The organism is Streptomyces sp. NPDC005775, from assembly GCF_042871565.1.
Classification (GTDB): domain Bacteria; phylum Actinomycetota; class Actinomycetes; order Streptomycetales; family Streptomycetaceae; genus Streptomyces.
This window is the reverse complement of the sequence record NZ_JBIAIU010000008.1, coordinates 1-230,686: the sequence shown is the minus strand read 5'-3', so window position 1 is coordinate 230,686 and position 230,686 is coordinate 1. Positions and strand designations below refer to the sequence as shown.

At 72.2% G+C, this 230,686-nt stretch carries 145 protein-coding genes, 13 tRNA genes, 1 other RNA gene, 2 pseudogenes and 1 riboswitch (1 of these 162 cut by a window edge); of the genes and pseudogenes, 84 read left to right on the top strand and 77 right to left on the bottom strand.

The genetic code is table 11. The annotated features are described in order from the left end of the window. Together ACFYPA_RS20400 and ACFYPA_RS20395 are read right to left on the bottom strand one after the other, a co-directional pair. Nucleotides 1-2,667, bottom strand: the 5' portion of a protein-coding gene (locus tag ACFYPA_RS20400) for a PAS domain-containing protein (protein WP_389133340.1). 1,656 nt of this gene lie to the left of the window's left edge; only the first 2,667 of its 4,323 coding nucleotides appear in the window; the start codon lies at nt 2,665-2,667; the stop codon falls past the left edge of the window. 214 nt (nt 2,668-2,881) lie between these two features. Then, a complete protein-coding gene (locus tag ACFYPA_RS20395) occupies nt 2,882-3,340 on the bottom strand; it encodes an SSI family serine proteinase inhibitor (protein ID WP_359082692.1) in 459 nt (152 codons plus the stop codon). A 225-nt stretch (nt 3,341-3,565) separates the two neighbouring features. Between ACFYPA_RS20395 and ACFYPA_RS20390 the strand changes: the two genes are divergently transcribed. Continuing rightward, nucleotides 3,566-3,656: transfer RNA gene (locus ACFYPA_RS20390), tRNA-Ser, on the top strand. A gap of 229 nt (nt 3,657-3,885) precedes the next feature. After that, nucleotides 3,886-3,958, top strand: a tRNA-Arg gene (locus ACFYPA_RS20385). A gap of 262 nt (nt 3,959-4,220) precedes the next feature. On the opposite strand, the gene ACFYPA_RS20380 is transcribed toward ACFYPA_RS20385, so the two are convergent. Then, nucleotides 4,221-4,955: a hypothetical protein gene (locus ACFYPA_RS20380; RefSeq protein ID WP_359313055.1), complete on the bottom strand. Its 735-nt coding sequence runs from the start codon at nt 4,953-4,955 to the stop codon at nt 4,221-4,223. A gap of 472 nt (nt 4,956-5,427) precedes the next feature. Here ACFYPA_RS20380 and ACFYPA_RS20375 point away from each other — a divergent pair, with 472 nt between their 5' ends. Beyond that, complete coding sequence (locus tag ACFYPA_RS20375; protein ID WP_389133336.1) at nt 5,428-5,844, top strand: DUF6234 family protein; 417 nt, start codon at nt 5,428-5,430, stop codon at nt 5,842-5,844. Between the two features lie 29 nt (nt 5,845-5,873). Here ACFYPA_RS20375 and ACFYPA_RS20370 read toward each other — a convergent pair whose 3' ends face one another. Next, the gene (locus tag ACFYPA_RS20370; protein ID WP_359082695.1) at nt 5,874-6,314 is read right to left on the bottom strand and encodes a VOC family protein; all 441 of its coding nucleotides are present in this window, start codon (nt 6,312-6,314) and stop codon (nt 5,874-5,876) included. 752 nt (nt 6,315-7,066) lie between these two features. Here ACFYPA_RS20370 and ACFYPA_RS20365 point away from each other — a divergent pair. From ACFYPA_RS20365 to ACFYPA_RS20350, 4 genes are all read left to right on the top strand, one after another. Continuing rightward, a complete protein-coding gene (locus ACFYPA_RS20365; protein ID WP_389133333.1) occupies nt 7,067-7,387 on the top strand; it encodes a hypothetical protein in 321 nt (106 codons plus the stop codon). Beyond that, nucleotides 7,384-7,716 (top strand): helix-turn-helix domain-containing protein, encoded by a 333-nt coding sequence (locus ACFYPA_RS20360; protein WP_389133330.1) that lies wholly within the window; start codon nt 7,384-7,386, stop codon nt 7,714-7,716. The genes ACFYPA_RS20365 and ACFYPA_RS20360 overlap by 4 nt, the downstream gene beginning before the upstream one ends. Before the next feature lie 158 nt (nt 7,717-7,874). Beyond that, the gene (locus tag ACFYPA_RS20355) at nt 7,875-8,255 is read left to right on the top strand and encodes a hypothetical protein (protein ID WP_359082698.1); all 381 of its coding nucleotides are present in this window, start codon (nt 7,875-7,877) and stop codon (nt 8,253-8,255) included. Nucleotides 8,256-8,642: 387 nt separating this feature from the next. Continuing rightward, on the top strand, nt 8,643-9,404 hold the full coding sequence (locus tag ACFYPA_RS20350) for a MerR family transcriptional regulator (protein WP_359082699.1): 762 nt from the start codon (nt 8,643-8,645) through the stop codon (nt 9,402-9,404). A gap of 221 nt (nt 9,405-9,625) precedes the next feature. Here ACFYPA_RS20350 and ACFYPA_RS20345 read toward each other — a convergent pair whose 3' ends face one another. The 3 genes from ACFYPA_RS20345 to ACFYPA_RS20335 are packed head-to-tail and all read right to left on the bottom strand — an operon-like array spanning nt 9,626 to nt 12,171. After that, on the bottom strand, nt 9,626-10,387 hold the full coding sequence (locus tag ACFYPA_RS20345; RefSeq protein ID WP_359313072.1) for an alpha/beta fold hydrolase: 762 nt from the start codon (nt 10,385-10,387) through the stop codon (nt 9,626-9,628). Nucleotides 10,388-10,415: 28 nt separating this feature from the next. Further along, on the bottom strand, nt 10,416-10,610 hold the full coding sequence (locus ACFYPA_RS20340; RefSeq protein ID WP_359082701.1) for an acyl-CoA carboxylase epsilon subunit: 195 nt from the start codon (nt 10,608-10,610) through the stop codon (nt 10,416-10,418). Between the two features lies 1 nt (nt 10,611). Continuing rightward, nucleotides 10,612-12,171: an acyl-CoA carboxylase subunit beta gene (locus ACFYPA_RS20335; RefSeq protein ID WP_359082703.1), complete on the bottom strand. Its 1,560-nt coding sequence runs from the start codon at nt 12,169-12,171 to the stop codon at nt 10,612-10,614. A 321-nt stretch (nt 12,172-12,492) separates the two neighbouring features. On the opposite strand from ACFYPA_RS20335, the gene ACFYPA_RS20330 reads away from it, so the two are divergent. The 9 genes from ACFYPA_RS20330 (at nt 12,493) to ACFYPA_RS20290 (ending at nt 70,711) form a co-directional block, all read left to right on the top strand. Further along, entirely contained in the window at nt 12,493-28,938 is a 16,446-nt protein-coding gene (locus ACFYPA_RS20330; RefSeq protein ID WP_389133451.1) for a type I polyketide synthase, read from the top strand. A 40-nt stretch (nt 28,939-28,978) separates the two neighbouring features. Next, nucleotides 28,979-39,319 carry an SDR family NAD(P)-dependent oxidoreductase gene (locus ACFYPA_RS20325; protein ID WP_389133448.1) on the top strand — a complete coding sequence of 3,447 codons (10,341 nt, stop codon included), beginning with the start codon at nt 28,979-28,981 and terminating at the stop codon, nt 39,317-39,319. A gap of 244 nt (nt 39,320-39,563) precedes the next feature. Next, nucleotides 39,564-42,896, top strand: coding sequence for a type I polyketide synthase (locus ACFYPA_RS20320; protein ID WP_389133324.1), 3,333 nt, complete (start codon nt 39,564-39,566; stop codon nt 42,894-42,896). 32 nt (nt 42,897-42,928) lie between these two features. Continuing rightward, nucleotides 42,929-47,839: a type I polyketide synthase gene (locus tag ACFYPA_RS20315; protein WP_389133321.1), complete on the top strand. Its 4,911-nt coding sequence runs from the start codon at nt 42,929-42,931 to the stop codon at nt 47,837-47,839. A 73-nt stretch (nt 47,840-47,912) separates the two neighbouring features. Beyond that, nucleotides 47,913-64,370 carry an SDR family NAD(P)-dependent oxidoreductase gene (locus ACFYPA_RS20310; RefSeq protein WP_389133317.1) on the top strand — a complete coding sequence of 5,486 codons (16,458 nt, stop codon included), beginning with the start codon at nt 47,913-47,915 and terminating at the stop codon, nt 64,368-64,370. 64 nt (nt 64,371-64,434) lie between these two features. Continuing rightward, on the top strand, nt 64,435-66,030 hold the full coding sequence (locus ACFYPA_RS20305; protein ID WP_359313086.1) for an AMP-binding protein: 1,596 nt from the start codon (nt 64,435-64,437) through the stop codon (nt 66,028-66,030). A gap of 176 nt (nt 66,031-66,206) precedes the next feature. Next, on the top strand, nt 66,207-67,832 hold the full coding sequence (locus tag ACFYPA_RS20300) for an MFS transporter (protein WP_359083697.1): 1,626 nt from the start codon (nt 66,207-66,209) through the stop codon (nt 67,830-67,832). 249 nt (nt 67,833-68,081) lie between these two features. After that, entirely contained in the window at nt 68,082-69,464 is a 1,383-nt protein-coding gene (locus ACFYPA_RS20295) for a KamA family radical SAM protein (RefSeq protein ID WP_389133313.1), read from the top strand. Then, nucleotides 69,461-70,711, top strand: coding sequence for a pyridoxal phosphate-dependent aminotransferase (locus ACFYPA_RS20290; protein ID WP_389133310.1), 1,251 nt, complete (start codon nt 69,461-69,463; stop codon nt 70,709-70,711). The genes ACFYPA_RS20295 and ACFYPA_RS20290 overlap by 4 nt, the downstream gene beginning before the upstream one ends. Nucleotides 70,712-70,770: 59 nt before the next feature. On the opposite strand, the gene ACFYPA_RS20285 is transcribed toward ACFYPA_RS20290, so the two are convergent. Beyond that, nucleotides 70,771-71,040, bottom strand: a complete 270-nt coding sequence (locus ACFYPA_RS20285) for a phosphopantetheine-binding protein (protein WP_359083700.1) — start codon at nt 71,038-71,040, stop codon at nt 70,771-70,773. Nucleotides 71,041-71,113: 73 nt separating this feature from the next. On the opposite strand from ACFYPA_RS20285, the gene ACFYPA_RS20280 reads away from it, so the two are divergent. Then, nucleotides 71,114-72,709: an AMP-binding protein gene (locus ACFYPA_RS20280; RefSeq protein WP_389133307.1), complete on the top strand. Its 1,596-nt coding sequence runs from the start codon at nt 71,114-71,116 to the stop codon at nt 72,707-72,709. Between the two features lie 62 nt (nt 72,710-72,771). Next, on the top strand, nt 72,772-74,367 hold the full coding sequence (locus tag ACFYPA_RS20275; protein WP_359083702.1) for a PQQ-binding-like beta-propeller repeat protein: 1,596 nt from the start codon (nt 72,772-72,774) through the stop codon (nt 74,365-74,367). 75 nt (nt 74,368-74,442) lie between these two features. On the opposite strand, the gene ACFYPA_RS20270 is transcribed toward ACFYPA_RS20275, so the two are convergent. After that, complete coding sequence (locus tag ACFYPA_RS20270) at nt 74,443-75,408, bottom strand: ACP S-malonyltransferase (protein WP_359083703.1); 966 nt, start codon at nt 75,406-75,408, stop codon at nt 74,443-74,445. A gap of 153 nt (nt 75,409-75,561) precedes the next feature. Between ACFYPA_RS20270 and ACFYPA_RS20265 the strand changes: the two genes are divergently transcribed. From ACFYPA_RS20265 to ACFYPA_RS20230, 8 genes are read left to right on the top strand one after another with little or no spacing between them, the layout of a single operon-like run. After that, the gene (locus tag ACFYPA_RS20265; protein ID WP_359083704.1) at nt 75,562-77,376 is read left to right on the top strand and encodes a fatty acyl-AMP ligase; all 1,815 of its coding nucleotides are present in this window, start codon (nt 75,562-75,564) and stop codon (nt 77,374-77,376) included. Continuing rightward, on the top strand, nt 77,373-79,139 hold the full coding sequence (locus ACFYPA_RS20260; RefSeq protein ID WP_359083705.1) for an acyl-CoA dehydrogenase: 1,767 nt from the start codon (nt 77,373-77,375) through the stop codon (nt 79,137-79,139). The genes ACFYPA_RS20265 and ACFYPA_RS20260 overlap by 4 nt, the downstream gene beginning before the upstream one ends. A 16-nt stretch (nt 79,140-79,155) precedes the next feature. Then, the gene (locus tag ACFYPA_RS20255) at nt 79,156-79,476 is read left to right on the top strand and encodes an acyl carrier protein (RefSeq protein WP_389133302.1); all 321 of its coding nucleotides are present in this window, start codon (nt 79,156-79,158) and stop codon (nt 79,474-79,476) included. Then, nucleotides 79,476-82,424 (top strand): type I polyketide synthase, encoded by a 2,949-nt coding sequence (locus tag ACFYPA_RS20250; protein WP_389133299.1) that lies wholly within the window; start codon nt 79,476-79,478, stop codon nt 82,422-82,424. Before ACFYPA_RS20255 ends, ACFYPA_RS20250 begins: the two co-directional genes overlap by 1 nt. Beyond that, nucleotides 82,421-83,434, top strand: coding sequence for a 3-oxoacyl-ACP synthase III family protein (locus ACFYPA_RS20245; protein ID WP_359083708.1), 1,014 nt, complete (start codon nt 82,421-82,423; stop codon nt 83,432-83,434). Before ACFYPA_RS20250 ends, ACFYPA_RS20245 begins: the two co-directional genes overlap by 4 nt. A 7-nt stretch (nt 83,435-83,441) precedes the next feature. Further along, complete coding sequence (locus tag ACFYPA_RS20240) at nt 83,442-85,343, top strand: HAD-IIIC family phosphatase (protein WP_389133296.1); 1,902 nt, start codon at nt 83,442-83,444, stop codon at nt 85,341-85,343. Then, nucleotides 85,330-85,575, top strand: a complete 246-nt coding sequence (locus ACFYPA_RS20235; RefSeq protein WP_359083710.1) for a phosphopantetheine-binding protein — start codon at nt 85,330-85,332, stop codon at nt 85,573-85,575. The genes ACFYPA_RS20240 and ACFYPA_RS20235 overlap by 14 nt, the downstream gene beginning before the upstream one ends. Next, on the top strand, nt 85,572-86,426 hold the full coding sequence (locus ACFYPA_RS20230) for a 4'-phosphopantetheinyl transferase superfamily protein (protein ID WP_359083711.1): 855 nt from the start codon (nt 85,572-85,574) through the stop codon (nt 86,424-86,426). Before ACFYPA_RS20235 ends, ACFYPA_RS20230 begins: the two co-directional genes overlap by 4 nt. A 17-nt stretch (nt 86,427-86,443) precedes the next feature. Here the strand turns inward: ACFYPA_RS20230 and ACFYPA_RS20225 are convergent, their stop codons facing one another. Both ACFYPA_RS20225 and ACFYPA_RS20220 read right to left on the bottom strand, forming a co-directional pair. Next, on the bottom strand, nt 86,444-87,436 hold the full coding sequence (locus ACFYPA_RS20225) for a LuxR C-terminal-related transcriptional regulator (RefSeq protein ID WP_359083712.1): 993 nt from the start codon (nt 87,434-87,436) through the stop codon (nt 86,444-86,446). Between the two features lie 444 nt (nt 87,437-87,880). After that, the gene (locus tag ACFYPA_RS20220) at nt 87,881-88,600 is read right to left on the bottom strand and encodes a 4'-phosphopantetheinyl transferase superfamily protein (protein WP_359083713.1); all 720 of its coding nucleotides are present in this window, start codon (nt 88,598-88,600) and stop codon (nt 87,881-87,883) included. Nucleotides 88,601-88,908: 308 nt separating this feature from the next. On the opposite strand from ACFYPA_RS20220, the gene ACFYPA_RS20215 reads away from it, so the two are divergent. From ACFYPA_RS20215 to ACFYPA_RS20205, 3 genes are all read left to right on the top strand, one after another. Next, nucleotides 88,909-89,736 carry a metallophosphoesterase family protein gene (locus ACFYPA_RS20215; protein WP_389133445.1) on the top strand — a complete coding sequence of 276 codons (828 nt, stop codon included), beginning with the start codon at nt 88,909-88,911 and terminating at the stop codon, nt 89,734-89,736. Between the two features lie 144 nt (nt 89,737-89,880). After that, the gene (locus ACFYPA_RS20210) at nt 89,881-92,598 is read left to right on the top strand and encodes an AAA family ATPase (protein ID WP_389133290.1); all 2,718 of its coding nucleotides are present in this window, start codon (nt 89,881-89,883) and stop codon (nt 92,596-92,598) included. A 186-nt stretch (nt 92,599-92,784) separates the two neighbouring features. Then, nucleotides 92,785-93,747, top strand: coding sequence for a polyprenyl synthetase family protein (locus tag ACFYPA_RS20205; RefSeq protein ID WP_359083716.1), 963 nt, complete (start codon nt 92,785-92,787; stop codon nt 93,745-93,747). A 19-nt stretch (nt 93,748-93,766) separates the two neighbouring features. Here ACFYPA_RS20205 and ACFYPA_RS20200 read toward each other — a convergent pair whose 3' ends face one another. The 4 genes from ACFYPA_RS20200 to ACFYPA_RS20185 are packed head-to-tail and all read right to left on the bottom strand — an operon-like array spanning nt 93,767 to nt 101,250. Continuing rightward, nucleotides 93,767-95,455 (bottom strand): AMP-binding protein, encoded by a 1,689-nt coding sequence (locus ACFYPA_RS20200; protein ID WP_359313098.1) that lies wholly within the window; start codon nt 95,453-95,455, stop codon nt 93,767-93,769. Next, nucleotides 95,446-97,716: a LuxR C-terminal-related transcriptional regulator gene (locus ACFYPA_RS20195; protein WP_359313100.1), complete on the bottom strand. Its 2,271-nt coding sequence runs from the start codon at nt 97,714-97,716 to the stop codon at nt 95,446-95,448. Before ACFYPA_RS20195 ends, ACFYPA_RS20200 begins: the two co-directional genes overlap by 10 nt. Further along, nucleotides 97,707-100,202: a BTAD domain-containing putative transcriptional regulator gene (locus tag ACFYPA_RS20190; protein WP_389133287.1), complete on the bottom strand. Its 2,496-nt coding sequence runs from the start codon at nt 100,200-100,202 to the stop codon at nt 97,707-97,709. The genes ACFYPA_RS20195 and ACFYPA_RS20190 overlap by 10 nt, the downstream gene beginning before the upstream one ends. Before the next feature lie 4 nt (nt 100,203-100,206). Further along, the gene (locus ACFYPA_RS20185; protein ID WP_359083720.1) at nt 100,207-101,250 is read right to left on the bottom strand and encodes an AfsA-related hotdog domain-containing protein; all 1,044 of its coding nucleotides are present in this window, start codon (nt 101,248-101,250) and stop codon (nt 100,207-100,209) included. Nucleotides 101,251-101,464: 214 nt separating this feature from the next. Here ACFYPA_RS20185 and ACFYPA_RS20180 point away from each other — a divergent pair, with 214 nt between their 5' ends. Together ACFYPA_RS20180 and ACFYPA_RS20175 are read left to right on the top strand one after the other, a co-directional pair. Continuing rightward, nucleotides 101,465-102,886 (top strand): MFS transporter, encoded by a 1,422-nt coding sequence (locus ACFYPA_RS20180; RefSeq protein WP_389133284.1) that lies wholly within the window; start codon nt 101,465-101,467, stop codon nt 102,884-102,886. 104 nt (nt 102,887-102,990) lie between these two features. Next, a complete protein-coding gene (locus ACFYPA_RS20175; RefSeq protein ID WP_359083722.1) occupies nt 102,991-103,983 on the top strand; it encodes an AIR synthase-related protein in 993 nt (330 codons plus the stop codon). 10 nt (nt 103,984-103,993) lie between these two features. On the opposite strand, the gene ACFYPA_RS20170 is transcribed toward ACFYPA_RS20175, so the two are convergent. The 3 genes from ACFYPA_RS20170 to ACFYPA_RS20160 form a co-directional block, all read right to left on the bottom strand. Then, nucleotides 103,994-105,214, bottom strand: a complete 1,221-nt coding sequence (locus ACFYPA_RS20170) for an FAD-dependent oxidoreductase (protein WP_359083723.1) — start codon at nt 105,212-105,214, stop codon at nt 103,994-103,996. Between the two features lie 92 nt (nt 105,215-105,306). Continuing rightward, a complete protein-coding gene (gene sigJ, locus ACFYPA_RS20165; protein ID WP_359083724.1) occupies nt 105,307-106,251 on the bottom strand; it encodes an RNA polymerase sigma factor SigJ in 945 nt (314 codons plus the stop codon). A gap of 61 nt (nt 106,252-106,312) precedes the next feature. Next, nucleotides 106,313-107,710, bottom strand: coding sequence for an FAD-binding oxidoreductase (locus ACFYPA_RS20160; RefSeq protein ID WP_359083726.1), 1,398 nt, complete (start codon nt 107,708-107,710; stop codon nt 106,313-106,315). A 139-nt stretch (nt 107,711-107,849) separates the two neighbouring features. Here ACFYPA_RS20160 and ACFYPA_RS20155 point away from each other — a divergent pair, with 139 nt between their 5' ends. The 6 genes from ACFYPA_RS20155 to ACFYPA_RS20130 all read left to right on the top strand — a co-directional run bounded on the left by ACFYPA_RS20155 (nt 107,850) and on the right by ACFYPA_RS20130 (nt 115,695). Next, nucleotides 107,850-108,779 (top strand): DUF2797 domain-containing protein, encoded by a 930-nt coding sequence (locus ACFYPA_RS20155; RefSeq protein ID WP_389133278.1) that lies wholly within the window; start codon nt 107,850-107,852, stop codon nt 108,777-108,779. A 74-nt stretch (nt 108,780-108,853) separates the two neighbouring features. Beyond that, complete coding sequence (locus tag ACFYPA_RS20150) at nt 108,854-109,729, top strand: amidohydrolase family protein (RefSeq protein WP_389133275.1); 876 nt, start codon at nt 108,854-108,856, stop codon at nt 109,727-109,729. A 111-nt stretch (nt 109,730-109,840) separates the two neighbouring features. Continuing rightward, a complete protein-coding gene (locus tag ACFYPA_RS20145) occupies nt 109,841-110,581 on the top strand; it encodes a response regulator transcription factor (protein WP_359083730.1) in 741 nt (246 codons plus the stop codon). A gap of 4 nt (nt 110,582-110,585) precedes the next feature. Continuing rightward, on the top strand, nt 110,586-112,163 hold the full coding sequence (locus ACFYPA_RS20140; RefSeq protein ID WP_359313334.1) for a HAMP domain-containing sensor histidine kinase: 1,578 nt from the start codon (nt 110,586-110,588) through the stop codon (nt 112,161-112,163). 26 nt (nt 112,164-112,189) lie between these two features. Beyond that, complete coding sequence (locus ACFYPA_RS20135; RefSeq protein WP_359313127.1) at nt 112,190-113,548, top strand: bifunctional glycosyltransferase family 2/GtrA family protein; 1,359 nt, start codon at nt 112,190-112,192, stop codon at nt 113,546-113,548. Then, nucleotides 113,545-115,695 (top strand): glycosyltransferase family 39 protein, encoded by a 2,151-nt coding sequence (locus ACFYPA_RS20130; RefSeq protein ID WP_359313129.1) that lies wholly within the window; start codon nt 113,545-113,547, stop codon nt 115,693-115,695. Before ACFYPA_RS20135 ends, ACFYPA_RS20130 begins: the two co-directional genes overlap by 4 nt. An 11-nt stretch (nt 115,696-115,706) precedes the next feature. Here the strand turns inward: ACFYPA_RS20130 and ACFYPA_RS20125 are convergent, their stop codons facing one another. Continuing rightward, the gene (locus tag ACFYPA_RS20125; RefSeq protein WP_359313132.1) at nt 115,707-116,570 is read right to left on the bottom strand and encodes an endonuclease/exonuclease/phosphatase family protein; all 864 of its coding nucleotides are present in this window, start codon (nt 116,568-116,570) and stop codon (nt 115,707-115,709) included. A 165-nt stretch (nt 116,571-116,735) separates the two neighbouring features. Between ACFYPA_RS20125 and ACFYPA_RS20120 the strand changes: the two genes are divergently transcribed. After that, nucleotides 116,736-118,259, top strand: a complete 1,524-nt coding sequence (locus ACFYPA_RS20120; RefSeq protein ID WP_359313135.1) for an MFS transporter — start codon at nt 116,736-116,738, stop codon at nt 118,257-118,259. 94 nt (nt 118,260-118,353) lie between these two features. Then, nucleotides 118,354-119,157 (top strand): TetR/AcrR family transcriptional regulator, encoded by an 804-nt coding sequence (locus ACFYPA_RS20115; protein ID WP_359083735.1) that lies wholly within the window; start codon nt 118,354-118,356, stop codon nt 119,155-119,157. Here ACFYPA_RS20115 and ACFYPA_RS20110 read toward each other — a convergent pair. The 5 genes from ACFYPA_RS20110 to ACFYPA_RS20090 form a co-directional block, all read right to left on the bottom strand. Continuing rightward, a complete protein-coding gene (locus ACFYPA_RS20110) occupies nt 119,151-120,083 on the bottom strand; it encodes an NAD(P)-dependent oxidoreductase (RefSeq protein WP_389133268.1) in 933 nt (310 codons plus the stop codon). The genes ACFYPA_RS20115 and ACFYPA_RS20110 overlap by 7 nt on opposite strands. Nucleotides 120,084-120,088: 5 nt before the next feature. Then, on the bottom strand, nt 120,089-120,559 hold the full coding sequence (locus ACFYPA_RS20105) for a PPOX class F420-dependent oxidoreductase (protein ID WP_359313139.1): 471 nt from the start codon (nt 120,557-120,559) through the stop codon (nt 120,089-120,091). Between the two features lie 24 nt (nt 120,560-120,583). Next, nucleotides 120,584-121,402 carry a YceI family protein gene (locus ACFYPA_RS20100; protein WP_359083739.1) on the bottom strand — a complete coding sequence of 273 codons (819 nt, stop codon included), beginning with the start codon at nt 121,400-121,402 and terminating at the stop codon, nt 120,584-120,586. Between the two features lie 205 nt (nt 121,403-121,607). Then, nucleotides 121,608-124,079, bottom strand: coding sequence for an MFS transporter (locus ACFYPA_RS20095; RefSeq protein WP_359083741.1), 2,472 nt, complete (start codon nt 124,077-124,079; stop codon nt 121,608-121,610). Between the two features lie 23 nt (nt 124,080-124,102). After that, nucleotides 124,103-124,624 (bottom strand): MarR family winged helix-turn-helix transcriptional regulator, encoded by a 522-nt coding sequence (locus ACFYPA_RS20090; protein ID WP_359083742.1) that lies wholly within the window; start codon nt 124,622-124,624, stop codon nt 124,103-124,105. A 489-nt stretch (nt 124,625-125,113) separates the two neighbouring features. Here ACFYPA_RS20090 and ACFYPA_RS20085 point away from each other — a divergent pair, with 489 nt between their 5' ends. Further along, nucleotides 125,114-125,326, top strand: coding sequence for a hypothetical protein (locus tag ACFYPA_RS20085; RefSeq protein WP_359083743.1), 213 nt, complete (start codon nt 125,114-125,116; stop codon nt 125,324-125,326). A gap of 14 nt (nt 125,327-125,340) precedes the next feature. On the opposite strand, the gene ACFYPA_RS20080 is transcribed toward ACFYPA_RS20085, so the two are convergent. From ACFYPA_RS20080 to ACFYPA_RS20040, 9 genes are all read right to left on the bottom strand, one after another. Beyond that, the gene (locus ACFYPA_RS20080) at nt 125,341-126,189 is read right to left on the bottom strand and encodes a hypothetical protein (protein ID WP_389133263.1); all 849 of its coding nucleotides are present in this window, start codon (nt 126,187-126,189) and stop codon (nt 125,341-125,343) included. 58 nt (nt 126,190-126,247) lie between these two features. Next, entirely contained in the window at nt 126,248-127,114 is an 867-nt protein-coding gene (locus tag ACFYPA_RS20075) for an RNA polymerase sigma factor SigF (protein ID WP_359083745.1), read from the bottom strand. Between the two features lie 234 nt (nt 127,115-127,348). Beyond that, entirely contained in the window at nt 127,349-128,296 is a 948-nt protein-coding gene (locus tag ACFYPA_RS20070) for an RNA polymerase sigma factor SigF (RefSeq protein ID WP_389133260.1), read from the bottom strand. Between the two features lie 203 nt (nt 128,297-128,499). Continuing rightward, complete coding sequence (locus ACFYPA_RS20065) at nt 128,500-128,793, bottom strand: Dabb family protein (RefSeq protein WP_359348446.1); 294 nt, start codon at nt 128,791-128,793, stop codon at nt 128,500-128,502. Nucleotides 128,794-128,803: 10 nt separating this feature from the next. Continuing rightward, nucleotides 128,804-128,968 (bottom strand): hypothetical protein, encoded by a 165-nt coding sequence (locus ACFYPA_RS20060; protein ID WP_187285206.1) that lies wholly within the window; start codon nt 128,966-128,968, stop codon nt 128,804-128,806. 476 nt (nt 128,969-129,444) lie between these two features. Continuing rightward, nucleotides 129,445-129,529, bottom strand: a tRNA-Ser gene (locus tag ACFYPA_RS20055). A gap of 78 nt (nt 129,530-129,607) precedes the next feature. Then, the gene (tadA, locus tag ACFYPA_RS20050; protein ID WP_389133257.1) at nt 129,608-130,120 is read right to left on the bottom strand and encodes a tRNA adenosine(34) deaminase TadA; all 513 of its coding nucleotides are present in this window, start codon (nt 130,118-130,120) and stop codon (nt 129,608-129,610) included. A 9-nt stretch (nt 130,121-130,129) separates the two neighbouring features. Beyond that, nucleotides 130,130-130,693, bottom strand: a complete 564-nt coding sequence (locus tag ACFYPA_RS20045) for a hypothetical protein (RefSeq protein ID WP_359083747.1) — start codon at nt 130,691-130,693, stop codon at nt 130,130-130,132. Between the two features lie 249 nt (nt 130,694-130,942). Then, a complete protein-coding gene (locus ACFYPA_RS20040; protein ID WP_359083748.1) occupies nt 130,943-131,152 on the bottom strand; it encodes a hypothetical protein in 210 nt (69 codons plus the stop codon). A gap of 104 nt (nt 131,153-131,256) precedes the next feature. Here ACFYPA_RS20040 and upp point away from each other — a divergent pair, with 104 nt between their 5' ends. Further along, complete coding sequence (gene upp, locus ACFYPA_RS20035; protein ID WP_359083750.1) at nt 131,257-131,892, top strand: uracil phosphoribosyltransferase; 636 nt, start codon at nt 131,257-131,259, stop codon at nt 131,890-131,892. A gap of 166 nt (nt 131,893-132,058) precedes the next feature. Here upp and ACFYPA_RS20030 read toward each other — a convergent pair whose 3' ends face one another. From ACFYPA_RS20030 to ACFYPA_RS20000, 7 genes are all read right to left on the bottom strand, one after another. Beyond that, nucleotides 132,059-132,655: a LytR C-terminal domain-containing protein gene (locus tag ACFYPA_RS20030; protein ID WP_359313340.1), complete on the bottom strand. Its 597-nt coding sequence runs from the start codon at nt 132,653-132,655 to the stop codon at nt 132,059-132,061. A gap of 140 nt (nt 132,656-132,795) precedes the next feature. Continuing rightward, the gene (locus ACFYPA_RS20025) at nt 132,796-133,092 is read right to left on the bottom strand and encodes a type II toxin-antitoxin system VapB family antitoxin (RefSeq protein WP_136329698.1); all 297 of its coding nucleotides are present in this window, start codon (nt 133,090-133,092) and stop codon (nt 132,796-132,798) included. Nucleotides 133,093-133,378: 286 nt separating this feature from the next. Then, nucleotides 133,379-133,999, bottom strand: coding sequence for an HhH-GPD-type base excision DNA repair protein (locus tag ACFYPA_RS20020; RefSeq protein WP_389133251.1), 621 nt, complete (start codon nt 133,997-133,999; stop codon nt 133,379-133,381). 146 nt (nt 134,000-134,145) lie between these two features. After that, complete coding sequence (locus tag ACFYPA_RS20015; RefSeq protein ID WP_389133248.1) at nt 134,146-135,417, bottom strand: RNA polymerase sigma factor; 1,272 nt, start codon at nt 135,415-135,417, stop codon at nt 134,146-134,148. Then, nucleotides 135,414-135,827 (bottom strand): YciI family protein, encoded by a 414-nt coding sequence (locus ACFYPA_RS20010; RefSeq protein WP_359083753.1) that lies wholly within the window; start codon nt 135,825-135,827, stop codon nt 135,414-135,416. The genes ACFYPA_RS20015 and ACFYPA_RS20010 overlap by 4 nt, the downstream gene beginning before the upstream one ends. Before the next feature lie 186 nt (nt 135,828-136,013). Next, a complete protein-coding gene (locus ACFYPA_RS20005; protein ID WP_359083754.1) occupies nt 136,014-136,316 on the bottom strand; it encodes a DUF3303 family protein in 303 nt (100 codons plus the stop codon). A 245-nt stretch (nt 136,317-136,561) separates the two neighbouring features. Continuing rightward, entirely contained in the window at nt 136,562-137,059 is a 498-nt protein-coding gene (locus tag ACFYPA_RS20000; RefSeq protein WP_359313150.1) for a CGNR zinc finger domain-containing protein, read from the bottom strand. 111 nt (nt 137,060-137,170) lie between these two features. Between ACFYPA_RS20000 and ACFYPA_RS19995 the strand changes: the two genes are divergently transcribed. The 3 genes from ACFYPA_RS19995 (at nt 137,171) to ACFYPA_RS19985 (ending at nt 140,677) form a co-directional block, all read left to right on the top strand. After that, complete coding sequence (locus ACFYPA_RS19995; protein ID WP_359313153.1) at nt 137,171-138,058, top strand: alpha/beta hydrolase; 888 nt, start codon at nt 137,171-137,173, stop codon at nt 138,056-138,058. A 340-nt stretch (nt 138,059-138,398) separates the two neighbouring features. Then, nucleotides 138,399-139,112 carry a polyprenyl diphosphate synthase gene (uppS, locus tag ACFYPA_RS19990; protein WP_359313156.1) on the top strand — a complete coding sequence of 238 codons (714 nt, stop codon included), beginning with the start codon at nt 138,399-138,401 and terminating at the stop codon, nt 139,110-139,112. Next, complete coding sequence (locus ACFYPA_RS19985; protein WP_389133242.1) at nt 139,109-140,677, top strand: oxygenase MpaB family protein; 1,569 nt, start codon at nt 139,109-139,111, stop codon at nt 140,675-140,677. Before uppS ends, ACFYPA_RS19985 begins: the two co-directional genes overlap by 4 nt. Nucleotides 140,678-140,774: 97 nt before the next feature. On the opposite strand, the pseudogene ACFYPA_RS19980 reads toward ACFYPA_RS19985, so the two are convergent. Then, nucleotides 140,775-141,375, bottom strand: a pseudogene (locus tag ACFYPA_RS19980) (IS5 family transposase); the annotation flags it as partial. 266 nt (nt 141,376-141,641) lie between these two features. Here ACFYPA_RS19980 and ACFYPA_RS19975 point away from each other — a divergent pair. Both ACFYPA_RS19975 and ACFYPA_RS19970 read left to right on the top strand, forming a co-directional pair. Further along, a complete protein-coding gene (locus tag ACFYPA_RS19975) occupies nt 141,642-142,208 on the top strand; it encodes a SigE family RNA polymerase sigma factor (RefSeq protein WP_389133239.1) in 567 nt (188 codons plus the stop codon). 62 nt (nt 142,209-142,270) lie between these two features. After that, a complete protein-coding gene (locus tag ACFYPA_RS19970) occupies nt 142,271-142,699 on the top strand; it encodes a hypothetical protein (RefSeq protein ID WP_389133236.1) in 429 nt (142 codons plus the stop codon). 371 nt (nt 142,700-143,070) lie between these two features. On the opposite strand, the pseudogene ACFYPA_RS19965 reads toward ACFYPA_RS19970, so the two are convergent. Both ACFYPA_RS19965 and ACFYPA_RS19960 read right to left on the bottom strand, forming a co-directional pair. Then, a pseudogene (locus tag ACFYPA_RS19965) lies at nt 143,071-143,173 on the bottom strand (IS5/IS1182 family transposase); the annotation flags it as partial. Nucleotides 143,174-143,336: 163 nt separating this feature from the next. Then, nucleotides 143,337-143,921, bottom strand: coding sequence for a TetR family transcriptional regulator (locus ACFYPA_RS19960; protein WP_359083761.1), 585 nt, complete (start codon nt 143,919-143,921; stop codon nt 143,337-143,339). Nucleotides 143,922-144,063: 142 nt separating this feature from the next. Here ACFYPA_RS19960 and ACFYPA_RS19955 point away from each other — a divergent pair, with 142 nt between their 5' ends. Further along, a complete protein-coding gene (locus tag ACFYPA_RS19955) occupies nt 144,064-144,633 on the top strand; it encodes a hypothetical protein (RefSeq protein WP_389133235.1) in 570 nt (189 codons plus the stop codon). 109 nt (nt 144,634-144,742) lie between these two features. Here the strand turns inward: ACFYPA_RS19955 and ACFYPA_RS19950 are convergent, their stop codons facing one another. The 7 genes from ACFYPA_RS19950 to ACFYPA_RS19920 all read right to left on the bottom strand — a co-directional run bounded on the left by ACFYPA_RS19950 (nt 144,743) and on the right by ACFYPA_RS19920 (nt 151,249). After that, nucleotides 144,743-145,999, bottom strand: a complete 1,257-nt coding sequence (locus ACFYPA_RS19950; protein WP_389133231.1) for an ABC transporter permease — start codon at nt 145,997-145,999, stop codon at nt 144,743-144,745. A gap of 14 nt (nt 146,000-146,013) precedes the next feature. Next, a complete protein-coding gene (locus ACFYPA_RS19945) occupies nt 146,014-146,715 on the bottom strand; it encodes an ABC transporter ATP-binding protein (protein WP_389133228.1) in 702 nt (233 codons plus the stop codon). Further along, complete coding sequence (locus ACFYPA_RS19940; protein WP_389133225.1) at nt 146,712-148,241, bottom strand: peptidoglycan-binding protein; 1,530 nt, start codon at nt 148,239-148,241, stop codon at nt 146,712-146,714. The genes ACFYPA_RS19945 and ACFYPA_RS19940 overlap by 4 nt, the downstream gene beginning before the upstream one ends. After that, a complete protein-coding gene (locus ACFYPA_RS19935; RefSeq protein ID WP_389133222.1) occupies nt 148,238-149,197 on the bottom strand; it encodes a hypothetical protein in 960 nt (319 codons plus the stop codon). Before ACFYPA_RS19935 ends, ACFYPA_RS19940 begins: the two co-directional genes overlap by 4 nt. Before the next feature lie 75 nt (nt 149,198-149,272). After that, on the bottom strand, nt 149,273-150,073 hold the full coding sequence (locus tag ACFYPA_RS19930) for a hypothetical protein (protein ID WP_359083768.1): 801 nt from the start codon (nt 150,071-150,073) through the stop codon (nt 149,273-149,275). 2 nt (nt 150,074-150,075) lie between these two features. Beyond that, nucleotides 150,076-150,672, bottom strand: coding sequence for a SigE family RNA polymerase sigma factor (locus ACFYPA_RS19925; RefSeq protein ID WP_359083769.1), 597 nt, complete (start codon nt 150,670-150,672; stop codon nt 150,076-150,078). Nucleotides 150,673-151,161: 489 nt separating this feature from the next. Next, nucleotides 151,162-151,249: transfer RNA gene (locus tag ACFYPA_RS19920), tRNA-Ser, on the bottom strand. A 132-nt stretch (nt 151,250-151,381) separates the two neighbouring features. On the opposite strand from ACFYPA_RS19920, the gene ffs reads away from it, so the two are divergent. The 6 genes from ffs to ACFYPA_RS19890 all read left to right on the top strand — a co-directional run bounded on the left by ffs (nt 151,382) and on the right by ACFYPA_RS19890 (nt 159,952). Beyond that, nucleotides 151,382-151,478: signal recognition particle sRNA small type (ffs, locus tag ACFYPA_RS19915), an RNA gene on the top strand. 122 nt (nt 151,479-151,600) lie between these two features. Next, entirely contained in the window at nt 151,601-153,844 is a 2,244-nt protein-coding gene (locus tag ACFYPA_RS19910) for a DNA polymerase III subunit gamma and tau (RefSeq protein WP_389133217.1), read from the top strand. A gap of 120 nt (nt 153,845-153,964) precedes the next feature. Further along, nucleotides 153,965-155,215 (top strand): phosphoribosylamine--glycine ligase, encoded by a 1,251-nt coding sequence (gene purD, locus ACFYPA_RS19905; protein WP_359083784.1) that lies wholly within the window; start codon nt 153,965-153,967, stop codon nt 155,213-155,215. Nucleotides 155,216-155,531: 316 nt separating this feature from the next. Next, nucleotides 155,532-157,259, top strand: coding sequence for a hypothetical protein (locus ACFYPA_RS19900; RefSeq protein WP_389133214.1), 1,728 nt, complete (start codon nt 155,532-155,534; stop codon nt 157,257-157,259). 181 nt (nt 157,260-157,440) lie between these two features. Next, nucleotides 157,441-158,904, top strand: a complete 1,464-nt coding sequence (locus ACFYPA_RS19895) for a N,N-dimethylformamidase beta subunit family domain-containing protein (protein WP_359083786.1) — start codon at nt 157,441-157,443, stop codon at nt 158,902-158,904. A 133-nt stretch (nt 158,905-159,037) separates the two neighbouring features. Then, nucleotides 159,038-159,952 (top strand): phosphoribosylaminoimidazolesuccinocarboxamide synthase, encoded by a 915-nt coding sequence (locus ACFYPA_RS19890; RefSeq protein ID WP_359348417.1) that lies wholly within the window; start codon nt 159,038-159,040, stop codon nt 159,950-159,952. 116 nt (nt 159,953-160,068) lie between these two features. On the opposite strand, the gene ACFYPA_RS19885 is transcribed toward ACFYPA_RS19890, so the two are convergent. The 8 genes from ACFYPA_RS19885 to ACFYPA_RS19850 all read right to left on the bottom strand — a co-directional run bounded on the left by ACFYPA_RS19885 (nt 160,069) and on the right by ACFYPA_RS19850 (nt 164,746). Beyond that, nucleotides 160,069-160,141, bottom strand: a tRNA-Gly gene (locus tag ACFYPA_RS19885). Nucleotides 160,142-160,163: 22 nt separating this feature from the next. Next, nucleotides 160,164-160,775, bottom strand: a complete 612-nt coding sequence (locus ACFYPA_RS19880) for a response regulator transcription factor (protein WP_359083788.1) — start codon at nt 160,773-160,775, stop codon at nt 160,164-160,166. Further along, nucleotides 160,772-162,061, bottom strand: coding sequence for a sensor histidine kinase (locus ACFYPA_RS19875; protein WP_389133209.1), 1,290 nt, complete (start codon nt 162,059-162,061; stop codon nt 160,772-160,774). Before ACFYPA_RS19875 ends, ACFYPA_RS19880 begins: the two co-directional genes overlap by 4 nt. Nucleotides 162,062-162,080: 19 nt before the next feature. Then, entirely contained in the window at nt 162,081-162,890 is an 810-nt protein-coding gene (locus tag ACFYPA_RS19870; protein ID WP_389133206.1) for an ABC transporter permease, read from the bottom strand. After that, a complete protein-coding gene (locus tag ACFYPA_RS19865; protein ID WP_359083793.1) occupies nt 162,887-163,831 on the bottom strand; it encodes an ABC transporter ATP-binding protein in 945 nt (314 codons plus the stop codon). Before ACFYPA_RS19865 ends, ACFYPA_RS19870 begins: the two co-directional genes overlap by 4 nt. Nucleotides 163,832-164,020: 189 nt before the next feature. Continuing rightward, nucleotides 164,021-164,093: transfer RNA gene (locus tag ACFYPA_RS19860), tRNA-Gly, on the bottom strand. 80 nt (nt 164,094-164,173) lie between these two features. Further along, nucleotides 164,174-164,245 (bottom strand) — tRNA-Gly (locus ACFYPA_RS19855). A gap of 165 nt (nt 164,246-164,410) precedes the next feature. Continuing rightward, nucleotides 164,411-164,746, bottom strand: coding sequence for an Lsr2 family protein (locus ACFYPA_RS19850; protein ID WP_359083794.1), 336 nt, complete (start codon nt 164,744-164,746; stop codon nt 164,411-164,413). Between the two features lie 383 nt (nt 164,747-165,129). Between ACFYPA_RS19850 and purS the strand changes: the two genes are divergently transcribed. The 9 genes from purS (at nt 165,130) to purM (ending at nt 175,104) form a co-directional block, all read left to right on the top strand. Continuing rightward, nucleotides 165,130-165,390: a phosphoribosylformylglycinamidine synthase subunit PurS gene (gene purS / locus ACFYPA_RS19845; RefSeq protein WP_136330173.1), complete on the top strand. Its 261-nt coding sequence runs from the start codon at nt 165,130-165,132 to the stop codon at nt 165,388-165,390. Then, on the top strand, nt 165,387-166,067 hold the full coding sequence (purQ, locus tag ACFYPA_RS19840) for a phosphoribosylformylglycinamidine synthase subunit PurQ (RefSeq protein WP_359083795.1): 681 nt from the start codon (nt 165,387-165,389) through the stop codon (nt 166,065-166,067). Before purS ends, purQ begins: the two co-directional genes overlap by 4 nt. Then, complete coding sequence (gene purL / locus ACFYPA_RS19835; RefSeq protein ID WP_359083796.1) at nt 166,064-168,313, top strand: phosphoribosylformylglycinamidine synthase subunit PurL; 2,250 nt, start codon at nt 166,064-166,066, stop codon at nt 168,311-168,313. Before purQ ends, purL begins: the two co-directional genes overlap by 4 nt. A 196-nt stretch (nt 168,314-168,509) precedes the next feature. Further along, a complete protein-coding gene (locus ACFYPA_RS19830) occupies nt 168,510-169,094 on the top strand; it encodes a winged helix-turn-helix domain-containing protein (RefSeq protein WP_359313242.1) in 585 nt (194 codons plus the stop codon). 118 nt (nt 169,095-169,212) lie between these two features. Further along, entirely contained in the window at nt 169,213-170,133 is a 921-nt protein-coding gene (locus ACFYPA_RS19825; protein ID WP_389133200.1) for a M23 family metallopeptidase, read from the top strand. A gap of 160 nt (nt 170,134-170,293) precedes the next feature. Continuing rightward, complete coding sequence (locus tag ACFYPA_RS19820) at nt 170,294-170,941, top strand: TetR/AcrR family transcriptional regulator (protein WP_389133197.1); 648 nt, start codon at nt 170,294-170,296, stop codon at nt 170,939-170,941. A 222-nt stretch (nt 170,942-171,163) separates the two neighbouring features. Beyond that, a complete protein-coding gene (locus ACFYPA_RS19815; RefSeq protein WP_389133194.1) occupies nt 171,164-171,964 on the top strand; it encodes a sterol carrier family protein in 801 nt (266 codons plus the stop codon). 479 nt (nt 171,965-172,443) lie between these two features. Further along, nucleotides 172,444-173,970, top strand: a complete 1,527-nt coding sequence (purF, locus tag ACFYPA_RS19810) for an amidophosphoribosyltransferase (RefSeq protein WP_359083801.1) — start codon at nt 172,444-172,446, stop codon at nt 173,968-173,970. Nucleotides 173,971-174,030: 60 nt separating this feature from the next. Further along, the gene (gene purM / locus ACFYPA_RS19805) at nt 174,031-175,104 is read left to right on the top strand and encodes a phosphoribosylformylglycinamidine cyclo-ligase (RefSeq protein ID WP_359313254.1); all 1,074 of its coding nucleotides are present in this window, start codon (nt 174,031-174,033) and stop codon (nt 175,102-175,104) included. Nucleotides 175,105-175,355: 251 nt separating this feature from the next. Here the strand turns inward: purM and ACFYPA_RS19800 are convergent, their stop codons facing one another. Together ACFYPA_RS19800 and ACFYPA_RS19795 are read right to left on the bottom strand one after the other, a co-directional pair. Further along, the gene (locus ACFYPA_RS19800; RefSeq protein WP_033296941.1) at nt 175,356-175,613 is read right to left on the bottom strand and encodes a DUF3073 domain-containing protein; all 258 of its coding nucleotides are present in this window, start codon (nt 175,611-175,613) and stop codon (nt 175,356-175,358) included. Nucleotides 175,614-175,924: 311 nt separating this feature from the next. Then, a complete protein-coding gene (locus tag ACFYPA_RS19795; protein WP_359083804.1) occupies nt 175,925-177,016 on the bottom strand; it encodes a Glu/Leu/Phe/Val dehydrogenase dimerization domain-containing protein in 1,092 nt (363 codons plus the stop codon). A gap of 175 nt (nt 177,017-177,191) precedes the next feature. Here ACFYPA_RS19795 and ACFYPA_RS19790 point away from each other — a divergent pair, with 175 nt between their 5' ends. Continuing rightward, nucleotides 177,192-178,037 (top strand): hypothetical protein, encoded by an 846-nt coding sequence (locus ACFYPA_RS19790; RefSeq protein WP_359083805.1) that lies wholly within the window; start codon nt 177,192-177,194, stop codon nt 178,035-178,037. A 536-nt stretch (nt 178,038-178,573) separates the two neighbouring features. Then, nucleotides 178,574-178,780 carry a developmental transcriptional regulator BldC gene (gene bldC / locus ACFYPA_RS19785; protein WP_003949541.1) on the top strand — a complete coding sequence of 69 codons (207 nt, stop codon included), beginning with the start codon at nt 178,574-178,576 and terminating at the stop codon, nt 178,778-178,780. 503 nt (nt 178,781-179,283) lie between these two features. Here bldC and ACFYPA_RS19780 read toward each other — a convergent pair. The 3 genes from ACFYPA_RS19780 to hrpA form a co-directional block, all read right to left on the bottom strand. Next, complete coding sequence (locus ACFYPA_RS19780) at nt 179,284-179,973, bottom strand: DUF6274 family protein (RefSeq protein WP_389133189.1); 690 nt, start codon at nt 179,971-179,973, stop codon at nt 179,284-179,286. Nucleotides 179,974-180,113: 140 nt separating this feature from the next. Continuing rightward, nucleotides 180,114-180,188 (bottom strand) — tRNA-Asp (locus ACFYPA_RS19775). A gap of 117 nt (nt 180,189-180,305) precedes the next feature. Beyond that, nucleotides 180,306-184,226 carry an ATP-dependent RNA helicase HrpA gene (hrpA, locus tag ACFYPA_RS19770; protein WP_389133186.1) on the bottom strand — a complete coding sequence of 1,307 codons (3,921 nt, stop codon included), beginning with the start codon at nt 184,224-184,226 and terminating at the stop codon, nt 180,306-180,308. Between the two features lie 158 nt (nt 184,227-184,384). Here hrpA and ACFYPA_RS19765 point away from each other — a divergent pair, with 158 nt between their 5' ends. Genes ACFYPA_RS19765 through ACFYPA_RS19755 form a run of 3 tightly spaced genes read left to right on the top strand, consistent with a single transcriptional unit; the run spans nt 184,385 to nt 186,511 of the window. Further along, nucleotides 184,385-184,744, top strand: coding sequence for a hypothetical protein (locus tag ACFYPA_RS19765; protein ID WP_389133183.1), 360 nt, complete (start codon nt 184,385-184,387; stop codon nt 184,742-184,744). Between the two features lie 58 nt (nt 184,745-184,802). Beyond that, nucleotides 184,803-185,639, top strand: a complete 837-nt coding sequence (locus tag ACFYPA_RS19760; RefSeq protein WP_389133180.1) for a DsbA family protein — start codon at nt 184,803-184,805, stop codon at nt 185,637-185,639. Further along, the gene (locus ACFYPA_RS19755) at nt 185,636-186,511 is read left to right on the top strand and encodes a cytochrome c biogenesis CcdA family protein (protein ID WP_359083810.1); all 876 of its coding nucleotides are present in this window, start codon (nt 185,636-185,638) and stop codon (nt 186,509-186,511) included. The genes ACFYPA_RS19760 and ACFYPA_RS19755 overlap by 4 nt, the downstream gene beginning before the upstream one ends. A gap of 38 nt (nt 186,512-186,549) precedes the next feature. Here ACFYPA_RS19755 and ACFYPA_RS19750 read toward each other — a convergent pair. From ACFYPA_RS19750 to ACFYPA_RS19735, 4 genes are all read right to left on the bottom strand, one after another. Beyond that, nucleotides 186,550-186,626: transfer RNA gene (locus ACFYPA_RS19750), tRNA-Phe, on the bottom strand. A gap of 22 nt (nt 186,627-186,648) precedes the next feature. Next, nucleotides 186,649-186,723 (bottom strand) — tRNA-Asp (locus tag ACFYPA_RS19745). A gap of 36 nt (nt 186,724-186,759) precedes the next feature. After that, nucleotides 186,760-186,832: transfer RNA gene (locus ACFYPA_RS19740), tRNA-Glu, on the bottom strand. A gap of 177 nt (nt 186,833-187,009) precedes the next feature. Further along, nucleotides 187,010-188,584, bottom strand: a complete 1,575-nt coding sequence (locus ACFYPA_RS19735; RefSeq protein ID WP_389133176.1) for a metallophosphoesterase — start codon at nt 188,582-188,584, stop codon at nt 187,010-187,012. Nucleotides 188,585-188,669: 85 nt separating this feature from the next. Between ACFYPA_RS19735 and ACFYPA_RS19730 the strand changes: the two genes are divergently transcribed. The 6 genes from ACFYPA_RS19730 to ACFYPA_RS19705 all read left to right on the top strand — a co-directional run bounded on the left by ACFYPA_RS19730 (nt 188,670) and on the right by ACFYPA_RS19705 (nt 197,784). Next, entirely contained in the window at nt 188,670-189,020 is a 351-nt protein-coding gene (locus ACFYPA_RS19730) for a metallopeptidase family protein (RefSeq protein WP_356322728.1), read from the top strand. A 176-nt stretch (nt 189,021-189,196) separates the two neighbouring features. After that, nucleotides 189,197-189,769 (top strand): hypothetical protein, encoded by a 573-nt coding sequence (locus ACFYPA_RS19725; protein ID WP_389133173.1) that lies wholly within the window; start codon nt 189,197-189,199, stop codon nt 189,767-189,769. Nucleotides 189,770-190,010: 241 nt separating this feature from the next. Then, nucleotides 190,011-192,263, top strand: a complete 2,253-nt coding sequence (locus ACFYPA_RS19720) for a DEAD/DEAH box helicase (RefSeq protein WP_389133170.1) — start codon at nt 190,011-190,013, stop codon at nt 192,261-192,263. A gap of 827 nt (nt 192,264-193,090) precedes the next feature. Next, nucleotides 193,091-195,904 carry an FG-GAP-like repeat-containing protein gene (locus ACFYPA_RS19715; RefSeq protein WP_389133167.1) on the top strand — a complete coding sequence of 938 codons (2,814 nt, stop codon included), beginning with the start codon at nt 193,091-193,093 and terminating at the stop codon, nt 195,902-195,904. A gap of 107 nt (nt 195,905-196,011) precedes the next feature. After that, nucleotides 196,012-197,619 (top strand): amino acid permease, encoded by a 1,608-nt coding sequence (locus ACFYPA_RS19710; protein WP_359083818.1) that lies wholly within the window; start codon nt 196,012-196,014, stop codon nt 197,617-197,619. A 91-nt stretch (nt 197,620-197,710) separates the two neighbouring features. Further along, nucleotides 197,711-197,784: transfer RNA gene (locus tag ACFYPA_RS19705), tRNA-Lys, on the top strand. A gap of 399 nt (nt 197,785-198,183) precedes the next feature. On the opposite strand, the gene ACFYPA_RS19700 is transcribed toward ACFYPA_RS19705, so the two are convergent. Further along, complete coding sequence (locus ACFYPA_RS19700; protein WP_359313276.1) at nt 198,184-199,977, bottom strand: VCBS repeat-containing protein; 1,794 nt, start codon at nt 199,975-199,977, stop codon at nt 198,184-198,186. 483 nt (nt 199,978-200,460) lie between these two features. On the opposite strand from ACFYPA_RS19700, the gene ACFYPA_RS19695 reads away from it, so the two are divergent. Next, a complete protein-coding gene (locus ACFYPA_RS19695; RefSeq protein WP_359083820.1) occupies nt 200,461-201,108 on the top strand; it encodes a hypothetical protein in 648 nt (215 codons plus the stop codon). Between the two features lie 118 nt (nt 201,109-201,226). Next, complete coding sequence (locus ACFYPA_RS19690) at nt 201,227-202,639, top strand: FAD-dependent oxidoreductase (protein WP_359083821.1); 1,413 nt, start codon at nt 201,227-201,229, stop codon at nt 202,637-202,639. Nucleotides 202,640-202,831: 192 nt separating this feature from the next. Here the strand turns inward: ACFYPA_RS19690 and ACFYPA_RS19685 are convergent, their stop codons facing one another. Then, nucleotides 202,832-203,242 (bottom strand): SHOCT domain-containing protein, encoded by a 411-nt coding sequence (locus ACFYPA_RS19685; protein WP_359083823.1) that lies wholly within the window; start codon nt 203,240-203,242, stop codon nt 202,832-202,834. 174 nt (nt 203,243-203,416) lie between these two features. Further along, complete coding sequence (locus ACFYPA_RS19680) at nt 203,417-203,788, bottom strand: hypothetical protein (protein ID WP_359083824.1); 372 nt, start codon at nt 203,786-203,788, stop codon at nt 203,417-203,419. 505 nt (nt 203,789-204,293) lie between these two features. On the opposite strand from ACFYPA_RS19680, the gene ACFYPA_RS19675 reads away from it, so the two are divergent. From ACFYPA_RS19675 to ACFYPA_RS19660, 4 genes are all read left to right on the top strand, one after another. Then, nucleotides 204,294-204,367, top strand: a tRNA-Met gene (locus ACFYPA_RS19675). Nucleotides 204,368-204,556: 189 nt separating this feature from the next. Further along, nucleotides 204,557-205,744 carry a PP2C family protein-serine/threonine phosphatase gene (locus ACFYPA_RS19670; RefSeq protein ID WP_359083825.1) on the top strand — a complete coding sequence of 396 codons (1,188 nt, stop codon included), beginning with the start codon at nt 204,557-204,559 and terminating at the stop codon, nt 205,742-205,744. Nucleotides 205,745-206,016: 272 nt separating this feature from the next. Then, nucleotides 206,017-206,171: riboswitch (cyclic di-AMP (ydaO/yuaA leader) on the top strand. An 11-nt stretch (nt 206,172-206,182) separates the two neighbouring features. Next, nucleotides 206,183-207,346 (top strand): M23 family metallopeptidase, encoded by a 1,164-nt coding sequence (locus tag ACFYPA_RS19665; protein WP_359083826.1) that lies wholly within the window; start codon nt 206,183-206,185, stop codon nt 207,344-207,346. A 278-nt stretch (nt 207,347-207,624) separates the two neighbouring features. After that, complete coding sequence (locus ACFYPA_RS19660) at nt 207,625-208,569, top strand: aldo/keto reductase (protein ID WP_359313282.1); 945 nt, start codon at nt 207,625-207,627, stop codon at nt 208,567-208,569. Between the two features lie 14 nt (nt 208,570-208,583). Here ACFYPA_RS19660 and ACFYPA_RS19655 read toward each other — a convergent pair whose 3' ends face one another. From ACFYPA_RS19655 to ACFYPA_RS19640, 4 genes are all read right to left on the bottom strand, one after another. After that, nucleotides 208,584-210,197: a PrsW family glutamic-type intramembrane protease gene (locus ACFYPA_RS19655; protein WP_359313285.1), complete on the bottom strand. Its 1,614-nt coding sequence runs from the start codon at nt 210,195-210,197 to the stop codon at nt 208,584-208,586. 158 nt (nt 210,198-210,355) lie between these two features. After that, nucleotides 210,356-211,234, bottom strand: a complete 879-nt coding sequence (gene trmB, locus ACFYPA_RS19650; RefSeq protein ID WP_389133442.1) for a tRNA (guanosine(46)-N7)-methyltransferase TrmB — start codon at nt 211,232-211,234, stop codon at nt 210,356-210,358. Between the two features lie 4 nt (nt 211,235-211,238). Then, on the bottom strand, nt 211,239-212,495 hold the full coding sequence (gene lhgO / locus ACFYPA_RS19645; RefSeq protein WP_359083831.1) for an L-2-hydroxyglutarate oxidase: 1,257 nt from the start codon (nt 212,493-212,495) through the stop codon (nt 211,239-211,241). 119 nt (nt 212,496-212,614) lie between these two features. Beyond that, nucleotides 212,615-214,351: a sporulation protein gene (locus ACFYPA_RS19640; protein ID WP_359083832.1), complete on the bottom strand. Its 1,737-nt coding sequence runs from the start codon at nt 214,349-214,351 to the stop codon at nt 212,615-212,617. A 1,394-nt stretch (nt 214,352-215,745) separates the two neighbouring features. Between ACFYPA_RS19640 and ACFYPA_RS19635 the strand changes: the two genes are divergently transcribed. Next, entirely contained in the window at nt 215,746-217,857 is a 2,112-nt protein-coding gene (locus tag ACFYPA_RS19635) for an asparagine synthase-related protein (RefSeq protein WP_359313290.1), read from the top strand. 219 nt (nt 217,858-218,076) lie between these two features. Beyond that, nucleotides 218,077-221,430: a BTAD domain-containing putative transcriptional regulator gene (locus ACFYPA_RS19630; RefSeq protein ID WP_389133157.1), complete on the top strand. Its 3,354-nt coding sequence runs from the start codon at nt 218,077-218,079 to the stop codon at nt 221,428-221,430. Nucleotides 221,431-221,460: 30 nt separating this feature from the next. On the opposite strand, the gene ACFYPA_RS19625 is transcribed toward ACFYPA_RS19630, so the two are convergent. Both ACFYPA_RS19625 and ACFYPA_RS19620 read right to left on the bottom strand, forming a co-directional pair. Continuing rightward, nucleotides 221,461-223,464, bottom strand: a complete 2,004-nt coding sequence (locus tag ACFYPA_RS19625) for a sigma-70 family RNA polymerase sigma factor (RefSeq protein ID WP_389133154.1) — start codon at nt 223,462-223,464, stop codon at nt 221,461-221,463. Nucleotides 223,465-223,774: 310 nt separating this feature from the next. Then, on the bottom strand, nt 223,775-224,668 hold the full coding sequence (locus tag ACFYPA_RS19620; RefSeq protein ID WP_359348359.1) for a helix-turn-helix domain-containing protein: 894 nt from the start codon (nt 224,666-224,668) through the stop codon (nt 223,775-223,777). Nucleotides 224,669-225,006: 338 nt separating this feature from the next. On the opposite strand from ACFYPA_RS19620, the gene ACFYPA_RS19615 reads away from it, so the two are divergent. Continuing rightward, nucleotides 225,007-226,404 carry an NAD(P)/FAD-dependent oxidoreductase gene (locus ACFYPA_RS19615; protein ID WP_359083839.1) on the top strand — a complete coding sequence of 466 codons (1,398 nt, stop codon included), beginning with the start codon at nt 225,007-225,009 and terminating at the stop codon, nt 226,402-226,404. 194 nt (nt 226,405-226,598) lie between these two features. Next, complete coding sequence (locus ACFYPA_RS19610; RefSeq protein WP_389133150.1) at nt 226,599-228,263, top strand: SpoIIE family protein phosphatase; 1,665 nt, start codon at nt 226,599-226,601, stop codon at nt 228,261-228,263. 18 nt (nt 228,264-228,281) lie between these two features. Here the strand turns inward: ACFYPA_RS19610 and ACFYPA_RS19605 are convergent, their stop codons facing one another. Continuing rightward, entirely contained in the window at nt 228,282-229,589 is a 1,308-nt protein-coding gene (locus ACFYPA_RS19605; RefSeq protein ID WP_389133440.1) for an MFS transporter, read from the bottom strand. A 147-nt stretch (nt 229,590-229,736) separates the two neighbouring features. Here ACFYPA_RS19605 and ACFYPA_RS19600 point away from each other — a divergent pair, with 147 nt between their 5' ends. Beyond that, the gene (locus ACFYPA_RS19600; RefSeq protein ID WP_359083843.1) at nt 229,737-230,291 is read left to right on the top strand and encodes a MarR family transcriptional regulator; all 555 of its coding nucleotides are present in this window, start codon (nt 229,737-229,739) and stop codon (nt 230,289-230,291) included. Nucleotides 230,292-230,686: the final 395 nt, after the last annotated feature.

Sequence of the window (230,686 nt, the reverse complement as noted above, 5' to 3'; positions counted from 1 at the left end):
ACCGGCGGCGGGCGGCACCCGGTCGGCGTCCGCGGGCGGCAGCGCGAAGGGGACGCGCGGACCGGCGTCGGCCTGGGCGGCCCGGTCCTGGGCGGCCGACAGGGCGCGACGGGCGCGCCGACCGGCCGGCTGTTGCGCGGGCGCGGCAGCCGGAGCCTGGCCGTGGGCCAGCTGTTCGTGCACCCGAGGGGTGTCGTTGTGGCCGGGGAAGGCCGTGGGACCGGAGGTTTCCGTGGTGGTGCCGGCGTTCCCGGCGGCCGGAAGGGCCAGTTGGTTCTCGCCGCCCCGGTGCGCCCGGTGCCCGCCCGCCGGTACCGGCGTCGGCGCCTCGGCCGGAACACCCTGCGGCGGGACGGTCTGACCGCGCTGCGGACGACCACCGACTCTCTGGGCACCCTCGGCGGCCGTCACCACGGACCCCTCCGAAGGCGCGGGGGACGCGGCGGCGGGCAGGGCGAGGGCCTGGCCCGGGCCCTGCCCTTGCTGTCCTGCGCCGGCCCGGTCACCGGTCTCCGCCGGGCTGGGCCTGCCGCGCCTGCGCCCGGAGCCTCCGCCCTGGGGGGCCGGGCCCTGCTCGTGCGGGCCCGCAGCGTCGGGCGCGGGCGCGTTCGCCGGTGCTTCGACGGACTCGGAGGCGGGGTGCGCCTCCGCCGCGCGGCGCGCACGCCGGCGCCCGGTCGGTTCGGCCGTCCCGAGCTCGGCCGCCCCGGGCTCGGCAGTCCCGGGCTCGGTCACTGGGGACGCGGCAGCGGCCCCGAGCTCGCCCGTGCCGTCGGAGCCGCCCATGGAGGTCTCCAGGAACGCGTCCGTGGAGGACCTGCGCGCCCGGCGCCCCCGCCTGCCGCCCTCGGGAACCGCGACATCGAGCGATGCGCCGGAATCACCCGGGGCACCCGGGGCGCCCGGAACGTCAGGCACCGACGGCACCGACGGCGGCGCGGCGGCCTCCGCGAGCACCGGCGGAACCACATCGATCTGGGGGGCCATCGGCGGCATCACGGTCCCGGAACCCGCGCCCAGCGGGAGTTCGAGCACGTACGCGCTGCCGCTCATCCCCGGCATCTCATGCGTCTGGAGCACACCGCCGTGCGCCCGCACGATCCCGCGCACGATCGGTTCGTGCACAGGGTCTCCCCCGGCGAACGGCCCTCGCACCTCGATCCGTACGACATCACCGCGCTGAGCCGCGGCCACGACGACCGTCGAGTCGATGTAGCCGCCACCCGGCGTCAGCCGGGCCTTACCGGTCGAGTCGACCCCGGCGACGTCCGCGACCAGGTGGGCCAGCGCGGTCACCAGCCGTCCCGCGTCGACCTCGGCCTCGATCGGCGGCGCGTGCACGGCGAACTGGGCGCGCCCCGGGCCGATCAGCTCGACGGCGGCGTCGATACCGGCCGTCACCACGCCGTCGAGCAGCACGTTCGTCTTGACGAGCGCCTCGGAACCGCCGTCCAGGCGCTGGTAGCTCAGCACGTTGTCGACGAGCGTCGTCATCCGCGCGTAGCCCGCGGCCAGATGGTGCAGGATCTGGTTCGCCTCGGGCCACAGCTGGCCGGCCGGGTCGGCTGCGAGCGTGGACAGCTCGCCGCGCAGCTCCAGCAGGGGCCCGCGCAGCGACTCGCCGAGCACGGCGGTCAGCTGGGTGTGCCGGGCGGTGAGGTCCGCCAGCCGTTCGGCCTGCTCCTCCAGCTCGGAGGCGTACCGCTCGGTGCGGTCCGCGAGCTCGGCCGCGTGCTGTTCCGTCAGCCCGGTGACCTCGGCGGTGTGCCGCTCGGTGAGTTCCTTGAGCTCCGCGGTGTGGCTCGCGACCAGGTCGGCGACCTCGGTCCTGCGCTGCTCGTCGAGCTCCTCGTACGGCCGGCGGTCGGTGAACGTCATGACGGCGCCGACGAGCTGGTCGCCGTCCCGTACGGGCGCGGTGGTGAGGTCGACGGGTACCGGTGCGCCGCTCTTGGACCACAGGACCTGCCCGCGCACCCGGTGCTTGCGCCCCGACTTGAGGGTGTCGGCCAGCGGCGACTCCTCGTACGGGAACGGCTCGCCCTCGCCGCGCGTGTGCAGGATCAGCGGATGCAGCTCCTGGCCGCCCAGGTCGCTGGCGCGGAAGCCCAGGATCTGCGCGGCGGCGGGGTTCACCAGGACGACCCGGCCGTCCGTGTCGGTCCCGACGACACCCTCGGCCGCGGCCCGCAGGATCATCTCGGTCTGCCGCTGCGACCGGGCCAGCTCGGCCTCGGTGTCGACGGTGCCCGACAGGTCGCGCACGACGAGCATCAGCAGCTCGTCACCCGTATAGCTGCCGCCGTAGGAGCTCTGGACGTCGGTGTACGCCGCCTGCCCGTCCTCCAGGCTGGCGCTGGTCACCTCGACGGGGTACTCGACGCCGTCGGTACGCCGCGCGGTCATCCGCGTGGGCTTGGTCCGGCCCCGCTCGTCCGCAGCCTCCGGCCTCCGCATCGACCCCGGGATCAGCTTGGAGTCGAACTCCGGCAGCAGATCGAGCAGTCCGCGACCGACGAGCGCGGTGCCCGGCGTCTCGAACATTTCGAGGGCGATGGTGTTGGCGTTGACGACCGTACCGTTGCAGTTGACGAGCAGGAGCCCGTCCGGCAGGGCGTCGAGTATGGCTGCGAGGCGAGCAGCGCCTCGAGATGGCCTGCTGCTCACGACGACGCTTCCTCCCTGATTACTGCACCTTGCCCGACAGCGGGCCCCATCTTGCCCCTCGGGCCTCAGGCTGTCACTGAAGGAGTCTAAAGGCTGGGGAGGGGCGAGGGGCGGCGGATGAGGGGGAGCTCTCACCAAGGTTCTGTGCATTCGGTGTACGACTCTGGCCCATTACGTGCCACCCAGCCCGCCCCGGAACGGGACCGGCCGCAGCTCACTGGACGTTCGGGAGGACCGGCCGCAGGCTGTTCCAGCGCCCGATCTCGCACCCGTTGGTCCGCTCGAACGTGGAGTCGACGGGTCGCCCCTGCCACGTTCCGGTGATCCGGGCGGTGGCCGGTCCGCCGAACTGCTGCGTGCACATCGCGTTCCGTGACACGGGTGCGAACGGGTCCGCGCTCTCACCCGGCAGCTGCGCCAACCGGTCGCAGGCCTGCCGCGCCACCGGGTGGCTGCCGCGCGCCGGATCGCACTCCAGCTCATACGTACCGTCGGCCTCCGGGTTCCCCGACCCCGCGACGACCACCGTGAGATGCGTGCTCGTGTCGTCGTTCTGGAGGAGGGGCAACGGAAGCGGCAGCGGAAGAGGACCGGCCGCGGCCGTGGCCCCGGGGGCGGCCGAGGCGAGCGCGGCCAGCGACACGACGGCGGTGAGGGCGAGACGACGCATCATGCGGACTCCTGTGGTCGTACGTGCCGTCGGCGCCGGGCCGGCGACGCAGAGAAGACGAAGGGCGGGCGCCCCGCCATGACTAACGCTCCGCACGCCACGGCGTTGCGCAACCGCAGGCGCTTTGCCCTCGCGGCCGACTGCCTAGTACCGTAGGCGGCGATTGGTGACGCAGCGCTCAGCTGTGTCATCATCTGCACACACCAAACGCGCTCGCGCGGGTGTGCTGGAGGCGTCGCCTAGTCCGGTCTATGGCGCCGCACTGCTAATGCGGTTTGGGTCTTAAAGCCCATCGAGGGTTCAAATCCCTCCGCCTCCGCTTGATCACCGAAGCCCCGCGCCACTGGCGCGGGGCTTCGGTCGTTCCTGCGTGGAGTGGGCCGGGGCGGGGCTGCGACGGGGTCCGGGCAGGCCCGCTGGGGGGTGTCTCGAACCGGTGATCTCGCAGCTCAGCAGCGGTGCGGCTAATGGATTTCGCGTCACGGCGCAGGTCATGTAATGTTGTTCTCGCAACGCCGACGGGGCAGAAAAAAGCCCGGGACGCACAAGCACTCGTAGCTTAACGGATAGAGCATCTGACTACGGATCAGAAGGTTGCAGGTTCGAATCCTGCCGAGTGCACAGCAGGCCAGAGGCCCTCAGGAGAAATCCTGAGGGCCTCTGCCGTATGTCGTGACGGCGGTGGTCGACGGCAACCTCCTCCGAGGTGTCCGTCGGACAGATCGGACGGCTACGAGAACACCGGCCGCACCGTCGTTATCGGTAATCCGAGCCCGCATGAGTGAACGGCGCGATCATGGGCGGTGGTTGGCGCGCGTAGACCCCGAGGCTCCGGGCGGGCTTCGGGGTTGCGTACGGAAAGGGGGTATGCGGCTGCTCTGAACTACCTACAGGGGTCGGCTGAGCCGTGCTGCTTTCCGGATGCTTCCGAGACCCACGTTCGCCAAACGTGCTGCGTGTTCGGTACCTCGGGACGATCGAGAAGCCAGAGGAGGTAGCCGGCATGAAGCCGTGCCCACGGATTGTCCGACGCGGCTGCCTTACCGAGCCTGTGGCGGAGATCCTCGCCGTCGACTGCTCGCGCGACGCGAACGTACTCGCGGTCCTTGCAGCGGTAGGCCCGCTGGACGACGATCTCGACGAGGTCGGTGAGCTTCGCCCTGGTCGGCTGATCGTGGTCGCCGACAGCCATGCTGCGGATGAGCCACTGTTTCGTGCTCCATGCCTTTGCACGCTCGGTCCACTCGCGAGGAAACCGCGCTTCCCACTCCAGAAAGAGAAGCGCATAGGGCAGACCCGGCCCGCAGTTACCCTCGCCCACCCACAGCCCGTCGGGCAGAGAGTGGCTACGCACGTCCTGGTACACCTCGTGCGCCCGCCTGAAGGCTGTCTCCTGATACTGCTCCTGCGGTCCCAGCGGCCTCGTGAGATGCCATAGCTCGTTCCACCGGTCGAGAGCGGCCCAGGTGTTTTTCCTGGCCCCGTCCAGATGCGCGAGTGCCGCCGCTCGCTCGGCAGGATCGTCGGCTATGAGGCCGAACGACCAGCCCAGCCGTGCGTGCCAGGCGTCGACCTCGTCGCCACCCGAGGCCGCCCCTGCCGCCGCTCCACTCGTCATGCCGGAGATCATCCCTCACGCCGTGACGACGTGCTTCACGGCTGCCCGCTACGCACACATCGACGGTGGCGAGGCGCGCTAACACTTGCGGATCATGCTTGGAGGGGAGTGGATCGGTTGTCGCTCTCGCGGCGGCCCTTGATCTGGTGGCTACGTCTGTGCGGTGTGGCTGAAGCCGAGGGAGGTCAGTCCATCGGACTGGCACACCGGTCCGAGGCGCCGACGATCTCAGTCTGGAGAAGCTCGCCAATCGATGTCGGGGCGGACCGGGCCGCCGGGGGCGCGGCGGGCGCTGTGGTGAAGTCCTGGAGTTGGATGCGGGTGCCGCGCGGGGCCGGTCTCGGGGCAGCGGGGGCGCGACTCGGGTTCGGTGGACATCGGGGCGCCCGGGTGATGCGCGGGATCCACCTGCTGCGGGGCTGAGTAGCCGTACTCATGCGCCGGCCCCGAACGCACGGGCAGGGTGGTGGGTATGGACCTGCCCGTGGCCCCGCCGGCCTTCGATGCCACCACTGGCCCGAAACGACGGCGCCGTGCGGACCGTGGTGTCGACATCGGAGTCGGGTGCGGCCTGGTGTTCTCGGAGTTGGTCGCTCTGGGGGTGATCGTCGGGCTTTGGTTCCTGTCCGGGTTCAACCTCGACTCGGCGAAGACCGTCGCGTTCGATTCATGGTGGAACTACCTGGCCGCTGTCGGCGGAGTCGGAGTGCTTGCCCTGGCAGCAGCCGCGATAGCCGGCTGGGCGGGCGCCGTGGTGACGGTCGTGAGTCAAGTCGTCATGGCCACTCTGATGTGCGTCATTGTCTTCGGTGGCGCGGAAGTTCAGTCCCACCAGGATCAGCGGTGTCGTGACATGCCGTCCTCGGTGGGCTGCCAAGAGGACAGCTAGCGGCTGGCGAGCGGAGGCTTGTCTCCCCTTCAGCGCAGTTGCTCGGCCAGCCCGACGATGATGCCCTCCGGGCCGCGGACGTAGCAGAGTAGAAAGATGTCCTCGAACCGGGCGATCTCGCCGAGGAGTTCAGCGCCGTGGGGTCGCAGGCGAGCGACGGTGTCCTCGATGTCGTCGACGGCGAACATGACGCGGTGCGTGCCCAGGATGTTGTGTGGCCGGTTCCGTGGTCCGTCGCTGAGCGCCGCGGGGGTGCGGTACTTCGCCAGCTCGAGCTTGCTGTGACCGTCCGGGGTCCGGACCATCGCGATGTCGCAGCGGACGCCGTCGAGTCCTGTGCACTGGTCGGCGACAAGGCCTTCCACCGTCGTTTTGCCCTCCAGCTCCATACCGAGCTCCACGAAGAACGCGACGGCGGCGTCCAGGTCCTCGACGACGATGCCTACGTTGTCCATCCGCTGAATCGCCATGCTGGCTTCTCCTTCTTCCTTCTTTGTGCGGCCAGGGATGGCCGCTCACGCTCCTGGGACGGAGCCGGTGGCACGTTCTCGACATCCCCGGGCCGTCGGACTCCGAAAGATCTGGATCGTGCCGTGGACGAGATTCATCCGGATGCACCAACCAGCCGCCTGCGCGATGGTTGAGGGCCGCGTGCTTGCCTCAGCCTTCGGCGGCGCCCTGGGCCGTACGCCCTGCCATGCGCCGGCGGGTAGGAGCTGGGCGTGACCACGGTGGGAGGCAGTACGCCACGTGCACGGTGAGGGTGCCGCCCGCTCCTGAGGCTCCGTGGATCGTTAGGCGTTCCTCGTCTCCGGCGTCGATCGGCTCGCCGCAGCGGTCGCACGTCATCGGCACGCCTGGTCCCTCGGGCAGGAGTGGCAGCTGCGCGGAAACCACTGGACCACCGATCCGTGCGCCTCGGTGAGCTGTGGGCCGAGGTCGTGGACAGCCCCTGGGCGGACAACCCGGCGACTGGTGGCAGCTGACGAGGCGCCTGTCGGGTGCGGGGTCCGAGGTGGAAGGATGGCGCATGGTCGGTCTCATGGTGATCTCAGGGTTCTGACTGGCCCCGGCCGTGCGGAGGTGCGAACTCCGGGCCGGGGCAGTTTTGTTGCTACGGGACCGTCGGCCTCGCGCGAACGAAGTCAAACCCCGGGCTTGAATTGGCGTCAAGCCCGGGGTTTACGGTCGTGTTGGCCGCGCCGCTGGAGGGAGCGCGGGAATGTCGAATGACCCTGAGCAGACCCAGGAGGTGAGACGCCTGGTGGAAGCCATCGCGGCATTCAGGGACATCGAGGACGACGAGGCCTGCGCCGTGGCCGTGTCGCGGGCGTTGGAGGACTGGCCCGGCTACCAGGTGAAGCTCCGGCAGCTGCGGCAGCAGCGTGTCAACGCTCTGAAGGAACAAGGCAGGACGTGGAAGGAAATCGGGCAGCTTCTCGGGGGCGTCTCCGCAGCCCGCGCCCAGCAGATCGGCAAGGGGCTGAGTGGAGCGCAACGCCGTAGGGCCGACCGGGAAGCGCGGGAGCCGGCCGCCGGATGAGAACCGGCGGCGCAGGGAGTGAAGGGCCGGTCGAGAGGGAGGAGGTGCAGCGTGTCTTCGATGGCCTGGACGCCGTCGAGTCGATGGAGGACTCGCTGGAGAAGGCGCAAATCATCAGTCGCCTGCTCAGAGATCAGACCGAGCGCACGAAGAGGTTGAAGGAGCATCGCCGCAAAATCGTGCTGCATCTGCGGTCGCAGAAGGTGACCTACCGGGAGATCGCCGAGAGTCTGGGGGTCTCGATCGGAACTGTGCAAGACATCGAGCGGGGATATTCCGGGTCTGGGAAGAACCGCCCCAAGAAGATCACCGAGACCTCGGCTGAATAACGGAACGGACGAGCGGTGTAGTGACCGCGTGTCCTTTGCCGGCGAACTCAGTCGTTGAGGTGCCGCGTGACCTCGGCGGATCAAGTTGAGTGTCAAAGGCCCGGTGCAACCTCCGCCGACGAGTGCTGCTGGGCCGCAGGACTGCCTATGATTCGGGAATGTCGTCCCTCGGTTTCGGTCCGGGCCCGCGCTCCGGCGATGTGCCGCCTGATCGCCGGATGGCCTCTGGGGTGGATCGGGTGATCACGGGGTTGTCGTGGTGGTGGGTGGCTGCTCCCCTCGTCCTGCTGACTCCCGTCATCGCACTCGCGTTGGGTTTTCCGGAGGTGCGGGAGGAGTTCGGTAGGACCTTCGGGTTGGCTGCTCTGGGTAGTGCGGTGGCCGCGCCCGCGGTGGGATTCGTGGTGGCGCTCATCGGGCGCCGACGGCAGGCTCGTCGGCGCTTCGCCATCATGGGAGCGATGTCCAGCGTGCCGGTCCTCTTCTTCTGGGTCTTCGGCGTACTGCTCGCTGAGTGTCCGGATGGCTATCACTGCTAAGCCGCCCTGGGTAGCGGGGGTTGGGCTTGGCGCGTCTGCGGGGCGAACTTGCGTCCGCGAGCGTGCGTTCCAGCACTTCGGGAGACTCCTGGTCGGCGCGGGCGAGACGCCGGATGAACGAGTCTGTTTCCTCGCCGAGCCGAGCCGAGCCGAGCCGCGGTGCGGTCCGGACGGGCAGCCGGGCCAGCCGGCCCGATACAGCCCCGGTCATCGGGTGACTGCCTCCTTCAACGGCTGTGCCGTAGTACGTACGGCACGCCTCGATTGGATGGAGCCCAGGCCGGCTGAGCCCGGGCGCGGGGTTGCGGTTGCCGCTGCGGCAGCTTCTACCGTCCTGAGCAGGGCCGGAGAAGCCGGCCCGGTAACGCGATCGTGAGGGAGGAAGCGATGGACTGGCCCATCGCGGAGGTCGCTCGGATGTCGGGCGTGACCGCCCGGACCCTGCGGCACTACGACGAGGTCGGCCTGCTGCCGCCCGCCCGGATCGGGGCCAACGGCCACCGCTACTACGAGGAGCACCAGCTGCTGCGGCTGCAGCAGATCCTCGTTCTGAGGGCGCTGGGCGTAGGACTCCCCGACGTCGGCCGGATCCTGGCCGAGCAGGTCGACGAGGTGGACGCCCTGCGCGGCCACCACCGGCGACTGCTCGCCGAGCGGGACCGGCTCGATGCCCTGGCGGGCACCGTCTCCCGCACGATCGCCGACCTGGAACAGTCCAGAAAGGACGGCAACCCCATGACTGCCATCAACCGACCGGAGAACCTATTCGAGGGCGTCCAGCCCTCCCAGTACCAGGAGAGCCTGCACGGCTTCCCCGAGCACGCCGAGGAAGTCGCCCGACGGGTCGCCGTGATGACCCCGCAGGACATCGAGGCCGGCCAGCGCGAGCGCACCGCACAGATGATCCGGCTGGCGGAGCTGATGGCCGCCGAGCACCCGGCCGACGCCGAGCCGGTACAGGCCGAGATCGACGCGCAGTACCGGGCCCTGACCCAGCTGCGGACCGTCTCCGCCGAGGAATACCGCGCCATCGGCCGCTCCTGTGTGGACAACGGCGCCTGGCGCGCCGCGTACGAGGCGATCGCACCGGGCCTGGCCTCCTACCAGCGCGATGCCATCGAGGCGTACGCCACCACTCGGCTCAGCTGACCCGGGAACCGGGCAGCCCCACGGGTCCAGGCCCGCGGAAACAGTCGACTCGCCGCACCGACAGGTAGCACCTTGCCCGGCTTTTCACTGCCGAGCGAGGTGCTGCCCGCCCTCGTGACATCTGCCCCAGCCTGGAATGACTGCCTCCCAACGAGCTGAACAACCGCTGTCGGCGCTCGTCGGGCATCCCAGGCACCTGCGTGGGCCCTCCGGCTCGCCCGCTACGCGCTCCGCATCCGTTCGCGGATCAGCTCGATCACTTCCGCCGCGTGGTCGTTGAGGTAGAAGTGGCCGCCCGGGAAGGTGCGGAAGGAGCACGGGCCGTCCGTGTGGGTGGTCCAGCCGGTGGCCTCCTCGGGGGTTACCTCGGGGTCGGTGTCGCCGTTGAGGACGGTGATCGGGCAGGTCAGGGCCTTGCCCGGGTGGTAGCGGTACGTTTCGGCGGCCCGGTAGTCGCCGCGGATGGCCGGCAGGACCGCGCGCAGCAGTTCCTCGTCGGCCAGGACCGCCGGGTCCGTGCCGCTCATCCGGCGGATGGTGGACAGGAGTTGGGCGTCCGGGGCGAGGTGGACCTTTTCGTTCTCCCGGTGGTGGGACGGGGCCCGGCGGCCCGAGGCGAACAGGGTCAGGGGGGTGATGCCCGCCGCCTCCAGGCGCAGGGCCACCTCGAAGCCCAGGGTCGCGCCCAGGCTGTGGCCGAACAGGGCCACCGGGCGGTCGCACCAGGGCAGCATCTCGGCGGTCACCAGGTCGGCCAGGTCGCGTACGTCGGCCACGCAGGGTTCGGCGCGGCGGTCCTGGCGGCCCGGGTACTGGACGGCCACCACGTCCGCCGCGGGGGCCAGGGAGCGGGAGACGGGGAAGTAGTAGCTGGCCGAGCCGCCCGCGTGGGGGAAGCAGAACAGGCGTACCGGCGCCTCGTCGGAGGGGTGGAAGCGGCGCAGCCAGGCGCTGGGGGCCCGCACGGTCGTGGTCGGGTTCATCGGTGGTCGGTGTCCTTACGCAGTCGGTTCACGGGGCGGTCCAGGTGCCCGGCGGGCGCCAGCCGCGTGCGGGGCCCCAGGCCGCCCGGGGCCGGGGCGGGGCGGGCTCGTCAGGGTCGCGGGGGCGCGTCGCGGAGAGCAGCACCAGGAGGACGGCGGCCAGTTCCGTCGCGTCCGGGGTGCCGCGCTCGACCCGCAGGTGGGGTTCGGCTCGTTCGCTCATGTCAGAACGGTGGGTTGCCGTGCTTGCGTTCGGGCAGCGGCACGTGTTTGGCCCGGAGGACGTCGAGTGCGTCGACGAGTACCTGGCGTGTGGTCGCCGGGTCGATGACGTCGTCGACGAGGCCCCGCTCGGCGGCGTAGTACGGGTGCATCAGCTCCTGGCGGTACTGCTTGACGCGCAGGGCGCGGGCCGCCTCGGGGTCGTCCGCGGCGGCGATCTCCCGGCGGAAGACGACGTTGGCCGCGCCCTCCGCGCCCATGACCGCGATCTCGTTGGTGGGCCAGGCGAAGGACAGGTCCGCGCCGATGGAGCGGGAGTCCATGACGATGTACGCGCCGCCGTACGCCTTGCGCAGGATCACCTGCACGCGGGGGACGGTGGCCGCGCAGTACGCGTAGAGGAGTTTCGCGCCGTGGCGGATGACCCCGCTGTGCTCCTGGTCGCTGCCCGGCAGGAAGCCGGGGACGTCGACCAGGGTGACGAGCGGGATGCTGAAGGCGTCGCAGGTCTGTACGAAGCGGGCCGCCTTCTCCGCCGCGTGGATGTCGAGGACTCCGGCGAGGGAGGCCGGCTGGTTGGCGACGATGCCGACGACGTGGCCGTCCAGGCGGGCCAGACCGCAGATGATGTTGGTCGCCCAGTTGGCGTGGACCTCGAACAGATCGGAGTCGTCGACGATCTCCTCGATCACGGTCCGCATGTCGTACGAGCGGTTGGGGTCGGCCGGTACGAGCCGGGACAGTGCCTCGCCGCGCCGGTCCGCCGGGTCGTCGCAGGGGACGGAGGGCGGCAGTTCGCGGTTGTTGGACGGCAGCAGCGACAGCAGGTGGCGTACGTCCTGGAGGCACTCCTCCTCGGTGTCGTACAGGAAGGTGCTCGCGCCGGAGACCGTGGAGTGCACCTGGGCGCCGCCGAGGTCGTTGTGGGTGATCTTCTCGCCGGTCACCGCCTGCACCACGTCGGGTCCGGTGATGTACATCTGCGAGATGTCCCGCACCATGAACACGTAGTCCGTCAGCGCGGGGGAGTACGTCGCCCCGCCGGCGCACGGCCCGAGCATCACGCTGATCTGCGGGATCACCCCGGACGCGGCCACGTTGCGGCGGAAGATGCCGCCGTACCCGGCGAGCGCCGTGACGCCCTCCTGGATACGGGCCCCGGCGCCGTCGCTGAGCGACACGAGCGGCAGCCCCGACGCCAGCGCGAGGTCCATCACCTTGTGGATCTTCTGCGCGTGGGCCTCGCCGAGCGAGCCGCCGAAGATCCGGAAGTCGTGCGCGTAGACGAACACCTTGCGGCCGTCCACCTTGCCCCAGCCGGTCACCACCCCGTCGGTGTGCGGTCTGCGGTCCTCCAGCCCGAACCCGGAGGCCCGGTGCCGTCGCAGCTGTTCGATCTCCCGGAACGTACCCGGGTCGAACAGCAGGTCCAGCCGCTCGCGCACGGTCAGCTTGCCCCGCGCGTGCTGTGCCTCGGTCGCGCTCGGGGAAGGGCCCAGCTCCACGGCCTCCTTGATCGCTTCTCGTTCGGCCACTCGGACACTGACATCGGCAACGGTCATGCTCCACCCGTCTCTTCGGCCATCGGGGCCGCCGATGGCGGCGCCCTGGGCAGTGCGTGTCATTGAAGGCGCCCGGGGCGTGTGCGGAGAACACGGACCACCCCCCTGACCGTCCGCGGGCCGCCCAACACCCGTGCCCAGCAGGCATATCGGGGCGTACGGCCGTGCCGCGCGGTGGATCCGGCCGGGCGGGGGCGGGCAGGCGCCAGGGTCAACACCTGGGGGGATAGGGGTGTCGCCGCCCTTCGGAGCGGACCTAGCGTGCGGTCACCCCGTGGCTGGAATGACTCGGGGTACCCGATACCAACTGGGAGCGTGCAGATGTCCGCGGGCTTCGATCCTGTCGCTGATGACGAGTCCGGCGCGGAGGTCCGCCCGGAGGGCCGCGCGGAGGTGCGTCCGGGGGAGGACACGGGGGCCGCCGCGCTGGCCGGCCGCCTGTCCGGGCTTCCTCGGGGCGAACAGACCCGGCTCCTGGCGGATCTGGTCTGCGAGCAGACCGCCGCATGCCTGCGCAAGGTCCGGCCCGACACGGAGCCGGTGATCGTCGCGCAAACCTCCTTCAGGGAACTGGGGCTGGATTCGATCGCCCTCGTCGACCTGCACGCACGGATCAACGCCGCGACGGGCCTGGCCCTGCCGGTGACCGCCGCCTTCGACCACCCGAGCCCCGAGCTGCTGGCCGGCTGCGTCCGTACGGAACTGCTCGGCGAGCCCGACGGGTCGCGGCCGGTCACCGCCGACACCGTCGCCCCCGCGGCTACGGCCTTCGTGGACGAGCCCATCGCGGTCGTCGGCATCAGCGGGCGCTTCCCCGGCGGCATCCGCTCGGCCGAGGACCTCTGGGAGCTGGTCGACGGGGGCGGGAGTGCGGTCGGCCCCTTCCCGGACGACCGAGGCTGGGACCTCGACGCCCTGTTCGACGACGACCCCACCGTGCCCGGCACCTGCTACACGCGTACCGGTGGATTCCTGCACGACGCCGCCGAGTTCGACGCCGAGTTCTTCGGGATCGGCCCGCGCGAGGCGCTGGCCATGGACCCGCAGCAGCGGCTGCTGCTGGAGACCGCCTGGGAGGCGCTGGAGCGCACCGGGATCGACCCGACCTCGTTGCGCGGGAGCCGGACCGGTGTGTTCATCGGCGCCGGGCCCTCCGAGTACGGGCCCCGGGTGCAGGACGCCCCCGAGAGCCTGACCGGATACCTCGTGACGGGCGGCGCGCTGAGCGTCACCTCGGGCCGCGTCGCCTACGCGCTGGGCCTGGAGGGCCCCGCGCTCACCGTCGACACGGCCTGCTCCGGTTCGCTGGTCTCCCTGCACCTGGCCGTCCAGTCGCTGCGCCGCGGCGAGTGCTCGATGGCGCTGGCCGGCGGCGTCACCGTGCTGAGCACCCCCGGGCTGTTCACCGAGTTCAGCCGGCAGCGCGGGCTCGCGCCGGACGGACAGATCAAGGCCTTCGCGGCGGGCGCCGACGGCACCTCCTTCGCCGAGGGCGTCGGGCTCCTCGTGGTGGAGCGGCTCTCCGACGCCCGGCGCAACGGCCACCAGGTGCTCGCCGTCGTCCGTGGTTCGGCCGTGAACCAGGACGGCGCGAGCAACGGGCTCACCGCCCCGAGCGGGACCGCCCAGCAGCGCGTCATCGCCGACGCCCTCGCCGACGCCGGGCTCCGCGCCCAGGACGTGGACGCGGTCGAGGCGCACGGCACCGGTACGACCCTGGGCGACCCGATCGAGGCGCGGGCGCTGATCGCCACGTACGGCAAGGACCGCCCCGAGGGCAGGCCGCTGTGGCTCGGCTCGGTGAAGTCCAACCTGGGACACACGCAGGCCGCCGCGGGCGTGGCCGGCCTGATGAAGATGATCATGGCGATGCGGAACGGAGTGCTCCCGCGCACCCTGCACGTGGACGCCCCCAGCGGGAACGTCGACTGGTCGGCGGGGACCGTACGTCTGCTCACCGAGCCCGTGCCGTGGCCGGAGGCCGAGAACCGGCCGCGCCGGGCGGGCGTCTCGGGCTTCGGCATCAGCGGGACCAACGCGCACGTGATCGTGGAGGAGCCGCCGGCCGACGACGCCGCGGACGCGGTACGGGAAGCCGGCGCGGGTGACGCCGGGGTGGTGGACGAGCCGTCTGCCGGCTCCACCGGACCGGTGCTCGTGCCCGTCGGGGCCCGGTCGGACGAGGGGCTGCGGGCCCAGGCCGTGCGGCTGGCGGAATTCCTGGACGAGCGGGCCGGCCTCTCCCCCGCGGACCTCGGACACGCGCTCGGCACGAGTCGCGCCGCGCTCGAACACCGGGCCGCCGTCGTCGCCGCCGACCGCGACGAACTCCTCGCCGGGCTGTACGCCCTGGCGGCGGGGGACAGCGCACCCGGCACCCGGACGGGCGCGCTGCCCGCCGGGCGGCTCGCCTTCCTCTTCACCGGTCAGGGCAGTCAGCGCCTCGCCATGGGGCGCCGGCTCCACGACACCTACCCGGTCTTCGCGGACGCCCTCGCCGATGCCATCGGCTGGCTCGACCTCCAGCTCGACACCTCCGTGTGGGACGTCCTGTTCGCCGAGGAGGGGTCCGCGGAGGCCGCCCTGCTCGACGAGACCCGTTACGCCCAGACCGCGCTGTTCGCCGTCGAGGTGGCCCTCTTCCGTCTCGTCGAGTCCTGGGGCGTCCAACCCGACTTCGTGGCCGGCCACTCCATCGGCGAGATCGCCGCCGCGCACGTCGCCGGCGTCCTGAACCTGGAGGACGCTGCCACCCTCGTCGCCGCCCGCGGCCGGCTCATGCAGGAACTGCCCACCGGCGGCGCCATGATCGCCGTCCAGGCCACCGAGGAAGAGGTGCTCCCCCTCCTCGGCGAGCAGGTCGCCGTCGCCGCCCTCAACGGCCCCGACTCCCTGGTCCTCTCCGGCGAGGAGCACGCCACCCTCGCCCTCGCCGAGCGCTTCGCCGGACTGGGACGCAAGACCAAGCGGCTCCAGGTCAGCCACGCCTTCCACTCGCCCCTCATGGAGCCGATGCTGGAGGAGTTCCGGCGCATCGCCGGCATCCTGGCCTACTCCGCGCCCCGCATCCCCGTCGTCTCCACCGTCACCGGACGGCTCGCGACCTCGGAGGAACTCCGCTCGCCGGACTACTGGACCGGCCACGTCCGGAGCGCCGTCCGCTTCTCCGACGCCATGGACTGGCTCCTCACCCGGGGCGGCGCCCGCACCTTCCTGGAACTCGGCCCCGACGGCGTCCTCAGCGCGCTGGGCCAGAACTGCCTGCCGGAGGAGCGCGAGGCCGACACCGTCTTCGCCCCGCTCCTGCGCACCGGCAAGGACGAGGTCCGTGAGGTGCTCGGCGCCGCCGGACTCGCCCACGTGCGCGGGGCGCGCCTCGACTGGAACGCCGTCTACTCCGGCCACCCCGCCCGCCGGGTCGACCTGCCCACCCACGCCTTCCGTACCCGCCGCTTCTGGCTCGACCCGGAGCAGGCGGCCGGGCCCGGTGCGCTCGCCACCCGGCACCCCGTCCTCACCTCGGCCGTCGAACTCGCGGGCGCCGGCATTACCGTGCTGTCGGGACGCCTGTCGCCGCGTACGCACGCGTGGGTGGCCGACCACACCATCGCCGGGGTCACCCTGCTTCCGGGCACCGCGTTCGTCGAACTCGCCCTGCGGGCCGGGGAGGAGACCGGCTGCGCGTTCGTCGAGGAGCTGACCCTCCAGAGCCCGCTGGTGCTGCCCGAGTCGGGTGCCGTGGCCCTTCAGGTCGTCGTGGCCGCCGCCGACGCCGCGGGCCGCCGCGCCGTCGAGTGCTACGCGCGCCCCGACACCGTGGAGGCCGCCGAGGACGACTGGGTGCGCCACGCCACGGGCGTCCTGGCCCCGGCGGACTCCGCAGCCCCTTCGGCCTCTTCGGCCCCTTCGGTCGCGGAGCCGGACACCGCCGTGCTCGCCGGGCCGTGGCCGCCGACCGGTTCCGTCCCGCTCGACGTCAGCACCCTGTACGCCGACATGGCCGACGAGGGTTATGGCTACGGACCCGCCTTCCACGGGGTCCGCGCCGCCTGGCTGCTGGAGGGCGAGGTCTTCGCCGAGGTGGAGCTCCCGCAGACGGCCCAGGCCGGCGCCGCGGGCTTCGGCCTCCACCCGGCCCTGCTCGACGCCGCCCTGCACCCCGCCGACCACGCCCTCTCCGCGGCCGGCAACCGCCCCGAAGGGACCTGGATCCCGTTCTCCTGGAACAGGGTCGCCCTGTACGCGGCCGGAGCATCGGCCGTCCGCGTACGCATCGTCGCGCGCGGCGGCGAGGAACTCGATGTCACGGTCGCCGACGCGACCGGCGCCCCCGTCGCCCGGGTCGGGTCGCTGCTGCTGCGCGCCGTCACCGCGGACCAACTCGCCGCCGACCGCAGCGACCCGCTGCTCGCGGTGCGGTGGAGCGACTTCGAACTGCCGCAGGACGGAGTCGAGTTCGCCGAGTCGGCCGCACTCGACGAAGCCGCCGTGCCGCCCGTCGTCGTGTACCGCACCCCGCCCACCCCGGCGGGCGATGTGCCGTCCGCCGTCCGCACCGTCGCCGCCGACGCGCTGGCCGCCGTACAGGCCTGGCTCGCCGACGAGCGGTACGCGGCGTCGCGGCTCGCCGTGGTCACGCGCGCCGGGGCCGCCGTGCCGGGCACCGAGGTCGATCTCGCCCAGGCGCCCGTGTGGGGGCTCGTCCGGTCCGCGGAGGCGGAGAACCCGGGCCGCTTCGTGCTCATCGACACCGACGAGGCCGGGGAGGCCCTCCTCGGCCGCGCCCTGGCCGCCTCGTCCGAACCCGAACTGGCCCTGCGCGGCGCCGATGCGTACCTACCCCGACTCGCCGCCGTACCGCCCCCCGCCGAGCAACGGCCCGCACCCTGGGACGCGACCGGCACCGTACTCCTGACCGGAGGCACCGGCGGTGTGGGCGCCGAACTCGCCCGCCACCTGGTCCGCGAACACGGCGTACGGCACCTGCTGCTCACCAGCCGGCGCGGGGCGGACGCCCCCGGTGCGCGCGAACTCCTCGCCGACCTCGCCGCAGCGGGCGCCGACGTCACCGTCAGCGCCACCGACGCCGGCGACCGGGACGCCCTGGCCGCACTGCTCGCCGCCATCCCGTCCGAGCACCCGCTGCGGGCCGTGGTGCACGCGGCCGGCGTGATCGACGACGGCCTCGCGGGCGACCTCACCGCAGCGCGGATCGACACCGTGCTGCGGCCCAAGGCGGACGCCGCCTGGCACCTGCACGAGCTGACGGCCGGCCTCGACCTCGCCGCCTTCGTCCTCTTCTCCTCCGCCTCGACCGTCCTCGACGGCGCCGGACAGGGCAACTACGCCGCCGCCAACCTCTTCCTCGACGCCCTGGCCGCCCGCCGCGCGTCCGCCGGGCAGGTCGTGACCTCCCTCGCCTGGGGGCTGTGGGCCGGGGGCGGCGGCATGGGAGCGGGCCTCGACGCGGCCGCCCTCACCCGCATCGAACGGCTCGGCCTCGATTCGCTGTCCTTCGCCGAGAACCTCGCGCAACTGGACAAGGCCCTGGGCACCGACGAGCCGACCGTGGTCCCCGTACGCGTCAACCAGCGCGCGGTGAGGGCCCGCACCGACGGCACCCCCACCCTGCTGCGCGCCCTGGTGCGGCCCCGCACCGCCCGTGCCGCCGCCGGAGCGGCGACGGCGACCACCCCCGCCGGGACGTCACCGCTCGCGGCGCGCCTCGCCGAACTGGGCGCGGCCGAACGCCTCGCCACCGTCCTGCGCCTGGTCCGCACCGAGGCCGCCGCCGTCCTCGGATACCGGAGCGCCGAGGAGGTCACCGCCACCCGGGCGTTCATGGAGACGGGCTTCGACTCCCTCGCCGCCGTGGAGCTGCGCAACCGGCTCGCCGCCGCGACCGGACTGCGGCTCAGCGCGACCCTGACCTTCGACTACCCCACGGCGACGGTCCTGGCCGAACACCTCGTCACCAAGCTCGTGTCCACCGCCGCACCCGAGGCCGCGGCAGCGGCGCCGGTCTCCCGTACGCCCGGCACGGCAACGGAAGACGACCCGATCGTGATCGTCTCCATGGCCTGCCGCTACCCGGGCGGGGTGACCTCGCCCGAGGAGCTGTGGCAGCTCGTCGCCGACGGTTCCGACGCCATCGGCCCCTTCCCCACCGACCGGGGCTGGGACAACGACCTGTACGACCCGGAGATCGGCAAGCCCGGCAGGACGTACTCCACCGAGGGGGCGTTCCTGTACGACGCCGCCCGGTTCGACCCTGCCTTCTTCGGGATCAGTCCGCGTGAGGCCCAGGCCATGGACCCGCAGCAACGACTGCTGCTGGAGGTCGCCTGGGAGACCTTCGAGCGCGCCGGGATCGACCCCCGCTCCGTGAAGGGCAGCTCGACCGGAATCTTCGCCGGCGTGATGTACCACGACTGGGGCCTGCGGCTCGGCCCGCTCCCCGAGGACGTGGCCGGCTACCACGGCAACGGCAGCCTCGCCAGTGTGGTGTCCGGCCGGGTCGCGTACACGCTGGGCCTGGAGGGCCCGGCGGTCAGCGTCGACACGGCGTGCTCGTCCTCGCTGGTGGCCCTCCACATGGCCGCCCAGGCCCTGCGGTCCGGGGAGTGCTCGCTGGCCCTCGCCGGTGGCGTCACGATCATGTCGACCCCCGACACGTTCCTCGACATGTCCCGCCAGCGCGGCCTGTCCTCCGACGGCCGCTGCAAGTCCTTCGGCGCCGGCGCGGACGGTACGGGCTGGGGCGAGGGCGCGGGTGTCCTGCTGCTGGAGCGGCTGTCGGACGCGCGCCGCAACGGGCACCGGGTGCTGGCCGTGGTGCGGGGCTCCGCCCTGAACCAGGACGGCGCGAGCAACGGGCTCACCGCCCCGAACGGCCCCGCCCAGCAGCGGGTGATCCGCCAGGCTCTCGCCAACGCCGGTCTGTCGGCCGCCGAGGTCGACGTGGTGGAGGCGCACGGCACGGGAACCCGGCTCGGCGACCCGATCGAGGCCCAGGCACTCCTGGAGACGTACGGGCAGGAACGGCCCGAGGGGCACCCGCTCCGGCTCGGCTCCATCAAGTCCAACATGGGCCACACGCAGGCGGCGGCCGGTGTCGCGGGCATCATCAAGATGGTCATGGCGATGCGCCACGGCATCCTGCCCAGGACCCTGTACGCGGACACGCCCTCGGACCAGGTGGACTGGTCGGCGGGTGAGGTGGAACTCCTCACCGAGGCCCTGGAATGGCAGCCGACGGGGCGCCCGAGGCGGGCAGGTATCTCCTCGTTCGGCATCAGCGGGACGAACGCCCACGTGATCATCGAGCAGGCCGTGGAAGAGGTCAGGGAACAGGCCGAGGACGAGGCTGCTCCCGCCGCTCTCCTTCCTGCCCTCCCCTGGCCGGTCTCCGGAGCCAGCGCCGAGGCCCTGCGCGCGCAGGCCGGTCTCCTCCGCAGCCGGCTCACCCAGCTGACCGACGAGGAACTGACCCCCGCCGCCCTCACCCTGGCCACGGGCCGGGCAGCCCTGGAACACCGCGCCGTCGCCTTCGGCGCCGACCGGGAGGAACTCTCCGCCGCGCTGGAGCTGCTCGCGGGCGCGGAGACGGCCCGGGAGGTGGGGACGGCTGACGACGCGGGGACGGTTCAGGACGCGGCGACGGCGTTCCTGTTCACGGGGCAGGGTGCGCAGCGGCTGGGTATGGGCCGTGAGTTGTATGCGGCGTTCCCGGTGTTCGCGGCTGCTTTCGCCGCGGTGTGTGCGGAGGTTGATGCGGATCTGGGGCGGTCGTTGCGTGAGGTGGTGTGGGGTGAGGATGCGGATGCGTTGAACGCGACCGCTCTCGCTCAGCCTGCGTTGTTTGCGTTCGAGGTGGCGTTGTTCCGGTTGGTCGAGGCGTGGGGGGTGGCCCCTGATGTGGTGGTGGGGCACTCGATCGGTGAGCTGGCCGCTGCGCATGTGGCGGGGGTTCTCTCCCTCGCGGATGCGGCTCGGTTGGTGGTGGCGCGTGGGCGGCTGATGCAGGCTCTGCCGGCCGGTGGCGCGATGGTCGCCATCCAGGCGACCGAGGATGAAGTGTTGCCGCTGCTGACTGATGGTGTGGGTGTCGCGGCGGTCAACGGGCCGCAGTCGGTCGTTGTTTCGGGCACGGAAGCGGCTGCTCTCGCCGTGGGTGAGCACTTCGCTGCCGCCGGCCGTAAGACCAGCAGGCTGGCTGTGTCGCATGCGTTCCATTCGGCGTTGATGGAGCCGATGTTGGAGGAGTTCCGGGCAGTAGCGGCGGAGTTGACCTTCGCCGAGCCGCGCATTCCGGTGGTCTCCACGGTCACAGGTGAGCCGTCCGAGGAGTGGCAGTCTGCTGACTACTGGGTGGATCAGGTGCGCCGGCCCGTGCGCTTCGCTGATGCCGTCCGCAGCGCGGAAGCGCTCGGCGTGCGTACGTTCGTGGAGATCGGCCCGGACGCGGTCCTGACCGCGCTCGGGGCGGGGTCCGCCGGAGACTCCGCCACCTTCGTCCCGTTGGTGCGGCGGGACCGTGACGAAGCGCGTGATGCCCTCACCGGTATCGGAGCGGTCTGGGCGCGCGGAGGTGACGTCGACTGGTCCGCCGTGCTCGGTGCGCGGCGCACCACCGGCTCCCTCGTCGACCTGCCCACGTACGCCTTCCAGCGCAAGCGTTACTGGCTCGACGTCACCGCCAAGCCCGGCGATGTCGGATCGGCCGGGCTCGATCCCGTCGACCACCCCGTGCTCAGCGCGGCCGTCCTGTCGCCGGAATCGGGGTCCGTGGTCCTGACGGGCCGGCTCTCGACCGCCGCACAGCCGTGGGTCGCCGACCACGGGGTGCACGGCGCGGTGCTGCTCCCGGGCACGGGCTTCGTCGAGCTCGCGGTGCGCCTCGGTGACCAGGTCGGCTGCGACCTCCTGGAGGAGCTGACCCTGGAGGCGCCCCTCGTCCTTCCCGCCTCCGGGGGCGTGGCCCTGCGCGTCGTCGCCGGTGCTCCGGAGGTCTCGGGCCGCCGCCCGCTGCACATCCACTCACGTGTCGACGGCGCCCCCGAGAACTCCTGGACCCGGCACGCTACCGGCTTCCTCGCCACCGGCGCGCCCACGAAGGTGGAAGCCGACCTCACCCAGTGGCCGCCCCGCGGCGCCACGCCCGTGCGGGTCGAGGGCGCCTACGAACGGCTGCGTGAGCGCGGATACGGCTACGGGCCCGCCTTCCAGGGCCTGACAGCGGCCTGGCGGCGCGGCGACGAGCTGTTCGCCGAGGTCGCCCTGCCCGACTCCGTACGCGCGGAGGCCGCCGCCTACGGGCTGCACCCGGCGCTCCTGGACACCGCCATGCACGTGGACGTGCTCGTCGACCAGGAGGAGGGCGGCACCGAAGCGCTGCTGCCCTTCGCGTGGAGCGGTGTGTCCCTGCACGCGACCGGAGCCGCCGCGCTGCGTGTGTACGTACGCCGCGTCCGGGGTGCGGAGGAGTCGGTGATGGTCGTCGCCGACGAGACCGGCAGCCCCGTGATGACCGTCTCCTCGCTGATCTGCCGCCCCGTCTCCGCCGAACAGCTGGCCCCGGCCGACGGCCCCCTCTCCGATGCCCTGCACCACATCGAGTGGACGCCGCTCCCCGAGCCGTTCGCACCCCTTCCGTCCTCCACGGTCGTGCTCGACGAGTACGGGCTCGCCATCCTCGGTGACCCGTCGGCCGCCGTCCTGGCCTGCTGCCCCACCCCGGCGGGCTGGCCGACGCCCGAGGCCACGCGCACCGTCACCGCGTACGTGCTCGACCTGCTTCAGTCCTGGCTGACGGACGAGCGGTTCGAGTCCACCCCCCTGGTGGTCGTCACGCGGGGCGCGGTCGCCACCGACCCGGGCACCGCCCCCGATCTGACCCAGGCCCCCGTGTGGGGCATCGTCCGGGCGGCCCAGGCCGAGAACCCGGGCCGGATCGTCCTGCTGGACGCGGACCCCGGCGACGACATCGACGCGGCAGGGTTCCCGGCTGCCGCCGGTGCCGCCCTGGCGCATGACGAGCCCGAACTCGCGCTGCGCGGCGACCGGTTCCTCGTCCCGCGACTGGTCGCTACGGCCGTGCCGGAGGCCGACGCCCCCTGGAACGGCGACGACACCGTCCTGATCACCGGTGGGACGGGCGGCCTCGGCGCGCGCATCGCCCACCATCTCGTCGAACGGCACGGCGTACGCCACCTGCTGCTCACCAGCCGCAGGGGCTCGGACGCCCCTGGCGCCGCCGCACTCCGCGACCGGCTCGTCGCCGCCGGAGCCGTGGACGTCGAGATCGCCGCCTGCGACGTCGCCGACCGGGACGCCCTGGCCGAGGTCCTCGCCCGCATCGGGTCCGCGCACCCGCTCGGGGGAGTCGTCCACGCCGCCGGAGTCGTCGACCCCGGCCTGATCGGCGCCCTCACCCCCGAACGCCTCGACATCGTCATGCGGCCGAAGGCGGACGCGGCCTGGCACCTGCACGAACTCACCGCGGGAATGAACCTGTCGGCGTTCGTGATGTTCTCCTCCGCCGGAGGGCTCGTCCTGCCCGCCGGGCAGGGCAACTACGCGGCCGCCAACGTGTTCCTGGACGCCCTCGCCGCCCACCGGCGCTCCGCCGGACTGCCGGCCACCTCCCTCGCGTACGGGCTGTGGGCCGTCAACACCGGGCTCGGCGGCGAACTCACCGACGCCGACGTGGAGAAGATGAACCGGCTCGGCCTCCCGGCCCTGCCCGCCGCCCGCGGCATCGAACTCTTCGACGAGGCCCTGCGCACCCGGCACGCCCTGGTCGCCCCGCTCCTCGTCGACCCGGTCGCCCTGCACGCCCGTGGCACCGACGTCCCGCCGCTGCTGCGGGCCACCGCTGCCGCCGCCAGGCCCGCGCTCCGCCGCCAAGCGGCCACCGCGCCCGTCGGCGACAGCCTCGCCGGCCGCTTGGCTTCGCTCACCGCCGCCGACCGCCGCCAGGCCCTGCGCGATCTGGTCGCCGGCCAGGTCGCGGCCGTCCTCGGCCACGAGTCCGCGGCGACCGTCGGTGTCGACCGCGCCTTCAAGGAACTCGGCTTCGACTCACTGGCAGCGGTGGAACTGCGCAACGCGCTCAACTCCGTGACCGGCCTGCGGCTCCCGGTCACCCTCGTCTTCGACTACCCGAACACCGGGGCCGTGGCCGACTACCTCGCCACGGAGCTCGGCGGCACCGAGGGCGAGTCCGCCGCCGCGCCTGCCGACGCCGCCCCCGCGGGCCTCTCGGACGACGAACCCGTCGCGATCGTCGGCATCAGCTGCCGCTTCCCCGGCGGGGTCCGCTCCGCCGAGGACCTCTGGAACCTCGTCGCGGAAGGCCGCGACGCCATCGACGGCTTCCCCGCCGACCGTGGCTGGGACACCGACGGCATCTACGACCCGGAGCCGGGCCTGCACGGCAAGACGTACGCCCGCGAAGGCGGATTCCTGTACGACGCGGCCGAGTTCGATCCGGCGTTCTTCGGGATCAGCCCCCGTGAGGCCATCGCCATGGACCCGCAGCAGCGGCTCCTGCTCCAGGCGGCCTGGGAGGCCTTCGAGGACGCGGGCATCGACCCCACGGCCATGCGCGGCAGCCAGACCGGTGTCTACGCCGGTGTGATGTACCACGACTACGCCTCCCGCCTCCAGCACATCCCCGACGACGTCGCCGGCTACCTCGGCAACGGCACGGCGGCCTCGATCCTCACCGGCCGCGTCGCCTACACCCTCGGCCTGGAAGGCCCCGCGGTCAGCGTCGACACCGCATGCTCCTCGTCCTTGGTGGCGCTCCACATGGCCTGCCAGGCCCTGCGGCGCGGCGAGGTCGGCATGGCCCTCGCGGGCGGTGTCACGGTCATGTCGACCCCCGAGATCTACGTGGAGTTCGCCCAGCAGCGCGGCCTCTCCGCCGACGGCCGCTGCAAGGCCTTCGCGGGCGGAGCCGACGGCACGGGCTGGGCGGAAGGCGTGGGCCTGCTGCTCGTCGAGCGACTCTCCGATGCCGAACGCCTCGGCCATGACGTCCTCGCCGTGATCCGCGGCTCCGCCATCAACCAGGACGGCGCGAGCAACGGGCTCACCGCCCCGAACGGACCCTCGCAACAGCGCGTCATCCACCGCGCCCTCGCCGCGAGCGGCCTCACGACGTCCGACGTGGACCTCGTGGAGGGCCACGGAACGGGCACCCGGCTCGGCGACCCGATCGAGGCCCAGGCCCTCCTCGCCACCTACGGCCAGGGGCGGCCCGCCGACGACCCGGTGTGGCTGGGCTCCATCAAGTCCAACATCGGCCACGCCCAGGCGGCGGCCGGCGTCAGCGGTGTCATCAAGTCCGTCATGGCGCTGCGCAACGGCCTGATGCCCCGCACCCTGCACGTGGACGAGCCCTCGCCCGAGGTGGACTGGGACGCCGGAAACGTACGCCTGCTCACCGAGGCCCGGCCCTGGCCGCGCCGCGCGGACCGGCCGCGCCGCGCGACCGTCTCCTCGTTCGGGCTCAGCGGCACCAACGCCCACCTGGTCGTCGAGGAGGCGCCGCAGACGGTGGAGCCGGCCGCCGAGCCACGGGTACGGCCCGTGACCGGGCGGCCGCTGCCCCTGGTCCTCTCCGGCTCGGACCCGGAGGCCCCCGCCCGCCAGGCCGCGGACCTGCGCGCCCGCCTGCTCGCGGAACCGGAACTGGACCTGCACGACGTCGCGTACACCCTGGCCACCGGCCGGGCGTCGCTGGAACACCGCGGTGCGGTCCTGGCCACCGACACGCAGAGCGCGCTGCGTGAGCTGGGTGTGCTGGCTGACGGTGAGGGGGTACGGGGAGTCGCCACGCAGGGCAGGACGGCGTTCCTGTTCACGGGGCAGGGTGCGCAGCGGATCGGTATAGGCCGTGAGTTGTATGGGGCGTTCCCGGTGTTCGCGGCTGCTTTCGACGCGGTGTGTGCGGAGGTTGACGTACTTCTGGGGCGTTCGTTGCGTGAGGTGGTGTGGGGTGAGGACGCGGACGCGTTGAACGCGACCGCACTCGCTCAGCCGGCGCTGTTCGCGTTCGAGGTGGCGTTGTTCCGATTGGTCGAGGCGTGGGGTGTGACGCCGGATGTGGTGGTGGGGCACTCGATCGGTGAGCTGGCGGCTGCGCATGTGGCGGGGGTTCTCTCCCTCGCGGATGCGGCGCGGTTGGTGGTGGCGCGTGGGCGGTTGATGCAGGCGTTGCCGGCCGGTGGCGCGATGATCGCGGTGCAGGCGACCGAAGACGAAGTGCTGCCGCTGCTGAGCGACGCGGTAGGCATCGCGGCGGTCAACGGGCCGTTGGCCGTGGTGGTTTCGGGTACGGAAGCGGCGGCCCTTGCGGTGGGTGAGCACTTCGCTGCCGCCGGCCGTAAGACCAGCAGGTTGTCCGTGTCGCACGCGTTCCATTCGGCGTTGATGGAGCCGATGTTGGAGGAATTCCGGGCGGTGGCTGCGGGGATGACCTTCGCGGAGCCGCGTATCCCGGTGGTCTCCACCGTCACAGGTGAGCCGTCCGAGGCGTGGCAGTCTGCTGAGTACTGGGTCGATCAGGTCCGTCAGCCTGTGCGCTTCGCTGATGCCGTTCTCAGTGCGGAAGCGCTGGGCGTGCGTACGTTCGTGGAGGTCGGCCCGGACGCGGTCCTGTCCGCTCTCGGTAGCGACTCCGCGTCCTTCGTCCCATTGCTGCGCAGGAACCGTCCGGAGTCGGAGGCGCTGGTCGCGGCCCTCAGCCGGTTGTACGTGGAGGGCGTGCGGGTCGACTGGGAGGCGTTCTACGCCGGTACCGGTGCGCGTCGCGTCGAGTTGCCCACGTACGCCTTCCAGCGCACCCGCTACTGGCTCGACGCACCTGCCGCAGTCGGCGATGCCGCCGGGCTCGGGCAGTTGCCCGCCGGGCACCCGATGCTCAGTGCCGTCGTCGTCTCCCCGGAGACCGGGGCTCCCGTGCTCACCGGACGGATCTCCGTGGCCACGCACCCGTGGCTCGCCGATCACGCCGTGCACGGCAGCGTGCTGCTGCCCGGTACCGCGTACGTCGAGATGGCGCTCCGCGCCGGTCACGAGGCGGGTTGCGCCCAGTTGGAGGAGCTGACCCAGGAGACTCCGCTGCTGCTGCCCGCCAAGGGCGGTGTCGCCGTGCAGGTCACCGTGGGCGAGGCGGACGGGTCCGGGCGGCGTGATGTCGTCGTGTACTCGCGGGCCGAGGACCTGGCCGCCGATGCCCCGTGGACCCGCAACGCCCGTGGTGTCCTCGCCGTCGAGCCGGCCCCCGTCGTGCCCGACCTGGAGGCCTGGCCCCCGGCCGGTGCGCGGGCGGTGGACGTGAGCGGCATGTACGAGGACCTCGCCGGGCTCGGATACGGGTACGGCCCCGTCTTCCAGGGGCTGACGGCGGCCTGGCGGCGCGGCGACGAACTCTTCGCCGAGATCAACCTGCCCGAGCACGCCCGCACCGACGCCGCGGCGTTCGCTCTGCATCCCGCCCTGCTCGACGCAGCCCTGCACGCCGAGCGCATCTTCGACGGGGATCACGACGAGCCCGTCCGGGCGGCGCTGCCCTTCGCGTGGAACGGCGTCACCCTGCACACCACCGGTTCCGCCGCCCTGCGCGTGCGGCTGTCCAAGCCGGGGCCCGACGCCGTCGCCCTGCGGATCACGGCGCCGACGGGTGAGCCCGTGGCCACGGTCGAGTCGCTCGTGGTGCGTGAGGTGTCCGCCGCACAGCTTGCGGGTGACGGGGGTGGCCGGGATGCGGCGCTGTTCCGTATCGACTGGCAGGCCCCTCGGCCGAACCGGTCCTCGGCGGCGTCGGCTTCCAGCGATGACTGGCTCGTCGTCGGCGCCCCGCTGCCGGGCATCCGGTCGGTCTCGTCGTTCGCCGAGGCCGGCGCGGAGTCGCGGATCCCGGGGACGGTTCTGCTGACCGCTCCCGACGTCTCCGACGTCTTCGGTACCGCGGGCGGCGTGCCCGAGCAGGTGCGTACGTCCGTCGGGCGGCTCGTCGACGGGCTCGGCCAGTGGCTGGCCGACGAGCGGTTCGCCGATGCGCGGCTGGTGCTCGTCACCCGGAATGCCGTGGCCGCGGACGACGGCGACGAGGTGGATGTCGTACAGGCCCCGCTGTGGGGTGTCCTGCGTGCGGCGCAGGCCGAGAACCCGGGCCGTTTCACCGTCGTCGACCTCGACGCGTCCCCCGCGTCGGTGGCGGCGCTGCCCGCGGCCCTCGCCGGGACCGGGAGCGACAGCGAGACCGAGATCGCCATCCGCCGGGGCAAGGTCCTGGTTCCCCGGTATATGCCCACCACCACCGCCACCGGCGTCGGTGAGCCCCCGGTGTGGACCGCGGACGGCACCGTACTGATCACGGGCGGAACCGGCCTGCTGGGCGGGGTGCTCGCCAGGCACCTGGTCGCCGAGAAGGGCGTACGCCACCTCGTGCTGACCAGCCGACGGGGTGCCGAAGCCCCAGGGGCGGCGGAACTGCGGGCCGGACTCATCGAGTCGGGCGCCGAGTCGGTGCGGATCGTCGCCGTCGACGCGGCCGACCGCTACGCGCTCGCCGCGCTGTTGGACGAGATCCCGGCCGGGCACCCGCTGACCGGGGTCGTGCACGCCGCCGGCGTCATGGACAACGCCCTGGTCGGCGCCGTCACGCAGGAACAGGTCGGCAAGGTGTTGCGGCCCAAGGTGGACGCCGCCTGGCACCTGCACGAGCTGACCAAGAACCTGAACCTGTCGGCGTTCGTGCTCTACTCCTCGGCCGGTGGCCAGATCCTCTCCGCCGGGCAGGCCACCTACGCGGCCGCCAACGTCTTCCTCGACGCCCTGGCCACCGAGCGCCGGGCCCGCGGGCTCGTCGCCACGTCCCTGGCCTGGGGCCTGTGGGAGGGCACGGTCGGGGAGGGACCGGAGCTCACCGACGCCGACCTGCGCCGAATGGGCCGCTCCGGGGTGCTGGAGCTCTCCTTCGCAGACGGGCTCGCGCTGTTCGACGCGGCGCTGAGCACGCAGGACGCGCTGCTCGCACCGGTCAGGCTCGACCGCGCCGCCCTCCGCGCACGGGCCGACGAGATTCCGGCCCTGCTGCGCGGGCTGGCCGGCCCGCCCGCCAGGAAGGGGCCCGCGCCCGCCACGGTCCCGGCTGCGGGCGCCGGCGACAGCGGCGGCTCCCTCGTACGGGCCAAGCTGGCCGGGCTGCGGCCCGGACCGGAGCAGACCCGCTATCTGGAGGAGCTGGTACGGGGCCACGCCGCGGCCGTACTCGGCCACGGCGATCCGGCGGGGGTCGCGGCCGACCGGGGCTTCACCGAGCTCGGCCTGGACTCCCTCGGAGCGATCGAACTGCGCAACCGGCTCCAGAAGGCGACCGGGCTGCGCCTGCCCGCCACCCTGATGTTCGACTACCCCAACTCGGCCGCTCTGGCCGGGTTCCTGCTGGAGGACCTGGCGCCCGAACCGGCGGCCTCCGTGGGCGGAGAGCCCCTGGACGAGGAAGGCATCAGGCGGGCCCTGCTGTCGATCCCGGCGGCGCGCCTGCGCGAGTCCGGGCTCCTCGACACCCTGCTCGGCCTGGCGCGGACCGGCCCGGCCGAGGCCGGCGCCGCTTCCGATGCCTCGGACGCTCCCGGAGCTTCTGACGGGTCCGGCGCTTCCGACGCCTCCGACGAACAGGGTCCGGCCATCGAGGAGATGGCCGTGGACGACCTCGTACGAGCCGCCATGGCCGGCGGCGAACTCAGCTGATCCCGACCTGGATGATGAGGATGACGTGACCAGCACATCGATGGAACAGGTCGTAGCAGCACTCCGGAAGTCGCTCACTGACAATGAGCGACTGCGGGAGGAGAACGCGCGGCTCACCTCCGTGAACGACGACCCGATCGCGATCGTGGCCATGGCGTGCCGCTACCCCGGCGGGGCCGACACCCCGGAGGACCTGTGGCGGCTGGTGGCCGGGGGCGTCGACGCGGTGTCCGGCTTCCCGGCCGACCGGGGGTGGGATCCGGGTGTGTACGACCCGGAGCCTGGTGTGCCGGGGAAGTCGTACGCGCGTGAGGGCGCGTTCCTGTACGACGCGGCGGAGTTCGACCCCGGCTTCTTCGGGATCAGTCCGCGTGAGGCGTTGGCCATGGACCCGCAGCAGCGGTTGCTGTTGGAGGTGTCGTGGGAGGCGATCGAGCGGGCCGGGGTCGACCCGACCACGCTCAAGGGCAGCCGGACCGGTGTGTACGCCGGTGTGATGTACCACGACTACGCCGACGGCAGCGCGGGCAGCTTCGTCTCCGGCCGGGTCGCGTACACGCTGGGGCTGGAGGGTCCGGCCGTCACCATCGACACGGCGTGCTCGTCGTCGTTGGTGGCGTTGCACACGGCGGCCCAGGCGCTGCGTTCCGGGGAGTGCTCGCTGGCCCTCGCGGGCGGCGTCACAGTCATGTCGACTCCGGACATGCTGGTGTACTTCAGCGAGCAGCGCGGGCTGGCCCCGGACGGGCGCTGCAAGCCGTTCGCCGACGCGGCCGACGGCACGGGCTGGGGCGAGGGCGCGGGTGTCCTGCTGCTGGAGCGCCTCTCCGACGCGCGGCGCAACGGCCACCCGGTGCTCGGGCTCGTCAGCGGGTCGGCGGTCAACCAGGACGGCGCGTCGAGCGCGATGACCGTACCCAACGGGCCCGCCCAGCAGCGGGTGATCCGCCAGGCGCTGAGCGACGCGGGCCTGACGACGGCCGAGGTCGACGCGGTGGAGGCCCACGGCACCGGAACCCGGCTCGGCGATCCCATCGAGGCGCAGGCGCTGCTGGCCACCTACGGCAGGAACCGGCCGGAGGGGCAGCCGCTGTGGCTGGGCTCGGTGAAGTCCAACTTCGGCCACACGCAGGCGGCGGCCGGTGTCGCGGGCATCATCAAGATGGTCATGGCGATGCGGCACGGCGTACTGCCGAAGTCCCTGCACGTGGATACGCCGTCGGACCAGGTGGACTGGTCGGCGGGCGACGTGGAACTGCTCACCGAGTCGAGGGAGTGGCGGCCGGTCGGCCGACCCAGGCGTGCGGGAATCTCGTCGTTCGGGCTGAGCGGCACGAACGCCCACGTGATCGTGGAGGAGGCGCCCGCGGAGGCGCAGGCGGCTGTGCCGGCGGCGGGGCTCCCTGCCGTGCCGTGGGTGGTGTCGGCGAAGAGCGAAGAGGCCCTGGCCGCCCAGGCGGAACGGCTGCTGACCGTGGCCGACGACCACGCCGCCGAGGACGTCGGACACTCCCTGGCCACCACGCGTACCGCCTTCCCCCATCGCGCGGTGGCCGTCGGTGACCGGAAGGCCGCCCTTGCCGCCCTTGCCGTGGGCGAGGAACACCCGGGCCTGGTGCGGGGGGTGGCCGCGCCGACGGGCAGGACGGCGTTCCTGTTCACGGGGCAGGGTGCGCAGCGGCTGGGTATGGGGCATGAGTTGTATGCGGCGTTCCCGGTGTTCGCGGCTGCTTTCGACGCGGTGTGTGCGGAGGTTGATGCGCATCTGGGGCGGTCGTTGCGTGAGGTGGTGTGGGGTGAGGATGCGGACGCGTTGAACGCGACCGCACTCGCTCAGCCGGCGCTGTTCGCGTTCGAGGTGGCGTTGTTCCGGCTGGTCGAGGCGTGGGGGGTGGCCCCTGATGTGGTGGTGGGGCACTCGATCGGTGAGCTGGCGGCTGCGCATGTGGCCGGTGTGTTGTCGCTTGCGGATGCGGCTCGGTTGGTGGTGGCGCGTGGGCGGCTGATGCAGGCTCTGCCGGCCGGTGGCGCGATGGTCGCCATCCAGGCGACCGAGGATGAAGTGTTGCCGCTGCTGACTGATGGTGTGGGGATCGCGGCGGTCAACGGGCCGCAGTCGGTCGTGGTTTCGGGCACGGAAGCGGCTGCTCTCGCGGTGGGTGAGCACTTCGCTGCCGCCGGCCGTAAGACCAGCAGGCTGGCTGTGTCGCATGCGTTCCACTCGGCGCTGATGGAGCCGATGCTGGAGGAGTTCCGGGCAGTGGCTGCGGGGTTGTCCTTCGCCGAGCCGCGCATCCCGGTGGTCTCCACCGTCACGGCTGAGATGAGCACGGATTGGCAGTCGCCGGAGTACTGGGTCGATCAGGTTCGCCGACCCGTACGTTTCGCCGATGCCGTCCGCTGTGCCGAGGAGTGGGGCGCTCGCACGTTCGTCGAGGTCGGCCCGGACGCGGTCCTGTCCGCTCTCGGTAGCGACTCCGCGACCTTCGTCCCGTTGCTGCGCAGGAACCGTCCCGAGTCCGAGGCGCTCGTCGCGGCCATCAGCCGGTTGTACGTGGACGGCACCCGGGTCGACTGGGAGGCGTTCTACGCCGGTACCGGTGCGCGCCGCGTCGAGTTGCCCACGTACGCCTTCCAGCGCACCCGCTACTGGCTCGACGCCGTCAGGCCGGGGAGTACCCAGCACGGGCACCCCCTGCTCGGATCGGTGATCACCTTGGCCGACTCCGGGGGTGCCGTGCTCACCGGACGGCTCGCCGTCGCCGCACAGCCGTGGCTGGCCGACCACGTCGTGCGGGACACGGTCCTCTTTCCCGGTGCGGGGTTCGTCGAGCTGGCCATCCGTGCGGGCGATCACGTGGGCTGCGACGTCCTCGAAGAGCTCGCGCTCCACGCACCCCTCGTTCTTCCCGAGGACGGGGCCGTCGCCGTCCAGGTCGTCGTCGGAGCTGCCGACGACACCGCCCGGCGCACGGTCGGGGTGTACGCGCGGGACGAGAGCGACGCCGGGCCCGACTGGACCCTGCACGCGGAAGGCGTGCTGGCCGAAGCCGCGGAGGAGCCCGTTTTCGACCTGAGCGCATGGCCGCCGCCGGGCGCGGTCCCCTTCCCGCTCGACGGGGCGTACGAGACGCTGCGCGCGCAGGGCCTCGCGTACGGCCCGGCCTTCCAGGGGCTGACGGCCGCCTGGCGGCTCGACGGGGCCGTGTACGCGGAGGTCGCGCTCGACGAGGACGTCGTGGCCGACGCGTACGGGCTGCACCCGGCGCTGCTGGACTCCGCGATGCACGCCGCGCTGGTGGACGGCGCCGGGGAGCAGGACGGCGGTACGGTCCTGCCGTTCGTGTGGAAGGACGTACGGCTGTTCGCGGTCGGGACCTCCGCCGCGCGTGTACGGGTGTCGCGGCCGACCCCGCAGAGCTTCTCGCTGGAGATCGCGGACTCCGCCGGGGCCCCGGTCGCCTCGGTCGGTGGTGTGGTCGGCCGGGCCATGGATGAGGCGTCCGGGGCCGGCGGCCCGGCCGCGGACCCGCTGTACCGGGTCGTGTGGCAGCCGGTCGGCTTTGCCGCCCCGCCGGTGGAGTGGCTGCGCTGGGAGGACGTACCCGACGAGGGCCCGGTGCCCGGCACGGTCGTTCTGGAGTGCGCCCAGCCCGTGCCGGCGGAGCAGGACGTGCCGTCCGCCGCCCGCACGGTGGCCGAACGGGTCCTGGAGGTGCTCCAGCAGTGGCTGGCGGACCAGCGGTTCGCCGCGTCCTCCCTGGTGGTCGTCACGCGCGACGCCGTGGCCGTGGCCGACGGCGACCCGGTCGACGTGTGCCAGGCCCCGGTGTGGGGAATGGTGCGGGCGGCTCAGGCCGAGAACCCCGGGCGGTTCGTCCTCCTGGACACGGACGGGTCCGAGGACCTCGGACGCGTCGGGGCCGGGGAGGAGCCGGAGTCGGCGGTCCGCGAGGGACGGCTGCTGGCCCCCAGGCTGGCCCGCGTCAGCGTCCCCGCCGATGCCGCACCGGCGTGGGATCCGACCGGGACCGTACTGATCACGGGCGGCACGGGCGGTCTGGGCGCGCTCGTGGCACGCCACCTGGTGGCCGAGCACGGCATACGGCATCTGGTGCTCGCCGGCCGACGGGGCGAGCAAGCCCCAGGGGCGGCCGAACTGCGAGCGGATCTTGAAGGTTCGGGCGTACGCGTCACACTCGCCGCGTGCGACGTGGCCGACCGTGACGCCGTGGCCGCGCTTCTGGCCGGGGTGGACCCGGACCACCCGCTGCGGGCGATCGTCCACGCGGCAGGGGTACTTGACGACGCGATGGTCACGTCGCTCACGCCCGAGCGCCTGCGCGGGGTCTTCGCGCCCAAGGCGGATGCCGCCTGGCTGCTGCACGATCTCACCCGTGGTCTCGACCTCACCGCGTTCGTGATGTTCTCCTCCATCGCCGGAACCCTCGGCTCCACGGGCCAGGCCAACTACGCCGCCGCGAACGCCTTCCTCGACGCGCTCGCCGCCCACCGCCGGGCCAGTGGCCTGCCGGCGTCGTCCCTGGCCTTCGGCCTGTGGGACACCCCGGGAGGCATGGGCGACCGGCTCGGCACCGCCGAACTGGAACGCATGCGGCAGGCCGGTACCCCGGCCATCCCCGCCGACCGGGGGCTCGCGCTCTTCGACGCCGCACTGCGCTCGGGTGCGGCGGCCACCGTCCCCGTCCGCCTCGACCTCGCGGTGCTGCGTACGCACGCCGACGAGATCCCCGCCCTGCTGCGCGGTCTCGTACGGGCCCCCGGCCGTCGTACGGCCCGTGCCGCGGCCCCGGCCCTGCGCACCCGGCTGGCCGGCCTGGCCGGGGCCGACCGCGCCGACGCCGTGCTGACTCTGGTCCGTACGAAGATCGCCGCTGTACTCGGCCACGCCTCCGGCGACGCCATCGAACCCGGCCGCGCCTTCGACGAGTTGGGCTTTGACTCCCTCACCGCCGTCGAGCTGCGCAACCGGCTCGATGCCGAGACCGGACTGCGTCTTCCGGCCACCCTGATCTTCGACCACCCCACGGCCGAGGCCGTCACGGCGCATGTCCTGACCCTCCTCGACGGCCCCGCGGCCACGTCCCCGGAGCCGCGACCGGCCGCCGCCGGTGTTCGGGCGGGCGGCGAGGACCCGATCGTGATCGTGGGCATGGCCTGCCGGTACCCCGGCGGTGTGACCACGCCGGACGGGCTGTGGCAGTTGGTCGCGGACGGCGTCGATGCGATAGCCCCGCTGCCCGACGACCGGGGGTGGGATCCGGGTGTGTACGACCCCGAGCCTGGTGTGCCGGGGAAGTCGTACGCCCGTGACGGGGCGTTCCTGTACGACGCGGCGGAGTTCGACCCGGACTTCTTCGGGATCAGTCCGCGTGAGGCGTTGGCCATGGACCCGCAGCAGCGGTTGCTGTTGGAGGTGTCGTGGGAGGCGATCGAGCGGGCCGGGGTCGACCCGACCACGCTCAAGGGCAGCCGGACCGGTGTGTACGCCGGTGTGATGTACCACGACTACGCGGGCGGTACGGCCGGGAGCCTGGTCTCCGGCCGTGTGGCCTACACGCTGGGGCTGGAGGGTCCGGCCCTCACGGTCGACACGGCGTGCTCGTCGTCGCTGGTGGCGTTGCACACGGCGGCCCAGGCGCTGCGTTCCGGGGAGTGCTCGCTGGCCTTGGCGGGCGGTGTGACGGTGATGTCGACTCCGGACATGTTGGTGTACTTCAGCGAGCAGCGCGGCCTCTCCCCCGACGGGCGCTGCAAGTCCTTCGGTGCCGGCGCGGACGGTACGGGCTGGGGCGAGGGCGCGGGCATGCTGCTGCTGGAGCGGCTGTCCGACGCGCGGCGCCACGGCCACCCGGTGCTGGCGGTGGTGCGGGGTTCGGCCCTGAACCAGGACGGTGCGAGCAACGGCCTGACCGCCCCGAACGGCCCGGCCCAGCAGCGGGTGATCCGCCAGGCGCTGGCCGACGGCGGACTGTCGGCGGCGGACGTCGACGCGGTGGAGGCGCACGGCACGGGGACCCGGCTCGGGGATCCGATCGAGGCGCAGGCCCTGTTGGCGACCTACGGCCAGGGGCGGGATGAGGACCGGCCACTGTGGCTGGGGTCCATCAAGTCGAACATGGGCCACACGCAGGCGGCGGCCGGTGTCGCGGGCATCATCAAGATGGTCATGGCGATGCGGCACGGTGTGCTGCCGCCGACGCTGCACGCGCGGGAGCGCTCGGACCAGGTGGACTGGGCCGCAGGTGACGTGGAACTGCTCACCGAGGCGCAGGAGTGGCGGGCGGTCGGCCACCCGAGGCGGGCGGGCGTCTCCTCGTTCGGGCTGAGTGGGACGAACGCCCACGTGATCGTGGAAGAGGCCCCGGCACAGGTGGCGGAACCGGCCGCCGAGCGGGCCGGGCTTCCCGTGGTTCCTTGGGTGGTGTCGGCGCGGACCGGCGAGGCGCTGGCTGCCCAGGCCGAGCAGTTGATGGCCGTGGCGGGTGAGCACAGGCCCGAGGACATCGGGTACTCCCTGGCGACGTCGAGGTCGGTGTTCGAGCACCGGGCGGTGGTCCTCGGCGACCGGGAAGGTGCCCTGGCTGCTCTCGCGGGAGGCGAGGCGCACCTGGGTGTGGTGGTCGGTCAGCCTCGACGTGGCGGGAAGACGGCGTTCCTGTTTACGGGGCAGGGTGCGCAGCGGGTGGGTATGGGGCGTGAGTTGTACGCGAACCACCCGGTGTTCGCGGAGGCTTTTGACGCGGTGTGCGGGGAGATCGACGTACATCTGGGGCGGTCATTGCGTGAGGTGGTGTGGGGTGAGGACGCGGCCGCGTTGAACGCGACCGCACTCGCTCAGCCGGCGCTGTTCGCGTTCGAGGTGGCGCTGTTCCGGCTGGTCGAGGCGTGGGGGGTGGCCCCTGATGTGGTGGTGGGGCACTCGATCGGTGAGCTGGCGGCTGCGCATGTGGCGGGGGTTCTCTCCCTCGCGGATGCGGCGCGGTTGGTGGTGGCGCGTGGGCGGTTGATGCAGGCGTTGCCGGCCGGTGGCGCGATGGTCGCGGTGCAGGCGACCGAGGACGAGGTGCTGCCGCTGCTGACCGACGGTGTGGGTATCGCGGCGGTCAACGGGCCGCAGTCGGTCGTGGTTTCGGGCACGGTGGCGGCCGCCGTCGCCGTGGGTGAGCACTTCGCTGCCGCCGGCCGTAAGACCAGCAGGTTGTCCGTGTCGCACGCGTTCCATTCGGCGTTGATGGAGCCGATGTTGGAGGAGTTCCGGGGGGTGGCTGCGGGGTTGAGCTTCGCGGAGCCGCGTATCCCGGTGGTCTCCACGGTCACAGGTGAGGTGTCCGAGGCGTGGCAGTCGCCGGAGTACTGGGTCGATCAGGTTCGTCAGCCTGTGCGCTTCGCTGATGCCGTTCACAGTGCGGAAGCGCTCGGCGTGCGTACGTTCGTGGAGATCGGCCCGGATGCGGTCCTGTCTGCTCTCGGTAGCGACTCCGCGACCTTCGTCCCGTTGCTGCGCAGGAACCGTCCCGAGTCGGAGGCGCTGGTCGCGGCCCTCAGCCGGTTGTACGTGGAGGGCGTGCGGGTCGACTGGGAGGCGTTCTACGCCGGTACCAGTGCGCGTCGCGTCGAGCTGCCCACGTACGCCTTCCAGCGCAGCCGCTACTGGCTCGACGCACCCGTTGCCGGAGCCGACGCCGCGGCTTCCGGGCAGATCGCCCTCGACCACCCGGTGCTCCGGGCCGCCGTGGTTCTGCCCGACGACAGCGGGATCGTTCTCACGGGCCGGCTGTCCGCCGGTACGCACGGCTGGATCATCGATCACGAGGTCCTCGGCAGCGTGCTGCTGCCGGGCACCGGGTTCGTCGAACTCGCCGTCCGGGCGGGCGAGCAGCTCGGCTGCGGGCTGCTCGAGGAACTCACCTTGCAGGCCCCCCTGGTGCTGCAACCGCTCGGCGGCATCGCGGTCCAGGTGGTGGTCGGGGAGGCCGACGACACCGGGCGCCGGTCCGTGACGATCCACTCGCGTGCCGACGACCACCCGGATCTGCCGTGGACCCGCCACGCGGACGGTGTGCTGGCGCCGCCGGTGGAGGCGGACCGGACGGGAGGGCTCACCGACTGGCCGCCGACCGGAGCCGAGGAGTTGGCCGTCACCGGTGCCTACGCGGATCTGGCAGCCGTCGGGTATCACTACGGCCCCGTGTTCCAGGGCCTCACCGCGGCGTGGCGGCGCGGAGACGAGCTCTACGCAGAAGTCAGCCTGCCGGAAGCGGCACACCAGGACGCCGCCCGCTTCGGCCTCCACCCCGCCCTGCTGGACGCGGCGATGCACGTCGGGCTGCTCGACATCCCGGGCCGTGAGGACGGCGGGCAGACGCTGCTGCCCTTCGCGTGGAACGGGGTAGCGCTGCACGCGGCCGGGGCCACGTCGCTCCGGGTGCGGATCACTCCTGTCGCGCAGCAGGACGGGCTTTCGCTGACCGTCGCCGACGAGCACGGCAACCCTGTGTTGTCCGTGGACTCGCTGCTCTCCCGGCCCGTGTGGGCCGAGGGGCTCGGTGCCGGAGTGGGCGACGCGTTGTTCCGGGTGGACTGGCAGCCCGCACCCCTGGGTGAGCAGGCGGCCGAAGGGCCGGCACCGGTGGTCTTCGCGTGCGGGGCCGAGGGCCTGGACGAGGACGTACCCGGTGCGGTGCACGGTCTGGTGGGCCGTGTGCTGGGTGCGGTGCAGGAGTGGCTCTCGGTCGATCGGCCCGAGGGTGCGGTCCTGGCGGTGGTCACGCAGGGTGCGGTGGCCGTCGGTGACGGCGATCCCGTGGATGTGCGCCAGGCTCCGGTGTGGGGTCTGGTGCGGGCTGCGCAGGCGGAGAATCCGGGTCGGTTCGTGCTGGTCGATACGGATGGTTCGGTGCCGTGGGAGCAGGCGGTCGGCCTGGGTGAGCCGGAGGTGGCGGTCCGCGGGGGTGCGGTGTGTGTTCCGCGGCTGGTCCGGGCCGCCTCAGGCGAGGGTCCGGGTCCGGTGTGGGATGCGGACGGGACCGTACTGATCACCGGTGGCACGGGCGGTCTGGGGGCGCGTGTCGCCCGGCATCTGGTGTCGGTGCACGGCGTACGGAGCCTGCTGTTGGTGGGTCGCCGGGGCGCTGACACTCCGGGTGTCCCGGATCTGGTCGCGGAGCTGTCCGGCTTGGGTGCGTCGGTGTCGGTCGCGGCGTGTGACGTGGCGGATCGGGAGGCTCTGGCCGGGGTGATCGGGGCGGTGGATCCGGGGCGCCCGTTGTCCGGTGTCGTTCACGTGGCGGGTGTCGCGGACAACGGGGTCGTTGGTTCGCTGACGGTGGAGCGTGTGGATGCGGTGTTGCGTCCGAAGGTGGACGCGGCCTGGCACCTGCATGAGCTGACCCGTGACATGGATCTGTCGGCGTTCGTGATGTTCTCCTCCGCCGGTGGTCTGGTGTTGGCGGCGGGACAGGGCAATTACGCGGCTGCCAACGTGTTCCTTGACGCTCTGGCGGCTCATCGTCGTGCCGAGGGTCTTCCGGCGTGCTCCATGGCCTTCGGTCTCTGGGCCGTCGACACCGGCATGGCGGCCGATCTCGCCGATGCCGACCTGGAGCGCATGCGCCGCGCCGGCACTCCCGCGCTCTCCGAGGGCGAGGGCCTCGCCCTGTTCGACGCCGCACTGGCGTCGGGTCTGGCGGCCACCGTGCCGCTCCGGATCGACGCGGGCGCCCTGCGCACCCGTACCGACGAACTCCCCGCCCTGCTCCGGTCCATGGCCGCGCCGACGCGCAAGCGCACCACCACGGGACCGGCCAAGGGGGCGTTGCTCGCGGACCGGATCGCCGGGCGGAGCGAGGAGGGCCGGGCCCGGATCATCCTGGATCTCGTACGGGACCAGGCGGCCGCGGTGCTGGGGCATTCCTCCGGCGAGGCGGTCGAACCGGACCGTGCGTTCGGGGAGCTGGGCTTCGACTCGCTCGCCGCGGTGGAACTGCGTAACCAACTCACGGCGGTCAGCGGGGTGCGGCTGCCCGCGACGCTGGTCTTCGACTACCCGAGCGCGGCGGAGGTCGCCGCGTACATCGACGCCCGCCTGGTCCCGGCCGAACCCGTCTCCAGGGCGGAGGCGGACCTGAGGAAACTGGAAGCCCTGCTGACGGCCGACGCCCCGCCGGCCGGCCCCGTCCGGAGCCGACTCGTCGAAAGACTGCGGGAGTTGGCGGGGCGGCTCGACGACGTGGGGTCTGCGCTGACGGATACCCCGGACGCCGGTCCCGGCCTCGATGGCCCCGATCTCGACGACGTCACCGCGGACGAGCTGTTCGACATCCTCGACAACGAACTCGGTTCGCCCGCGACCACCTGAGACCCCGGGCCGCCTCCGATCGGGGGCGGCACCGGCCACCCGGCCGGGGTGCGTGGCAGCTGTACCGCAGCCGCCACGCACCCCGGCTTTTCGCGTGTTTCCCCTGCCCGGCCACGGCCCCTGGGCAGGGGTGGGCTAAGGGTAGGCCGCCCCTCGACGCTCTCAGTAGCGTTCATATCCGATCAACGTTGGACGCCGCGTGAGTGAGTCGCCACGGATCGTCGACCAGAGGGAGTAGGTCTCGGTGAGCAACGAGGAGCGACTTCTCGAGTACCTGAAGCGGGCCACGACCGACCTGCGCGAGGTCCGTCGCCGGCTGGCGGAGGCCGAGCGCCGGCTCAGCGACGCGAACGGTTCCGGCGGCCGTCGCGGGCACCACGACGACCCGGTGGTGATCGTCGGGATGGGGTGCCGGTATCCGGGCGGTGTGGCGACGCCGGAGGAACTGTGGAGCCTGGTCGCGGACGGGGTGGACGCCATCGGCGCGTTCCCGACGGACCGTGGATGGGACCCGGAGGTGTACGACCCGGAGCCGGGTACGCCCGGCCGGACGTACGCCCGCGAGGGTGGCTTCCTCTATGACGCGCCCGACTTCGACCCGGTGTTCTTCGGGATCAGCCCCAACGAAGCCCTGCTGACCGACCCGCAGCAGCGGTTGCTGCTGGAGGTGTCGTGGGAGGCGATCGAGCGGGCCGGAATCGATCCCACGACGCTCAAGGGCTCGGCGACCGGTGTGTTCGCCGGGGTGATGTACCACGACTACGCACTCGGCGTGGAGCCCGGAAGCACCACGGCGGGCAGTGTCGTCTCCGGCCGGGTGGCCTACACCCTCGGCCTCGAGGGCCCGGCCGTCAGCGTCGACACGGCGTGCTCGTCCTCCCTGGTGGCCCTGCACATGGCCGCCCAGGCACTGAGGTCCGGCGAGTGCTCGCTGGCACTGGCCGGCGGAGTGACGGTGATGCCGAGCCCGGACATGTTCGTGTACTTCAGCACCCAGCAGGGCCTCTCCCCCGACGGCCGCTCGAAGTCCTTCTCCGCGTCCGCCGACGGCGTCGCCTGCTCGGAAGGTGCGGGCGTCCTGCTGCTGGAGCGGCTCTCCGACGCGCGGCGCAACGGTCACCCGGTGCTGGCGGTGGTGCGGGGTTCGGCCCTCAACCAGGACGGCGCGAGCAACGGCCTGACCGCCCCGAACGGCCCCGCCCAGCAGCGGGTGATCCGCCGGGCGCTGACCGACGCGGGCCTGGCGGCGGCGGAGGTCGACGCGGTGGAGGCGCACGGCACCGGGACGACCCTGGGTGACCCCATCGAGGCCCAGGCGCTGCTGGAGACGTACGGCCAGGAACGGCCCGAGGGGCACCCGCTGTGGCTGGGCTCCATCAAGTCCAACATGGGCCACAGCCAGGCGGCGGCCGGTGTGGCGGGCATCATCAAGATGGTCATGGCGATGCGCCACGGCACGCTGCCGAAGTCCCTGTACGCGGACACGCCGTCGGACCAGGTGGACTGGTCGGCGGGCGAGGTGGAGCTGCTGGCCGAGTCGCGTGCGTGGGTGCCGGCCGGCACGGTACGGCGGGCCGGTGTGTCCTCCTTCGGGATCAGTGGGACGAACGCCCATGTGATCGTCGAGGAGGCGCCGGCGGAGACGGGGGAGGTGGCCGTGCGGGCCGCGCTTCCCGTGGTTCCTTGGGTGGTGTCGGCGAAGACTGAGCAGTCCCTCAGTGCTCAGGCCGCCCGCCTGCGGGAACGGGTCATGGGGGAGCCCGGGACCGATGCGGCGGACATCGGGCTCTCCCTGACCACCACACGTACGGCCTTCATCCATCGGGCGGTGGTCCTCGGCGACCGGCCGGCCGCGCTCGCCGCTCTCGCGGCAGGCGAGGAGCACCCGGGGATGGTGACTGGCCGGGCCCGTCGTGGTGGAAAGACGGCGTTCCTGTTCACGGGGCAGGGTGCGCAGCGGGTCGGTATGGGGCGTGAGTTGTATGCGGCGTTCCCGGTGTTCGCGGCTGCTTTCGACGCGGTGTGTGCGGAGGTTGATGCGCATCTGGGGCGGTCGTTGCGTGAGGTGGTGTGGGGTGAGGATGCGGATGCGTTGAACGCGACCGCTCTCGCTCAGCCTGCGTTGTTCGCGTTCGAGGTGGCGTTGTTCCGGCTGGTCGAGGCGTGGGGGGTGGCCCCTGATGTGGTGGTGGGGCACTCGATCGGTGAGCTGGCCGCTGCGCATGTGGCGGGGGTTCTCTCCCTCGCGGATGCGGCGCGGTTGGTGGTGGCGCGTGGGCGGTTGATGCAGGCGTTGCCGGCCGGTGGCGCGATGGTCGCCATCCAGGCGACCGAGGCCGAAGTATTGCCGCTGCTGACCGACGGAGTAGGCATCGCGGCGGTCAACGGGCCGCAGTCGGTCGTTGTTTCGGGCACGGAAGCGGCTGCTCTCGCCGTGGGTGAGCACTTCGCTGCCGCCGGCCGTAGGACCAGCCGACTGGCTGTCTCGCACGCGTTCCACTCGGCGCTGATGGAGCCGATGCTGGAGGAGTTCCGGGGGGTGGCTGCGGCGTTGTCCTTTGCCGAGCCGCGCATCCCGGTGGTCTCCACCGTCACGGCTGAGATGACCACGGATTGGCAGTCGCCGGAGTACTGGGTCGATCAGGTTCGCCGGCCCGTACGTTTCGCCGATGCCGTCCGCTGTGCCGAGGAGTGGGGCGCTCGCACGTTCGTCGAGGTCGGCCCGGACGCGGTCCTGACCGCTCTCGGCACCGACTCCGCGACCTTCGTCCCGTTGCTGCGCAGGAACCGTCCCGAGTCCGAGGCGCTCGTCGCGGCAATCAGCCGGTTGTACGTGGACGGGGTACGGGTCGACTGGGAGAAGTTCTACGCCGGTTCCGGTGCGCGTCGCGTCGAGTTGCCCACGTACGCCTTCCAGCGCACCCGCTACTGGGTCGAGGGCGCCACTTCCACCGGCTCGGGCTCCCAGTCTCCCGTGGCGGAGCATGAGGCCCCCTCCGCCGAGGAGTCCCGGAAGGCGGCGGCGGATCTGCGGGTGAAGCTCGACGGGCTCGGGGCCGCCGAGCGGGGACGGGTGCTGCTCGCGCTGGTACGTACGCATGTCGCAGCCGTCCTCGGCCATGCCTCCAGCACCGTCGTCGAGACCGATCTCGCCTTCCGTGACATGGGCTTCGACTCGCTGGCGGCCGTGGACCTGCGCAAGCGGCTCACCGCCGCCACCGGTTGTGACCTGCCCGCCACCCTGATCTTCGACTACCCCACCGCGCGCGCCGTCAGCGCCGTCCTGGCGGAGAGCCTCGCATCCGAGTCCGGGCCGGCGACCGGCGATCCGGCGGGTGCGGCCCTGGCCGAGCTCGACCGGATCGAGGCCGTGCTCAGCGGATTCCCCGCGAACGACGGGATCGCCGAGACGATCGGCGCCCGCGCGGACGCCATCACCGCCCGGCTGGAAGCCATCGTCCGCCACTGGCGCGACGCGCACGGCGACCCGGCGTCGAGCGGTGAAGGACCCGACTTCGAAACGGTCACCGACGAGGAGCTGTTCGACGTGCTCGACAGCGAATTCGGCATCTCCTAGCCAGCGATCAGCTCTAGATTGGTTGAGGTTCGATGAGCAACGACGAGAAGCTCCGGGACTATCTCAGGCGCGCCACCTCCGAACTCCAGCGCACGCGCAGGCAGTTGGCGGAGGCGGAGGAGCGCGGCAGTGAGCCGGTCGCGATCGTGGCGATGGGGTGCCGCTACCCGGGTGGCATCACGTCACCCGAGGACCTCTGGCAGCTGGTGGACTCCGGCCGGGACGCCGTCTCGCTCTTCCCGGACGGGCGGGGCTGGGACATCGAGAACCTGTACGACCCCGAGCCGTCGACGCCCGGCAAGACGTACTGCCGTGAGGGCGGCTTCCTGCACGACGCGGGCGGGTTCGACGCGGACTTCTTCAAGATCAGTCCGCGCGAGGCGCGGGACACCGATCCGCAGCAGCGGCTGCTGCTGGAGGTGTCCTGGGAGGTCATCGAGCGGGCCGGGATCGACCCCACCTCCCTGAAGGGCAGCCGTACCGGGGTGTTCGCCGGTGTGGTCTACCACGACTACCCGGGCGGCGGCGGCACCGGCGGCCTGGCCAGTGTCGCGTCCGGGCGGGTGGCGTACACGCTGGGGCTCGAGGGCCCCGCCGTCACCGTCGACACGGCCTGCTCCTCGTCGCTCGTCGCCCTCCACCTCGCGGTGCAGTCGGTACGCACCGGTGAATGCACGATGGCTCTCGCGGGTGGTGTCACCGTGATGGCGAGCCCCGACTCCTTCGTCGGCTTCAGCCAGGACCGCGGCCTCGCACCCGACGGGCGCTGCAAGTCCTTCGCGGCCGCCGCCGACGGCACCACCTGGTCCGAGGGCGCGGGCATGCTCCTCGTCGAGCAGCTGTCCGACGCCCGCCGCCTCGGCCACCCCGTCCTCGCCGTCATCCGTGGCTCGGCCATGAACTCCGACGGCGCGTCGAACGGGCTGACCGCGCCGAACGGCCCTTCGCAGCAGCGGGTCATCCAGCAGGCCCTCGCCTCGGGCGGGCTGACCCCCGCGGATGTCGACGCTGTCGAGGCGCACGGCACCGGAACCACGCTCGGCGACCCCATCGAGGCGCAGGCCCTCATCGCCGCCTACGGCCGGGAACGGCCTGCGGACCAACCGCTGTGGCTGGGCTCGTTCAAGTCGAACATCGGCCACGCGCAGGCCGCGGCGGGCGTCGGCGGTGTGATCAAGATGGTGCAGGCCATGCACGCCGGCGTCCTGCCGCGCACGCTGCACGTGGACGAGCCGAGCCACAACGTCGACTGGAGCGCGGGCACCGTACGGCTGCTGACCGAGCCGATCGCCTGGCCGGAGCGCGGTCACGCCAAGCGGGCCGCGGTGTCCTCGTTCGGCCTGAGCGGTACGAACGTCCACGTCATCGTGGAGGAGGCGCCCGATGCCCCGGCCGTGGCCGAGGACGCTCCGGGCGGCGCTCCCCGCGTCGTGCCCGTCCTGGTGTCCGCCCGCCGGCCCGATGCCCTGGCCGCCCAGGCCGGCCGGCTCGCCGACCACCTGGAGTCCCGTCCCGGCCAGGCACTCGCCGACACCGGTTGGTCGCTGGCCACCGGCCGGGCCGCCCTGGAGCATCGCGCCGTGATCGTCGCCGACGGCCGGGCAGAGGACAACAGCGGGCTCATACGGTCCCTGCGCGCCCTCGCCGCCGCATCCGACGGCTCTCCCGCGTCCGCCCCGTCCGCCGCATCCACCGGTTCCGGGACGGCCGGCATCGTCACCGGTGAGGCCCGGCCCGATGCGCTGAGCGCCGCACTGTTCACCGGCCAGGGTGCCCAGCGCCTCGGCATGGGGCGTGAACTGCACGCCGCCTACCCGGTGTTCGCCCGCGCCTTCGACGAGGCCGTCGCGGCCCTCGACGCGCACCTCGACACCCCGCTGCGCCCGGTGATGTGGGGCGAGGACCGTGCGCTGCTCGACGGTACGGCCCAGGCCCAGCCCGCCCTGTTCGCCTGCGAAGTGGCGCTGTACCGGCTCGTCGAGTCCTGGGGCATCCGGCCCGACTTCCTCGCCGGTCACTCGGTCGGCGAGTTCGCCGCCGCGCATGTCGCCGGTGTGCTCACGCTGTCCGACGCCGCCCGTCTGGTCGCCGCCCGGGGCCGGCTGATGCAGGCACTCCCGCAGGGCGGCGCGATGATCGCGGTCGAGGCGGCCGAGCACGAGGTGACGCCCCTGCTCACCCCGGCCACCGGCATCGCCGCGCTCAACGGGCCGAACGCCGTGATCATCTCGGGCGACGAGAGCGACGCCCTCGCCGTCGCCGCGCACTTCACCGCCCTCGGGCGCAGGACCAAGCGGCTCGCCGTCTCGCACGCCTTCCACTCCCCGCTGATGGAGCCGATGCTCGACGCGTTCCGCGCCGTCGCCGAGAGCATCACGTACGGCACCGCCCGTACGCCGATCGTCTCCACCGTCACCGGGGAACTCGCGGGCGACGACGAACTGGCCTGCGCCGACTACTGGGTACGCCACGTCCGCGCGAGCGTCCGTTTCGACGACGCCGTACGCGTGCTCGCGGCCAAGGGGGTCCACACCTTCCTGGAACTCGGCCCCGACGCCGCGCTCACCCCGCTCGGGCCCGACTGCCTGACCGGCCCCGACGACGCAACGGACCGGCCGGTGTTCACCGCCGTCCTGCGACGCGGCCGGGACGAGGAACGCGTCCTGGCCGAAGCCGTCGCGCTCGCCCACACCCGGGGCGTCCCCGTCGACTGGAACGCCCTCCTCACCGCCACCGGCCACCGGCCCCACCGTGTGGACCTGCCCACCTACGCCTTCCAGCGCCGGACCTACTGGGCCGCGGCCGTACAGCCCGACACACCCTCCGCGACCGCCCCGTCGGCCGCCGACCCGGGGGAGAACCGGTTCTGGGAGGCCGTGGAGCGCGAGGACGCGGCCGGGCTCGCGGAGCGGCTCGGGCTCGACCCCGCCGACCTCGGCCCGGTGCTGCCCGCGCTCGCCGCCTGGCGGGCCGGCCGGCGCGAGGCCTCGGCGGTCGACGCGCTGCGCTACCGGATCTCCTGGGCGCCGGTCCCCGACCCCGCCGCGCCCGTCCCGCTCACCGGGGACTGGCTCGTCCTCCACACCGCCGGGGAGCGGCCGCTCGCGGACGCCCTCAGCGCCGCGCTGACCGCCCGGGGCGCGACCCCCGTGCTGGTGGAGGGCGCCGCGCTGCCCGAGGCAGCGGCCACCCCGGCCGGCATCCTCAGCCTGCTCGCCCTCGACACCGCCCCGCACCCCGGCCACCCCGCCCTCTCCCGGGGCCTGGTGGACACCGTCGCCCTGGTGCGGGAGGCGGCCGAGAGGCAGTGGGCCGCCCCGGTGTGGTGCCTCACCCGGGGTGCGGTGGCCACCGACGACACCGACGCGACGGCCCGCCCCGTGCGGCCCGAGCAGACCGCCGTCTGGGGAATGGGAGCGGCGCTCGCCCTGGAGGCCCCCGCGACCTGGGGCGGCCTCGTCGATCTCCCGGCCGGCGCCGACCCGGGCGAAGCGCTCCTGCTGCGGCTGTGCGACACCCTCTCCGGGGCCACCGGCGAGGACCAGATCGCCGCCCGGCCCGAAGGTGTCTACGCCCGCCGCCTGGTCCGCCCCGCGCAGCCCGACCCCGCCGGGCCGTGGCAGGCCCGTGGCACCGTCCTGGTCACCGGGGGCACGGGCGGGCTCGGTGCCCATGTCGCCCGGATGCTCGCCGCGGACGGGGCAGAGCACATCGTCCTCGTCGGCCGGCGCGGCCCCGAAGCGCCAGGAGTGGCCGCACTCGTCGACGAGCTCGGCGCCACGGGCGCCCGGGTCTCCGTCGAGGCCTGCGACATGGGCGACCGCGAAGCCGTCCGCGCGCTGCTCGACGGGCTGCCCGGGCTCACCGCCGTCTTCCACGCGGCCGGCCTGGCGCAGCGCATCGCCCCGCTCGGCGAACTGTCGCTCGCGGAGCTGGCGGAGGTGGCCGAGGCCAAGGTGCTCGGCGCCCGCCACCTCGACGAACTCCTCGGGGACACCGCGCTCGACGCCTTCGTGCTCTTCTCGTCGGGCGCCGCCGTCTGGGGCAGTGCGGGCCAGGCCGCCTACGGCAGTGCCAACGCCTACCTCGACGGCCTCGCCCACAGCCGCCGCGCACGCGGCCTCGCCGCCACCTCCGTGGCCTGGGGCTCCTGGGACGGGGGCATGGTCGACGCCGAACTCGCCGCCGTCATGCGCCGAATGGGCGCCCCCGCGATGCCGCCCGGCCTCGCCGTCGGGGCGCTGCGCCGCATCCTGGCGGGCCGCGCCTCGCACGCGGTCGTCGCCGACTTCGACTGGGAGCGCTTCGCACCCACCTATGCGCTCGCCCGGCCGCGCCCACTCCTCGACGCCCTGCCCGAAGCCCTCACCGCCCTCGGCGCGGACGCCATGCCGGACGGTGCGGGCGCCGACCCCGGCCTCGTGGACCGGCTGGCCGCTCTGGCGGAGCCCGAGCAGCGGTCCGTGCTGCTCGACCTCGTCCGTACCCACGTGGCCGCACTGCTCGGCTACGACGACCCGGCCGAGGTCGCGCCCGACCGCGGCTTCACCGACCTCGGCTTCGACTCCGTCGCCGCCGTCGACCTGCGCACGCGACTCGTCGCCGCCACCGGGCGCCCCCTGCCGACCAGCATGATCTACGACCACCCGAGCCCCGGGGCGCTCGCCACCCACCTGTGGTCCGAGCTCTGCCAGGACGAGCACCTCGGCGAACTCCCCGTACTGGACCGGCTCGACCGGCTCGAAGAGGCCGCCGCGGCACTCGCCGCCGAGGACATCGAGGCCACCCGGATCACCGCCCGTCTGCAGAGCCTGCTGGCGCGGCTGACCGGCACCCTCGACGAGCGGACCGGTGACGGCGGCCGGCAGGTGGGCCAGCAGCTCGAGACCGCCTCCGCCGACGACGTCTTCGCCTTCATCGACAACGAACTCGGCCTCACCTGACCGACCGCGCGGCCAGTGCTGTGACCGGCACCGGGCCCCGCCCCGCAACTCCGCGACCCGATTCGACCACGGCATGAGCAAGGACTCGGTGGGACCCAACATGTCCAATGACGACGCACGGCTCCTCGACTACCTCAAGCGGGTCACGGCGGATCTGCACCAGACCCGGCGCAGGCTTCAGGAAGCCGAGGACCAGGACCACGAACCCATCGCCGTCGTGGCGATGAGCTGCCGCTACCCGGGAGGCGTCAGCACCCCCGAGGACCTGTGGCAGCTCGTGGCCGAGGGCCGGGACGCCATCAGCACCTTCCCCACCGACCGCGGCTGGGACCTCGACGGTCTCCGCGGCAGCGAGACCGACGCCACCGGCGGGTCCGGCGGCAGTTACGTCGACGAGGGCGGCTTCGTCCGTGACGTCGCCGGGTTCGACGCCGGCTTCTTCGGGATCAGCCCCAACGAGGCGCTCACCATGGACCCCCAGCAGCGCCTGCTGCTGGAGGTGTCCTGGGAGGCGATCGAGCGGGCCGGGATCAACCCGGAGTCGCTGCGCGGAAAGCCCGTCGGTGTGTTCGCGGGCTCCGGGATCCAGGACTACGAGTACCTCACCGGCGCGGCGGGCGAGGTCGCCGAGGCCTACATGACCACCGCCAACGCGGCGGCCGTCATCTCCGGCCGGATCTCCTACGCCCTGGGTCTCGAAGGCCCCGCGGTCACCATCGACACGGCCTGTTCCTCCTCGCTCGTCTCCCTCCACCTGGCCGCCCAGGCCCTGCGGCAGCGGGAATGCTCACTGGCCCTGGCCGGCGGCGTCATGGTGATGTCCACCCCGTCGCCCTTCATCGCGTTCAGCCGGCAGCGCGGGCTGGCCCCCGACGGCCGCTGCAAGGCCTTCGCCGAGGCCGCTGACGGCACCGGCTGGTCCGAGGGCGCGGGCATGCTCGTCCTGGAACGGCTCGCGGACGCCCGGCGGAGCGGCCACCCCGTGCTCGCCGTCGTGCGGGGCAGCGCGGTCAACCAGGACGGCGCCAGCAACGGCCTCACCGCCCCCAACGGCCGTGCGCAGCAGCGGGTCATCCGTCAGGCCCTCGCCAACGCCCGGCTCTCCGCCGCACACGTCGACGTGGTCGAGGGACACGGCACCGGGACGACCCTGGGCGACCCGATCGAGGCGCAGGCGCTGCTGGCGACCTACGGTCAGGGGCGCGAGGAGGACCGGCCGCTGTGGCTGGGCTCCATCAAGTCCAACATGGGCCACGCCCAGGCCGCCGCCGGTGTCGGCAGCATCATCAAGATGGTCGAGGCGCTGCGCCACGGCGTACTGCCGAAGACGCTCCACGTGGACGAACCGTCGACCCACGTCGACTGGTCAGCGGGCCGGGTACGGCTGCTGACCGAGACCCGGGAGTGGGAACGCGCCGAGGACCGGCCGAGACGGGCCGGTGTCTCGGCCTTCGGCGTGAGCGGGACCAACGCCCACGTGATCCTGGAGGAGGCCCCGGCGGCGGACCCGGCGGTCCCGGCGGACGCGGCGGAGCCGGCCGACACCCCCGAGACCCCCGAAGGCTCCGCGGCCCCCGCCACGCCCCTGCCCGGCCTTCTGCCCTGGCCGCTCTCCGCGCGCGACACGGCCGCCCTCGCAGCGCAGGCCGACCGTGTCCACGCACACATCGCGGCGGCGCCGGAACTGGGCGCGGCCGACCTCGCCCACTCCCTGGCGACCTCCCGGGCCGCCCTCGAACACCGCGCGGTCGTCCTCGCGGAGACCCGCGACGCGGCCCTGAGCGCCCTCGCGTCCCTTGCGGAGGGCGAGAGCCACCCGGCGGTGCTCCAGGGCACCGCCACGAAGGGGAAGACGGCGTTCCTGTTCACCGGCCAGGGCGCCCAGCGGGTGGGCATGGGCCGTGAGTTGTGCGAGGCGTTTCCGGTGTTCGCGGCAGCGTTCGACGCGGTGTGCGCGGAGGTGGACGCGCATCTGGGGCGGTCGTTGCGCGAGGTGGTGTGGGGGGAGGACGCGGAGGTGCTGAACGCGACCGCCTTCGCCCAGCCCGCACTCTTCGCGTTCGAGGTGGCGTTGTTCCGGCTGGTCGAGGCGTGGGGCGTCGCCCCGGACCTCGTCGTCGGTCACTCGATCGGTGAGCTGGCCGCCGCGCATGTCGCCGGGGTGCTGTCGCTGGCGGACGCCGCGAAGCTGGTCGTCGCCCGGGGCCGTCTGATGCAGGCGCTTCCCGCCGGTGGCGCGATGGTGGCCGTGCAGGCGACCGAGGACGAGGTGCTTCCCCTGCTCACGGGCGGGGTGGGCGTCGCGGCCGTCAACGGGCCGCAGTCGGTCGTGGTTTCTGGCCCGGATGCGGAAGCCCTGGCCGTGGGCGAGCACTTCGCCGCGCTGGGGCGCAAGACCAGCAGGCTGTCCGTGTCACACGCGTTCCACTCGGCGCTCATGGACCCGATGCTGGACGAGTTCCGCGCGGTGGCCGCGCAGTTGACGTTCAACGAGCCGCGTATCCCGGTCGTCTCCACCGTCACCGGCACGCTGTCCTCGGACTGGCAGTCGGCCGAGTACTGGGTCGGTCAGGTCCGCGAAGCGGTCCGGTTCGCCGACGCGGTGGGCGCGGCGGAGACGTTCGGTGTCCGCACGTTCGTCGAGATCGGCCCGGACGCGGTGCTCACCGCCCTCGGGGCCGCCTCCGTCACCGACGGGGCCACCACATGCGTGGCGTTGGCGCGCAAGGACCGCGACGAGTCCGAGGCCCTGGTCGCGGGCCTGGGCCGGTTGTACACCGCCGGCGTCACCCCCGACTGGGACGCGTTCTACGCCGGCACCGGGGCCCGCACGGTCGAGCTGCCCACGTACCCCTTCCAGCGCACCCGTTACTGGGTCGAGGGCAGCGGCTCCTCCGGGGACGTCGCCGCCGCCGGTCTCGCCGCCGCCGGGCACCCGCTGCTCGGTGCGGTCGTCTCGCTCGCCGACTCCGGCGGTGTCGTCCTGACCGGCAGGGTCTCCGTGTCGGCACAGCCGTGGCTCGCCGACCACGTCGTCGGGGAGTCCGTGGTCTTCCCCGGCACGGGCTTCGTCGAACTGGCCGTCCGGGCCGGGGACCAGGTCGGCTGCGAATCGCTCGAGGAGCTGATGCTCCAGGCCCCCCTCGTCCTGCCCGCACGCGGTGCCGTCGCACTCCAGGTCGAGGTCGGCGCTGCGGACTCCTCCGGGCGGCGCCCGGTCAGCGTCCACTCACGCCGCGACGACCAGCCCGACCAGCCCTGGACGCTGCACGCGGCCGGGGTCCTGGCGGCCACCACCGCGGGCCCCGCCCCCTTCGACCTGGCCGCCTGGCCGCCCGCAGGTGCCGAGGCCCTCGACACGGACGGGGTGTACGCGTCGCTGGCCGAGGCCGGTCTCGCGTACGGGCCCGCCTTCCGGGGGCTGACCGGGGCCTGGCGCTCCGGCAGCGAGGTCTTCGCCGAGGTAGCGCTGCCGGACCCGGCCCGGCCCGGGGCCGCCGCGTTCGGGCTGCACCCGGCGCTGCTGGACGCGTCCCTGCACGGTTCCGTGTTCACGGACCTTTTCGCCGGGGCCACCGGCCCCGTCCTGCCGTTCGTGTGGACCGGGGTGCGGCTGCACGCCTCCGGAGCCGCGCGTCTGCGGGTCCGGATCGCCCCGGACGGCGCGGGAGCCATCGCCCTGTCCGTCGCCGACGAGACGGGCCGGCCCGTGCTGTCCGTCGACGCGCTCGTCCTGCGTGAGGTCTCCGCCGAGCAGCTGGCCGCCGCCCGGACGGTCGCGCACGAGTCCCTGTTCGGCCTGGACTGGCTCGAACTGCCCACCGGCGAAACGGCTTCCGTACCCGTCGACTGGTCCGACCTGCGCGCCGACGGGCCCGTGCCCGAGAGCGTCGTCCTGCGCTCCCGGCACACCGGCACGGACCCCGCGACCGTCCGCGCCGCCACCACCGAGATCCTCGCCGCGCTCCAGCGCTGGCTAGCCGACGACCGGTACGCGGCCTCCCGCCTGCTCATCGCCACCAGTGGCGCGGTCGCCCGGCCCCAGGAGGACGTCACCGACCTGGCCGGGGCCGCCGTCTGGGGGCTGGTGCGCTCCGCGCAGGCCGAGCACCCCGGGCGGCTCCTGCTCGCCGACCTGGACGACCTCGCGGACGACGCACAGGCCGCCGCCGCGCTCGCCACCGGCGAGTCCCAGACCCTCGTACGCTCCACGGCCGTGTACGGCGCCCGCCTGGTCCGCCTCACGGACGACCCCGAGAAGCGCGTCCGTCCCGACTTCGGTGACGGCACGGTCCTGGTCACCGGCGCGACCGGCGCGCTGGGCAGCCTGGTGGCCCGGCAACTCGTCGGGACCTACGGCGTACGGAGCCTGCTGCTGGTCTCCCGGCGCGGAGTGGACGCCCCCGGCGCGGCGGAGCTGCGCGCCGAGCTGCGCGGCCTCGGGGCCGAGGTCACGGTCGCGGCCTGCGACGTCGCGGACCGGGACGCCCTGGCCGGGCTCATCGCCGGAGTACCGCTCACCGGCGTCGTCCACCTCGCCGGTGTCCTGGACGACACGCTCATCGCCTCGCTGACCCCGGAGAGCCTGGACACGGTCCTGCGGGCCAAGGCCGACGCCGCGCTCCACCTGCACGCACTGACGCGGGACCTGGAGCTGTCGGCCTTCGTGCTGTTCTCCTCCGCCACCGGCGTGCTCGGCGTCCCCGGCCAGGCCAACTACGGGGCCGCGAACGCCCTGCTCGACGCGCTCGCCGTCCACCGCACCGCCCACGGCCTGCCCGCCCGCTCCCTGGCATGGGGCCTGTGGGCGAGCGGGATGTCCGGCACCCTGACCGACGCCGACCTCCAGCGGATGAGCCGCACCGGCATCGGCGCCCTCACTCCCGCGTACGGCCTGGACCTCTTCGACCGGGCCCTGACCGTGGACGCGCCCGTCGTCCTCCCGATCCGGCTGGACGTCCGCACCCTCGCCGAGGCCGGCGACGCACTGCCGCCGCTCTTCCGCAAGCTGGTGCGCGTACGGCCCCGCCGCGCCGCCGTCTCCGCGTCGGAGACGGCCGGGGCGCTGCGCGGCCGGCTGGCCGGGCTGGACCGGGAGGAGCAGGAGCGCGTCCTGCTCGACCTGGTCCGCACCCAGGTCGCGACGGCGCTCGGCTACCCGGACGCGGACGCCGTCGACGAGACCCGCGCGTTCAGCGAGCTGGGCTTCGACTCGCTGACGGCCGTGGAATTCCGCAACGCCGTCAGCGCCGCCGCCGAGGTCCGGCTGCCCGCCACCCTGGCCTTCGACTACCCCAGCCCGCGCGCTCTGGCCCGGCACCTGCTCGGCGAACTCGCCGGCTCCCTCGCCGAGGTGAGCCCCACCGGACGAGTGGCAGGCGCGACCGGGGACGACGACGACCCGATCGTGATCGTCTCCATGGCATGCCGCTACCCGGGCGGCGTGCGCAGTCCCGAGCAGCTGTGGCGGCTCGTGGCGGACGGCGTGGACGCGGTCTCGGACTTCCCCGCCAACCGTGGCTGGGACCTGGACCGGGTCTACGACCCCACCTCCGGTCGCCCGCACACCAGTTACGCCAACGAGGGCGGATTCCTGCACGAGGCGGGCGAGTTCGACCCGGCGTTCTTCGGCATCAGCCCCAACGAGGCCGCCGTCATGGACCCGCAGCAGTTCCTGCTGCTGGAGACGGCCTGGGAGGCGTTCGAGCGGGCCGGGATCGACCCGGAGACCCTGCGCGGCAGCATGACCGGCTGCTACGCCGGGATGATGTACCACGACTACGCGGCCAACAACAGCACGGGCGCCATCGCCTCCGGCCGCGTCTCGTACGTGTTCGGCCTGGAAGGCCCGGCCGTCACGGTCGACACGGCGTGCTCGTCCTCGCTGGTATCCCTGCACATGGCGGCCCAGGCGCTGCGCTCCGGCGAGTGCTCGCTCGCCCTGGCGGGCGGTGTCGCGGTCATGGCGACCCCCGAGGTCTTCGTCGAGTTCAGCCGGCAGCGGGGCCTCGCCCCGGACGGCCGCTGCAAGTCCTTCGGCCTCGGTGCCAACGGCACGGGCTGGGGCGAGGGCGCGGGCATGCTCCTCCTGGAGCGCCTGTCCGACGCCCGTCGCAACGGTCACCCGGTCCTCGCGGTGGTCCGTGGCTCGGCCCTCAACCAGGATGGCGCCAGCAACGGCCTGACCGCCCCGAACGGCCCGTCCCAGCAGCGCGTGATCCGCCAGGCCCTGGCCAACGCGGGCCTGACGGCGGCGGAGGTCGACGCGGTCGAGGCGCACGGCACCGGGACGACCCTGGGCGACCCGATCGAGGCGCAGGCGCTGCTGGCGACCTACGGTCAGGGGCGCGAGGAGGGCCGGCCGCTGTGGCTGGGCTCCATCAAGTCGAACATGGGCCACACCCAGGCGGCGGCCGGGGTCGCGGGCATCATCAAGATGGTCATGGCGATGCGCCACGGCGTCCTGCCACCGACCCTGCACGCGCGGGAGCGCTCGGACCAGATCGACTGGTCGGCCGGTGACGTCGAACTGCTCACCGAGGCCCGTGACTGGCAGCAGTCCGGTCACCCGAGGCGCGCGGGCATCTCCTCCTTCGGCATCAGCGGTACGAACGCGCACGTGATCGTGGAAGAGGTGCCCGAGGCCGCGGTGACGGAGGAGGCCGGACCCGGCCCGCACGTCACCCCCTGGGTGGTGTCCGCGAAGAGCGCGGAGGCGCTGGCCGGGCAGGCGGAGAACCTGCTGACGGTGGCCGGTGACGGTGACCACCGGGCGGAGGACATCGGCTACTCCCTGGTGACGTCGAAGCCCGCCTTCGCCCACCGGGCGGTCGTCTTCGGTGACCGGGCGGCCGCGCTGGCCGCCCTGGCCGCCGGCGAGGAGCACCCGGGCCTGGTGAAGGGGGCCACGCGGACGGCCGGCAAGTCGGCGTTCCTGTTCACCGGCCAGGGCGCCCAGCGGGTGGGCATGGGACGGGAGTTGTGCGAGGCGTTTCCGGTGTTCGCGGCAGCGTTCGACGCGGTGTGCGCGGAGGTGGACGCGCACCTCGGTGCGTCGTTGCGTGACGTGATGTGGGGGGAGGACGCGGAGGAGCTGAACGCGACCGCGTACGCCCAGCCCGCACTCTTCGCGTTCGAGGTGGCGTTGTTCCGGCTGGTCGAGGCGTGGGGCGTCACGCCCGACGTGGTCGTCGGTCACTCGATCGGTGAGCTGGCCGCCGCGCATGTCGCCGGGGTGCTGTCGCTGGCGGACGCCGCGAAGCTGGTCGTCGCCCGGGGCCGTCTGATGCAGGCGCTTCCCGCCGGTGGCGCGATGGTCGCCGTGCAGGCGACCGAGGACGAGGTGCTGCCGCTGCTGACCGACGGCGTGGGCGTCGCAGCCGTCAACGGGCCCCAGGCGGTCGTCATTTCGGGCGCGGAGGCGGAGGCCCTGGCCGTCGGCGAGCACGTCGCCGCGCTGGGCCGCAAGACCAGCCGCCTCGCCGTCTCGCACGCCTTCCACTCCGCGCTGATGGAACCGATGCTCGACGAGTTCCGGGCGGTGGCCGCGCAGTTGACGTTCAACGAGCCGCGTATCCCGGTCGTCTCCACCGTCACCGGCACGCTGTCCTCGGACTGGCAGTCGGCCGAGTACTGGGTCGACCAGGTCCGCCGGCCGGTGCGGTTCGCGGACGCCGTGGTCGCCGCCGAGGCCCTCGGCGCCCGGACGTTCGTCGAGATCGGCCCGGACGCGGTGCTCACCGCCCTCGGGGCCGCCTCCGCGACCGACGAGAACAGCACGTTCCTGCCGTCGGTGCGCAAGAAGCGTGCCGAACCCGAATCCCTGCTCGCCGCGGTGGGCCGGCTGTACGTGGACGGGGCCCGGGTCGACTGGGAGACGTTCTACGCCGGTGCCGGGGCCCGGAGCGTCGAGCTGCCCACGTACGCCTTCCAGCGCACCCGGTACTGGGTGGGCACGGAGGAGTACCTCGCCAACTCCTGGATCGGCGGCGGCAGCAGCATGGCGACGGCCGGGCTGACCGATGCCGGACACCCGCTGCTCGGTGCGGTGGTGCCGTCGCCGGACACCGACGTGGTCACGTTCACCGGCCGGCTGTCCGCGCGTACGCACGAGTGGATCCTCGACCACGACGTCCTCGGGAGCGTCCTGCTGCCGGGAACCGGCTTCGTCGAGCTGGCGATCCGGGCCGGCGACCAGGTGGGCTGCGCGGTGCTGGAGGAGCTGGCCCTGCAGGCGCCGCTCGTCCTGCCCCGGCGCGGGGGCGTGAGCGTGCAGATGGTCGTCGGTGCCGCCGACGCGTCCGCCCGGCGCTCGGTGAGCGTCTACTCGCGCGCCGAGGACCGTCCGGACCTGCCGTGGACCCTGCACGCCGACGGCGTACTGGCGCCCGGCACGCAGAGCGCCGGGTTCGACCTCTCGGCCTGGCCGCCCGCCGGGGCGGAGGAACTGTCCCTGGACGGTGCCTACGAGGGGCTGCGCGAGCGGGGCTTCGGCTACGGGCCGGCGTTCCAGGGCCTCAAGGCCGCCTGGCGGGTGGACGACGTCCTGTACGCGGAGGTCGCGCTGCCGGAGCAGGCGCACGCGGAGGCGGGGAAGTTCGGGCTGCACCCGGCGCTCCTGGACGCCGCCATGCACGCGGCCCTCGTCAACGGCACCGGCGGCGACGAGACCGTCCTGCCCTTCGTGTGGCGCGACGTGACGCTGCACGCGGCGGGCGCCCACGCCGTGCGGGTACGCATCACGCAGCCCACCGCGGAGAGTCTGTCCTTGCAGGTCGCGGACGCCACCGGGGCCCCCGTCGCCACGGTGGGCGCGGTCGTCGGACGGCCCGTGTCCACCGAGCAGCTCGCCACGGGCGGGAACGACTCCCTCTTCCGCATCGCCTGGAGCCGGCTGCCCGCCGCGCGGGGCCACACACCCGCCGAGGGACCGGCCCCCGTCGTCTTCACTTGCGGGACGCGGGACGTGCCCGAGGACGTGCCGGGTGCCGTGCACGGTCTGGTGGGCGAGGTGCTGGCGGCCGTGCAGGAGTGGCTGTCGACGGAGCGGCCCGAGGGCGCGGTGCTGGCGGTCGCCACGTGCGGCGCGGTGGCCGTGGCCGACGGTGAGCCGGTCGACGTGCGGCAGGCTCCGGTCTGGGGCCTCGTGCGGGCCGCGCAGGCCGAGAACCCGGGGCGGTTCGTCCTGGTCGACTCCGACGGGTCCGTGCCCTGGGAGCGGGTGATCGCCTACGGCGAGCCGGAGCTGGTCGTCCGCGAGGGTGAGGTGTGGGTGCCGCGCCTGGTGCTCGCCGCGCCGGGTGACGAGGCCGCGCCGGTGTGGGACGCCGACGGGACCGTACTGATCACCGGAGGTACGGGTGGGCTGGGCGCGCGTGTGGCCCGGCACCTGGTGGCCGAGCACGGCGTACGGGGGCTGCTGCTGGTGGGACGCAGGGGCGCCGATACGCCGGGGGTCTCCGCACTGGTGGCCGAGCTGTCGGCCCTGGGTGCCTCGGTCGCGGTGGCCGCGTGCGACGTGGCCGATCGCGAGTCCCTCGCCGCTGTGCTCGCGTCCGTGGACCCGGACCGCCCGCTCCGCGGAGTCGTCCACGTGGCCGGCGTCGTCGACAACGGTGTGGTCGGGGCGCTGACGGCCGAGCGGGTGGACGCGGTGCTGCGCCCGAAGGTGGACGCGGCCTGGCACCTGCACGAGCTGACCCGGGACCTGGACCTGTCCGCGTTCGTGATGTTCTCCTCCGCCGGCGGCCTGGTGCTGGCGGCGGGTCAGGGCAACTACGCGGCCGCCAACGTCTTCCTCGACGCCCTCGCCGCCCAACGGCACGCCGAGGGCCTTCCGGCGTGCGCGATGGCCTTCGGGCTGTGGGGCGTCGACACCGGCATGACCGGCGTCGACATGCTGGACCTGGCCGTGGAGCGGATGGCGGCTCAGGGGCTGCCCGCACTGTCGTCGGCGGAGGGTCTCGCCCTGTTCGACGCCGCCCTGGCGTCGGGTCTGGCGGCCACCGTGCCGCTGCGCGTCGACACCGGCGTCCTGCGCGACCGCGCCACCGAACTCCCTTCCCTGCTCCGGGGCCTGGTCCGGGTACCCGTACGCCGGAGCGCACGGTCCACGGACGGCGGCGACGGGCTCCTCGCCCGTCTCGCGGGGCTGGACACGACCGCTCGGGCTGCCGCGCTCCTCGCTCTCGTACGGACGCACGTGGCGGGTGTGCTCGGTCACGCGTCCGCCGACGCGATCGAGCCGGAGCGGGCCTTCAGCGAGCTGGGCTTCGACTCGCTCGCCGCCGTCGAACTGCGCAACCGGCTCGGCGCGGTGACCGGCCTCCGGCTCCCCGCCACGCTGATCTTCGACTACCCGACCGCGCACGCCGTCGCCGCGTACATGGGCGACGAGGTGGCCGGTTCGGACCGTGCCCTGCCCGTACCCGCCCGCGCCCTGCCCACGGGCGCGGGGGCGGACGGGGAGGACGACCCGGTGGTCATCGTCGGGATGGGCTGCCGGTACCCGGGCGGTGTGACGACCCCGGAGGAGCTGTGGCGGCTCGTCGCGGACGGGGTCGACGCCATCGGCGGCTTCCCGGCCGACCGCGGCTGGGACGCCGAGGTGTACGACCCCGAGCCGGGCACGCCCGGCCGGACGTACGCCCGCGAGGGCGGCTTCCTGCACGACGCCGCCGACTTCGACCCGGTGTTCTTCGGGATCAGCCCCAACGAGGCGCTGATGATGGACCCGCAGCAGCGGTTGCTGCTGGAGGTGTCGTGGGAGGCGATCGAGCGGGCCGGGATCGACCCGACGACGCTCAAGGGTTCATCGACCGGGGTGTTCGCCGGAGTGATGTACCACGACTACGCACTCGGCGTGGAGGCCGCGGCCAGCAGCGGCGGCAGCCTCGTGTCCGGGCGCACCGCCTACACGCTGGGACTTGAGGGCCCGGCCATCACCGTCGACACGGCCTGCTCCTCCTCACTCGTCGCCCTCCACATGGCCGCCCAGGCGCTCAGGGCCGGCGAGTGCTCGCTGGCCCTGGCCGGCGGGGTCGCCGTCATGGGCACGCCGGGCATGTTCATCGAGTTCAGCCGGCAGCGCGGGCTCGCCCCCGACGGCCGCTCCAAGTCCTTCGCCGCCTCGGCGGACGGCGTCGCCTGGGGCGAGGGCGCGGGCGTCCTCCTGCTGGAGCGGCTCTCCGACGCGCGCCGCAACGGGCACCCCGTCGTCGCCGTCCTCCGTGGCTCCGCGCTCAACCAGGACGGCGCCAGCAACGGGATGACCGCCCCCAACGGCCCGTCCCAGCAGCGCGTGATCCGCCAGGCCCTGGCCAACGCGGGCCTGGCGGCGGCGGAGGTCGACGCGGTCGAGGCGCACGGGACCGGCACGACCCTGGGCGACCCGATCGAGGCACAGGCGCTCCTCGCCACCTACGGACAGGGACGCGCGGACGACCTGCCCCTGTGGCTGGGCTCCATCAAGTCCAACATGGGCCACACCCAGGCGGCGTCGGGCATCGCGGGCGTCATGAAGATGGTCCTGGCCATGCGCCACGGCGTCCTGCCCAAGACCCTGCACGTGGACGCGCCCTCGGACCAGGTCGACTGGGAGGCCGGGAACGTCGCGCTGCTCACCGAGGCCCGGGAGTGGCGGCCCGCCGACCGCCCGCGCCGCGCGGGTGTCTCCTCGTTCGGTATCAGCGGGACGAACGCGCACGTGATCGTGGAGGAGGCGCCCAAGGCGGCCGTCGAGCCGGCCGTGGGCGGCGCACTCCCCGTCGTACCCCTGGTGGTGACCGCGAAGAGCCCGCAGGCCCTGGCCGCCCTGGCCGAGCGGCTGACGGACCGGGTCACGGACGAGCCCGCGCTCGCACCGGCCGACCTCGGTCTGTCGCTGGTCTCCTCCCGCACCGCGTTCGCCCACCGGGCGGTCGTGGTGGGCGCCGGCACCGAGGAACTGCTGCGCGGCCTGACCGCCCTGGCCCAGGGCCGCAACGCCCCCGCTGTGGCGAGCGGCCAGGCACGCCGGAGCGGGAAGTCGGCGTTCCTCTTCACCGGCCAGGGAGCCCAGCGGCTCGGGATGGGCCGCGAGCTGTACGAGGCGTTCCCGGTCTTCGCGGCAGCGTTCGACGCGGTGTGCGCGGAGGTGGACGCGCACCTCGGTACGGCGTTGCGCGACGTCGTATGGGGGGAGGACGCGGACGAACTGAACAACACCGCGTACACGCAGCCGGCGCTCTTCGCCTTCGAGGTGGCCCTCTACCGCCTGGTCGAGGCCTGGGGCGTCACCCCCGACGTCGTCGCCGGTCACTCGATCGGTGAGCTGGCCGCCGCGCACGTCGCCGGGGTGCTGTCCCTCGCAGACGCCGCGAAGCTGGTCGTCGCCCGGGGCCGCCTGATGCAGGCGCTTCCCGCCGGTGGCGCGATGGTCGCCGTACAGGCCACCGAGGACGAGGTGCTTCCCCTGCTGACCGACGGCGTGGGCATCGCAGCCGTCAACGGGCCCCAGGCGGTCGTCATTTCGGGAGCGGAGGCGGAGGTCCTCGCCGTCGGCGAGCACGTCGCCGCGCTGGGCCGCAAGACCAGCCGCCTCGCCGTCTCGCACGCCTTCCACTCGGCGCTGATGGAACCGATGCTCGACGAGTTCCGGGCCGTCGCCGCCGGGTTGGCGTACGCCGAGCCCCGCGTCCCGGTCGTCTCCACCGTCACCGGGGAGCTGTCGACGGCCTGGCAGTCCCCGGACTACTGGGTCGACCAGGTCCGCGAGGCCGTCCGCTTCGTGGCTGCCGTGGAGGCCCTGGAACAGCAGGGCGTGACCCGGTTCCTGGAGATCGGCCCCGACGGCGTCCTCACCGGCCTCGCCCAGCAGATCCTGGACCACGGCGAGGGAGGCGGCGGCGAGGCGGTCCTCGTACCGTCCGTGCGCCGGAACCGCCCCGAGCCCGAGGCCCTGGTCACGGCCCTCGGCCGGCTGTACGCGGACGGGGCCCGGGTCGACTGGGAGGCGTACTACGCCGGTACGGGTGCCCGCAGGGTCGAGCTGCCCACGTATCCCTTCCAGCGCACCCGTTACTGGGTGGACGCGGCCAAGCCGGCCACCGATGCCGTCGCCGTCGGGCAGGACGCGGTCGACCACCCGCTGCTCGCGGCCGTCGTGGCGTCCCCCGACTCCGACGCCGTGACGTTCACCGCCCGAGTCTCTCTGGACGCCCAGCCCTGGGTGGCCGACCACGCGGTACACGGCAGCGTCCTGCTCCCCGGCACCGGTTTCGTGGAGCTCGCCCTCCAGGCCGCCCACCACGTCGGCTGCGGGCTGCTGGAGGAACTGACCCTGTACGCACCGCTGGTGCTCCCCGAGCGCGGCGGGGTCTCGCTCCAGGTCGTCGTCGGCGAACCCGACGCGCAGGCCCGGCGCACCGTGCGCGTGTACTCGCGGCCCGAGAGCCACCCCGACGAACCGTGGACCCGGCACGCCGACGGCATGCTGGCCCCGGCCGGTGGCGCCGCGTCCGACGGGCTCACCGTCTGGCCGCCCGCCGGCGCCGAGGAGCTGGACGCCGACGGACTGTACGACAGCCTCCAGGAGCGCGGATTCGGCTACGGCCCCGTGTTCCAGGGGCTGACCGCGGCCTGGCGGCACGGCGACGCGCTCTGCGCCGAGATCGTGCTGCCCGAGCAGGCGCACCCGGACGCCGGGCGCTTCGGCCTGCACCCGGCCCTGCTCGACGCCTCCCTGCACGCGCTCGGCTTCGGCGGTCTCGGCGCCGAGGAGGACGAGGGTCAGGCGCTGCTCCCCTTCTCCTGGGCCGGTGTCACCCTGCACGCCGCGTCCGCGACCGCCGTACGGGTCCGGCTCGCCCCGGTCGAGGGGCTGCGCAACGCCGTACGCCTCGACCTGAGCGACCCGGCCGGGGCGCCCGTGGCCTCGGTCGAGGCGCTGCAACTGCGGCCGGTGGCCGCGCGGCAGCTGGGCGGCGGCGGGTTCCGGGACGCGCTGCTCGCCGTCGAGTGGCAGCCGCTCGGAGGCGGCAGCGGCCCGCGCGGTGACTGGACGGTCGCCGGGCCGGGCCTGGAGGTCGCCGGCGTGCCGGTGGTCGCGGGGCTCGACGCGCTCGGCGACGCCGTGCCGGACCTGGTGCTGCTGCCCGTCCTCGCGGACGGCGGCGGGACCGGCGGTGAGCACGAGGTCCCGGCAGGGATGCGTACCGCTGTGGACGGGGCACTGGCCGCCGTGCAGCGGTGGCTGGACGAGCCGGGGTTCGCGCAGTCGCGGCTGGTGCTGGTGACGCGGGCCGCGGCAGCCGTCGCCGACGGCGACCCGGTCGATGTGCGCCAGGCCCCGGTGTGGGGTCTCGTGCGGGCCGCGCAGGCGGAGAACCCCGGACGTTTCGTCCTGCTGGACCTGGAGGAGGGCGAGCCGTCGCCGCGCGCGCTGGCCGCCGCCCTCGCCTCGGACGAACCCGAACTCGCCGTGCGCGGGGTCAAGGTGCTCGTGCCCCGGCTCGCCCGGTCGGCGGCGCCCGGCGGGGAATCGCCGTGGGATCCCGAGGGGACCGTCCTGATCACCGGCGGCACCGGGGGCCTGGGCGCGCTCGTCGCCCGTCACCTGGTGACCGAGCACGGCGTACGGCACCTGGTGCTCGCCGGCCGGCGCGGGCTCGGAGCGCCCAACGCGGCCGGGCTCCGCGACGAACTGACCGGGCTGGGGGCGCGGGTGGAGATCGCCGCCTGCGACGTCTCCGACCGGGCGGCCGTGGCCGGGCTGATCGGGGGCATCGACCCCGCCCATCCGCTGCGCGGGGTCGTCCACGCCGCCGGGGTCGCCCACAACGGGCTGGTCGGGGCGCTCACGCCCGAGCAGGTGGACCACGTGCTGCGGGCCAAGGCGGACGCGGCCTGGCACCTGCACGAGCTGACCGCCCACCTCGACCTGTCCGTGTTCGCGCTGTTCTCCTCGGCCGGCGGCCTCGTCATGGCCGCGGGGCAGGGCAACTACGCGGCGGCCAACGTCTTCCTCGACGCGCTCGCCGCCCACCGCCGCTCCCACGGGCTCGCCGCCACCTCCATGGCCTTCGGCCTGTGGGCCACCGAGACGGGGCTCAGTCAGTGGCTCGGTGAGGCCGACCTCCAGCGGATGCGGCGGACCGGAACACCTGCGCTGACCGAGGAGGAGGGCCTGTGGCTCTTCGACGCGGCCGTCGCCGCCGACGCCGCCGCGCTCGTCCCGCTCCGGGTCGACCTGGGCGCGCTGCGGGCCCGTACCGATGTCGTCCCGGCCCTGCTGCGGGCCCTGGCGCCCGCCGGGCGCCGACGGGCCGGTGCGGCGGTCGCCGCCCGGGAGGCCGGGGGCCTCGCGCAGAAGGTGCGCGGGCTCGACGAGGCGGCCCGGACCCGGGTCGTGCTCGACGAGGTGCTGAGCCACGCCGCCGAGGTCCTCGGGCACGCCGACGCCGGTGCGGTGGACGCCGAAGCGGGCTTCCTGGAGGCCGGGTTCGACTCGCTGACCGCCGTCGAACTGCGCAACCGGCTGAACGCGGCCTCCGGGCTCGCGCTGCCGGCCATGGTGGTCTTCGACAGCAAGCACCCGCTCGACCTGGCCCGGCTGGTCGCCGGCCGGCTCGCCGCCCAGGGGGACGCCGGGCACGCCGCCGCACCCGCCGAGGACGGCGACGGCCGGGTCGACGACACGCTGTACGGGCTGTTCCTCGACGCGATCATGTCGGGCAACCTCCAGCCCGGGCTGGCCATGCTGCGGGCGGTCGCCGCACTGCGGCCCTCCTTCGCCACGGCGGCCGATCTGGCCGGACTGCCCGAAGCGGTCGCGTACGGGGCCCGCGCCAAGCAGGGCGCCGAAGGCCCGACGGCGCCCCGGCTGATCTGCCTCTCCACCCCGACCGTGGCGGGCGGCGTGCACCAGCACGCGCGCCTCGCGGCCCGGCTCTCGATGCCGGTGTCCGGGATTCCGACTCCCGGGTTCGCGCGCGGCGACGCGCTGCCGGAGTCCTTCGACGCGGCCGTGGACGTCCTCGCCGAGGCAGTCCTGCGCACCGCCGGCGGGGAACCGTTCGTGCTGCTCGGCTTCTCCTCGGGCGGCCTGCTCGCCCACGCCACCGTGGCCCGCCTGGAGCGGGTGCACGGGGTGCGGCCGGCCGGGCTCGTGCTCCTGGACACGTACTACATGGGCCGGACGAACGACGCGATCTTCGACCAGATGGCCTTCGCGGTCCCCGACAAGGCGGCCACGCTGGGCTCCTTCAGCAGTGCCGAACTCTCCGCGATGGGGCGGTACGTGGAGCTGCTGCCGCAGTTCACGCAGGCGGACATCGAGGCGCCCGTGCTGTTCGTACGGGCCGGGGACCTCTTCGAGAGGGGCGAGGACGCCGCGATCGAGCCGGGCAACGGCTGGCAGGCCGACTGGGAGGGCGCGCACACCGTGGCGACCGTCCCCGGCACGCACTTCACCATCGTCGAGCAGCACGTCGACACGACGGCCCCCGTCATCGACAGCTGGCTGAACGACCTCAAGGAGCGGATCTCCTCATGAGCACGGGGCAACGAGCACAGCACACGGGACGACGCGCACACGGACGAGCAGAGGAGGCCGGGCGATGAGCCCGATCACGGAACACCCGGCAGCGGTCGGCGCGCCGGCGGAACGCATGCACGAGTTCCTGCTGGCGGCGGCCCGGACCGCGCCGGACAGCCCGGCCGTCCGGGAGGCCGGTGACGACGGCACCTCCCGGGTGCTGAGCTACCGCCAACTGGAGCGCAGGGCCCATGACTACGCGGTGACCCTGGACGCGCTCGGCCTCGACATCGGGGACCGGGTGATCCTGGAGACGGACAACTCGGCCTCGGCCGTGGCCGCCCTGCTCGCCTGCTCGATGCTCGGGCTCACCTTCATCCCGGTCAGCCCCGACGTCCCCACGCCCCGGCTGCTGTCGATCGCCGCCACCGCCGAGCCCGCCCTGCACCTGCAGACGGTGCGGGGCGGCCGCGAAGGGGTGCCCGAGTCCATCGGCACGGCGCGCTTCGGCCCGGACGGCGTGGTCGTGGAACGGGCCCCGGTGCCGCGCGTACGCCACCGGCGCGACCCGGTCTCCACCGACGCCGCGTACATGATCTTCACCTCGGGCACCACGGGGCGCCCCAAGGGTGTCGTCATGAGCCACCGCGGGGTCCTCTCCTTCTACCGGGGCATGCTCCGGCACTCCATCGTCACCGCGCAGGACCGGCTGGCCACCACCTCACCGCTCCAGTTCGACTTCGCGCTGCTGGACATCGGCCTGGCCCTCGGCTCGGGCGCCCAGCTGATCCCCGTACCGCGCGAACTGACGCACTGGCCGCGCAGGCTGCTGCGGTTCCTCGCCGACACCGGGGCCACCCAGGTCGACGGTGTCCCCTCCATCTGGCGGCCGCTGCTGCGCCACGAACCGCAGGGACTGGCCGCGCTGGCCGGGCAGGTGCGCGGAGTGCTGTTCTCCGGCGAGGCCTTCCCGCTGCCCGAACTGCGGCAACTGCAGGGGCTGCTGCCCCAGGTGCGGGTGGTGAACTGCTTCGGCCCGACCGAGGCCATGGCGTTCTCCCTCACCGACGTGCCGAACCCGCTGCCCGAGGGCATCGACAAGCTGTCCATCGGATTCGCCTACCCCGGCGCGGAGATGCTGCTGATCGACGAGCGGGGCCGGCCCGTGGAGGAACCCGGCGAGGTGGGCGAGATCCATCTGCGCGGACCGTCGCTCTTCACCGGGTACTGGGACGACCCCGAGGCCACCCGGTCCGTACTCGTGCCCGATCCGCTCAACCCCAGGTCGGGGCAGCTCGTGTACAAGTCCAGCGACCTGGCGTACCGGGGGGAGAGCGGCGAGCTCTACTTCGTCGGACGCTCCGACCTCCAGGTCAAGATGCGCGGCAACCGGGTGGAGCTGGGCGAGATCGAGCGCCGGCTCCTGGAGTTCCCGGGCGTCGAGGCGGCCGCGGTGGCGGTGCGGCCCCGCCCGGACCAGGACCCGGAGCTGTACGCGTACGTGGTGCCCGCCCGTGACTTCGACGCCCCGCCCGTGGCGGTCAGCGCCTTCTGCAAGGAGACCCTGCCCGACTACATGGTGCCCCGGAAGGTCGAGCTGATCGCCTCCCTGCCGCTCACCCCCAACGGCAAGACCGACCGCAGGGCACTCGCGGCGCTCGTCGCCGGGGAGAGCTGACGCCGGTCCGGCGGTCAACCGGGGGCCCGGGCTCGACGTCCGGGCCCCGCCCCCTGTTCCGACCCCTATCCGGAGCCCTGTTCACCCCCCTGTTCCCGTGCACGGAGCATCCTGCTGCGCAGGTCATTCCGTTCACTGGTACGTACGTCCCGACCCCACAGCATTGGACTGCTCCCATGACCAGCTCCCAGAGCGAGAACGGCACTTCAGGAACGGAGCCCCGAGCGGGCCGCAAGGAGTGGATCGCCCTCGGCGTCCTGCTCCTGCCCGTGCTGCTCGTCTCGATGGACCTGACCGTCCTCTACTTCGCGATCCCTTCCATCAGCGAGGACCTCAGGCCGTCCGGGAACCAGCAGCTGTGGATGATCGACATCTACGGCTTCGTCCTGGCCGGGGTGCTGCTCACGATGGGCGCGCTCGGCGACCGCATCGGCCGCCGCAAGCTGCTGCTGATCGGTGCCGTGGTCTTCGGCGGCGGCTCCCTGCTCGCCGCCTACGCCTCCAGCCCCGAGATGGTGATCAGCGCCCGGGCGTTCCAGGGCATCGGCGGCGCGACCCTGATGCCCTCCACGCTCGCCCTCATCCGGAACCTGTTCCGTGACCAGACCCAGCGCCGTACCGCCATCGCCGTCTGGTCCACCGGCATGGCCGCCGGTGCCGCGCTGGGCCCGGTCGTCAGCGGCGCCCTGCTGGCCGGCTTCTGGTGGGGTTCGGTCTTCCTCATCAACGTGCCCGTGATGCTGCTCCTGCTGGTCGCGGCGCCGTTCCTGCTGCCGGAGTTCAAGGACGCCGCCGCCGGGAAGTTCGACCTGGTGAGCGCCGCGCTGTCGCTCGCCGTCATCCTGCCGGTCGTCTACGGCTTCAAGAAGATCGCCGCGGACGGCTTCTCCGTCGTCAACGTCGTCGCCATCGTGGTCGGACTCGCGCTCGTGCCGGTGTTCCTGCGGCGCCAGCGCACCAGCAGCGACCCGATGGTCGACATCTCCCTGTTCCGCAACAAGGCCTTCGGCGCCTCGGTGACCGTCAACCTGCTGGCCTGCTTCACCCTGGTCGGATACTCGCTCTTCTCCACCCAGTACATGCAGTCGGTCCTCGGGATGAGCGCCCTCAAGTCCGCGCTGTGGACGATTCCCGGCACCCTCGCCGTGGGCGCCGTCGTGCCGCTCGCCACCGTCCTCGTCCGGACCGTCCGGCCGGCCGTCATCATCGCCAGCGGGTTCGGCCTCGCCACGGTCGCCCTGCTGATGCTCACCCAGGTCCCGGAGAAGGACGGCCTGGTGCTGATCCTGATCGGCATCATCGCGCTCGCCGTCGGTCTCACCCCGGTCCTCACTCTGGTCACCGAACTCGTCGTCGGGCAGGTGCCGCCGGAGCGCGCCGGCACCGCCTCCGCCCTGCTCCAGACCTGCCAGGAGCTCGGCGGCGCCCTCGGGGTCGCCGTCCTCGGCTCCATCGGCTCCGCCGCCTACCGCAACAGCGACGAGCTGGACGCCCCGGCCGGGGTGCCCGCCGACGCGCTGGACCAGGCGCGGGAGACCATCGGCGGCGCGCTGGCCGCGGCCGGAAAGCTGCCGGGCGACGCGTCCTCGGCTCTGGTCGACGCGGCCCGTGCGGCGTTCACCACCGAGGTGCACGTCGCGTCGGTTGCCGGTGCCGTGGTGATGGCCGGTGCGGCCGTGGTCGCCCTGATCGGACTGCGCTCCGTCCAGCACGACAACGCCACGGCCCCCGAGCCGGCGCCGGAAGCCGGTGTGAAGGCCTCGAACGGCACCGCCCGGGAGCCCGGTACCGGCATCGCGTAAGCGGTCCCGGTACACCCGGTACGCCCGGTACGCCCGGCCCCGCCGGGCCCACGGACAGCCGCCCAGGAGCCGCATCCCCCGCCGCTCCTGGGCGGCTTCACCATGTCCGCGCCCCTGGGGGCGCGGGGCCGTCCTAAGGGTAGGGCTGGGGTCGGTTCTGGGGTCCGGTGGCCGATTCCCGTCCCTAGCATCGCATCGTGTTCGAGCACACGCTCGAACTGCTGGGCACCAGGCTGGAGGAATATCCGCATGTCCCTGCTGGCAACCGATTCGGCCGAGGCAGCACGGTTCCGCGCCTTCGGACCACGGCAACTCGATGAGATCGCCGCCCGCCACGGCCTGCCCGCCGACATACGGGAGACCGTCCGGCTCGTGTCGATGGTGCTGCCCTTCCGGGTCAACGAGTACGTCCTGTCGCAACTCATCGACTGGGACCGCATCCCTGACGACCCGATGTTCCAACTCGTCTTTCCCCAAAGGGGGATGCTCACCGAACAGAACGAACGGGATCTGGCGGACCTCTCCGCGGACCCGGCGGCCAAGGTGGCCCTGCGCGCCCTCGTGCAGCAGATACGGGGCCGGCTCAACCCGCACCCCTCCGGGCAGAAGGAACTCAACGTCCCCACCCGGGCGGGCGCGGAGATCCCCGGCCTCCAGCACAAGTACCGCGAGACGGTCCTGTACTTCCCGAGCCAGGGCCAGACCTGCCACGCGTACTGCACCTACTGCTTCCGCTGGGCCCAGTTCGTCGGTGACGCCGAACTGCGTTTCGCCGCCCCCGACCCGCGCGGGCTCATCTCCTACCTGGAGGCCCACCCCGACGCGGGCGACGTGCTCGTCACCGGCGGCGACCCGATGGTGATGACCACCGAGCGGCTGCGCACCCACCTGGAGCCGCTGCTGTCCCTGGACAGCGTGCGGACCATCAGGATCGGTACGAAGTCCGTCGCGTACTGGCCGCAGCGCTACGTCACCGACCCCGACGCGGACGACGCCCTGCGGCTGTTCGAGAAGGTCATCGCCTCCGGGCGGAACCTCGCCGTGATGGCTCACTTCAGCCACCCCCGCGAGCTGGAGACGGACCTCGCGCGGCGGGCGATCGCCCGCATCCGGTCCACCGGTGCCCTGGTCTACTGCCAGGCCCCGCTGATCGCCAAGGTCAACGACAACCCGGACGTGTGGAGCCGGATGTGGCGGGCCGAGCTCGCGGCCGGCGCCGTGCCGTACTACATGTTCGTGGAGCGCGACACCGGCCCGTACGACTACTTCCGGGTGCCGCTCGCCAGGGCTGCGGAGATCTACCGGGACGCCTACAGCACCCTGCCCGGCCTGGCCCGCACGGTCCGCGGCCCGGTGATGTCCGCGACCCCCGGCAAGGTGGCCGTGGACGGGGTCATCGAGAAGCCCGAGGGCCGCTTCTTCCAGCTGCGCATGCTGCAGGCCCGCGACCCCTCGCTCGTCGGCCGCCCCTTCCTCGCGCACTACGACGCCGACGCCGCCTGGCTGGACGAGCTGCGCTTCGACCGTTCGGTGCCCACCGACATCGCCCGCGCCATCGCCGGCCCGGCCTGGTCGGACGGACCCGAACTCTTCGGCACGAGGGCCGCGGCAGCGGTGGGGAGCCAGGCATGAGCGACATGAGGATGTCCCCGAACCTGGCGCTCAACCAGCTGGTGGCGCAGCGGCAGGCCGCCGGTGAGCCCCTGATCCACCTCGGGTTCGGCGAGTCACGGCTCCCCGCCTTCGCCCCGCTCGTGGAACGCCTGGCCGCGGGCGCGCGCCGCAACGCCTATGGCCCGGTGGCCGGTTCGCCCGGGGTGCGGGCCGCGGCCGCGGGCTACTTCGGCCGCCGGCGCCTGCCCACCGACCCGGAGCAGATCGTGGTGGCCCCGGGCAGCAAGCCGCTGCTCATGGCCATCAACCACGCGGTGCCGGGTGATGTGCTGCTGCCCCGCCCGGCGTGGAACACGTACGCGCCGCAGGCCCGGCTGGCGGGCAAGCACCCGATCGCCGTCCCGATCCCCGAGGAGTGCGGCGGGGTGCCGGACCCGGACGTGCTGCGGGAGTGCGTACGGGCGGCCCGGGCGCTGGGCCACGATCCGCGCATCATGGTGCTGACCCTCCCGGACAACCCGACCGGGACCCTCGCTCCGCCCGCGATGATCCGTGAGTTGTGCGCGATCGCCGAGGAGGAGGGCCTGCTGATCGTCTCGGACGAGATCTACCGGGACGTCATGCACGATCCGGCCGCCGACTACCTCAGCCCCGCGGAGGTGGCCCCGGGAATCACGGTGGTCGCCACCGGCCTCAGCAAGAGCCTGGCCGTGGGCGGCTGGCGCATCGGGGTGGCCCGCTTCCCCGAGGGGCCGTGGGGCGACTGGATCCGCAGCGGCGTGCTCTCCGTGGCCAGCGAGGTCTGGTCGACCCTGGCGGGGCCGATGCAGGAGGTGGCCGAGTACGCCTTCGGCGAGCCCGAGGAGATCAGGGACCGGCTGCGTGCCAGCGCCCGGCTGCACGGGGCCGTCGCACGCGACGTCCACCGCATCGTCGTCGAGGCCGGAGCCCGCTGCCGGCCGCCCACCGGGGGCTTCTACGTGTACCCCGACTTCGAGCCGGTCCGCGAGGAGCTCGGCAAGCACGAGGTGGACGACTCGGCGTCACTGGCGCGGCGGATGCTGGACCTGGGGGTCGTCGTCCTGGCCGGGCACCTGCTCGGTGACGAGCCCGGGGCCCTTCGGTTCAAGTGCGCCACCAGCATGCTGTACGGCGAGAGCGCGGAGCAGCAGGAAAGGGCGCTGGCCGCCGAGGATCCGCTTTCTCTGCCCCATGTCCGGTCCGTGCTGGACCGGATCGAGGAGAGTTTTCTGCAACTCCTGTAAAAGGAGCGGCCCGACTCGGATGTGACATCCGTGTCGGGCCGGGCGGTGGGTCCGCTTTCTCACGCGGTGGATTCCGTCTTGGTTATCAGTGTATTCCAGAGGATGTCCGGGCTGGCGAAATTCTCCAGCTTCAGCGCATCATCCAGGAAGCGCACCGAATAGGCGCCCTCCAGGGCTGCGAGCAGCTCGATCGTGCCCATCGAGTCCAGTCCCAGTTCCTTGAGAGGGGAATGGTCGGCAAGCTTTTCGCCGGGTGAGAGATAGGGCAGGAACGGGCGGATGACGTCCTCGAAGGCTTCGTCCCAGGTGTGATTCGTGAGTTCTGGCATAAGGGAATGATGGGGGCGGCCGTCGATGGCTGTCAATGTGTCCTGTGAATGTGCCGGGAAATGAGGAGCGGAAATGGAATCAATGGCGCCAGAGGCGCTGCACGCACGTTTCCTGCGCGGCCTGGAGAAATCGCCGCACGGGGTGGCGGTGCGGGTGGGCGGGGAGACCGTCGACTACACGACGGCCCATGAGACGGCCCTGTCCTGGGCGGGCGCACTGCTGGCCGCCCCCGGCGGCCCCCCGGAGGCCGTCGGCATCCTGACGGGCCGCAGCCCGATCGCGTACGTCGCCATCCTGGCGAGCCTGTACGCGGGACTGCCCGCGGTGCCCGTCCCGGCCGACTTCCCGTCCGGCAAGATCGTGTCGATGCTCGGCGCGGCCCGGGTCTCCGCCCTGGTCGTGGACGAGGAGGGCGCGGCCCTGCTCGCCGGGGGCATGGGAGCGGAGCTCGGGGGCCTCCCGGTCCTCGCGCCCCACCTCGACGCCGCCGGTGCGCGGGAGCTGGCCGGCTCCACCCGGCTGCCGGCGCTGGCGGCCGGTCCGGACACCGCGCTGCGCGCGCCGCGGTCCGTCGCACCCGAGGACGTGGCGTACGTCCTGTTCACCTCGGGATCCACCGGCCGCCCCAAGGGTGTCCGGCTCACCCACGGCAACATGGCGCACTACTTCGCCCTGATGGACGACTGGTACGACTTCACCGCGGCGGACGTCTTCTCCCAGGCGGCCAACCTCAACTGGGACTCGGCGGTGTCGGACCTGTGGTGTGCCTGGGCGGCCGGGGCCCCGCTCGTCTCCGTCCCCCCGCACGCGTACCGCGACCTGCCCGGCTTCGTGGCCGGGCACGGCATCACCGTGTGGTTCTCGGCGCCGAGCGTGATCTCGCTGTCCCGCCGCACCGGCCGGCTGCTGCCCGGCCGGATGCCCTCGCTGCGCTGGACGTTCTTCGGCGGCGAGGCCCTCCAGTTCGACGACACCGACGCGTGGCAGCAGGCGGCTCCGGACTCGGCGGTGATCAACGTCTACGGGCCGACCGAGATGACCATCACCACGCACCGGCACCGCTGGTCGCCCGAGGAGTCGACCCGGCTCGGCGTGAACGGGGTGGTCCCGCTCGGTCTGCTCCATGACGGCCATGCGGAGCTGCTGCTCGATGAACTCGGTGAGCCCTCGGCCGACGAGGGCGAACTGTGGCTGTCCGGGCCGCAGTTGTCGGACGGCTACCTCGACCCGGAGGACGGCCGGGGCAAGTACCTGGAGCAGGACGGCGTGCGCTGGTACCGCACGGGCGACCGGGTCCGCCGCCTTCCCGGCGGGGAGCTCGTCTATCTGGGCCGCATGGACTCCCAGGTGCAGGTGCAGGGCTACCGCGTCGAACTCGCCGAGGTGGAACACGCGTTGCGCGCCGCCTCCCCGGTCGGCGGGGCCGTCGTGGTCGGCGTGCCGGTGGCCAACAGCACCGAACTGGTCGCCTTCTACCTCGGTGAGCGGCGCACCCCGCAGGAGTTCGTCCGCGATCTGTCCCCCGTGCTGCCCGCCCAGCTGATCCCCCGCCACTACCACCGGCTGGACGAGTTCCCCCTCAACACCAACAAGAAGACCGACCGGCTGGCGCTCACCGCGCTCGCGGCCGAACGGCACGGCACCCGGGTGCCGGTGCCTGTCCCATGAACCGCCTCGCACCGCGTCCGTCGTTCCATCCGTCGTCCACGTCCTCAGGAGGACAGTCAGACATGTACACAAGACCCTGGTCCCTGCGGAAGACGGTCCGCAGGTTCACGCTGCTCGCCGTCATCGCGCTGGCGGCCACGCTGGGCACCGCCCCGGTCAACGCCTCCGCGCCCCGGCCCCAGTGGCCGACCGGCGGTCACGACCTGAGCAACAGCCGCTCCGCCTCCCAGGAGCGGACGATCACCAAGGACAACGCGAACCGGCTGAAGGCCAAGTGGACGTACGCCACCCACGGTGACGTGTCGGCGACCCCGGCCGTGGTCGGCGGCGCCGTCTACTTCCCCGACTGGGGCGGCTACCTGCACAAGGTGAACGCCGCGACCGGCCGCCCGATCTGGTCGCGCAAGGTCTCCGAGTACACCGGCGACGCCGATTCCGTCTCCCGGTCCAGCCCCACGGTGGTGGACGGCAAGGTCTACATAGCCGACTGGACCAAGGCCGTCCTGATGTCGGTCGACGCGAGGAACGGCGACCTGGTGTGGGCGCGCGAGATCGACACCCAGTACAAGGCGGTCCTGACGCAGTCGCCGGTCGTGCACGACGGCGTGATCTACCAGGGCGTCTCCTCCCGTGAGTCCGAGGGCGCACTCGACCCCGCGTACCCCTGCTGCACCTTCCGCGGCAGTGTGAACGCCATCTCCGCGGCCACCGGCAAGGTGCTGTGGCGCCAGTTCACGACTCCGGACAACGGAGGCACGACCGGCGGTTACAGCGGCGTCGCCGTCTGGGGCACCCCGGCCCTGGACCCGTCGACGAACACGGTGTACTTCACCACGGGCAACAACTACACCGTCCCGAAGGCGGTCTCCGACTGCCAGACGGCCGGCGGCACCCCCGCCGAGTGCTACGCGTCCGACAACTACGTGGACACCGTGCTGGCGCTCGACATGAGGACCGGCCGGATCAAGTGGAACACCGGGGCCAAGCGCTTCGACGCCTGGAACACCGGCTGCCTGCCCGGCTTCCCGCCGAACAACTGCCCGCCGAACCCGGGTTACGACTACGACTTCGGTGACGGCGCGCACCTGTTCACCATCAAGGGCCCGGACGGCTGCCCCCGCAAGGTGATCGGCGCGGGTGAGAAGAGCGGCGAGTACTGGCTGATGGACGCCTCCACCGGAGAGGTGATCTGGAGCGCGGCGGCCGGCCCCGGCGGCCACGTCGGCGGCATCGAGTGGGGCACGGCCAACGACAACCGGCGGATCTACATCGCCGAGGCCAACTTCAACAGGCTGCCCTACCAGCTGGCCGACGGCACGACCACGACCCGCAGCTCCTTCGCGGCGCTCGACCCGCAGACCGGCAAGATCCTGTGGCAGGTCGCCGACCGTACGGACGGACTCGCCTGGGGCGCCCTGACCGCCGCGAACGGCGTCGTCTTCGGGGGCTCGACCAGCGGTCACATGTACGCGCTCGACGCGGCGACCGGCGACTACCTGTGGGACTTCACCGCGCCGTACTCCTCGAACGCGGGGCCCGCGGTCGTCGACGGCACCGTCTACTGGGGCAACGGGTACGCCCGCTTCTCCGCCGGTGCCGGAACCACCGGCAGCAGCACCGAGGGCACGTTCTACGCCTTCACCGTGGACGGCCGGTAGGACCGGCGGCGGGAGGTGGCCGGCGCTTTTCAGGGGCGCCGGCCACCTCCCGCCGTTGTGCGTTGCCGGGGGCCGTCAGACGGCCACGGGCAGCCGTCGCCGTACCGGGCGCATCGCCGAAGCGGGTGTCACCGGCACCACCTCGAAGGCCCGGGTGGTGCACGCGACCCGGGTGAACAGACCGTCGGCGCCCGCCACGTACAGCCGGCCGACCCCCGCCTCCCGGAGCGTGGCGACCACCGAGGGCCACCGCACCGTACGGACGAAGCCGTCCAGCAGCATCTCGCGCACGCCCGCGCCGGTGGTCACGACGCGGCCGTCCTGGTCGGCGACGACCGGCAGCCGCGGGTCGGACCAGGTGAGCCCGTCGAGGACCTCCTCGGCGACCCGGTCGCGCAGCCCGCCGAAGAGGTGCGAGTGCATGGGCGGCTTCATCGTGTACATCGCCATTCCGCCCAGCGACCTGATCCTGCGCTGGAGCCAGTCCAGTACCGACTCGTGCACGGTGAGCATGGTGAAGTCGTGGTCGACGACGCAGGAGATGTCGCTCCACTCACCCCGCTCCTCCAGCTCCCCGCGCAGCTCCTCGATCCTGTCCTGCGGCACCCGGGCGATCGACTGCGTCACCAGGGCGGGGTGCTCCCGGGTGAAGTAGTCCTCCATGGTGTCGGCCAGGCGGGCGGTCATCGTCACGGCGTCGGCGAAGTCGAGCACCCCGGCGTGGACGGCGGCGGCGCGGGCGCCGAAGCTCGGCCCCGTCACCCAGGCCGGCTGTATCCCCAGCCGCTCGCCGGCCCAGCGCGCCAGGGCGAGGCAGTTCACCACGAAGGAGATCTGCCCGTAGGCGGAGTAGTCGCCGTCGGCCTCCCGGTAGCGGTCGGCCAGCCGGTACCCCAGGGTCTCGTCGGCGATCGCGAACAGCTCGCGCGCGTACGGGTTGACCAGCATGAATCGGGCGACCTCGGAGAAGGCCGTCGGCTGCATCCCGGGAAAGACGAGCGCCGTGCCCGGCGCGCTCCCGGTTTCGGTGTGAGTGTTCATGGTCCGAGCCTCGCTCCGGTCGCGGCCCGCGAGCACCCCTGTCGCCCCCTGACCGCAGGGCCGCGCAAGCGAACCTTAAGGGCGATTGCGGAGGATCGGCGGGAACGAGGGCCGCACCATCCACGGGCCCGCAGATGCGAGGGGATGCCGCGGATGTCAGAGTCACGCTTCGCCACCTTCACCGAACTGCTCCGCGCCCGGACGGCCGAACTCGCCGACGAGGACGTGCACATCTTCCTCCGCGACACCGCCGGCGGAACTGTGGCCGAGCACCTCACGTACGGAGAGCTCGACCGGGAGGCCAGACGGATCGCGGCCTGCCTCCAGGAGTACGGGGCGGCCGGGCAGCCCGTGCTGCTCGCGTACGCCTCGACGGTGGAGTTCCTCAAGGCCTTCGCCGGCTGCCTGTACGCGGGCGCCGTCGCGGTCCCCGTCCCGCTGCCTGGCGAGGCCGGCCGCGACAAGCGGCTCAACCGCACCACCGCCGTCCTCAAGGACACCGGCGCGGAGGTCGTGCTCACCGAGACCGACGCCGCGCCCGAGGTCGCGCTGTGGCTCGCCCGCAACTCCCGCTCCGGGGCCGCCTGCCTGGTCACCGACGTCTCCGACATCGGTGACCCCGAGGCGTGGCAGCCCGTCACCGCGCGCCCCGACGACCTCGTCTTCCTCCAGTACACCTCCGGCTCGGTCTCCGAACCGCGCGGGGTGACGGTCTCGCACCGCAACCTCCTCGCCAACCAGGCCACCCTGCACACGCTGCTGGGCACCACTCGCGAGGACGTCTTCGGGAGCTGGCTGCCCTACTTCCACGACATGGGTCTGGTCGCCCACCTGCTCCACCCGGTCTACCTCGGCAGCCACAGCGTCCAGGTCACCCCGCTGTCCTTCGTGAAGCGTCCGCTGCGCTGGCTCCAGGCCATCGACGAGTACGGCGTCACCGTCGGCGGCGGCCCCAACTTCTGCTACGACCTGTGCGTGCACCGCGTCAAGGACGAGCAGATAGCCGCTCTCGACCTGTCCCGCTGGCGCCTCGCCCTCAACGGGGCGGAGCCGGTGCGCGCCGAGAGCCTCGACGCGTTCGCCGAGCGCTTCGCACCCGCCGGGTTCCGCCCCGAGGCGCTGCGCCCCTGCTACGGACTGGCCGAGGCCACCCTGGTCGTCTCCGGCGGCGTTCCCGGCACCCCGCACGTGCGCAAGGTGTTCGACAGGACGGAGCTGGAGTACGACCGGGTCGCCGGCGCCGCGGGGCCCGAGGACCGTCACCGGACCCTCATCGGCTGCGGCACCCCCGTGGACATGGAGGTGCGCATCGTCGACCCGCTGACCCACCACGAGATGGGCCCCGGCGTGGTCGGTGAGATCTGGCTGCGGGGCTACAGCATCGCCCGCGGCTACTGGCGGCGTCCCACCGAGACCGTACGGACCTTCCGGGCCAGCCTCAACGACGAGGAGAGCAACTTCCTGCGCACCGGCGACCTGGGCATGCTGGTGGACGGTGAGCTGTTCGTCACCGGGCGGCTCAAGGAAGTCATCATCATCAACGGCCGCAACGTGTACCCGCAGGACGTCGAATGGGCGGCGCGCAGCGTCAGCCCCGCCCTGACGTTCGGCGCGGGCGCCGCGTTCTCCGTGGACGCCGGCCGCGAGCACCTCGTCCTCGTCCAGGAGGTGCGCGGGGTCGCCGGCACCGAGCTGCGGACGGTCGCGCAGAAGATCCAGGCCCTGATCGGCCAGGAGTTCGAGATCCCGGCCGGCAACGTCCTGCTCGTGCGCCCCGGCGCCGTCCGCCGCACCAGCAGCGGCAAGGTCCAGCGCACCCTGATGCGCAAGCTCTTCCTCGACGGTGTGGTGCGCGGCGAGTACGAGGTGCTCACCCCCGACGTGTGGGCACTGGCCCGTGCCGAGGACGTGCTGTTCGGAGGCGACCTGCTGCGGCCGGAAGGAGCCGACGGAGGAAGGCGGTGGTGACCACCCTGCCCGTCGAGCGGCCGGAGGCCACCGCGGCCGCCGCGCTGCGGCGTGAGAGCGCCGTCCGGGCCCGCGTCGCCGGCCTGGAGGCCCTGCTCGGCGACCCGTCGGACCCGGCCAACCCGGCCGGCTACACCGCGCTGCTCGAAGCCGACCGGGCGGCGGTGCCCTTCGCCGAAGGGGAGGCGCTGCTCGATGAGTTCGGCATCGCCGACGAGTACGTACCGCAGGAGCTCGGCGGCCGGCTCGACGCGATGGACACCCTGGTCAGGGTCATGCGCCCGGTCATGCGCCGGGACGTGGGCCTGGCCATCGGGCACGGCATGACCACCTTCATGGCCGCGTCCGACGTGTGGGCGGCGGGCAGCCCCCGGCAGCGGGACTGGATGGCGGATCTGCTGCGCAAGGGCGGCAGGGCGGCGATCGCGCAGCACGAGACCGCCCACAGCAACGACTACGTACGCAGTCAGGTCACCGCCCGCCGCAGCTCCGGCGGCTATCTGATCAGTGGCGGCAAGCCGTTGGTCAACAACCTGGAACGGGCCGGTGCGCTGGTCCTGTTCTGCCGTACGGACCCGGCGCCCGGCAGCCGCAGCCACTCGGTCCTGCTGCTGGAGCCCGGGCAGCTGGGCGACGCCCGCGCGGCCGTGACCGCCCGAAGGACCCCCGTCGGGCTCCGCGGCTGCCGGTTCGCCGGGGTGGAGTTCGACGACTGTCCGGTGCCCCGGTCCGCACTGCTGGGATCCGAGGGCAGCGGCATCGAGACCGCGCTGCGTTCCTTCCAGATCAGCCGCACGGTGATCGCCGCGACCGCCGTCGCGGCCCTCGACACCAGCCTGCGCACCGCCGTCCGCATCGACCGGGAACAGTCCGGCGGCTGGCAGGCGCGCGGCACCGACGGCAGCCGCACCGGCGCGGCCCTCACCCACGCCTTCGTCGACCTGCTGCTCTACGACAGCCTCGCGGTGGTCGCCACCCGCGCCCTGCACCTGCTGCCCGCCGAGACGAGCGTCTACTCGTCGGCGCTCAAGTACCTGCTGCCCCGGGTGCTCACCGAGTCGATGTACGACCTGTCCATCGTGCTGGGCTCGGACTTCTACACCCGCGAGGGCACCCTCGGCATCTTCCAGAAACACGTCAGGGACGTGCCGGTGCTCAGTCTCGGCCACGCCGGGACCGTCGCCTGCCAGGCCACCGTCATCCCGCAGATGCCCCGGCTGGCCCGGGGCTCCTGGTTCGTCGAGGACGAGGCGCCCGCCGCCCTGTTCCGGCTGGACGGGGACCTGCCGCCGATGCGCGGCGACCGGCTCGCCCTCGCCTGCGGACGCGACTCGCTGAGCGCGACGATGCTCGCCGTCGCCGCCGGCATCCGCGGCCCGGGCCCCGTGGAGCGCGCCCTGCGCACGCTCGCCGGGCTGCTCGTCGAGGAGTTCCGTGACGTCCGGGCCAGGGTGCTGAGGCTGGAGGCCGCCGGTCCCGCCTCCCGGGCGCAGCCCGCCAGGTTCGCCCTCATGGACCGGTACACGCTGCTGCTGGCCGGGGCCGCCGTGCTCGGCGTGTGGGACCAGGGCCGCTACGGCCGCGACCCCTTCCTCGCCGACCCGTCCTGGGCCGCCGCCGCGCTGCACCGGATCTGCCGGCGGCTCGGCACCCGCGTCGCCGACCTCCCGGCGGAGTGCGGGACGCGGATCCGGCACGAGGTCCAGCTCCGCTTCTCCACCCGGACCAGCTACGACCTCTACTCGACCCCGATCCCGGGTTGACCGAAGGAGTCCCGCCATGACCATCCCCAAGGGCCGGCAGGCCGTGGCCGCCGGCACCGCGAAGGCCGACGGCGTGTACGAGTGGCTGTCCGCCCGCGTCGCGCTCTACCTGCGGCGGGCGCCCGAGACCATCGACGCCACCGTGCCGCTCGCCGAGTACGGCATGGACTCGGTGGCGGCGCTCAGTCTGTGCGGCGACCTGGAGGAGGAGTTCGGACTGGAGGTCGAGCCGACCCTGCTGTGGGACTTCCCGACCGTCGCCGGACTGGTCCGCCATCTGACGGCCGTACTGCCGGACGCCTCCGTGGACACCGCCCCGGCACAGGACCGGCACTGATGGGCGACATCGCCGTCGTCGGGATCGACTGCGCGTTCCCCGGAGCGCCTGACGTGCGCGCGTACTGGGACCTGCTGATGTCCGGCGGGTCCGGCATCGGGCCCGTGCCCGGACAGCGCTGGGAGGCGCGGGACTTCCCGGCCGTCGGTGACAGCGGCGGTTTCGTCGACGACGTCGATGTCTTCGACAGCGACTTCTTCTCCGTCACCCCGCGCGAGGCGGCCGCGATGGACCCGCACCACCGGCTGCTGCTGCCCTGCGCCTGGCGGGCCCTGGAGGACTCGGGGCGCGCCCCGGGGGCACTCGCGGGCACGGAGACCGGGGTGTTCATCGGCGTGATGGGCGGGGAGTGGGGCCGCCTCACCATGAGCGACCTCGCCCGCGTCACCCCGCTGCTCGGCTCGGGCAGCAGCGCCGGGATGGCGGCCAACCGGATCTCGTACCACTTCGACTTCACCGGACCCAGCCTCGCCGTCGACACCGCCTGCTCCTCCTCCCTGGTCGCCGTTCACCTCGCGGCCTCCTCCCTGCTCGCCGAGGAGTGCGACACCGCGCTGGCCGGCGGGGTCAACATCGTGCTGTCGCCGTCGCTGGGCATGGTCTACGGACAGCTGGGCCTCGCGGCCGCCGACGGACGCTGCAAGCCGTTCAGCGCCGACGCCGACGGGATCGGCCGCAGCGACGGCGTCGGCCTGGTGGTGCTGCGCCGCCTCGACGACGCGCTCGCCGACGGACAGCGCGTCTACGCCGTGCTGCGTTCCAGCGCCGTCAGCCAGGACGGCCGCAGCAACGGGATGATCGCCCCCAACCGCTGGTCGCAGGAGCGCGTCCTGAAATCGGCCTACCGCCGCGCCGGTGTCGCCCCCGGCCAGGTCGCCTTCGTGGAGGCGCACGGCACCGGAACGGTGCTCGGCGACGCCATCGAGTGCGCGGCCCTCGGCTCGGTGCACGGCGTCCCCCGTGACACCCCCTGCGCGATCGGCTCCGTCAAGGGCAACCTGGGCCACACCGAGGGCGCGGCCGGGATCGCCGGATTCATCAAGACGGCGCTGGCCCTGCACCACCGCATCGTCCCCGCGAGCCTGTTCGCCGACCGGGAGAACTCCCGGCTGCGGCTCGGCGAGCGGGGCCTGCGGCTGCTGAAGTCCCCCACGCGGCTGCCGCGCGGGGAGAACATCGCCGGGGTCAGCAGCTTCGGCATGGGCGGTACGAACGCCCACGCCGTCCTCGGCAGTGCGCCCCGGTCCCCGAAGGCCGCACCCGTCCGGGCCCGCACGGACGCCGACGCCGTCGGCGTGTTCACCGTCAGCGCCGACACCACCGAGGCGCTGCGCCGCAACCTCGCCGCGCAGGCCGACGCGATCGCCGCCCGGCCGAAGGGCGGCGCCGCCGGCCTGTGCTGGAGCAGCAACCGGGTCAAGACCGGCCTGCCGCACCGGTTCGCGGTCACCGCACGGGACACCGGGGAGCTCGTGGCGCGGCTGCGCCGGGCGGTCACCCTGCGGACCCCCGTGTCACCGGACGCGGCAGCCGCCACCGACCGCCCCTGGGGGCGGCCCGTGGTGGCGTTCCTCTTCACCGGCCAGGGCAGCGAGTTCCCCGGGATGACGGCGGGGCTGTACCGCGAGTCGCCCGCCTACCGCCGCCACCTCGACGAGGCCGACGCGGCGATCGCCGTCCACCTCGGCTCCTCCGTCCGGGAGTTGATCCTCGGCGGCGAGGACCCGGCGCACCGGCCGGAGGCCGTCCAGCCGGCCCTGTTCGCCGTCGGCGTCGCCCTCGCCCGCACCCTGACGGGCCTCGGTGCCACCCCGGCCGCCGTACTCGGCCACAGCCTCGGCGAGTACGCGGCCGCGGTCATCGCGGGCGCCCTCGAACTGGACGAGGCCGCCCGCCTGGTGGTCCTGCGGGCCGGGCTCACGGCCCGGCTGCCCGCCGGAGCCGGCATGCTCGCCGTCGCCGCCGGGGCCGATGAGCTGGCCCCGGTCCTGGCGGGGGAGCCGGAGGTGGTGGCCGCCGCGCTGAACGGCCCCGCCGACACGGTGCTCGCCGGGCCCCTGGACGCGCTCGCCAGGATCGGCGAGGAACTGGCCGGCACCGGGATGCGCGCGAGGGACCTGGAGGCGGCGCACGCCTTCCACTCGCCCCTGATGGCTCCGGCCGCCGCCGGGCTGCGCACCGCCGATGTGCGGTGCGCGCCGCCCACGGTGCCGGTGGCCTCGTCCCGGCACGGCCGGATGCTGCGGGACGAGCCCCTGGACGCCGGCTACTGGGCCGGCCAGATCGAGGAACCCGTGCTGTTCGACGACGCGCTGGGGGCGCTCGTCCACGACGTCGCCCCGACGCACCTGATCGAGATCGGGCCGCAGGCGCAGCTCACCCGGATCGCCGTCCGGGGCGGGCGCGTCGGCGGCGTCGAACTCCTGCACCCCGCGCCGGGCCCCGAGAGCACCGGCCGGGACCTGGCGGAGGTGGCCGCCGCCCTGTACCGCTGCGGGGTGGACCCGCTCTGGGAGGAGCTGTACGCGCCGGAGCACCGGGTCACCGAACCACTCGCCCCGTACGTGTTCTCGTCCGCGCAGCGCTACTGGGACCGGCCGCCGGCCCCCGCGAGCGCCGAGCCCGCGGCGGCGCGTCCACCCGTGGCGCCGAGGCGGGACGGGCCCCGGGCGGCGACCGGCGCGGACCCGGGCGACCCGGTGCTCCTCGCCGTGGTCCAGGCCGTCACCGAGGTCGGCGGATACCCCCCGGAGCGTGTGGTGCGCGAGGCCCGGTTCCACGAGGACCTCGGCTTCGACTCGGTGATGATCATGCAGTTGAAGAACCGGGTGGAGGCCCGGCTGCCGCGCGTCGGAGAGGTCTCCGTCCAGCGCCTGCTGCCCGCGCTGCGCTCGGTCGGCTCCCTGGCCGAGTTCCTCGACGGCGTCATCATGGCGAGGTCGGCATGAGCGCCGTCCACATCGCCGCGACCGGCACGGCGCTGCCCGGCGACCCGGTGGACAACACCGTGCTCGGCGCGATGCTGGGCGTCGGCAAGGAGTGGATCGACCACTTCGTCGGCACCAGGACCCGGCACTTCGGGTGGGATCCGGTCACCGGAGAGGTCCGCGGCTCCCTCGCCGACCTGTGTGCGGAGGCCGGCTCCCGGGCGGTGCGCGCCTCGGGGCTCGACCCCGCCGACATCGAGTTCGTGGTGCTCGCGACCGCCACCCCCGACACGCTCCTGCCGACCACCGCGACCGAGGTCGCCGACCGGCTCGGCCTCGACCACCTGCCGGTCTACCAGATCCAGGCCGGCTGCTCGGGCGCCGTCCAGGCGCTCGACCTCGGCCGCAGCCTGATCCTCGGCGGCCGCCGGGCCGGGCTCATCATCGGCGGGGACGTCACGCACCGGTTCCTGTCGCCCCGCAGGGACGCGGCCAGGATTCCCAGCGAGGAACTCGTCAACCACGTCCTGTTCGGCGACGGGGCCGGAGCCGTCGTCCTCACCGACGAACCGGAGGGCGAACGGGTCGCCGTACGCGCGGTGCTGAACTCCTGGGCCGGCCGTGGCCGGCCGCCCGGCCAGCTCCTCGACTGGTACGGAACCACCGACCGCGACTCGCGGCGGCCGATGCTCGCCGAGGACTACAAGGCGATCGAGGAGCAGGTGCCGCAGATCGCAGCGGAGATCCTCTGGGAGCTGCTCGGCGACCTCGGCTGGAGCCTCGGCGAAATCGACTTCCTGCTGCCGCCGCAGCTCTCCGAGCGGATGACGGCACGCATCGTGGAACGGCTCCCGGACAGCTCCGCCGAGGAGATCTCCTGTGTCGCCGACACCGGGAACACGGGCAACGCCCTGCCGTTCCTCCAACTCGACCGGCTGTTGCCCCGGTTCGCGGCGGGGGACCGCGCGCTCGGCCTGTGCGTGGAGTCCAGCAGGTGGATCAGGGCCGGGTTCGCCCTGGAGAAGGTGTGAGGCGCGGATGACCACGGCGATGGAACGGCTGCGTGACCTGCGCGGCAGAGGACTGCTGGAGAAGGCGTACGACCAGGTGGCGGCGGTGCTCGCCCAGGAGGAGCCCGGGGGCGGACCACCGGACGCCGCCGCGGTCGGACGGCTGCTGAGCGGCATCGGCCCCGATGCCGTGCTGGCCCACCACCCGGCACTCCCCGTCGTCACGGTGGCCGTCACCGGGGAGTCCACGGTGGGCCAGGTGCTCGACCCGCTCCGGGGCGAACTGGCCCGCCACGGGATGCTGCTGCGCCCGGTCCTCGGGGAACACGGCACCTATCTGCGCGACCTGACCGACCCGGCCGGTGAGCTTCACGCGGCCGGTCCCGACCTCACCCTGTGCCTGCTGGACGCCGAGACGCTCTTCTCCCAGGTGCCCGCGGTGTGGAGACCCGAGGACGTGGCGGCCGCGGCGGAGGAGGTCCTGGCCAGATGCGCCGCTCTGGCCGAGGCGGCGCCGGGCACCCTGGTGCTCAACACCCTCCCGCTGCCGCGTACCTACAGCCACCAGCTCGTCGACCACCGCTCCCGGGCCCGGCTCGGCGCGGTGTGGCGCGAGTTCAACGCCCGGCTGCTGCGGCTCACGGAGCGCTCGCCCGCGCTGGTGGTGATCGACCTCGATCCGCTGATCGGCGAGGGCGGACCGGTCACCGATCCCCGCCTGGCCCGGTACGCCAAGGTGCAGCTCGGTGCGCGGCTCCTCGCGGCCTACGCCCGCGAGGTCGGCCATCTGGCCCGGGCGCTGCGCGGCGCGACCCGCAAGTGCCTGGTGCTCGACCTCGACAACACCTTGTGGGACGGCGTGCTCGGCGAGGAGGGGCCCGACGGCGTCGCCGCCGCGGGCACCCTGCGCGGGGAGGCCTTCGGGGCCTTCCAGCGATGCGTCCGGCAGCTCGGCTCCCAGGGCGTCTTGCTCGCCGTGAGCAGCAAGAACGACCGGGACCAGGTGGAGCGGGTGCTCGCCGATCACCCCGATCTCGTGCTGCGCGAGCCGGACTTCGTGGCGGTCCGCGCCAACTGGGAGCCCAAGGACGTCAATCTCGCGGACATCGCCCGGCGGTTGGACCTGGGCGCCGACGCGCTCGTCTTCGCCGACGACTCGCCGGCCGAGCGCGCGCAGGTGCTCCACGGCCTGCCCGAGGTGGCCGTCGTGCCGCTCGACGGGGAGCCCGCGTCCCATGTGGAGCGGCTGCTGGCGGACGGCTGGTTCGACACGATGAGCCTGACCGAGGAGGACCGGGCCAGGACCGGTGAGTACCGGGCCCGCCGGGAGCGCCGGGAGCTGCACGCGGGCGCGGGTTCGCACCAGGAGTTCCTGGAGGCCCTGGACGTCCGCCTGGAGGTCGGCCCGCCCCGCCCGCACGAGTTCGCTCGCATCTCCCAACTGACGTTACGGACGAATCAGTTCAACCTCACCGGGGGCGGCCACTCGGAGGCCGCGCTGACGGACCTGGCCGCCGACCCCGGGCGCCATCTGCTGCTGGCTGCCCGCAGCGCCGACCGTTTCGGCGACAACGGCCTGACCGGCGCGGTGCTGATCACCGTGTCCCCGGGGCAGTGGCATCTGGACAATCTATGGCTCAGTTGCCGCGTGTTCGGCCGTGGCATCGAACAGGCCCTGCTCGCCATACTGTTGAGTAGAGCCCGGCGCCTCGGACTGCACGCGGTGGGCGCCCGCTACGTACCCACCGTACGAAACCGCAGGGCGAGGGGCTTCTACCCGTCCCTCGGGTTCGTCGCCCGCGATCTCCCGGACCGGGAGGCGGACGGGGACGGGGCCGAAGAGTTCCACCACGACCTGGCGGTACTTCCGGACGTCCCCGGCCATGTACGTGTCACCGAGTCGGGAGGGCAGCCGCATGAGCTCCGATGATCTGACCGTCCTCGACGTGTTCCTGCGGACTGTGGGCGACGACCTCGGTCTGGACATCGGCGGGCCCGCCGGGGCGGACACCCCTCTCGCGGACCTGCCCGGCTGGGACTCGCTGAACCTGCTCCGGCTGGTGGCCCTCCTGGAGCAGTCCGGGCACCGCGTCCCGGTGCACCGGTTGCTGGAGGCGCACACCCTCCGGGACATTCACACCCTCGTGAAGGAGTACGGATGACCACCCCGGGCAGCGTCACGCTCGGTTCACCGCTCGGCGAGCCCGTCCGGGTGGTTCCCGGAGGGGATTCGTGGGACCGGGTCAGAGCGGACCTCGCCACCCATGGCAGCGCGCTGGCCTACGCGTGGCTGAAGGACCTGGAGCCGGTGGTGCCGGCCGGTGACGGGCTGCGCGAACTGCTGGGGCGCGACTGGACGCGCTACCTCGACCTCACCCACGCCGATGTGCGCGACCAGTACGTCGCCTCCCGGATGCTCCTCAAGCACGCGGCGGGAGCCGTGCTCGCCAGCGAACCGGCCGACCTGGAGCTGGCCTACGGCCCGACCGGACGCCCGTACCTGCGCGGCTGCGACCAGATCGACATCAGCCTCAGCCACACCCAGGACCTGCTGCTGGTCGGGCTGACCACGTGCGGGCTCATCGGCGTGGACGCCGAGCGGGCCGACCGGGACATGTACGGCGGCGGACTCGTCCGGCACATCTGCACGTCGTACGAGGCGGTCCTGCTCTCCGGGATGCCGGAGGAGGAGCGCAACGGCGCCCTGGTGCGGCTGTGGACGCTGAAGGAGTCCTACAGCAAGGCGATCGGGCAGGGCATGCAGTTCCGCTTCACCGAGTTCGGCTTCGGCCCGGACGGACGGCCCGTCCGGGTGCAGCGGCCGGACGGCACGGCGGGCACCGGGGAGGAGTGGACCTTCCGCACGTTCCCCCTGCCGGGCGGCTACGTCGTCAGTGCCGCCGTGTACGACGCGGGGTTCGGCAGGCTTCAGGACGCCCACGTCACGACGATGCTCGACCAGGACTGCGTGGACGCGATCACCGAGGCCCTCGACACGGACACCGGCCCGTGAGGCGGGCGGCGCCGGGATCAGAAGGAGGGCGGCCCCGTGCCGCCCGCGAGCATCTCCTGGCGTGCGGCGTTGTAGCCGGCCTGGAAGCGGCTGGTCGCTTCCAACTGCTCGGTGATCTCGGCGATGTGACGCCGGCACGTGCGTACGGACATGCCGAGCCGGCGGGCCACCATCTCGTCCTTGTAGCCCTTGGTCATCAGCCGGATGATCGACCACTTCAGCTCGTCGGTGGAGGTGGGGGGACGCTGGGACTCCACGACGTACGGGGACGCGCCTTCCCACAGGTACTCGAAGACGGAGTAGAGGAACGCGACGAGGGTGGGCTCGCGGACGACGGCGGCGCCCGGGGTGCTGCCGTCCTGGGCGGAACGCTCGGGGAGGAAGGCGACCTCCCTGTCGTAGATGATCAGTCTGTCGATGACCTCGTCCGCGGTACGGACCTCCGCACCCTGCACCGTGACGTCGCGGACGTACGAGCGGGTGGGCAGGTCGTTGCGGGCGGTGTGCTGGTAGATGGTCCGGATCCGGACCCCGCGGTCGAGGATGGACAGGGCGCTCTCGCGCGCGTCGGCGAGGATGTCCGCCCGGCGCGCGCCACCGGGCTGGACGGTGATCAGCTCGCGCTTGCAGGTCTGGCCCAGGTGGTCGAGCAGTGCCTGGATGCGGGAGGGGTCACTGATGACGTCGAAGGCTTCGAGGTGATTGCGCAGCCTGCGGCCCTCGAAGTAGACGGGGCTCAGCGACATCAGCTTGGCGCGGACGTCCGTGACCGCCTGCTGGAGGTCGCGGATCTGCCGCTCGGCGGGCCCCACGAGGGAGGCGGCCGCCGCGTCGGGAGCCACCGGCGTCAGCTGATGGGAGTGGCCGGGCACGGACTGCAGCAGCCGGACACCGGACAGCACGCTCTCGACCCGCGCGATCTCGTCGTGCGAGAGGGACAGCTGGTTCGCAATCCGTTCCCGGTCGAAGCGGCCGCACTCGACGGCGAGGCCGTATGCCGCAGCGCTCACGTCGTCCAGTTCGGTAAACCCCGAATCTGCGTACTCCCCTTGGAACACGCCAGCCCCCACTGATCGGTGTAATTGCTGCCACGTAACTTTACGCCAACGTGCAGGCCTTGGCGCGAATGATCGGCATCCGAGACTCTATTCCCGTCACCCGGGCACGCCAAAGTCGGAGATTTCGGGTGAAGGAGTTAGCGGGGGCAAGGCTCATTCGTCGACCGAGGGGAGTCGCAATGGCAAGGTATGGCAAAAGATCGCTGGTCTGCTTGACTTTGTTGGTGGGTATGCTTCTGGCCGTAATGGGGGGACAGTTCATGTCGGGCCACGCACTGCAGGGGACGTACGCAGGATCCGGCGCGGGGGCGACGGCTGCGAACGGGCTCGTCACGGCGGGCGTGGACAGGCCGAACGACGACCGCTGGGACTGACCGGGCCCCGGCCGTCCAGGACTCAGACGATGCTCCCCGTGCGGCACAGGCGGGGAGCATCGCCGTGTTCCGGGGCGGCCGGTCTGCGGGCGGGCACCGCGATGGCGCTCACCAGCACACCGTCGCGCGCGGACCACCGCCCGCTGAACGTGGTGGGCCCCGCCGGGGAGAGGCCGCCGGGCTGCGGGAGCAGCCGGGCGTGGAAGGTCTCCTGCGCGGCGTCCACGCTCACCAGCGCGTCGGTGAAGTCCAGTTCCTGGCCGGTCAGCGGGAACCAGGTCTTGTAGACGGCCTCCTTGATGCTGAACAGCAGCCGGTCCCAGGCGATCTCCGGTGCCGACCACACCAGCTCACGCGTCCGGCGCAGCTCCTGCGGCAGTGCGATCGACTCCAGAACCCCGGCGGCCAGCGGGGCGTTGGGCTCGGCGTCGATCCCCACCGCGAGGAAGTCCCGCGCACGGGCGAGCGCCACGCCCCGGAAGCCGGCGCAGTGCGTCATCGAGCCCACGACCGAGGGCGCCCACTGCGGGACACCGCGCCGCCCCGGCAGCACCGCGGCCGGTGTGACGCCCAGCGCCCCCATCGCACGCCGGGCGCACCACCGCACCGTGCCGAACTCCAGCCGGCGCTTCGGGACGGCGTTGCGGATCAGGTCCTCCTCCTCCGGGAAGAGGAACACGTCGTCCGGGTCGGCGGTGGCCTCGGCGGTGGCGACGTTCGAAGGCAGGAGCTCTGTGAGCACGGCGTTCCTTCAGGTCGGTGCGTCGGGTGGACGTCTCCCACGCTCGCGCCGCCGCTCCGTCCCGGCCAGCGAAGAGGGTGCCCGCGGGCCGCACCGGCCCGCCGGACCGGCACTTTCTCCCAGGCCGCTGCCATGCGCCGGGCTGCGCACGCCCCGCCCGGGAGTGCACTGCCACCGCCCGGGGCCGGCCTTGTCATCTCCCTGTCATCCGCGTGGCCGGGGGCGGGCCTCCGCAACCCAGGGGGCGGGGAGGGGTGTTGGCCGCCCGCCCGGCCGCCCAGCCTGGATGCATGGCGCACGGAAACCTCATGGGCATCAGTGACCTCCATGTCGCATTCCCCGAGAACCGCCGGATCGTCGAGGAGCTGTATCCCGACAGCCCCGCCGACTGGATCGTCGTGGCCGGTGACGTGGGCGAGTCCCCCGAAGATCTGCGGTGGGTGCTCGATTTGCTGACGCGGCGTTATGCCACCGTCGTCTGGGCTCCCGGAAACCATGATCTGTGGACTCTTCGCGAAGATCCCGTGCCCTTGCGTGGAGACGCCCGCTACCGACGATTGGTCGAAATCTGCCGGTCGTACGGCGCGTACACCCCGGAGGACCCGTACCCCGTCTGGTCGGGGCCGGGCGGGCCGCTGGTCGTGGCCCCCCTCTTCCTGCTGTACGACTACAGCTTCCGCACGCCCACCGCCGCCACCCGGGAGCAGGCGCTGGAGCAGGCCTACGAGGCCGGAGTGGTGTGCACCGACGAGTTCCTGCTGCACCCCGACCCCTACCCCTCCCGGGAGGCCTGGTGCCGGGCCCGGGTGGCCGCCACCGAACAGCGCCTGGCGGCCTGCGACCCCGAGCTGCGCACCGTGCTGGTCAACCACTTCCCGCTGGTCCGCAGCCCCACCCGGATCCTGCGGCACCCCGAGTTCGCCCAGTGGTGCGGCACCGACCTCACCGCCGACTGGCACATCAGGTTCCGGGCCGCCGCGGTCGTCTACGGGCATCTGCACATCCCCCGCACCACCTGGTACGACGGTGTGCGCTTCGAGGAGGTCTCCGTCGGCTACCCCCGGGAACGGCGCCACCAGGGCCGGTCGCGGGTCGCCCCGCGCCGCATCTTCCCCCTCGTCCCCGGGGATTCATGACTGGCAGGTTCCGGCCACCGGCCGGAGGGGAAACCGGCCTCTAGAGTGACACCGGACTGCTTTTCACGCGCTGCTCGATCGGTCCTGAATCCGATTCGCGTTCCCTTTTTTCGAGCAAACGAAAAGCGGGCACTGGGGGATCTCATGGTGTTGTTCCGTCGTGCGGAGGAACTCGCTCTTCTGGAAAGGCTGATCGAAGGCTGCGAAGAGGGGAATTCCGGATTAATTCTTGTCGAAAGTGCGGTCGGCTGCGGGAAGAGCGAGTTCCTCGAAACCGTGGCCGCGAATGCGGAGAAGCGCGGCGGCATCGTGCTGCGGGGTATGGGCACCGCCGAGGAGCGCCGGCACCCGCTGGGCGTGCTGCGCCAGCTGACCGCGGACGCCCCGGCCGGCGCGCTGCCGGCCGTCCCGTCCTCGCCCGGAGAGGCGGGCCGGGTCGGGGCCATGCGGCAGTTCGCCTCGGCCGTCCGTGAACTCAGCGCCACCGCACCGGTGGTGATCTGCGTGGACGACCTGCACCACGTCGACGAGCTCTCCAGCCGCTATCTGCTCCACCTCACCCGCGGCACCCGGCAGGCCAAGGTGCTGGTGGTCCTCACCGAGTCCGTCCACGAACACGGTGACGACCCGCTGCTGCGCACCGAACTGCTGCGGCTGCCCCACTTCGTACGCCTGCGGCTGGAACGCTTCACGCCCGAAGCGGTCCGGGCGATGCTGCCCGACCGCGGCGAGGCCGAGACCGGGCGGCTGCACCGGGCCGGCGGAGGCAACCCGCTGCTCCTGCGGGCCCTGCTCCAGGACCCCGGTTCCCTGCCCGGAGAGGCCTACACCCAGGCCGTGCTCGCCTGCCTGCACCGCTGCGGACCCGCCACCACGGAGCTGACCGAGGCCATCGCCGTGCTCGGCCCCCTGGCGAGTGCCGCCCATGTGGCCCGGCTCGCCGGGTCCACCGAGCCCGCCGCCGCCCGGGCCCTCGCCGCCCTCGAAGCCGCGGGCCTGCTCGCTGCCGGGCGCGGGCAGGGCTTCTGCCATCCGGCCGCGCGGGCGGCCGTACTCGAAGGCATGGAGCCGGACGCCCGACGGGCCCTGCACCGGCAGGCCGCCCTGCTGGCCCGCGCCGCGGGAGCCCCGGACACCGCCGTCGCGGCCCAGCTCCTCGCCGCACGGCACACCGCCGAGGACTGGGCGCTGCCCGTCCTGCGCTCCGCGGCCGACCAGCACGCGGCCGACGCCGCCCTGGACCGGGCCACTGCCCTGCTGCGGCTCGCCCGGGAGGCGTGCGCGGACGAGATCCACCGCACCGAGGTGAGCGTCAGACTCGGCGTCGTCACCGGACGCACCGACCCGGCCGCCGCCGAACAGCACCTGGCCGAACCCCTCACCGCCCTCGCCGCGGGCCGGCTCGAGCCGCGCGCCCTCGGGCCTCTCGCCCGGGTCCTGGCCGCGCAGGGCCGCATCGACGAGTCGACGGAGGTACTGGAGCGGCTCGCCGCCGGCGAGGGGCGTCACCCCGGAGCCGCCGGGCGAAGACACGGGGACATCCCCGGTGACGACCCGCTCGACGGTCTCTCGGCCTTCCCCGGGTGGGGAGCGGCCGGCCGGGGCTGCACCGCCGTCGAGCCCGGCGGGCACCCGGCTGGCCGCGCCGCGCGCGGAGCCATCCACCCCGCGGCACTGTGGGCGCTGCCCGCCCAGGCCGACGAGGGGGCCGCCGCGCAGGCCGCCGAACTCTTCCTCCGGGGAGCCACCCTGGCCGAAGGCATGGTCGAGCCGGCCATGCAGGCGCTGCGCACCCTGCTGTACCTGGACGGCGCCGAGCGGGCACTGCCCTGGTGCGAGGCGTTCGCCGACCAGGCGGCGGCACGCCGCGCCACCGGCTGGCAGGCGGCCTTCGCCGGACTCCTCGCCGAGGCCCGGCTGCGCCTGGGCGATCTCACCGGTGCCGTCACCACGGCCGAGGCGGCCCTGCGCGCGGTGCCCGCCCGGGGCGGCGGCGTCCAGCTGTGCGCCGTCACGGCGACCCTGGTCCGGGCGTTCACCGCCATGGGCCGGCCCGAGGCGGCGGCGGCCGTGCTGAGCCGGCCCGTCCCCGACCGGCTGACGGGCAGCGTCCACGGACTGGCGTACCTGCGCGCCCGGGGCCACTACGCCCTGGCGACCAGCCGCTTCCACGCGGCCCTCGGCGACTTCCTCGACATCGGCCGCCACATGAAGCGCTGGGGCCTTGACCGCCCGCGCGTCCTGCCCTGGCGGGCGGATGCGGCGGAGGCGCTGCTCAGGCTCGGTGAGACCCACCAGGCCGACCGCTTCCTGGCCGACCAGCTGACCACCCGGGACGCCAACGACCCCTGGGTGCGCGGAATGTCGCTGCGCCTTCGGGCGTCCCTGCGCGAGCCGAAGGAGCGGCAGATGATGCTCACCAAGGCCGTGGACGACCTGCACCGCTCCGGCGACCAGTACGAACTGGCCCGTGCGATGAGCGACTTCGGCCAGGTCCTGCGGGTCCTGGGCGAACCGGCCCGCGCCGCCATGGTCAACCGCAGGGCCTGGCACGTGGCGAAGGAGTGCGGCGCCGAGGCGCTGTGCGTGACGATCCTCCCCGGTCACACCGGCGAGGCCCCGGAGACGTCCGCCGACGCCGGGGCCCCGCACGCCGACCTCGTGGCGAGCCTCAGCGAGTCGGAGAAGCGGGTCGCGCTGCTCGCCGTGCACGGCCACACCAACCGGGAGATCGCACAGAAGCTGTACATCACCGTGTCCACGGTGGAACAGCACCTCACCCGCGTCTACCGGAAGCTGGAGATCCCCGGCCGCCAGGCCCTCCCGGTCGACTTCCACCTGGGGGTCGCCGAATTCATCTGATGTTCCGCGCGGCGCTGTAGCAAGGTCATGGCAAGCCCCGGCCGGTCCCGACCGGCCATGGCAGTCAACTGGTGCTCCGCGTCCCCTCCCACGCCGGGGCCCGCCGCCCCGGCCTGTCGGGATGGTTCACGCGCGCGGCGTCCTGGAAGGTCGGTCCTGAGGCCGTAGCCCACCAGGGAGGGCGCCATGACCACCACACCCACGCACGACCCGCCGGGGAACGCGGCGACGCCCGGCCGGGTGCGCGACGCCGTGCTCGACCGGGTCGAGGAGCGACTCGCCCGGCTGTTCGCCGATGAGGGCCGCAACCGGCGTACGTCCGACCCACGCAGCGCCGTACTGGTGGCGGGCGTGGCCGAGCTGGTCCAGGCCGGGGCCGAGCGGGCCCATCCGGTCATCTGCCTCACCGGCTACCTCGCGGCCGGCGGCGACCCGGCCGGCGAGGACGTCGTGGCCGCGTGCGTCGCGCTCGAACTCCTCGACACCAGCCTGATGATCCGGGACGACGTGCGCAAGAACGCGAGCCTGCGCCGCGGCATCCCCACCCTGCACATCAGCCACGCCGCCGAGCACGAGCGCAATGGCTGGAGCGGCGAGTCCCGCCGCTTCGGCGAGGGAACCGCCGTACTCGCGGGCGATCTGGCCGCCGCGTACGGGGACCGCTTCGCCGCCAGGCTGCCGTACGCGGCCTGGGAGTTGTGGGACGGGCTGCGCACGGAACGGGCCATCGGGGCGCACGCGGAAGCCGCCGCGGCGACCGAGTACCTCGACGACGCCTGGCCGGGCCAGTGCCTCGACGGCTGCGGCAGCGGCTGCGGCGCGGGCTGGTACGGGCTGCGCCACGCCCTGCTGATCGGGGCCGCGCTCGCGGGCCGGGAGGACCTGCGTGAACCGTACGAGGAGTACGCGCGCGCCGTGCACGGGGCCTGGCGGATCCGGGGATTCCTGCGCGGCGGTCCGGGCTTCGACGGCGACGCCCAGTTCCTGCGCGACATCTTCTTCGACGCGCAGGCCCGCGAGAACGCGGAGGAGACCATCACCGGGCTCCTCGGCCGGGCCGACACGGCGGTGGCGGCCGCTCCCGTCGCGCCCGGCTGGCGCACCGAACTGCGCGCCTTCGCCCGCCGGGTGGCCGGCTGCGAACACTGAGGAGCCAGGACGGTACGGCCTACGGCGCCTGCCGGGGGCTGCCCGGGTGGAGGCGGAGCAGCCAGCTGCGCAGGGCGGTGCGGCGGAGCCGGCCGTGCTCGTCGCGGGGGAGGGCTCCGACGATCTCCAGCCGCGTCGGCAGGAACGCCTCCGCGACCCCCAGCGCGGTGAGGTGCTCACGCAGCTCGGCCGGACCGGGTGGCCGGTCCCAGGCGGCCGGCACCACGACCGCGCACGGCAGCTCACCGTGGGCCGGGTCGGTGTAGGCGACCACCGCCGCCTCCGCCACCCTGGGATGAGCCACGAGGCCCTCCTCGACCTCCGCCACCGGCACCATGAAGATCGCCCCGGTCCGCGTCCCCGCTCTGGCCAGCACCCGGATGCCGCCCCCGGGCGCCGACGTCGCCACGTCACCGGTGTCCAGCCAGCCGTCCCCGTCCTCCCAGGTGGACACCGGTGCCGAGGAGCCGTGCCGCCACGTGGCCAGGGCCACGGAGGGCCCGCGGACCCGGAGGGGCGCAGCGGCCGAACCGTCCCGGGCGGACACCTCCAGACCGCGCAGCAGCCGGGCGCCCCCGGACGCGGACAGCGCGCCCATCCCCAGCTCCGGCGCCCCCCACGCGGACAGCACCGGCACCCCGAACACCTCCCGCAGCTCGGCCGCGAGCGGTTCCGGCGTGCTGGTGCGCCCTCCCGAGAGCACCAGCCGCAGCCGCTCCAGCTCCCGGGGGCGGTGCCGCTGCGCGGTGAGCAGCTCCGCGAAGTAGGCCGGTTCCGCGTACACCTGGTCGACCCCGGCCTCCGCCATCAGGTCCAGACACCGGCGGGGGTCCCAGACGTCCTGGTAGACGCCCGTCCCGCCGACCGCCAGCGGCCAGCACACGGAGTAGATCAGCGAGGCCAGCGAGGTCAGCGGCAGGGTGCTGAGGAACACCTCGCCGGGCCGCCGCCCCGGGCCGTCCGGATGGTCCTGGGCGGAGATGTTGGCGTACAGCGTGTCGGGGGAGTGCAGCACCGAGGTGTAGGAGTCGCGCAGCCCCATGACGCTGATCAGCACCGACGGCCGGTCGGCCTGCCCGGGCAGCGGCCTGGTGCGCCGGGCCGCCGCGGTCCGCTCGTGCGGGGTGCGGACGAAGTACTCGGTGAAGTCGACCGCCCCGGTCGCCGCCGCGTCGCCCAGCACCACCCGATGGCGCAACCACGGGAGTTCCGTGGCCAGTTCCGTGAGCGCCTCGGCGTGTGCGAAGCCCTCCCACGTGTCCGGCACCACGCACACCCGGGCCCGGGTGCCGTCCAGGATCCGCCGCAGCCCGTGGGACCGGACGGTCGGCAGTACGGGCACCGCGACGGCCCCGGCCCGCAGACAGGCCAGGGTGAGGGCCGTCGTCTCCCACCAGTTCGGCAACTGGTAGGCCACCGGGTCGCCCGGAGCCACCCCGAGCGAGGCCAGAGCGGCCGCGAACCGGTCCGTGTACAGCGCGAGCTGGCCGTACGTGAGGACGACCCGGCTCCGGCCGGCCGGGCGCAGCAGGCGCTCCGAGACGATGGCGGGCCGCTCCGGCGCACCGGCCGCCGTGCGGTAGAGGTCGTCGAGGAAGGTCCCGGTCCGCCACCACCCGGCCGCCCGGAACCGGTCGGTGACGGCGGCGGGCGCGGTCAGCTCCATGATGCGGCGCTCCGCCGTGCCCGTGCCGTGGGTCAGGCCCACCGTCCCACCGCCCCGGCCACCTGCACCCGCGAGGTGCACCCCAGCCGCCGCATCACCTGGCGGACGTGATTGACCACGGTCCACTCCGAGATGCCCAGCCGGGCCGCGATGTGGCGGTTGGTGAGCCCTTCGGCCACCAGGAGCGCCACCTGCGCCTGGCGCGGCGTGAGGGACTGCGCCTCGGCCGCCGCACCGGCCACCGGGTGGCGCGAGGGGGCGGGCGCCGACAGCGCCTCGGTCACCGCCGTCGGCGCGGACATGCGCACGCCTTCCGCCCACGCGGTCGCGAAATCGGGCCAGTCCAGCCGGGAGCCCAGCTCCGTACGGGCCTGTTCTGCCTTCGAGCGCCACTCCTGCGGGACCTCGGCACCGGTCCTGCGGCGCAGGGCGTCCGCCGCCGCCAGCAGCCGCACCGTGCGCGGCCGCTGCGCCGGCTGGGTGCGGAGCAGCAGCAGAGCGAACTCTTCGAGCGCGCCCGGGAGTTCGGTCCGCTCGTCGATGGCCTCGTACAGCCGCAGCGCCTCCCGCGCGGCCGCCTCGGCCCGCGCGGGCTCGTCACCCTCCAGCGCCATCGCGGCCCCGGCCCTCAGGGCGCCGGCGAGTCCCCGCCCGTCCTTGATCCGGCGGAAGGTCTCCTCGGCGCGGTCCAGCATCTGAAGCGCCTGGCGGCGGTCGCCCTCGGCGTGCAGGGCGCCGGCGAGAGAGACCGAGGCCTCGGCCGTGCCGCCGGTGACGCCCATCGCGGACAGCGCGCTCAACGCGGTCACCAGCACGCTCCGTGCCCCCGGGGCGTCACCGGACCTCAGCAGGGCCGTGCCCAGCCCGACGGAGGCGAGCGCGTTCTGCCGGCGGTCCCCCACACTCCGGCCGAGCGCGAGTGCCCGCCGGTGCCGGCGCGCGGACTCCTGCGGATCGCCCAGCGCGAGCGCGAACACCCCGGACAGGTCGGCCAGCCGGGCCCGCAGGGCCTCGGGGAGCTGCTGCCCCCTGCCCCCGTCCACCTGGTCGCACCACTCCAGGCCCTCCCGCAGCCGCCCCTGCACCAGCCACGGCAGCCGGCAGCCCAGCACCATCGCGGCGGCCGCCTCGCCGTCGCCCTGCTCGTGCAGCCGTCCGAGGGCCGCGAGCACGTTCGCGCTCTCCGCCGCCGACTCCCGCAGCAGCCGGTCCTGGCCGGTCCCCGCGAGCCCGGGCAGCGCGGCGGCCACCAGCCGGCGGTAGCGGTCCGCGTGCGCGTCGAGCACCGCGCCGCCGCCGTCCGCCCCGGCCGGGCCGGTGCGCGCGTAGGACCGCACGGGCTCGGGGACGGCCAGCCGCAGTTCGCCCCGCTCCTCGCCGAGCACGGTGAGCAGCCCGCGATCCATCAGCGGTTCGAGGCCCTCCTCGTCGGTGAGGCCCGCGGTGGCCAGGCCGAAGCCGGGCTCGTACACCGCGAGCCGCCCCAGCAGGGTGCGGGCGGCGGGGGCCAGGCCGCGACAGCTCCACTCGGCGAGCGCGGCGAGCGAGCGGTGCCGGCCGGGTGCGTCGACCGGGCCGCCCGCGAGGACGGTCGTACGGCCGCGCAGCCGGGCGGCGAGCAGGTGCGGGGGGAGCAACCGCAGGCGCTGTGCGGCGAGTTCGAGGGCGAGCGGCAGGCCGCCCAGCAGGGTGCAGATCTCCGTGACGGCGGCGCTGTTCTCCAGGGTCAGGGCGAAGGACGGGTCGGCGTCCCGGGCCCGCCGCACGAAGAGGGCCACGGAGGCCGCCTCGTGCGGCTCGTCGCCCTCGCCGTCGCCGGGCACGGGCAGGGGGGCGAGGGGCAGCAGCTGTTCCCCGTAGACACCGAGCGGTTCCACGGCGGTGGCCAGGACCACCACGCGCGGGTCGGCCGCGAGGGAGACGGCGGCCTCGGCGGCGGCCTCGCGCACCTCGTGGTCGCAGCCGTCGAGCAGCAGCAGGATCCGCCCGGCGGCCCCGCCCGGAACCGGCTGAGGGCCGCCGGCCCCCGGTGCGGGCGGAGCGCCGTCGGTGAGCCGGCTGACGAGGGCCCGCAGCGCGTCGCGTCCGGCCTCGCCCGGTGCCGACGCGTCGAAAACCTCCACCCGCCCGAACTCGGCGCCGAGTTCCCGGACGGACTCCCGGGCCAGCCGGGTCTTGCCCACGCCGGCCCGCCCGGTGAGCGTCACCAGCCGCACCCGGGGCTGTCGCAGCCGCTCCCGCAGCGCGGCGGCCTCGAGTTCCCTGCCGACGAGATCCGTATCCGCACCGAGCGCTACCGACATGGTTCTCCGTAGGTCGGGGGCGGCCCGGCGAAGGGCCCGCCCCGGTGGATCCGCCAGAGGCCGGGCCGTATCTCCACGGCTCCGAACCCCGCCCCGCCCCGGCCGGCGGCGGTCGCGGCGGCACCGGTGTCGAGCGCCCGCAGGGAGCGCGTGGCGTACATCCGGAGCCGTGGGTCGTCCAGCGTGCCCGCCAGACGCAGGCACTCGCCGAACCAGACCCGGGCCGCCGCCGGGCCCTCCTGGGCCAGCGCCACCAGGGCCCGGGCCCGGCTCGCCTCGTAGCGGCCCCGCGCGTGACCGGGTGCGGACAGCGCGGCCAGCGCCGGTTCCAGCAGCTCGGCCGCCTCGCCGGCCGCCCCGCCGTCCAGCAGCAGTTCGGCCAGGCCCACGAGCGCGTGGCCCGCCTCCTCCTGGTCGCCGGCTTCGCGGGCACGGTCCAGTGCCTGGCCGAGCAGCGTCCGGGCGTGCTCCGACCGCCGGTAGCGCGAGGCGAGTTCCGCGAGGAGGCGCAGCATCCTGGCCTGGGCGGAGCGGTCCTCGCACCGGCGGGCGGCGTCCAGGGCCAGGGCGTAGCAGGCCTCCTCGGCCGCCGCGTCCTCCTGCGCGCGGCCGGCGAGGCCGTCCGTCAGCCGTACCGTGAGCTCCCACAGCCCGGCGTCGTACGCCGTGCGCGCCAGCCGGGCGAGGCCGGCCGCGTCGGGCTCCGCCGTGCGACGGGGCCCCACCGCGGCCTGCGCGTACGCCTGGCACACGCGGTGCGCCGCCGCGCGCACGGCCTGCGGACCGTCCTCCCCGGCCAGGCGCTCCGCGGCGAGCAGCCGCAACAACTCCGGGAGCCGCCAGTCGTCGTGGTCCGCCTCCACCAGCCGGGCGTCTGCCAGCGCTTCGAGGGCGGCGAGCGCCCCCGCCCCGGTGAGGCCCAGCGCGGCAGCGGCGTGCGGGACGCCGAAGGGGCCCGGCGGCAGGAGGGACAGCAGGCGGAACTCCCGCCGCCGGTCGGCCGGGCACGCCTCGTACGCCGTCATGAGCCGGGCCCGTACGTCCATGTCGCCGGTGCGCAACGCGTCGAGCCGGCCGTCCTCCGCGCGCAGCCGGGCGACGAGGGTGGCCGGGGTCCAGTGCGGCCGGGCCGCGAGCTGGGCGGCGGCGGCCCGTACGGCGAGTGGGAGCCACCCGCAGAGCTCGGCCACGGCGGTGACGGTGCCGGGTGCGACGCGGTTGCCGTCGCGGTCCTCGTCGTGCCCCTCGAAGAGCCGGACGAGGCGGCGTGACTCCTCGGGGCGCCAGGGCCCCAACAGCACCGTGCGCAGCCCCGGAAGACCGGCCGGTACCCGGCACGCGGTGAGCAGCACGACGTGACCCAGCGGCAGCAGGGGCCGTATCTGCGCCTCGGAGGTCACCCCGTCCACGACCAGCAGCGCCCGCCCGGCCCGGGCGGGCCCCGGCAGGGGCGGCCGCCCGCCGCCCGCCAGGTCCACGAAGCGCACACCGCCGGGGAAGGCGTCGGCCACCCGGTGCGCGGCCTCGACCGCCAGTGCCGTCTTCCCGGTGCCCGGCATGCCCGTCACGGCGACGGGGTCACCGCCCGACTCCGACGCGCGGCGCAGCAGCCTTTCCACCAGGGCGAGTTCGTCCGTGCGTCCGGTGAACCAGGGGTCGGTGGCCGGCAGCGCGTCCTCGCCGCGCCGGCCGCCGGCGGGCCCGGTGGGCCTGTCGGCCGCCCCGGGCCGGGCCAGTTCGCGGTCGCCCTCCAGGATGAGCCGCTGGAGCCGGCGGGACCTGGGGCCCGGTTCGATGCCGAGCTCCTCCACCAGGGTCTGCCGCAGCCGCGCGAACACGCGCAGCGCCTCCGCCTGCCGCCCGCACCGGTACAGCGCCACCATCAGGTGGGCGTGGAACTCCTCGCGCAGCGGGTGTTCGGCGGCCAGTTCATGGAGTTCGGCGACGAGTTCGCGGTGCATCCCCAGGTGGAGCTCGGCCCGCACGCGTTCGTCGAGCGCCGTGGTGCGCGTCTCCTCCAGGCGTACGGACGCGCCGTCCATCAGCGGCCCGTGCGGGATGTCGGACAGCAGGGGCCCGCGCCACAGGGCGAGCGCGCGCCGCTGGTGCTCGGCCGCGGTGGCGAAGTCCCCGTCCAGCAGGGCCTGGTGGCCGAGCCGGGACAGCTCCTCGAAGGCCGTGCTGTCGAGCTCGTCGGGTGCCACCCGGAGCAGGTAACCCGGCCGGCGGGTCACCAGCACCTCGTCGCCGCCCCGCGGGTCGGCGGTACGCAGCGACTTGCGCAGGTGGGACACGTACACCTGGAGCGTCGTCGTGGCGGTGCGCGGGGGAGAGTCGGGCCACAGCTCGTCGACGAGGCTGTCCACCGACACGACCTCGTTCGCCCGGACCAGCAGCGTCCCGAGGACGCCGCGCAGCTTGGCGGCCTGCGGCACACCGCCGCCGGCCTCCAGGGGGCCCAGAATGCCGAAACGCACCGAGCCCATGCGCTCAGTAGTCCTGGACCACGGACGTACGGGCCTCGGCGACCGCCCACCGCTGCTGCGTCAGCGTCAGCGTGACCGGCACCGTCGGCCGGCCCTCGGCGTCCCGGCCGAGCGGACCGGCCACCGCCACGCAGCGCAGCGGCAGATCACGTGCCGCCTGCCCGCGGAAGTGCACCTGGCAGGCCCCGAGGGTGCTCCGGGCCGGCTCCAGCCCGTGGGCGCGGCCCGCCGTGAGCAGAGAGCTCTGGCGCAGCGCCTCCAGCAGGTGCAGACCGGAGAACTGCCCCCGCGGCCCCTCGTCCGCGTCGTCGAACACGGGGCTGACCGGCGCGGACAGCACCCAGGTGCTGATCCGCCCCCGGGAGGCGTCGGTGGGCTCGCTGATCACGACGTTGCCCTCCGCGTGACGGCTCACCTCGTCGGCGTCGGCCGGCCTCGGCGGTCCGTCCGGGGCGTCGCCGAGTTCCGGCACGGCGCGCATGGCCTCCCGGGCGTGCGCCACGTGCTTGCGGTACAGCTTCGGCATGAGGAAGACCATCCCGGCCGAGCCGGTGGCGCACGAACGGCCGTCGATCCGCACGTCCAGATGGAAGTCGAGCCCGCGCGGCACCTCGGCGACCACGTTCGCGGGCCGGGCCCGGATCGCCGTCTCCATGATCACGGGCGGGCCGCCCGCGGGGTCCGTGCGCCAGGCGGAGAGATCGGTGAGGTCGAGCGCGAACCGGTAGAAGAGCCCGGGCCGGTCCTCGGGCACACCGAAGTAGCGGTGGCCGACTAGCTCGCCGACCTCACGGACGGTTCCGGTCGCGATCTGGAGGTCGTGGAAGTGTCCGGGGCCGTCGTTGAAGAGCGGGTGGGCGACGGGCGTCTCGCCGACGAGGGTGAAGTGCTCCTCGCCCGGGCTGGGCGCGTCGAGGGCGAAGTAGGCCCGCGGGGACGGCCGGTGGATCAGGTGGTGTGCGATCCCCGTGGACGCCTCCCGGGTCACTGCCGCTGTCGCACGTCCGTGGATGACGGGAGCCGAGGTCGTGCGGTTGTCGACTGTCATGTCCCTCTCCTTCTCTCGGCACATGGTGGAGCGCCCTGACAAGCCCCAGCCACCCGTCCTCGGCGGCCACAACGTGCATGGCAGGAAGGTGCGCCCGCGCACGCCGCCCGTCGCGCCGGGGCTTAAGCGGTATCCATGCGCGGGCGGTCATGCTGCCTCCGACAGCCCCGCCCCGGACACACCCGCGGCGGGACTTCCGGAGGAGGACACCCCGATGCCCACCACGGACACCGACGCCGCCCGGCCCGCCCCGCCCGGTGCCACGGCTGCGACGCGCGCCGGCGGCCCGACGCGCCGGCTGCGGCTCGGCTACGCCTCCGGAGCGCTCGTCACCGGCACGTTCACCACCCTGCCGGGGCTCCTGCTGCTCCCGTACCTCACGGACACGCTGGGCGTCGGGGCGGCGCTGGCCGGGGTGATCGTCTTCGTGCCCAAGGCGTGGGACGCCGTGCTCAACCCGCTGGTCGGCCGCGCCAGCGACCGTACGAGGACCCGCTGGGGCGCCCGCCGCCCGTACGTGCTCGGGGGCGGGCTCGCCATGGCCCTGGCTTTCGCGCTGACCTTCTCGGGCCTGCTGCCCGGCTCCGCCGGTGCCTGGCTCACCGCGACCGGTTACCTGCTCACCGCGACGGCCTTCGCCTTCTTCCAGGTGCCGTACGCCGCGATGCCCGCCGAGCTCGCGGATCGCGAGGAGCACCGCGTGCGGCTGGTGGCCGGCCGGGTCGCCGTCATCGGCGTCGCGGCCCTCGTCACCGGCGCGCTCTCCCCGGTCCTCGTCGACGCGGGCGGGGGCGGGCTCGTGGGGCACCGCTGGGCCGGCCTGTTCGGCGCGACGGTCATCGCCCTCGGCACCCTGTGGGTGTTCTCCGGCACGGCCCGTACGGCACAGACACCACACGACTCGGCCCGTACGGCGAACAGGGACGAGGCCGCCCCCCGCACAACGGCCGGCACCGCCCGCACCCCCGCCGACGCGCACGAGCACACCCTGCGCGCCCAGTTCGCCGCCGCCCGCGCCCATCCGCCGTTCATGGCCCTGCTCCGCTGCGTGGTCGCCCAGTCCGTCGCCACCGGCGTCCTCCTCGCGGGCGCCCCGTACTTCGCCCGGCACATTCTCCACGACTCCTCCGGGGTCGGCGCCCTCGTGGCCGCGTTCGTCGCCCCCAACCTCCTGACCATGCCCCTGTGGTCACGGCTGCGCGGCCCCCGCGGATACGCCGTCGCCACCGCCCTGTTCACCGCCGGCTGTGTGCTCTTCCTCGCGTCCCCGGTCCTGCCGGAGGGTGTGGTGCTGCTCAGCATGGCGTTGGCCGGCACCGGGCACGCGGGCCAGCTCCTGTTCCTGTACGCGATGCTGCCGGACTGCATCGCCCGCGACACCGCCCGCACCGACCGCCACCGCGGCGGCGTCCTCTCCGGGGTGTTCACCACCTGCGAGGGCCTCGGCGTGGCCCTCGGCCCCTTCCTCTACGGCCTGGTCCTCCAGCTCTCCGGATACGTCTCCTCCGGCACCGGCCACGCCGCCGAGCAGACCACGACGGCCCAGATCGGCATCCTGGCGGGCTTCGGGGCCCTCCCCGCCCTGGCCGCCGTCGCGGCCGTCCTTCTCCTGCGCGGGTACGACCGCCCCTACTGACCCCTGATCAGGGGAGCGGACACCGACACGGGTATGCGGGGCCCCACCGCCGCAGGATGATGAGGGCACGATCATGATCCGTGGGCATCGGGGGGTGGGCTTGCGTGACGTACACGCGGGGATGGGACACCTCCCAGGTCGGGTTCGGCCCCGAGGCACGTGACCTGATCACCCGGGCCCTGGTACCGCCCCGGCCGGGCCCCGCCCGGCAGACCCCGGCCGACACGGCCCCGGCCCCGGACCCCGCGGTCATGGTCCGCACCGGGACGTACGTCGTCGACCCGCCCTTCTTCGGCAACGGCGACATCGGCGGGCTCGCGGTCTGCGGCGCCGTCAACGAACTGGCCGCCGCCGGCGCCGAACCCCGTCACCTCGCCCTCGGCATCGTGCTGGAGGCCGGACTGCCGCTGGACCTGGTGCACCGGCTGACCGCCTCGGTGCGCGCCGCCGCCGCCGAGGCCGGGGTCGCGGTCGCCGCCGTGGACACCAGGGTCGTCCGCGCGGGCGAGGCCGACCGGGTCTTCCTCACCGCGACCGCGTTCGGGGAGCGCGGCGGCCACCCGCTCGGCCTGGACACCGTCCGCCCCGGCGACAGCATCGTCGTGACCGGTTCGCTGGGCAGCCACGCGGCCCATCTGGTGTCCCTGCGCGACGGTCTCGGCTACGAACACCACGTGCCCAGCGACTGCGCCCCCCTGGCGGGCCTCCTGCGCACCGTCCGCGCCGACCTCCGCCACGCCCGTCCGGTGGTCGACGGGGGCCTCGCGGAGGTCCTGCGCCTGTGCGCCGCCGGCCGCGGGCTGACCCTGCGCGTCGACGAGGACGCGCTGCCCGTGCGGTACGAGGCACGGGTGGCCCTCGCCACCCGCGGCCTCGCGCCGCTGGACGCGGCCTGTGCGGGCTGCCTGTGCCTGTTCGTTCCGCCGGAACGCGTCCGGACGGTCCTGGCCGCCCTGCGCGCACACCCCTACGGCCGGAACGCCGCGCTCGTCGGCGAGGTCACGGCCGACCCCCTGGGCGACGTCGAGTTCGTCACCCGGGAGGGCGTCCGCCCCCGCACCCCCAGCGCGGGTCCCCTCCCCGAACGCCTGCTCTGAGCCGGCCGGGTCAGGCGCGTTCGGCGGCGGGGGCCGGTGCTCCGGAGACCGGTGCCGTCCGGGGCTCGGGCCGGACGACCGGGCGGCGCCTGGCCGGGACGCCGAGCGTCGGGTGGGCGACGCCCCAGGCCGCGCCCTTGCAGACCATCTCCTTGTAGAAGGCGGCGAGGCGCCCGGTCAGAGCCGCCCGGACGGCGCGGTCGTCAGCGGTGACGTACTGGATCAGCCCCTCCCTGCGGCCCAGCGAGATGCACTGGTTGAAGTAGCGGAGCGGGGTCTTCGGCACCTTCGTCCCGGTCAGGCGTGCGGCGAGGGCGTCGGCCGCCTGCCATGCGGCGGGGACACCCGAGGCGCACGACATCCGCAGCGGCTTGTCGCCGGGGCCCATGGCGAGGGCCGCGTCGCCGATGGCGTACACGTCCGGGTGGGAGACCGAGCGCATGGTCCCGTCGACCACGATCCGGCCCGTGTCCGTGACCTCCAGCGTGGTGGCGCGCGCGATCGGGTGGACCGCGAAGCCGGTCGTCCACACGGTGACCGCTGCCGGGAGGGACGCGCCGTCGGCGGTGGTGACGCGGTCGGGCGTCACGCCGGTGACGGCGCTGTGCTCGTGCACGGTGATGCCGAGCCCGCCGAAGACCTTCCGCACGTGGCGGCGGCCCTTGGGCGAGAGCCAGTCGGCGAGTTCACCGCGGGCGGCGAGGGCGACGTCGAGGTCCGGGCGGGTCTCGGCGACCTCGGTCGCGGCCTCCAGACCGGTGAGGCCGCCGCCGACGACGACCACCGGCTGTCCGGCGTCCAGGGTGGCCAGGCGCTCCCGCAGCCGGAGCGCCCCGGCGCGGCCGGCGATCTCGTGGGCGTGTTCGTCGGTACCGGGGACGCCCTGGCTGTTCCAGCCGCTGCCGAGGGCGTACACGAGGGTGTCGTACGCGAGTTCCTCGGTGCCGTCCGTGTCCATGACGGCGACGGTCCTGCGCTCGGCGTCGACGGCGGTGACCTTCGCGTACTTCAGGGCGACGCCGGTGCCCGCGAACATCTTGCCGAAGGGCCTGGGGGTGAGGTCCTGGCCGACGGCCAGCTGGTGCATCCGGACGCGCTCGACGAAGTCGGACTCGGCGTTGACGAGGGTGATGGCGACGTCCTCGCGGCGCAGTCGCTTGGCGAGGCGGCCGGCGGCGATGGCGCCCGAGTATCCGGCTCCGAGGACGATGATGCGGTGCTGCTGCTGCATTTCCCTGCTCCTGTCTCGCGCGGGTTCGCCCCTTGAACCGGGCAGCCCGCCGTTTCCTGACAGGTCCGCGATGTGATGCACGTCACATGAGATCAGAAGGCGCTGAACAGGGGGTCTCCGTGGTCGGAGGCGGCCCACCGCCGGGTCGCGCGTTCGAGCTTGTCGGGGTTGACCTGGCTGCGGAAGGCGGCGATGCCCTCTGCGGTGATCTCCGGACAGATGACGCCGATGACCCGGCCGTCGACGACCGCCAGGACGGCGGAGGAGCCGTTGGCGCTCGTGACGTGCACCTCGACCGTGCCGCCCGCGAGGGCGCGCTGGGCCTTGCCCGGCTTGAACAGGCCGCGCATGAACTTCGCGACCGCGAGGGCGCCCTCGAACGCCTTGGCGCGGGCCGGGACCTTGCCGCCGCCGTCACCGACCGCGATGGCGTCCTCGGTGAGCAGCCGCACGAGCGGCTCGGTCCGGCCGCTGGTCGCGGCCGCGAGGAACTCCTCGACGATCCGCCGGGCGGCGGCCTCGTCGATCTCGGTGCGGGCCGTGCCGTCCGCGACGTGCTTCCTGGCGCGGTGGAAGGTCTGCTGGGCGGCGGCCTCGGTGATGTCGAGGATCTCGGCGACCTCGCGGTGCGGATAGCCGAAGGCCTCCCGCAGGACGTACACCGCCCGCTCGTTGGGGGAGAGCCGCTCCATGAGGGCGAGAACGGCGTACGAGACGGAGTCGCGCTGCTCGACGGTGTCGGCGGGGCCGAGCATCGGGTCCCCGGCGAGCAGCGGCTCGGGCAGCCACTGGCCCACGTACGTCTCGCGCCGGGCGCGGGCCGAGGTGAGCTGGTTGAGGCACACGTTGGTGAGGACCTTCGTCAGCCAGGCCTCCAGGACCTCGATCCGGTCGACGTCGGCGCCCTGCCAGCGCAGGAACGTGTCCTGCACGGCGTCCTCGGCCTCGCTCGCCGAGCCGAGGAGGCGGTACGCGATGGCCTCCAGGCGCGGCCGGGAGGCCTCGAACCGTTCCACGTCCTGCACGGTCAGGGCCATGGCCCGGATCCTAACGCCCGCGGGGCGGCCCGGCCGCGGTCCGTAGCGGTGTACGGGCGCTTCACGCCGCGGCAGGCGTGATGTTCTGGTTGGCGTGGAAGAAGTTGTCCGGGTCGTAGGTGTGCTTGACCGCGGCCAGCCGGTCGTAGGTGCCGCGGTAGGTGGACCGGACCCGGTCCGGGGCCTCGGCCTGGCCGAGGAAGTTGATGTACGCGCCGCCCATGGAGTGCGGGTGCAGCTCGGTCCAGTAGTCGACGCACCACTCGCGGATCGCCTCGGCGTTGGCGGGATCGGGGTCGATGCCGGCGATGACGCCGGACCACACGGCGTCCCGGTAGGCCCAGGGGGTCGCGTCGGAGCCGACGCGGTGGGCCGCTCCGTCCACCGGGTACAGGTGCATCGTCGACAGGCCGGTGGGGAGGGTGCGGCCGTACTTCGCGTGCACCTCGATCGCCTCGTCCGAGATCGCGTCGAAGAAGTCGCCGCGCCAGTACCACTGGAGTCCCTTGGGGAGCAGCCCGTCGAACATGGTCTGCAGGGCCGGGTACGGCATGGGGCTGGTGAAGTGGAAGGCCGGCGGTGCCGGTTCGTTGACCACCGACAGGGTCTCCTCCAGCTTGCCTGCCGCGAGGTCGCCCGTGTAGCACCAGACGACGCCGCACATCTTCTGTCCGTGGATCTCCTCCGGGAACGGGGGGCCGGGCGGCACGGTCAGCAGGGCGAAGAAGCCGTACAGGTCGTCCGGTGCGGCGGGCAGGAAGTCGCGGTACCAGCGCAGTACTTCGGCCGTGCGGTCGACCGGCCACACGGTCACCGCCACGCCGACCGTGTCCACCGGGTGCAGCTGGTAGGTGAACGAGGTGACCACGCCGAAGTTGCCACCGCCGCCCCGCAGGGCCCAGAAGAGGTCGGGGTGGTCCGTCGCGGACGCGGTGACGAAGGTGCCGTCCGCCAGTACGACGTCCGCGGCGAGCAGGCTGTCGATCGTGAGGCCGTAGGCGCGGGTCAGATAGCCGTGCCCGCCGCCGAGCGTGAGGCCGCCCACGCCCGTGGTCGACATGATCCCGGCCGGTACGCCGAGGCCGAAGGTGTGCGCCGCGTGGTCCAGGTCGCCCAACTGGCTTCCCCCGCCCACCTGTGCCGTTCGGGCCTCGGGGTCGACGCGCACCCAGCGCATCGGGGAGAGGTCGAGGGTCAGCCCGTCGTCGACCAGGCACAGCCCCGGCCCGCTGTGTCCGCCGCCGCGTACGGCGAGGTCGAGCCCCGTGTCCTGGGCGAAGGCGAGGGTGGCCCGCACGTCCGCCACGTCCACGCACTGCGCGATGGCAGCGGGGCGCCGGTCGATCATGGCGTTGTAGATGCCGCGGCCCGTGTCGTAGTCCGCGTCCCCCGGCGCGATGACCGGCCCCCGCACGTTCGAGCGCAGGCTGTCGAGATCAGTGGCTTTGATGCTGGTCATGGTCGAACACCTCTGAGGGATCCTGGGATCGAGCCCACCACCCATCCAGTGTGACGCTGATCACACTGGATGGCGATATGTGGAACCATGGCGGGTTCGCGTCCATTCGTTTCACGTTCAGGAGTCCGGGAGTTCACGCATGGGGTGGCAGTGCACCGGCCTGCGGTGGCCGGACGGGCATGACGGGCCCGTGCTCGGGTGGCGGAACGGCCACCGGACGCGGGGAAGTGTCCTTGCGTACGGGACCGAGCTCGGGTTCCGGGCTTCGGGAGAGCGGACCTGCGTCGGGGCGCGGGGGAACGCCTGCCCGATGGCGGCCCTGGTTGCGGAGCGGAGTACGGGCGCGCGATGCGCCGAGTGCGGGCGGCTGGACCGGGCGCATTCGGTGGCGGCCGACACGATTCCCGACGACCCGCGGACGTACCGCGTGTACCTCGCATGGTTCGGGGCCGGGATGGTGAAGGTCGGGATCACCGCCGAGGAGCGGGGCGCGGCCCGGCTGCGGGAGCAGGGGGCGGTGGTCTTCAGCTGGCTGGGGCGGGGGCCGTTGATGGCGGCGCGGCGGGCCGAGGAGGTGCTGCGGGCCGCGCTCGGGGTGCCGGACCGGATCGCGTACGCGCGCAAGCGGGCGGTGCGGGCGGAGCTTCCGGGAGCCGGTGAGCGGGCCGGCGAGGTGGCGGAGCTGTACGGGAGGGCGGTGGCGCTCGACGGGGGCGGCTGGCCCGAGGCGCTGGAGCGGCTGCCGTTCGAGGCGGTCGACCATGCGGGGATCTTCGGGATCGACGGGCCGGGCGGGGTGGCCGGGCCGGGCGGAACGGTGCGCGCGGTGACCGGGCTGGTGGACGGCGGCGTGGTCGTGGGGCGGCTGGTCGCGGCGGCCGGGCCGGATCTGCATCTGGACACCGGTGCGGACGGGGTCGTCGTCGTGGACACCCGGCTGATGACCGGCTGGGCACTGACGGCGGCCGGGGCCGGCACCGGAAACGGAATCGGAAACGGAATCGGAACCGGGGTGAGTGTGCCGACCGTCGTCGTCGGGGGTGGCCCTTCGCAGGACGGGCTGTTCTGAGCCTCGGGGCGACGCCTTGCCGGGCAGGTCGTTCTGAGATCGTCGGAGCGTGGCCCAGAGGACAGGAGCGCCTGATGGATGACGATCGCGACGACGTGGTGCGGTTCTGGGAACGGCTCGGGCTGCCCGGGATCATCGACGTCCATACGCATTTCATGCCGGAACAAGTACTGCGCAAGGTCTGGGCGTACTTCGACTCGGTCGGGCCGCTGACCGGGATGGAGTGGCCGATCACCTACCGGCACGACGAGGAGGAACGGCTCGCGCTGCTGCGGTCGTTCGGCGTGCTCCGGTTCACCTCGATGCTCTACCCGCACAAGGCGGGCATGGCGCCCTGGCTGAACGGCTGGGCCGCCGACTTCGCCGGCCGGGTGCCCGACTGCCTGCACACCGCGACCTTCTTCCCGGAGGAGGGCGTCGAGACGTACGTGGCCCAGGCCCTCGACGCCGGGGCGCGGGTCCTCAAGTCGCACCTCCAGGTCGGCGCGTACGACCCGAACGACCCGCTGCTGGAGCCGGTGTGGGGGCTGCTCGCCGAGGCCGGGGTCCCCGTCGTGATGCACTGCGGGTCCGGGCCGGCGCCCGGGAAGCACACCGGGCCCGGACCGGTCGGCCGGCTGCTCGCCCGGCACCCCCGGCTGCCGCTGATCGTGGCGCACATGGGGATGCCGGAGTACGCGGAGTTCCTGGCGCTCGCCGAGACGTACCGGGAGGTGCGGCTCGACACGACGATGGCGTTCACCGACTTCACTGAGGACTTCCTCCCCTTCCCGGCGGCGGAGCGCGGGCGGCTCGCGGCCCTGGGGGACCGCATCCTGCTGGGCACGGACTTCCCGAACATCCCGTATCCGTACGCCCACCAGCTGCACGCCCTGGAGCGGCTGGAGCTCGGGGACGACTGGCTGCGGGCGGTCTGCCACGACAACGCGAAGGTGCTGTTCGACCGCTGAGGCGGCGGTCACCCGGCCGCCCGCCCGGGTGGTCCGGCCGCCGAGCGCTTTCTCAGGTAATTCACAGACTCGGGAAAGAACTCTCTCAGGGGCGTCTCACAGGGTGGGGCCATGACGACGACGACCTCGCCCCAGGGGCGTACCGAACTGCTCAGGCCGGACCGGACCCCCGTCCGGGTGCTGGTCGTGGACGACGAGGCGCCCCTGGCCGAGCTGCTCTCCATGGCGCTCCGCTACGAGGGCTGGGAGGTGCGCAGCGCCGGGGACGGGGCCGATGCCCTGCGGACGGCCCGGGAGTTCCGGCCGGACGCGGTGATCCTCGACGTGATGCTCCCCGACATGGACGGGCTCGCCGTGCTCGGCAGGCTGCGCCGGGAGCTGACCGAGGTGCCCGTGCTGTTCCTGACCGCGCGGGACTCCGTGGAGGACCGGATCGCCGGGCTCACGGCCGGCGGGGACGACTACGTCACCAAGCCGTTCTCCCTGGAGGAGGTCGTCGCCCGGCTGCGCGGCCTGATCAGGCGGTCCGGCACGGCGGCCGTACGCAGCGAGTCGACGCTCGTCGTCGGCGACCTGATGCTGGACGAGGACAGCCACGACGTGAGCCGGGGCGGAGCCAACATCCACCTCACCGCGACCGAGTTCGAGCTGCTGCGCTTCCTGATGCGCAACCCGCGCCGGGTCCTGAGCAAGGCGCAGATCCTGGACCGGGTCTGGAACTACGACTTCGGCGGACAGGCCAACGTCGTCGAGCTCTACATCTCGTACCTGCGCAAGAAGATCGACGCGGGTCGGTCGCCGATGATCCACACCCGGCGGGGCGCCGGGTATCTCATCAAGCCCGGTGAGTGAGCGCGTGCGGCGGCCGTGGACCCTGCGCACCCGTCTCGTGGTGTCCGCGGTGTCGCTCATCGCCGTCGTCGCGGCCGTGATCGGCACGGTCACCGCCATCGCCTTCCACACCTACATGTACGGGAAGCTGGACGGCCAACTGCGCGACATCGCCATGCGGGCCGAGCGGGTGCCGGGTGCGCCCGTGCCCGGCGGGCCCAAGGACGAGGACCAGGCCAGGGCCAAGGACCCGCTCGGCTTCATCGGCATGGGCGGCGGCCAGCCGATCAAGACGTTCGGCGCGCTCACCGCGGACGGCGAGGTCGCCGATTCGGCGGTCGCCCGGGGCGGCTTCGACGCCTCGGAGAACACCGAGCCGCTGACCGGCGCGCAGACGGCCGCGCTGGAGGCGGCCCACATCCCCGCGGACGGCCGGGCGCACGACGTCGAGCTGCCCGGACTGGGGGGTTACCGGGTGCGGGCCACGGCCCCCGCGAGCGGTGGCACGACCGTCCTGGTCGGCATCCCGACCTCGGAGGTGAGCGGCGCCCTCAGCACCCTGATCCTCGTCGAGGTCTGCGTCACCGGCGCCGGCCTCATCGCCGCCGGGATCGCGGGCGCCGCCATGGTCGGGGTCGCCCTGCGGCCCCTGCGCCGGGTGGCCGCCACCGCGACGCGCGTCTCCGAACTCCCGCTGCACAGCGGCGAGGTCGCCCTCTTCGAACGGGTCCCGGACGCCGAGGCCGATCCGCGCACCGAGGTCGGCCAGGTCGGTGCGGCCCTCAACCGGATGCTGGGCCACGTCGGTTCGGCCCTGGACGCGCGGCAGAAGAGCGAGATGCGGGTACGCCAGTTCGTCGCCGACGCCAGCCACGAGCTGCGCACTCCGCTCGCCTCGATCCGCGGGTACGCCGAACTCACCCGGCGCGGCCGGGAGAACACCGCCCCCGACACCCGGCACGCGCTGGGACGGATCGAGTCCGAGGCCCAGCGCATGACGGGCATGGTGGAGGATCTGCTGCTGCTCGCCCGGCTGGACGCCGGCAGGCCGCTCTCGTACGAGAGCACCGATCTGTCACCGCTCGTCGTCGACGCCGTGAGCGACGCACGCGTCGCGGGCCGGGCGCCCTCCCCGAGCGGGTCCGGGCCCACCCATCACTGGCGGCTGGAGCTTCCCGAGGTGCCCGCGACCGTACGCGCCGACCCGACCAGGATCCAGCAGGTGCTGGTCAACCTGCTGGCCAACGCCCGTACGCACACCGCGCCCGGGACCACGGTCACGGCCCGGGTGCTCGCGGCGGCCGGGAACCCCTGGGTCACCCTGGAGGTCCAGGACAACGGCCCGGGCATCCCTGCCGATCTGCTGCCGCACGTCTTCGAGCGGTTCGCGCGCGGGGACGCCTCGCGCTCCCGGCACGCCGGGTCGACGGGGCTCGGGCTCGCCATCGTGCAGGCCGTCACCGCCGCGCACGGCGGGGTCGCCGAGGTGCGCTCCGTGCCGGGGAACACGGTGTTCGCCGTCCACCTGCCGGCGGACGCGGGCCACCACGAGCCGAACGGTATCCACTCACAGTCGGACCACAGGCTCACCACACGGGCGTGACAGCGCGGTTGGCGAGTGTCGTCGTCATGCGAACCGACACTCCTTGGAGCACCTTGCCGGCCCGGGACCACCTCCTGGCCCGCGTGGGCGATGCGGCAGGTGCCCCCGTACTCGATGTGGTGGTACCCGTCTACAACGAGGAGAAGGACCTGGAGCCGTGTGTGCTGCGGCTGCACGACCATCTCGCGCGGACCTTCCCCTACGCCTTCCGGATCACCGTCGCGGACAACGCGAGCACCGACCGGACCCCCGAGGTGGCGCGGCGCCTCGCCCGCTCACTGCCCGGGGTGCGCTCGTACCGGCTGGAGGAGAAGGGCCGGGGGCGCGCGCTGCGCACCGTCTGGTCGCACTCGGACGCCCCGGTGCTCGCCTACATGGACGTGGACCTCTCCACCGACCTCAACGCCCTGCTCCCGCTGGTCGCGCCCCTGATCTCCGGGCACTCCGACCTGGCCATCGGCTCGCGTCTCGCCCGCAGTTCGCGGGTGGTGCGCGGGACGAAGCGGGAGTTCATCTCGCGGGCCTACAACATCATCCTGCGCTCGTCGCTGGCCGCCCGGTTCAGCGACGCGCAGTGCGGGTTCAAGGCGATCCGGCGCGAGGTCGCGCAGCGGCTGCTGCCGATGGTCGAGGACACCGGCTGGTTCTTCGACACCGAGATGCTGGTGCTCGCCGAGCGGGCCGGGCTGCGCATCCACGAGGTGCCGGTCGACTGGGTCGACGACCCGGACTCGACGGTCCACCTCGTGCGGACCGCGACCGAGGACCTGAAGGGCGTGTGGCGGGTGGGACGCGCGCTGGCCGTCGGCGCGCTGCCGCTGGACCGTCTGGCGCGGCCGTTCGGGGACGACCCGCGCGACCGCGGGATCGGCGGGGTGCCGGGCGGACTGGCCCGGCAACTGGTTGGGTTCTGCGCCGTGGGGGCCCTCTCCACGCTCGTCTACCTGGCCCTGTACTCGCTCTTCCGGCAGGGCTTCGGCCCGCAGCTCGCCAACGGCGGAGCGCTGCTGGTGTCGGCCGTCGCCAACACGGCGGCGAACCGGAGGCTCACGTTCGGCGTACGCGGCCGGGGCGGAGCCGTACGCCACCAGGCGCAGGGCCTGGTGGTCTTCGCCATCGGTCTGGCCCTCACCAGCGGCTCGCTGGCCGCACTGGGGGCGGCTTCCGGTTCGCCCTCGCACGGCACCGAACTCGCCGTGCTGATCGCGGCCAACCTCGCGGCGACGGTGCTGCGGTTCCTGCTCTTCCGCGCCTGGGTCTTCCCGGACCGCGACCGGGGCGGTGACGCGCCCCACCCGGCGCCCCGCCCCGTGGACAGTCCGGCGCCCCGCCCGGCCGCCGTACCGGCCGACGACACCCACCACGAACTGAGGAACGTCCGATGACCACGCTCGACCACCTCCCGGCCCCGCCGCAGACGGCCGGCTCGCCGAGCCGCGGACGAACGGGCGGCTCACTGCCGCACCGCGTGTGGCGCGGCCGTCCCGAGGACCCCCGCTGGGCCCGCCCGGCCTTCCTCGCCATGCTGCTCGTCATCACGCTGGCGTACCTGTGGAACCTCGGCGCCTCCGGCTACGCCAACTCCTTCTACTCCGCGGCCGTGCAGGCCGGCAGCCAGAGCTGGAAGGCGTTCTTCTTCGGTTCGCTGGACTCGTCCAACGCCATCACCGTCGACAAGCCCCCGGCCACCCTGTGGCCGATGGCCCTGTCAGTGCGGATCTTCGGCCTCCACTCCTGGGCGATCCTGGCCCCGCAGGTGCTGATGGGGGCGGCCACGGCAGGCGTGCTCTACGCCTCCGTACGCCGCCGCTTCAGCGCCGCCGCGGGGCTGATCACCATGGCGGTGTTCGCGCTCACGCCCGTCGCCGCGCTGATGTTCCGGTTCAACAACCCGGACGCGCTGCTCGCGCTGCTGATGACCGCCACCGTCTACTGCGTGCTGCGCGCGATGGAGAACGGCCGTACCAAGTGGCTGGTCTGGGCGGGCGTGGCGGTCGGTCTGGCGTTCCTGTCCAAGACCCTCCAGGCGTTCCTGATCCTGCCGCCGCTGGCGGTGCTGTACGCGGTGTTCGCGCCGGTCTCCGTGCGCAAGCGGTTCGGCCAGCTGGGCCTCTCGGCGCTGGCGATGACCGTGGCCGGCGGCTGGTGGGTGGCGATCGTCGAACTGTGGCCCGCCTCCTCGCGTCCGTACATCGGCGGCTCGCAGAACAACTCGTTCCTGGAGCTGACCTTCGGCTACAACGGGCTCGGCCGGATCAACGGCGAGGAGACCGGCAGCGTCGGCGGCGGAGGCGGCCCGGGCGGCGGCTCCGGCGGTCAGTGGGGCGAGACCGGCATCGGCCGGATGTTCAACTCCGAGATCGGCAGCCAGATCTCCTGGCTGCTGCCGGCCGCACTGATCCTGCTGGTCGCGGGTGTCTGGCTGACCTGGCGGGCGAGGAGGACCGATCCGGCGCGAGCGGCCTTCCTGGCGTGGGGCAGCTCGCTGCTGATGACGGCGGCCGTGTTCAGCTTCATGGCCGGGATCTTCCACCAGTACTACACGGTGGCCCTGGCCCCCTACCTCGCGGCGCTGATCGGCATGGGCGCCACGGTCCTGTGGGAGGAGCGCTCCCGCTGGTGGGCGGGCGCCACGCTCGCGGGAACGGTCGCCGTGACGGCGTACTGGTCCTACGTGCTGCTGGGGCGCACCCCGGACTACCAGCCGTGGCTGCGGCCGACGGTGCTGATCGCCGGGGTCCTCGGCGCGCTGGGCCTGCTGCTCGTGTCCCGGCTGGGGCGTCAGCTGGCGCTCGCCGCCGTGGGGCTGGGCTTCGCCGCGTCACTGGCCGGGCCGGTCTCGTACACCGTGAGCACGCTGAACACCGGACACCAGGGCTCGATCGTCACGGCGGGCCCGTCCTCCGGTGGGATGGGCGGCCCCGGTGGGGGCGGTGGAGGCCGTGGTCCCGGCGGCGGTGGCGGTATGCAGCCGCCCGGCCAGGGCGGCAAGCAGGGCGCCCAGCGGGGCGGCGGCATGGGACAGCCCCCGACCGGCACCCCGCCCGGCCAGGGCCGGCAGCAGGGCGGTACCGGCACCACACAGCCGGGGCAGCTGCCCGGAGCCATGCCCGGCGCGGGTGAAGGCACCCGAGGCGGCGGTGGCGGTGGCATGGGCGGTCTGCTCAACGGCGCGTCCGTCGACGCCGCGGCCGAGAAGCTCCTGGCGGCGAACGCGGACGACTACACCTGGGCGGCCGCGGCCATCGGCTCGCAGAACGCCGCCAGTTACCAACTGGCCACCGGAGAGCCGGTGATGGCGATCGGTGGCTTCAACGGGAGCGACCCGTCCCCGACGCTCTCCCAGTTCAGGAAGTACGTCGAGGACGGCCGGATCCACTACTTCGTCTCCAGCGGGACGGGCGGCGGTGGCGGCATGGGCGGCAGCAGCGGCACCTCGTCGCAGATCTCCACCTGGGTGGAGAAGACCTTCAAGGAGGTCACGGCCGGCAACGCCACGTTCTACGACCTGACGCAGCCGAAGAGCGGCTGAGGCGCGGAGGCTCAGCGCCGCAGCAACAGGTCCGCGACAACGGGGCGGTGGTCCGAGGCGAGCGTCTCGGCCACCGCCGCGTCGCGTACCCGCACGGTGTCCTTCGAGACCGCCACGTAGTCGATCCGCTGCACCGGATCCAGCGCGGGGTAGGTGGGACCGCCCGGCTCGACGTCGGTGAGCGTCTCCCACAGCGGTGCCAGCTCCGGCGCGGCCGGAGCCGCGTTGAAGTCGCCGAGCAGGATCTGGTGCACGGGCCGGCGCTCCGACTCCCGGTCCTCGGCCATGATCCGGCGGGTGTCGGCGACCTGGGCGATGCGTACGGACGGGTCACCGCGGTAGTCGAGGTGCGTCGCGTACACGTGCACCGGGACCCCCTTCACCCGCAGCACGACCTCACCGAAGCCGGGCGCGAGCGCGGGTACCGGGTCGGGGTCCTGGGTGGAGAGCCGGGTGATGTCGTGGTTCTCGGCGCTCACGATCCGGTACCGGGAGAGCACGGCGACGCCGAACTCGCGTCTCGGGGCGCCCGGTGTCACCGGATCGAAGCTGTAGATCGGGGCGAACGACACCCGCATGCCCAGCCGCTGCGCCAGCTCCGCCGCCAGGTCGCGCCCCTGGCTGCGGTCGCCCCAGTGGACGTCGACCTCCTGGAGCCCGATCACGTCCGCGTCCAGTGAGCGGAGCTCGGCCACCTGCCGGTCGAGATCGAAGACGTTGTCCATGCCGGCCCCCGCATGGATGTTGTACGTGGCGACGCGCAGGGGCACCAACTGCCCCTGACCGTGCCCCGCGGCTGCCGCGGGAGGCGCGAGCGCCGTCCCCAACAAGCCCGCGGCCAGCAGGACTTCCACCGTACGACGACGCAGTGACATGCCACTCCAGCCCTTGTCGGATCAGTGACCGGCACCGTATCGCGGGAAAGTCGGTTGTACGTGTCCCCTGCACGGCTATACGGTGTACAGCGCTTCCCTGTACACCGTATAAGAGACCCGCACACGCCCCCGCACACGACCTGACCGAACCGCCTGGGAGTCCGTATGACGGCGACCTCCGCCGAGCCGAACCGCCTTTCGGCGCCGAGCCATCCACAGCGCTGGCTGATCCTCGGCGTCATCTGCCTCGCCCAGCTCACCGTGCTGCTCGACAACACCGTCCTCAACGTCGCCATCCCCTCCCTCACCCGGGAGCTCGACGCCTCCACCGCCGACGTGCAGTGGATGATCAACGCCTACTCGCTCGTGCAGTCGGGGCTGCTGCTGACCGCCGGCAGCTCCGCCGACCGCTACGGCCGCAAGAAGATGCTGATCGCCGGGCTCGCGCTGTTCGGGATCGGCTCGCTGGTCGCCGGGCTCGCCCAGTCATCCGCTCAACTGATCGCCGCCCGGGCCGGGATGGGCATCGGCGGAGCGCTGCTGATGACCACGACCCTCGCCGTCATCGTCCAGATCTTCGACGACAGCGAGCGGGTGAAGGCGATCGGCATCTGGTCGACCGTCAGTTCACTCGGCTTCGCCGTCGGGCCGCTGATCGGCGGGGTGATGCTCGACCACTTCTGGTGGGGTGCGATCTTCCTGATCAACATCCCGGTCGCCGTGATCGGCCTGGTGGCCGTGGCGCGCCTGGTCCCGGAGTCGAAGAACCCGAGCGGGGAGCGCCCCGACCTGCTCGGCGCGCTGCTCTCCACCGTCGGCATGGCCGCGGTCGTGTACGCGATCATCTCCGGCCCCGGACACGGCTGGACGTCCGGCCGGGTGCTGCTGACCGCCTTCACCGGGGTCGCCGTGCTCACCGGATTCGTGCTGTGGGAGCTGCGCATCCCGTACCCGATGCTGGACATGCACTTCTTCCGGAACCAGCGGTTCATCGGCGCGGTCGCGGGCGCGATCCTGGTCGCGTTCGGGATGGGCGGCTCGCTGTTCCTGCTCACCCAGCAGCTCCAGTTCGTGCTCGGCTACGGGCCCCTGGAGGCCGGTCTGCGGACGGCTCCGCTGGCCCTGAGCGTCGTCGCGCTCAACCTCACCGGTCTCGGCGCACGGCTGGTGCCCAGGCTCGGCACGCCCGTCACCATCGCCTCGGGCATGGGCCTGCTCGCGGCAGGCCTGGCCGCGATCGCCCTGCTGGGCGGGGACGGCTACGGCGGGACGCTGCTCGGCCTGCTCGTCATGGGCGCGGGCATCGCCCTCGCCATGCCCGCCATGGCCAACGCGATCATGAGCGCGATCCCGCCCGAGAAGGCGGGTGTCGGCGCCGGGGTCAACGGCACCCTCGCCGAATGCGGCAACGGCCTCGGGGTCGCGGTGCTCGGCGCGGTCCTGAACTCCCGGTTCGCGGCGCTGGTCCCCTCGGCCGTGGGCGCGGCCTCGCTGCCCGCCGCCCTGGCCGCCGCGAGCGGGGACGCGGAGCGGCAGCGGATCACGGACGCGTTCTCCTCGGGCCTGGAGACCAGCATGCTGGTCGGGGCGGCGGCCGTGCTGGCCGGCGGTCTGCTGGCCGCCGTACTGCTGCGCCGGGCGGAGCGAGGAGAATCGGCTGCGGCTGATCCGGCCGCGGCGGCGGCATAGCATCAGGCGGGACGTACCGGACCATACAGCTCCGTTTTCGGGGCAGAGGAAGCAGCAGCCGGTCCGTCCCGCCGGCGAGACGAGGGAGTGCGCCATGGTGTCCGCGGCCGACCGCGCGAAGGACCCTGCCCGGACGAGCGTGTGGCTGAACCACCGCCCACCGTCGCGCGCCCGGAAGACGGACCAGCCCGCGGGGCTCGACCGCGACCGGATCACCGCCGCGACGGTCCGCCTGCTGGACGCCGAGGGGCTCGCGAAGTTCTCCATGCGCCGGCTCGCCGCCGAACTGAACGTCACGGCGATGTCCCTCTACTGGTACGTCGACACCAAGGACGACCTGCTGGAACTGGCCCTCGACTCGGTCTACAGCGAGCTCGACCCCCCGCGCGCGGACGGGCCCTGGGAGGACCGGCTGCGCGCGCTGGCGGCCGCCTACCGGCAGCTGCTGGTCCGGCATGTGTGGGTCTCCCCGCTCGTCGGGAAGTTCCTCAACATGGGTCCGCACGCGATGCTCATGGCGTACGCCATCCAGGACGTGATCCGTGCGACCGGCCTCCCGATGAGGCGGCAGACCGGTGCGCTCTCGGCGGTCTTCCAGTTCGTGTACGGATTCAGCACCGTCGAGGGTCAGTTCGCCCAGCGCAGCGCCGAGGCGGGGCTCACCCAGGACGAGTACTTCCAGCAGGCGATGTCGGCCATCCGGGAGGAGCCGCAGTCGGGCCCGCTCGTGGCGAACTCGCAGGACCTCATCGCGGCCCGGGGCGCGGACACCGTGCACGAGATGCACGAGCGGGACTTCGCGTTCGCCCTCGACCTGCTGATCGCGGGGATCGTGGCGATGCGCGAGCGGGAACGGTCCCAGGACCCCGGGGAGGACCACGCCCGCCGCCGTCAGTAGCCGCGCGCCGTGTCCACGGCGAGCGCCGGAAGCCGGCCCGCCATGAGGTCGGCCAGGCAGGCCGTGAAGTCCGTGACGACGTCGTCGTCCGCCGTGATGCCCGCGGAGTGCGAGGTGATCACCGTACGGGGCAGCCGCCAGCACGGGTCGCCGGGCGCGGCGGGCTCCTCGGGCAGCACGTCGAGCACCGCACGTCCCACGGCGCCCGTGTGCAGCGCGGCCTCAAGCGCCACCAGGTCCACGGTCGCGCCGCGCCCCACGTTGACGAACGTGGCCCCGCCCATGGCCGCGAACCGGTCCGCCCCGAAGTACCCGGCCGTCGCGTCCGTCAGCGGCAGCGCGGCGATCACCCAGCGGGCGGCCACCGGCTCGTCCGCCACGGCCACCGCGTCGAAGCCCGGCGGCACCTCGCGGGGGGAGCGGACCACGCCCACGGTCCGGATGCCGCACGACCGCAGCAGCCCGGCGACGGCCGAGCCGATCCGTCCGGTGCCGTGCACCACGGCCGTCTGCCCGGCCGCGAGCTCCGAGGGGAGGCGGCGCCACTCGGCGCGGGCGTGCTGCGCGGCGAACTCCGGGACCGACTGGCACTCCGCCAGCACCCAGGCCAGCACGTACTGCGCGATCCGCTCGCCCATCCGGCCCACCGTCCGGGTGAGCAGTGCCCCGGCCGGCCACGGGCCGGCCTTCAGCAGGGCGTCCGTACCGGCGTTCACGCTGTGGAACCACACCAGGCCGTTCCCGCGCAGCGCCTCGGGCAGCGAGGCCCCCACGTACACACAGGGACGGCCGTCGGCGCGGTCACCGCGCTCCACGGGGCGCCCGGTGGCCCGTGCCAGGGCGTCCACCAGGCCGGGGCCGACCTCGGGCCCGGCCAGCAGCCGGGCCCGGGAGAGCGGTCCGGGCCGAGGGAGCGCGACAGCCACCGCGGTCAGCTGCCTTCGGCCAGGTGGGCGGGGAAGCCGCCCGTGGCGATCGGACTCCACCGCTCCGGGGTGATCCTGATGATCGACTTGCCCTGCTTGAGCATCGCCGCCCGGTATTCGTCCCAGTCGGGGTGCTCCCCCGAGATGTTCCGGAAGTACTCGACGAGCGGCTCGACCGAGTCCGGTGAGTCGATCACCTCGGCCGAGCCGTCGATCTGTACCCAGGGTCCGTTCCACTCGTCCGACAGGACGATCACGCTCACCCGCTCGTCCCGCTTCGCGTTGCGGGTCTTGGCGCGTTCCGGGTAGGTCGAGACGACGATCCGGCCCGCGTCGTCGACGCCGCAGGTGAGCGGGGAGCCCTGGGGGCGGCCGTCGGACCGGGTGGTCAGCAGGATCGCCCGGTGCCGGGGCCGTACGAACGCCAGCAAGTCGTCGAGTTCCACGGCGGTGTTGGTCGCGATGTTGGATGCCATGGAACCGACCCTACGACCGTGCGGTCAGACGGCCGGCAGGGAATCGCCCTGCACGGTCTGGATGTCGAGTTCCACCCGCAGCGTCGTGCCGATCGCCGAGATGCCCGCCTGGACCACCTGGTTGTAGTTCATGGCGAAGTCCTCGCGGCGCAGCTCGGCCGTGGCACGGAACGCCGCGCGGACGCCGCCCCACGGGTCGGGGCCGGTGCCCAGGTAGCTCAGGTCCAGGTCGACCGGACGCTCCACGCCGTGCAGCGACAGCTCGCCGTGCACGGTCCAGCGGTCGGGGCCGGCCGGCGTCAGCCCGGTGGAGCGGTAGGTGATCTCCGGGAACCGGTCCGTGTCGAGGAAGTCCGGGGACCGCAGGTGCTTGTCCCGCATGCCGTTGCCGGTGTCGATGCTTCCCGCGTTGATGACCGCGTCCACGCGGGAGAGCTGGACGTCCTCGGCGATCTCGATCCGGCCGCCGAAATCGGTGAACCGGCCGTGCACGCTGGAGATCCCCAGGTGCTGCGCGACCGCGCCCACGGAGGAGTGCGCCGGATCCAGCGACCAGGCGCCCGGCGGCGGCAGCTCCACACCGCCCTGGCGGGCCAGCACCACGGTGCCGGCCTCGACCCGGCCGCTCGCCGTGACGAGGGCGGTGGAGGCGGCGGGGGCGTACCCGACCGCCGTCACGATCACGGTGTAAGCGCCGGCGGACAGCGGGGTGTCGGTGCGCACCGCCCCGTCCTCGTCGGCGGCGGCCCGCAGCACCTGCGTACCGGTCATGTCGGTGACCGTCACGATCGCGTGCTGGACAGCCCAGCCGTCCCGCGTGCGTACCTGTGCGCGAAGTCCCATCCCGATATCTCTCCTTGCTCAATGACACGTCCGCTTGACCGAACGGGTCACTCAATGAGTCGGGCCCCGGGGCGGGGACGGCAGGCCGTCCCCTGCCTGCCGTCCCCACCGCCGGGGCCCATTTTCCGCCGGCCAGGACAGACTCTCCGCTCGAAGTGCCGTCCCGCCAGGGGTCTTACGTGTCCGGGAGAATTCCCCGGACCGGTTACTCGCCCGGGTGGGCGAGCTCGATGTCGTGGCCGTCGACCCCGTGACCGGCCACGGTCAGGGCGCCGGCCACCGGCGGGTAGCCGGTCGCGATGACCGAGTACTCGCCCGCGTCCAGGTCGGTGAAGGCGTACGCCCCGTCCTCCCCGGTCGTCGAGGTGGCGATGACGTTGCCGGCCGCGTCGATCAGCGTGACGCGGGCGTCGGGCAGCGGACGCCGGCCGGAACCGGCCCGCACGACACCCTGCACCAGCGCACCGGACCGCAGTGCGGCGTCGACGCGGGTGACACCCTGGCCGCCGATCTCCACCGGCAGCGCCAGCGGACGGAAGCCGGCCGCGTTGACCGCGACGGTCACCGCGCCGGGGACCAGCTCACCGAAGGTGAACTCGCCCGCGTCGCCGGACTTGCCGGTGGCCAGTACGTCGCCGCGCACATCGGTCACGATGACCATGGCGCCCTCGACCGGCTGACCGCCCTCGGCGGCCCGTACGGACCCGGCCAGGCCGCTCGTACCGGCGAGCAGGATGTCGTACGAGAGGGGCTCGTCGCCCACGACCACGGTCGACGCCTGCGGCTGGAAGCCGTCGGCCGACGCGATCAGCACGTACGAACCGGCGCCCGGGGCGTCCAGACCGTAGCTGCCGTCGGCCTGCGCGGCCGAGATGCCCAGCTGCCTGCCGCCCAGCGAGATCAGCGTGACGGCGGCCCGGCCCACGGGCGCGCCCTCGGCGCCGCGCACCACACCGCGGACCGCGGTGCCCTGCACGGTGGCCACCGGAGCGGCCGGCGGAGCGTCGACCGCGATGACCCCGGCCGTCCCCTCGGAGATGAGTGCGGTGGTACCGGCCGGTGCCTCGGCGAGCTCCACCGTCTCGGCCGGGGCCGGAGCGTCGTTGGCCGCGTTGGTCTTCAGCGCGACCTCCTTGATGAAGATCGTGATCAGGAAGGCGAGCAGCGCGGCCGGAGCGGCGTACAGGAAGACGTCACCGATGCCGTGCCCGTAGGCGGACTCGACGACCGTACGGATCGGTGCGGGCAGCGTGTCCAGGTTGGGGATGCCCCCGCCGCCGGTGCCCGCGGAACCGGCCTGGGGACCGAGGTCCGACAGGCCGTCCTTCACGTAGTGCGAGACACGGTTCGCCATGACGGCGCCCAGCGCCGAGACGCCGATGGCGCCACCGAGCGAACGGAAGAAGGTGACGACGGAGCTGGCCGAACCGAGGTCCTTGGGGTCGACCTGGTTCTGGGTGGCGAGCACCAGGTTCTGCATCATCATGCCGACGCCGAGACCCATGAGGAACATGTAGATCGCGATGTGCCAGTAGGCGGTGTCGTACCGGATGGTGCCGAGCAGACCGAGGCCGGCCGTGATCAGGAAGCCACCGGAGACGAGCCAGGCCTTCCAGCGGCCCGTCCTCGTGATGACCTGGCCCGAGATGGTCGAGGAGAGGAACAGCCCGCCGATCATCGGGATCGTCATCACGCCGGACATCGTCGGCGACTTGCCGCGTGCCAGCTGGAAGTACTGGCTGAAGAAGACGGTGCCCGCGAACATCGCGATACCGACGAACAGCGAGGCGAGCGAGGCGAGGGTGATGGTCCGGTTGCGGAACAGCCGCAGCGGGATGATCGGCTCACTGGCGCGGGACTCGGTGAAGACGAAGAGCAGCGCGAGGAGCACGGAGCCCGCGAGCATCACGCCCGTCTGCCAGGACATCCAGTCGTACTTGTCGCCCGCGAAGGTCACCCAGAGGAGCAGGAGCGAGACGGCGGCGCTGATGAAGAAGGCGCCGGTCCAGTCGACCTTGACCTCACGCTTGACGACCGGGAGCTTCAGGGTCTTCTGGAGCACCACGAGGGCGATGGCCGCGAACGGCACGCCGACGTAGAAGCACCAGCGCCAGCCCATCCAGCTGGTGTCGGTGATGACACCGCCGAGCAGCGGACCGCCGACGGTGGCGACGGCGAAGACCGCGCCGAGGTAGCCGCTGTAGCGGCCGCGCTCGCGCGGAGCGATCATCGCGGCCATCACGATCTGGGCGAGGGCGGACAGACCGCCGACGCCGATGCCCTGCACCACGCGGCAGACGATCAGCATGCCGGCGCTGTTGGACAGACCGGCCACGACCGATCCGGCGACGTAGATGACGAGTGCTATCTGGACCAGCAGCTTCTTGCTGAACAGGTCGGAGAGCTTGCCCCACAGGGGGGTGGTCGCCGTCATGGCCAGCAGCGAGGCCGTGACGACCCAGGTGTACGCGCTCTGGCCGCCACCGAGGTCGGAGATGATCTCCGGCAGGGCGTTGGTGACGACGGTGGACGACAGAATCGCCACGAACATGCCGAGCAGCAGCCCGGTGAGCGCTTCCATGATCTGCCGGTGTGTCATCGGCACGCCGTTGGAGGGTTCATTCCCTCCGTGCTTGGCGTGGCCGCCCCGCACACCGGTCGGTGTGGTCGTAGCCATTTAAATCCTTGTCTTTGCTTCTGTTACACGGGTGTACGGGTGTACGAGCCGTCGTGGCTGTCGGTGGCCCGGGAGCGGCAGTCGCCGCTGTGCCTTCCGGGGGCGCACCCGTCGGAGCTGCGGCAGGAGAAGCTGTCGCGCAGCCGGGCCAGCAACGTGTTGAGCTGTCCGACCTCGTCGTCGGACCAATCCCGAAGGTTGTGGGCGAACATCTCGGTCGTCCGGCAGTTCAGATCGTCGAGCACGCTCTCGCCCGCGGGGGTCAGCCGCAGGATGCGCGAGCGCTTGTCCGCCGGGTCCGGGGATCGCTCGATCCAGCCGCGTTCCGCCACGTGAGCCACGTGTCGGCTGGTCACCGACATGTCGACTGCGAGGAACTCGGCCAGTCTGCTGATCCGCATTTCCCCGTGCCGGCTCAGCAGAGCCAGTACGGCGGCGGAGCCGCCGGGGCACTCGGCGGGCAGGATGCGGGCAAGTCCCCGTTTGACGGCGCCGACTGCGCTGAGCTGCCGGGCCAGTTCTTCGTACTGACTCCGCGCGGCCACGGGACCCCCAGACATCTCACCGGTCATCTTGTTGCTTAGGGCAACCATAGAAGCCGTTGGTTGCTGCAGGCAAACGAAAAGGGGCTTGCAGAAGTAAAGGAAAACAAAAGGCTGCGTAGGGCGCGGGTCAAACGCCCAGCGTGTGCGGTGTGCGGGTGACGGGTGTGTCTTGCGCCACTCCAGGGACGGGGGTGGCGGGCGCTCCGGTCCCGCGCCCGGACGGTCCCCCCGCCGTCGCGGCCCGGAACCGTGCGGGGGTCGCCCTTCGCGCGTATATACGGGAGGGTGCGTGCCGAGCCGGACGGCGTCCACCCCAACTGCACCTCCCCGACCGGAGGTTGGGTTTCACCCGGCGTCACGGGTCCTGTACGGCGTGCGGCGGGCCGGCCCGCTTCCCCACTCCTCCTTCACCGGTTCCCCGGTTACGGCCCCGCCCCTTCACCGCCCGGGGGTTGGGCCCTTCGGCCGAGTTCGCTAGGGTCCTGCGACATGGCACACAATCCCCACGCTCCGCAGGGTCCCGAGGGCAACAGCGACCCGGCAGGCAACACCCAGATGTTCCGCGCCTTCGTCGACGAGGGCGAGCCGCAGCGCCGGCAGCAGCCGGCCGCCGTGTCCTCCGGGCCGAGGACCGGGCTGATCGCCGCCGTCGTCGCGGTGATCATCGTGCTCGGCGCGGTCGCCTGGCTCGCGCTCGGCTGACCCTTCCTACCCCGTCACTTCCAGACGGCGGTCACGTCCCGTGTCTCGACCCGCATGCCCAGGGGCACCCGCCAGGCGTCCACACAGACGGTGTACGTCATCTTCCGCGCCGCTCCCGCGCCGATCGGCGCGGGCAGCGGCGCTGTCGATTTCCGGGTCGCCCAGTCGATCCCCGCGCCGCCGATGATGTGCGTGGCGAAGGTGACGGTGCCCGAACGGGCCGGTGAGCCGCCCGTATTGCGGAACTCCACGGTCACCTTCTCGCACCACCGCTCGTCCGCCGCCGTGCGCACGGGGGCGCCGACCGCGAGGACGGCGGGCCCGGCGGGGGCGGTGGAGCCGGGCGCGGAGGGGGACGCGGGGCCGGTGGAGCCCGTGGAGCCGCCCGCGGACCCGCCTGTCGAACCGGAGCCGGGCGGGCCCGTGGTCGTGCCACCGGCGGCCGTGCCGCCCGGCCCTCCCGCGTGAGCGTCCGGGCTCCCGGACGGCCCGGGGCGCGCTGTGCCCGCGCCGCCCGAACCCCCCGTGCCTCCCGTGCCGCCGTCCGCCGCGCCGGGGCCCGTCGTCGCGCCAGGGGCTCCAGGGGCTCCGGGTGAGGCCGAGGCGTGCGCACGGCCCTTGGCGCCGCTCCCGCTCGGCTCCCCGGCCCCGTCCAGCGGGATCAGCGTGACCTTGCCCGAGGGCGCCACGGCCCCCGAGGGCGCCTTCCCCGGGCCCGCAGCGGCCGCGCCGACCGCCGTGTAGCCGTCGCCCCCCGTTTGCCCGCCGCAGCCCGCCAGGGCCGCGCCCAGACACAGCACGGCCGCCGAGGCGGTGATCGCTGTGCCCCGGCGGCCGGACCGGCCGCATGTCTGACGTCGCATCGCGACAGTGTGCCTGACGGCCCGTCAAATCGGAACCCCTCGCATCGGGGTTCCGGGATCAGTCGGCGATGAGCCCCTCCCTGAGCTGGGCGAGCGTGCGGGTCAGGAGCCGGGAGACGTGCATCTGCGAGATGCCGACCTCCTCGCCGATCTGCGACTGGGTCATGTTGGCGAAGAACCGCAGCATGATGATCTGGCGTTCACGGGGCGGGAGTTTGGCCAGCAGCGGCTTGAGCGACTCGCGGTACTCGACGCCCTCCAGCGCCGCGTCCTCGTATCCCAGCCGGTCGGCCAGCGAGCCCTCGCCGCCGTCGTCCTCGAGCGAGGGCGAGTCCAGCGAGGAGGCGGTGTAGGCGTTGCCGACGGCCAGGCCGTCGACGACGTCCTCCTCGGATACTCCGAGCGCCTTGGCCAGCTCCGGAACGGTCGGCGAGCGGTCCAGCTTCTGGGCGAGCTCGTCACTGGTCTTGGTGAGGGCGAGCCGCAGCTCCTGGAGCCGGCGTGGCACCCGCACCGACCACGAGGTGTCGCGGAAGAAGCGCTTGATCTCGCCGACGACCGTGGGCATCGCGAACGTGGGGAACTCCACGCCGCGTTCGCAGTCGAACCGGTCGATCGCCTTGATCAGGCCGATCGTGCCGACCTGGACGATGTCCTCCATCGGTTCGTTGCGGCTGCGGAACCGTGCCGCGGCATAACGCACCAGCGGCAGGTTGAGTTCGATGAGTGTGTCCCGCACATAGACGCGCTCCGGAGTGTCCGTTCCTCCGGGGCCCGGTGCGGGACCCAGCGCGGCGAGCCGCAGGAACAGGGAGCGGGACAGCGTGCGGGTGTCGATGGCTTCCGACGAGCTGGTGAGCACAACGGGTGCCGGTGCGCTCTTGGTGAGCGTGAGCACCTTCGAGCTGCCCTGTTCTGCGGACATGCCACCCCCTTGAGGTCGCGGACGGTCGCGGTGGCCGCGACCATCGGAGGAACGCTGCCTCCACCTGAATACCGGAGGGGAGGCTGCGGCAAACGCGGTTCCCGCAGAATGTCACATGTCGGCAACGCGCTGTAGTGACTTGTCGACAAGTTCTGGGGGAGTCTGCCCAGTTAACAAGGGGTGTACGGCATTTGGTCCGCGGGGAACGCCCCGGGACCGGTCTACCCGATCCGGTTACGCTTCGATCCTGTTTGCGGATCGCAGTCGGGCGAAACTTCGGGCCAGGAGTCTTGACACATGCATCTGTGAGACCCCGAGTTCGGCGCTGATCTGTGACTGCGTCAGGTTGCTGTAGTAGCGCAGCAGCAGGATGCGCTGTTCGCGTTCGGGCAGCTGTACGAGCAGATGCCGGACCAGGTCGCGGTGCTCGACGCCGGCGAGGGCGGGGTCCTCGTAGCCGAGCCGGTCCAGCAGGCCGGGCAGCCCGTCGCCCTCCTGGGCGGCTTCGAGCGAGGTCGCGTGGTACGAGCGGCCCGCCTCGATGCAGGCCAGCACCTCGTCCTCGGAGATCCTCAGCCGTTCGGCGATCTCCGCGGTGGTGGGGGAGCGGCCGTGAGCGGTCGTCAGGTCCTCGGTGGCCCCGGTGACCTGCACCCAGAGCTCGTGCAGCCGGCGCGGTACGTGGACGGTCCGCACGTTGTCCCGGAAGTACCGCTTGATCTCACCGACGACGGTCGGCATCGCGAAGGTGGGGAACTGGACCCCGCGCTCGGGGTCGAACCGGTCGATGGCGTTGATCAGGCCGATGGTGCCGACCTGGACGACGTCCTCCATCGGCTCGTTGCGGCTGCGGAACCGCGCGGCGGCGTACCGCACGAGGGGCAGGTTCGCCTCGATCAGCGCCGCCCGGACCCGGCCGTGCTCCGCGGTGCCCGGCTCCAGCCCCTGGAGCCGGCCGAAGAGCACCTGGGTGAGCGCCCGGGTGTCGGCGCCCCGGGTCCTGGCGGGCGCGACGGTGTCGTCGGGCGTCTCCAGCTGGATCGTCTGCGACGCCTGGACCGATTGCGGGGCCTGGACGCTCTGGGACGCCTGCACCCCTTCGGGCGTCTGGGGCGCCGGGGGCGCCTGTGCCGTCGCTGTCGTCCGGGCGGCCTGGACGGCCTGCACGGTCTGGGGAGGCACTTGAGGCGCTGTACTGGCCGGCACGATGACGCCACCCCTTCGCGGTCAACTTCGGTCAACTCGTCCGTCAAAAGCGGTCATAGCATCACAAGACATGTCCACTATGTGCAAGCACCCCATAGCGCCGTGTTGACCTCGAATCGGTTTAAACACAAAGAAAAGCCCCTCACCGTCGTGGTGAGGGGCTCGCAGGGCCGAAGCCGTCAGAACGGGTAGTCGGCGATCACCCAGGTGGCGAATTCGCGCCACTGTCCGGCGGCCGCCTGGTGGGCCGGATGCTCGATGTAGCTCTTCAGCGCGGCCTCGTCGGCGACCGCGGAGTTGATGGCGAAGTCGTAGGCGATCGGCCGGTCGGTGATGTTCCAGGCGCACTCCCAGAACTCCAGCCCCGGCACCTTCTCCGCCAGTGTCCGGAAGGCCTCGGCGCCCGCGACGACCCGCGGTTCGTCCCGCTCGACGCCGTCGTTCAGCTTGAACAGGACCAGATGGCGGATCATGGGGGTACTCCTACTTCACGAGCTCGGACATGAAGTCGCCGACGCCCTGTGCGGCATCCGAAACGCCCTCGAACCCTACCTGGACGAGGTCCGCGGCCCGGGCGGGGGACGTGATGATCGTGTAGAGCACGAAGACGACTATCAAGTAGAGAGCGATCTTCTTCGCTTGCACCATCAGCCCCTGACTCCCCTTCGATCCCCCTGCGCGGTCGGGCGAGTCTAACCGCACACATGGCCGTATCGGCCTGCTGTTTCCGATCACTCATTCGATCTTTATGGACCAAGGACCCGGAGATCGAGGTCCTTCGCCCGCCCGTGCGACCCCTGTGACGCGGCAGGATGGTGGACGAGCCCAGCGGACTCCGGCAGGAATCCGAGGGGCGAGGAACAGGACCCCTCTGTGGGGTCCGCGCCGCGACCTCCCCCGGATCGCGGCAAGGACCGGCAGGTCCTGTTCTCATCGGGGGGAGCGGCTTGTCCCCCCGATGCCGCTTCCCCCGACCTGACTTCACGCATGGCCCCGGCCCCGACCACCATCGGACCCGGGGCCACCGTCATACCCGGGGCCACTGTCGTACGCACGGCGCCGGCGGCCACCCGGGGCGGAAAACTCGAAGGGCCCGACGCTGTGCGTCGGGCCCTTCACAAGAGCGGTAGCGGAGGGATTTGAACCCTCGGTGAGTTTCCCCACACTCGCTTTCGAGGCGAGCTCCTTCGGCCGCTCGGACACGCTACCGAGAGAGAGCTTAGACCATCTCGGCCGTCCGTCGAAATCCGATTCCCGGCAACGCGGCGAAGGCGGCGGAACGGCAGGTCAGCGGTCGCGGAAGAAGGCCGTCAGGAGGGCCGCGCAGTCCGTCTCCAGGACGCCGGGGATCACTTCCGGGCGGTGATTGAGCCGACGGTCCCGCACGACGTCCCAGAGCGAGCCGGCCGCTCCGGCCTTCTCGTCCCGGGCGCCGTAGACGACCCGGCCCACGCGGGACTGCACCAGGGCGCCCGCGCACATCGTGCAGGGCTCCAGGGTGACGACGAGGGTGCATCCGGACAGCCGCCACTCGCCGAGCGAGGCGGCGGCCCGGCGCAGCGCGAGGATCTCGGCGTGCGCGGTCGGGTCGCCGGTCGCCTCGCGTTCGTTGTGGCCCGTGGCGAGCAGGGTGCCGTCCGGGGCGAGGACGACGGCGCCGACCGGCACGTCGCCGGCCGCTGCCGCCCGGCCGGCCTCGTCCAGAGCGCGGCGCATGGGCGCCCGCCACGGGTCGCGTACGGGATCATGCGGGGAGTGCTGTGCTGGGGCCGGATCGTGCGGGTGCGGTGCTTCGGTCACCCGCGGACCCTAACGGACGGTCTCCAGGTCCTCGGCCGCTCCCAGCGCGTCCGCGATCTCCGCCAGGGCGTCCGTCCGCAGCATCAGCAGCTCCGCCTCGGGGAGCCCGAGGTCGGACAGCAACCCGGTGTCGCCGAGCGGACCCGTCGGTACGGCGTCGGGGTCCGGCCCGTCGTCGTCATCGTCGTTGGAATGGCCGGGGGAACGGCCGGGGCCCTCCGGCTCGCCGTCCTCCGTACCGTCGAGGCCGACGAGCTCTTCGAGTGCGGCGATCGAGTCCTCGGCCCCGGGTTCGCGGCCGAGCAGTTCATCGGTGAGCAGGATCTCCCCGTACGAGGAGCGGGCGGCGGCGGAGGCTTGGGAAACGAAGATGCGCGGGTCCTCCTCACCGTCCACCCGGATGACGCCGAACCAGGCGTCCTCCTGCTCGATGAAGACGAGCACCGTGTCCTCGTCCACCGAGGCCTCCCGGGCCAGATCCGTCAGATCGGACAGGGTCTCCACATCGTCGAGCTCCGTGTCGCTCGCTTTCCACCCGTCTTCGGTGCGCGCGAGCAGTGCGGCGAAGTACACCGTGACTCTCCCACTGGTCTCGGGGACTCTCGTTCGGATCGGGCCGGACCGGAGAGGGCCGGCGATCCCAGCGAGAGACCCGGGGTGTGTTCGATCCGGCGGGAGGGCAGTCGGTGGTCCGGCTGCCCTGCGTCCCGCCCATCGGAATCGTGGCAGAAACGAGGGCTTCAGGAGAGCAGTTCCGCCGTTGCGTCGGCCATCAGTTCTCTCCGGCGCCGCCACCTGGGGGTTCTTCCGACGGCCGGACGGCTACCAGCGGAACGTCCGCATCCGCATGGCCTGGCGCATTCTGGCGGCCTTGACCCGGCGCGGCTGGACCCGGTCGCGGAGTGCCTTGGCCTCGTGAAGCTCGCGGAGGAACTGGGCGCGCCGCCTGCGGCGCTGCGCGTCGGTCTCCGGCGCGTCCCGCGCGTCCAGCGGGCTCTGCGCGTCCCGCTTCTGCTGCGCCCCGTCCGGCATCGGCTCGTCACCCCCATGGCTGGGTCCGTATGCCCCCACCTTCCCCCCGAACGTGCGCTTGATGCCAGCGCACGGGTGCGGGCGGCGCGGTTACTGTTGGTGCCATGCGGATCCACGTCGTCGACCACCCGCTGGTCGCGCACAAACTCACCACCCTGCGCGACAAGCGCACCGACTCCCCGACCTTCCGGCGCCTCGCCGACGAGCTGGTCACCCTGCTCGCGTACGAGGCGACCCGCGATGTGCGTACCGAACAGGTCGACATCGAGACCCCGGTGACACCCACCACCGGAGTGAAGCTGTCGCACCCGCGGCCCCTGGTCGTGCCGATCCTGCGGGCCGGCCTCGGCATGCTCGACGGCATGGTGCGGCTGCTGCCGACCGCCGAGGTGGGCTTCCTCGGCATGATCCGCGACGAGGAGACGCTCCAGGCGTCCACGTACGCGACGCGCATGCCGGAGGACCTCTCGGGCCGCCAGGTGTACGTCCTGGACCCGATGCTGGCCACCGGCGGCACGCTGGTCGCGGCCATCCGGGAGCTGATCAAGCGCGGGGCGGACGACGTCACCGCGGTCGTGCTGCTCGCGGCGCCCGAGGGCGTCGAGGTGATGGAGCGCGAGCTGGCGGGGACGCCGGTCACCGTGGTCACCGCCTCGGTCGACGAGCGGCTCAACGAGAACGGCTACATCGTGCCGGGTCTCGGCGACGCCGGGGACCGGATGTACGGCACCGCCGGCTAGGAATCCCGAACCGGCACGGTTGAACGGCTGACGGCCGGGGCGCTCCTTGGAGCACCCCGGCCGTCGCGTTGCGTTTTGGGCAGTCGGCCAGTCGGCCAGTCGGCCAGTCGGCCAGTCGGTCGGTCGGTCAGCCAGTCGGTCAGTCCGCCGGTCGGTCAGTCGGCCGTCAGCAGGAGGACGGTGACGGGGCCGGCTTCGTCAGGGCGGTCAGCGCGGTGGCCGCTGCCTGCGGGGTGCTGAACGCCGTGAACTTCGTACCGATAATCAGATCGACGTCCGCGCCCTTGCGGGCGTCGGTCTTCGTCCCCGCACCGGGCAGCTGCGTGCCGAGCACCGGGAACGTGCCGTTGACCGCGGTCGGTGCGCCCAGCAGCAGGGCGGTCCCGGCGACCTTCTTGTCGTACGCGGCGGCGGCGTTGCCCACCTTGCCGATGGTGAAGCCGCGCTTCTTCAGCTCGTCGGCCGCAGCCTTGGCCAGTCCGCCACGAGGGGTCGCGTTGTAGACGTTGACCGTGATTTTCGCGGGCTGCGGCAGGACCTTCGCGGGCGCGGACGGCCGGACGGTCGGGCAGGCCGCCGTGCGGTCGGCGGCGCTGGCCTGCTTGTCGCCGCCCGTGAAGACGTCGATGAGCTGCAGCGTGCCCCATCCGGCGAGCCCGAGGGCGACCACGGAGGCGGTGGCCGCGAGGACCAGTCTGCTGCGGCGGCGGGGGCGCCGCATGCGCGGGTACTTGTCACCCGTGATGCGGTACTTTCCGCCCATGCCGGGGGGAGTGAGCATGCTCATGGGCGCAGCGTAGTGCGACCTGGGGATGATGACTATTTGATGATCGACGGATCGCACCCGTCCGGGTGGGAAAGCACCCGAACGAACCCCGTCGGAGTCGAACGCGCGCCGGGTTCTCAGCCGAGGTCGAGCACGCGGGCGTGCAGCACCTGGCGCTGCTGGAGGGCCGCGCGCACCGCGCGGTGCAGTCCGTCCTCCAGGTAGAGGTCGCCCTGCCACTTCACGACGTGCGCGAACAGGTCGCCGTAGAAGGTGGAGTCCTCGGCGAGGAGCGTTTCGAGGTCCAGCTGACCCTTGGTGGTCACGAGCTGGTCGAGGCGGACCGGGCGCGGCGCGACATCCGCCCACTGCCGGGTGCTTTCCCGGCCGTGGTCGGGATAGGGCTGCCCATTTCCGATGCGCTTGAAGATCACACGGAAAGCCTACCGGTCAAGGGCCGCCGGGCGCAGCCACGGGGCGGGACTGCGCTGCGGGCCGAGGCGGCATAAAAGCGCCCATGCCGGAATTGGGCCCGCGACGCTCGAGAGCGACAGCGCGTGCGAGGGCACGCGCGAGGGCGCGAAGGGGCGTGCGCGCGGTGGTACCCGCAGGGCGGCGAGCACCGAACCGGCGGGGGCGCGCCGACACCTGCCGCCGCGCCCCGGCCGTCCGCACGACCCGCCCCGCATGCCCCGCGTCCGCCGAATGACGTGCTCGGGCTCACCTCGCCTTGGCCGCCGCCTTCGCGGCCTTCGCCGCCTGCTTGGCCTCCTGCTTGAAGGCGCGGACCTCGACGAGCGACTCGGGCCCGGTGATGTCGGCGACGGAACGGCGGGAGCCCTCCTCCCCGTACGCTCCCGCCGCCTCCCGCCAGCCCGGCGGCCGGACACCGAACTGCTTGCCCAGCAGCGCGAGGAAGATCTGCGCCTTCTGGGTGCCGAACCCGGGCAGGGCGTTGAGCCGTTTCCGCAGCTCCGCTCCGGTGGTGGCCCCGGTCCACACCGCGCTCGCCTCGCCGTCGTACTGAGCCACCAGGTACTGGCACAGCTGCTGCACCCGCTTGGCCATGGAACCGGGATAGCGGTGCAGAGCGGGCTTGTCGGTGAAGAGTTCGATGAAGGCCTCGGGGTCGTACACGGCGATCTCATGGGCGTCCAGATCTTCCCCGCCCATCCGCTGTGCCAGTGCGTACGGACCGGAGAACGCCCACTCCATCGGCACCTGCTGGTCCAGCAGCATGCCCACGAGGGCGGCGAGCGGGCTGCGTGCGAGAAGCTCGTCCGCCTCCGGCTGTTGAGCGATCCGGAGGGTGAGGTCCTGGCCCTTGTTGCTGTTGGTCATGGACCCGATGATTGCGAGCCGGGGCTGCGACGGCCAGTGAAACCACCGCCGGTGCGCCTCTTTGCAGCCGTTTGCCGCTGTCCCCGGCTGCTTCCCGCCCCTGCGGTGGTGCCGCGTGCCGCACGAGGGGGGTGGACGAGCCCGCGTCAGTCGTCGAGGCGGTCCGCGCGTCCGTGCAGGTAGCGGGCCTCCGGGATGCTCAGAGTCCCGGCGGCCGCCGTACGGTAGGCGGCGCGGGCGCCCTCCGTGTCACCGGCCCGTTCCAGCAGATGCGCGCGGACGGCGTCCAGCCGGTGGTGGCCCGCCAGCCGGTCCGTGAGGGAGTCGGTCTCGGCCAGTCCGGCTTGCGGGCCGTGCACCATGGCGACGGCGACGGCCCGGCTCAGTTCGGCCATCGGCTCGGGGGTCATACGTACCAGGACGTCGTACAGCGCCAGGATCTGCGGCCAGTCGGTGTCCTCGGCACGGCCCGCCTCGTCGTGCAGCGCCGCGATGGCCGCCTGCACCTGATAGGGCCCGGCGGGCCCCTCGCGCAGGGCCTCCTCGACCAGCGCGGTGCCCTCGGCGACGGCGGCCCGGTCCCATCGGGTGCGGTCCTGCTCGTCGAGCGGGATCAGCTCGCCGTGCGCTCCGGTGCGCGCGGGACTCCGGGCGTCGATCAGCAGCATCAACGCCAGGAGCCCCGTCACCGCTCCGTCCCGGGGCAGCAGCCGGCGGACCGAGCGGGCCAGCCGGATCGCCTCCCGGGCGAGGCCCGCGCGGTGCAGGGCACGTCCTGAGGTCGCCGTGTAGCCCTCGTTGAAGATCAGGTAGAGCACCTGGAGCACGGCCGCGAGCCGCCTGTCCCGGTCGGCCGGAACCGGCTGGACGAAGGCCGCGCCCCGGACCTTCCGCTTCGCCCGGCTGATCCTCTGGGCCATCGTCGCCTCGGGCACCAGATGGGCCCGGGCGATCTCGGCCGTGGTCAGTCCGCCGACGGCCCGCAGGGTCAGGGCGACCTGCGCGGCCGGGGCCAGATCCGGATGGCAGCACAGGAAGAGCAGCGTGAGGGTGTCGTCCTCGGCCGGCGCCCGGCTGCCGCCCGGCACGGGCTCGTCGGGAGCCGGCGCGGTGAACGCGTCCCGGGGCGCGAGCGCGGCCGCCGCCTCCTCCCGCGCGCGCCGGGCGTCATCGCTGCGCAGCCGGTCCACGAGCCGCCGGGAGGCCACCCGGATCAGCCAGCCGCGCGGATTGTCCGGCACCCCCTGCTCCGGCCACTGCCGGGCGGCGGCGATCAGGGCCTCCTGCGCCGCGTCCTCGGCCGGGTCGAAGTGCCCGTACCGGCGCACCAGCGCGCCGAGGACCTGCGGGGCGTGCAGCCGCAGCAGGTCCTCGACCTCGTCCCCGACCCCGTCCTCGACCCCGGACGTACTTCTCACACATCGCCTCCGCCGCTGTCGATGGCCCGGATGGCCACCGGGCGGGCGGGCGCACCGGCGGGCGCCGGGCACTGTGTGACGCGTGCGGCGATCTCGGTGACCCGCTCCAGGCTCTCGCATTCGAGGACCCAGTACCCGGCGAGCAGTTCCTTCGTCTCCCCGTAGGGACCGTCGGTGATCACCGGGCGGCCGTCCTCGCCCGCGGTGACGAACCGGGTCTTCGCCGGTTCGACCAGCCCCTGGGCGTCGATGAGTTCACCGCTCTCGGCGAGATCGTCGTTGACCGCGCCCATGAACGCGAACATGGCCTGCACGTCCTTCTCGCTCCAGGCCGGATTCCCGGCGGACGCGTTCCCGCGCATCGCCTCGTAGTCGGCCTGCGAGCCCTGCACCATCACCAGGTACTTCATGATTCCGCTCCTCTGCCGCCTCTGCCGCCCCTCTCATGGGCGACTCTCACAGGGGACGTCGGAGCGGATCGACGGTTCTCGACACCGCGCCGGAAGGATTCCCGGAGAACACCGAGAACTCCCGGAACGGCCCAGCGGCCCCGGCGGCGTCACGGCGGCGCCCCGAGGTCAGGAGGAGCGCCCGGGTCAGCCCTGGCCCTGGCCCAGCGCGGCGAGGCCCTTCTGCATGTCCTCGGTGTTCATGACCGGCTGGATCTCGATGGTGGCGCCGAGGTTCTCGAAGAGGGGTTCCGAGAGGGAGGGCAGCAGTGAACTGTCCTGCATGTCGAAGACGAACGTGCAGCAGCGCTTGCCCTCGCTCGGGCCGAAGTAGGCCGCCTCCGGCTTCAGGCGTTCCGCGAGCGCCTGCATGGTCTTCGCCAGGCTGCCGTTCTTGACCGCCTCGTTCGCGGCCTGGGTGTCCAGCTGCGCTCGCAACATGACCCTCATGATGTGGCTCCTTCCGTCACACCGGGGCCGGCGAGGATCCATCCGCGCGCGCTGGGCCCCGGCGGCGTCCCGCCCAGCGTCATCGGGGGCGGCCGGGGCAGCCAACATCTCGTGCACCATCCGGCTGTACGGCTGGTGCCGCGTACGCCGCGGAAGACATACTCGCTCCCCGCGATCGACGCGACGCGGCCGGCTGCGGCCGACTGCGGCCGAGGCCCCGGGGCGAGCATTCTTCCGAACCGAGGTCAGGGGGTCTCTCGTGCCCGAGCCTGGTGCCGGCGCGCCTTGAGCCGGTTTCCGCAGGTCTTCATCGAGCACCACCGTGCGGTGTTGGCGCGACTGCGGTCCAGGAGGAAGAGGCGGCATTCGGGGTTCTCGCACGGCCGCAGGCGGCCGGGCATGCGCTGCTCGACATCCGCCCACGCGAGCACGAGTTCCACGGCCAGCCTGCGCTCGGGCTCGACCTCCACGTGCCACTCGATGCCCGACGCGCTGACCTGTGGGACCTTGCGTACGCCTTCGAGGACGTGCCGCAGTCCCGGCTCCGCCGACGTGCCCGACCCCACCGCCTGGAGCGCGTCCCGGGCGGCACGCAGCCACCGGCGCTCCCCGGCGCTGCCGAGGCCTCCGTGTGCCAGCGCCCACCTGTCCACGTCATCGTCCTCATGCCACAGGTCCTGGCGCCGGCCATCCGTCACAGGGGTGCTGTTCAGCGCCTGCATCAGGGCTTCGTCGTCCAGCACGCTCTCACCTTCCAGTCACTCTAACTCCATCAATGCGTTTGACAGGTTACTCCCGCAGCGGTCTACTGGGTGCCGAGCGATAACCATCAAAGGCCATTGAAGGGGTTAGTCATGGTTGAGGTCCGCCACCAGTACGCCACCGTGCGGGGACACCGCGTCTTCTACCGCGAGGCAGGGCCCAGCGAGGCGCCCACGCTCGTGCTCCTGCATGGATTTCCCACCAGTTCACGGATGTTCCGTCACCTCGTTCCCGCGCTGGCCGACCGGTTCCACGTCATCGCCCCCGATCACCTCGGATTCGGCAACTCCGATGCGCCATCGGTCGACGCGTTCACGTACACCTTCGACTCCCTGACCGACATCACCGAAGCCCTTCTGGCCCAGCTCGGCGTCACCCGCTATGCCCTGTACGTCCAGGACTACGGCGCCCCCATCGGCTGGCGGCTGGCCCTGCGCTCCCCGGACGTGATCACCGCGGTGATCACGCAGAACGGCAATGCCTACGAGGACGGGTTCGTCCCGGACTTCTGGAAGCCGGTGTGGGAGTACGGCGAGAACCCGGGCCCCCGCACCGAGCCCGGCGTCCGCGGCGCCCTCGCGCTCGATGCCATCCGCTGGCAGTACCTGCACGGAGTGGACCGGCCCGAACTGGTCGATCCCGACACCTGGACCGCCGACCACCACGGGGTCAGCCGGCCGGGCAACGACCTCGCGCAACTGGCTCTGTTCGGCGACTACATCAGCAACCGGCCCCTTTACCCCCAGGTGCACGCGTACTTCCGGGACCGCCAGGTCCCCCTCCTCGCGGTCTGGGGCGCGAACGACGAGATCTTCGGCCCCGACGGCGCACGCGCGTTCGCACGGGACCTGCCGGACGCGGAGATCCACCTGGTTGCCGGAGGCGGACACTTCCTGCTCGAAAGCCACCTGGACACCGTGGCCGGGTATGTGCGCGGGTTCCTGACCACGGCCGAACCGCCGGCCCGAAGCCCGCGCTGAGTGCCGAGGCGGCCGAGACCGCGCGGTTCCCGCTGCCCGGACGTCGGCCCGCCGGTGCCCTCCGACTGACGTGCTACGGGTGAACCAGCCGCCATCACGGTGTGCCGGGGGCCGGTCACCGGCACTCTGCTGAAGGTCAGGAGCAGCGGGGGGTGCACCACATCCGCCCCGGTGGAGCCTGCGGACGCGAGTCGAGGGGGGTGCTTCGATGACATCCAGTGGAGCAGGACCATCCGCACAGGCACAGGCACAGGCACAGGCGAGGGGTGAGGGCCACTGCCCACCGGCGGTTCCGGTGCAGCCCCGACGCGGAGCACCGGGCGAGGAGCCGCAGCGCCCGGTGCCCCGCCACGTCGCGTGCGTGATGGACGGCAACGGGCGATGGGCGCAGCAGCGCTCCCTGCCCCGTACGTCAGGACACCGGGCGGCGGAGACGACGGTGATCGACGTCATCGAGGCGGCACGGTCGGCGGGGGTCGAGTGGCTCAGCCTGTACGCCTTCTCCACCGAGAACTGGCGACGCCCGGGCGAGGAGATCGACTTCCTCATGCGTCTGGTGCGCCGGGTGGTGCGCAAGCACGCGCCGCTGTTGTACGCACGCGGGATCCGCTGCCGGTTCCTGGGAGCCGAGGACCCGAGGATCCCGGCCCCCCTGGCGCAGGACTTCGCCGATCTGATGACACTGACCGAGAACAACCGGGGCATGACGCTGACGGTGGCGTTCGACCACGGCGGTCGCCAGGACATCGTCTCCGCGGCGCGCTCCCTCATCCGTGCCGGGGTGTCCGCCGACGCCGTCGACCAAGCGAGCTTCGCCGCGCACCTGCCCGTCCCCGACACACCTGACGTGGACCTCGTCATCCGTACCTCGGGCGAACAGCGCATCTCCAACTTCATGCTCTGGCAGGTGGCCTACGCCGAGTGGGTCTTCCCGTCGGTGCTGTGGCCCGATTTCCGTGCGTCGCACTTTCTGGAGTGCCTGCACGACTACCGAGGCCGCGACCGCCGCTTCGGCGGCGTGACCCCGCAAGCGAACGGAGAGCGTCACAGGTGAAGGACACGGACAGCAGCCACTCCCCGCGGACGGGCCCCGGCGCAGCGGGCCCGTACAACACCCCCGGCGCCACCGGTGACCCGCACGAGGGCCCCGGCGCCACCGGCCCGCACGGGGGCCCCGGTCGGGAGGCCCCCGAAACGCCGACCGAGTCCCTCTTCGGACCCGATTCGCAGTTCCACCGCTTCTTCAACGACCCCCGCTGGGCACTCGCCGTCGTCAGGGCCACGGTGCTGGAAGCCGCCCACCCGCAGATCGGCGCAGCACTGGCCGACAACTCCTCCTTCGTCGTGCACCCCTGGCGCCGGCTGGGCAACACACTGGTGAGCCTGCAGCGCATGTTCGGAGCCGACGAGCACACCCGACAGCGGGAGGCGGCACGGCTCAACCGACTGCACACGCGGCTGAGCGGCACGGACGCGAGGAACCGGCCCTACGACGCCATGGACCCCGAGGTACGGGCCTGGGTGGTCGCGACGCTCTTCGAGAGCTCCGTCACCATGTGCCGACTGAGCGGGCAGCCCCTGGACCAGACGACCATGGAGCGGCTCTACGCGGAGTTCCAGGGCTTTCTCGCCGCACTGGGGGACGAGGCGGGCCATCTCCCGCCCACCCTGCCCGAGTTCTGGCAGTACTTCGACCGCATGGTCGCGGAGGAACTGCAGAACACGGAAGCGCTGCGCATCATCCTCTTCAAGCTGTTCGAACATCTCCCGGCGCCTCCGCTGTTCGCCGGCCTGCCCACGGTCTGGGCGACCGGACGCGCGCTGGCGGGACCGGTCATCGGCACCGTGACCGTCGCCTCCCTCCCCGAGGTCTTCCGCCGCCGGGCGGGGCTGCCGGAGGTGCCCGGGGCCCAGACCCTGATGCAGGGTGCCTACATGGCCGCACGCCTGGCCGGCGCCTTGCCCGACAACTGGATTCAGACGGAGAACGTCGTCGGCCTGCTCCAGCTGTCACCGGACGGCGAGGGCCCCTGCGCCGAGGCGCTCAGCGCGGTGCGCGCCCGGATGAAACGGGCCGGCGCGTTCATCCGCCTGAGCACACCCGTACCGGCCCCACGGGACAGTACGGTCGCGCCCGAGAACCGCCGCAGTGCCCGCGCCTTCTTCGCCGAGGTGCTGGACCAGACCGGGGACGGTTACCTGGACTGGCCCGATCTCGCCGCGATGGCACGGGAACTCTGCTCCCGTCTCGACCTGGACGAGCCTGAGGAGACCCGGCTGTACGACGCCTTCGCCGCGTGGTGGAGGGAACTCCAGTCGGCCCTGGACAGTGACGGCGACGGCCGGGTGAGCGAGGAGGAGTACGCCGCCGCGGCCCCGTCCCTGGCCGGACCGGCGCTGATCAGGGTCGCCGAGGTCCTCTTTGCCGTCACCGACGCTGACGGCGATCAGTTCATCGACGCCGAGGAGTACCGCCTCCTGTTCAGGAAGGGCTTCGGGCGCACCGTCCTGGACGGCGAAGGGCGCTACTCCCGCAGCGCGTTCGTACGGGACTTCCTGTCGTTCATGTCGGGCCGCAGGCGTTCGGCCTCCTACGACCCCCTGCTCTCCGACGCGTAGGACCGCGGACCCGCCGAGCGGTGCCCCGCGCCCGCACCACCACCGCTGCGGCCGGCTCGCTCCATGTCGTACGCCGTCAATCCCCGCCCGGGCGCGGCTTGACGGCGGGGATCACCGCCAGGATTCCGCGTTGTCGCAGGTAGCGGCGGTTGCGGCGAGAGGAGTACGCCTTGTCGCCGGCGGCCGCATCGGGTCGGGCCCTCGGGCGTCCGACCGCCCCGCGAACCTTCACCTTCTCCAGCACGGGCACGAACTGCGGACCGTCACCGGCCTGTCCGGGCGTGAGCACGAATGCCGGGGGACGACAGCGCCAGTCGGCCGCCAGAGAATCTTGCTCGTGAGCCCACCCCGAGAACGCCCCAGGTTGCCATCCCAGCCGCGTGATGATGCGCCCGCGACGTCGTCGAATCCACGCTGACCAGGTTCAGGTCGACCCGATCGCGCGCGGCGCCCTCGGCGACCACGACGTCCATCAGGTTCTGGGAAACACCCTGCCTCACCCGGACCCGGAAGCGGTCATCGGAGCTCTGCGACGGGCCGGACTCCGTCGGAAGATCACGCCAAGGACTGCCCGTGCGAAAACGCCACATCGCCGCGTTGAAGTATCTCCGCAGATCAGGGATCGGACCGACCTCCGCGATCGGCAGATGGGGCTCGACCAAGGACCACTGCTCGTCGGTGAGATCGCCAGGCGCCATGACCAACTACCTATGAAAACCAGCACACCGCGCGCAGGCAATCTCACGAACTCATGATCTGGACATCAGACAGGACCTAGTCCGCGGCGTCGAAAAGCGTTACACGCACGGTCGGCGGGTCCGCCCGGGCCCGCCACTTCCGCCGTCGCTCCCGGCGCTCCCGCCGGGTCGAGCGAAAACGTCTCTGTGACCCAGGTCTCAACGAGGGCGTGCAGCAGACGGGGCTGCTTCGGCGTCGAGGAGGGGTGACAGGAGGGGAGGAACGTGTGGATCTGGCAAGCGAGCGAATACCGCGTGCCCTGCTCAGCAAGTCCGAGTCGGCGGAGAACGACTTCCACAGCTTCGTCGTCGCCCGATCGGCCGTACTGTTCCGCGGTGCGCTCGTCCTGACGGGGAACCGCGAGGCAGCGGAGGACCTGGTCCAGGAGACCCTCGAACGGGCCTGTCGCCGGTGGCGCACCATCGCCGCCAAGGACGCTCCGGACGCCTACGTGCGGCGGATCATGGTGAACCTGGCCAACGACCGGTGGCGGAGATTCCGCCGCTCGATACCGAGCCAGGACACCGGCGACCGAGCTGATCCGGGAGACCGGTACGGACAGGTGGACACGCGGGACCAGTTGGTCCGGGCGCTCCAGGGGCTGCCGATGCGGATGCGTACGGTCGTGGTCCTGCGGTACTTCCACGACCTGCCTGACGCCGAGATCGCGGCCGACCTGGGGATCTCACCCAGCACCGTGCGGTCGCAGCTCGCTCGTGGACTCGACAAGCTCCGAGGCCAGTTCCCCGCACTCTCCGAACCTTCACGACAGCAGCCCCCGGAAGGGACCTGATGAGTTCAGACCGTTCGCGACCTTCCGGCTGCACAGCCTTCGAACAGGAACTGGTGAACGCCATGAACGACTTCGCACACGCCGCCGAGACGCCGCACTTCGACACGGCCGCCATCGCGCACGGGGCGCGCCGCAAGCGGGCAACGGCCCTCGTGGGCATCGTCTCCGCTCTGGTCGTGGCCGGGGCGGGCACCGCGCTGGCCGTCGGCATCACGTCGCACACCGCGCGACCGACCACCGCGGCCGCCCCCGCGGCCGACAGCACCACCGTGCTTTACCGCTCCAGCGCCGGCAAGACCGTCAGCATCCCGCTGGCCGGACTGAACTCGACGGGCGTCAGGCGGGCACTCGTCCCGCTTCGGATCACGCCCAGCTTCACCCGGGCCCGGGTGGCCGGCTGCCGGCCGGCCATGGTCGTCGCGGTCTCGCCGCATGCCCCGACGGTCGTCCACCCGGGCGACACGGTCCGCCTGACCACCTGCGAGGGCTGAGCTGGCAGAGCCCCACCCGAACCAGAGGTGGTGGCCCCGCCGAAACCGGCTCCTCCCCCGCCGCACGCCGGCTGATCATCCCGCTGACCCGGGCTCAATCCCCGTGGCGGGGTGCGGTGGTCGGATCAGCAGACGGCAGGGGGCTCCCGTGGAAGTGCGGATGTGGAACGGCTTGGTCGGCGTCGCGAAGGAGACGTACACGGGCTCGCTGGGCGAGGGGGCGTGCCGAGCCCGCTGATGATGCCGCTGGTGCGCGGCGAGCTGGTCGGGCTGGTCTGGGTCCGTCCGCTCCATGTCGGACAGGACGCGGTCGCCGGGATCGCGGAGCTCGCGAACATCGCCGCGGCGGCCGGCGCGGACGAGGTGGTCCTCGCCGGCCACCGCGTCCGGCCGGGTCCTCGGGCGACCGACCGGCCTGCGGACCTTCACCTTCTCCAGCACCGGGACGAACTGCGGGCTTTCACCCCACTGCCCGCAGAAGGCCCCGCAGCCCGCTGCGGGGCCTTCTGCGTATGACCCGCCAACTGTTCGCCTTGGCGCTCGGAACTGGTCACTGAGCCGTACCCCTGCACGGCACGGCATGGCCTGGCCGGTAACGGCGACGGCGCGTCCGAAGGTGCTGCCCGGCCGAGGCGGCTCAGGCTCCGCGTGCCCGCAAAATCTCTTCGACGCCGTGGAGGAAGGTCTCGGCGATCAATTCCGGGTCGAAGAGGCAGCCCGCGGCCATCGCGCCGTCGCGGAGCATGACGAGGTGCCGGGCGGCTTCGTCGGCGGGCTGGTCGCCGACCTGCGTCAGCAACTCGGTGACGGTCTCCAGGAACCACTGGCGGTGGTTCAGGACGGCCCGGTGGATGGGGTGGGCGGGGTCGGGGTATTCGGCCACCGCGTTGAGGAAGGCGCAGCCGCGAAAGCCGGGGCCCCGAATGCCTTCGGTGATGAACCGGCAGACCGCCCGGACCGCGTCGGCCGCAGGCTCCTGGCCCGCCCGCGCGAGGTCGGTCCCCGCCCGGATCCCCCGGTCGGCCTGGCCGAGGTAGGCGAGGACGAGCTCCTCCTTGCCGGTGAAGTGCCGGTACAGAGTGGCGCGGGTGACCTGCGCCTCCGCGATGATCCGGTCGACGCCGACGGAGTGGATGCCCTCCGCGTAGAAGATCCTGGTCGCCGTGTCGAGCAGCCGGGCTCGCGCCGCCGACGTGCTGCTCCCTCCTCCGCCTTCGCTCATGCGCCCAGATTACCCCAAGGGTGAGGGAGAACGTTCGGTCTTGACAGTGTCGGCCCACCCCACGACTATGAAAGAGACAGAACGTTCTCTCTCCTCGCCCGGTCGTCCTCTGCCCACTCACTTTTCCGTGAAAGGAACCTCCGTGGACACCCTCGTCGGTACCGCTCCCACTTCCACTCCCACCAGCGTTCCCGCTGCCCTGCGCAGGTTGTATTTCCTGCGCTTCGCGTTCGCCGCGGCGTGGGCCGCCCTGCTGTTCGCGACAGCCGACGCGCTGGGTCCGCTCACCGTCACGCTGCTCGTGATCTATCCCTTGTTCGACGTGGCCTGCGCGATCGTCGACCTCAGGTCCGCCCGGTCGACCGGTCAGCCGGTGCGCGGCCTGTACGTGAACATCGCGCTCAGCGCCCTCACCGGCATCGGCCTCGCCGTCGCCGCCACCTCCGGCACCCCCGCCGTCCTGCGGGTCTGGGGTGCCTGGGCCGTCAGCGCGGGCATCGTCCAGCTCGTCGTGGGCGCCGTCCGGCGTCAACTCGGCGGCCAGTGGGCGATGATCGCCAGCGGTGCCATCTCCACGCTCGCCGGCGCCTCGTTCTTCGCCCAGGCGGGCAAGGACGGAGCCTCTTTGAACAACCTGGCCGGGTACGCCTTCCTCGGCGGCGTCTTCTTCCTCGTCTCCGCCCTCCGGCTGGGACGTGCGCGCAAGATGTGACGCGTCGCCTCGACGGGTTGCCGCCGACGACCGGCATTGGCGAGCGCGCTGCGAGCGTCGAAGGCCCCCGCAGCGAACTGCGGGGGCCTTCGACGTATCCGGCAAGGCGCTACGACGGTGCGCGCAGCGCGTCGACCGGCTCCATGCGGGCGGCGCGCAGCGACGGGTAGAGGCCGGCGAGCAGGCCGACGAGGGCTCCGGCGAGCGGGGCGCCGAAGGCCGTGGCCAGGTCGAGTACCGGGGTCCACTGTTTGACGACGGCGACGCACACCACGACTGCGATGCCCAGGGCGGCGCCGACGATGCCGCCGAGCAGGCCGATGGTTGTCGACTCCAGCAGGAACTGGCCGGCCACCTGTCGCCTCGACGCGCCCAGAGCGCGCCGCAGTCCGATCTCCCCGACCCGTTCCATCACCGTCACCAGGGTGACGTTGGCGATGCCGATGGCACCCACCACCAGCGAGACCAGGCCGAGGACGAGGAAGAGGCCGTTGACGTCGTTCTGGACGCCGTCGCGCGCCTTGGACAGGTCGGGCGGCGCCACGACGGTGAGCGAGTCCCGGTGCCCGGGAGCCAGGGCGATCGGTGCCTGGCGTGCCACCTGCTTCGCCGCCCCGAGCGCGGTGTTGACCAGTACGAGGCTGACGTCTCGCAGGCCGAGGCGGTCCGCGCCGGTGGTGGGCGGGATGATGACGGCGGTGGACAGGCGCCGCTCCCGCCCGATGCCGCCGAGGATGCCGATGACCGTGTACGACTGGCCCTTGAGGAATACGGCGGGGGCATCCTCCACCCGGCTGATGCCGAGCAGTCGCGCGGCCTGGTCGCCGAGCACCACCACCTGGTCGTGCCGGGCGAGGTTGCCGACGTCGTAGAACCGTCCCGCGGTCATCGTGCCGCGTACGGCGGCGGGCAGCCCGGCCGAGGCGGCGACGACGGCCAGGGTCTGTCCGGAGGTGTCGCCGGGCGCGTTCACGTCGCCGGCCCGGACCTGGACGCTGTTGGTCGCGGCGGAGTCCCCGATGGCGGCGACCGATTCCACCCCGGCCAGCCGCCGGACCGCTTCGGTCCCCGACCAGTCCACCAGTGGCCCGGTGTCGACCGAGCCGGGCTGCGCCCGCGGTACCTTCACGGTCACCGAGGTCGCGGTGAGCGCGTCGAACCGGCCGACGATCTGGTTGCCCGCGGTGGAGGCCACACCGATGGTGATGACGAGCGTGGTGATGCCGAGCACCGTGCCCAGTGTGGTCAACGCGGATCGCATGGGGCGGGCGAGGACGCCGGCGAGTGCTTCCGTCCACAGGTCCCGTGGGTCCATCCGGGGGCGTCCGGCGCGTGCCCCGGCCGTCGCCGGGGGTGCGGGCGTCATGTGTTTCCCGCGGGTCATACGGCCTCCGGGGTGAGGCGGCCGTCGGTGATGCGGACGCGCTGGCTCGCCCGGCGGCTGACCGCCTCGTCGTGGGTGATCAGGACGAGTGTCATGCCCTGGGCGCACAGGTCGTCGAAGAGTTCCAGTACGGAGAGGGTGTTCTCGCTGTCCAGGTTGCCGGTGGGTTCGTCGCACAGCAGCAGTGCGGGGTCGCCGAGCAGGGCCCGTGCAATGGCGACGCGTTGGCGTTCGCCGCCGGACAGCCGGTCGGGCCGGAAGCCCCACCGGTGCCCCACCCCGACCCGCTCCAGGGCCTGGCGGGCACGGTCCAGCCGGGTGCCGCGTTCGTGTCCGGAGCGCGGTCTGCGGTAGGCCTCGGCCAGCATGACGTTCTCGTCCACCGTCCGGTAGGGCAGGAGGTGGAAGGACTGGAAGACGAACCCGATGCGGCTGCCGCGCAGCGCGGTGCGTTCGAGGTCGCCCAGCCCGGTGGTCTCCACCCCGTCGAGCCGGAACGAGCCGGCGGTCGGCCGGTCGAGCAGGCCGAGTGTGTTGAGCAGGGTCGACTTGCCGGATCCGGAGGGCCCGACCACGGAGAGGTGCTCACCGCGCCGTACGGTCAGATTCACGCCGCGCAGGGCGTGTACGGGCGGTTCGGTGTCGAAGGTCCTCTCCACATCGCTGAGTTCGATGACGACGTCCGGGCCGGGAGTCACTTGCCCACCACCACGTTGTCGCCCTGCTTCAGCGCGCCGTCGGCCGGCTTGACTTCTACGAGGCCGGCTGCGGACAGCCCGACGGTGACCTGTACATCGCTGACGCCGGAGTCGCGCTGGACCTGCACCCGGGCCTTCCCGTCGGCCGAGGTCCGTATCGCGGCAAGCGGCACGGTCAGCACCCTGCCGTCCGAGGCGCCGATCTTGATGGTCACCTTTACCGAAGCGCCGGCCTGACCGGCCAGCGGGCCGGGGTCGGGTACGGAGATCCGCAGCGGGACAGGGGCCGAGGGATCGCCGGCCGTCGCGGTGTCGGCATCGGCGCCGGGTTCGGATTCGGATTCGGAGCCCCGTGATGCCTCCCCCGTGGACTGTCCGCCGCCGTCGTCCGCAGGGGAGGGCGCGGCGTCGGCGCCGAGCGCGGAGACGGTGCCCCGGGCCTTCTCGCCCCCCGCCGTCGTCAGCTCGACGGCCATGCCCTTCCTGAGCAGTTCGCCGTCCGAACCGGGCACGACTGCCTGGACCACCAGCTCGGACCCGGTGACGGTGCCGATCTGGCCTGCCGGGGAATCCCCGGTCTTCACCGTCACCTTGTCAAGCCGTACGGGCAGTTTCGGGAAGAACACGGCCTCACCGGCCGGGACCTTGGTTCCGTAAGTGGACTGATAGGTGCTGAGGGCGGCGTTCGCCATGTCCAACGACTTCTGGGCGGACTTCAGCTGCAGCTTCCGGATCTCCTTGGCGTTGCTGGATTCCGTCGCCGGAGTGCTCGCGCCGGCTTCCGTACGCGAATCCGTGCCGCTGTCGCTGTCGCTGTCGGCGCCGCTGTCGGTGTCCGTGTCGGTCCTGGGGGCGGCTCGCGTCCCGCCGGTGCTTTCGCTGCCGGTCATCGTGAGGAGCGTCTCCTGGGCGGAGGACACCGACTGCTGCAGCTGGCCCAGCTGCTGCTGTTCGTCCGGGCCCGGCTGCTGCGCCTGGTATCCCTTGCTCGTGTACCACTGGGTGACCGCCGCCGCGGTGCCCTGGCCGTAGTTGCCGCTGATCGCGCCGGGCTCGAAACCGAGCCGTCGCAGCGCTCGTTGGAGCTGTTTCACATCGTCGCCGGCGGTGCCGGGGCCCAACGTGCGGTACATCGGGACCTGGCCGCTCAGCGCGAGTACGGGGCGGCCGTTGACCGCCATCAGAACATCGCCCTCCTTGATCTTGGCACCGGCGACCGGTGCCTTGGTGACTCGCTGCTCAGCACCTTCGTCGGCCGCGCCCCCAGATGGTGCGGTGCCCACGGAGCCGGCCAGTGACAGCGGTTGGGGTGACGCGAACTCGATGGAGCCGTTCGCCACCACGGTCGCGATGAGGGACTGCCGCTGCACCCCGACGGTCACCGGGCCGGCCTTCGGCGCGTTGCGCGCGGCGGCGGCATCGGCGGGGGAATGGACCTGAGTACCGGCGATCCAGCCGCCCGCGCCCACCAGGACCACCGTGCCGACCAGCGCACCCAGCTGCTTGCGTACGCTGAGGTGCTTCACGCGCCGGCACCCCAGTACGGGTTGGCCTTCTCCTTGGGGAAGTACGCTGCCCGGAATTCCTTGCCGCACTCCAGGTCCTTCATGGCGACGGCGATGTCCTTGGTGAGCAGAGGCAGTGCCTCCGCCTGGGTCAGCTTCGGCCTGCGCTCCGGCATTTCCTCGGAGAGGTCGATCCGCACCATGTCGAACATGCCGGTCGGCTGGGTGGTGGAGACCGGAATGCCCTGCGCCTTCAGGCAGTCGCCGTACTTCTGGGCGAGCCGCACCAGCTCGGGATCGCCGTTGAGCTCCAGCCCGTTCGCACGGTTCTCGTCCTCCCTTTCGGTCTGCTCCTTCATCTGTTCCTCGATGCTCAGTTCCGGTCCGTACGCCTTGGTCCTGCCCTCGGCGGTGCATCCGCCGAGCTGCTCCCTCTCCGTCTTCGTCCCGGTCGTGGGCCGGATGCCGTTCAGCGCTTCGTCGTAGCTCTTGTGCTGGGCGGCGGTGAATCCCTGCTCGTCCCCGTCGTCGGGGGTGATGACCTTCCCGGCCACCTTTCCCTCGGTGTTGGCGCCGGGGGCGTTCGGGTCGTCGGGATAGGCGGCGGCCGCGTATGTGCCGAAGCCGTACTTCTGCCGCTGCTTCTTCGCCAGCGCGTAGTCCTGCCCGTCGAGCGAGTCGGAGGAGTCGGCGGCCTGCGGACTCGCCATGTGCGGGGTGTAGGTGAAGCCCTTCTTCTTCATGCAGGCGGCGACGGCGTTCTCCTCGATGTACATCTTTTTGGTCGCGTCGTCCGTGCCGTCCGGGATGGTGAGTTGGGCGGCGCCGTCGACGGCCTTCGTACCGACGTCGGCTGTGGAACCCGAACCGGCGTCCTGGCCGGCCGAGTCGCTCGAACCTCCGCATGCGCTGAGCAGCGGCAGCATGGCGACGGCCAGAGCTGAGATCAGGGAGTTGCGTAGAGCAGTTGTGGACATGTTCATGTCATAGACCCATTCGTGGTGGAGTGTGGGTGGTCGTCAGTAAGCCGTCAGTAAGCCGTCAGTGGGTCGTCAACCGGCAGTCGCCTCGAGGACGTCGAAGATCCGTGGGTCGGTGGCCAGGTCGGTCAGTACGGACCAGTCCCAGGTCATGGCCGCGTGGCCTGTACCGCTCCCATCGTGGGGCCCCATGATCACCTGCACCGCCCAGCCGCCCGTTGTGACATAGGTGACGCCGAACGCGGACGAACCGCTCCGGTCGTCCGTGTGGGCGGGCAGGGAACTCTGGTCCAGGTAGTAGGCCAGCACGCGGTCCCCCGACTTCGTCCGTGTGACGGAGCATTTGAACGGGCGGCCGCCCCATGGGGTGGTGAGCTCGGGACCGTAACCGTCCCGGCATCCCGCCGGCCCCGGCGGGAGCAGGGAGGTCCCGGTGGCGGACCGCGCCACCGACACGTACAGGTCGCTCACCACCCCGGTCTTGGGGTCGGTCAGCCGGAAGTACGGTGCCGGGCGCCGCGAGTGGTGCGTCTGTGCGGCCTCGACCGTGCCGGCGGACGCAGGGACGATCGACCGCAGCAGCTTCAGTGAGGGATACCAGGCCGTCGGTTCGACGGCCGGCAGCGAGCGCCGGGTCTCCGGCGCAGGAGCGAGCACCCCGTACGCCCCGACCGCCACCACAGCCGCCATGGCCGCGCTGCCCAGTGCCGCGCCGATCCGGCGCCGCCGTCGGATCCGCGTACCCTGCACGATCGCGCCCGGCACCAGATCCGGCATCGGCGGCTCCGGAACGGCGTCCAGCCCGCCCAGCGCCTCGCCCAGCGCCTCGGCCAGGGCGAACCCGTCCTCGCTACCACCATGCTTGCCCGCCATGCTCACCACCCCGCCTTCAGATAACCGGTCCCGGATTCCCTGCCCGCACCGGCGCGGGCCCCGCTCCCGGGCAGTGCCGCCGGCGCCCGGTCGCCCAGAATGCGGCGCAGGGTCGCCAGCCCCCGGGAGGTCTGGCTCTTTACGGTGCCGGTGCTGCATCCCAGCGCCGCCGCGGTCTCCTCCACGCTCTGGTCCTCCCAGAACCGCAGGACCAGCACCGCCCGGCTGCGCGCGGGTACCTCCCGCAGGGCGGCCAGCAGCACCAGCCGCAGATCGGGGTCGTGCGCCGGGGCCGCCACGTCGTACTGACGGGCGCTGGGCCGCTCCCACCAGCGCCGCCGCCGGGTCTCGTCCACGAACGTACGGAACAGCACCTTGCGGGCGTAACTGTCGGGAGAGTCCATCCGTACCTTGCGCCACACCGCGTAGAGCTTCGCCAGCGCCGTCTGCGTCAGGTCCTCGGCCAAGTGCCAGTCACCGCAGAGCAGATACGCGGCACGGCGCAACTGTGTCTGGCGGCTGCGCGCGAAGTCGTCGAATTCGACGGCGATGTCGCCGCCGGCCTCGGAGACGTCCTGTTCGTCCGGTGTCCGGATCACAGACCGCCTCCGCCCGGCACCGCAACGGTGCGCGGTGAGAAGTACTTCATGCCGTACTGACGTGCTGGGCCGTACGGGAGGTTGTCACGGGTGCGAGAAGTTCTTTGGGCGTCGCGACGGACTCGGTGTCCAGGGAGCCGTAGGCGCGCCCGGGAAGCCCAGCGCATCACCTGGTCACACCACCGCACGGGCCCCGAGTCGACTTCCACAGTGGGCTTCACCCACTCCCGCGACTCGCCGGATTCGGACCTGCTGCTCCGGCGTTCGGAAACTTCGGGCCGCCTCATACCCCTCGGTCCGGTACCCGACTCCGGCTGACGGCGCGGCGGCAGGCTGAAGACCCCGGTACGGGCGCGACGCGGCGTCTGCCGGTGGGTGGGCGGCAGCGGCCCGTCTGCGGCGACTGCAACCGAAACCGAGACCACCGGTACGCCGAAGGGCCCCACCGCGAACGGTGGGGCCCTTCAACGTATTGCCCGGTGAGAGCAATGGCGGAGGATACGAGATTCGAACTCGTGAGGGGTTGCCCCCAACACGCTTTCCAAGCGTGCGCCCTAGGCCACTAGGCGAATCCTCCGCGGCAAACAATACAAGACGTTGAGGAGTGCTCGCGAACCCGTTCCGCCTCCGGGCTCCGAGGGCGGCCCCGGAGCGGTCTCCGGGGGTGGGGGAGGTGGACTTGCGGGGGTGGGGATCGGCTAAGGTGGGCGTCAGCCCCTCACGTGGCGCTATCTGACTGAACTCCCCCAGGGCCGGAAGGCAGCAAGGGTAAGTTGGCTCTGGCGGGTGCGTGGGGGGCCCTTGTGTTTGTCAGGGCCTTGCCGCGGTGGGCTCGCGCGGTCCGGATTCTCTGGGGTGAGGTTTCCCGCAGCCGGTGGTGCGCCCGGTCCGGAGCCGGTTGTCAGTCGGCCCCGATAACCTCGTAGGTGTGTCGTCCCTTGCGCTGTACCGCCGCTACCGCCCCGAGTCGTTCGCCGAGGTCATCGGTCAGGAGCATGTCACTGACCCGCTCCAGCAGGCCCTGCGGAACAACCGGGTCAATCACGCGTACCTGTTCAGTGGCCCGCGCGGCTGCGGCAAGACGACCAGTGCGCGCATCCTCGCCCGCTGTCTGAACTGTGAGCAGGGGCCCACACCCACGCCCTGCGGGGAGTGCCAGTCCTGCCAGGACCTCGCGCGCAACGGACCGGGCTCGATCGATGTGATCGAGATCGACGCCGCTTCGCACGGTGGCGTGGACGATGCCCGTGACCTGCGGGAAAAGGCCTTCTTCGGGCCCGCGTCGAGTCGTTACAAGATCTACATCATCGATGAGGCGCACATGGTCACCTCGGCGGGGTTCAACGCCCTGCTGAAGGTGGTCGAGGAGCCGCCGGAGCACCTCAAGTTCATCTTCGCGACGACGGAGCCCGAGAAGGTCATCGGGACCATCCGGTCGCGTACCCACCACTACCCGTTCCGGCTCGTGCCGCCCGGGACGCTTCGTGAGTATCTGGCCGAGGTGTGCGCCAAGGAGAACAGCTACGTCGAGGACGGGGTCTTCCCGCTCGTCGTGCGGGCCGGTGCCGGATCCGTCCGTGACTCGATGTCGGTCATGGACCAATTGCTGGCCGGTGCGGCCGATGACGGTGTGACATACGCCATGGCGACGTCCCTGCTCGGCTATACGGACGGCTCCCTGCTCGACTCGGTCGTGGACGCCTTCGCGGCGGGCGACGGCGCCGCCGCCTTCGAGGTCGTGGACCGGGTGATCGAGGGCGGCAACGACCCGCGCCGCTTCGTCGCCGACCTCCTGGAACGGCTGCGCGACCTGGTGATCCTGGCCGCCGTGCCGGACGCGGGGGAGAAGGGCCTCATCGACGCACCGACCGACGTCGTCGAGCGGATGCAGGCTCAGGCGTCCGTCTTCGGTGCCGCCGAGCTGAGCCGCGCCGCCGACCTGGTCAACGAGGGGCTCACGGAGATGCGGGGGGCGACTTCGCCGCGGCTCCAGGTCGAGCTGATCTGCGCCCGGGTTCTGCTGCCTGCGGCCTTCGACGACGAGCGTTCCCTCCAGGCCAGGCTGGACCGGCTGGAGCGGGGCGCGTCCTTCGCGACCACCGGGCCGGGGCCCTCGATGGGGTACGTCCCTGGGCCCGAGGCACTGGCGCACGCCCCCGTTGCCCCCCAGGCACAGACCCAGGCACAGACCCAGCCACAGCCCCAGGCACCGGCCGCACCGCAGGCCGCCGCCCCCGCGCCACCCTCCTTCGCGCAGCCCGATGCCGGATCAGGGGTCGCCGCCGCGCGTGCGGCGGCGCGCGGGGAAGCGTCCCCGCCCGCCCCTGTGCAGGCGGCTCCCACTCCGGCTCCCGCTCCCGCTCCTGCGCAGTCCCAGCCCGCCGAGGCGCCCGCGGCCGGACAGCGGCCCGGGGCCTGGCCCGCCGCTGCCGCGCCCGAGCAGGGACGCCGTCCCGGGGGCTGGCCCACCGCCTCCACTCCGGGGCAGGCCCCCGCACCCCAGGCCGCCGCCCCCGAACCGTCTTCACCGGCTCCCGCCGCCCCCACTCCCGCAGCCCCGGTGCCCGTCGCCGCGCAGCCCGCTCCGGGCACGGCGCAGGGCGCCGCGCAGGTCCGCAACATGTGGCCCGACATCCTGGAGGCGGTCAAGGGCCGCCGCCGGTTCACCTGGATCCTGCTCAGCCAGAACGCCCAGGTCACCGGCTTCGACGGCGCCACGCTCCAAATCGGCTTCCTCAACGCCGGCGCCCGCGACAACTTCGCGAGCAGCGGCAGCGAAGAGGTGCTGAAGCTGGCACTGGCCGAGCGGTTCAACGCGCAGTGGAAGATCGAGGCGATCGTCGACCCGTCGGGCGGTGCCGGGCAGCCCCCGCAGGTCGGCGGCGGCCGCCCCTCCGCATCCGCACCGCCCGTACAGCAGCGCCCCGCGGCCCCCGCGCCGCAGTCGTACGAGCCCCGCCCCGCACCGCAGCAGCAGTCGGCCGGCGGTGGCTCCGCCCCGGAGTCCGCACCCCCGTCGTACGCCGCTCCCGAACCGCCCCGGTCGGTCGCCCCCGAGGACGACACCCCCGAGGCCGACGACCCCGACCTCGTTGACTCGGCCCTGTCGGGGCACGACCTGATCGTCCGCGAACTGGGCGCCACCGTCGTCGAGGAGTTCACCAACGAGTAGGGCGCGCGGCAGAGTCCTTCCGGCGAGCGGCCCGGGCCCCGCGCACGTCCGGGGTGCCCAAAGTGTCCACGGAGCGGCGCCCGTCAAGGGGGCCGCGCCCCGGCGGCTAGGCTGCACCCCGTGAAGGTCCTCGTCATCGGCGGCGGCGCCCGCGAACACGCCCTGTGCCGCTCTCTTTCCCTCGACCCCGACGTCACCGCTCTGTACTGCGCTCCCGGCAACGCCGGCATCGCAGAGGTGGCCGAACTGCACCCGGTCGACGCCCTCGACGGCGCTGCCGTCGCGAGTCTCGCCACTGAACTGGGCGCCGAGCTGGTGGTCGTCGGCCCGGAGGCGCCGCTTGTCGCCGGGGTCGCCGACGCCGTGCGCGCCGCCGGTATCCCCTGCTTCGGCCCGTCCGGGAAGGCCGCCCAGCTCGAGGGCTCCAAGGCCTTCGCCAAGGACGTGATGGCCGGCGCGGGTGTCCCGACCGCCCGTAGCTACGTCTGCACCACGCCCGCCGAGATCGACACCGCCCTCGACGCGTTCGGCGCCCCGTACGTCGTCAAGGACGACGGCCTCGCGGCCGGTAAGGGCGTCGTCGTCACCGACGACATCGAGGCGGCCCGCGTCCACGCGCTGGCCTGCGACCGTGTGGTCATCGAGGAGTTCCTCGACGGCCCCGAGGTGAGCCTCTTCGCGATCACCGACGGCACGACCGTGCTGCCGCTCCAGCCCGCCCAGGACTTCAAGCGGGCCCTCGACGACGACGAGGGTCCGAACACCGGCGGCATGGGCGCGTACTCCCCGCTGCCGTGGGCCGACCCGAAGCTGGTCGACGAGGTCATGCAGTCGGTCCTCCAGCCGACCGTCGACGAGCTCCGCCGCCGCGGTACGCCCTTCTCCGGGCTGCTGTACGCGGGCCTCGCGATCACCTCGCGCGGCGTACGCGTCATCGAGTTCAACGCCCGGTTCGGCGACCCGGAGACCCAGGTGGTCCTGGCCCGGCTGAAGACCCCGCTGGCCGGTGTCCTGCTGGGTTCCGCCAACGGAACCCTGGACGAGCTGCCCCCGCTGAAATGGCGCGACGAGGCCGCCGTGACCGTGGTCATCGCCTCGCACAACTACCCGGACACCCCGCGGACGGGCGATCCGATCGAGGGGCTCGACGAGGTCGCGGCCCAGGATGCGCCGCACGCGTACGTGCTGCACGCGGGGACCCGGCAGGACGGCGACAAGGTCGTGAGCGCCGGAGGCCGCGTGCTCTCCGTGACGGCGACCGCCAAGGACCTCGCGGGCGCCCGTGAGCGCGCCTACGCGGCGGCGGCCCGTATCCGGCTCGACGGCTCCCAGCTTCGTACGGACATCGCGAAGAAGGCCGCCGAGGCCTGAGCCGTACCTGTTCGGAGAGGGCCGGGGAGGCCCGAGCCGTGCCGGTTCACGTAGGCCTCCGAGGTTCGGGAACGTACCGCGCCGACCACCACTGACGCGCCGCTGCCCCATGGACAGCGGCGCGTCAGCACCTTTGCCCAAAGCCATTCCATCGAGTGACGGCTGAGCCATCCGGATGACGCCCGTCGAAGGCCCAACTAGGGTGCGGCGCAAGCGTTCCGGCACTTGGCCCACCGGCATTGCGATGTCAGTGACGGGTGCCACAGTGGGGGAGTGAGCAACACCGCCGTGGGGGCAGAGGGGGTGACGTCCGGCCGTGTCCGGTACCGGTACAGGTGAGGAGCTGGGTGCGCAGGCAGCGCGCGCCCGGGCTCTCGTCCTGCTGCGCATCCGCAGCAGGGCAACCGCAGTGGCACTGCTGCCGGCCGCGCTCGCCGTCGTGCTGTTCGCCGCAGGCGCGCAGGGCTTCGCCGAGGGCGGCGGCTGGGACGCGGTGCGCTGGGCCGTGACGGCCTGTGCGGTCGTCGTCCTGCTCGTCGCCGCTGCCGTCGCGTTCGCGGTCGTACGGGCGAAGCCGGCGGTCAGCCCGACCATCCCCCTCAGCGAGCAGGCGGCACCGGATCTCTACCGGCTGGTCCGCGATCTGGCGGAGCGGCTCGGAGTGCCGGCGCCCTCGGCCATAGCGCTCACGCCCGACTGCGACAGCTGGCTGGAGGACCGCACCCACCCTGCCGCGGACCGGCCTGCCCGCGACGCCGCGGGCAGGGGGAGTGGCCCGGCGGACGGTTCGGGCCGTCGGCCGGGGCGCCGCCGGGTCCAGGCAGCGCCCGTGCTGGTGATCGGCTCCCCCTTCCTGTGGTGGATGCGGGTCGCCGAGCTGCGGGCGGTGCTCGCCCCGGTGGTGGCCGGCACCGGCCCCTCCGCCCACCCCGACATAGCCGCGGCCCGGCGTTTCGTGCGCGGCCTGGACGGCGCGGTCGCCGATGCGGCCGCACCCGTTCAGGGTCCGCTGCGCAAGGTCCTGCGGCTGCCGGGCCGCTTCATCGGCCGGATCGCCCGGCTGCTGCTGCGCAGCTGCCGTGACCATGCCGCCGAGATGGAGCGGGGAGTCGCCGCCGCCGCGTCGACGCGCGCACAGACTGTGGACTACGGGCTGCGGGTCGTCGCCCAGGAACAGGTCGGTCTCGCCTATGCGGGCTGGGACCGGCTGCTCACGCGCGTCGCGCTCCCGGCCTGGCGGATGGGGCGCTGGCCCTCCCGGCTGGACGCCGGTGTCGTCTCCGCCCTCACCGAACTCTCCCGGCGCGACCGGCTGGCCGAGGGGTTCACCACCCGGCTCGGTGAGCGCCCTGCCTGCGACCTCCTGGAGGATCCGGGGGTGGCCGACGAGGCGGCGTCCCTGCTCGCCGCGCGGCTGTTCCACGGAGGCCCCGCCGAGACCGGGCCCGACTGGGCCCCGGTGGACTGGCAGCAGTATCCCGAAGAGGTCGTCGACCGGAAGTGGCGCGCTGAGGCAGCCCGGCTGCACCGCGTCCTGGACGCCATGGGAGTGCCTCCGGCCTCCGGCGCCGGTGCCGACGCCGCCTGCGCCGGAGTGCCCACCCTGGCGCGCGTCGTCGAGCACCTCGCCTCGGGCCGGGACGGCGGCGAGGAGCTCGCCGCCGGGATCAGCGCGGCCGTGGCCCGGGAGGAGGCGCAGGCCCCCCGACCCGTCGGGGTCGGCGCGGGGGAGGTGGGCGGCGATGTGCTGGAGCTCTGGGGGCCCGATCCGCTTCCGCTCTTCCCGCTCCAGCCGCCCCGTACGGGGACCGAGCTGCTGGCGGACCATGTGGCCGCGATGGTCTGCTGCGCCGCGGTCGACACGGCAGGGGCCGCGCCCGGACTGGACTGGCTCGACGGACCCGCACTGCTGGTCGACGGGGAACGCCGGGCCGACCTCGGCAGCCCGGTCCTCAGCCTGGTCGAGGAGGGGGACGCGGGGCCGCTGCGCTCCTGGCTCGCCTCCGTCGGCGTACGTACCGACAAACCCGTGCGTCTCGTCTGAAACACGTGAGGGCGGAAGGCCGTTCACACACGCCTCCCCCCGACACCCGGAACGTCAGGTTCCGTTCACGTCAATTCGCGACGAACGGTGACGGAGTGCATGCGTTATGTGATGTGCTGGGGATCGGCGCTGACAGTCGGCGCACCACTGTTGTTCCGGGGGCCTGAGGGAGGGATGCGTCATGGGGGCGGAGCAGATTCGTCGTTGGGAGTCGGGTGCCCTGGCGCACGCCGTCACTGATCCCTTCGGCCAGGGGCCCCTGCCCTGGCTGCGGGGGAGTGAGAACTACATCGACGACACCGGTCAGGTCGTGCCCTGGTACGCCGACCCCACCCTGCCCCGCGGCTCCACCGGCGGCGGCACCCGCACCGCCGACGACGTCCGCCGTCAGATCAAGGGATTCAGCTCCTCCGGTGCCGCGGCCCCGGGCGAGGCGATCGACTTCCACATCACCGTGGATCCGCCCCAGCAGTTCTCCGTGGACATCTACCGGATCGGCCACTACGGCGGCGACGGCGCGGCGAAGATCACCACGAGTCCGCGGCTCTCCGGCATCGTCCAGCCGCCCCCTCTCACCGCCGACCGCACGGTCTCCTGCCACCACTGGTGGCAGTCCTGGCGGCTGCAGATCCCGTCGTACTGGTCGATCGGCGCGTATGTCGCCGTGCTCACCACCGTCGACGGCTACCGCTCCCACATTCCGTTCACGGTCCGCGACGACCACCCGGCCGACCTGCTGCTGGTGCTTCCGGACATCACGTGGCAGGCGTACAACCTCTACCCCGAGGACGGCGTGACCGGCGCCAGCCTCTACCACGCCTGGGACGAACAGGGCCGGCTGCTGGGGGAGGAGGACGCGGCGGTCACCGTCTCCTTCGACCGCCCCTACGCGGGCGCCGGGCTTCCGCTCCACGTCGGCCACGCCTACGACTTCATCCGATGGGCCGAGCGCTACGGCTACGACATCGCCTACGCGGACACCCGCGACCTGCACGCGGGGCGGATCGACCCGACCCGCTACCGGGGCCTGGTCTTCCCCGGCCATGACGAGTACTGGTCGGTGCCCATGCGCCGTACCGCGGAACGGGCCCGCGACAACGGCACGTCCCTTGTCTTCCTCTCCGCCAACACCATGTACTGGCAGGTCAGCCTCGCGCCGTCGCCCTCAGGCGTCCCCGACAGGCTGCTCAGCTGCCGCAAGCGCCGGGGCCCGGGCAAGCCCGCGCTCTGGCGCGAGCTCGACCGCCCCGAGCAGCAGCTGCTCGGCATCCAGTACGCGGGCAGGGTCCCCGACCCCCACCCCCTGGTCGTGCGGAACGCGGAGCACTGGCTCTGGGACGCGACCGGTGCCGTGGAGGGCGACGAGATCGACGGCCTGGTCGCGGGCGAGGCCGACCGCTACTTCCCGCGCACCACGCTTCCTGAGCACGACAACCGCATCCTCCTCGCGCACTCCCCGTACCAGGACAGCGACGGCGTGACGCGCCACCAGGAGACATCGCTGTACCGGGCCCCGTCGGGCGCGCTCGTCTTCGCCTCCGGCACCTTCGCCTGGTCTCCGGCCCTGGACCGGCCCGGTCATGTGGACCCACGCATCCAGCGGGCGACCGCCAACCTCCTCGACCGGATCTGCAAGCGCGCCTGAGCCACTCGGCCGCCCCGCCCGCTCCGGGCCACGCCATTCGCACCCACCGGCCCCCACCGACCCCTCCGCAGCCGTCCGCGCCCGGATACGGGACAATCGGAACAGCTCCTGGATCAACCTACGCGGAGGCAGCGTGTCCGGATTTGTAGAAAAGCCCGAGCCCGTGCAGGTTCCGGGGCTCACCCACCTGCACACGGGCAAGGTGCGTGACCTGTACCGGAACGAGGCGGGCGACCTCGTCATGGTCGCCAGCGACCGCATGTCCGCGTACGACTGGGTCCTGCCCACCGAGATCCCGGACAAGGGACGCGTCCTGACACGGCTCTCGCTGTGGTGGTTCGACCAGCTCGCCGATCTCGTGCCGAACCACGTCCTGTCCACGGAGCTGCCCGCCGGCGCCCCGGCGGACTGGGCAGGCCGCACGACGATCTGCAAGTCGCTGCGCATGGTCCCGGTCGAGTGCGTCGCCCGCGGCTACCTGACCGGCTCCGGCCTGATCGAGTACAACGCGTCGCGCACCGTCTGCGGCCTCGCCCTCCCCGAGGGCCTCGTGGACGGCTCCGAACTGCCCGCGCCCATCTTCACCCCCGCGACCAAGGCGGCCGTCGGCGATCACGACGAGAACGTCAGCTACGAGGAAGTGGCCCGCCAGGTCGGTGCCGAGACCGCCGCACAGCTGCGCCGTACGACGCTGGACGTATACGGCCGGGCCCGTGACATCGCCCGCGAACGCGGCATCATCCTCGCGGACACGAAGTTCGAGTTCGGCTTCGCACCCACGGCCGACGGCGGCGAGGAACTGATCATCGCGGACGAGGTGCTCACCCCGGACTCCTCGCGCTTCTGGCCGGCCGCCGCCTGGGAGCCGGGCCGCGCCCAGCCGTCGTACGACAAGCAGTTCGTGCGTGACTGGCTGACCTCACCGGCCTCCGGCTGGGACCGCAAGAGCGAGCAGCCGCCGCCGGCGCTGCCCCAGGAGATCGTGGACGCCACCCGCGCCAAGTACGTGGAGGCGTACGAACTCCTCACCGGTACGCCCTGGAACTAGGGCCGCACGTCTCGGTCATGCCGGACTCGCAGGGCCCGGCATGACCCAGACGAAAGACCTGGACCCTCATACGAAGAAGCCCCCGGCCGAAAGGCCGGGGGCTTCTTGCTGTACCGAGCGGACGACCAGGTTCGAACTGGCGACCTCAACCTTGGCAAGGTTGCGCTCTACCAACTGAGCTACGTCCGCAAGCGCCGAAGCGCGAGAACTACTATACCCATCCCCGCTCACGCGCGAGACGCACTGCGGCATGACGGTTCTCCGCCCCGAGTTTCGCGGCCGCCGCCGAGAGGTAGTTGCGCACCGTCCCCTGCGACAGGGAAGCCCGATCCGCGATCTCGGCGACCGGCGCCCCGTCGGCAGCCAGCTCCAGCACCTGCGCCTCGCGCACGGTCAGCGGTGAGTCCCCGGCGGCGATGGCGTCGGCCGCCAACTCCGGGTCCACATAGCGGTTTCCGGCATGCACAGTACGGATGATGCCGGCCAGCTGCCGGGCACTGACGGTCTTCGGTACGAAGGCCCGCACCCCCGCCGCGAGGGCTCTCTTGAGGTGGCCCGGGAGGCCGTGACTCGTCACGATCATGGTGCGGCAGCCCGGGAGTTCGGACCGTATGGATGTGGCGACGCTCACACCGTCGGCCCCCGGCATCTCCAGATCCAGGACCGCCACGTCGGGGCGGTGTGCCCGGGCCATGGCGAGCGCCTCCGGGCCGGTCGCCGCCTCCGCTACCACCACCAGGTCGTCCTCCAGCGCGAGCAGGGCGGCGAGCGCGCCCCGGATCAGGTGCTCGTCGTCGGCGAGCAGTACCCGTACCGCGGTCATCGTCTTTCCTCCAGAAGGGCCGTACGCGATAGGTCACCGGCAGCCGCATACGGGACGTCAGTGGATTCCGTGAGCGCCAGCGGGATCCGCGCGGTGAGCCGGAACAGCCCTTCCTCTGCCGGTCCCGCCGCCAGCTCGCCGTCGAGCACCCCGAGCCGTTCGCGCAGTCCGGCCAGCCCGGAGCCGGCCCCTTGCGGAGCGGAGTCGGGCGCTCCGTCGTTCTCCACGTTCAGCACCACCGCCTCCGCCGAGACGGCGAGGTTGATCATGCAGTGGCCCGGATCGCCGTGCCGCAGCACATTGGTCGCGGCCTCGCGCACCACCCAGCCGAGCGCCGACTGGACGGGCCCGGGGAGCCCCGTACCGTCGCCGCCCGTGACCGCGCACTCGATACCGGCCGCCCGCAACACTCCCTGGGCCCCGGCCAACTCCGTGGTCAGGTCGGCCTCCCGGTAGCCCCGTACGACATCACGTACCTCCTGCTGCGAGGCGCGGGCTATCCGCTGCACCTCGACCATCTGGTCCAGCGCCTCCGGCCTCCCGCGCTGCGCGAGCTCCACCGCCAGTTCGCTCTTCAGCGCGATCACCGCGAGATTGCGGCCCAGTACGTCGTGCATGTCCCGCCCGAACCGCAGCCGCTCCTCCGCGACGGCGAGCCGGGCGTGTATGTCCCGGGCCTCCTCGGCCTGCCACATCACGCTCAGGCTCCAGGCGCTGGGCCGCACCGAGATCAGGACCAGCACGCAGCCGAAGAGCGTCGTCGGCACGACGCCGGCCAAGGTTGCGCCCCGCACACCGGCCGCGGCGAGGGCGCCGGTGGTCAGTGCGGTGAGGAAAAGCGACTCGATCATGAACATGCGGACCGGAACCAAAAGTACCCGCGTGATCACGATCGCCATCGGTGTGTTCAGGCTCATGAGGAGAAGCCCCGCACCTGCGACACCGTCCACCGCGGCCAGCGTCGCCAACAGGCCCACTCCGAGCAGCAGCAGGGCCATCGGCGCGAGCATGCGCCGACCGGGAAAGACGGAGATGCCGAGGTAGTGCGCATACGACGACTGCACATTGCGGTTGCTCAGCAGGCACTGCCCAAGGCTCACCAGAAGCAGCAGCGAGCCCAGTACCAGCGGGAGCGGTTCATGGCGGATGTCGGACTTGAAGGGTGCCAGCTGCCACGACAAGGTGAAGAGCCAGGGGATCGAAGAGATGGTCACCCGCGAATACAGGTCGATCCGCTCCAGTTTGCTGCGCTCCTGCCAGCGGCGGCGCCAGCCCCGTACGTCCATCAACGCGCCACAACCTCTCTCAGCGTCGGGGATCCCAGCGGAACCACCGCTGCACAGCAAACACCGCGAGCGCTGTCCAGACCAGTCCGGTCAGTGCTGCCCCGAGCACGTCCGTGCCCTCGTTGACGCCCAGCCAGCCGGACCGTATGAGCGTCATCACCCCGGTCAGCGGCAGGAACTCGCAGGCCGACGCGAGCGGGTCGGGAAAGATCTCCAGCGAGACGAAAAGCCCCGAACCCATCATCGAGACGAGGAACAGGGGCAAGGTGGTGAGCTGTGACGTCTGCACGGTGCGGGTCACTATGGAGGTGGCCGCTGCCAGCAGCGTCAACAACACCACGGCCAGCAGCAGCCCCGCGAGGAGCAGTTCGGGCCGTTGCGGCGCGGTGAGGCCGAAGAAGGCCGCACCGGTCACGATGATCAGTGCGGACTGCGCCAGGGCCAGAGCGGCCGAGGGCAGCGCGGTGCCGGTCAGGATCTCGCTGTCGCTGACCTCGCCGGTACGCAGCCTCTTCAGGACCAGGTCCTCGCGCCGCGCCACATAGGCGGAGACCATGTTCATGTAGACGGCCTGGATGAGCACCGTTCCGATGCCGCCGGTGAGCGCGGCGCCGGCGACGGTCAGGCCCGTCCCGCCGAGGTCCACCTGCTCGAAGGTCGACTTCATGGCCATGACCATGGCCGAGGGCACCAACAGTGCGACGACGACCGCCGACCTGTTGCGGGCGAGCAGGGTCATCTCGGCACGGCCGAGAGCCATCAGCCGGCCTCGGCTCGTGGTGGTGGTCCGCTGCGCCGTGGCCGGCGCGGTGCTTGTTGCGATCGTCATGACAAGGTCACCTCTTCGGTTTCTGCGGCGGACTTCGCGATATCGAGGAACGCCTCTTCGAGCGAGGCGGACCGGGCATCGAGCCCGGCCAGGGAAACATCCGACGCCGCTGCCCAGCGCAGCAGTTCGGACAGTGACTCCTGAAGCTGGTGGGTACGGATTTCGATCCGTCGTCCCTCGGCCGCGGCACGCAGGCCCAGCGGCAGCTGGGCCGGCGCGACCCCCTCGGGCAGCTCGAACCGGATCCGGGCCGGCCGTTCGGCCGTTACTTCGGCAGTGGTGCCCGTGGTCACGATCCGGCCCCGGTGCATGATCGCCAAACGATCGGCGAGGGACTCGGCCTCTTCGAGGTAGTGCGTGGTCAGCAGGACGGTGATGCCGTCCTCCTTGAGCCGCCGTACCAGCGCCCATGTGTCGCGGCGGCCCTCGGCGTCGAGGCCGGTGGTCGGCTCGTCGAGGAAGAGCACCTCGGGCCGGCCGAGCAGGGCCAGCGCCAGGTCGAGGCGGCGTCGCTCGCCGCCGGAGAGCTGCTTGACCCGCACCCCGGCCCGGTGGCCGAGCCCCACCAGTTCCAGCGCCTCGGCGGTCGGCCGGGCGCCGCTGGTGCAGCCCGCCCACATCCGCACGGTCTCGGCCACGGTCAGGTCGGACGGGAAGCCGCCCTCCTGAAGCATCACCCCGATCCGGGGCCGGACAGCGGCGCGCTCGGCGTACGGGTCGTGGCCGAGCACCCGTATCGCGCCGCTGTCGGGACGGGCCAGCCCCTCGAGCAGTTCGACGGTGGACGTCTTGCCTGCGCCGTTCGTCCCGAGCAGGGCGAACAGCTCGCCGCGGGCCACGGAGAAGGAGACGCCGGTCACGGCCTCGAAGCCGCCCGCGTAGCTTCGCCGGACACCGTCCACCTCGATCACGCGGTCCCGGGGAATTTCGTCGCTGGTCATGGACTCAAGGTTTCCGTCCGTACGGGACCAGGAGCAGTGCGAGCTGTCATCACTGCCCATGACAAACGTCATGCATCGCGGCTCATGACAAACGTCATGGGTGAGGAGAGCCGGAAGAGGGGAGAGTTATGGCCGGGAAGTGAATACGACGAAGGCCCCGGTCGAAATCGACCAGGGCCTTCGATCAAGAGCGGACGACCAGGTTCGAACTGGCGACCTCAACCTTGGCAAGGTTGCGCTCTACCAACTGAGCTACGTCCGCATTGCAGCCACTCGGCTTTCACCGGTGGAGCGAGCACTACTCTACCTGATCCACTGGAGTGGTTGAGGAGAGCGATGCAGAGCGGGTGACAGGAATTGCACACTGCGCCTTCCCCCTGGAAGGGGGATGTTCTACTACTGAACTACACCCGCACGCTGCTTGAGGTTCGGCTTTGCGGCCTTGCCCTTCGGCGTGCTCCAGACTCTAGCCGACCTGCAGGGGTGTCGCGCAAGTCGGCTCCCGCGGGGTGTCGCCCGGGTGGGCGGTGACGGGCCGTCCGATGCCCTCCGGCCGGCCGGCCCTCACCGTGCGTCCGCTCAACTGGCTTCCTGGAACGCCTCGTAGACCTTCTTGGGAATCCGGCCCCGGGCCGGCACCTCCATCCGGTGCGAACGGGCCCAGGCGCGCACCGCCGCCGGATCGGGCGCGAGGGAGGTGTGCCGGTACGAGACGGGAACCTTGCCGTGCTTGGCCGCGTTTGTCTGCTTGCGACCGGCCGCCATGTACGGCGCCAGCGCCTTGCGCAGTTTCTTTGCATTGGACGGGTTGAGGTCGATCTCGTACGTCTTCCCGTCCAGGGCGAAGGTGACCGTTTCCGCCGCTGCTCCCCCGTCGATGTCGTCGGAGAGCGTGACCACTACGCGCTGAGCCACGGATATCGGTCCTTTCCTACGGCATCCGTGCCTGACATGCGCGGATGCCGGCCTTCCGGCTGTGAGCGCGGATGCTGGCCGACCGGTGTCGGCCGATTAGGGGCAATGTTGCTTTCCCCGGTAATCATTTGTACAGCGGTGGGCCCCGCATTGTGAAGCCCGCCCAATTACCTGCGCGTGTCAACCTGCTTTGCGTGCTGCCGGTGAGGATTTTTTTGCACGATTTTTCTCCCCCGTTGTCGGGGTCGATATCTCGACGTGATCTGGGTCTCTGGATATCTACCCGCGTAGAATTTCTGGCCAGGTACGCTGAGTGGACCCGCGGGGGTCTGGGGAACCCCCCGGAGAAACAGCCGCACCACACCACCACACCGGGAGTGCCAGTGGCACGCGTCGTAGTCGACGTCATGCTCAAGCCCGAGATCCTCGACCCGCAGGGACAGGCTGTGCAGCGTGCGCTGCCCCGTCTCGGCTTCGAGGGAATCGCGGACGTACGTCAGGGAAAGCGTTTCGAGCTGGAGATCGAGGGGCCGGTCGATGACGCCGCCCTCGCTCGTATTCACGAGATGGCCGAGACGTTCCTCGCCAACACAGTGATCGAGGACTTCACCGTGAAGGTGGAGAAGGCCGAGGAGTCGAAGTGACTGCTCGTATCGGAGTCGTCACCTTTCCGGGCACGCTCGACGACCAGGACAGCCTTCGGGCCGTACGGCTCGCCGGCGCCGAACCCGTATCGCTGTGGCACCGCGACAAGGACCTGCACCAGGTCGACGCGGTCATCCTCGCGGGCGGTTTCTCGTACGGCGACTATCTGCGGGCCGGAGCCATCTCCCGCTTCTCGCCGGTCATGGAGACGGTGATCGAGCAGGCGAAGGCGGGCATGCCGGTTCTCGGCATCTGCAACGGCTTCCAGATCCTGACCGAGGCGCACCTGCTGCCCGGCGCGATGCTGCGCAACAACCACCTGCACTTCATCTGCCGCGACCAGAAGCTCCGGGTCGAGAACGCGCAGACGTCCTGGACCTCGGACTACGCCGAGGGCCAGGAAATCTCCGTACCGCTCAAGAACATGGACGGCCGCTACACCGCCGACGAGCGCACGCTCGACGAGCTGGAGGCCGAGGGCCGCGTCACGTTCCGCTACGTGGACGTCAACCCCAACGGCTCGCTGCGCGACATCGCCGGCATCACCAACGCCGCGGGCAACGTCGTCGGCCTCATGCCGCACCCGGAGCACGCAGTGGAGCCGCTGATCGGCACCGGTCGTACCGACGGTCTCGGTTTCTTCACCTCGATCATCAAGAAGCTGGTCAACGCATGAGCCTGGACACGGTCAAGCACGCGGCCGAAACCCCGGACACCGCGCAGCCCTGGAAGGAGCTCGGCCTCAAGGAGGACGAGTACGCCCGGATCCGCGAGATCCTGGGACGCCGTCCCACCGGCGCCGAGCTCGCCATGTACTCCGTGATGTGGTCCGAGCACTGCTCCTACAAGAGCAGCAAGGTCCATCTCAAGCAGTTCGGCGAGAAGGTCCCGGAGAACGACGCCATGCTCGTCGGCATCGGCGAGAACGCCGGTGTGGTCGACGTCGGCCAGGGTTACGCGGTCACCTTCAAGGTCGAGTCGCACAACCATCCCTCGTACATCGAGCCCTACCAGGGCGCGGCCACCGGCGTCGGCGGCATCGTCCGCGACATCCTCGCCATGGGCGCCCGCCCCGTCGCGGTCGTCGACCCGCTGCGCTTCGGTGCGGCCGACCACCCCGACACCAAGCGTGTGCTGCCGGGCGTCGTCGCGGGCATCGGCGGCTACGGCAACTGCCTGGGCCTGCCGAACATCGGTGGGGAGGTCGTCTTCGACGCCTGCTACCAGGGCAACCCGCTCGTCAACGCCGGCTGCATCGGCGTGATGAAGCACGAGGACATCCACCTGGCGCAGGCCTCCGGGCCCGGCAACAAGGTCATCCTGTACGGCGCCCGCACCGGCGGCGACGGCATCGGCGGTGTCTCGGTCCTGGCATCGGAGACCTTCGAGTCGACCGGTCCGGCCAAGCGCCCGGCCGTCCAGGTCGGCGACCCGTTCCAGGAGAAGCTCCTCATCGAGTGCACCCTGGAGATCTTCAAGGAGAAGCTCGTCGCGGGCATCCAGGACCTCGGCGGCGCCGGGCTCTCCTGTGCCACCTCCGAGCTGGCCTCCGCGGGCTCCGGCGGCATGCGCGTCGAGTTGGACACCGTGCCCCTGCGCGACTCCTCCCTCTCGCCCGAGGAAATCCTCATGAGCGAGTCGCAGGAGCGCATGTGCGCGATCGTCGAGCCGCAGCACGTGGACCGGTTCCTGGAGATCTGCGAGAAGTGGGACGTCATCGCCACCGTCATCGGTGAGGTGACCGAGGGCTCCCAGCTGGAGATCTTCTGGCACGGCGAGCAGATCGTGGACGTACCGCCGCGGTCCGTCGCCCACGAGGGCCCGACCTACCACCGCCCGTTCGCCCGCCCGTCCTGGCAGGACGCGCTGCAGGCCGACGACGCCGGCAAGCTGGCCCGTCCGGCCGACGGGGCCGAACTGCGCGAGCAGGTGCTGGCGCTGGTCTCCTCGCCGAACCAGGCGTCGAAGTCCTGGATCACGGACCAGTACGACCGCTTCGTGCAGGGCAACACCGTGCTCGCGATGCCCGAGGACGCCGGCATGGTCCGCATCGACGCGGAGTCCAACCTCGGCGTGGCCATGGCGACCGACGGCAACGGCCGGTACGCGAAGCTCGACCCGTACACCGGCGCGCAGCTCGCGCTGGCGGAGTCGTACCGCAACGTCGCCGCGTCGGGCGCCAAGCCGCTCGCCATCTCGGACTGCCTGAACTTCGGTTCGCCCGAGGACCCGGACGTCATGTGGCAGTTCGCCGAGGCCACGCGTGGTCTGGCGGACGGCTGCCTGGAACTGGGCACCCCGGTCACCGGCGGCAATGTCTCGCTCTACAACCAGACCGGTGACACGGCGATCCACCCGACGCCGGTCGTGGCCGTGCTCGGTGTGATCGACGACGTCACCCGGCGTACGCCGGTCGCCTTCAAGGAAGAGGGCCAGCTCCTCTACCTGCTGGGCGACACGCACGAGGAGTTCGGCGGTTCGGCCTGGTCCGAGGTTGTGCACAAGCACCTCGGCGGCATGCCGCCCAAGGTCGACCTGGGCCGCGAGAAGCTGCTCGGCGAGATCCTGATCTCGGCCTCCCGTGACGGCATGATCGACGCGGCGCACGACCTCTCCGACGGAGGCCTGATCCAGGCGGTCACCGAGTCCTGCCTGCGAGGCGGCACGGGTGCTCGGCTGGTCGTGCCGGACGGACTGGACGCGTTCACGTTCCTGTTCTCCGAGTCGGCGGGACGCGCGATCGTCTCGATCCCGCGCAGCGAGGAGCTCCGCTTCAACGACATGTGCGGGGCGCGGGGTCTGCCCGTGGCACGGATCGGTGTCGTGGACGGCGAGGAGATCGAGATCCAGGGCGAGTTCAGCATCCCGCTGAGTGAGCTGCGTACGGCGCACGAGGGAACGATCCCCGCGCTGCTCGCGTAGCAGGGCGGCGCCCCGCCCTGCTTTCGTAGCCGGCGGACGCGTCCGTCACCCTTCGCGCAAGCCCCCGCCCGTTTCGGGCGGGGGCTTCTGCGTGCTGTGCCGTGTCGTGCCGGGGCGGTTCGATCGGTTCGGTTTCCGTCGGCGGGTTTTCCGAGGGCGCTTGACGGGGATTACGTAATTACGTAATCCTTGCTTTATGGAACTGGAGCAACGGGTCTCGGAGCTGGAGCGGCGGCTTGAGGCCCTCGTGGGTGACCGCCTTGACGCGCCGCGTCCGAGCGGGGCCGACTTCTGGGCCCTGGAAGGGCTGAAGCAGCAGCTCGCGGGCGTAGGGGCGGCTGAGGGCGGAGTGCTGTACACGGGTGCGGTACGGCTGCCGACGGGCGAGCGGTACGAGTGGCAGTACGGCGCGCTGACGGAGCAATTGCTGGAAGACGCGGGAGAGCCCAGCGGGGTGGAGGCCGCCGGAAGCCCCGACGGTGCGGAAGGCACGGGGGAGGGGCAGTCAGCCGCCGGTGCCTACTGGTCCCATACCGCCGAGGCGCTTGCCGCACTCGGTCATCCGGTCCGGTTGCGGCTGCTGCGGGAGATCTTGGGCGGCCGGCGCACGGCCGCGGAGCTCGCCGCGCTGGACGAGACCGGGACAACAGGGCAGATATATCACCACCTGCGCCAGCTGACAGGTGCGGGTTGGCTGCAAACGAAGGGGCGGGGGAGATACGAGGTGCCTGGCGCCCGGGTGGTGCCGCTGCTGGTGGTCCTCACGGCCGCGAAGCCCTGAGCCGCATATGCCGTACACGCCGTACACGCGGCGCACGCCTTACACGCCTTACATGCGGCGCACGCGAGAACGAACCGAGTAGTGAACCAACGATCAGACCGACGACCAGGGGGAAGTCATGTCTGTCCGTAAAGCTGTCATGGTGCTGTACCGAATCTGCTGGATCATCTTCTTCGCGATGCTGGTCCTCAGCCTCTTCACTCGCCCGCCCTTTCCGTACTGGCTGATCTGGGTGCCCGCAGCGGCCGCGCTCGCTCTCGTCCTGACGGCGGGCCGCAAGGCCCGCTCGGCGGCCGCGGACCCACGACCCGCCGTGGAGGTCGAGCCGCCGGTGTCCGGACGATGGACCGCGTTGAACAGTCCGGCGGACAAGGTGCCCAGCCACGGGATACACGGCTACGGACAGACGTACGCGATCGACATCGTGGCCGAGCCCGAGCCCGGACCGGAGGGAGAGCGTGGCCCTTCCCGCCCGAAGTTCCGCCGACTGTGGCCCGTCGCCCTCCGCAATGACCGCTTCCCGGGCTTCGGGGCCCCCTTGCTCGCGGTGGCGGACGGCACGGTGGTGTACGCCGCACACGGCAGGCGTGACCACCTCAGCCGCAACTCCCTGCCGGCGTTGCTCTACCTGATGGTGCTCGAGGCGTCTGTGCGGGATGTGCTCGGTCCCGGCAGCATCGTCGGGAACCACCTCGTGCTCGACCTGGGTAACGGCACGTACGCCATGTACGCCCACCTGCGGCGAGGCTCACTCCGAGTGGGGGTGGGGGAGACCGTCCGGGCAGGGCAGCAGCTGGCCGAGTGCGGCAACTCGGGAAACTCGACCGAACCCCATGTGCATTTTCAGCTGATGGACGATCCGGATCTGGACGTGGCGATCGGAGTGCCCTTCACCTGGCGCGGCATAGGTGTCCCCGCCAACGGCGAGACGTTCACGGTCGGGGTAGCGGTGGACGGGCATTCCGTTCCGGACGCGGGCACGGACACGGAAACGGAAACGGAAACGGAGGCTGACTCGGGCGGGGCTCAGATCATTTGAGTGCGAGGGCGGACCTGCCGGGGCGGGCATGGCTTGGCGGGGCGGGGCTGCCATCCGGGTCGAGGTGCGCTGCGGAGGCCGGCACCCCCCCCGCCGCAGTAAGTCTGGACCAAGGCAATATTTAAGGTCGGTCTAAGTTTCATCCTGGTACAGTGATGCCATGATCGAGGGGATGGGCCTGCGCGAGCGCAAGAAGATCCAGACGCGACGCCGTCTGCTGGCCGAGGCCACGAGGCTCTTCGGCGAACGCGGATTCGATCAGGTCTCGGTAGCGGAAATCGCCGAAGCCGCCGACGTGTCGAAGATGACTGTCTTCAACTACTTCGACAGCAAGGAAGACTTGGTTCTCGCTCCCATGGAGGAGCACATCGGCGAGGTCGCCCAGGCGGTCCGGGACCGGGTTCCAGGTGAGTCCGCGGTGTCGGGCACGCGCCGCCAGTTCCTGGCCGCGATCAAGAGCCGGGACCCCGCGGTGGGGATGAGCGATTCGCCGGTGGCGCTGGGGCTCCTCCAGCTGATTCAGCAGACGCCCGCCCTGCTCACCCGGGCCCGCGCGTTCTTCGCCCGCAGCGACGAGTTGCTCATCGAGGTCCTGGTCGAGGAGGGCGAGGACCCGGCTGTCGCGCGCATCGTGGCAGCCCAGCTGATCGGCACGCGCAACACCCTGATCAGTGAGAACCACCGGCGGTTGTTGGCCGGGGAGTCAGCCGACGCCATCGCGCCGGATGCCGCGCTTCTCGCCGAGCGAGCGTTCGACCTCCTGGAGAACGGCCTCGGCGACTTCGCGACCCGGGCCCGAGTCGGCTGACCGGATTGGGGCCGGCCTGCGTTCGGGCTGACCCGGTCGTGGCTCGGCCTGCCTCGCGCGCCGCCAGTGGACCCGGTGCCGGCCACGTTGCCGCCGCGCGGTGCCGTGCGTGCTGCGCCGTGCGGCCGCCGACAGCGCCGGTGCCGCGGCTGGTGCCGAGGAGTTCGGATGCTGCGCGGTACGCCGTAGGCTCCCGCCGCGGTACGCCGTAGGCTCCCGTCCATGCCGCCGTCCCAGAAGCGCGCCCGCCGCTACGACCCGGTCAGGACCCGCACAGCGGTCCTGGCGCAGTTCTCCCACGTGCGGGCTGCTGTGCGCACCCTGACCCCGCAGCAACTGGACAGGCCGAGCGGGCTCGGTGGGTGGTCGGTGCGTGAGCTCGCCGTCCACCTGACCATGGCGCTCTCGCACGTCAGCGCGACGCTGGAGCTGCCCGAGCCCGTCCTCGCCAAACCCGAGGTGAGTTTGCTGGAATGGCCGTTCTCAACGGCCGGACGGGCGGACCGGATTGCCGAGGACACCGGGGCGCTCGCCGCCGGGAACCCCGATGTGGACGCCCTGTACGGGGAGGTGGCGGACCGCTTCGAGGCGTCGGTGCCGGGCGCCCCCGAGGACCGGTTGCTGGCCACGCGGGTCGGTGCCATGCGGCTCGGGGACTTCCTGGTCACCCGGACCGTGGAACTCGTCGTCCACACGTATGACCTCAACGAGGCGACCGGGCTCGGTATCCCGTACGACCGGCAGGCGCTCGCAGCCTGCACCCGGTTGCTGGCCGACGCACTGGCGGAGAAGGCGCCGGGCGGTTCGGTGGAGGTGCGGGTTCCGCCGTTCGCGGTCGTTCAGTGCGTCCAGGGGCCCCGGCACACCCGCGGCACGCCGCCCAATGTCGTCGAGACCGACGCGCTCACCTGGATCAGGCTGGCCACCGGACGTACGCACTGGGCACGTGAACTGGACGCGGCCAAGGTCAGCGCCAGTGGGGAGCGGGCCGACCTCGCACCGCTGCTGCCCTTGATGAAGTGACGGACGAAGACCGGAACATCGGTAGCGGCTGAGCTCCAGCAGCGTCGCTGTCCTGCCGACCGAGAACATGCGGAGACCTGCCGCGGTGTGGGCGAACGGTGGACAGTCGGCGGCGGGGTGGCAGCGGGCGTCCGCAGAAGCCGCATACCGCCCCCCGAGGCAAGCGGCCGGTGTGAGGCTCGCCACGAAACGAGCGTTCGGCCAGCCCCGTGCGAGTGCGCGGCGAGCCGCCTCGCGGAGTGCCAGGTGCCGGTCCGGATGCGATGCGGCGTCGTGGCCGGAACTCGGCGGTAACCCGCCGGTGATCCGGGCGGCGACTGGCTCGAGGCGGCTGCGGGCGGCCATCCGTCACCGGACGTCGCTCACTCCCCGTAACCGTTTGGGATGGTCGCGAGGAGGGGTGAGGGGGTGCTTCTTCCGCAGTCCGGCGGGGCGTCCCCAATTCGGACCAGTGGTCGATCTCCCCTACACTCGGTGGCGTGCCTCGTGGTGATGGACGACTCAACCACGACCTGCTCCCCGGAGAGAAAGGCCCCCAGGACGCTTGCGGCGTCTTCGGTGTCTGGGCTCCCGGCGAAGAGGTCGCCAAGCTCACCTATTTCGGACTGTATGCCCTGCAGCACCGTGGACAGGAGTCCGCGGGTATCGCAGTGAGCAACGGGTCCCAGATCCTGGTCTTCAAGGACATGGGGCTGGTCTCGCAAGTCTTCGACGAAACGTCTCTGGGATCGCTCCAGGGCCATATCGCGGTCGGCCATGCCCGCTACTCCACCACCGGTGCCTCGGTGTGGGAGAACGCGCAGCCGACGTTCCGTGCGACCGCGCACGGCTCGATCGCCCTCGGACACAACGGCAACCTGGTCAACACGGCTCAGCTGGCCGAGATGGTCGCCGACCTTCCGCGCAAGGACGGCCGCGCCACCCAGGTCGCCGCGACCAACGACACCGACCTGGTGACCGCGCTGCTCGCCGGCCAGACCGACGACGACGGCAAGCCGCTCACCATCGAGGAGGCCGCCGCGAAGGTGCTCCCCGAGGTGAAGGGTGCCTTCTCCCTGGTCTTCATGGATGAGCACACCCTCTACGCGGCCCGTGACCCGCAGGGCATCCGCCCGCTGGTTCTCGGCCGCCTGGAGCGTGGCTGGGTGGTGGCCTCCGAGTCCGCCGCCCTCGACATCTGTGGCGCCAGCTTCGTGCGCGAGATCGAGCCGGGCGAACTCGTCGCCATCGACGAGAACGGTCTGCGCACCTCTCGCTTCGCAGAAGCGAAGCCCAAGGGCTGTGTCTTCGAGTACGTCTACCTGGCCCGCCCCGACACCGACATCGCCGGGCGCAACGTCTACCTCTCCCGGGTGGAGATGGGCCGCAGGCTGGCAGCCGAGGCTCCGGTCGATGCCGATCTGGTCATAGCGACACCGGAATCCGGCACGCCCGCCGCGATCGGTTACGCGGAGGCCAGCGGGATCCCGTTCGGCGCCGGACTGGTGAAGAACGCCTACGTCGGCCGGACCTTCATCCAGCCGTCCCAGACCATCCGGCAGCTCGGCATCCGCCTCAAGCTGAACCCGCTCAAGGAAGTCATCAAGGGCAAGCGTCTGGTGGTCGTCGACGACTCGATCGTCCGCGGCAACACCCAGCGCGCACTCGTCCGGATGCTCCGTGAGGCCGGCGCCGCCGAGATCCACATCCGGATCTCGTCCCCGCCGGTCAAGTGGCCCTGCTTCTTCGGTATCGACTTCGCCACCCGCGCCGAGCTGATCGCCAACGGCATGTCCGTCGACGAGATCGCCACGTCGATGGGGGCCGACTCGCTCTCGTACATCTCGATCGACGCGATGATCGAGGCGACGACGATCGACAAGCCGAACCTGTGCCGCGCCTGCTTCGACGGCGAGTACCCGATGGAGCTTCCGGACCCGGAGCTGCTCGGCAAGCAGCTGCTGGAGACCGAGCTGGCGGCAGGCCCTGCGGCGACCGCCGCGGCCGACGCGCTGCGCCGTCCGTGATCCGGACCGCTCGGCAGCCTTCCCACCAGCCCCGTACTTCCACACGAAAGATCCCAGGCAATGTCTGAGACAACAGGTGCTTCCTACGCGGCAGCGGGCGTCGACATCGAGGCCGGCGACCGTGCCGTAGAGCTGATGAAGCAGTGGGTGAAGAAGACGCAGCGCCCCGAGGTCGCGGGCCTCGGCGGCCTCGGCGGCTTCGCCGGCCTCTTCGACGCCTCGGCGCTCAAGCGCTATGAGCGCCCGCTGCTCGCCTCCGCCACGGACGGTGTCGGCACGAAGGTCGACCTCGCCCGTCAGATGGGCGTGTACGACACGATCGGCCACGACCTCGTCGGCATGGTCGTGGACGACCTCGTCGTGTGCGGTGCCGAGCCCCTCTTCATGACCGACTACATCTGTGTCGGCAAGGTGCACCCCGAGCGTGTCGCGGCCATCGTCAAGGGCATCGCCGAAGGCTGTGTGCTGGCCGGCTGCGCCCTGGTCGGCGGCGAGACCGCCGAGCACCCCGGTCTGCTCGGTCCGGACGACTTCGATGTCGCCGGCGCCGGTACGGGCGTGGTCGAGGCCGACCGCCTGCTGGGTCCGGACCGCATCCGCAAGGGTGACGCCGTCATCGCGATGGCGTCGTCCGGTCTTCACTCCAACGGGTACTCGCTCGTCCGCCACGTCGTCTTCGACCGTGCCGGCTGGGCGCTGGACCGCGAGGTCGAGGAGTTCGGCCGGACGCTCGGCGAGGAGCTCCTGGAGCCCACCAGGATCTACTCCCTGGACTGCCTGGCGCTGACTCGTACGACCGAGGTGCACGGCTTCAGCCACGTCACCGGCGGCGGTCTGGCCAACAACCTGGCCCGGGTCATCCCGGACGGCCTGCACGCGACGGTGGACCGTTCCACGTGGACGCCCGGCGCGGTCTTCGACCTCGTCGGCAAGGCCGGCCAGGTCGAGCGGCTGGAGCTGGAGAAGACGCTCAACATGGGCGTCGGCATGATCGCGATCGTCCCCGCCGAATCGGTGGACGCGGCTCTGACGACGCTGACAGACCGCGGCGTCGACTCCTGGGTCGCGGGTGAGATCACCGACCGCGGTACGCACGCGACCGGCGCGGAGCTCGTGGGCGGGTACGCGCGCTGAGGTCAGGCGCCACAAGACGCCCGCAGGTCCCGGGCGGGCCGCGCAGGCCCGCCCGGCAAGCCCCGGGGGCCATGACCTCACGGATGTGAAGGCCGGGCCGATGGGGTTCACGGCGCAGTACGGCACGCGCCAGAAACCGGGACAGTACACGCTGGGAACCGGGACGGCGCCCGCTACGGACGTTACGGACCGGGACAGCACAGAACCCGGTCCGGGACAGGCCCGAACCGGGTTGATGTGTCAGCGCGAGGTCAAGCGCCGCGGCGCTGTGACGACGGACCGGACTGATCGTCCTCGTCCGCGTCCTCGTCGTCGTTGTACTGATCCGCGTACTGTGCGTACGGGTCATCTTCCTCGTCGTCGTCCTCGAACGGCTCTGCGTTCGGTGGTTGACTCGAAGGTGATGCGCCCAGCTCATTGGCCAGACGCGACAGATCAGTCCCGCCGCTGCTGTACTTCAGCTGACGGGCGACCTTGGTCTGCTTGGCCTTTGCCCGGCCGCGCCCCATGGCTCGACCCCCTCGGTGACGGGGCTCGACGGCCCCAGAGTCTTGACACGCGTTCATGTTTCAGGACGGACTCTCGACAGAGAGGCCGTGCCTGTAGTGCTTTAACGGTACCTGCTTCCGCGGCCATACGGTACGCCGCCCGCATCACGTGGCCCGGAAGAGGACCTGCGAAGAGCTTGTCCTCGCTGGTCAACTGCGATTTTAACCTCTTATTGGCACGCGACCCGCCGACCGGGGTAAGTCTTGTCTCGCCGGTCGGCGGTTCGGTGGGGCCGACCCGGGCGTGACGCCCTGTGGAGCGCCCGGTGCGGTCAGCTACGGCGGGCCTCGGCCATCCGCTGCTCGGCGATGCGGTCGGCCGCGGCGGCCGGCGGGATGCCGTCAGCCTTCGCACGCGCAAAGATGGCCAGCGTGGTGTCGAAGATCTTCGAAGCCTTCGCCTTGCACCGGTCGAAGTCGAAGCCGTGCAGTTCGTCCGCGACCTGGATGACACCGCCGGCGTTCACCACGTAGTCGGGTGCGTACAGGATCGACCGGTCCGCCAGGTCCTTCTCGACACCCGGGTGCGCGAGCTGATTGTTGGCCGCGCCGCACACCACCGAGGCGGTGAGCACCGGAACGGTGTCGTCGTCGAGAGCGCCGCCGAGCGCGCACGGCGCGTAGATGTCCAGTCCCTCGGTACGGATCAGCGCCGCGGTGTCCGCCGCGACGGCGACCTCGGGGTGCTTCTCGGTGATCCGGCGCACGGACTCGTCCCGCACATCCGTGATCACGACCTGGGCGCCGTCCGACAGCAGGTGCTCGACGAGGTGGTGGCCCACCTTGCCCACCCCCGCGACCCCCACTTTCCGGCCACGCAGCGTCGGGTCGCCCCAGAGGTGCTGGGCCGAGGCCCGCATCCCCTGGAAGACGCCGAAAGCGGTGAGCACGGAGGAGTCGCCGGCGCCGCCGTTCTCGGGGGAGCGGCCCGTGGTCCAGCGGCACGTGCGAGCGACGACGTCCATGTCGGCGACATAGGTGCCGACATCGCAGGCCGTCACGTAACGCCCGCCGAGCGAGGCCACGAAACGGCCGTAGGCCAGCAGGAGTTCGTCGCTCTTGATCAGTTCGGGGTCGCCGATGATGACGGCCTTGCCGCCGCCGTGGTCGAGGCCGGCCATGGCGTTCTTGTACGACATGCCGCGCGCCAGGTTCAGCGCGTCCGCGACGGCCTCCTCCTCGGAGGCGTACGGGTAGAAGCGGGTACCGCCCAGGGCCGGGCCCAGGGCGGTGGAGTGCAGGGCGATCACGGCCTTGAGGCCGCTGGCGCGGTCCTGGCAGAGCACGACTTGTTCGTGCCCACCCTGGTCCGAGTGGAACAGGGTGTGCAGTACGTCGACAGGCGCGCCGGTCACATCGGTCACTGTGGTGACTCCCAAGTACGAAGCGGCGGGGAGACCCTCCTGAAGGTGGGGAGGGCCCGGAAGGACCGGCTCGGCCGGTCCGTCCGGGCAAGAGCGTAAGTCCTCGGCGGGCGTAGATCTGTTCCAGTGCCGAGGATCACCCCCTACAGGAGTACGGGCGTGACACGATCGCTGCATGTCGGTGGTGTCTTCGGTGCTCGTCCCTTACGCGTCCTACCTCCGGGTGTACGAGCCACTGGCGGCCTTCCCGGAAGCCGAACGTGCTCACTGGGCCCGCTATGCGGGCCGCGAGCGCGTCCCCACGGCTCAGGACGAACTGCGCCGTTCCCTGGCCGACTTGGTGGCGACCCCGCCGGTCGGCGTGCCGGCGCACGAGAGCGCCGACGCGTTCGTCGCCGAGGTGGACGGGGTGGTGTGTGTCTGTCCGTGGCGGACCCGGCTGCGCGGGTGGCTGGCGCTGGACGGGCTGGCGGACATGTTTCCGGACGCGGTGCTCGACGCGGTGCTGCCGCCGGTGGTGCGCGGGCAGGCCGTGGCCGATCACGAGCGGTGGTCGGAGCGCAATCCGGATGCCCGGCCCTGGATCAGGACGGCGGTGTGGCAGGTGCCGGTGCGCTGGTTCGTCCTCTTCGGGGACGAGGAGCGCGAGTACCTGGAGGCGGGGGAGAGCGGTGAGCCGCCGCTGCTGCGGTACCGGACGCCGATGGTCCAGGCGCGGCGCAGGCTCGCGCGGGGGCTGAAGACGTTGCGCGAGTCAATGGACGACGGCCCGCTGACCGAGGGGTTGGTGGACGTCGGGCGGTGGCTGGAGGAGTTCCATCCGCGTGCGCTCGTGGAGCTGGACTACGGAGGGCTGGTGCACGCCCTGCCGGCCGGGCAGCTCGCCGCGGACCGCAGCGCCGCGGACGTGGCCGAGGGCATCGCGGCGCTGGGCGCCGGGGATGCCGAGAGGGCGAGCGAGGCGTACGCGCGTCTCGCCGAGCGCTGGAGAGCCGTGAGGGACCGCCAGTTTGCGAACTGACGAGCGAACTGGCAACCGAACTGACGAACCATGAACCTGTGACCCGTGTGACACGTGAGGGTGAAGAGGCGGAACCGTACCTCAGTGGTCTCGGGACCTACGTCCCGAACCGGGCCTTTGCCTCAAGCGTGATGGAAAGCACTTACGGGGCCCTTGCGTCCTTCCCCACTCCTCGTGCCAAAATAGGACAAGGAGTCCGGGGAGGGCTCCTTCCGACCAAGTATGGGTGGAATGCTCAGCATTGCACTCTATGGGGGGTCTGATGGCTCCTGATCGCTCTGTGACTGATCGTCACGATGGTGTGACTGTCCGCTATGGCATGGTCCATCGGCTTCCGTCGCTGATGAACACCTGGGAGGGCAATTCCATCGGTTTGGCCGACGTGGCTGGACGGATGGTGTAGTTGTAGTGCCGAGGACAAGCCGTTCGTCCTATAACCGACTCGGCCCGCGTCCGCCATTTCGGGCAACGTGGGTCAAGGTGCAGAATTTAGAGGAAAGAACCGAGATGGTTCGGTTCTCCCGAGGAGGCCGCTCATGACCGCTCGCACCCCTGATGCCGAGCCGCTGCTGACCCCGGCTGAGGTTGCCACGATGTTCCGCGTGGACCCGAAGACGGTTACCCGTTGGGCCAAGGCAGGCAAGCTCACGTCCATCCGCACGCTCGGTGGACATCGCCGGTACCGCGAGGCAGAGGTCCGCGCACTGCTTGCGGGTATTCCGCAGCAGCGCAGCGAGGCCTGACATACCCCTGTCGCCGCGTCACAACTGGGCTTTTGGGTCCCCCAACCCGCATAGCCCACCCATAGCTCCATATGACGGGCGCCCGCCCCAACGGGCGCCATACCTGTGCCATACGGGTGTTGTCATCAGATCGCGCTGGACTCCGCCGGGTCCAGCGCGATCTTTTTTGTGCGCCTGGCCGACGGTGGCGGCTCCCGCCGACACCCGCTCTTCTGTCCGTAATCCGCCACTGGAAACCGGGCGTCCGGTTGGCTCCGGGCGGGTCTGTTCGCGTCCCTGTGGGGCGGTGCGTCCCGCCCCGCTGACGGCCAGGGGGAGGGTGGTCGGGGCCGGTCAGGGGTGCCCCTGCCGAGTGGTGCAATTGCACATATTAAATTCGTCAGTTGTAGGAAGGGTGTAAAGCCACCCCTTCTGAAAACTGATTCGGTGACACCCGTCACATGGCACGAGTCTTGCCAAGTACGAGCCTGCCACTGTTGGGGAGCGGAACGCCGCGCCATTGGTCACGCGGCGGGGGGACCTTCGTCCTCCGCCCACGCGGGCCCGCGCCGCTCTTTCCGGCCCGTTCCGGTATCGGCCGGCGGGGACGAGGCGGACGAGGGGGTGAGGCGGGCCGTCATCCGGGTGGGGGTGCGGCGCCCGGTGAGTGCCCGAGGGGCGCTGCCGTCCGTCGTCGATTCGGGCTCCGTCACAGGCCGCACGGTCTGTTCCTGCGCCTCGGAGGGCGACACGTGCTCAGCGGTCGGTTCCTGTCGTGCGGGTGCGGGTGCGGGTGCGGGTGCGGGCGCCGACGTGGGTGCCGGTGCGGAGGGGGTGGGGGGCGCCGGTGCCGGCGCGGGCGGGGTCGCGGCCGCTGTGGCCGTTCTGGGCGGTTCGTGGGCGGCTGAAGGCCTCGCGGGCGCGTCCGGGCGCTCGGAGGCCGCCAGAGGCTCCATGGCGAGCCGCAGTAACCGTGCGCAGACCGCGCAGTGCCGGGTGAGGTGGCGGTAGCCCGATGCCGCCGCCAGATGGGCACGCAGCAGGGCGCGTATCTCGTGGCGGGGCGCCTTCCCGCGAACGGGGGCAGGAGCAGGGGCCGGAGCAGAGGCCGGGGCCGGGGCCTGGGCCGGGGTCGGGGCCTGGGCCGGGGTCGGTGCCAACTCGTGGGCATCCGGCCGTCCCGAGCGGAAGCCTTCCCCCGTGGATGCCGTCATCCGCGCCACCTCCCGGTGGATGCGTGCCGCCCCGACCGGAACAACCAGGGGCAGCCCTTGGTTTCTGAGTACTCGTCGGCGGACACCGGAGTCAAGACGCGCGAAAGCCCGGATCCAGAGGATCCGGGCTTTCGTTACTGCGGTCCTGACGGGATTTGAACCCGCGGCCTCCACCTTGACAGGGTGGCGAGCACTCCAAACTGCTCCACAGGACCAGGTCTTCGCGGGCTTCCTTGCGGCTGCCTGCGAAGACAGACTGTACAGGAGGTCAGAGGGTGCGGTCGACCTCACTCCTGGTGGCGGATCCGTTACGCACCCATCGCCGGACGGCCCTACGGGGCGGCGGCGTCGATCGCCTTCACGATCCGCTTGTCGGAGACCGGGAACGCGGTACCGAGCGCGTGCGCGAAGTAGCTGACCCGCAGCTCCTCGATCATCCAGCGGATGTCCAGGACCTCCTGCGGAACGGGCCTGCCCTGCGGCAGTTGCTCCAGCAGCCAGGCGTACTCGTCCTGCATCTCGTGGACCTTCTCCATGCGCGTGGTGTCGCGCTGGACGTTCGTCGGCATCTGCTGGAGTCGGCGGTCCTCGGCGACGAGGTAGCGCATCAGGTCGGGCAGCCTGCGCAGCCCGGTCAGGGTGACGAACCCGGCCGGCACGAGACGGGCGAGGTGGTCCCGTACGTCCGTGACGTTGTTGATCAGGACCAGGCTGTTCGTGGCCTTCAGCCTGCGTTCGCAGGCCTGCCAGGCGGCCAGGATCTGCTGGACCTGGCCGATCGTGCGGACGGTCAGGTCCACCAGATCGGCGCGCACCTTGTCGTACAGCTTCCGGAACGACGCCTCGTCCCAGGCCGGACCGCCGTGCGCGGCGATCAGCCGGTCGGCGGCCGCCATCGCGCAGTCGTCGAAGAGTGCCTGGATGGAGCCGTGCGGGTTGCGGGACAGGGCCAGCTTCTGCTGGTTCGTGAGCTTGTCCGAGGCGAACTTCGCAGGGTTCACCGGGATGTTCAGCAGGATCAGCTTCCGGGTGCCGCGCCACATGGCCTGCTGCTGCTCGGCCTCGGTGTCGAAGAGCCGTACGGCCACCGATTCACCCTGGTCGACGAGAGCCGGGAAGGCCTTGACCGGCTGGCCCGCCCTTCGCGTCTCGAACACCCGGTCCAGTGTGCCGATCGTCCAGTCCGTGAGGTGGGAGCGCTCGATGGACTCACCGGACGGCCCCGCGGTCGCCGCGGCGGCCTGGGAGAGGGCGCGGCGGGCCTTGGGGCGCAGCTGGACCCGCAGCGCCTCCAGGTCCTTGTCCTCGGCGACCTTGCGGCGACGCTCGTCGACGACCCGGAAGGTGATCTTCAGGTGGTCCGGGACACGGCTCAGGTCGAAGTCGTCCGCGGTGACGGGGACACCGACCATCCGCTGGAGCTCGCGGGCCAGCGTCATCGGCAGCGGCTCCTGCAGCGGCACGGCCCGGTCCAGGAACTTGTCGGCGTAGTTCGGCGCGGGGACGTAGTGCCGGCGGATCGGCTTGGGCAGGGAACGGATCAGCTCGGTGACCACTTCCTCGCGCAGGCCCGGGATCTGCCAGTCGAAGCCCTCGGACGTGACCTGGTTGAGCACCTGGAGCGGGATGTGGACGGTCACACCGTCGGCGTCCGCACCGGGCTCGAACTGGTACGTCACACGGAACTTGAGCTTCCCCTGCCGCCAGGAGTCCGGATAGTCGTCCTTGGTGACGGCGCCGGCCTTCTTGTTGATGAGCATCGAGCGCTCGAAGTCGAGGGCGTCCGGCTCGTCCTTGCGCTTGTGCTTCCACCACGAGTCGAAGTGCGCACCGGAGACGACGTGTTCGGGGATGCGCTGGTCGTAGAAGTCGAAGAGCGTCTCGTCGTCGACGAGGATGTCGCGGCGCCGGGCGCGGTGCTCCAACTCCTCGACCTCGCCCAGGAGTTTGCGGTTGTCGTGGAAGAACTGGTGGTGCGTGCGCCAGTCACCCTCGACCAGGGCGTTGCGGATGAAGAGGTCCCGCGAGGCCTCCTGGTCGATGCGGCCGAAATTGATCTTGCGCTGGGCCACGATCGGTACGCCGTACAGCGTGACCCGCTCGTACGCCATCACCGCCGCCTGGTCCTTCTCCCAGTGCGGCTCGCTGTAGGTGCGCTTCAGCAGGTGCTGGGCCAGCGGTTCGATCCACTCGGGCTCGACCCGGGCGTTGACCCGCGCCCACAGCCGGGACGTCTCCACCAGTTCGGCCGACATCACGAACCGCGGCTGCTTCTTGAAGAGCGCCGATCCCGGGAAGATCGCGAACTTGGCGCTGCGGGCGCCCAGGTACTCGTTCTTCTCGGTGTCCTTCAGCCCGATGTGTGACAGCAGACCGGCCAGCAGCGAGGTGTGCACCGACTGCTCCGGAGCGTCGTCCTCATTGAGCTCGATGCCCATCTGCTTGGCGACCGTGCGCAGCTGCGCGTAGATGTCCTGCCATTCGCGGATGCGCAGGAAGTTCAGGTACTCCTGCTTGCACATCCGGCGGAAGCTGGAGGAGCCGCGCTCCTTCTGCTGCTCGCGGATGTAGCGCCACAGGTTCAGGAACGCCAGGAAGTCCGACGTCTCGTCCTTGAACCGGGCGTGCTGCTGATCGGCCTGGGTCTGCTTCTCGGACGGCCGCTCGCGCGGGTCCTGGATGGAGAGCGCGGAGGCGATGACCATGACCTCGCGGACGCAGCCGTTCCGGTCTGCCTCGATGACCATGCGGGCCAGGCGCGGGTCCACCGGCAGCTGCGAGAGCTTGCGGCCCAGCGGGGTGAGCCGCTTCTTCGGATCCTTCTCGTCCGGATCCAGCGCGCCCAGCTCCTGGAGCAGCTGCACGCCGTCGCGGATGTTGCGGTGGTCCGGCGGGTCGATGAAGGGGAACTTCTCGATGTCGCCGAGACCGGCCGCGGTCATCTGGAGGATGACGGAGGCCAGGTTCGTACGGAGGATCTCCGGGTCCGTGAACTCCGGGCGGGTCACGAAGTCGTCCTCGGAGTACAGCCGGATGCAGATGCCGTCCGACGTACGGCCGCAGCGGCCCTTGCGCTGGTTGGCGCTGGCCTGCGAGATCCGCTCGATCGGCAGCCGCTGGACCTTGGTGCGGTGGCTGTAGCGGGAGATGCGGGCGTTGCCCGGGTCGATCACGTACTTGATGCCGGGGACGGTCAGCGAGGTCTCGGCGACGTTGGTCGCGAGCACGACCCTGCGGCCGGTGTGGCGCTGGAACACGCGGTGCTGCTCGGCGTGCGACAGGCGGGCGTAGAGGGGGAGCACCTCAGTGTGTCTGAGGTTGCGTTTGCCGAGCGCGTCGGCGGTGTCGCGGATCTCGCGCTCGCCGGAGAGGAAGACCAGGACGTCGCCGGGCCCCTCGTGCTGGAGCTCGTCGACGGCGTCGCAGATCGCGGTGATCTGGTCGCGGTCGGAGTCCTCGCTGTCCTCCTCCAGCAGGGGGCGGTAGCGCACCTCCACCGGATACGTACGCCCGCTGACCTCGACGATCGGCGCCTCGCCGAAGTGGCGCGCGAAGCGCTCCGGGTCGATGGTCGCCGAGGTGATGACGACCTTCAGATCCGGGCGCTTGGGCAGCAGCCGGGCCAGATAGCCGAGCAGGAAGTCGATGTTCAGCGACCGCTCGTGGGCCTCGTCGATGATGATCGTGTCGTACGCGAGCAGCTCGCGGTCCGTCTGGATCTCGGCGAGCAGGATGCCGTCCGTCATCAGCTTGACGAAGGTCGCGTCCTGGTTGACCTGGTCGGTGAAGCGCACCTTCCAGCCGACCGCCTCGCCCAGCGGCGTCTTCAGTTCCTCCGCGATCCGCTCGGCGACCGTGCGCGCCGCGATCCGGCGCGGCTGGGTGTGCCCGATCATGCCGCGCACGCCCCGGCCCAGCTCCATGCAGATCTTGGGGATCTGGGTGGTCTTGCCGGAGCCGGTCTCACCGGCGACGATCACGACCTGGTGGTCGCGTATCGCCTCCAGGATCTCGTCCTTCTTCTGGCTGACCGGCAGCTGTTCGGGGTACGAGAGGGCAGGCATCCGCCCGGCCCGCAGCGCGAGGCGCCCGGCTGCCTTCGTGGCCTGGGACGCGATCTCGTCCAGCACGGCCTGCTGGGCATCGGGCTTACGAATGCGGCGCGCGCCTTCGAGACGGCGGCCGAGCCGGTGCGCGTCGCGGAGCGAGAGCTGCCCGAGCTGGGACTGGAGATCGGCAAAGGAAGTAGACATACGGATCCCAGGATCTCACCCGGGCCCGGGGAACGGCGAACCTATTTCGCGCGGCCTCGGTCACCGGGCCCGTACAGCCGCGGAGAGTGTGATCACAGCACGTACCATTCCGGGCAGCTGATCCCTCTGCCGAGCCCCTGCCGGAAGGCCTGTCCGCCGTGTCCCGTTCGTCGTGGTGCTGCCTGGTGGCGGCCCTTGCCGTCGTCCTGGGGCTGTTCTGCGGGCCGACGGTGGCTGCGGAGCCGGCGCCTCCTCCGGGTCCGGCCGTGGCCGTGTCCATGGGCGCCGGGCAGGGTGACGGGCTTCCCGGGTGCGGCAGGGGCGGCAAGCACGACGGAACCGAGCCGGCCGTTCCCGGGCGGGCCCGCGCGGCCCACGACCAGGCGCCGGGCCTCGCCGAGTGGGGCCTGCCCGCAGCCGCTGTGCCGGTGCCGGTGCGGCAACCCGCGCCGATGACGCCGCACGGACCCGACGCGGCCCCGCCGACTGCGGTGGAACTCTCCGTACTGAGGGTGTAGACGGCCCGCTCCTCCCGGCCGTCCCCCTTCCTCCCGCATCACCAGCTCGGAGTTCCGCATGCCCACGTCCATGCCCAAGCCCGCCCCGAAGCCCTCGTCCCGGACATCCAGCAGGAAGCCGCTGGTCTACGGCGTAGGGGTCGTCGTCGCGGCAGCACTGTTCGGTTACGTGTCCTACCGGGCCACCGCCCCCGATTCCCCCGGCACCGGTTCCTCCTCCGTGGTGGCCGACGTCACCGCGGGTCCGGACGAGGGCATCTACCCGGAGCTGGCGAAGCTCGCCCGGCGCGATGCCGGCGACAAGCTGGCGCTGGGCCGTGCGGACGCGCCGGTCGTCCTCATCGAGTACGCCGACTTCAAGTGCGGCTACTGCGGGAAGTTCGCCCGGGACACCGAACCGGCCCTGGTGACGAAGTACGTCGACGCCGGCACGCTGCGCGTCGAGTGGCGCAACTTCCCGATCTTCGGCGCCGAGTCCGAGGCCGCCGCGCGCGCCTCCTGGGCCGCCGGACAGCAGAACCGCTTCTGGGAGTTCCACCGCGCCGCGTACGCCGAAGGAGCCAAGGAGAAGGGGTTCGGCAAGGACCGCCTGAAGGCGCTCGCCGCCGAGGCAGGGGTGCCCGACCTCGACCGCTTCGTCCGCGACACGGACGGCACGGCGGCCGCGGCAGCGGTGAGCGCGGACCAGGAGCAGGGGTACGGAATCGGCGCGACGTCCACCCCGTCCTTCCTGATCAACGGCCGCCCGATCGCCGGGGCGCAGTCGTCGGAGACCTTCACCCGGGCCATCGAGCAGGCGGCCGACCGGGCGAAGAACCTCGGCAACGCGGGCCAGGACACCCAGGGCACCCCATCCCCGGAAGGCGCCGCGAAGGGTCAGGGCTCCGCGAAGTGACGGCGGACATCGGCTACTTCGCCGCGCTCCTCGGCGGGCTGCTGGCCCTGCTCAGCCCGTGCAGCGCCCTGCTGCTCCCCGCCTTCTTCGCGTACTCCATCGACTCCGCCTCCAGGCTGCTCGCCCGGACAGGGATCTTCTACGCGGGCCTGGCCACCACCCTCGTCCCGCTCGGGGCCGCGGGCTCGTACGCCGGACGGCTCTTCTACAGCCATCGCGACGCCCTCGTCCTCGGCGCGGGCTGGCTGATCATCGGGCTCGGTGTCGCCCAGATCATCGGTCTGGGCTTCGCCTCGCGCCGGATCTCCGCGCTCAGCGGCAGGATCCGCCCCACGACCGCGCTGTCCGTCTACGCGCTCGGAGCCGTCTACGGCCTGGCCGGCTTCTGCGCGGGACCGATCCTGGGCAGCGTCCTCACCGTCGCGGCCGTCAGCGGCAGCCCGGCGTACGGAGGACTGCTGCTCGCCGTGTACGCACTCGGCATGGCGGTGCCGCTCTTCCTGCTCGCGCTGCTCTGGGAGCGGTTCGACCTGGGCCGGCGGGCGTGGCTGCGCGGCCGGGCACTGCGGCTCGGCCGTTTCGAGCTGCACACGACGACGCTGCTGTCGGGGCTCTTCTTCATCGGCCTCGGCGCGCTGTTCCTCGCCTACGACGGGACGACCGCGCTGCCCGGGCTGCTGAACGTGGACCAGTCGTTCGCCGTCGAGCAGTGGGCCCGGGGCATCGGCGAGCGCGTGCCCGACGCGATCCTGCTGGTCGCGGTGGTGGCCGTGGTGTTGGTGGTGCTCGCGGTGCGGTCCGGGCGACGCCGGAGCGGGGCCGGCGCGGACAGTGCCGACAGGGTGAACACCGCGGACCGGGAGGGCGCCTGACACGGCGAAGGCCCCGTCCATCGGACGGGGCCTTCGGGTGGTGGCTGGGGCCGGGATCGAACCGGCGACCTATCGCTTTTCAGGCGATCGCTCGTACCAACTGAGCTACCCAGCCACGCAGCTCATAAGGGCTGCAGCGGTCCTGACGGGATTTGAACCCGCGGCCTCCACCTTGACAGGGTGGCGAGCACTCCAAACTGCTCCACAGGACCAAGCTTTGTGCGACTAAGTGTCGCACAGGTTGTGCGTGCCCCCAACGGGATTCGAACCCGTGCTACCGCCTTGAAAGGGCGGCGTCCTGGGCCACTAGACGATGAGGGCAGAACTGCTGGTACAGCTTGCTTCCACGTCTGTCGCCCGAAGGGAAAGTGAAGAAGCGTGTGACTCCGCTTCCCCCCAAGAGGTTCGGCTTCTCCTTCAACCTTGCGGGTTGCAGAACGGTCGAGCCCTGACCGGCGCCCTTGGGCACGTCGGAGACTGTACACGGGGGTTTCGGTGTCAGCCAAACCGAATAGGAGAGGGCGTCGCGTCGGGTCGGCTCTCCTTGGGGAGATGGCGGCTGACCTCGGCGGTCGTCAGGCCGAGGCCGCCCAGGGTGATCTCGTCCCAGGCCTGCAGACGGCGGGTGGAGCGGTCCAGATAGAGCACCGACGCGAGCACCTGCTCCGGCTTCTCGTTCTGTACGGCACGCAGCCCGCCGCCACCCGTGGACCCCTCGACCATCAGCCGGGTGCCCCCCTTCATGACTTCGTTCTGCCGGTGGTGCACATGACCGGCCAGCACGAGGGGAACCGCCCCGTCCGTCTGCCGGGCCGCCTCCGGCTCGTGGGCGACGGCGATGTCCACCGGCGTGCGGGCCCGTCCCTGCCCGCGCAGCGCCGCGGCGAGGCGCAGACCTGCCGCCCGCTCGACGTCTTCGGCCTGCTCCGGACCCGTGCGGTCCGGGGTGAACTGCGGGTCGCCGATGCCCGCCACCCGCAGCCCGCCGACGTCCACCGCGCGGCCGTCGTCGAGCACGTGCACGTTCTTGAAGCGCTTGTTCCCCTCCAGGTACTTCTGCGTCACGGCCGAGTCGTGGTTGCCGCGGACCCACACGTAGGGCGCGCCCAGGTCACTGATCGGGTCGAGGAAGCTGTTCTCCACGGCCGCCCCGTGGTCCATCGTGTCGCCGGAGTCGATGATCACGTCGATGTCGTACTGCTCGACGAGCGATCCGATGATGTGCCACGCCGCGGGGTTGAGGTGGATGTCGGAGACGTGCAGAACGCGGAGCGTGGCAGGGTCCGGGCTGTACACGGGGAGCGTCGAGGTGGCGTCGTACAGCTTGGTGACGTTGGTGACCAGCCGGGCGAGTTCCTGCTGGTAGACGTCGAAGTCGGTGACGATCGAGCGGGCGTCGCCGACGACGGAGGGGGCGCTGGAGAGCAGCCCGGAGAACTTCGGCTCCAGGACCGACTCGGGGTTCCAGGTGGCGTACGCCCCGACGCCCGAGGCGGTCAGCAGCGCGAGCGCGAGCCCGCCGGCGGCCAGGGCGCGCCGGGGCCTGCGGTAGACGGCGAGGCCGAGCGCGGTCGCTCCGGAGACGACCGCCACGCAGGAGCGCACGGCGAGCTCGCGGGCACCGGTGGCGACGTCACCGCTGACCTCGCCCTCCAGTCCGGCGAGCCGTTCGGGGTGCTGGACCAGGGCTTCGGAGCGGACCGGGTCGAGGCGGTCGACATCGACGTCGAGCCGGACCGGGGCGCGGTGCGAGTCCAGTTCCAGGGCGCCGAGCGGGGACACGTTGATCTTGGTGCCGCCGCTGAGGGAGGGCCGCAGGGTCATGGTCGTGTCCATCGGACCCACGGGCGTACGGACACTGCCGACCGCCAGCAGTCCCAGCCAGGCGCCGAACAGCACGACGGCCACCAGGCCCAGCGCGCGGGCGAACGGGCGCGGCGCGCCGGCGAGCATGCCGCGGCCATGGGAGTGGTGGAGGCTGCGGCCGGTGCGACGGCCGGAGCGCGGGCGTGGGCGGAGGCGGGTGAGGTGCCGGACGCGGGCTGCTGCGGCACGGAACGGGTCGCGGGCCATTGGGCGCGTATGCCCCGGCGACGAGCCGTATATGCGCTTGCGGCGGACCGGGGCGCATCCGGCGGCCGTACGTGACAATGGCGGGGTGCTGGAGATGACGCGGGAAGCGTTCGAGGAACTGGTCGGCGAGGCGCTGGACCGGATCCCGCCGGAGCTCACCCGGCTGATGGACAACGTCGCGGTCTTCGTCGAGGACGAACCGGAGTCCGACGATCCGGAACTGCTGGGGCTCTACGAGGGCACGCCGCTGACCGAGCGCGGTGAGTGGTACGCGGGCGTCCTGCCTGACCGGATCACCATCTACCGGGGCCCGACGCTGCGGATGTGCGCGTCGCGCGAGGACGTGGTCGCCGAGACGGAGATCACGGTCGTGCACGAGATCGCCCACCACTTCGGCATCGACGACGAGAGGCTGCACGCGCTCGGTTACGGGTGAGGCCGTGGCCGTGTCCGCGCGGACACGGGTGATACGCGGCACACGGCGAGGTGTGAATGAGGTGTGCGGGCCTGCCCGTGGGCGTGTCCCCGGCGGGGTGGCGGGAGTTGGGCACAGCGCTCCCGGCTCGTTTCCGGGATGACTCGTCCTTCTTCGCGCCCCCCGGAGGTGCCCCCGTGCGCCAGTTGTCCGCGCCCGTTCGCTGGGCGGCCGTCACTGCGGTGACGATCGCCGCGTCCACCGGCTGCATGAGCATCGGTTCCGACAGCGGGAAACCGGCGCCCTCCGGCTCCGCCGTGCCGAAGGGCTCGGTGGCCGAGCCGGACGGAGCCACGGTCGCAGGGACCGGCCACGCCCGTACGGGGGGCGGCGCCGGGGCGCACTCCGAGCGCAGGGCCGGCCGGTCCACCGATCCGAGCGCCTCCGCGGCCCCCTCGGACAGCCCCGGTGCGAAACCTGGTCGGTCCGGCCCGGCGAAGGGCCGCCCCCCGGCACCGTTGACGCCCTCGGCGCCGGGGCCCGGGGCTCCCGAGCAACCGGAACCACCGGCCGCGTCCGACCCGGGCCCCGGCACCCCCGAGACTCCGCAGCCGCCGACTCCGCCGGAGCCCGAGCCGGAGCCTTCCGAGCCGCCGCCGGTGCCCTCGGCCTCGCCGGCCGCCCAGCTCCGTAACGGCACGACGGGTGCGCCGGACGCCGTCTACGCGATGCGGACTCCGGAGGCATCACCGCAGGTGGGACCGGCCTGAGGGGAGAGGTAGCGGGGGGCGGGTTGCGCAATGGGGGGAAGAGTGCGTATGGTTATAGATCGTTTGATCCCATTGCCCGGCGCCGACACAGAAGAGCGCCGTGTGGCGCGTACTCTCCCTTGCCGTGGCTGGACCGCATTGAGGCGGTCGAAATTGCGAAAACACGGAGTTACGGGCGCGTGCCGAGACTCCGAGAGGTTTCGCATTTCGCATGTCAATTTCCAGTTCTGACCACACCGTCATGCCCGAGAACGTCGACAACACCGTCGAGAGCGCCGAGCTCATCGAGGCCGCAGAGGCCGTCGTCGCCGAGTCCGCCGACTCCGTCGAGACCGACGCCCCGTCGGCCGAGCAGGCCGACACCGTCGCCGTGACCGAGCAGGCCGACACCGACGCCGCCGACCAGGCCGACGCCGAGCCGACCATCACGTTCGCCGAGCTGGGCCTGCCCGAGGGCATCGTCCGCAAGCTCGCGCAGAACGGTGTGACCTCGCCCTTCCCGATCCAGGCAGCGACCATCCCGGACGCCCTGGCCGGCAAGGACATCCTGGGCCGCGGCCGTACCGGCTCCGGCAAGACCCTCTCCTTCGGTCTGCCGACCCTGGCCTCGCTGGCCGGTGGGCACACCGAGAAGAAGAAGCCCCGCGCGATCATCCTCACCCCGACGCGTGAGCTCGCGATGCAGGTCGCGGACGCGCTGCAGCCGTACGGCGACGTGCTGGGCCTGAAGATGAAGGTCGTCTGCGGCGGTACGTCGATGGGCAACCAGATCTACGCGCTGGAGCGCGGTGTCGACGTCCTCGTCGCCACCCCGGGCCGGCTGCGCGACATCATCAACCGGGGCGCCTGCTCCCTGGAGAACGTCCAGGTCGCCGTCCTCGACGAGGCCGACCAGATGTCCGACCTGGGCTTCCTGCCCGAGGTCACCGAGCTGCTCGACCAGATCCCCGGCGGCGGCCAGCGCATGCTCTTCTCCGCCACCATGGAGAACGAGATCGGCACCCTGGTCAAGCGCTACCTGAGCAACCCGGTCACCCACGAGGTCGACTCCGCCCAGGGCAACGTCTCGACCATGTCGCACCACGTCCTCGTCGTGAAGCCGAAGGACAAGGCGCCGGTCACCTCCGCCATCGCCGCCCGCAAGGGCCGCACGATCATCTTCGTCCGCACCCAGCTGGGCGCCGACCGCATCGCCGAGCAGCTCGTCGACGCCGGCGTCAAGGCTGACGCCCTGCACGGCGGCATGACCCAGGGTGCCCGTACCCGCGTTCTCGAGGACTTCAAGAAGGGCTTCGTCAACGCGCTGGTCGCGACCGACGTCGCCGCGCGCGGTATCCACGTCGACGGCATCGACCTGGTCCTGAACGTGGACCCGGCCGGCGACCACAAGGACTACCTGCACCGCTCGGGCCGTACCGCCCGTGCCGGCAAGTCCGGTGTCGTCGTTTCGCTGGCGCTTCCGCACCAGCGTCGCCAGATCTTCCGTCTGATGGAGGACGCGGGCGTCGACGCGTCGCGTCACATCGTCCAGGGCGCGGGCGTCTTCGAGCCGGAGGTCGCCGAGATCACCGGCGCCCGTTCGCTCACCGAGGTCCAGGCCGACTCCGCGAACAACGCCGCCAAGCAGGCCGAGCGCGAGGCCGCCGACCTGACCAAGCAGCTGGAGCGCATCCAGCGCCGTGCCGTGGAGCTGCGCGAGGAGGCCGACCGTCTGGTCGCCCGCGCCGCGCGCGAGCGGGGCGACGACCCCGAGGCAGCGGTGGCCGAGGTCGCCGCCGAGGCGGAGGCCGCACTGCTGGCCGCCACCTCCGTGCCGGAGCAGCCCGCGGCCCGCGAGGAGCGTCGCGACGACCGCGGCAACTACGAGCGCCGTGACAACCGCGGTGGCGACCGCGGTGGTTACCGTGGCGGCAACGACCGTGTCGGCGAGCGCAGCGGCCGTCCGGCCGGCAGCAACGGCTACCGCGGCAGCAGCGACCGTCCGTCGTTCCGCGGCAGCAACGACCGCCGTGAGGACCGTCCGGTCGGTGGCGGTTTCCGCTCCGGTGGCGGTGACCGTCGTGACGACCGCGGCGGCCGCTCCTTCGAGCGCCGTGACAACGACCGCCCGTCGTTCAACCGCGACCGTCGTGACGAGCGTCCCTCGGGCGGCTTCCGCTCCGGTGGCGGTGACCGTCGTGACGACCGCGGCGGCCGCTCCTTCGAGCGTCGCGACAACGACCGCCCGTCGTTCAACCGCGACAACGACCGCCCGTCGTTCAACCGCGACCGTCGTGACGACCGCCCGTCCGGTGGCTTCCGCTCCGGCGGCAGCGACCGTCCGTTCAACCGCGACCGTCGTGACGACCGTCCGGCGGGCGGCTTCCGCTCCGGCGGCGCCAGCGACCGTCCGACCGGCCGCCGCGACGACCACCGGGGTGGCACCGGCACGGGTACCGGCACCGGCACCTTCGGCCGCCGCGACGACAAGCCGCGCTGGAAGCGCAACGGCTGATCGTCGGACCGCGATCGCCTGATCGTTGAGCAGGGCCCGTACTCCACTTCGGTGGGGTGCGGGCCCTGTCGCGTGCGCGGGGTGTGAACATGCGAACAGAGCGATGGGGCACGGAGATCGAGTTCGTGGAACTGCGAACTCGGTGACGGCTTCCGTCCCGTTCGAAAACGTCAGCGACCGGTGCAATGACGTGCTGGCGCGGGCGAAGGGCGGCGAGGCGCGGGCGTACAAGCCGACGTGCGGTGGGGCGTTGTAGTTGAGGACTGGCCCGTATCGCACCTATTGGGTGCAGTCCGGGCCCCGGCCTCGTTGAACTGGATCTAAATCAGCCTCCGGGGCTTGTGCGCCTGCTGTTAAGGTCGGCCGACTTGCAGGGGGTCGGGGCCGGGGGGCTTTCCACTTCACAAAGGCCGCAGAACGTGCCGCGGCGGTTCTTCTCCTGCTCTTTTCCGAAGTTTCCGGAGGGGCTCGGCTTGAGACATCACACGATTCTGCGCAGCGCTGTCATCGTTATCGCGGCATTCGGGGTCACTGCGGGAGCGGGTACGCTCGCCACCGCTTCGGCCGACGAGGGGGCAAAGGCCGCTGCGGCGGCATCGAGCGCTTCGGGCAGGGTTGTCGACATCACCCCCAACTGGCGCAAGGTCCCCCGGGGCGAGGTGCTGGCAGCCGTGGGTTCTGCCGGTTTTGTGCATGCACCCGAAGACACTGACTCGAGTTTCGGGGACACGTACGAATGGACCCGCTTCGACACGGGCGAGAGCACGGACCTCGGATACGGGGACGGCAACGAGTCATTCGGTGAGTTCGGCGCTGAGTCCGATCTCGTGGCTGAGCACAGCGCGGGCACGATCACCCTTCACGACATGGCGGCCGGGACCGCGACCCGGCTGAATTTGCCCGAGACGGATTCATTCGTCGGGCTGGTCGGGGAATCCGTTCTCGTCAGGGACTACGCGACCGACGAGCTGGAATCCACCGCCGGCTGGTACGTCCTTCCCGCGAACGGCGACCAGGCGCAGCGCGTTCCGATCAGTGGATGGCCCGAAGAGGCCAACATGCACGGAGCCCGGCTGGTCGCGGGGGACTCCCACACAGCGGTTCTGCGATTCGGCACCACGGAGAATTCGTGGGAGAGCACGCGTCTGGGGCTGGTCGATCTGGCCACCGGGCACATGCGGGTGTGGGAGGCCGATCTGGGGTCGAGCGGCGTCACCCTGTCCCCGAAAGCCCTTGCGTGGGTTGACTCCCAGGGGCTGGTCCACGTGCGGGACCGGGCAGCAACCGACGGCATTGAGCAGCCTTTCGTGCTGCCGTCGGGCCTGAGCCGCTCCCGTATCGGACTCCTCGACGGCTGGATCCTCGCTTCCGAGGAAGTGAGCGGGGTGGGCTCCGACCTGGAGCGTGGGCTGGTAGCGCTGTCCGCGGACGGAAAGCGGACGATTCCGCTGCTGGGCGGGTCCGCCGAGGACCTGGTACAGATGCCCGGGGGGAGCGTGGCGGTCGTGGGCGGTACGTCGTCTACCGACTGGTATCTGAAGCAGGTGTCCGTCGGCTTCGACGGACAGCCCACCATGAAGAACCTCCACCGTGCATCACCTCTCCCGGGTGAGGTTCAGGCAGTCGCTCTGAGTGGCGGCGTACTCTCCACGGTCGAGGTCGAAGGCTCTGAAGGAGCCGGCTTCTACAACCGGTCCCTCGGCGTAGGCCCCGACACGACGCCGGCCGGCCCGGCGACCTGGATCGGCAGGGAATCGGGTCGTTCCTACGACTACACCTCGTGCGGCCAGATCTCCTGTACCCAGCTCTTGAACAGCGGTGACGGCCGGAGTGTCTACCAGGTCCGAAACTACGAGTCGAATCCTCAGGTCGAGGTGGTGGGCCGGCGGTCCTCCGGGGAGGCATCCCGGGCCCTCACCGGCAACTTCGACGGCAGAGTCGTGGACTCCTTCGGCCGGTACGCGGTGTATCAGGGAGGACGGCCGTCGATCGAAGGCATGCTCGTCCCCGAGGACAAGACCATCGTGGTCGACCTCGACGCGACAACGGGCTCCTCGGTCGTGATCGAGCAGCCGCAGGTGGCGGCTTCGGTCTGGGGAGACACGCTCTACTCCGGAACGGCTACACGGGGCCAGGTGGCCAAGACCGATCTGCCGTCCCGCAAGAAAACGGGAACGGTGGACACGGGTGCCCCGTGTGACCTGACAGAACTCCAGACAGCCGGCGACTGGCTGTACTGGTCCTGCGACCAGTACGCCCGGCACGGCGTGGTCAACCTGCGGACCGGGGCCAAAGCCGCTCTGCCCGGGGTCGGAGGGAGTGGTCTGCTGGGTGACGGTTTCTTCGTCCAGCACCCGTACAGCGGCGCCGAACTGCGGCTGACCACGTTCCAGAACGGCAGCGTGGCCACGCGGTACCTCGACGAAAGGGTCGGCTCGAGCCGGACCAACCGGCGCGGCAGTTATGCGGTCGACCGGTTCGGCGGAGGTATCGCGTACGTCGACATGGAGCGGATGATCCATGTCGCCGACAGCGGCGTGACAGCCTCGCCACTGAGCCTGGTGACATCCCACGCCGACGCCGGATTCACCGCGGCGAAGGGATGGCAGCCTTCATGGTGGCTGTCGAAGCCGGCGGCTTCGTGGCAGGTGTCGATCGCGTCCCGTGCGACCGGCGCTGTCGTCCGTACGATCACCGGCGGCGAGGCGCGTGGAACGTTCACAGCAGGCTGGAACGGTACGGACGCCGCAGGCAAGCTCGTCGCCAACGGCGCGTACACCTGGTCCCTGTCCGCGAAGCCGGCCGACGGGCAGGGTCCGGCTCTCGCGGTGTCGGGTTCGGTCAAGGTGACGGGCGGTGCGGCCGCCGACCGGGACTTCGTCGGCAATGACGGGTTCGGCGACCTGCTGGGGTTCACGCCGGCGGGCGTGGCGGATTTCCGCGGCGGCACGGGTAACGGCACCGGCACGGTGGACGCGAAGGTGTCGGGTTCGGGCTGGACGGGTGCGAACAGCGTGACCGCTTCCGTCCCGTTCGACGATGTGAACGGCGACCGGTGCAATGACGTGCTGGTGCGGGTGAAGAGCGGTGAGCTGCGGGCGTACAAGCCTTCGTGCGGTGGGGCGTTGAAGTCGACGACCCCGTACACGAAGGTGGGACTGGGCTGGAACATCTACGACGCGCTCACATCGCCCGGCGACCTGACCGGGGACGGTCGGGCGGATGTGGTCGCGCGCGAGACGTCGACCGGCTACCTGTTCCTGTACGAGAGCACAGCGGCCGGTGTCTTCAAGGCGCGCGTGAAGATCGGGACGGGCTGGAAGGGGTACCTGCTGGCCGGGGCGGGCGACTTGAACCGTGACGGCAAGGGTGACCTGCTGGCCCGGGACGAGGCCGGGGCGCTGTGGCGGTACGCCGGGACGGGCGAGGGCACACTGGCTGCCCGGGTGAAGGTCGGCGGCGGCTGGCAGGTCTACAACTCGCTCGTCGGCGTGGGCGATTCGAGCGGGGACGGCAAGGCTGATCTCCTCGCCCGGGACACGTCCGGTGTGCTGTGGGCCTACCGGGGTGACGGCAAGGGGTCGTTCGGGTACCGCACGCGGGTCGGCGGCGGCTGGCAGATGTACTCCGGGCTCTCCTGACGCAGTCGCGGTCCGCCTCCCCCCCGACGGTGGCGGACCGCACTCGGCCGTCACACCGGTACGCGTCCGACGCATGTCGTGCCCCCGTCGAGGGAATCGCTGGGGGCATGACAAGCAACTCACCTGGAGCGCCTTCCGAACAACCGTCCTCGGCCTCCCCGCCGAGCCTGTCGAAGCCCGCGTCCGACACAACGGCCCCGCCCGGCGCATCCACCCCTCCCGCCCCGGCCGCCGGTTCCGACGAGGCGCGACTGGCCGAGCTCGGCTACACCCAGGTCCTCGCCCGCCGGATGTCCGCCTTCTCCAACTACGCGGTCTCGTTCACGATCATCTCCGTGCTCTCCGGCTGCCTGACGCTCTACCTCTTCGGCATGAACACGGGCGGTCCGGTCCTGATCACCTGGGGCTGGGTCGGTGTCGGGCTGATGACGTTGTTCGTCGGCCTGGCGATGGCCGAGATCTGTTCGGCGTACCCGACGTCCGCGGGCCTGTACTTCTGGGCGCACCGGCTGGCCCCGCCCCGTTCGGCGGCCGCGTGGGCGTGGTTCACCGGCTGGTTCAACGTGCTGGGCCAGGTCGCCGTGACCGCCGGGATCGACTTCGGGGCGGCGTCGTTCCTGGGTGCGTACCTGAACCTCCAGTTCGACTTCGACGTCACCCCCGGCCGCACGATCCTCCTCTTCGCCGCGATCCTGCTGCTGCACGGCCTGCTGAACACCTTCGGCGTGCGGATCGTCGCGATCCTCAACGGCGTCAGCGTCTGGTGGCACGTGCTCGGCGTCGCCGTGATCGTCGGCGCGCTCACCTTCGTACCCGACTCGCACCAGTCGGCGTCCTTCGTCTTCACCGAGTTCGTGAACAACACCGGTTGGGGCAGCGGCTTCTACGTGGTGATGATCGGGCTGCTGATGGCCCAGTACACCTTCACCGGTTACGACGCTTCCGCCCACATGACCGAGGAGACGCACGACGCCGCGACCGCCGGCCCGCGCGGCATCGTCCAGTCGATCTGGACCTCCTGGATCGCCGGGTTCGTCCTCCTCCTCGGCTTCACGTTCGCCATCCAGTCGTACGACGGGGCCCTGGCCTCCCCGACCGGTGCCCCGCCCGCCCAGATCCTCCTCGACGCCCTGGGCGCGACCACGGGCAAGCTCCTGCTCCTGGTCGTGATCGGTGCCCAGCTCTTCTGCGGCATGGCGTCCGTGACCGCCAACAGCCGGATGATCTACGCGTTCTCCCGGGACGGTGCTCTGCCGTTCTCCCGCGTCTGGCACACGGTCAGCCCTCGCACCCGCACCCCCGTGGCCGCGGTCTGGCTGGCCGCCATCGGAGCGCTGGTCCTGGGCCTCCCGTACCTGATCAACGTCACCGCCTACGCGGCCGTCACCTCCATCGCGGTCATCGGCCTCTACATCGCCTACGTCATCCCCACCCTGCTGCGTCTCCTGCGCGGCGACGACTTCCGCCCCGGCCCCTGGCACCTGGGCCGCTGGTCCCGGCCCATCGGCATCGTGGCGGTGGTGTGGGTGGTGGTGATCACCGTGCTCTTCATGCTGCCCCAGGTCTCTCCCGTCACGTGGGAGACCTTCAACTACGCACCGATCGCCGTCCTGGTGGTCCTGGGCTTCGCGGCTACCTGGTGGTTCGCCTCGGCCCGCCACTGGTTCCTCAATCCGGATCACAAACGCACGATCGCCCGCAGGACGACCCCCTGAACGGGGCCGCCAACACGACGACGGGGCCCGGCAACCGATACCCGATCGGCGGCCGGGTCGCGGCGGGCTATGCTCGGGGGTGATTCGCCGAGGGCCGTTAGCTCAATTGGTCAGAGCAGCGGACTTTTAATCCGTTGGTTGTGGGTTCGAGTCCCACACGGCCTACGCGAAGCAGGACGGGAGAACCCCATCGGACCTGCTACTTAGCGCCTCGACCGGCTTCGGCCGGCCGAGGCGCTTCGTCGTTCCGGGGCTCTTGCATGAGCGATGCGTGGGCGGACGGTCCGACATGGCCGTCAGCGCTCCAGCTTTGTCCAGTGCTGTGACCGCATGGGTACACCGGGCTGGGGCGGTGCTTCCCTGGCGTCGAGCGGGCGCCCAGGACTACGGGCGAGGGAACCGTCGCGGGAGCGTGGAGCAGGCTTCAGCGGTCGGATGAGCTTTGACGTTGAGACAGAACCAGCCTGCGTTGCTCCCCGGTCATGGGGGAGCCGGTGCAGGGCCGCCGGTCCCACAGCGGGTTGCCGTGGGGACCGGCGATGACCTGAACGTGCGTGAACGGGCTCACTGCAGCCAGGTGTAAGCGTTCCAGCCGCCGTTGCCGATCTTCGCCGCCGCTTTGAAGGTGGTCCCCGCGCGCCCGGTGGCGCTGTAGCGGTAGAGCTCTCCGGCGGTGTTCACGCCGACGAGATCCGCCTTGCCGTCACCGTCGAGGTCACCGGGGGCGGCGAGCTTCGTGTAGGTGTTCCAGCCGTGGCCGATCGCCGCCTTGGCCTCGAAGGGGGCGGAGGAGGTGCCGGTGCCCTGGTAGAGGTACAGGGTGCCGCTGCTGTCGCGGGCGACGACATCGGCGTATCCGTCGCCGGAGACGTCGCCGGCGCCGACGAGCTGGTTGAACTGACTCCAGCCCTCGCCCACCTTCACCCGGGCCTTGAACGTGCTGTCGCCCTTGCCGGCGTACAGCCACAGCACCCCGGCGCTGTCGCGGGCGAGCAGGTCGCTGCGTCCGTCGCCGCTCAGGTCGCCGGGACCGAGCACCAGATCGTAGTCGCCGAACCCGGTGGCCAGCGCGTTGGCGCCCCCGGCCACGCTGTCGTCGTAGAGGGTGCCCTCGTAGATCTCCATCACCACCGGATCGCCCGAGTCCTCGAGGGAGACGGAGTTGACGATCCTGGCGCCCTTCAAGCCGTCCCCGAGCGAACTGCGCTCGGACACGGTGCCGTCGTCGTTCGAGAGGTAGACGTACAGATCGCCGGTGGACGTCAGCCCCAGGAGGTTTCCCTTGCCCCAGTCCGGGTTCCCGCCCATGCCCGCCACCAGGTGGTGAGCGAGCCAGTAGCCGGGGGGCAAGGCCGTCCCGGTGGTGTCCTGGCGGGCGGTGAGCTGGGTGAGGCCGGACCCCTTGGGGTCACCCTCGTAGTAGTACGCGCCACCGGCCGTGGTCCGGACGAGGAGGCCCCCGTGTGCGCCCGGGTGGGCGCCGGGGAAGCCGATGACCTGGTTGTAGGCGTTCCAGCCCGTGCCGATCTGGACCCGCGCGGCCACCGGCGTGGCGGCGTTGCCGTCGAGCGCGTAGTACCAGAGCCTGCCGTCGAGGTCGCGGGCGACGAGCGAGCCGTGGCCCGTGCCGGTGATGTCGCCGGCACCGGTCATCTGGTCGAAGATCTGGAAGCCCGTGCCGACCTTGACGCGGGTGGTGAAGGGATTGGTGGGGTCGCCGGTGCCCCGATAGAAGTACAGGTCACCGGTGTGCGTGCGGGTGAGCAGGTCGCCCAGGCCGTCGCCGGTGACATCGCCCACGGTGACGACCTTGTTGTACGTCTGCCAGCCGCTCCCGCTCCAGAGCGGGCTGCCTTCCGGGAACGACTCGTTGCCCCAGAGCGACAGCTGGCCCGAGGCCGTGAGGGACAGCACCTCGGGGCCGGCGGCGGAGGTGTTCTCCTCGCCGGGGGTGAGGACATCGAGGTACTCGGTGGAGCCGCCCTTGCCCGACGGGATGTCGAAGCCGCTGAACCACTCCATGATCCCCCCGGTCGAATCCCGCGTGAGGACATCGGCGTTGCCGTCGCCGTCGACGTCGTAGAGCGGTGCGTCGGGGCCCGCCGCCGCCTGGGCCCTCGCGGCGCCGGAGAGCTTCCCGGCGGCGGGCTTCCCGGTGGAGTGCGGTGGCGTGGGCATCGAAGGTCGCTCGGGCTCGAGCTGCTGGATGGAAAGGTTGCGGTGAGGCACGCCGCTGTCGGCCTGTGCCACGGCGGCGGGGCCGAGGACGAACGCGCTCGTGGACAGAGCGGCGAAGGCGCAGACCGTCAGCAGACGGGTGCGCCGGTGCGTGTGCGTGATCTGCAAGGTGGAAGACATGACGACCCCCCATGGGTACGACTGCCGCGATGGGATGCGGCGACCAGGTCCGAGCCGACGGCGGTGGCAACGGGACCGGTTGGCCTGTCTGTACAGGCGCACCCGGCTGGACCGGCTCGAACCGTGCAGGTCCGACCGGTCCGAGTCGCTCGTACGTCCGATTCGAACGCCGCGAGTCTAACTGCCGTTCCCATGAACGGAATCGAGGGAGACACCGGGTGCGAACGTCCCGTACTGATCCGTTGGTTGTGGGTCGAGGCGCTTCGTAGTTCCGGGGCTCTTGCGCGAGCGGTGCCGCCCTCGAAGTGGTCGGCGGAAGTTCTGGCAACACTGCTGCGCCGTGGCTCGCTACGTGGCCCGGTGAGCGACGGAGAACGCCCGCCGGGGCTGCCCGGGCACGCGCTCACCGCATCCGGTACCGATCGCTCCGGCCAGGTCATACGGTGTCCTCTCGCACCCGCACATCCCTTGGGGGGATCACGCATGTCGTACGGCTATCCGCCACCGCAGCCCGATCAGCAGCCGCAGCAGCCCGACCCGTCACCGACGGAGTGGCAGCAGCCCGGCCGGCCGCCGCAGGCGGACCAGCCCTGGCAGTACCCGCCGCAGGCGGGGCCGGGGTGGGGCGCCCCCATGCCGCCACCGAAGAAGACGAACGTGGGGCTGATCGTCGGGGCCGGATGCGGTGGGCTGCTCCTGGCGATCGTCATCGTCGGCGTGATGGTGGCGCTGCTCAGGGGCAACGACGACGGCCGGAACAGCGGGTCGTCATCGGACAGGCCGCCGGCCGTCGCCCCTTCGGCGGTGGAGGAGACGCCGTCGGAGGAAGAGGCCCCGCCCAGGCACGTGGACGCCAGGGAGGACGTGACGATCAAGGCGTGCTCGGTCAACTCCTTGACGAAGTGGCCGCATGCGGACCTGGAGATCCTCAACAGCGGCGGCGATGCGGCTGATTACATCGTCTATGTGGAGTTCGTCGACTCGTCCGGGACGCGCCTGGCCGAAGGGCTGGCGGCGGCGACGGGCCTGGGCCCGGGGCAGAAGGCGAAGGAGAAGGCGCAAGGACTCGGCGAGACGAGCGGCAAGGTGTCGTGCAAGGTGACGAACGTGTACCGGTCCGCGGCGAGTTGATACCCGCCCTCCGGGCGGGGGGACACTTCCGCTGTCGCATGCGGACAGCCGAAGCCGGGGTACGGGGTACGGCTCCTGGCTGACGGGCACGGGGCAACACGGCGCACAAGGAGTCGCATTGGCGCGGGTCGCGGTAGTCGGAGGCGGGATCGGCGGTCTGGCCGTCGCCCTGTTCCTGGGCCGTCGGGGGCACGCGGTCACGGTGCTGGAGCGGGACGGACACCGGCCGGGGCCCGATCTCGACGCGGACTTCTTCGGCCGACGGCGCCCGGGGGTGCCCCAGGCCGTGCAGCCCCACGGGCTCCTGGCGCCTGTCCGGACGGTGCTGCGCGAGGAAGCCCCCGACGTGTACGACGCGATGCTCCGGATGGGTGCGGGCGAACGCAACGAGCTGGACTGGTTCGCCGAGCGCCCGCCCGAGCGCCCGGGGGACGAGGACCTGGTCACCGTCCAGACACGGCGCATCGTGCTGGAGGCCGCGCTGCACGATGCGCTCCACCGCGAACAGGCAGTCGACATCCGGCTCGGGGAGCCCGCCGAGGGGCTCGTCGTCGACCGGCACGCCGAGGTGCCCCGAGTGGCAGGGGTGCGGTCGCGCACCGGGCGGCATGACGCCGATCTGGTGCTGGACGCCGGCGGGCGGCGCTCCCCGGTGCCGGGCTGGCTGACCGAGGCGGGCTGCCGGGACGTTGTGGTGGAGAACCACCGCACCGGGATCGCGTACTTCTGCCGCTGGTACCGGCTGCGCCCCGACGGGCCGAGGGGGCCGGGGCGGGTCAAGGCGGGATCGGTGGCGGCCTTCGCGGTCGGCGGGGTGTTCCCGTCGGACAACGGCACCTTCGCGGTCTTCCTGACCGTGTCCACCGCCGACCCCACCCGTGGCGCACTCCTGGACCCCGAGGTCTTCGAACGGGTGGCCCGGACCTTCCCCGCCGTGGCCGCGTGGCTGGACCTGCGGCCCGACGTCGAATCCCAGGTCCTCGCTATGGGCGGCCTCGACAACCGCTGGACCGCGCTGTGCGACGCGGCCGGGCCCGTGGTCACCGGCCTGGTCGGGATCGGCGACGCCATCACGCACACCAACCCCACGATGGGGCAGGGCGTGGCGCTGGCACTGTGGGCTGCCCAGTGGGTGGCCGGTCACGCGACGCACGCCGCCGAGGACCCGGCGGCGTTCGCGGCCGGGTACCACCGCTGGGCGGGACGGACCCTGCGCCCCTGGTTCGACGTCCAGGTCGCCATGGACCGCGCCAACGAGGCCCGGCTCGCCCGTCCCGCAAGGCTTTTGCCCGAACCGGCCTCCCCGGCGGCTCGGGCCACGGCCGCCGTGTCCGCCTGCTCCTGGGACGATCCGGTCGTGATGCGGGCACGCGCCCGCATCCGCCATCTCGTCCAGCCCGCCGACGAGGCCTACGGCACCGAGGAGGTGCGCGCCCGCGTGGCGTGCTGGCTCGCGGAGCATCCGGACTTCGCCCCGGGGTTCGACGGCCCCGCCCGTGAGGAGTGGGAGGCCGCCGTACGGCGTACCTGACAAGCCGTGTCACGCGGTGGCACACCTGGCCGTCAGCCGTCAGCCGTCAGCCGTCAGCCGTCAGCCGTCAGCCGTCAGCCGTCAGCCGTCAGCCGTCAGTTCTCCATCGGCTTTCCGGTCTCCGCTGTGCAAGGACGACGGCGTCGGTACCGGCGGTGGAGGGGCCGGTACCGACGCCGGGTGTCCAGGTGGTCAGACGAGGAGCTTCGTCTTCGCCCGCTGGTACTCCTCTTCCGAGATCGCGCCCTTGTCCTTGAGGTCCGCGAGTTTCGACAGGTCCTCGACGTGGCTGCTCTTCGGTGTGCCGTTCCCGTCGGACGTGCCCGCGGCATCTCTCACGTACGCCTTGAAGGCCGCATCACGGTCCTTCGCGTCCTTCAGATCGCGCTGGCCCATGGTTTTGCCGCGGGCGATCACGTAGATCAGAACGCCGAGATACGGGAGTACCAGCGCCAGGATCAGCCAGCCGGCCTTGGCCAGGCCGCCGAGATCGTCACTGCGGAAGATGTCCATGATGACCCGGAACAGAAGGAAGAGCCACATGATCCAGAGGAAGAACCAGAGCATGGTCCAGAACAGGTTGAGCAGGGGGTAATCGTCCATCGGTCCACTCCAGGCGCCGCGTCGAATGACTGATTCCTGTCGAATGACTGAATCTGAAATCAGTCATATCACCGCATTTATGCGTTCGCCCGTTGGAGTTTCCCTTGTTCCGCCAAGAGGGGGAGAGGGGACGGGCGGGCGCGGTGCGACGCGGCGCGGCCTGGAGTGCGGTGGCTACTTCTCCGGCGCGGGGGTGGCGGCGGAGGCCGCGTCGGCGGACCGCTCCGCGGGCTCGGCCGGCTGCGAGGCCGCGGGCGCGGGTGCGATCTCCGCCGCACGTGCGGCCGCGGAGGCCTTTCGGCTGTGCACCAGGATTCCTATGAAGCCCGCGATGAACCCACTGATCAGACCCGATATCGCGTGGTTCAGCGCGTTGACCGATTCGCTGTCCGGAAGGCCGATGGCGGCGTAGTTCACCGCCGCGCTCATCACCGCACCCATCAGGCCGCCGATGACGCCACTGATGACGGCGCCGCGTACGGGTGAGGGCGGGGTGGCCGAGGTGGCCGGGGCAGGGGCAGGGGCGGGGGTGAGCGGTGCGGTCATCGTCGAGGGCCCTCCAGACAGGCTGCGATGAGAGACACGGGAGCGGCCGGCGGAGCGACTGCGCGCTCCAGGGCCTGCTCGCACGGGCAGCCCGCCGGTCCGGGGGATGCAGCAGTTACCTTGCGGCAGAACACGTGTTCCTTGCAACACCTTCTCGTTTCCAACACTTTGACGTTCCGGACGGAGAACACGCAGCGGCCTCCAAGGGATCCACCGGGGCCATTCCGGGTGACCGTCTGGGAGCTGTCCGGGGATGTGGACATGCGTTCGCCTCCCAAAGCGGGCCCGACGCGCTCTTGTTCGAGGTCGCCGACACCGATCCGCCCTCTGGTGCCCGGTGGTTGGGGACGAACGTCCGGTGGACGCGCGCAGGTGTCCAGGTGCTCCGGGAGGGCATGTGGGCGCTGCGCGGTCGAGCAGACCCCGGCTGCCGGGACGTGCGCGCGGGCGTACGCGCCGGGTGGTCTTGAGTGCCTCGAACATGCCGTAGAGTTGTGTTTACCGACGCGGGGTGGAGCAGCTCGGTAGCTCGCTGGGCTCATAACCCAGAGGTCGCAGGTTCAAATCCTGTCCCCGCTACTGAAGAATCAGGCCCGGCATGCATACAGCGTGCCGGGCCTGATTCGTTTTACGCCGTCGGCCCGCCGGGTCGCTCGGTGCGAGCCGCACAGCGCGTACGCGTACCCCCATTGGCCGACGAGGAGTCGCATCGCGATCCCTGCTCCGGTAAGTCTGGGGGGTGGTGCGCGGTACCGTCCGCGGCCGTGGATGCGCCGGGCAGGAGACCAGCAGGTGGGGAAGCGGGAGAAGCGGCGGCGAAGGCGCGCCGGGGGTGTGCGGACCCGCCGGTTCGTCCGGGCGCTCCCTGCCGTGATGATCGTCGGGGGTGTGCTGTTCGATGCCGTGAGCCCACCGAAGTTCACTGCCATCCCCTTGTACGCGGCGGCTCCGCTGATCGCCGCTCCGTTCTTCTCGCTGGCCGCCACCATCGGTACAGGTGTCGCCGCGCTGCTGGCCGTCGTGGGGCTGCGGGCCTACAGCGGCACCCTGTTCCAGGTCGTGCCCGTCATCGAACTGCTCACCGTCCTCACCGTCTCCGTGCTCGCCGTCGTGATCAACGGGGTGGTGCGCCGGAGCAACGAGCAACTGGCCTCGGCACGCGTCATCGCGGAGACGGCCATGCGGGCCGTGCTGCCGACCCCGTCCGAGCGGATCGGCGGGCTGCATGTGGCGGCCCGGTACGAGGCGGCCCAGGCGGACGAGTTCGTCGGCGGTGACCTGTTCTCGGTTACGGACACCCCGCGGGGCGTGCGGCTGGTGGTCGGGGACGTGCGGGGCAAGGGGCTGGACGCCGTCGAGGCGGTGGCGGTGGTCATCGGTGCCTTCCGGGAGGCCGCCGAGGAGGCGGAGACCCTGGAGGATGTGGCGCGGCGACTGGAGCGCGCACTGGCGCGGGAGTCGAGCCGGCGTGGCGGCCTCGACGCGGTCGAGGGCTTCGTCACCGCCGTGCTCGCGGAGATTCCGCCGGGTGAGTCCAGGGTGCGGATCGTCAACCGCGGCCACCCGGACCCGTTGCTGCTGCACTCGGACGGGGCGCTGGAGGTGCTCGGGCCGTCGCTGCCCGCGCTGCCGCTGGGGATGGACCTGGGGGTGTGGCCGGACCGGGCGGACGAGTGGGACCTGCCCGCCGGCGCGACGCTCCTCCTCTACACGGACGGCCTCTCCGAGGCCCGCGACGCCGGAGGGGTTTTCTACGACCCTGCCGAGCGGTTGCGGGGGCGGATCTTCCCGGGGCCGGAGGAGCTCCTCTCCGCGCTGACCGATGACGTGCGCCTGCACACGGGGGGCGAGTCGACGGACGACATGGCGCTCCTCGCGGTCGCCCGTCCCGCCGAGGGGCAGCCGGACCGGCGCAGAACCGTGAAGATCGTCGGACTCGGGGGCGGCGGCGGGTGAGCCCGGCGCCGGAGCGGGCCGGGAACGAGCGGTTGACGCCGATGCCACCGTCCGTAATCGAAGGGCACCCCTCCGCATAACGATTGACGCAACGTCAGAAAATGGGTACCGGATGAGGGGCGATCAACTCGCCCGATTCCACCCGGTTGTGTCCCGTAAAGTCCAGGCCAAAGACGTGAACGATCAGTGGGAACGGCTTGGAATCGGACCCCGGTGTCTATTAACGTTCGATAACGCAGCGCGGTTGTCCCAGCCGCCGTCAGTGGCGGCACCGTGCGCGAGCGCCGAATTCCGCAAGGGAACCGGGGAACCACCTACATGGGGTGAATCGGGCATCTCTGTCTTGTTCGTGAGACGGAGGCACCCGTAGGAGACCTTCCTGCTCCGAACCCGTCAGCTAACCCGGTAGGCGAGAAGGAAGGAAAGGAGTGCGCCCCCGTGGCGTCCAACAAGCCTGCCCCCGAAGCTCCCTCCCGGTTCGGGTCCGAGTACGTCGATGACTTCGCGACCCGGCCCGCCACCGCTTTCGGTACGGAGTACGGGGCCGACTACGCGACCGACTACGGGACCGATCGGGGCAGCGACTTCGGCAACGACTTCCGCGCCGACGAGACCGGGCCCGAGCGGGCCTGGGAGGAATGGAACCCCACCGAGGAGTCCGTCCGCCCCGTCCGCGGCAAGCACCGCGTCGCCAAGCAGCGCAATGGTCTGGCCCGTAGCTCCACCGTCCTCGGCGTCGGCGTCATCGCGGCCGTCGGTGCGGGTGGCATGGCCACCGCCCAGAGCAAGCCGCCGGTCTCCATCTCCCTTCCCGATTCCATCGCGGACAACCTTCCCGACGCCAAGTCCCTCCCCGGCGTCGGCGCACTGTTCTCGGGCGGGTCCGAGGCCGAGGCCCAGGAGGCCGTGGTTGCCTCAGCCCCGCTGACGACCGCCGGCATCACCACCGCCGAGGCCGAGCAGGGCTCCACCGACGCGGGTGAGGCGCTCCGCGCCCGCATCCTCCAGCAGGCCGAGCAGCAGCAGGACGCGGCCGACGCCGAGGTCAAGGCGGCAGCGGAGACGGCCGCCGCCGAGAAGGCGGCCGCCGAGGCGAAGAAGCAGCAGGACGCCGCCGAGGCCAAGATCGCCGCAGAGAAGAAGAAGGCGGCGGAGGAGGCGGCGAAGAAGGCGGAGGCACTGCGCCTCGCCAAGCTCGCCGCCAGCTACGCCATCCCCACCTCCTCGTACACGATCACTTCGACCTTCGGCGAAGCCGGATCGATGTGGTCCTCCGGCTACCACACGGGCCTCGACTTCGCGGCGCCGACGGGTACGCCGATCAAGGCGATCCACAGCGGCACGGTCAAGTCGGCCGGCTACTCGGGTTCCTACGGCTACCGCACGGTCCTGGAGCTGGAGGACGGCACGGAACTGTGGTTCTGCCACCAGTCCTCGATGGATGTCAGCATCGGCCAGAAGGTCACCACCGGTGACACCATCGGACGCGTCGGCGCGACCGGCAACGTGACCGGACCGCACCTCCACCTGGAGGTCCACACCGCGGACGGCACCGGCATCGACCCGATGGCCTGGCTGCGCGCCCGGGGCCTCACGGTCTGAGACCGTTCCCCCGCCGGATTCCCGGCCCCTGAAACCCCGGCAGCCCTGACGCTCACCCCCCGACGTCAGGGCTGCCGGTCTGTTCCCGTTGGTACGTCGCGGCCGTCCGTACGTGCCCGCCCGTCTGTACGCGGCGCTCGTTCCTACGTCGCGGCCGTCCGTACGCGGCGCTCGTTCCTACGTCGCGGCCGTCCGTACGCGGCGCCCGTTCGTACGTCGCGGCCGTTCAGATGTACGGGCCACGGAATAGTGGAGCCGGTGGAAGCGGTTATTCCCCCATGACTTCTCTCCGCAAGCTCGGCTCGTCGAGCCTTCAGGTCTTCCCCCTCGCCCTCGGGGGCAACGTCTTCGGCTGGACCGCCGACGAGGCACAGTCCTTCGCCGTCCTCGACGCCTACGTGGCGGCCGGCGGCAACTTCGTCGACACCGCCGACGCCTACTCGGCCTGGGTCCCCGGCAACGAGGGCGGCGAGTCCGAGACCCTCATCGGCAAGTGGCTCGCCGCGCGCGGCAACCGCTCCGACATCGTCGTGGCCACCAAGGCCGGCGCCCACCCCGCGTACAAGGGGCTCTCCGCCCCCACCATCAAGGCCGCCGCCGAGGAGTCGCTGCGCCGGCTCGACACCGACCACATCGATCTGTATTACACGCACTTCGACGACGAGACGGTCCCGGTCGAGGAGATCATCACCGCCCTCGACCAGCTGGTGAAGGAGGGCAAGGTCCGCGAGATCGCCGCTTCCAACATCAGCCCGCAGCGGCTGCGCGCCTCGCTGGACTTCTCGGAGCGCGAAGGGCTCGCCCGTTACGTGGCCCTGCAGCCGCACTACAACCTCGTCTCCCGGGACACGTACGAGGGCGAGCTCCAGGACACCGCCGCCGACGCCGGGCTCGCGGCCGTCCCGTACTACGCCCTCGCCTCCGGGTTCCTCACCGGCAAGTACCGCCCGGGTACGGCCGTGGAGAGCGCCCGGGCCGGCAGCGCGGGCACGCACCTGGAGTCGGAGCGCGGCCGGAAGGTGCTTGCCGCGCTCGACAGGGTGGCCCAGGAGCGGGATGCGGAGGTCGCGACCGTGGCGCTGGCGTGGCTGGCCGCGCGGCCGACCGTCGTCGCGCCGATCGCCTCCGCCCGTACCGTCGAGCAGCTTCCCGCGCTGGTGGCCGTCGCCGGTCTGCGGCTCACGGACCAGGAGCTGGCGGCCCTCACCGAGGCTTCCGCCTGAGCCGCGCGCCCGGTTTACCCCGGCGGGTTCGTGTAGGGGGGCCGGGGCCGGTTGTCAGGCGCGTGCGTGTAGGGCGCGTTCGCGTACGGCGCGTGCGTGTACGTGGGTGCGCTGTACGGCGGCGCGCTGTAGGGCTGACCGGCGTACGGGTGCGCGGGGTGCGGGTACGGCTGGTGCGCCGCCGGCGTGAACCGGGGGCGCAAACGGCCCGTGGCCTGCGCCGCGTGCGCCAGCGCGGGGCCGGCGGTCTCCCTGCGCTGCCACAGGTGGTGCAGCAACTCCCGCTCGCGTTCGGCGAAGTCCGGGCCCGCCGTGCCGCGGCGGGCCTGTCGGCGCAGAAAAGCCAGCGAGGTCGCGAACGACTCGTACTCGGCGACCGTCCGTGCCGCCTGCCTGCCCCGCGCCTTCACCTCCTTCCGCGTCGCCGCGGATATGTGGGGGTGGGCGTGGGCAGCGTGGCGAGCGTGCGCGGGAGCGTATGCCGGGTGGTTCGCGGGGCCTCGGGGCCTGCTGAACGGGCCGCCCGTGGCCGCTGCCGCCGCGCATTGGCGTGCGATGTCCCGGGCCATGCCGCGGGCCCGCATCGAGGAGAGGGCGAGGGGCTCGGCGGGGGACAGCCAGCCGGCCGCGGCGTACGCCGGCAGCTCGACGCCAAGGGTACGCAGCTCGCGTCGGCGGGCCCAGATCGCCAGCCAGGTCACCAGCCCGAAGGCCGGGACCATGAAGGCCCCGTACACGGCGTAGAAACCGTACGGGCCGAACGAGGACGACCCGTTCCACAGGGCGTGCATGCCCATCGCGAGGAGCAGGCCCAGCAGCGGAAGCGCGAGGCGCCGGACCCGCTGGTGGCGGGCACTGCTCGCCGCGATGCCGAAACCGATGCCGGTCAGCACGGTGAAGAGCGGATGGGCGAACGGCGACATCACCGCCCGGACGAAGAACGTCGCCACGGTCACGGAGGCGAACCCCGAGTTCAGCTGCTGGTCCTCGCCGAAGGCATTGCCCAGATAGAGGATGTTCTCGGTGAAGGCGAACCCCGTCGCGGTGAAACCGGCGACGACCACGCCGTCCACGATCCCGCCGAAGTCCCGTCTGCGGAACAGGAAGATGAGCAGTACGGCCGCGGCCTTGGCGCTCTCCTCCACGACGGGCGCTATGACCGTGGCGCCCAGCGTGTCCGCGCTGCCCGGGTCGGCCGTGGCGGTGGCGATCCACCGCGTCGCGAAGGAATTCGCGAGGATCGCGACCAGGGCTGCCGCGCAGGCTCCCCAGGCGAAGGCGAACAGCATGGTGCGCCATGGGCCCGGCTCGACGCGGTCGAGCCAGCGGAACGCCGTCATCAGCACCGGGACCGGCAGCACGGCCAGACCCAGCCCCACGAGGAACCCCTGCGTCCCCGTCTGGTCACGGACCAGGGCGAGGATCACCAGACCGCAGAGCGCCAGCACGGTGAAGACGGCGACGACGCGGAGCGTCCTGCTCCGCCACAGCATCCCGACGCGGCGCGGACGGTAACGCCACTGGCCCCGGTCCGGCACGGCAGACAGGGCCTCGCCGACCAGATGCTCCTCGAGCACCGGTACGGCCGGCTGCGAATGCCGCTGCTGCTGAACAGACCCGTCGGACACCCCACGACCCTAACGAGCGGCACTGACAACGGCCATGGCGCATGGACCGCACCCGGATCGACGGGGTTCGACGGAAGACCGCCCAGGAGCTGTTCACAGGCCCGCCGAGGACCGCCCGGAGGTCGGCCGGGGGCCGGTCGGGGGCGTTCCAGGGCCCTTCAGTGGCGGGCGAAGAGCAGGTCGTGCACCACGTGGCCCTTGTCCAGGCCCTGCCCCTCGAACCGGGTCAGTGGCCGGAACGCCGGCCGTGGCGCGTAGCCGCCGTCCGCCGCCGTGTTCTCGAAGCGGGGGTGAGCGGTCAGCACCTCCAGCATCTGCTCGGCGTACGGCTCCCAGTCGGTCGCGCAGTGCAGGACCGCGCCGGGCTTCAGGCGCTGCGCCGCGAGGTCGAGGAACTCCGGCTGGATCAGCCGGCGCTTGTGGTGGCGCGACTTGGGCCACGGGTCGGGGAAGTACACCCGCAGCCCGTCCAGGGAGTCCGGCTCCAGCATCTCGCGCAGCAGGATGATCGCGTCACCGTTGGCGACCCTGATGTTGGACACGCCGTTGCGGTCCGCGAGACCCAACAGGTTGCCCTGCCCCGGGGTGTGCACGTCGACGGCGAGGATGCCGGTGCCCGGGTCGTCGGCGGCCATCTGCGCGGTGGCCTCGCCCATGCCGAAGCCGATCTCCAGAACCACCGGGAGCCCGTCGAACAGCTCCGGCAGATCCAGGACGCGCAGCCCGTCGATGTCCAGGCCCCACTTGGGCCAGAGCCGCTCCAGCGCATCCTGCTGGCCGGGTGTGACCCGGCTGCGGCGCGGCTGGAAACTGCGGATCCGGCGTTCGTGGTGCGAACCGGCCGGGTCGGCCGCGGGGCCGCCGGGGAAACGGGGCTCCTGGCGCAGCCTGCGCGCACGGTCCAGGGCGGCGGCGCGCAGGTCGTCCGGGATTCCGGCGGTGGCGGGCGCGGCGTCGGACCGCTCGGCTCCGGGCGCGGCGTCGGACTGGTCGGCTCCGGGCGCGGCGTCGCCGGGCGTCGCGGGGGAGGGGTTCATGGGCTCAGACACAATGCCCTGATTCTACGGCGGGCGGCTTCCACCCCGTCTCCTCTGCCCGGAGCAGCGCCCTGCGTGCCACCTCCCGCCCGATGGGCAGCGAGGCCGTGGCGGCGGGCGACGGGGCGTTCAGCACGTGCACGGTGTGCGGGGCCTCACGGATCAGGAAGTCGTCCACGAGCGTGCCGTCCCGCAGCACGGCCTGGGCCCTGACCCCGGCCGGGGCGGGGCGCAGGTCGGCCTCCGTCACGTCGGGCAGGAGCCGGCGCACGGCCGTCGTGAACGCGTGCTTCGACAGCGAGCGGTGCACTTCACCCGCCCCGTACCGCCAGTGTCTGCGGGCGATCTGCCAGGAGCCCGGCCAGCTCACCGTGTCCCACAGCTCCCGGGGGCGTACGACCGGCCAGCCGTATCCCTCGCGGGCCAGCGCCGGCACCGCGTTCGGCCCGACGTGGACGCCGCCGTCGTGGCCCCGGGTCAGATGGACGCCGAGGAACGGGAACGCCGGATCCGGCACCGGATAGACCAGGCCGCGCACCAGTTCGGGCCGGGCCAGCTCGTAGTACTCCCCGCGGAACGGCACGATGCGCATCCCCGGGTCGTCGCCCGCCAGCCGCGCCACCCGGTCGCAGTGCAGCCCCGCGCAGTTGACCAGCACCCGGGCCCGGACCACCAGGCCGTCCGCCGTCCGCACCGCGACACCCCACGGCCGCCGGTCGATCGCGGTGACCTCGGCACCGAACCTGATCAGGCCGCCGGCGCCCCGCACCTCGGTGGCGAACCGCTCGGTGACCGCGCCGAAGTCGCACACCCCTGTCGTGCCCACCCTGATCGCGGCGAGGCCCCGCACCCGCGGCTCGTACTCGGCGATCTGGGCCGGCCCCAGCTCGCGCACCGGCAGCCCGTGTTCCCGGCCGCGCTGGACCAGGGAGTGGAGCCGGGGGAGCTCGGAGCGGCCGGTCGCGACGATCAGCTTGCCGGTCACGGCATGCGGGATGCCGTGCTCCCGGCAGAAGTCGACCATCTCGGCCGCGCCCCGCACCGCGAACCGGGCCTTCAGCGAGCCCGGGGGGTAATAGATGCCGCTGTGGATCACCCCGCTGTTGCGCCCGGTCTGGTGGCGCGCCGGGCCCCACTCCTTCTCCAGCACCGTCACCCGTGTGCCCGGTGCGGCCCGCGTGATCGCGTACGCGGCCGACAGACCGACGATCCCGCCGCCGATCACCAGCACATCGCAGTCGTACGCCGCGTGCGTCATCATCACGCCACCTCCCACCCCGATAGTGCACTGACCCACTGACAACGCACTCAAACCAGTACGGGCACAGCGTGGCGCATCCCGTGCGGGGCCGGCCGGGGGCCGGACCCGCACGGCGGTGGCTACGCGGGGGCGACCAGCAGCGGGCGGGCGCGCTCCCGCAGCTCGACGACGCGCGGCTCGTCACCGTAGGGCTCCAGCCGGTGCAGCAGGTCGCGCACGTACTCGGTGGTGCGGGCCGACGAGATGCGGCCCGCCACCTCGACGGCCCGGGTACCCGCCGCACAGGCCGCGTCCAGGTTGCCCGATTCCAGCTCGGCGACGGCCGAGACGACGAGCCGCAGACCGTGCGAGCGGACGAACTCCTCGGTGGGCCTGGACAGTGCCTGCTCGGTGAAGCGCCGCACCTGCCGCGGCGCCTTCAGGTCGAGGTGGCACTCGGCGGCGTCGGCCGCGAACCGGTCGTACGAGTAGAAGCCCAGCCACGAAGGGTCCGCGTCGCCGTCCCGGGAGCGCTCCAGCCACCCCTCGGCGGCCTTGAGCGCGGACCCGGCGGCCGGTGCGTCGTTCGCCTTCGCGTGGGCCCGCGCCTCCACCAGGCGGAAGAAGCTCATGGTGCGTGCCGTCGCGAGGCCCCGGTTGCGCTCGACCGCCGCCTGCGCGAGGTCGACGCCCTCGTCGGCGAACCCGCGATAGGTCGCCTGGAGGGACATGGACGCGAGGACATAGCCGCCGAGCGGCACGTCGGCCGCGGCCCGCGCCAGGCGGAGCGCCTGGATGTAGTAGCGCTGGGCCGCCTCCTGCTGACCGGTGTCGAAGGCCATCCAGCCGGCGAGCCGGGTCAGTTCGGCCGCCGCGCCGAAGAGCGCCCGGCCGACCTCGTCGCTGTACGAACCCAGCAGCAGCGGCGCCGCGTCGACCCGTAAGCACTCCGGGACCATGGACGAACGCCAGTCCCCGCCGCCGTACTTGGAGTCCCAGCGGCGGGCGTCCTGGGCGGCCTCCCGCAGTTTGGACACATCGCTGTGGCCGACCCGCAGCGGCGAGACGTCGTGCGCGGAGTCCGGGCCCGGCTGCACGGGGATCGACAGGCCGTGCCCGGCACCCGGCGTCGAGCCGTGGCCGGGCGCCGATGCCGAACCGTGGCGGGGCTTGAGGGAGGTGCCGGCCCCGGCGGCCGCGCGGTGCCCGGCCGATGCCGTCGACTGCTCCGACGCGTTCTGAGCCGGGGCGGGGCCCGGACCGCCCTCCTGCCCGTGGGAGCCGGGCGGAAGGGGAGCATGTGACGTACCCGGCGCCCCCTGCGCCCCTGATGCGCCCCGTGCGCCCTGTGCGGGGGGCGTGCCGTGTGTACCGAGGATGGCCGCCACCGCCGCCGTCGAGGCGCGTGCCACCGACGGGTCCGCGGGGGATATCAGCCAGCGGGACGCCGGCGTCGCGTACGCACTCACCGAGAACGATCCCGCCAGCGACTGCCAGATCCCGCCACTGCCCGCCCGGCGCCCGGCCAGATCCAGCCGGTACAGCTCGGTCGCCGAACGGACCGCCTCACCCACATCGCGCGGGAACGCCAGCCCGACCTCCGGCGCCGGGTCGGCGTCGGCCAGCCCGATCTCGTGCAGCGGGACGGGCCGGCCCAGCTTGGCGCCGATCGCCGCGGCGATGAGATGGGGCGCGGCACCCTGCGGCACCATGCCCTTGGAGACCCACCGGGCCACCGAGGTCTTGTCGTACCGAAGTGTCAGTCCGCGCTGCGCCCCGAGGTCGTTGACCCGCCGGGCGAGCCCGGCGTTGCTGATTCCCGCGAGGGCGAGAACGGTTCCGAGCTTCTCGTTCGGTCCGCGTTGCTCCCTGGACATGCGCCACCCCTCGACACACAGACGGCAGCCGCGTCACCGATGCGGCGCGCGGCATTCGTACCGGGTTCTCCCCAGGGACGAACCCCGGCACTCCGGCCGCACACGCATTTGGCCGTGCCCCGAGGAATATGCCGCCCTGCTGAGAACATCAGTAAACCCAGCGTAGTTCGCCGCATCCCTACCGTTAAGGGCCAGACGTCCGTATGGCGGGATTGTTGTCCGTACCGGCCACGCGTGGGGGACGGCGGGGAGCCGGGCGACGCGAGGGGCGGAAGGGGCAGTACGGGCGAGCGGGGGGCGAACGCCGGGCGAAGGAAGAGGGGAGAAAGGGCGGAGGAAAGGAGGGGGCGCGGGGGAGGGTCTGTGGAGTCCGACCGCATCCCGTGCGGAGATCGCCGGATCGGAGCCCCGGACGCCTCCGGGGCGGGGCGGTCAGGGGTCGCGGGCGTGGCGCGGAGGTGGTGTGCGGCCGGCCAGCGCCCACCCGCCGACCAGCCCGGACCCGAAGCGCCGGGGTGCGTCCGACGCCCTGTCCGTACGGCCGTGACGGCCCTCGAACGGGGTCCGGCCCGGGGCATCTCCGCGTGCTCCTGGTGTGTGGCCGTGCGCCCGGCCGTGCGCTCTGGCCCGGTCCTTGCGAGAGCGCTTGCATGGGTGCTGCGTGGGTCGGCCCGCTGCACTGGACACAGCGGGCTGGGGGAACACCGTCGCCTCATTCCCCGCAGGCGGCGGACCGGTCCGGGGGGCGGACCGCGCCTCCCGGACCGAGCGTGGAGCAGGTGCGGCGCGGGCCGTCGAGTCAGGCCCCGGATCGGGCTGCCGAGCCCTTCCCCGGCACGGACCGCGAGCCTGCAGAGCTGGATGCGGCTCGGAGCGAATCAGCAGGAACAGGTGCATACCTGTCCACGATGTGCCGACTGATCGGTTGCGACACCTCCTGAGAATGGCCGGATGTCGCCGGTCGGACGAGGTTGGGGCGACGGTTTCGCGGACATCCCGGCAGCCGTCCCCGCGAGGCCCCGGCGAGGCCCCGTCCGTGGCCGGATCCGGGCCGTTGCTCCGGCGCGTATCCGGGGAAGGTGACGCGCGCGATCCATGACCTGGGCGGGATCCCGACGTGTGGAGTGCGGACGGCGTGCAAGGGAACGCACCGTGCGGAACGTGTAGTTCCGTTGCCGTAGGGGCCGACGCGCGCGGGCCGTACGCCGGACACCAGGTCCGGCGACCGCCCTCCGGCCTTTGCCAGGGGCGCATGCGCTCACGACGTGCGCCGTCCGTAGCCACTCCTGCGCGCCGTTGTCGTGGCAGCATGTCCGCAACGGCGCCGCGCGTTACCGGAGTTCTCCCGATACTGCCCTGCTGCGCCGATTTGTCCACAGCCTGTGGAGGCGGCGATGCGTTGGTTGGTGGGCTGGAGCAGTATCGCCGCGAGCTTCGGCACGGTCGGAGCGGTCGGCGGCGGTGATGAGGGGCGCACGATGCACCCCGTGGGTTCCCAACTCCTGTGGGGTGACCCGGATCCGCTCTGGGCGGTGGGCGACTGGCGGCCGGACGAGATCCGAACCGTCCGGGTGGACACCGCCGAGGGCGCGCCCACCGCACGGCTCGCCGTCCTCGGCTGCTGCGGCGCGACCGACGAACAACTGCGCGTCGGCCTCCTCGCCGCCCGCGGCGGAGCGCTGCGCCACCTCACCGCATGGACCGGCAGCTACACGGCCGTCGTCCAGATAGGCCGCCGGATCACCGTGGCCGGAGACCTCGCCGGAGCCCGCCCGGTCTTCTACACGCCCTGGGCCGGTGGCACGGCGTACGCCACCGCCGCGCTCCCCCTCGCCGACCTCATCGAGGCCCAGCTGGACATCGGCCACCTCGCCGCCCTGCTCGCCTGCCCCGAGACTCCCGAGGCACTGCGCGACGGCACCCCGTACGAGGGGGTGAAGCGCATCCCGCCCGGCCACGCGCTGATCCTCCGCGAGGGCTCGCGGGAGATCACGGGGTACGAGGCGGTGGCCTCCCTCGCCGTGGCCGCGCCCGAACTCGACCCGGTGAGCGCCGTCGACGGGGTGCGCGACGCCCTCGTCGAAGCGGTGCGCGCCAGGCTCCTGGCACCGCGCCACGCCCCGGAAACCCTGCCGCCCGACCCCGGCCCCGTCCCCGGCATGGGTCCTGCCGAACGTCGTGCCGCCCGGGGCGCACCCGTCCCCGGAATCGGATCGGACCTCTCCGGGGGCAGCGCCTCGGCGACCCTCGCCCTCCTCGCCGCCGGGCTCCCCGGCCTGCCCGGCACGATCCTGGGCCATGGCACCGGCGCGGGGGAGCGGCTGCTCGCCGTCACCTTCAACGACCTGACGACCCGCGCGCACGAGGACGAACTCGAACGTGCCCGCGTCATCGCCGCCAACCCGAGGCTGCACCACGTCGTGGTGGCGGCGGGCGAAGAGGCCCTTCCCTACGCCGACCTGGAGAACGGCCCGCTCACCGACGAGCCGGCACCCTCCCTCATCCTCGCCGAACGCCATCGCCGCCGCCTCTCCGCGGGCAGCGCCGACCATTTCGTGGGCGACGGTGCCCGGCAGGTGCTCGACGCCCACCCGGCACGCCTCGCCGATCTGCTGATCGACCGCAGACGGCGCCACCTGTTGCGCCCGGTCGCCGCGCTCGCCAAGGCCGAAGGCCCCTCCGCGCACTCCCTGTTCGTGCCGCTGACCGTCTACCGGGCGGCCCGGCGCCTGGCCCGTACGTCCTACCGCACCGGCCTCGAAGCCGCGGCCGGCCGCCTGCCCGACGCCAACCGCCTGACGCCCGACCTCGACACCCCCGCCGACGCCTCGCTCGCCGCACTGGCCTGGTCCCGGCCGGGGCCCGCCGCCCGGTGGCTCACCGGAGAGGCGCTGGCCGAAGTATCGGTTCGTCTCCAGGAGGCCGCGATCCGCCCCGTCTCCGTACAGCGCCCGGGCGAGGCACGGGCCAGAGCATCCCTGGCCCGGCACGCCGCCGGCCACCGGATCCTGGAGCAGGCCGCCGAGATCCGCAGCCAGCGACTGCACGCCCCCTTCCTGGACAACCAGGTCGTACGCGCCGCCCGAGCGCTCCCCGAATCCCTCCGGGTCCAGCCGGGCGCCCGCGCGGCGATCCTGCGCAGGGTCCTGGCGGGTGCGGGCATCCACGAGCTGCCGCCCGGCTGGGGCACCCCCTCCCAGGCCACCTCGACCGCTGTCACCCGGACCGGCCTGCGCGCCTCACTGCCCGAGCTGATCGCCCTGTTCGACGCCCCGCTGCTCGCCGACGCGGGTCTGGTCGAGGCCCGCGTCGTACGCAAGGCACTGCGCGCGGCCTCCGAGGGGGAGCCCCTCCCGCTGGACGGCCTGGCCGACCTCGCCTCGACGGAACTGTGGCTGCGCCGCCTCGTGTCGCGGCGCGGCACCTGCTGGACGGGGACGGCGGCGCCTCGGCAGCGCGCGGTCGCCGGCGGGGTGGCCCCGGCCCGACGGTCCCTGCAGGGGTAGCCCGCGGTCTGGTTTCTCCCGTTGCTTCCCACGGCCGGCCTCTTGCGGCCGGCCGTGTGCGCTGGTCCCGCGGGCGGGCCTCTGCGTCCGGATTCCTGCGGCGGACGCCATTGCCTCGGCGGTTTCCCGCGGGGCGCCCCGGGACGAGGCCCCCGGTGCTCCGTCGCCCGGCCGGCGGGACAGTGCTCCGTTGCCCGACCGGCGGGACACAATGGCGAGATGCGGTATCTGATCCTGGGCGTCACGGAGGCGCGAGACGAGCATGGCGCGGCGCTGTCCCTCGGCGGTACGCGTCTGCGTGCCCTGCTCGCCGCCCTCGCCCTGCGGCCGGACCGCGCCGTACCCGTCACCGAGCTGGTGGACGACGTCTGGGCGGACGAGCCCCCGGCGGATGCCACCGCAGCACTCCAGGCCCTCGTCGGGCGGCTGCGCCGGGTCCTGGGCAAGGACGCGCTGACCAGCGGCCCCGGCGGCTACCGCCTCGCCGCCCGGCCGGACGACGTCGATCTGTACGTGTTCGAGCGGCTGGCCCGGCAGGGCGGGGCCGAGCTGGAGGCCGGCGCCCCGGTCGAGGCCGCCCGCACCCTGCGTACCGCACTCGCCCTCTGGCGCGGCCCCGCCCTCGCCGACCTGCCCGACGGGGGCCGCGGCCACGCCCTTCGCCCCGAGGCCCACCGGCTGGCCACGCTGGAGCGCCGGATCGAGGCCGACCTGCGTGGTGCGGGGGCGGGGGCGCAGCAGGCGGCCGGGGCCCCGCCCGGTCCCGATGACGCCTCCGCACCCGGCCCCGCCGCCCTCGTCGCCGAACTGGCGGAGCTGACCGCCTCCCACCCGTACGACGAACGCTTCCGGGCCCAGTTCATCCGCGCCCTTCGCGCCGACGGCAGACAGGCCGACGCACTCGTCGCGTACGAGGACGCGCGCCGCACCCTCGCGGACGGCCTCGGCACCGACCCCGGGCCCGAACTGGCCTCCCTCCACCACGAACTGCTCGCCCCCGCACCGGCCACCCCCGCCCCGACCGGCACGTTTCACGTGAAACCGGCCCAGGGCAACCTTCGCCCCAGACTCACCTCCTTCGTGGGCCGCGAGCCCGAACTCGACGCCATCCAGAACGACCTGGCGCAGGCGCGGCTGGTCACGCTCACCGGCCCCGGGGGCTCCGGAAAGACCCGCCTCGCCGAGGAGTCCGCAGCACGCGAGGGCCACGCCACCGGCACTCCGCGAGACGTCTGGCTCGCCGAACTCGCACCGGTGGAAGACCCCGACGCCGTCCCGGGAGCCGTGCTGTCCGCGCTCGGGCTGCGCGAAACGACACTGCTGCGGGACAGCACCCACGACGGGCCCTTCCCGCGTGCCGACCCGGTGGACATGCTCGTCGACCGCCTCGGTTCGCGCGCCCGGCCCGTCCTCCTCATCCTCGACAACTGCGAGCACGTCATCGGCGCGGCCGCCACGCTGGCCGAGACCTTGCTGACCCGCTGCCCGCAGCTACGCGTGCTCGCCACCAGCCGCGAACCGCTCGGCGTCCCCGGAGAGTCCGTACGACCGGTCGACCCGCTGCCCGCAGGCCCCGCCCACCGTCTGTTCACCGAGCGCGCCAGAGCCGTACGCCCCGGCTTCGACCCGGAGCGCGAACCGGCACACGATGCGGAAGCCGTGGCCGAGATCTGCCGCCGCCTGGACGGTCTGCCGCTCGCCATCGAACTCGCGGCCGCCCGGCTGCGGTTGCTGAGCCCACGCCAGATCGCGGACCGGCTCGACGACCGGTTCCGCCTGCTGACGGGTGGCAGCCGGACCGTGCTGCCCCGGCAGCAGACCCTGCGGGCGGTCGTCGACTGGTCCTGGGACCTCCTCGACGAAGAGGAACGCACAGCTCTGCGCCAGGTCTCCGTCTTCGCGGGCGGCTGGGACCTGACCGCCGCGGAAGCCGTCATCAGCACGCCGGCCCGCTCCGGCCCGCACACCTCCGCGGGCACCGCCGACCTGATCGGCGCCTTGGTCGACAAGTCTCTGGTGGTCGCCGCCCCCGCAGCGGACGGCACGATGCGATACCGGCTCCTGGAGACCATTCACGAGTACGCCGTCGAGCGCATGGCCGAGACCCCGGACATACGGGCCGCCGCCGACCGCGCACACACCGCGTACTTCACCGCGCTCGTCGAGGAGGCCGAGCCCCGCCTGCGCTCCGGCGACCAGCTCCCCTGGATCCAGCGCCTGGAAACGGACCTCGACAACATCCGCGCCGCCCTGCACCGCACCACGGCCGGCTCCACCCCCTGCGAACCGGACGCGACCCGACTGGTGCTGGGCATGGCCTGGTTCTGGTGGCTGCGCAACTACCGCCCCGAGGGCCTCACCTGGACCGAGAGAGCCCTGGCGCTCGGCCAGGACCCCGCAGACGACACGGACCCGCGGTACTGGGACCGGATGAACCTCCACATCCTGTGGTACTTCTACGCGGCGGAGCACGGGTCGACGGAGGTGAGCCAGAACGACGCCGAGCTCCACGCGTTCGTGGGCCGGGTGGCCGACGCCTTCGCCTCTTCCGGCCCCCGGGGAGCCCGTTTCCCCGGGCTGATCTGGCCGATGACGTCGTTCCTCACCGGAACCGCGGACGACGTACGGCGGAAGATCGACGCGGCGGTCGACAACGCCCGCGTGCACGGGGGCGAGTGGGAGTACGGGGTCACCCTGATGTTCCGCACGCACATGATCGTCGACATGCCGGGCGGCATGCCCGGCATCGACGACGACCTCGCCGAGCTGCGCGCGCTCAGCCGCCGCGTCGGTGACCGGTGGATGCGCGCCCAGGTCGCCAGCGCCGCGGCCGAGGCGGGCATGATGCGCGGGCGCTACGACGAGGCTCGTGCGGCCTACGAGGAGGCTCTGCTGCTCGCACGCGAGGTCGGGGCGCACGCCGAGGCCCCGTTCCTCCTGGCGCGGCTCGCCGAACTCTCCTACCGCACGGGCGACCTGGAGGCCGCCGCCGAGGGTCTCGACCGCTCGGAGGCCGAGGCGGAGAGCCACCAGGTGCGTGACGCCGCCGCGTACATCCACTACCTCCGGGCGACCATGGCGTTCCACGGTGGTGATGCGGCGGCCGCCCGGCGTCTGCTCGCCGCCGCTGAGGGGGAGGCCGCCCGCGGTGGCCCGCCCTCGCACTTCACCGTGGCGCTGGAGGGGTTGTCGGCCCGGATCTCCGTGGACGAAGCGGAGCCCGCGGGCGGCCCCGTAGCCGGGCTGCACGCCCTGACGGCGGCCTTGGTCGCGGCGAGGGACGCGCGGTGCCCCGAGATCGTCAACGGCTACCTGGCGGACGGCGTGGTGACCGTACTGCCGAGGGTGGGCGCTCACGCGGCCGCCGCACGCATCCTGGCCGCCGCAGACAGCTGGCGGCTGTCCGGGCCCAGGACCGCGGCTGAGCAGGCCGAGGTGGACGCGGCCGAGATGCTGGCCCACAAGGAGCTGGGTGCGCGGCGGTACGAGGCGGAGCGCCTCGCAGGCCTCGGGCTGACCATCGACGACGTGATCGCCCTGCTGGAGGGCGTCGCCGCGAACCTGCCCGGGTGAGGGCGTCGGTACGGGGCGGGTCCTGCTCGCTCAGCGGCAGCTGATGCGCGATTCCGCCCAGTCGGCGAGGGCGACGCCGCCGAACGGGGTGGCCGGCTCCACGACGAGCCGGATGCGCTCCTGCCCCTCGATGCCGACGCTCACGGGCACGGCCGGGTCGTCGCCGTGCATCGCCGGGGACTGCCAGAGCCGCGCCCCGTCGCCGTTGAACACCGAGAACCGCACCGAGCCGAGCCCCATGGTCAGGTCGTCCACGCCGACCATCGCCTCGTAACGCGTGCACGGACGGTTCAGCTGGATGGAGACCGAGGAACGGCTGTGGACGGTCACGCCGTGCGCGTACCGCGTGCCGCCGATCGACATGCCGGAACGCTGCCAGACCCAGCTGCTCCCGCCGAGCACCACCTCGGGACCGGTGTGGTCGCCGAGCAGGGTGTAGTCCAGCTCGCTGACCTGGTACACCGCCGGGGCGGGTGCGGGCGGCGGCGGGGGAGTTGGCGCCGGGGGCGTGGGCGGCGGAGTGGAGGGCGGCGGAGGCGTGGGGGTCGGAGTGGGCACCGGCTTCGGGGTCGGTGTGGGCGTCGGTGTGGGCGTCGGCGTGGGCGTGGGTTCAGGCCGCGCGGGAGCCGGCGGCGCGGGCGCGGGCGCGGGAGGCGTCGGCGTCGGTGTCGGCTTCGGTGGTGGGGGCGTCGGCACGGCGGGCGCCACGGCCGGCGGCCTGGCGACCGGCTTCGCCTCGGGGCGGGGCTGGTCGTCCCCGACCAGCGCCCACACGAGGCCGGCCGCGGCCGCGACGGCGACCGCCGCCGCGATGCCGGCCTTCGCCGGAGCACCGAGCCCCTCGGAAGCGGCGGCGCCCCCGGCGGAACCGGCGGACGAGCTTCCGCCGGTGGCCGCGGCGGCGGCCCCGGCACCGGCGGCACCGGCAGCGCCGCCTGCCACGATCCCGGCGGCCTTGAGCGCGTATCCGGCGGCGAACCAGCCGATGACCGCGACCGGCAGCAGGGCGGGGATCCCGGCGTTGACATGGGCCAGTTCACCCGCCGCTAGCCGGCACTTCGCGCACTCGTCCAGATGCCCGCGCAGGCCGCGCTCGGCCCGCATCCGCAGGCCCCCGCGGGCGTAGGCGCCGAGCCGGTCGGCGTAACGCGCGCAGTCGCCGCCGGAGGTGAGCGCCTGACTCACATGGGCTTGCAGATAGGCCTGCTTCAGCCCTTCACGGGCACGGCTGGCCAGCACCGACGTGGCGTTGGCCGTCAGCCCGAACAGCGGGGCGACGTCGCTGGGCGACTCCTCCTCGACGGTGGTGTGCCACAGGACGGCCTGCCAGCGCTCCGGGAGGCTGCGGAACGCCTGCATCGCCATCGACTGCTCGGCCTCGTGCATCGCCATCACGTCGGCGCCGAGATCGAGCGTGTCCGCGTCCGACACCTCGGAGGTGCGCGACGCCTGTGCGGCGAACACCGCGAAGTCGTCGACCAATTGCTCACGCCTGGCGGTCTTCGTCCACGCGGCGGCGACGTGCCGGACCGCCGTCATCAGATAGGCCCGTACGGCCTCCTCGGGGCCCTTGCCACCCCGTACCGCCTGCAGTGTCCTGGCGAAGACCTCGGCTGTCAGGTCGTCCGCGGTGTGCGCGTCACGGCAGCAGGTACGCGCATAGCGGCGCACGGCGCCGGAGTGGCGGCGGAACAGTTCCTCGTACGCGAGGCCGTCGCCGTCCCGCATCTGCTGGATCAACCGGGCATCGGAGGGGGCGAGCCCGGAGGCGTCCCCGGCGGGCGCCTTCCTGGGCGACCGCTGCATGGGCACCGCGGCCGCGGCGTCGATCGCATCCGTTTCCTCGCCCACCGGCTTCTCGACCGGGGCGGGCGGCCATGGGCCGGGCAGGACGGTGCCGCCGACCTCTTCCCCGGACCCGGAGCGCCGGGGCCCGGCCTGGCTCGGCACCTGATGCCCGGGCGACCCGCCCGTTTCCGTGCCATCACCGGCGGCGCCGTCGAGCGCCTCTTCCTGCTGCCCGTCACCGCTCATCGCGGACGCCCCCGTATGCGCTTTCGGACCCGAACACCGGGCAAGCGTGCCACAGAGCGCAGGAACGGCGGCCTTTCAGTCCCACCAACCACTCATCCGGGGCGTTTTCCCGAAAGCGAGCACGAGCCGACACTCATTCGGGGAAGGAGCAACGGGATGTGTTGACGGTGGCTGGGGGGCGGAACGAGACGAGTCGACCGGAAGCGGCCCATCCCTCCGGACACAGGCCCGTCCGGACCGGCCCACCCCGCCCCCTTCGGGGCACGCTCACGCAGAACGGGAACGCGCCCCTCCCACCGCAGGCCACGCCTCACGCAGGGCGCGAGCGCAGCCCCTCCAACAGGATGTCCAGCAGCCGGGTCGAGGCCGCCGCCTGCTGAGCCGCGTCGGGCAGTGAGGGCGCCGCCGTCGCGATGACCAGCAGTACATCGGCCACCGTCACATCACGGCGCAGCTCACCGGACGCCCGGGCCCGGTCCACCAGCCGTCCCACGACCTCCAGCAGATCGGCAGCTCCGGCACCGAGATCCTCGCTCCCGTCCGCCGGTACGGAGAGGCGATCGGCCACCCGCAGACCTGCCTGCACCGGGGCCTGACCGACTTCCTGGCGCTGCTGGGGCACCCGGGGCTCGTCTTCCGAGGCCCGTACGGCACCCGCTTCGCCGACCACCGCGGACTCGTCGACCTCGACGCCGACCCGCAGTATCTGCGGAGGCAGCAGCCGCCCGGCACCCGAGGCCACCGACGTCCGCAGGAAGCGCGACAGTGCCGACCACGGCTCCTCCTCCTGACCCAGCGCGGACCGGGCCTGGTCGGTGAGCCGCGCGGTCTCCTCCTCGGCTATCCGGCGCACCAGCACGTCCTTGCTGGGAAAGCGCCGGTACACCGTGCCGACACCGACCCGGGCGCGGCGCGCCACGTCCTCCATCGGCGCGCCGTACCCCAGCTCACCGAACACCTCGCGCGCGGCTCGCAGCACGTGTTCCAGATTGCGCTGCGCGTCCACGCGCAGCGGCGCCGAGCGTCCGTGCGTGCCGGCCCCGCCGATCCGGTCGCCGAGCGTGGCTGCCAGCGTGCTCACGGTCCCCGACGCCGCCGTGGTTCCACCGGCCCCGACACCGCTCACTGTGCCGACTGCCCCGATCCGTCCGTTTCCTTCGGACGCGACCGCAGCAGTCGGCCAATGCGATTCCTGAATATGCATAACTGTTCCCCCGGTTATGACGTCTCCCCCCGGAGACTCCCGCCGTGTCAGTCGGAGGTGGATCGATGGTCACCGCCCGACACCCCGACGACATACGAACATAGTTGAGCCAGGGTCAATTCAGAAGGGGGCAGCCCGTCGGGAGCGCCGTCCGCGCGGGTCACGGACCGGCCGGCCGGCCACCGAGACCCCTCCCACGACCCCTTCCATAACCCCTGACCTGCGGGACTTCCGTATATATGGCACGGCCGCACCCCGCAGCCCACACAGAATCTCCGGTCACACAATTTGCCGGGGCTGTGGACAAAATCCTGCGCACGTTGCGTCATGGGGTGGTGATGGCTTCAGATTCCGGGGGAACACCCCCCGGCCCCCCGCCGGGTGTGCGCATTCTCGTCGTCGGTGGGGGCTATGTCGGGATGTACACGGCGCTGCGTCTCCAACGGAAGCTGAAGCAGAGACTGAGAAGCGGTGAGGCGGAGATCGTCGTCGTCACGCCCGATCCCTATATGACGTATCAGCCGTTCCTCCCCGAGGCCGCCGCCGGTTCCATCTCACCGCGCCATGTCGTCGTGCCACTGCGCCGGGTCCTGGCGCACTGCACCATCGTCGTCGGGGAGGCGCAGCGCATCGATCACGCCAAGCGCACCGCGACCGTCACCACCCTCGCCACGGGTGAGGACGGCACCGGGGCCCTCGAGATCCCGTACGACGAACTCGTCCTCGCCCCCGGTTCCGTCTCGCGCACCCTCCCGGTCCCCGGCCTCGCCGAGCACGGCGTCGGCTTCAAGACCATCGAGGAGGCCATCGGGCTCCGCAATCACGTGATCGAGCAGATGGACATCGCGTCCGCCACGCGCGACCCCGCCATCCGTGACGCCGCCCTCACCTTCGTCTTCGTCGGCGGCGGCTACGCGGGAGTGGAGGCGCTCGCCGAGCTGGAGGACATGGCCCGCTACACCTCGCGGTACTACCACAACATCAAGGCCGAGGACCTGAAATGGATCCTCGTCGAGGCGACCGGCCGCATCCTCCCCGAGGTCGGGGAGTCCATGGGCAGGTACGCCGTCCGGGAGCTGCGCGGCCGCAACATCGACGTGCGCCTCGACACCCGCCTGGAGTCCTGCGAGGACCGCATCGCCGTGCTCAGTGACGGCTCCCGTTTCCCGACCCGCACGCTCGTGTGGACCGCCGGAGTGAAGCCCGCCCCCCTGCTAGCCGCCACCGACCTCCCGCTGAACGCCCGCGGCAGGCTCGTCTGCACCGCCCGGCTCACCGTCGAGGGGACCGAGCACGCGTGGGCAGCCGGTGACGCGGCCGCCGTGCCCGACCTGACCGCCGCAGAACCGGGCAAGGAGACCGCCCCCAACGCCCAGCACGCGGTTCGCCAGGCCAAGGTCCTCGCCGACAACCTCGTCGCGGCGATCGACGGCCGCCCGCTCAAGGAGTACCGCCACAGCTACGCGGGATCGGTCGCCTCCCTCGGCCTCCACAAGGGCGTCGCGCACGTGTACGGACGGCGGCTCAAGGGGTATCCGGCCTGGCTGATGCACCGTACGTACCACCTGAGCCGCGTCCCGACGTTCAACCGGAAGGCCAAGGTCCTGGCCGAGTGGACCCTCGCCGGTCTCTTCAAGCGCGAGATCGTCTCCCTGGGCTCACTCGAGCACCCCCGGGCCGAGTTCGAAATCGCCGCAGGAAGGCGCCCCGCCCCGGGCGACGGCGACTGTCAGTAGGGTCCGGCACACTGGACGTGTGACCATAGGTGGGCTCACATCTGCACAGAGTGACCCGGCCGGCAGCGACCGACAGTGACCATCGAGGAAGACCGTCCCAGGGGCAACAGACCGCTACCGCATACTTGTGACGCCCCGGCAGAGGAAGCAGCCCGCCCGAGCGGACCAGACCGACACACGAGGCAATGGATTCCGTGAACTTCACGCGTTGGAGCGCCCGCCTACCCGGTACGCAGCGGCGAGCCGCCCGGGACGACCGCAGTCCCGTACCGGCGGCCCGCGTCGAGTACGACCGGGCCGACACCGGATCGGGCCCGCCGGACAGCGCTCCCGACGGCCCCGGCACCCCGTCCGCCGCACCCGCTCTGGAAGACATCTCCGCTCGCGACATCCTCGGTCGGCTGCCCGCCCTCGTCGCCCTGGTGCACGGACCCGAGCACCGCATCGAGTTCGTCAACGACGCCTACGAGGCAGCATTCGGCCCCCGCCCCTGCGGCGTCCCCGCGGCCGAGGCCATGCCCGAGCTCACCGAGCTCAGCCTCCTCCCTCTGATGGACCAGGTCCTGCGCAGCGGCACACCGCGCACGGTGAAGTCCCGCAAGGCCGGCAGCGGCAACTCGTACACGGTCACCTGCACCCCCGTGCGGCGCGACAAGAACAAGGGGCACGACGGCGGCGTCCTCGTGTACGCCGCGGACGTCACCGATCACGCCGAAGCCGCCGAGCGGCTGCGCGCCAGCGAGAGCCGGCACCGCGAAACGGCCGTCACCCTTCAGCGCTCGCTGCTCCCGCAGGAGCTGGAACAGCCCGATGACCTGCGGATCGCCGCCACCTACCAGCCGGGTGGGACGGACGCAGCGGTCGGCGGCGACTGGTACGACGTCATCACCCTCGGCGCGGGCCGCACCGCGCTCGTCATCGGGGACGTGATGGGCCGCGGGGTCCGCGCCGCCGCTGTGATGGGCCAGCTGCGCACCGCCGTGCGCGCCTACGCCCGCCTCGACCTCCCCCCGCACGAGGTGCTCCAGCTGCTCGACGGACTCGCGGCCGAGATCGACGCCAGCCAGATCGCGACCTGCGCCTACGCCGTCCACGACCCCAACGAGGGCCTGCTCGTCTACTCCTCCGCAGGCCACCTACCGATCCTGGTGCGCGACGAGGACGGTACGGTCCACCGCGCCGAGGGTCCGACCGGCCCACCACTCGGCACCGGCGGCTGGATCCACACCTCCGGCACGATCGCACTGCCGCCCGGCTCCACCGCCGTCCTCTATACGGACGGCCTGGTCGAACGCCGCAGCGAGGACATCGACGAGGGCGTAGCCGCGCTGGAGCGGGCCCTGTCCGGTGCTAAGGGGGCGCCGCAGGTGGTCTGCGACCGCCTTATGCGTTCCCTCAACATCACCGCGGAACACGACGACGACGTGGCGGTACTGGTGGTCCAGCACCCTGCCCGCACAGGAGCGACGGCGGAGCTGTTCCACAACGCCGCGCTCGATCTGCTCGGCGGCATCGAGGCGGCCCCGCGCGCCCGCGCCTTCGCGACGGGCGTGCTGACGTCGTGGCGCTTCCCGGTGGAACTGTGCGACCTGGGTGTCCTCGCCGCCGGCGAGCTGGTGGCCAACTCCCTGCAGCACGGGACACCGCCCATGCGCCTGGGCCTGCGGCGCACGGACCGCAGGCTGATCATCGAGGTGACCGACGGAGACGACCACCTGCCGCGCCGCCGCCGCGCCGAACCGGGCGACGAGGCGGGCCGGGGCATCTCCATCGTCGCGTCGATCGCCACGTCCTGGGGCAGCCGCCGCACACCCGGCGGCGGCAAGGCGGTCTGGTGCGAATTCGCCCTGCCGCAGTAGCCGGCCGGAGCCGGACCGTCAGTGCACGACGGCGACCGGCGCCGGCACCTCGGCCGACGCGCTCTCCGGCAACGACACGGCCACCACCCGCGACGGCACGGCCGCGAGCGAAGGCTGGTCCTGTACGGGGGTGAGCCGCCGGCCGAGCCGCAGCGCGAGCACCGTGATGCCGAGCGAGAACAGCACGAACGTCACGATGTACGGCCCGTGCAGCGAGGCCCCCATCGGACCGCCGACGGCAGGCCCGACCGCCAGCGCCAGCTGCTTGCAGAGCGCGAACGCCGAGTTGTACTGCCCGACCATCGACTCCGGTGCGAGATCGGCGACCAGGGGCGCGACGGTCGGCGACAGCATCGACTCGCCGAGCCCGAACAGCGCGTACGTGGAGATCATCGCGGCGGTCGCCATCGTCTGGCTGCCGTGCCCGAGACCCGCGTAGCCCGCCACGATCCAGGCGAACGCCCAGATCAGGCCGACCGAGGCGATGACCCGGCTGCGCTTGCGGCGCTCCACCAGGCGCAGCACCACGAACTGGGCGACGACGATGACGGCGGTGTTGGCGGCCAGCGCGATACCGAGCGTCGAGGGCTGGATCCCGGCGGCCTCGGTGCCGTACGCCGCGAGGCCGGACTCGAACTGTCCGTAGCAGGCGAAGAACACCACGAAACCCAGCACGCACAGCTGCACCATGGCCCGGTGGGAGAGCAGCACCCGCAGCCCACCACGCGGAGCGGATCCGTCAGCGGTCGCCTCCTTCACGACGGCAGGGATACGCGGCATCCGCACGGTCGCCGCGATGGCGCCGAGCACGAGGAACATCACCGCTTCGATCAGGAACAGCATCGTGAAGGACGAGGCCCGGCTCGTGTCCACGATCAGTCCACCGACCAGACCGCCGATGCCGAGCCCCAGGTTCTGCAGGAAGAACTGCATCGCGAACGCACGGGTACGCGTGGCGGTGCCGGAGCAGCGGACGAGCATCGTGGCGAGGGCCGGCTGCATGACAGCGGTACCCGCGCCGAGCACCGCTGCCGACAGGACGGCGGCGGTGACGCCTGCGGAGAGGCCCAGCGCGGCAGCGCCCAGGGAGGCGACGACCGAGGCGATGACCAGGACGGGCAACGGCCCGCGGCGGTCGATGGCCCGGCCGGTGAACGGCAGGACGGCGAGCGCTGCCATGGCGAAGACCGCCAGTACGACTCCCGCCGTACCGGCACCCAGATCCCGCACCTGCGCCACGTAGACGTACAGATACGGAACGGTGAACCCCAGCCCGAACGCGCTCAGCGCGCTCCCCAGCTGGATCCGCCGCAGTGCTGCACCCATTTCCCTGGTCACACTCACCTACCTCAAGGTCTCGAAACCACGAACTCGAACGACTCGAACCCGAAGACTTTAGCACTAAAGTTAGAACGTCAACAATACAGATCGAAGGACTTCGACGGCTACGGAGGGCGTGCCATACTGCCCGCCATGTCTGACACCACCGAGCCAGAGCTCCAGGAGCCGAGCCTCGACGAGCAGATCGCCGCCTATCAGCGCGAGTTCCGGGACCTGGACCCGCAGGTCGAACAGGTCGTCTCGGCCCTCGGCCGGCTGAACCGCCGGATGAACGTGGCCTACGGACGGCAGGTCGCCGCTCTCGGGATCAGCAACGCCGAGTGGGAGGTCCTCAAGACCCTCGTCCTGTCCGGCGCCCCTTACCGGCTGGGCCCGGGCGAGCTCGCCAAGCGGCTCGGTCTCACCCCGGCCGCCATGACGCACCGCATCGACCGCATGGCGGGTGAGGGACTCGTGACCCGTGACCGTGATGAGAACAACCGGGTGCGGGTCATCGTCGAGCTGACGGACGAGGGCCGCACGAAGTGGCTCGAGGCGATGCGGATGGCCACGCAGTTCGAGGAGGACCTGCTTCAGGACCTCTCCGGCGACGAACGGGGAGCCCTCGGCGAGATGCTGATCCGCCTCCTGCGCCGCGTCGAGCACGCCCAGCCGGACGCCGGCGGCCGCCTCACCGACCTGGGCTGAGACCGCCCACCGCGGACCCCCGTCGGGGCCACCGAGTGAGGGGTTGACACGGCTCGTCAGGATCCGTAAGGTTCTTCGAGTTGTCCCCGAGCCGGTACGGTTCTTCGACAACAATCCGCCGCGAATGCGGCAACCCACTCTCCACACGATCTCCCACTCGGGATCAATTTCGGCATGCCGAAATTGATGTGCGAAGACTCGATTATGAGTCGCCGGGAAAATTCGCTAGAGTTTGGGCGTCGGAACGGCCCAACAGCCGGGAAGACAAACCCCGCTGACTGGGAATCAGGCCCGAAAGGATCTGATAGAGTCGGAAACGCAAGACCGAAGGGAAGCGCCCGGAGGAAAGCCCGAGAGGGTGAGTACGAAGGAAGCGTCCGTTCCTTGAGAACTCA

Excerpts from the sequence above, each read along its gene's own strand:
- ACFYPA_RS20330 (WP_389133451.1), top strand. The coding sequence starts at position 12,493 with ATGTCCGCGGGCTTCGATCCTGTCGCTGATGACGAGTCCGGCGCGGAG.
- ACFYPA_RS19640 (WP_359083832.1), bottom strand. The coding sequence starts at position 214,351 with ATGTCCAGGGAGCAACGCGGACCGAACGAGAAGCTCGGAACCGTTCTC.
- ACFYPA_RS20115 (WP_359083735.1), top strand. The coding sequence starts at position 118,354 with ATGGTGTCCGCGGCCGACCGCGCGAAGGACCCTGCCCGGACGAGCGTG.
- ACFYPA_RS19895 (WP_359083786.1), top strand. The coding sequence starts at position 157,441 with ATGGGGGCGGAGCAGATTCGTCGTTGGGAGTCGGGTGCCCTGGCGCAC.
- ACFYPA_RS19815 (WP_389133194.1), top strand. The coding sequence starts at position 171,164 with ATGCCGCCGTCCCAGAAGCGCGCCCGCCGCTACGACCCGGTCAGGACC.
- ACFYPA_RS20290 (WP_389133310.1), top strand. The coding sequence starts at position 69,461 with ATGAGCGACATGAGGATGTCCCCGAACCTGGCGCTCAACCAGCTGGTG.
- ACFYPA_RS19790 (WP_359083805.1), top strand. The coding sequence starts at position 177,192 with ATGTCGGTGGTGTCTTCGGTGCTCGTCCCTTACGCGTCCTACCTCCGG.
- ACFYPA_RS20285 (WP_359083700.1), bottom strand. The coding sequence starts at position 71,040 with ATGCCAGAACTCACGAATCACACCTGGGACGAAGCCTTCGAGGACGTC.
- ACFYPA_RS19780 (WP_389133189.1), bottom strand. The coding sequence starts at position 179,973 with ATGACGGCATCCACGGGGGAAGGCTTCCGCTCGGGACGGCCGGATGCC.
- ACFYPA_RS20365 (WP_389133333.1), top strand. The coding sequence starts at position 7,067 with ATGTCGAATGACCCTGAGCAGACCCAGGAGGTGAGACGCCTGGTGGAA.
- ACFYPA_RS20130 (WP_359313129.1), top strand. The coding sequence starts at position 113,545 with ATGACCACGCTCGACCACCTCCCGGCCCCGCCGCAGACGGCCGGCTCG.
- ACFYPA_RS19685 (WP_359083823.1), bottom strand. The coding sequence starts at position 203,242 with ATGGACGATTACCCCCTGCTCAACCTGTTCTGGACCATGCTCTGGTTC.
- ACFYPA_RS20360 (WP_389133330.1), top strand. The coding sequence starts at position 7,384 with ATGAGAACCGGCGGCGCAGGGAGTGAAGGGCCGGTCGAGAGGGAGGAG.
- ACFYPA_RS20180 (WP_389133284.1), top strand. The coding sequence starts at position 101,465 with ATGCCCACCACGGACACCGACGCCGCCCGGCCCGCCCCGCCCGGTGCC.
- ACFYPA_RS19660 (WP_359313282.1), top strand. The coding sequence starts at position 207,625 with ATGACTTCTCTCCGCAAGCTCGGCTCGTCGAGCCTTCAGGTCTTCCCC.
- ACFYPA_RS20205 (WP_359083716.1), top strand. The coding sequence starts at position 92,785 with ATGACCACCACACCCACGCACGACCCGCCGGGGAACGCGGCGACGCCC.
- ACFYPA_RS20195 (WP_359313100.1), bottom strand. The coding sequence starts at position 97,716 with ATGTCGGTAGCGCTCGGTGCGGATACGGATCTCGTCGGCAGGGAACTC.
- ACFYPA_RS20255 (WP_389133302.1), top strand. The coding sequence starts at position 79,156 with ATGACCATCCCCAAGGGCCGGCAGGCCGTGGCCGCCGGCACCGCGAAG.
- ACFYPA_RS19695 (WP_359083820.1), top strand. The coding sequence starts at position 200,461 with ATGTCGTACGGCTATCCGCCACCGCAGCCCGATCAGCAGCCGCAGCAG.
- ACFYPA_RS19865 (WP_359083793.1), bottom strand. The coding sequence starts at position 163,831 with ATGACCAGCGACGAAATTCCCCGGGACCGCGTGATCGAGGTGGACGGT.
- ACFYPA_RS20125 (WP_359313132.1), bottom strand. The coding sequence starts at position 116,570 with ATGTCACTGCGTCGTCGTACGGTGGAAGTCCTGCTGGCCGCGGGCTTG.
- ACFYPA_RS19995 (WP_359313153.1), top strand. The coding sequence starts at position 137,171 with ATGGTTGAGGTCCGCCACCAGTACGCCACCGTGCGGGGACACCGCGTC.
- ACFYPA_RS20240 (WP_389133296.1), top strand. The coding sequence starts at position 83,442 with ATGACCACGGCGATGGAACGGCTGCGTGACCTGCGCGGCAGAGGACTG.
- ACFYPA_RS20150 (WP_389133275.1), top strand. The coding sequence starts at position 108,854 with ATGGATGACGATCGCGACGACGTGGTGCGGTTCTGGGAACGGCTCGGG.
- ACFYPA_RS19700 (WP_359313276.1), bottom strand. The coding sequence starts at position 199,977 with ATGTCTTCCACCTTGCAGATCACGCACACGCACCGGCGCACCCGTCTG.
- ACFYPA_RS19625 (WP_389133154.1), bottom strand. The coding sequence starts at position 223,464 with ATGAGCGGTGACGGGCAGCAGGAAGAGGCGCTCGACGGCGCCGCCGGT.
- ACFYPA_RS20370 (WP_359082695.1), bottom strand. The coding sequence starts at position 6,314 with ATGGCGATTCAGCGGATGGACAACGTAGGCATCGTCGTCGAGGACCTG.
- ACFYPA_RS19735 (WP_389133176.1), bottom strand. The coding sequence starts at position 188,584 with ATGGCCCGCGACCCGTTCCGTGCCGCAGCAGCCCGCGTCCGGCACCTC.
- ACFYPA_RS19830 (WP_359313242.1), top strand. The coding sequence starts at position 168,510 with ATGGAACTGGAGCAACGGGTCTCGGAGCTGGAGCGGCGGCTTGAGGCC.
- ACFYPA_RS20060 (WP_187285206.1), bottom strand. The coding sequence starts at position 128,968 with ATGGTGCAAGCGAAGAAGATCGCTCTCTACTTGATAGTCGTCTTCGTG.
- ACFYPA_RS19825 (WP_389133200.1), top strand. The coding sequence starts at position 169,213 with ATGTCTGTCCGTAAAGCTGTCATGGTGCTGTACCGAATCTGCTGGATC.
- ACFYPA_RS19600 (WP_359083843.1), top strand. The coding sequence starts at position 229,737 with ATGTCTGACACCACCGAGCCAGAGCTCCAGGAGCCGAGCCTCGACGAG.
- lhgO (WP_359083831.1), bottom strand. The coding sequence starts at position 212,495 with ATGATGACGCACGCGGCGTACGACTGCGATGTGCTGGTGATCGGCGGC.
- ACFYPA_RS20170 (WP_359083723.1), bottom strand. The coding sequence starts at position 105,214 with ATGCAGCAGCAGCACCGCATCATCGTCCTCGGAGCCGGATACTCGGGC.
- ACFYPA_RS20345 (WP_359313072.1), bottom strand. The coding sequence starts at position 10,387 with ATGAACCCGACCACGACCGTGCGGGCCCCCAGCGCCTGGCTGCGCCGC.
- ACFYPA_RS20030 (WP_359313340.1), bottom strand. The coding sequence starts at position 132,655 with ATGGGCGGAAAGTACCGCATCACGGGTGACAAGTACCCGCGCATGCGG.
- ACFYPA_RS20250 (WP_389133299.1), top strand. The coding sequence starts at position 79,476 with ATGGGCGACATCGCCGTCGTCGGGATCGACTGCGCGTTCCCCGGAGCG.
- ACFYPA_RS19635 (WP_359313290.1), top strand. The coding sequence starts at position 215,746 with ATGCGTTGGTTGGTGGGCTGGAGCAGTATCGCCGCGAGCTTCGGCACG.
- ACFYPA_RS20080 (WP_389133263.1), bottom strand. The coding sequence starts at position 126,189 with ATGCGACGTCAGACATGCGGCCGGTCCGGCCGCCGGGGCACAGCGATC.
- ACFYPA_RS19670 (WP_359083825.1), top strand. The coding sequence starts at position 204,557 with ATGCGCCGGGCAGGAGACCAGCAGGTGGGGAAGCGGGAGAAGCGGCGG.
- ACFYPA_RS20270 (WP_359083703.1), bottom strand. The coding sequence starts at position 75,408 with ATGAACACTCACACCGAAACCGGGAGCGCGCCGGGCACGGCGCTCGTC.
- ACFYPA_RS19720 (WP_389133170.1), top strand. The coding sequence starts at position 190,011 with ATGCCCGAGAACGTCGACAACACCGTCGAGAGCGCCGAGCTCATCGAG.
- ACFYPA_RS19935 (WP_389133222.1), bottom strand. The coding sequence starts at position 149,197 with ATGTCCACAACTGCTCTACGCAACTCCCTGATCTCAGCTCTGGCCGTC.
- ACFYPA_RS20325 (WP_389133448.1), top strand. The coding sequence starts at position 28,979 with ATGGAACAGGTCGTAGCAGCACTCCGGAAGTCGCTCACTGACAATGAG.
- ACFYPA_RS20395 (WP_359082692.1), bottom strand. The coding sequence starts at position 3,340 with ATGATGCGTCGTCTCGCCCTCACCGCCGTCGTGTCGCTGGCCGCGCTC.
- ACFYPA_RS19970 (WP_389133236.1), top strand. The coding sequence starts at position 142,271 with ATGAACGACTTCGCACACGCCGCCGAGACGCCGCACTTCGACACGGCC.
- ACFYPA_RS20095 (WP_359083741.1), bottom strand. The coding sequence starts at position 124,079 with ATGGCTACGACCACACCGACCGGTGTGCGGGGCGGCCACGCCAAGCAC.
- trmB (WP_389133442.1), bottom strand. The coding sequence starts at position 211,234 with ATGAACCCCTCCCCCGCGACGCCCGGCGACGCCGCGCCCGGAGCCGAC.
- ACFYPA_RS20075 (WP_359083745.1), bottom strand. The coding sequence starts at position 127,114 with ATGTCCGCAGAACAGGGCAGCTCGAAGGTGCTCACGCTCACCAAGAGC.
- ACFYPA_RS20350 (WP_359082699.1), top strand. The coding sequence starts at position 8,643 with ATGGACTGGCCCATCGCGGAGGTCGCTCGGATGTCGGGCGTGACCGCC.
- ACFYPA_RS19950 (WP_389133231.1), bottom strand. The coding sequence starts at position 145,999 with ATGACGCCCGCACCCCCGGCGACGGCCGGGGCACGCGCCGGACGCCCC.
- ACFYPA_RS20010 (WP_359083753.1), bottom strand. The coding sequence starts at position 135,827 with ATGAAGTACCTGGTGATGGTGCAGGGCTCGCAGGCCGACTACGAGGCG.
- ACFYPA_RS19870 (WP_389133206.1), bottom strand. The coding sequence starts at position 162,890 with ATGACGATCGCAACAAGCACCGCGCCGGCCACGGCGCAGCGGACCACC.
- ACFYPA_RS20265 (WP_359083704.1), top strand. The coding sequence starts at position 75,562 with ATGTCAGAGTCACGCTTCGCCACCTTCACCGAACTGCTCCGCGCCCGG.
- ACFYPA_RS20355 (WP_359082698.1), top strand. The coding sequence starts at position 7,875 with ATGTCGTCCCTCGGTTTCGGTCCGGGCCCGCGCTCCGGCGATGTGCCG.
- ACFYPA_RS19620 (WP_359348359.1), bottom strand. The coding sequence starts at position 224,668 with ATGCATATTCAGGAATCGCATTGGCCGACTGCTGCGGTCGCGTCCGAA.
- ACFYPA_RS20235 (WP_359083710.1), top strand. The coding sequence starts at position 85,330 with ATGAGCTCCGATGATCTGACCGTCCTCGACGTGTTCCTGCGGACTGTG.
- ACFYPA_RS20280 (WP_389133307.1), top strand. The coding sequence starts at position 71,114 with ATGGAATCAATGGCGCCAGAGGCGCTGCACGCACGTTTCCTGCGCGGC.
- ACFYPA_RS20105 (WP_359313139.1), bottom strand. The coding sequence starts at position 120,559 with ATGGCATCCAACATCGCGACCAACACCGCCGTGGAACTCGACGACTTG.
- ACFYPA_RS20145 (WP_359083730.1), top strand. The coding sequence starts at position 109,841 with ATGACGACGACGACCTCGCCCCAGGGGCGTACCGAACTGCTCAGGCCG.
- ACFYPA_RS19960 (WP_359083761.1), bottom strand. The coding sequence starts at position 143,921 with ATGAGCGAAGGCGGAGGAGGGAGCAGCACGTCGGCGGCGCGAGCCCGG.
- ACFYPA_RS20085 (WP_359083743.1), top strand. The coding sequence starts at position 125,114 with ATGGCACACAATCCCCACGCTCCGCAGGGTCCCGAGGGCAACAGCGAC.
- sigJ (WP_359083724.1), bottom strand. The coding sequence starts at position 106,251 with ATGGCCCTGACCGTGCAGGACGTGGAACGGTTCGAGGCCTCCCGGCCG.
- ACFYPA_RS20040 (WP_359083748.1), bottom strand. The coding sequence starts at position 131,152 with ATGCCGGACGGGGCGCAGCAGAAGCGGGACGCGCAGAGCCCGCTGGAC.
- ACFYPA_RS19800 (WP_033296941.1), bottom strand. The coding sequence starts at position 175,613 with ATGGGGCGCGGCCGGGCAAAGGCCAAGCAGACCAAGGTCGCCCGTCAG.
- ACFYPA_RS19760 (WP_389133180.1), top strand. The coding sequence starts at position 184,803 with ATGCCCACGTCCATGCCCAAGCCCGCCCCGAAGCCCTCGTCCCGGACA.
- purM (WP_359313254.1), top strand. The coding sequence starts at position 174,031 with ATGTCTGAGACAACAGGTGCTTCCTACGCGGCAGCGGGCGTCGACATC.
- bldC (WP_003949541.1), top strand. The coding sequence starts at position 178,574 with ATGACCGCTCGCACCCCTGATGCCGAGCCGCTGCTGACCCCGGCTGAG.
- ACFYPA_RS20100 (WP_359083739.1), bottom strand. The coding sequence starts at position 121,402 with ATGGGACTTCGCGCACAGGTACGCACGCGGGACGGCTGGGCTGTCCAG.
- ACFYPA_RS20135 (WP_359313127.1), top strand. The coding sequence starts at position 112,190 with ATGCGAACCGACACTCCTTGGAGCACCTTGCCGGCCCGGGACCACCTC.
- ACFYPA_RS20245 (WP_359083708.1), top strand. The coding sequence starts at position 82,421 with ATGAGCGCCGTCCACATCGCCGCGACCGGCACGGCGCTGCCCGGCGAC.
- ACFYPA_RS20020 (WP_389133251.1), bottom strand. The coding sequence starts at position 133,999 with ATGACCAACAGCAACAAGGGCCAGGACCTCACCCTCCGGATCGCTCAA.
- ACFYPA_RS20375 (WP_389133336.1), top strand. The coding sequence starts at position 5,428 with ATGGACCTGCCCGTGGCCCCGCCGGCCTTCGATGCCACCACTGGCCCG.
- ACFYPA_RS20065 (WP_359348446.1), bottom strand. The coding sequence starts at position 128,793 with ATGATCCGCCATCTGGTCCTGTTCAAGCTGAACGACGGCGTCGAGCGG.
- ACFYPA_RS20300 (WP_359083697.1), top strand. The coding sequence starts at position 66,207 with ATGACCAGCTCCCAGAGCGAGAACGGCACTTCAGGAACGGAGCCCCGA.
- hrpA (WP_389133186.1), bottom strand. The coding sequence starts at position 184,226 with ATGTCTACTTCCTTTGCCGATCTCCAGTCCCAGCTCGGGCAGCTCTCG.
- purL (WP_359083796.1), top strand. The coding sequence starts at position 166,064 with ATGAGCCTGGACACGGTCAAGCACGCGGCCGAAACCCCGGACACCGCG.
- ACFYPA_RS20230 (WP_359083711.1), top strand. The coding sequence starts at position 85,572 with ATGACCACCCCGGGCAGCGTCACGCTCGGTTCACCGCTCGGCGAGCCC.
- ACFYPA_RS19605 (WP_389133440.1), bottom strand. The coding sequence starts at position 229,589 with ATGGGTGCAGCACTGCGGCGGATCCAGCTGGGGAGCGCGCTGAGCGCG.
- ACFYPA_RS20210 (WP_389133290.1), top strand. The coding sequence starts at position 89,881 with ATGGTGTTGTTCCGTCGTGCGGAGGAACTCGCTCTTCTGGAAAGGCTG.
- ACFYPA_RS19820 (WP_389133197.1), top strand. The coding sequence starts at position 170,294 with ATGATCGAGGGGATGGGCCTGCGCGAGCGCAAGAAGATCCAGACGCGA.
- ACFYPA_RS20160 (WP_359083726.1), bottom strand. The coding sequence starts at position 107,710 with ATGACCAGCATCAAAGCCACTGATCTCGACAGCCTGCGCTCGAACGTG.
- ACFYPA_RS20190 (WP_389133287.1), bottom strand. The coding sequence starts at position 100,202 with ATGGGCTCGGTGCGTTTCGGCATTCTGGGCCCCCTGGAGGCCGGCGGC.
- ACFYPA_RS20340 (WP_359082701.1), bottom strand. The coding sequence starts at position 10,610 with ATGAGCGAACGAGCCGAACCCCACCTGCGGGTCGAGCGCGGCACCCCG.
- ACFYPA_RS19710 (WP_359083818.1), top strand. The coding sequence starts at position 196,012 with ATGACAAGCAACTCACCTGGAGCGCCTTCCGAACAACCGTCCTCGGCC.
- ACFYPA_RS20185 (WP_359083720.1), bottom strand. The coding sequence starts at position 101,250 with ATGACAGTCGACAACCGCACGACCTCGGCTCCCGTCATCCACGGACGT.
- ACFYPA_RS19930 (WP_359083768.1), bottom strand. The coding sequence starts at position 150,073 with ATGGCGGGCAAGCATGGTGGTAGCGAGGACGGGTTCGCCCTGGCCGAG.
- ACFYPA_RS20315 (WP_389133321.1), top strand. The coding sequence starts at position 42,929 with ATGAGCAACGACGAGAAGCTCCGGGACTATCTCAGGCGCGCCACCTCC.
- ACFYPA_RS19680 (WP_359083824.1), bottom strand. The coding sequence starts at position 203,788 with ATGACCGCACCGCTCACCCCCGCCCCTGCCCCTGCCCCGGCCACCTCG.
- ACFYPA_RS20120 (WP_359313135.1), top strand. The coding sequence starts at position 116,736 with ATGACGGCGACCTCCGCCGAGCCGAACCGCCTTTCGGCGCCGAGCCAT.
- ACFYPA_RS20215 (WP_389133445.1), top strand. The coding sequence starts at position 88,909 with ATGGGCATCAGTGACCTCCATGTCGCATTCCCCGAGAACCGCCGGATC.
- ACFYPA_RS20380 (WP_359313055.1), bottom strand. The coding sequence starts at position 4,955 with ATGACGAGTGGAGCGGCGGCAGGGGCGGCCTCGGGTGGCGACGAGGTC.
- ACFYPA_RS20005 (WP_359083754.1), bottom strand. The coding sequence starts at position 136,316 with ATGAGGGTCATGTTGCGAGCGCAGCTGGACACCCAGGCCGCGAACGAG.
- ACFYPA_RS20275 (WP_359083702.1), top strand. The coding sequence starts at position 72,772 with ATGTACACAAGACCCTGGTCCCTGCGGAAGACGGTCCGCAGGTTCACG.
- ACFYPA_RS20335 (WP_359082703.1), bottom strand. The coding sequence starts at position 12,171 with ATGACCGTTGCCGATGTCAGTGTCCGAGTGGCCGAACGAGAAGCGATC.
- ACFYPA_RS19880 (WP_359083788.1), bottom strand. The coding sequence starts at position 160,775 with ATGACCGCGGTACGGGTACTGCTCGCCGACGACGAGCACCTGATCCGG.
- ACFYPA_RS20155 (WP_389133278.1), top strand. The coding sequence starts at position 107,850 with ATGGGGTGGCAGTGCACCGGCCTGCGGTGGCCGGACGGGCATGACGGG.
- ACFYPA_RS19615 (WP_359083839.1), top strand. The coding sequence starts at position 225,007 with ATGGCTTCAGATTCCGGGGGAACACCCCCCGGCCCCCCGCCGGGTGTG.
- ACFYPA_RS20310 (WP_389133317.1), top strand. The coding sequence starts at position 47,913 with ATGAGCAAGGACTCGGTGGGACCCAACATGTCCAATGACGACGCACGG.
- ACFYPA_RS19875 (WP_389133209.1), bottom strand. The coding sequence starts at position 162,061 with ATGGACGTACGGGGCTGGCGCCGCCGCTGGCAGGAGCGCAGCAAACTG.
- upp (WP_359083750.1), top strand. The coding sequence starts at position 131,257 with ATGCGGATCCACGTCGTCGACCACCCGCTGGTCGCGCACAAACTCACC.
- ACFYPA_RS20305 (WP_359313086.1), top strand. The coding sequence starts at position 64,435 with ATGAGCCCGATCACGGAACACCCGGCAGCGGTCGGCGCGCCGGCGGAA.
- ACFYPA_RS20295 (WP_389133313.1), top strand. The coding sequence starts at position 68,082 with ATGTCCCTGCTGGCAACCGATTCGGCCGAGGCAGCACGGTTCCGCGCC.
- ACFYPA_RS19630 (WP_389133157.1), top strand. The coding sequence starts at position 218,077 with ATGCGGTATCTGATCCTGGGCGTCACGGAGGCGCGAGACGAGCATGGC.